At 68.4% G+C, this 224,478-nt stretch carries 223 protein-coding genes, 2 tRNA genes and 2 pseudogenes (2 of these 227 running past the window's edge); 136 read left to right on the top strand and 91 right to left on the bottom strand.

Annotation, left to right across the window (positions count from 1 at the left end; all coding sequences use genetic code 11):
- Window positions 1-228, top strand: the 3' portion of a protein-coding gene (locus tag ACSZL9_RS13625; RefSeq protein WP_446666047.1) for a resistance to Congo red protein. The gene continues 195 nt to the left of window position 1, outside the view; the window shows 228 of its 423 coding nt (coding positions 196-423); its start codon lies off the left edge, out of view; its stop codon occupies window positions 226-228.
- On the opposite strand, the gene ACSZL9_RS13630 is transcribed toward ACSZL9_RS13625, so the two are convergent.
- From ACSZL9_RS13630 to ACSZL9_RS13645, 4 genes are all read right to left on the bottom strand, one after another.
- The gene (locus ACSZL9_RS13630; protein WP_446666048.1) at window positions 229-789 is read right to left on the bottom strand and encodes a maleylpyruvate isomerase family mycothiol-dependent enzyme; all 561 of its coding nucleotides are present in this window, start codon (window positions 787-789) and stop codon (window positions 229-231) included.
- The gene (locus ACSZL9_RS13635) at window positions 786-1,592 is read right to left on the bottom strand and encodes an ArsR/SmtB family transcription factor (RefSeq protein WP_446666049.1); all 807 of its coding nucleotides are present in this window, start codon (window positions 1,590-1,592) and stop codon (window positions 786-788) included. The genes ACSZL9_RS13630 and ACSZL9_RS13635 overlap by 4 nt, the downstream gene beginning before the upstream one ends.
- A 47-nt stretch (window positions 1,593-1,639) precedes the next feature.
- Window positions 1,640-2,227, bottom strand: a complete 588-nt coding sequence (locus ACSZL9_RS13640) for a hypothetical protein (protein ID WP_446666050.1) — start codon at window positions 2,225-2,227, stop codon at window positions 1,640-1,642.
- 63 nt (window positions 2,228-2,290) lie between these two features.
- The gene (locus ACSZL9_RS13645) at window positions 2,291-3,244 is read right to left on the bottom strand and encodes a LysR family transcriptional regulator (RefSeq protein WP_446666051.1); all 954 of its coding nucleotides are present in this window, start codon (window positions 3,242-3,244) and stop codon (window positions 2,291-2,293) included.
- A 156-nt stretch (window positions 3,245-3,400) separates the two neighbouring features.
- Between ACSZL9_RS13645 and ACSZL9_RS13650 the strand changes: the two genes are divergently transcribed.
- Window positions 3,401-4,072 (top strand): hypothetical protein, encoded by a 672-nt coding sequence (locus ACSZL9_RS13650; protein ID WP_446666052.1) that lies wholly within the window; start codon window positions 3,401-3,403, stop codon window positions 4,070-4,072.
- Window positions 4,069-4,908: a DUF899 family protein gene (locus tag ACSZL9_RS13655; RefSeq protein WP_446666053.1), complete on the top strand. Its 840-nt coding sequence runs from the start codon at window positions 4,069-4,071 to the stop codon at window positions 4,906-4,908. The genes ACSZL9_RS13650 and ACSZL9_RS13655 overlap by 4 nt, the downstream gene beginning before the upstream one ends.
- Before the next feature lie 48 nt (window positions 4,909-4,956).
- On the opposite strand, the gene ACSZL9_RS13660 is transcribed toward ACSZL9_RS13655, so the two are convergent.
- The 5 genes from ACSZL9_RS13660 to ACSZL9_RS13680 form a co-directional block, all read right to left on the bottom strand.
- Window positions 4,957-5,670 carry a type 1 glutamine amidotransferase gene (locus ACSZL9_RS13660; protein ID WP_446666054.1) on the bottom strand — a complete coding sequence of 238 codons (714 nt, stop codon included), beginning with the start codon at window positions 5,668-5,670 and terminating at the stop codon, window positions 4,957-4,959.
- A gap of 5 nt (window positions 5,671-5,675) precedes the next feature.
- Window positions 5,676-6,608 (bottom strand): phospholipid scramblase-related protein, encoded by a 933-nt coding sequence (locus tag ACSZL9_RS13665; RefSeq protein WP_446666055.1) that lies wholly within the window; start codon window positions 6,606-6,608, stop codon window positions 5,676-5,678.
- 98 nt (window positions 6,609-6,706) lie between these two features.
- Window positions 6,707-7,552, bottom strand: a complete 846-nt coding sequence (gene hchA, locus ACSZL9_RS13670) for a glyoxalase III HchA (RefSeq protein WP_446666056.1) — start codon at window positions 7,550-7,552, stop codon at window positions 6,707-6,709.
- A 212-nt stretch (window positions 7,553-7,764) separates the two neighbouring features.
- The gene (locus ACSZL9_RS13675) at window positions 7,765-8,718 is read right to left on the bottom strand and encodes a cytochrome c oxidase assembly protein (protein ID WP_446666057.1); all 954 of its coding nucleotides are present in this window, start codon (window positions 8,716-8,718) and stop codon (window positions 7,765-7,767) included.
- Window positions 8,715-9,473, bottom strand: a complete 759-nt coding sequence (locus ACSZL9_RS13680; protein WP_446666058.1) for an SCO family protein — start codon at window positions 9,471-9,473, stop codon at window positions 8,715-8,717. The genes ACSZL9_RS13675 and ACSZL9_RS13680 overlap by 4 nt, the downstream gene beginning before the upstream one ends.
- Before the next feature lie 98 nt (window positions 9,474-9,571).
- Here ACSZL9_RS13680 and ACSZL9_RS13685 point away from each other — a divergent pair, with 98 nt between their 5' ends.
- Window positions 9,572-10,111, top strand: a complete 540-nt coding sequence (locus ACSZL9_RS13685) for a MarR family transcriptional regulator (RefSeq protein ID WP_446666059.1) — start codon at window positions 9,572-9,574, stop codon at window positions 10,109-10,111.
- Entirely contained in the window at window positions 10,108-12,204 is a 2,097-nt protein-coding gene (locus tag ACSZL9_RS13690; RefSeq protein ID WP_446666060.1) for a chloride channel protein, read from the top strand. The genes ACSZL9_RS13685 and ACSZL9_RS13690 overlap by 4 nt, the downstream gene beginning before the upstream one ends.
- Before the next feature lie 80 nt (window positions 12,205-12,284).
- On the opposite strand, the gene ACSZL9_RS13695 is transcribed toward ACSZL9_RS13690, so the two are convergent.
- The 3 genes from ACSZL9_RS13695 to ACSZL9_RS13705 form a co-directional block, all read right to left on the bottom strand.
- The gene (locus ACSZL9_RS13695; protein ID WP_446666061.1) at window positions 12,285-12,884 is read right to left on the bottom strand and encodes a hemerythrin domain-containing protein; all 600 of its coding nucleotides are present in this window, start codon (window positions 12,882-12,884) and stop codon (window positions 12,285-12,287) included.
- Between the two features lie 17 nt (window positions 12,885-12,901).
- Window positions 12,902-13,405 carry an OsmC family protein gene (locus ACSZL9_RS13700; protein WP_446666062.1) on the bottom strand — a complete coding sequence of 168 codons (504 nt, stop codon included), beginning with the start codon at window positions 13,403-13,405 and terminating at the stop codon, window positions 12,902-12,904.
- Between the two features lie 68 nt (window positions 13,406-13,473).
- Window positions 13,474-14,058 carry a PIG-L deacetylase family protein gene (locus ACSZL9_RS13705; protein WP_446666063.1) on the bottom strand — a complete coding sequence of 195 codons (585 nt, stop codon included), beginning with the start codon at window positions 14,056-14,058 and terminating at the stop codon, window positions 13,474-13,476.
- A 314-nt stretch (window positions 14,059-14,372) separates the two neighbouring features.
- Here ACSZL9_RS13705 and ACSZL9_RS13710 point away from each other — a divergent pair, with 314 nt between their 5' ends.
- Together ACSZL9_RS13710 and ACSZL9_RS13715 are read left to right on the top strand one after the other, a co-directional pair.
- Window positions 14,373-14,798 carry a hypothetical protein gene (locus tag ACSZL9_RS13710; RefSeq protein ID WP_446666064.1) on the top strand — a complete coding sequence of 142 codons (426 nt, stop codon included), beginning with the start codon at window positions 14,373-14,375 and terminating at the stop codon, window positions 14,796-14,798.
- 70 nt (window positions 14,799-14,868) lie between these two features.
- Window positions 14,869-16,263: a hypothetical protein gene (locus ACSZL9_RS13715; RefSeq protein ID WP_446666065.1), complete on the top strand. Its 1,395-nt coding sequence runs from the start codon at window positions 14,869-14,871 to the stop codon at window positions 16,261-16,263.
- Window positions 16,264-16,544: 281 nt separating this feature from the next.
- Here ACSZL9_RS13715 and ACSZL9_RS13720 read toward each other — a convergent pair.
- The 3 genes from ACSZL9_RS13720 to ACSZL9_RS13730 all read right to left on the bottom strand — a co-directional run bounded on the left by ACSZL9_RS13720 (window position 16,545) and on the right by ACSZL9_RS13730 (window position 18,470).
- Window positions 16,545-16,621, bottom strand: a tRNA-Pro gene (locus tag ACSZL9_RS13720).
- A gap of 179 nt (window positions 16,622-16,800) precedes the next feature.
- On the bottom strand, window positions 16,801-17,535 hold the full coding sequence (locus tag ACSZL9_RS13725) for a fructosamine kinase family protein (RefSeq protein WP_446666066.1): 735 nt from the start codon (window positions 17,533-17,535) through the stop codon (window positions 16,801-16,803).
- A complete protein-coding gene (locus tag ACSZL9_RS13730; RefSeq protein WP_446666067.1) occupies window positions 17,532-18,470 on the bottom strand; it encodes a metallophosphoesterase in 939 nt (312 codons plus the stop codon). The genes ACSZL9_RS13725 and ACSZL9_RS13730 overlap by 4 nt, the downstream gene beginning before the upstream one ends.
- A 74-nt stretch (window positions 18,471-18,544) precedes the next feature.
- On the opposite strand from ACSZL9_RS13730, the gene ACSZL9_RS13735 reads away from it, so the two are divergent.
- Entirely contained in the window at window positions 18,545-18,997 is a 453-nt protein-coding gene (locus tag ACSZL9_RS13735; protein ID WP_446666068.1) for a GatB/YqeY domain-containing protein, read from the top strand.
- A gap of 561 nt (window positions 18,998-19,558) precedes the next feature.
- Here the strand turns inward: ACSZL9_RS13735 and ACSZL9_RS13740 are convergent.
- Window positions 19,559-21,970, bottom strand: coding sequence for a transglycosylase domain-containing protein (locus ACSZL9_RS13740; protein ID WP_446666069.1), 2,412 nt, complete (start codon window positions 21,968-21,970; stop codon window positions 19,559-19,561).
- A gap of 215 nt (window positions 21,971-22,185) precedes the next feature.
- Here ACSZL9_RS13740 and ACSZL9_RS13745 point away from each other — a divergent pair, with 215 nt between their 5' ends.
- The gene (locus ACSZL9_RS13745; protein ID WP_446666070.1) at window positions 22,186-22,500 is read left to right on the top strand and encodes a WhiB family transcriptional regulator; all 315 of its coding nucleotides are present in this window, start codon (window positions 22,186-22,188) and stop codon (window positions 22,498-22,500) included.
- A 226-nt stretch (window positions 22,501-22,726) separates the two neighbouring features.
- Here the strand turns inward: ACSZL9_RS13745 and ACSZL9_RS13750 are convergent, their stop codons facing one another.
- A complete protein-coding gene (locus ACSZL9_RS13750) occupies window positions 22,727-23,893 on the bottom strand; it encodes an ArsA family ATPase (RefSeq protein WP_446666071.1) in 1,167 nt (388 codons plus the stop codon).
- Complete coding sequence (locus ACSZL9_RS13755) at window positions 23,890-24,891, bottom strand: ArsA-related P-loop ATPase (protein ID WP_446666072.1); 1,002 nt, start codon at window positions 24,889-24,891, stop codon at window positions 23,890-23,892. The genes ACSZL9_RS13750 and ACSZL9_RS13755 overlap by 4 nt, the downstream gene beginning before the upstream one ends.
- 52 nt (window positions 24,892-24,943) lie before the next feature.
- Between ACSZL9_RS13755 and ACSZL9_RS13760 the strand changes: the two genes are divergently transcribed.
- The 7 genes from ACSZL9_RS13760 (at window position 24,944) to ACSZL9_RS13790 (ending at window position 31,131) form a co-directional block, all read left to right on the top strand.
- A complete protein-coding gene (locus ACSZL9_RS13760; protein WP_446666073.1) occupies window positions 24,944-26,227 on the top strand; it encodes a sensor histidine kinase in 1,284 nt (427 codons plus the stop codon).
- Window positions 26,224-26,895, top strand: coding sequence for a response regulator (locus ACSZL9_RS13765; protein ID WP_446666074.1), 672 nt, complete (start codon window positions 26,224-26,226; stop codon window positions 26,893-26,895). Before ACSZL9_RS13760 ends, ACSZL9_RS13765 begins: the two co-directional genes overlap by 4 nt.
- A gap of 74 nt (window positions 26,896-26,969) precedes the next feature.
- On the top strand, window positions 26,970-27,788 hold the full coding sequence (locus ACSZL9_RS13770; protein ID WP_446666075.1) for an alpha/beta hydrolase: 819 nt from the start codon (window positions 26,970-26,972) through the stop codon (window positions 27,786-27,788).
- Window positions 27,785-28,549, top strand: coding sequence for an ABC transporter ATP-binding protein (locus ACSZL9_RS13775; protein WP_446666076.1), 765 nt, complete (start codon window positions 27,785-27,787; stop codon window positions 28,547-28,549). The genes ACSZL9_RS13770 and ACSZL9_RS13775 overlap by 4 nt, the downstream gene beginning before the upstream one ends.
- Window positions 28,546-29,376 carry an ABC transporter permease gene (locus ACSZL9_RS13780; RefSeq protein ID WP_446666077.1) on the top strand — a complete coding sequence of 277 codons (831 nt, stop codon included), beginning with the start codon at window positions 28,546-28,548 and terminating at the stop codon, window positions 29,374-29,376. The genes ACSZL9_RS13775 and ACSZL9_RS13780 overlap by 4 nt, the downstream gene beginning before the upstream one ends.
- Window positions 29,373-30,128: a DedA family protein gene (locus ACSZL9_RS13785; RefSeq protein WP_446666078.1), complete on the top strand. Its 756-nt coding sequence runs from the start codon at window positions 29,373-29,375 to the stop codon at window positions 30,126-30,128. Before ACSZL9_RS13780 ends, ACSZL9_RS13785 begins: the two co-directional genes overlap by 4 nt.
- Entirely contained in the window at window positions 30,037-31,131 is a 1,095-nt protein-coding gene (locus ACSZL9_RS13790) for an MFS transporter (RefSeq protein ID WP_446666079.1), read from the top strand. The genes ACSZL9_RS13785 and ACSZL9_RS13790 overlap by 92 nt, the downstream gene beginning before the upstream one ends.
- 170 nt (window positions 31,132-31,301) lie before the next feature.
- Here the strand turns inward: ACSZL9_RS13790 and ACSZL9_RS13795 are convergent, their stop codons facing one another.
- Together ACSZL9_RS13795 and ACSZL9_RS13800 are read right to left on the bottom strand one after the other, a co-directional pair.
- A complete protein-coding gene (locus ACSZL9_RS13795; RefSeq protein WP_446666080.1) occupies window positions 31,302-32,042 on the bottom strand; it encodes an alpha/beta hydrolase family protein in 741 nt (246 codons plus the stop codon).
- A 66-nt stretch (window positions 32,043-32,108) separates the two neighbouring features.
- Window positions 32,109-32,597, bottom strand: a complete 489-nt coding sequence (locus ACSZL9_RS13800) for an Lrp/AsnC family transcriptional regulator (RefSeq protein WP_446666081.1) — start codon at window positions 32,595-32,597, stop codon at window positions 32,109-32,111.
- Window positions 32,598-32,737: 140 nt separating this feature from the next.
- On the opposite strand from ACSZL9_RS13800, the gene ACSZL9_RS13805 reads away from it, so the two are divergent.
- The 4 genes from ACSZL9_RS13805 to ACSZL9_RS13820 all read left to right on the top strand — a co-directional run bounded on the left by ACSZL9_RS13805 (window position 32,738) and on the right by ACSZL9_RS13820 (window position 35,695).
- A complete protein-coding gene (locus ACSZL9_RS13805) occupies window positions 32,738-34,021 on the top strand; it encodes an NAD(P)/FAD-dependent oxidoreductase (protein WP_446666082.1) in 1,284 nt (427 codons plus the stop codon).
- Between the two features lie 200 nt (window positions 34,022-34,221).
- On the top strand, window positions 34,222-34,380 hold the full coding sequence (locus ACSZL9_RS13810) for a hypothetical protein (protein WP_446666083.1): 159 nt from the start codon (window positions 34,222-34,224) through the stop codon (window positions 34,378-34,380).
- Window positions 34,381-34,383: 3 nt separating this feature from the next.
- Entirely contained in the window at window positions 34,384-34,845 is a 462-nt protein-coding gene (locus ACSZL9_RS13815) for a RidA family protein (RefSeq protein ID WP_446666084.1), read from the top strand.
- Between the two features lie 10 nt (window positions 34,846-34,855).
- Complete coding sequence (locus ACSZL9_RS13820) at window positions 34,856-35,695, top strand: NUDIX hydrolase (protein WP_446666085.1); 840 nt, start codon at window positions 34,856-34,858, stop codon at window positions 35,693-35,695.
- A gap of 111 nt (window positions 35,696-35,806) precedes the next feature.
- Here the strand turns inward: ACSZL9_RS13820 and ACSZL9_RS13825 are convergent, their stop codons facing one another.
- Window positions 35,807-36,646 (bottom strand): lysozyme, encoded by an 840-nt coding sequence (locus tag ACSZL9_RS13825; protein WP_446666086.1) that lies wholly within the window; start codon window positions 36,644-36,646, stop codon window positions 35,807-35,809.
- A gap of 251 nt (window positions 36,647-36,897) precedes the next feature.
- Window positions 36,898-37,755, bottom strand: coding sequence for a GH25 family lysozyme (locus ACSZL9_RS13830; protein WP_446666087.1), 858 nt, complete (start codon window positions 37,753-37,755; stop codon window positions 36,898-36,900).
- Window positions 37,756-38,006: 251 nt separating this feature from the next.
- Between ACSZL9_RS13830 and ACSZL9_RS13835 the strand changes: the two genes are divergently transcribed.
- Window positions 38,007-38,801, top strand: a complete 795-nt coding sequence (locus tag ACSZL9_RS13835; RefSeq protein WP_446666088.1) for an MBL fold metallo-hydrolase — start codon at window positions 38,007-38,009, stop codon at window positions 38,799-38,801.
- Between the two features lie 145 nt (window positions 38,802-38,946).
- On the opposite strand, the gene ACSZL9_RS13840 is transcribed toward ACSZL9_RS13835, so the two are convergent.
- A complete protein-coding gene (locus tag ACSZL9_RS13840; protein ID WP_446666089.1) occupies window positions 38,947-39,804 on the bottom strand; it encodes a PP2C family protein-serine/threonine phosphatase in 858 nt (285 codons plus the stop codon).
- Window positions 39,805-39,978: 174 nt separating this feature from the next.
- On the bottom strand, window positions 39,979-40,656 hold the full coding sequence (locus ACSZL9_RS13845) for a Crp/Fnr family transcriptional regulator (protein WP_446666090.1): 678 nt from the start codon (window positions 40,654-40,656) through the stop codon (window positions 39,979-39,981).
- Window positions 40,657-40,756: 100 nt separating this feature from the next.
- Here ACSZL9_RS13845 and nth point away from each other — a divergent pair, with 100 nt between their 5' ends.
- Window positions 40,757-41,518, top strand: coding sequence for an endonuclease III (gene nth / locus ACSZL9_RS13850; protein ID WP_446666091.1), 762 nt, complete (start codon window positions 40,757-40,759; stop codon window positions 41,516-41,518).
- On the top strand, window positions 41,515-42,180 hold the full coding sequence (locus ACSZL9_RS13855) for an NUDIX hydrolase (RefSeq protein WP_446666092.1): 666 nt from the start codon (window positions 41,515-41,517) through the stop codon (window positions 42,178-42,180). Before nth ends, ACSZL9_RS13855 begins: the two co-directional genes overlap by 4 nt.
- Window positions 42,181-42,278: 98 nt before the next feature.
- Here the strand turns inward: ACSZL9_RS13855 and ACSZL9_RS13860 are convergent, their stop codons facing one another.
- The 4 genes from ACSZL9_RS13860 to ACSZL9_RS13875 all read right to left on the bottom strand — a co-directional run bounded on the left by ACSZL9_RS13860 (window position 42,279) and on the right by ACSZL9_RS13875 (window position 46,106).
- On the bottom strand, window positions 42,279-42,680 hold the full coding sequence (locus ACSZL9_RS13860; RefSeq protein ID WP_446666093.1) for a phage holin family protein: 402 nt from the start codon (window positions 42,678-42,680) through the stop codon (window positions 42,279-42,281).
- A gap of 123 nt (window positions 42,681-42,803) precedes the next feature.
- On the bottom strand, window positions 42,804-44,105 hold the full coding sequence (gene nhaA / locus ACSZL9_RS13865) for a Na+/H+ antiporter NhaA (RefSeq protein ID WP_446666094.1): 1,302 nt from the start codon (window positions 44,103-44,105) through the stop codon (window positions 42,804-42,806).
- Window positions 44,106-44,267: 162 nt separating this feature from the next.
- On the bottom strand, window positions 44,268-45,236 hold the full coding sequence (locus ACSZL9_RS13870) for a hypothetical protein (protein ID WP_446666095.1): 969 nt from the start codon (window positions 45,234-45,236) through the stop codon (window positions 44,268-44,270).
- Between the two features lie 183 nt (window positions 45,237-45,419).
- Window positions 45,420-46,106, bottom strand: a complete 687-nt coding sequence (locus ACSZL9_RS13875) for a TetR/AcrR family transcriptional regulator (protein ID WP_446666096.1) — start codon at window positions 46,104-46,106, stop codon at window positions 45,420-45,422.
- A gap of 124 nt (window positions 46,107-46,230) precedes the next feature.
- On the opposite strand from ACSZL9_RS13875, the gene ACSZL9_RS13880 reads away from it, so the two are divergent.
- The 12 genes from ACSZL9_RS13880 (at window position 46,231) to ACSZL9_RS13935 (ending at window position 53,984) form a co-directional block, all read left to right on the top strand.
- Window positions 46,231-46,671: a nitroreductase family deazaflavin-dependent oxidoreductase gene (locus ACSZL9_RS13880; protein ID WP_446666097.1), complete on the top strand. Its 441-nt coding sequence runs from the start codon at window positions 46,231-46,233 to the stop codon at window positions 46,669-46,671.
- Window positions 46,668-47,012, top strand: a complete 345-nt coding sequence (locus ACSZL9_RS13885; protein WP_446666098.1) for a DUF2568 domain-containing protein — start codon at window positions 46,668-46,670, stop codon at window positions 47,010-47,012. Before ACSZL9_RS13880 ends, ACSZL9_RS13885 begins: the two co-directional genes overlap by 4 nt.
- A 91-nt stretch (window positions 47,013-47,103) precedes the next feature.
- Window positions 47,104-47,424 carry an ArsR/SmtB family transcription factor gene (locus ACSZL9_RS13890; protein WP_446666099.1) on the top strand — a complete coding sequence of 107 codons (321 nt, stop codon included), beginning with the start codon at window positions 47,104-47,106 and terminating at the stop codon, window positions 47,422-47,424.
- Window positions 47,421-47,903: an SRPBCC family protein gene (locus tag ACSZL9_RS13895; RefSeq protein WP_446666100.1), complete on the top strand. Its 483-nt coding sequence runs from the start codon at window positions 47,421-47,423 to the stop codon at window positions 47,901-47,903. The genes ACSZL9_RS13890 and ACSZL9_RS13895 overlap by 4 nt, the downstream gene beginning before the upstream one ends.
- 66 nt (window positions 47,904-47,969) lie before the next feature.
- Window positions 47,970-48,806, top strand: a complete 837-nt coding sequence (locus tag ACSZL9_RS13900) for a hypothetical protein (protein WP_446666101.1) — start codon at window positions 47,970-47,972, stop codon at window positions 48,804-48,806.
- A gap of 809 nt (window positions 48,807-49,615) precedes the next feature.
- Window positions 49,616-50,320: a hypothetical protein gene (locus ACSZL9_RS13905; protein WP_446666102.1), complete on the top strand. Its 705-nt coding sequence runs from the start codon at window positions 49,616-49,618 to the stop codon at window positions 50,318-50,320.
- 92 nt (window positions 50,321-50,412) lie between these two features.
- Window positions 50,413-51,594 (top strand): TadA family conjugal transfer-associated ATPase, encoded by a 1,182-nt coding sequence (locus ACSZL9_RS13910; RefSeq protein WP_446666369.1) that lies wholly within the window; start codon window positions 50,413-50,415, stop codon window positions 51,592-51,594.
- Window positions 51,594-52,286 carry a type II secretion system F family protein gene (locus tag ACSZL9_RS13915; RefSeq protein ID WP_446666103.1) on the top strand — a complete coding sequence of 231 codons (693 nt, stop codon included), beginning with the start codon at window positions 51,594-51,596 and terminating at the stop codon, window positions 52,284-52,286. Before ACSZL9_RS13910 ends, ACSZL9_RS13915 begins: the two co-directional genes overlap by 1 nt.
- A complete protein-coding gene (locus ACSZL9_RS13920; protein WP_446666104.1) occupies window positions 52,283-52,864 on the top strand; it encodes a type II secretion system F family protein in 582 nt (193 codons plus the stop codon). Before ACSZL9_RS13915 ends, ACSZL9_RS13920 begins: the two co-directional genes overlap by 4 nt.
- Window positions 52,865-52,942: 78 nt before the next feature.
- On the top strand, window positions 52,943-53,170 hold the full coding sequence (locus tag ACSZL9_RS13925) for a DUF4244 domain-containing protein (RefSeq protein WP_446666105.1): 228 nt from the start codon (window positions 52,943-52,945) through the stop codon (window positions 53,168-53,170).
- Complete coding sequence (locus ACSZL9_RS13930; RefSeq protein WP_446666106.1) at window positions 53,170-53,595, top strand: TadE family type IV pilus minor pilin; 426 nt, start codon at window positions 53,170-53,172, stop codon at window positions 53,593-53,595. Before ACSZL9_RS13925 ends, ACSZL9_RS13930 begins: the two co-directional genes overlap by 1 nt.
- Window positions 53,592-53,984 (top strand): Rv3654c family TadE-like protein, encoded by a 393-nt coding sequence (locus ACSZL9_RS13935; RefSeq protein ID WP_446666107.1) that lies wholly within the window; start codon window positions 53,592-53,594, stop codon window positions 53,982-53,984. The genes ACSZL9_RS13930 and ACSZL9_RS13935 overlap by 4 nt, the downstream gene beginning before the upstream one ends.
- On the opposite strand, the gene ACSZL9_RS13940 is transcribed toward ACSZL9_RS13935, so the two are convergent.
- The 3 genes from ACSZL9_RS13940 to ACSZL9_RS13950 all read right to left on the bottom strand — a co-directional run bounded on the left by ACSZL9_RS13940 (window position 53,981) and on the right by ACSZL9_RS13950 (window position 58,885).
- Window positions 53,981-55,438 (bottom strand): hypothetical protein, encoded by a 1,458-nt coding sequence (locus tag ACSZL9_RS13940; RefSeq protein ID WP_446666108.1) that lies wholly within the window; start codon window positions 55,436-55,438, stop codon window positions 53,981-53,983. The two genes, ACSZL9_RS13935 and ACSZL9_RS13940, sit on opposite strands and share 4 nt — an antisense overlap.
- A 208-nt stretch (window positions 55,439-55,646) precedes the next feature.
- Complete coding sequence (locus ACSZL9_RS13945; protein ID WP_446666109.1) at window positions 55,647-56,441, bottom strand: GNAT family N-acetyltransferase; 795 nt, start codon at window positions 56,439-56,441, stop codon at window positions 55,647-55,649.
- Between the two features lie 53 nt (window positions 56,442-56,494).
- Window positions 56,495-58,885, bottom strand: coding sequence for a DEAD/DEAH box helicase (locus ACSZL9_RS13950; protein WP_446666110.1), 2,391 nt, complete (start codon window positions 58,883-58,885; stop codon window positions 56,495-56,497).
- A gap of 143 nt (window positions 58,886-59,028) precedes the next feature.
- On the opposite strand from ACSZL9_RS13950, the gene ACSZL9_RS13955 reads away from it, so the two are divergent.
- Genes ACSZL9_RS13955 through ACSZL9_RS13970 form a run of 4 tightly spaced genes read left to right on the top strand, consistent with a single transcriptional unit; the run spans window position 59,029 to window position 62,374 of the window.
- Window positions 59,029-59,385: an STAS domain-containing protein gene (locus tag ACSZL9_RS13955; protein ID WP_446666111.1), complete on the top strand. Its 357-nt coding sequence runs from the start codon at window positions 59,029-59,031 to the stop codon at window positions 59,383-59,385.
- 56 nt (window positions 59,386-59,441) lie between these two features.
- Entirely contained in the window at window positions 59,442-60,959 is a 1,518-nt protein-coding gene (locus ACSZL9_RS13960) for a DUF7059 domain-containing protein (RefSeq protein WP_446666112.1), read from the top strand.
- A gap of 37 nt (window positions 60,960-60,996) precedes the next feature.
- Window positions 60,997-61,404: a PaaI family thioesterase gene (locus ACSZL9_RS13965; protein ID WP_446666113.1), complete on the top strand. Its 408-nt coding sequence runs from the start codon at window positions 60,997-60,999 to the stop codon at window positions 61,402-61,404.
- Between the two features lie 31 nt (window positions 61,405-61,435).
- The gene (locus ACSZL9_RS13970; protein WP_446666114.1) at window positions 61,436-62,374 is read left to right on the top strand and encodes an LLM class F420-dependent oxidoreductase; all 939 of its coding nucleotides are present in this window, start codon (window positions 61,436-61,438) and stop codon (window positions 62,372-62,374) included.
- Between the two features lie 244 nt (window positions 62,375-62,618).
- Here ACSZL9_RS13970 and ACSZL9_RS13975 read toward each other — a convergent pair whose 3' ends face one another.
- A complete protein-coding gene (locus tag ACSZL9_RS13975) occupies window positions 62,619-63,425 on the bottom strand; it encodes a dioxygenase family protein (RefSeq protein WP_446666115.1) in 807 nt (268 codons plus the stop codon).
- A 227-nt stretch (window positions 63,426-63,652) separates the two neighbouring features.
- On the opposite strand from ACSZL9_RS13975, the gene topA reads away from it, so the two are divergent.
- The 3 genes from topA to ACSZL9_RS13990 all read left to right on the top strand — a co-directional run bounded on the left by topA (window position 63,653) and on the right by ACSZL9_RS13990 (window position 68,312).
- Complete coding sequence (gene topA / locus ACSZL9_RS13980) at window positions 63,653-66,529, top strand: type I DNA topoisomerase (protein ID WP_446666116.1); 2,877 nt, start codon at window positions 63,653-63,655, stop codon at window positions 66,527-66,529.
- A 124-nt stretch (window positions 66,530-66,653) separates the two neighbouring features.
- Window positions 66,654-67,415: a hypothetical protein gene (locus ACSZL9_RS13985; protein WP_446666117.1), complete on the top strand. Its 762-nt coding sequence runs from the start codon at window positions 66,654-66,656 to the stop codon at window positions 67,413-67,415.
- 189 nt (window positions 67,416-67,604) lie between these two features.
- Window positions 67,605-68,312, top strand: coding sequence for a hypothetical protein (locus ACSZL9_RS13990; protein ID WP_446666118.1), 708 nt, complete (start codon window positions 67,605-67,607; stop codon window positions 68,310-68,312).
- A gap of 89 nt (window positions 68,313-68,401) precedes the next feature.
- On the opposite strand, the gene ACSZL9_RS13995 is transcribed toward ACSZL9_RS13990, so the two are convergent.
- Window positions 68,402-69,757 (bottom strand): serine hydrolase domain-containing protein, encoded by a 1,356-nt coding sequence (locus ACSZL9_RS13995; protein WP_446666119.1) that lies wholly within the window; start codon window positions 69,755-69,757, stop codon window positions 68,402-68,404.
- A 141-nt stretch (window positions 69,758-69,898) separates the two neighbouring features.
- Between ACSZL9_RS13995 and tmk the strand changes: the two genes are divergently transcribed.
- Window positions 69,899-70,492, top strand: a complete 594-nt coding sequence (gene tmk / locus ACSZL9_RS14000) for a dTMP kinase (protein ID WP_446666120.1) — start codon at window positions 69,899-69,901, stop codon at window positions 70,490-70,492.
- Window positions 70,489-71,685 (top strand): DNA polymerase III subunit delta', encoded by a 1,197-nt coding sequence (locus tag ACSZL9_RS14005; protein ID WP_446666121.1) that lies wholly within the window; start codon window positions 70,489-70,491, stop codon window positions 71,683-71,685. The genes tmk and ACSZL9_RS14005 overlap by 4 nt, the downstream gene beginning before the upstream one ends.
- Window positions 71,686-71,731: 46 nt before the next feature.
- Here ACSZL9_RS14005 and ACSZL9_RS14010 read toward each other — a convergent pair whose 3' ends face one another.
- Entirely contained in the window at window positions 71,732-72,607 is an 876-nt protein-coding gene (locus tag ACSZL9_RS14010; protein ID WP_446666122.1) for a hypothetical protein, read from the bottom strand.
- Between the two features lie 89 nt (window positions 72,608-72,696).
- Between ACSZL9_RS14010 and ACSZL9_RS14015 the strand changes: the two genes are divergently transcribed.
- The 3 genes from ACSZL9_RS14015 to ACSZL9_RS14025 all read left to right on the top strand — a co-directional run bounded on the left by ACSZL9_RS14015 (window position 72,697) and on the right by ACSZL9_RS14025 (window position 75,101).
- Window positions 72,697-74,250 (top strand): alpha/beta hydrolase, encoded by a 1,554-nt coding sequence (locus tag ACSZL9_RS14015; protein ID WP_446666123.1) that lies wholly within the window; start codon window positions 72,697-72,699, stop codon window positions 74,248-74,250.
- A gap of 156 nt (window positions 74,251-74,406) precedes the next feature.
- A tRNA-Thr gene (locus ACSZL9_RS14020) sits at window positions 74,407-74,479 on the top strand.
- Between the two features lie 145 nt (window positions 74,480-74,624).
- Window positions 74,625-75,101, top strand: a complete 477-nt coding sequence (locus tag ACSZL9_RS14025) for a hypothetical protein (protein ID WP_446666124.1) — start codon at window positions 74,625-74,627, stop codon at window positions 75,099-75,101.
- A 79-nt stretch (window positions 75,102-75,180) separates the two neighbouring features.
- Here ACSZL9_RS14025 and ACSZL9_RS14030 read toward each other — a convergent pair whose 3' ends face one another.
- The 4 genes from ACSZL9_RS14030 to ACSZL9_RS14045 form a co-directional block, all read right to left on the bottom strand.
- A complete protein-coding gene (locus ACSZL9_RS14030; protein ID WP_446666125.1) occupies window positions 75,181-75,600 on the bottom strand; it encodes a hypothetical protein in 420 nt (139 codons plus the stop codon).
- A gap of 35 nt (window positions 75,601-75,635) precedes the next feature.
- Window positions 75,636-76,043, bottom strand: a complete 408-nt coding sequence (locus tag ACSZL9_RS14035) for a DUF1232 domain-containing protein (protein WP_446666126.1) — start codon at window positions 76,041-76,043, stop codon at window positions 75,636-75,638.
- Between the two features lie 70 nt (window positions 76,044-76,113).
- A complete protein-coding gene (locus ACSZL9_RS14040) occupies window positions 76,114-76,836 on the bottom strand; it encodes a Type 1 glutamine amidotransferase-like domain-containing protein (RefSeq protein WP_446666127.1) in 723 nt (240 codons plus the stop codon).
- Window positions 76,837-76,952: 116 nt separating this feature from the next.
- Window positions 76,953-79,298: a 5'-nucleotidase C-terminal domain-containing protein gene (locus ACSZL9_RS14045; protein WP_446666128.1), complete on the bottom strand. Its 2,346-nt coding sequence runs from the start codon at window positions 79,296-79,298 to the stop codon at window positions 76,953-76,955.
- A 208-nt stretch (window positions 79,299-79,506) separates the two neighbouring features.
- Here ACSZL9_RS14045 and ACSZL9_RS14050 point away from each other — a divergent pair, with 208 nt between their 5' ends.
- Both ACSZL9_RS14050 and ACSZL9_RS14055 read left to right on the top strand, forming a co-directional pair.
- Window positions 79,507-80,412: a carbohydrate kinase family protein gene (locus ACSZL9_RS14050; RefSeq protein ID WP_446666129.1), complete on the top strand. Its 906-nt coding sequence runs from the start codon at window positions 79,507-79,509 to the stop codon at window positions 80,410-80,412.
- On the top strand, window positions 80,409-81,341 hold the full coding sequence (locus tag ACSZL9_RS14055; protein ID WP_446666130.1) for a pseudouridine-5'-phosphate glycosidase: 933 nt from the start codon (window positions 80,409-80,411) through the stop codon (window positions 81,339-81,341). The genes ACSZL9_RS14050 and ACSZL9_RS14055 overlap by 4 nt, the downstream gene beginning before the upstream one ends.
- A gap of 349 nt (window positions 81,342-81,690) precedes the next feature.
- Here ACSZL9_RS14055 and ACSZL9_RS14060 read toward each other — a convergent pair whose 3' ends face one another.
- On the bottom strand, window positions 81,691-82,314 hold the full coding sequence (locus tag ACSZL9_RS14060) for a CGNR zinc finger domain-containing protein (RefSeq protein WP_446666131.1): 624 nt from the start codon (window positions 82,312-82,314) through the stop codon (window positions 81,691-81,693).
- A gap of 65 nt (window positions 82,315-82,379) precedes the next feature.
- Here ACSZL9_RS14060 and ACSZL9_RS14065 point away from each other — a divergent pair, with 65 nt between their 5' ends.
- The 4 genes from ACSZL9_RS14065 to ACSZL9_RS14080 all read left to right on the top strand — a co-directional run bounded on the left by ACSZL9_RS14065 (window position 82,380) and on the right by ACSZL9_RS14080 (window position 85,182).
- Window positions 82,380-82,967, top strand: a complete 588-nt coding sequence (locus ACSZL9_RS14065) for a hypothetical protein (protein ID WP_446666132.1) — start codon at window positions 82,380-82,382, stop codon at window positions 82,965-82,967.
- Between the two features lie 77 nt (window positions 82,968-83,044).
- Complete coding sequence (locus ACSZL9_RS14070) at window positions 83,045-83,806, top strand: class I SAM-dependent methyltransferase (protein ID WP_446666133.1); 762 nt, start codon at window positions 83,045-83,047, stop codon at window positions 83,804-83,806.
- 70 nt (window positions 83,807-83,876) lie between these two features.
- Window positions 83,877-84,104: a hypothetical protein gene (locus ACSZL9_RS14075; RefSeq protein WP_446666134.1), complete on the top strand. Its 228-nt coding sequence runs from the start codon at window positions 83,877-83,879 to the stop codon at window positions 84,102-84,104.
- Window positions 84,076-85,182: a serine hydrolase domain-containing protein gene (locus ACSZL9_RS14080; protein ID WP_446666135.1), complete on the top strand. Its 1,107-nt coding sequence runs from the start codon at window positions 84,076-84,078 to the stop codon at window positions 85,180-85,182. Before ACSZL9_RS14075 ends, ACSZL9_RS14080 begins: the two co-directional genes overlap by 29 nt.
- On the opposite strand, the gene ACSZL9_RS14085 is transcribed toward ACSZL9_RS14080, so the two are convergent.
- Entirely contained in the window at window positions 85,171-86,031 is an 861-nt protein-coding gene (locus tag ACSZL9_RS14085; RefSeq protein ID WP_446666136.1) for an alpha/beta fold hydrolase, read from the bottom strand. The genes ACSZL9_RS14080 and ACSZL9_RS14085 overlap by 12 nt on opposite strands.
- A gap of 70 nt (window positions 86,032-86,101) precedes the next feature.
- Entirely contained in the window at window positions 86,102-87,106 is a 1,005-nt protein-coding gene (locus ACSZL9_RS14090; protein WP_446666137.1) for an alpha/beta hydrolase, read from the bottom strand.
- A 140-nt stretch (window positions 87,107-87,246) separates the two neighbouring features.
- Between ACSZL9_RS14090 and ACSZL9_RS14095 the strand changes: the two genes are divergently transcribed.
- The gene (locus ACSZL9_RS14095; RefSeq protein ID WP_446666138.1) at window positions 87,247-87,870 is read left to right on the top strand and encodes a GntR family transcriptional regulator; all 624 of its coding nucleotides are present in this window, start codon (window positions 87,247-87,249) and stop codon (window positions 87,868-87,870) included.
- Entirely contained in the window at window positions 87,867-89,243 is a 1,377-nt protein-coding gene (locus tag ACSZL9_RS14100; RefSeq protein WP_446666139.1) for an MFS transporter, read from the top strand. The genes ACSZL9_RS14095 and ACSZL9_RS14100 overlap by 4 nt, the downstream gene beginning before the upstream one ends.
- A gap of 143 nt (window positions 89,244-89,386) precedes the next feature.
- Here ACSZL9_RS14100 and ACSZL9_RS14105 read toward each other — a convergent pair whose 3' ends face one another.
- Window positions 89,387-89,911: an inorganic diphosphatase gene (locus ACSZL9_RS14105; protein WP_446666140.1), complete on the bottom strand. Its 525-nt coding sequence runs from the start codon at window positions 89,909-89,911 to the stop codon at window positions 89,387-89,389.
- A gap of 158 nt (window positions 89,912-90,069) precedes the next feature.
- Between ACSZL9_RS14105 and dacB the strand changes: the two genes are divergently transcribed.
- From dacB to ACSZL9_RS14155, 10 genes are all read left to right on the top strand, one after another.
- Window positions 90,070-91,491, top strand: a complete 1,422-nt coding sequence (dacB, locus tag ACSZL9_RS14110; RefSeq protein WP_446666141.1) for a D-alanyl-D-alanine carboxypeptidase/D-alanyl-D-alanine endopeptidase — start codon at window positions 90,070-90,072, stop codon at window positions 91,489-91,491.
- Window positions 91,492-91,708: 217 nt separating this feature from the next.
- Window positions 91,709-92,752 (top strand): zinc-dependent metalloprotease, encoded by a 1,044-nt coding sequence (locus tag ACSZL9_RS14115; RefSeq protein ID WP_446666142.1) that lies wholly within the window; start codon window positions 91,709-91,711, stop codon window positions 92,750-92,752.
- Between the two features lie 88 nt (window positions 92,753-92,840).
- Window positions 92,841-93,923, top strand: coding sequence for a tRNA lysidine(34) synthetase TilS (gene tilS / locus ACSZL9_RS14120; protein WP_446666143.1), 1,083 nt, complete (start codon window positions 92,841-92,843; stop codon window positions 93,921-93,923).
- Window positions 93,924-93,927: 4 nt separating this feature from the next.
- Complete coding sequence (gene hpt / locus ACSZL9_RS14125; protein WP_446666144.1) at window positions 93,928-94,479, top strand: hypoxanthine phosphoribosyltransferase; 552 nt, start codon at window positions 93,928-93,930, stop codon at window positions 94,477-94,479.
- A gap of 177 nt (window positions 94,480-94,656) precedes the next feature.
- Entirely contained in the window at window positions 94,657-96,690 is a 2,034-nt protein-coding gene (gene ftsH, locus ACSZL9_RS14130) for an ATP-dependent zinc metalloprotease FtsH (RefSeq protein WP_446666370.1), read from the top strand.
- Window positions 96,668-97,255 (top strand): GTP cyclohydrolase I FolE, encoded by a 588-nt coding sequence (gene folE, locus ACSZL9_RS14135; protein ID WP_446666145.1) that lies wholly within the window; start codon window positions 96,668-96,670, stop codon window positions 97,253-97,255. Before ftsH ends, folE begins: the two co-directional genes overlap by 23 nt.
- Window positions 97,255-98,112, top strand: a complete 858-nt coding sequence (gene folP, locus ACSZL9_RS14140; RefSeq protein ID WP_446666146.1) for a dihydropteroate synthase — start codon at window positions 97,255-97,257, stop codon at window positions 98,110-98,112. The genes folE and folP overlap by 1 nt, the downstream gene beginning before the upstream one ends.
- On the top strand, window positions 98,109-99,002 hold the full coding sequence (gene folK, locus ACSZL9_RS14145; protein ID WP_446666147.1) for a 2-amino-4-hydroxy-6-hydroxymethyldihydropteridine diphosphokinase: 894 nt from the start codon (window positions 98,109-98,111) through the stop codon (window positions 99,000-99,002). Before folP ends, folK begins: the two co-directional genes overlap by 4 nt.
- A gap of 25 nt (window positions 99,003-99,027) precedes the next feature.
- The gene (locus ACSZL9_RS14150) at window positions 99,028-99,513 is read left to right on the top strand and encodes a DUF3180 domain-containing protein (RefSeq protein ID WP_446666148.1); all 486 of its coding nucleotides are present in this window, start codon (window positions 99,028-99,030) and stop codon (window positions 99,511-99,513) included.
- A gap of 27 nt (window positions 99,514-99,540) precedes the next feature.
- The gene (locus ACSZL9_RS14155; protein ID WP_446666149.1) at window positions 99,541-100,551 is read left to right on the top strand and encodes a GNAT family N-acetyltransferase; all 1,011 of its coding nucleotides are present in this window, start codon (window positions 99,541-99,543) and stop codon (window positions 100,549-100,551) included.
- Window positions 100,552-100,680: 129 nt separating this feature from the next.
- Here the strand turns inward: ACSZL9_RS14155 and ACSZL9_RS14160 are convergent, their stop codons facing one another.
- Complete coding sequence (locus tag ACSZL9_RS14160; protein ID WP_446666150.1) at window positions 100,681-101,010, bottom strand: VOC family protein; 330 nt, start codon at window positions 101,008-101,010, stop codon at window positions 100,681-100,683.
- Between the two features lie 116 nt (window positions 101,011-101,126).
- Between ACSZL9_RS14160 and ACSZL9_RS14165 the strand changes: the two genes are divergently transcribed.
- Window positions 101,127-101,957, top strand: coding sequence for a sigma-70 family RNA polymerase sigma factor (locus tag ACSZL9_RS14165; protein ID WP_446666151.1), 831 nt, complete (start codon window positions 101,127-101,129; stop codon window positions 101,955-101,957).
- On the opposite strand, the gene ACSZL9_RS14170 is transcribed toward ACSZL9_RS14165, so the two are convergent.
- Window positions 101,958-102,863, bottom strand: coding sequence for a DUF6801 domain-containing protein (locus ACSZL9_RS14170; RefSeq protein WP_446666152.1), 906 nt, complete (start codon window positions 102,861-102,863; stop codon window positions 101,958-101,960).
- 228 nt (window positions 102,864-103,091) lie between these two features.
- On the opposite strand from ACSZL9_RS14170, the gene ACSZL9_RS14175 reads away from it, so the two are divergent.
- Complete coding sequence (locus tag ACSZL9_RS14175; protein ID WP_446666153.1) at window positions 103,092-103,838, top strand: sugar isomerase domain-containing protein; 747 nt, start codon at window positions 103,092-103,094, stop codon at window positions 103,836-103,838.
- Window positions 103,839-103,939: 101 nt separating this feature from the next.
- Here ACSZL9_RS14175 and ACSZL9_RS14180 read toward each other — a convergent pair whose 3' ends face one another.
- Window positions 103,940-105,100 carry an NADH-quinone oxidoreductase subunit D gene (locus tag ACSZL9_RS14180; RefSeq protein WP_446666154.1) on the bottom strand — a complete coding sequence of 387 codons (1,161 nt, stop codon included), beginning with the start codon at window positions 105,098-105,100 and terminating at the stop codon, window positions 103,940-103,942.
- A 129-nt stretch (window positions 105,101-105,229) separates the two neighbouring features.
- Window positions 105,230-106,222: an EamA family transporter gene (locus ACSZL9_RS14185; RefSeq protein WP_446666155.1), complete on the bottom strand. Its 993-nt coding sequence runs from the start codon at window positions 106,220-106,222 to the stop codon at window positions 105,230-105,232.
- A gap of 100 nt (window positions 106,223-106,322) precedes the next feature.
- Here ACSZL9_RS14185 and ACSZL9_RS14190 point away from each other — a divergent pair, with 100 nt between their 5' ends.
- Window positions 106,323-106,895, top strand: coding sequence for a CGNR zinc finger domain-containing protein (locus ACSZL9_RS14190; protein WP_446666156.1), 573 nt, complete (start codon window positions 106,323-106,325; stop codon window positions 106,893-106,895).
- A 186-nt stretch (window positions 106,896-107,081) separates the two neighbouring features.
- A complete protein-coding gene (locus ACSZL9_RS14195) occupies window positions 107,082-108,401 on the top strand; it encodes a hypothetical protein (RefSeq protein WP_446666157.1) in 1,320 nt (439 codons plus the stop codon).
- 12 nt (window positions 108,402-108,413) lie between these two features.
- Here the strand turns inward: ACSZL9_RS14195 and ACSZL9_RS14200 are convergent, their stop codons facing one another.
- Window positions 108,414-109,373, bottom strand: coding sequence for an SAM-dependent methyltransferase (locus tag ACSZL9_RS14200; protein WP_446666158.1), 960 nt, complete (start codon window positions 109,371-109,373; stop codon window positions 108,414-108,416).
- A gap of 50 nt (window positions 109,374-109,423) precedes the next feature.
- On the opposite strand from ACSZL9_RS14200, the pseudogene ACSZL9_RS14205 reads away from it, so the two are divergent.
- From ACSZL9_RS14205 to ACSZL9_RS14230, 6 genes and pseudogenes are all read left to right on the top strand, one after another.
- Window positions 109,424-110,326: pseudogene (locus tag ACSZL9_RS14205) on the top strand (Rossmann-like and DUF2520 domain-containing protein); the annotation flags it as partial.
- Window positions 110,323-111,183: a pantoate--beta-alanine ligase gene (gene panC / locus ACSZL9_RS14210; RefSeq protein ID WP_446666159.1), complete on the top strand. Its 861-nt coding sequence runs from the start codon at window positions 110,323-110,325 to the stop codon at window positions 111,181-111,183. The pseudogene ACSZL9_RS14205 and the gene panC, both read left to right, overlap by 4 nt.
- 76 nt (window positions 111,184-111,259) lie before the next feature.
- Complete coding sequence (locus tag ACSZL9_RS14215; RefSeq protein WP_446666160.1) at window positions 111,260-112,762, top strand: AlkA N-terminal domain-containing protein; 1,503 nt, start codon at window positions 111,260-111,262, stop codon at window positions 112,760-112,762.
- On the top strand, window positions 112,755-113,321 hold the full coding sequence (locus tag ACSZL9_RS14220) for a methylated-DNA--[protein]-cysteine S-methyltransferase (RefSeq protein WP_446666161.1): 567 nt from the start codon (window positions 112,755-112,757) through the stop codon (window positions 113,319-113,321). Before ACSZL9_RS14215 ends, ACSZL9_RS14220 begins: the two co-directional genes overlap by 8 nt.
- Window positions 113,322-113,364: 43 nt before the next feature.
- Entirely contained in the window at window positions 113,365-113,547 is a 183-nt protein-coding gene (locus ACSZL9_RS14225) for a hypothetical protein (RefSeq protein ID WP_446666162.1), read from the top strand.
- A 129-nt stretch (window positions 113,548-113,676) separates the two neighbouring features.
- Window positions 113,677-114,000, top strand: a complete 324-nt coding sequence (locus tag ACSZL9_RS14230) for a histone-like nucleoid-structuring protein Lsr2 (RefSeq protein WP_446666163.1) — start codon at window positions 113,677-113,679, stop codon at window positions 113,998-114,000.
- A gap of 95 nt (window positions 114,001-114,095) precedes the next feature.
- On the opposite strand, the gene ligD (ACSZL9_RS14235) is transcribed toward ACSZL9_RS14230, so the two are convergent.
- Both ligD (ACSZL9_RS14235) and ligD (ACSZL9_RS14240) read right to left on the bottom strand, forming a co-directional pair.
- Complete coding sequence (ligD, locus tag ACSZL9_RS14235) at window positions 114,096-115,019, bottom strand: non-homologous end-joining DNA ligase (protein ID WP_446666164.1); 924 nt, start codon at window positions 115,017-115,019, stop codon at window positions 114,096-114,098.
- On the bottom strand, window positions 115,012-115,968 hold the full coding sequence (ligD, locus tag ACSZL9_RS14240) for a non-homologous end-joining DNA ligase (protein WP_446666165.1): 957 nt from the start codon (window positions 115,966-115,968) through the stop codon (window positions 115,012-115,014). The genes ligD (ACSZL9_RS14235) and ligD (ACSZL9_RS14240) overlap by 8 nt, the downstream gene beginning before the upstream one ends.
- A 151-nt stretch (window positions 115,969-116,119) precedes the next feature.
- Between ligD (ACSZL9_RS14240) and ku the strand changes: the two genes are divergently transcribed.
- Window positions 116,120-117,145 (top strand): non-homologous end joining protein Ku, encoded by a 1,026-nt coding sequence (gene ku, locus ACSZL9_RS14245; RefSeq protein WP_446666166.1) that lies wholly within the window; start codon window positions 116,120-116,122, stop codon window positions 117,143-117,145.
- Window positions 117,146-117,206: 61 nt separating this feature from the next.
- Here the strand turns inward: ku and ACSZL9_RS14250 are convergent, their stop codons facing one another.
- Entirely contained in the window at window positions 117,207-118,721 is a 1,515-nt protein-coding gene (locus ACSZL9_RS14250; protein WP_446666167.1) for a polysaccharide biosynthesis tyrosine autokinase, read from the bottom strand.
- Window positions 118,722-118,928: 207 nt separating this feature from the next.
- On the opposite strand from ACSZL9_RS14250, the gene ACSZL9_RS14255 reads away from it, so the two are divergent.
- Window positions 118,929-119,456: an arsenate reductase/protein-tyrosine-phosphatase family protein gene (locus ACSZL9_RS14255; RefSeq protein ID WP_446666168.1), complete on the top strand. Its 528-nt coding sequence runs from the start codon at window positions 118,929-118,931 to the stop codon at window positions 119,454-119,456.
- Window positions 119,457-119,479: 23 nt separating this feature from the next.
- Here ACSZL9_RS14255 and ACSZL9_RS14260 read toward each other — a convergent pair whose 3' ends face one another.
- Window positions 119,480-120,613, bottom strand: a complete 1,134-nt coding sequence (locus ACSZL9_RS14260) for a hypothetical protein (RefSeq protein ID WP_446666169.1) — start codon at window positions 120,611-120,613, stop codon at window positions 119,480-119,482.
- A 339-nt stretch (window positions 120,614-120,952) separates the two neighbouring features.
- Here ACSZL9_RS14260 and ACSZL9_RS14265 point away from each other — a divergent pair, with 339 nt between their 5' ends.
- Together ACSZL9_RS14265 and ACSZL9_RS14270 are read left to right on the top strand one after the other, a co-directional pair.
- Window positions 120,953-123,484 carry an ATP-dependent Clp protease ATP-binding subunit gene (locus tag ACSZL9_RS14265; protein ID WP_446666170.1) on the top strand — a complete coding sequence of 844 codons (2,532 nt, stop codon included), beginning with the start codon at window positions 120,953-120,955 and terminating at the stop codon, window positions 123,482-123,484.
- A 385-nt stretch (window positions 123,485-123,869) separates the two neighbouring features.
- Complete coding sequence (locus ACSZL9_RS14270; RefSeq protein ID WP_446666171.1) at window positions 123,870-124,382, top strand: amino-acid N-acetyltransferase; 513 nt, start codon at window positions 123,870-123,872, stop codon at window positions 124,380-124,382.
- A 32-nt stretch (window positions 124,383-124,414) separates the two neighbouring features.
- Here ACSZL9_RS14270 and ACSZL9_RS14275 read toward each other — a convergent pair whose 3' ends face one another.
- On the bottom strand, window positions 124,415-124,879 hold the full coding sequence (locus ACSZL9_RS14275; protein WP_446666172.1) for a GNAT family N-acetyltransferase: 465 nt from the start codon (window positions 124,877-124,879) through the stop codon (window positions 124,415-124,417).
- A gap of 57 nt (window positions 124,880-124,936) precedes the next feature.
- On the opposite strand from ACSZL9_RS14275, the gene ACSZL9_RS14280 reads away from it, so the two are divergent.
- Window positions 124,937-125,293 carry a UBP-type zinc finger domain-containing protein gene (locus ACSZL9_RS14280; RefSeq protein ID WP_446666173.1) on the top strand — a complete coding sequence of 119 codons (357 nt, stop codon included), beginning with the start codon at window positions 124,937-124,939 and terminating at the stop codon, window positions 125,291-125,293.
- 132 nt (window positions 125,294-125,425) lie between these two features.
- Here the strand turns inward: ACSZL9_RS14280 and ACSZL9_RS14285 are convergent, their stop codons facing one another.
- The 9 genes and pseudogenes from ACSZL9_RS14285 to ACSZL9_RS14325 form a co-directional block, all read right to left on the bottom strand.
- Window positions 125,426-126,394: an ABC transporter ATP-binding protein gene (locus ACSZL9_RS14285; RefSeq protein ID WP_446666174.1), complete on the bottom strand. Its 969-nt coding sequence runs from the start codon at window positions 126,392-126,394 to the stop codon at window positions 125,426-125,428.
- A gap of 2 nt (window positions 126,395-126,396) precedes the next feature.
- Window positions 126,397-127,233, bottom strand: coding sequence for an ABC transporter permease (locus tag ACSZL9_RS14290; protein ID WP_446666175.1), 837 nt, complete (start codon window positions 127,231-127,233; stop codon window positions 126,397-126,399).
- Entirely contained in the window at window positions 127,230-127,961 is a 732-nt protein-coding gene (locus ACSZL9_RS14295; protein WP_446666176.1) for an ABC transporter permease, read from the bottom strand. Before ACSZL9_RS14295 ends, ACSZL9_RS14290 begins: the two co-directional genes overlap by 4 nt.
- A 250-nt stretch (window positions 127,962-128,211) precedes the next feature.
- Window positions 128,212-128,742 carry a gluconokinase gene (locus tag ACSZL9_RS14300; RefSeq protein WP_446666177.1) on the bottom strand — a complete coding sequence of 177 codons (531 nt, stop codon included), beginning with the start codon at window positions 128,740-128,742 and terminating at the stop codon, window positions 128,212-128,214.
- A gap of 39 nt (window positions 128,743-128,781) precedes the next feature.
- On the bottom strand, window positions 128,782-129,684 hold the full coding sequence (locus ACSZL9_RS14305) for an A/G-specific adenine glycosylase (protein WP_446666178.1): 903 nt from the start codon (window positions 129,682-129,684) through the stop codon (window positions 128,782-128,784).
- A gap of 116 nt (window positions 129,685-129,800) precedes the next feature.
- Window positions 129,801-130,877, bottom strand: coding sequence for a DNA integrity scanning diadenylate cyclase DisA (gene disA / locus ACSZL9_RS14310; RefSeq protein ID WP_446666179.1), 1,077 nt, complete (start codon window positions 130,875-130,877; stop codon window positions 129,801-129,803).
- Between the two features lie 89 nt (window positions 130,878-130,966).
- On the bottom strand, window positions 130,967-132,346 hold the full coding sequence (gene radA, locus ACSZL9_RS14315; RefSeq protein ID WP_446666180.1) for a DNA repair protein RadA: 1,380 nt from the start codon (window positions 132,344-132,346) through the stop codon (window positions 130,967-130,969).
- Between the two features lie 139 nt (window positions 132,347-132,485).
- Window positions 132,486-133,082 (bottom strand): class I SAM-dependent methyltransferase, encoded by a 597-nt coding sequence (locus tag ACSZL9_RS14320; protein ID WP_446666371.1) that lies wholly within the window; start codon window positions 133,080-133,082, stop codon window positions 132,486-132,488.
- Window positions 133,083-133,280: 198 nt separating this feature from the next.
- Window positions 133,281-134,072, bottom strand: a pseudogene (locus tag ACSZL9_RS14325) (hypothetical protein); the annotation flags it as partial.
- Between the two features lie 42 nt (window positions 134,073-134,114).
- Between ACSZL9_RS14325 and ACSZL9_RS14330 the strand changes: the two are divergent.
- From ACSZL9_RS14330 to hemB, 17 genes are all read left to right on the top strand, one after another.
- Window positions 134,115-135,041 (top strand): Ppx/GppA phosphatase family protein, encoded by a 927-nt coding sequence (locus tag ACSZL9_RS14330; protein ID WP_446666181.1) that lies wholly within the window; start codon window positions 134,115-134,117, stop codon window positions 135,039-135,041.
- Window positions 135,041-135,847, top strand: a complete 807-nt coding sequence (locus ACSZL9_RS14335) for a sugar phosphate isomerase/epimerase family protein (protein ID WP_446666182.1) — start codon at window positions 135,041-135,043, stop codon at window positions 135,845-135,847. The genes ACSZL9_RS14330 and ACSZL9_RS14335 overlap by 1 nt, the downstream gene beginning before the upstream one ends.
- 140 nt (window positions 135,848-135,987) lie before the next feature.
- A complete protein-coding gene (locus ACSZL9_RS14340) occupies window positions 135,988-136,947 on the top strand; it encodes a proline dehydrogenase family protein (protein WP_446666183.1) in 960 nt (319 codons plus the stop codon).
- Window positions 136,948-136,952: 5 nt separating this feature from the next.
- Window positions 136,953-137,792, top strand: coding sequence for a pyrroline-5-carboxylate reductase (gene proC / locus ACSZL9_RS14345; RefSeq protein ID WP_446666184.1), 840 nt, complete (start codon window positions 136,953-136,955; stop codon window positions 137,790-137,792).
- A gap of 82 nt (window positions 137,793-137,874) precedes the next feature.
- On the top strand, window positions 137,875-138,414 hold the full coding sequence (locus tag ACSZL9_RS14350) for a GNAT family N-acetyltransferase (RefSeq protein ID WP_446666185.1): 540 nt from the start codon (window positions 137,875-137,877) through the stop codon (window positions 138,412-138,414).
- Window positions 138,415-138,427: 13 nt separating this feature from the next.
- The gene (locus ACSZL9_RS14355; RefSeq protein ID WP_446666186.1) at window positions 138,428-139,639 is read left to right on the top strand and encodes an acetoin utilization protein AcuC; all 1,212 of its coding nucleotides are present in this window, start codon (window positions 138,428-138,430) and stop codon (window positions 139,637-139,639) included.
- Between the two features lie 379 nt (window positions 139,640-140,018).
- Window positions 140,019-140,219 carry a helix-turn-helix domain-containing protein gene (locus tag ACSZL9_RS14360; protein WP_446666187.1) on the top strand — a complete coding sequence of 67 codons (201 nt, stop codon included), beginning with the start codon at window positions 140,019-140,021 and terminating at the stop codon, window positions 140,217-140,219.
- A 184-nt stretch (window positions 140,220-140,403) separates the two neighbouring features.
- Window positions 140,404-140,502: a 30S ribosomal protein bS22 gene (locus tag ACSZL9_RS14365; RefSeq protein WP_082775156.1), complete on the top strand. Its 99-nt coding sequence runs from the start codon at window positions 140,404-140,406 to the stop codon at window positions 140,500-140,502.
- A 158-nt stretch (window positions 140,503-140,660) separates the two neighbouring features.
- On the top strand, window positions 140,661-141,647 hold the full coding sequence (locus tag ACSZL9_RS14370) for an NAD-dependent epimerase/dehydratase family protein (RefSeq protein WP_446666188.1): 987 nt from the start codon (window positions 140,661-140,663) through the stop codon (window positions 141,645-141,647).
- Window positions 141,640-143,067, top strand: a complete 1,428-nt coding sequence (locus ACSZL9_RS14375) for a 1-acyl-sn-glycerol-3-phosphate acyltransferase (RefSeq protein WP_446666189.1) — start codon at window positions 141,640-141,642, stop codon at window positions 143,065-143,067. The genes ACSZL9_RS14370 and ACSZL9_RS14375 overlap by 8 nt, the downstream gene beginning before the upstream one ends.
- Before the next feature lie 39 nt (window positions 143,068-143,106).
- Complete coding sequence (locus ACSZL9_RS14380; protein WP_446666190.1) at window positions 143,107-143,370, top strand: glutaredoxin family protein; 264 nt, start codon at window positions 143,107-143,109, stop codon at window positions 143,368-143,370.
- A gap of 125 nt (window positions 143,371-143,495) precedes the next feature.
- The gene (locus ACSZL9_RS14385) at window positions 143,496-144,260 is read left to right on the top strand and encodes a phosphotransferase (RefSeq protein WP_446666191.1); all 765 of its coding nucleotides are present in this window, start codon (window positions 143,496-143,498) and stop codon (window positions 144,258-144,260) included.
- Window positions 144,261-144,591: 331 nt separating this feature from the next.
- Complete coding sequence (locus ACSZL9_RS14390) at window positions 144,592-145,278, top strand: redox-sensing transcriptional repressor Rex (RefSeq protein ID WP_446666192.1); 687 nt, start codon at window positions 144,592-144,594, stop codon at window positions 145,276-145,278.
- Entirely contained in the window at window positions 145,275-146,576 is a 1,302-nt protein-coding gene (locus ACSZL9_RS14395) for a glutamyl-tRNA reductase (protein ID WP_446666193.1), read from the top strand. The genes ACSZL9_RS14390 and ACSZL9_RS14395 overlap by 4 nt, the downstream gene beginning before the upstream one ends.
- Window positions 146,573-147,589, top strand: coding sequence for a hydroxymethylbilane synthase (hemC, locus tag ACSZL9_RS14400; protein WP_446666194.1), 1,017 nt, complete (start codon window positions 146,573-146,575; stop codon window positions 147,587-147,589). Before ACSZL9_RS14395 ends, hemC begins: the two co-directional genes overlap by 4 nt.
- Window positions 147,590-147,612: 23 nt before the next feature.
- Window positions 147,613-149,223 carry a uroporphyrinogen-III synthase gene (locus ACSZL9_RS14405; RefSeq protein ID WP_446666372.1) on the top strand — a complete coding sequence of 537 codons (1,611 nt, stop codon included), beginning with the start codon at window positions 147,613-147,615 and terminating at the stop codon, window positions 149,221-149,223.
- Window positions 149,223-150,245: a porphobilinogen synthase gene (gene hemB / locus ACSZL9_RS14410; RefSeq protein WP_446666195.1), complete on the top strand. Its 1,023-nt coding sequence runs from the start codon at window positions 149,223-149,225 to the stop codon at window positions 150,243-150,245. The genes ACSZL9_RS14405 and hemB overlap by 1 nt, the downstream gene beginning before the upstream one ends.
- Window positions 150,246-150,491: 246 nt before the next feature.
- On the opposite strand, the gene ACSZL9_RS14415 is transcribed toward hemB, so the two are convergent.
- Window positions 150,492-151,022, bottom strand: a complete 531-nt coding sequence (locus ACSZL9_RS14415; protein WP_446666196.1) for a YceI family protein — start codon at window positions 151,020-151,022, stop codon at window positions 150,492-150,494.
- 172 nt (window positions 151,023-151,194) lie between these two features.
- On the opposite strand from ACSZL9_RS14415, the gene ACSZL9_RS14420 reads away from it, so the two are divergent.
- The 8 genes from ACSZL9_RS14420 to ACSZL9_RS14455 all read left to right on the top strand — a co-directional run bounded on the left by ACSZL9_RS14420 (window position 151,195) and on the right by ACSZL9_RS14455 (window position 158,277).
- Complete coding sequence (locus ACSZL9_RS14420; protein WP_446666197.1) at window positions 151,195-151,692, top strand: MarR family winged helix-turn-helix transcriptional regulator; 498 nt, start codon at window positions 151,195-151,197, stop codon at window positions 151,690-151,692.
- A gap of 59 nt (window positions 151,693-151,751) precedes the next feature.
- Window positions 151,752-153,083, top strand: a complete 1,332-nt coding sequence (gene hemL, locus ACSZL9_RS14425; RefSeq protein ID WP_446666198.1) for a glutamate-1-semialdehyde 2,1-aminomutase — start codon at window positions 151,752-151,754, stop codon at window positions 153,081-153,083.
- 134 nt (window positions 153,084-153,217) lie between these two features.
- Window positions 153,218-153,871, top strand: coding sequence for a histidine phosphatase family protein (locus tag ACSZL9_RS14430; protein WP_446666199.1), 654 nt, complete (start codon window positions 153,218-153,220; stop codon window positions 153,869-153,871).
- Window positions 153,868-154,467, top strand: coding sequence for a TlpA family protein disulfide reductase (locus tag ACSZL9_RS14435; RefSeq protein ID WP_446666200.1), 600 nt, complete (start codon window positions 153,868-153,870; stop codon window positions 154,465-154,467). The genes ACSZL9_RS14430 and ACSZL9_RS14435 overlap by 4 nt, the downstream gene beginning before the upstream one ends.
- Window positions 154,468-154,479: 12 nt before the next feature.
- Window positions 154,480-155,235, top strand: coding sequence for a cytochrome c biogenesis CcdA family protein (locus ACSZL9_RS14440; RefSeq protein ID WP_446666201.1), 756 nt, complete (start codon window positions 154,480-154,482; stop codon window positions 155,233-155,235).
- A 71-nt stretch (window positions 155,236-155,306) separates the two neighbouring features.
- On the top strand, window positions 155,307-156,992 hold the full coding sequence (gene resB, locus ACSZL9_RS14445) for a cytochrome c biogenesis protein ResB (RefSeq protein WP_446666202.1): 1,686 nt from the start codon (window positions 155,307-155,309) through the stop codon (window positions 156,990-156,992).
- Window positions 156,989-158,032 (top strand): c-type cytochrome biogenesis protein CcsB, encoded by a 1,044-nt coding sequence (ccsB, locus tag ACSZL9_RS14450; protein ID WP_446666203.1) that lies wholly within the window; start codon window positions 156,989-156,991, stop codon window positions 158,030-158,032. The genes resB and ccsB overlap by 4 nt, the downstream gene beginning before the upstream one ends.
- Window positions 158,032-158,277 carry a DUF4229 domain-containing protein gene (locus ACSZL9_RS14455; RefSeq protein ID WP_446666204.1) on the top strand — a complete coding sequence of 82 codons (246 nt, stop codon included), beginning with the start codon at window positions 158,032-158,034 and terminating at the stop codon, window positions 158,275-158,277. The genes ccsB and ACSZL9_RS14455 overlap by 1 nt, the downstream gene beginning before the upstream one ends.
- Before the next feature lie 79 nt (window positions 158,278-158,356).
- On the opposite strand, the gene ACSZL9_RS14460 is transcribed toward ACSZL9_RS14455, so the two are convergent.
- Window positions 158,357-158,686 carry a hypothetical protein gene (locus tag ACSZL9_RS14460; RefSeq protein ID WP_446666205.1) on the bottom strand — a complete coding sequence of 110 codons (330 nt, stop codon included), beginning with the start codon at window positions 158,684-158,686 and terminating at the stop codon, window positions 158,357-158,359.
- Between ACSZL9_RS14460 and ACSZL9_RS14465 the strand changes: the two genes are divergently transcribed.
- The gene (locus tag ACSZL9_RS14465) at window positions 158,676-159,554 is read left to right on the top strand and encodes a S1C family serine protease (protein ID WP_446666206.1); all 879 of its coding nucleotides are present in this window, start codon (window positions 158,676-158,678) and stop codon (window positions 159,552-159,554) included. The two genes, ACSZL9_RS14460 and ACSZL9_RS14465, sit on opposite strands and share 11 nt — an antisense overlap.
- Before the next feature lie 161 nt (window positions 159,555-159,715).
- On the opposite strand, the gene ACSZL9_RS14470 is transcribed toward ACSZL9_RS14465, so the two are convergent.
- Window positions 159,716-160,591: a 1,4-dihydroxy-2-naphthoate polyprenyltransferase gene (locus tag ACSZL9_RS14470; protein ID WP_446666207.1), complete on the bottom strand. Its 876-nt coding sequence runs from the start codon at window positions 160,589-160,591 to the stop codon at window positions 159,716-159,718.
- A 49-nt stretch (window positions 160,592-160,640) separates the two neighbouring features.
- Window positions 160,641-161,795 carry an AMP-binding protein gene (locus tag ACSZL9_RS14475; RefSeq protein ID WP_446666208.1) on the bottom strand — a complete coding sequence of 385 codons (1,155 nt, stop codon included), beginning with the start codon at window positions 161,793-161,795 and terminating at the stop codon, window positions 160,641-160,643.
- Window positions 161,796-161,891: 96 nt separating this feature from the next.
- Here ACSZL9_RS14475 and ACSZL9_RS14480 point away from each other — a divergent pair, with 96 nt between their 5' ends.
- A complete protein-coding gene (locus ACSZL9_RS14480; RefSeq protein ID WP_446666209.1) occupies window positions 161,892-162,635 on the top strand; it encodes an SDR family NAD(P)-dependent oxidoreductase in 744 nt (247 codons plus the stop codon).
- A gap of 67 nt (window positions 162,636-162,702) precedes the next feature.
- Window positions 162,703-163,485, top strand: a complete 783-nt coding sequence (locus ACSZL9_RS14485; protein WP_446666210.1) for an inositol monophosphatase family protein — start codon at window positions 162,703-162,705, stop codon at window positions 163,483-163,485.
- A 3-nt stretch (window positions 163,486-163,488) separates the two neighbouring features.
- On the opposite strand, the gene ACSZL9_RS14490 is transcribed toward ACSZL9_RS14485, so the two are convergent.
- From ACSZL9_RS14490 to ACSZL9_RS14505, 4 genes are all read right to left on the bottom strand, one after another.
- Complete coding sequence (locus ACSZL9_RS14490) at window positions 163,489-163,944, bottom strand: cytidine deaminase (protein ID WP_446666211.1); 456 nt, start codon at window positions 163,942-163,944, stop codon at window positions 163,489-163,491.
- 29 nt (window positions 163,945-163,973) lie between these two features.
- Entirely contained in the window at window positions 163,974-165,224 is a 1,251-nt protein-coding gene (locus ACSZL9_RS14495; RefSeq protein WP_446666212.1) for an MFS transporter, read from the bottom strand.
- Window positions 165,221-165,718, bottom strand: coding sequence for a MarR family winged helix-turn-helix transcriptional regulator (locus ACSZL9_RS14500; protein WP_446666213.1), 498 nt, complete (start codon window positions 165,716-165,718; stop codon window positions 165,221-165,223). The genes ACSZL9_RS14495 and ACSZL9_RS14500 overlap by 4 nt, the downstream gene beginning before the upstream one ends.
- A 111-nt stretch (window positions 165,719-165,829) precedes the next feature.
- Entirely contained in the window at window positions 165,830-166,825 is a 996-nt protein-coding gene (locus tag ACSZL9_RS14505; protein WP_446666214.1) for an o-succinylbenzoate synthase, read from the bottom strand.
- 31 nt (window positions 166,826-166,856) lie between these two features.
- Here ACSZL9_RS14505 and ACSZL9_RS14510 point away from each other — a divergent pair, with 31 nt between their 5' ends.
- Window positions 166,857-167,795: a 1,4-dihydroxy-2-naphthoyl-CoA synthase gene (locus tag ACSZL9_RS14510; RefSeq protein WP_446666215.1), complete on the top strand. Its 939-nt coding sequence runs from the start codon at window positions 166,857-166,859 to the stop codon at window positions 167,793-167,795.
- Window positions 167,796-167,837: 42 nt separating this feature from the next.
- Here ACSZL9_RS14510 and ACSZL9_RS14515 read toward each other — a convergent pair whose 3' ends face one another.
- The 4 genes from ACSZL9_RS14515 to ACSZL9_RS14530 all read right to left on the bottom strand — a co-directional run bounded on the left by ACSZL9_RS14515 (window position 167,838) and on the right by ACSZL9_RS14530 (window position 171,657).
- Window positions 167,838-168,314 (bottom strand): hypothetical protein, encoded by a 477-nt coding sequence (locus ACSZL9_RS14515; RefSeq protein WP_446666216.1) that lies wholly within the window; start codon window positions 168,312-168,314, stop codon window positions 167,838-167,840.
- Between the two features lie 174 nt (window positions 168,315-168,488).
- Window positions 168,489-169,364: a hypothetical protein gene (locus ACSZL9_RS14520; protein WP_446666217.1), complete on the bottom strand. Its 876-nt coding sequence runs from the start codon at window positions 169,362-169,364 to the stop codon at window positions 168,489-168,491.
- A complete protein-coding gene (locus ACSZL9_RS14525; RefSeq protein ID WP_446666218.1) occupies window positions 169,361-170,362 on the bottom strand; it encodes an SPFH domain-containing protein in 1,002 nt (333 codons plus the stop codon). Before ACSZL9_RS14525 ends, ACSZL9_RS14520 begins: the two co-directional genes overlap by 4 nt.
- A gap of 101 nt (window positions 170,363-170,463) precedes the next feature.
- Window positions 170,464-171,657: an MFS transporter gene (locus ACSZL9_RS14530; protein WP_446666219.1), complete on the bottom strand. Its 1,194-nt coding sequence runs from the start codon at window positions 171,655-171,657 to the stop codon at window positions 170,464-170,466.
- On the opposite strand from ACSZL9_RS14530, the gene ACSZL9_RS14535 reads away from it, so the two are divergent.
- Both ACSZL9_RS14535 and ACSZL9_RS14540 read left to right on the top strand, forming a co-directional pair.
- On the top strand, window positions 171,656-171,994 hold the full coding sequence (locus tag ACSZL9_RS14535; protein ID WP_446666220.1) for a cysteine hydrolase family protein: 339 nt from the start codon (window positions 171,656-171,658) through the stop codon (window positions 171,992-171,994). The two genes, ACSZL9_RS14530 and ACSZL9_RS14535, sit on opposite strands and share 2 nt — an antisense overlap.
- 116 nt (window positions 171,995-172,110) lie before the next feature.
- Window positions 172,111-172,710 (top strand): hypothetical protein, encoded by a 600-nt coding sequence (locus ACSZL9_RS14540; RefSeq protein WP_446666221.1) that lies wholly within the window; start codon window positions 172,111-172,113, stop codon window positions 172,708-172,710.
- 93 nt (window positions 172,711-172,803) lie between these two features.
- Here the strand turns inward: ACSZL9_RS14540 and ACSZL9_RS14545 are convergent, their stop codons facing one another.
- Window positions 172,804-173,337 (bottom strand): MarR family winged helix-turn-helix transcriptional regulator, encoded by a 534-nt coding sequence (locus ACSZL9_RS14545; protein WP_446666222.1) that lies wholly within the window; start codon window positions 173,335-173,337, stop codon window positions 172,804-172,806.
- Between the two features lie 84 nt (window positions 173,338-173,421).
- On the opposite strand from ACSZL9_RS14545, the gene ACSZL9_RS14550 reads away from it, so the two are divergent.
- The 5 genes from ACSZL9_RS14550 (at window position 173,422) to ACSZL9_RS14570 (ending at window position 178,243) form a co-directional block, all read left to right on the top strand.
- Window positions 173,422-175,326 (top strand): ABC transporter ATP-binding protein, encoded by a 1,905-nt coding sequence (locus tag ACSZL9_RS14550; RefSeq protein ID WP_446666223.1) that lies wholly within the window; start codon window positions 173,422-173,424, stop codon window positions 175,324-175,326.
- 77 nt (window positions 175,327-175,403) lie between these two features.
- Window positions 175,404-176,069 (top strand): hypothetical protein, encoded by a 666-nt coding sequence (locus ACSZL9_RS14555; protein ID WP_446666224.1) that lies wholly within the window; start codon window positions 175,404-175,406, stop codon window positions 176,067-176,069.
- Between the two features lie 172 nt (window positions 176,070-176,241).
- Entirely contained in the window at window positions 176,242-176,859 is a 618-nt protein-coding gene (locus ACSZL9_RS14560) for an HAD family hydrolase (RefSeq protein WP_446666225.1), read from the top strand.
- A 165-nt stretch (window positions 176,860-177,024) separates the two neighbouring features.
- Window positions 177,025-177,408 (top strand): cold-shock protein, encoded by a 384-nt coding sequence (locus ACSZL9_RS14565; RefSeq protein WP_446666226.1) that lies wholly within the window; start codon window positions 177,025-177,027, stop codon window positions 177,406-177,408.
- A gap of 1 nt (window position 177,409) precedes the next feature.
- Entirely contained in the window at window positions 177,410-178,243 is an 834-nt protein-coding gene (locus tag ACSZL9_RS14570; protein ID WP_446666227.1) for a DUF3027 domain-containing protein, read from the top strand.
- A gap of 221 nt (window positions 178,244-178,464) precedes the next feature.
- On the opposite strand, the gene ACSZL9_RS14575 is transcribed toward ACSZL9_RS14570, so the two are convergent.
- Genes ACSZL9_RS14575 through ACSZL9_RS14585 form a run of 3 tightly spaced genes read right to left on the bottom strand, consistent with a single transcriptional unit; the run spans window position 178,465 to window position 180,658 of the window.
- Window positions 178,465-179,607, bottom strand: coding sequence for a sensor histidine kinase (locus tag ACSZL9_RS14575; protein ID WP_446666228.1), 1,143 nt, complete (start codon window positions 179,605-179,607; stop codon window positions 178,465-178,467).
- 1 nt (window position 179,608) lies between these two features.
- The gene (locus ACSZL9_RS14580; RefSeq protein ID WP_446666229.1) at window positions 179,609-180,307 is read right to left on the bottom strand and encodes a response regulator transcription factor; all 699 of its coding nucleotides are present in this window, start codon (window positions 180,305-180,307) and stop codon (window positions 179,609-179,611) included.
- A gap of 36 nt (window positions 180,308-180,343) precedes the next feature.
- Window positions 180,344-180,658 carry a hypothetical protein gene (locus tag ACSZL9_RS14585; RefSeq protein WP_446666230.1) on the bottom strand — a complete coding sequence of 105 codons (315 nt, stop codon included), beginning with the start codon at window positions 180,656-180,658 and terminating at the stop codon, window positions 180,344-180,346.
- On the opposite strand from ACSZL9_RS14585, the gene ACSZL9_RS14590 reads away from it, so the two are divergent.
- Entirely contained in the window at window positions 180,657-180,992 is a 336-nt protein-coding gene (locus tag ACSZL9_RS14590; RefSeq protein WP_446666231.1) for a DM13 domain-containing protein, read from the top strand. The genes ACSZL9_RS14585 and ACSZL9_RS14590 overlap by 2 nt on opposite strands.
- A 49-nt stretch (window positions 180,993-181,041) precedes the next feature.
- Here the strand turns inward: ACSZL9_RS14590 and ACSZL9_RS14595 are convergent, their stop codons facing one another.
- Window positions 181,042-183,450: a tetratricopeptide repeat protein gene (locus ACSZL9_RS14595; RefSeq protein ID WP_446666232.1), complete on the bottom strand. Its 2,409-nt coding sequence runs from the start codon at window positions 183,448-183,450 to the stop codon at window positions 181,042-181,044.
- A 145-nt stretch (window positions 183,451-183,595) separates the two neighbouring features.
- On the opposite strand from ACSZL9_RS14595, the gene ACSZL9_RS14600 reads away from it, so the two are divergent.
- Window positions 183,596-184,126, top strand: coding sequence for a hypothetical protein (locus tag ACSZL9_RS14600; protein ID WP_446666233.1), 531 nt, complete (start codon window positions 183,596-183,598; stop codon window positions 184,124-184,126).
- A 73-nt stretch (window positions 184,127-184,199) separates the two neighbouring features.
- Here ACSZL9_RS14600 and zwf read toward each other — a convergent pair whose 3' ends face one another.
- Entirely contained in the window at window positions 184,200-185,642 is a 1,443-nt protein-coding gene (zwf, locus tag ACSZL9_RS14605) for a glucose-6-phosphate dehydrogenase (RefSeq protein ID WP_446666234.1), read from the bottom strand.
- 167 nt (window positions 185,643-185,809) lie between these two features.
- A complete protein-coding gene (locus tag ACSZL9_RS14610) occupies window positions 185,810-186,064 on the bottom strand; it encodes a DUF2530 domain-containing protein (protein ID WP_446666235.1) in 255 nt (84 codons plus the stop codon).
- Window positions 186,065-186,206: 142 nt separating this feature from the next.
- Between ACSZL9_RS14610 and ACSZL9_RS14615 the strand changes: the two genes are divergently transcribed.
- From ACSZL9_RS14615 to ACSZL9_RS14650, 8 genes are all read left to right on the top strand, one after another.
- Window positions 186,207-188,978, top strand: a complete 2,772-nt coding sequence (locus ACSZL9_RS14615) for a BTAD domain-containing putative transcriptional regulator (RefSeq protein WP_446666236.1) — start codon at window positions 186,207-186,209, stop codon at window positions 188,976-188,978.
- A 111-nt stretch (window positions 188,979-189,089) separates the two neighbouring features.
- On the top strand, window positions 189,090-189,929 hold the full coding sequence (locus ACSZL9_RS14620) for a class I SAM-dependent methyltransferase (RefSeq protein ID WP_446666237.1): 840 nt from the start codon (window positions 189,090-189,092) through the stop codon (window positions 189,927-189,929).
- Window positions 189,926-190,933 (top strand): hypothetical protein, encoded by a 1,008-nt coding sequence (locus tag ACSZL9_RS14625; protein ID WP_446666238.1) that lies wholly within the window; start codon window positions 189,926-189,928, stop codon window positions 190,931-190,933. The genes ACSZL9_RS14620 and ACSZL9_RS14625 overlap by 4 nt, the downstream gene beginning before the upstream one ends.
- A 45-nt stretch (window positions 190,934-190,978) precedes the next feature.
- Window positions 190,979-191,599 carry a LysE family translocator gene (locus tag ACSZL9_RS14630; protein ID WP_446666239.1) on the top strand — a complete coding sequence of 207 codons (621 nt, stop codon included), beginning with the start codon at window positions 190,979-190,981 and terminating at the stop codon, window positions 191,597-191,599.
- Window positions 191,600-191,641: 42 nt separating this feature from the next.
- Window positions 191,642-193,105: an NCS2 family permease gene (locus ACSZL9_RS14635; protein WP_446666240.1), complete on the top strand. Its 1,464-nt coding sequence runs from the start codon at window positions 191,642-191,644 to the stop codon at window positions 193,103-193,105.
- 147 nt (window positions 193,106-193,252) lie between these two features.
- Entirely contained in the window at window positions 193,253-194,560 is a 1,308-nt protein-coding gene (locus tag ACSZL9_RS14640; RefSeq protein WP_446666241.1) for a sensor histidine kinase, read from the top strand.
- Between the two features lie 4 nt (window positions 194,561-194,564).
- A complete protein-coding gene (locus tag ACSZL9_RS14645) occupies window positions 194,565-195,206 on the top strand; it encodes a response regulator (RefSeq protein WP_446666242.1) in 642 nt (213 codons plus the stop codon).
- Between the two features lie 223 nt (window positions 195,207-195,429).
- Window positions 195,430-196,944 carry a cellulase family glycosylhydrolase gene (locus ACSZL9_RS14650; RefSeq protein WP_446666243.1) on the top strand — a complete coding sequence of 505 codons (1,515 nt, stop codon included), beginning with the start codon at window positions 195,430-195,432 and terminating at the stop codon, window positions 196,942-196,944.
- Window positions 196,945-196,985: 41 nt separating this feature from the next.
- Here ACSZL9_RS14650 and ACSZL9_RS14655 read toward each other — a convergent pair whose 3' ends face one another.
- Window positions 196,986-198,632, bottom strand: coding sequence for a DNA repair helicase XPB (locus ACSZL9_RS14655; RefSeq protein WP_446666244.1), 1,647 nt, complete (start codon window positions 198,630-198,632; stop codon window positions 196,986-196,988).
- Window positions 198,633-198,699: 67 nt separating this feature from the next.
- Window positions 198,700-199,266: a TetR/AcrR family transcriptional regulator gene (locus ACSZL9_RS14660; protein ID WP_446666245.1), complete on the bottom strand. Its 567-nt coding sequence runs from the start codon at window positions 199,264-199,266 to the stop codon at window positions 198,700-198,702.
- A 143-nt stretch (window positions 199,267-199,409) separates the two neighbouring features.
- Here ACSZL9_RS14660 and ACSZL9_RS14665 point away from each other — a divergent pair, with 143 nt between their 5' ends.
- From ACSZL9_RS14665 to ACSZL9_RS14680, 4 genes are all read left to right on the top strand, one after another.
- Window positions 199,410-200,897, top strand: coding sequence for an aldehyde dehydrogenase family protein (locus ACSZL9_RS14665; protein ID WP_446666373.1), 1,488 nt, complete (start codon window positions 199,410-199,412; stop codon window positions 200,895-200,897).
- Window positions 200,898-200,917: 20 nt separating this feature from the next.
- The gene (betA, locus tag ACSZL9_RS14670) at window positions 200,918-202,660 is read left to right on the top strand and encodes a choline dehydrogenase (RefSeq protein WP_446666246.1); all 1,743 of its coding nucleotides are present in this window, start codon (window positions 200,918-200,920) and stop codon (window positions 202,658-202,660) included.
- Entirely contained in the window at window positions 202,657-204,705 is a 2,049-nt protein-coding gene (gene betT, locus ACSZL9_RS14675; RefSeq protein ID WP_446666247.1) for a choline BCCT transporter BetT, read from the top strand. Before betA ends, betT begins: the two co-directional genes overlap by 4 nt.
- A 128-nt stretch (window positions 204,706-204,833) precedes the next feature.
- Window positions 204,834-205,412, top strand: a complete 579-nt coding sequence (locus ACSZL9_RS14680) for a DinB family protein (RefSeq protein ID WP_446666248.1) — start codon at window positions 204,834-204,836, stop codon at window positions 205,410-205,412.
- Between the two features lie 35 nt (window positions 205,413-205,447).
- On the opposite strand, the gene ACSZL9_RS14685 is transcribed toward ACSZL9_RS14680, so the two are convergent.
- Window positions 205,448-205,987 carry a YbaK/EbsC family protein gene (locus tag ACSZL9_RS14685; protein WP_446666249.1) on the bottom strand — a complete coding sequence of 180 codons (540 nt, stop codon included), beginning with the start codon at window positions 205,985-205,987 and terminating at the stop codon, window positions 205,448-205,450.
- Between the two features lie 107 nt (window positions 205,988-206,094).
- The gene (locus tag ACSZL9_RS14690) at window positions 206,095-207,657 is read right to left on the bottom strand and encodes a M20/M25/M40 family metallo-hydrolase (RefSeq protein WP_446666250.1); all 1,563 of its coding nucleotides are present in this window, start codon (window positions 207,655-207,657) and stop codon (window positions 206,095-206,097) included.
- A gap of 207 nt (window positions 207,658-207,864) precedes the next feature.
- Here ACSZL9_RS14690 and ACSZL9_RS14695 point away from each other — a divergent pair, with 207 nt between their 5' ends.
- The 3 genes from ACSZL9_RS14695 to ACSZL9_RS14705 all read left to right on the top strand — a co-directional run bounded on the left by ACSZL9_RS14695 (window position 207,865) and on the right by ACSZL9_RS14705 (window position 211,485).
- Window positions 207,865-208,794: a hydroxymethylglutaryl-CoA lyase gene (locus ACSZL9_RS14695; RefSeq protein WP_446666251.1), complete on the top strand. Its 930-nt coding sequence runs from the start codon at window positions 207,865-207,867 to the stop codon at window positions 208,792-208,794.
- A gap of 89 nt (window positions 208,795-208,883) precedes the next feature.
- Window positions 208,884-210,830, top strand: coding sequence for a M13 family metallopeptidase (locus ACSZL9_RS14700; protein WP_446666252.1), 1,947 nt, complete (start codon window positions 208,884-208,886; stop codon window positions 210,828-210,830).
- Window positions 210,831-210,900: 70 nt separating this feature from the next.
- Window positions 210,901-211,485 carry a GNAT family N-acetyltransferase gene (locus ACSZL9_RS14705; RefSeq protein WP_446666253.1) on the top strand — a complete coding sequence of 195 codons (585 nt, stop codon included), beginning with the start codon at window positions 210,901-210,903 and terminating at the stop codon, window positions 211,483-211,485.
- 141 nt (window positions 211,486-211,626) lie between these two features.
- Here ACSZL9_RS14705 and ACSZL9_RS14710 read toward each other — a convergent pair whose 3' ends face one another.
- Window positions 211,627-211,884, bottom strand: coding sequence for a hypothetical protein (locus tag ACSZL9_RS14710; RefSeq protein WP_446666254.1), 258 nt, complete (start codon window positions 211,882-211,884; stop codon window positions 211,627-211,629).
- On the opposite strand from ACSZL9_RS14710, the gene ACSZL9_RS14715 reads away from it, so the two are divergent.
- On the top strand, window positions 211,855-212,049 hold the full coding sequence (locus ACSZL9_RS14715; protein ID WP_446666255.1) for a hypothetical protein: 195 nt from the start codon (window positions 211,855-211,857) through the stop codon (window positions 212,047-212,049). The genes ACSZL9_RS14710 and ACSZL9_RS14715 overlap by 30 nt on opposite strands.
- Window positions 212,050-212,216: 167 nt before the next feature.
- Here ACSZL9_RS14715 and ACSZL9_RS14720 read toward each other — a convergent pair whose 3' ends face one another.
- Window positions 212,217-214,418: a helicase-associated domain-containing protein gene (locus ACSZL9_RS14720; protein WP_446666256.1), complete on the bottom strand. Its 2,202-nt coding sequence runs from the start codon at window positions 214,416-214,418 to the stop codon at window positions 212,217-212,219.
- A gap of 168 nt (window positions 214,419-214,586) precedes the next feature.
- Between ACSZL9_RS14720 and ACSZL9_RS14725 the strand changes: the two genes are divergently transcribed.
- Together ACSZL9_RS14725 and ACSZL9_RS14730 are read left to right on the top strand one after the other, a co-directional pair.
- The gene (locus ACSZL9_RS14725) at window positions 214,587-216,224 is read left to right on the top strand and encodes an AMP-binding protein (RefSeq protein WP_446666257.1); all 1,638 of its coding nucleotides are present in this window, start codon (window positions 214,587-214,589) and stop codon (window positions 216,222-216,224) included.
- Window positions 216,217-217,146 carry an aldose 1-epimerase family protein gene (locus tag ACSZL9_RS14730; protein ID WP_446666258.1) on the top strand — a complete coding sequence of 310 codons (930 nt, stop codon included), beginning with the start codon at window positions 216,217-216,219 and terminating at the stop codon, window positions 217,144-217,146. Before ACSZL9_RS14725 ends, ACSZL9_RS14730 begins: the two co-directional genes overlap by 8 nt.
- A gap of 14 nt (window positions 217,147-217,160) precedes the next feature.
- Here ACSZL9_RS14730 and menD read toward each other — a convergent pair whose 3' ends face one another.
- From menD to treY, 5 genes are all read right to left on the bottom strand, one after another.
- Window positions 217,161-218,930, bottom strand: a complete 1,770-nt coding sequence (gene menD, locus ACSZL9_RS14735) for a 2-succinyl-5-enolpyruvyl-6-hydroxy-3-cyclohexene-1-carboxylic-acid synthase (protein WP_446666259.1) — start codon at window positions 218,928-218,930, stop codon at window positions 217,161-217,163.
- Between the two features lie 64 nt (window positions 218,931-218,994).
- Complete coding sequence (locus ACSZL9_RS14740) at window positions 218,995-220,344, bottom strand: MFS transporter (protein ID WP_446666260.1); 1,350 nt, start codon at window positions 220,342-220,344, stop codon at window positions 218,995-218,997.
- Window positions 220,345-220,560: 216 nt separating this feature from the next.
- The gene (locus ACSZL9_RS14745; protein WP_446666261.1) at window positions 220,561-221,019 is read right to left on the bottom strand and encodes a flavodoxin family protein; all 459 of its coding nucleotides are present in this window, start codon (window positions 221,017-221,019) and stop codon (window positions 220,561-220,563) included.
- Window positions 221,020-221,029: 10 nt separating this feature from the next.
- The gene (treZ, locus tag ACSZL9_RS14750; RefSeq protein ID WP_446666262.1) at window positions 221,030-222,778 is read right to left on the bottom strand and encodes a malto-oligosyltrehalose trehalohydrolase; all 1,749 of its coding nucleotides are present in this window, start codon (window positions 222,776-222,778) and stop codon (window positions 221,030-221,032) included.
- On the bottom strand, window positions 222,775-224,478 hold the 3' portion of the coding sequence (gene treY, locus ACSZL9_RS14755) for a malto-oligosyltrehalose synthase (protein ID WP_446666263.1). 705 nt of this gene lie beyond the right edge of the window; the window shows 1,704 of its 2,409 coding nt (coding positions 706-2,409); its start codon lies beyond the right edge, outside the window — the gene reads right to left on this strand; its stop codon occupies window positions 222,775-222,777. Before treY ends, treZ begins: the two co-directional genes overlap by 4 nt.

Below are 224,478 nucleotides of genomic sequence, written 5' to 3' on the forward strand. Positions count from 1 at the left end.
CACCCGCCGGCATACGGCCAGCCGCCTTATGGTCAGTCGCCCTACGGGTCGCCGGGCGGTTATCCGATGCAGCAGCCGGATCCCTACGCAGCGCAGGCTGTTTCCGGCAAGGCAACGACGAAGAAGCCGCCGAACATGGGGCTCAGCATCCTGATGATCGTCATCGGCGGCGTGTTGCTGCTCGCCTCGCTCAGCGCGGTGGCTCAAGGAGCCTCCGGCACCGCCTGATCAGCTTCGGGGAGCGGCCGCTTCCCGAAGTGCCGGGCGGCCTTCGGTCGGGTCACGACCGAGGAAGGTCAGCAGCCGGTCACCGGCAGTGGCGCCGCCCGGTGCAGTGAGCTGCGGGGCGAAGAACTGCCCTCGCAACTCATCGGTCAGGGCGGGTGCCACGAACGCGTGCACATCGGCGGCCAGGTCCTCGGGTATGCCGACGCGCGGATCGAGATCCCACGAGTGCGTGGTGAATTCGACCGCAACGTCGCCCGCGGCGCGTTGTGCGTGCGTGGAGTCCGAAGCGATGGCGGCCTGCACCCGGCGGATCGCGTCCCGGGTGTCCTGCACCGGGTCGGCAAGCGGTGTCAGCTGTTCCGGCAGCTCGCGTCGGCCGGTGCGGACGAAGTCGGCGAGTGCGTCGGCGGTGCCGGTGAGATGCGCCAGCACATCGTTGACTTTCCAATCGGGGCACGGGGATTGACGAGTCAGGTCGGTGTCGTCGAGGGAGTCCAGCACCTCGCTCAGGTGGCGGATGGCTCGTGCCGCGAGCTCGTGCTCGACGGTCGCGGTGGTCATGACTGCTCCGCCGACATCAGCGACCACACCTCGACCGGCAGCGGATCGCCGGTCTCCAGCAGGGACTTCAGGCTGGCCAGCACTGCGGGCCAGCCGCGGGAGACGCCGCCGTACATCCCGACCGTCGGAAGATCCTCGTGCGTCACGGTCAGCCGCACGAGTTCGTCGCCCGGCTCGAGGTCGAAGGTCACGGTGGAGGGGCGGGGGAGGCGGTCGCCGGCCGGGTCCTCGAAGGTGATCACCAGCCGCTGCGGGGGAGTGGCCTCGAGCACCTTGCCGTCGATCTCGGTCTCGGTGCCGTCGATGGTCCGGTGCTCCCAGGTCGAGCCGGGTTGCCAGTCGGACACGTTGCGGTGGTTCCAGTAGGCCGCGGTCAGGTCGGCGTCGGTGAGCGCTTGCCACACCTGGTCGACGGATGCGCGGATGTAGGTGACATAGACGTAGGTGGGGACCGTTGTGGTTGTTGCGCTTTCGCTCATGGCGAGATCCTCTGCGTGGTGGCGTATGGCGCCGAGCGCATCGAGACGCGGTCGGTCGAAGGTGGAGATCCAGCGATCCTGGAGTTGATGGATCGGTGCTGGGTTGAGGTAGTGCAGGCGCTCGCGGCCGCGGCGCACCACGGTCACGAGCCCGGCCTGCACGAGCAGGTCGAGGTGTTGGGTCGCCGACTGTCGTGTCATGCCGGTGTCGGCGGACAGCTCACCCAGCGTCTGCCCGTCGGAGCGCCGCAGTCGGTCCAGCAGGCTCCGGCGGGTGGGGTCGGCCAGTGCCTTGAAGACTCGGTCCCGCTCGGCATCGGTCATGGATCAAATATGCAGGTAACTACCTGCATATGTCAACGGGTCTCGCGTCACTGCTCCGGAGTGGAGGACCGCGAGCCGGCGATCCGCGGCGCGTCGAGCAGTCTCCGGTGCGAGCGCAGCGGCTCGAAGCCGACCATCAGCAATGCCGCCGCGACCGGGAGGAGGACAAGCGACGCAGCGATGCAGCAGAAGCCGAGGACCACGAGAACCCAATGGGGCCAGGAGAATTGACCACGGACTGCGGCGACCGCGAGAAGTGCGAAGATGCCGAAGAGGAACGCAGGCGGGCCGAGCAGTGTCACCACGTCCGGGGCAGGGAAGTCGGTGTCAACGGCCGGGAAGATGTCGCCCAGGATCACCCAGATGAACGCTGCGGCGCCGGCCAGGCCGACGACGTCCGCGGTGTCGGCGACGATGCTCTTGTCGAGTCCGCGCCAGAGCAACACGTCGAGCACTGCGATTCCGAAGATCGCCGCCAGGAAGCACAGGTGGCCGGCCACCCACAGGGGTCCGGACTCGTCGGTCCCGCCGAGACGGTCGACGAACCGCAAGACGCCGTACGCCAGGAGAGCGACCGGCACCCAGAGGGCCGGCACACGAGCGGATCTGCTGACGGGAGAACGGGTCTGATTCATCAGTCCAGCGTTCGCCCGGAGGACCCCGGCGACCATCGGGGACGACCCGGAAGGTGTCCCTGATCAACCCCGGGAGCTCCCCGGGTCGATTGCTGCCCGTTGCGTCGACCCGGCGCCGGCGACCCAATTGTTGGCGACGGCATGTGCCTCTGCTACCTGCTGGAAGTGTCGCGCCGGAGCCGCCCGGTCGACGGTCGCAAGCGCGAGCATGGTTGTGACTGCGATGGTTTCAGCTAATGGCTGCCACTTGATACCCGGTGGCAGACGCTGCGCGGACGAGCGGCCCACGAGCGCGACGGCGGCGCCGTCGACGATGAACTCGTGCCGGAAGTCGAAGGCGATGTCCCGTTCGACCAGGTCTGGGTGCAGGCCGCGATCGGTGAAGAGCCCGACGATGAAGTCGTAGTGTGCCGGATTCGCGGTGCGCGGGTGCACGACCACGGGATGGGCTGTGACGGTCATCAGGTCGAGCGGGTCTCGGCCGGCGAGCGGGTGTCCGTCGGCGACGAGCACGCCCAGCGGATCGCGCCGAATCGGTTGCAGGTGAACGCCATCCAACGGTGCGGGCTCCCGGGCGACACCGGCGTCCGCGCGGCCGTCGCGCACCGCGATGAGGACCTTCGGTGTCGGCAGGATCTCGGTGGAGACCGTGATCCGAGGGTGTGATGCATGTAGTGCGTGGACGAGCTGCGGTGCGGTGTCGTGCGCCGCACTCAGCGGGTAGGCGAGACGCAGCGATCCTTCCTCCGCGCGGCCGGCCAGACGAGCCGCATCCCACGCGCGCTCCAGTGTCGTGATGGCCGCAGCACCCTCGTCGGCGAGTGCACGCCCCGCCTCGGTCAGCGAAACAGATCGCGTATCCCGTTGCAGGAGAGTGACACCCAGCTGCGACTCGAGCTGGCGGATCTGAGCGCTCAGGGTGGGCTGCGTGATGTGCAGCTGCTTCGCGGCACGCGTGAAGTTCAACTCCGAGGCAACAGCCAGGAAGTAGCGCAGTAGCCGCGTCTCGGGCTCCATCCTGGAGACGTTACGCCGGATGTGACGGCCGGCGCAGTCTCATATTCACCGCGGTTCCCCCACCGGCTTCACTGCTGGCCGGCCATAGCCTGCAGCTCTGAGTCCATCGGCAATGCGACTTTCCCTCGAGGCTCTGGTGCGCCATACGTTGTTGTCGTGGAAGGGGATTCGCGCGATCTGGTCTGCGACACGCTCGTTCGGGGTGAAGCGGTGGTCGTGGCCAACCCAGCACCGATGGCGTATGGCGTGGTGGCGACCACCGCACGCGCCGTGAACACGGTCAAGGGCCGGCCGGTCGACCAGAACGTTGCGGTGTCCCTCCACGACCGATCGTTGTGGCGTGAGCTGGCGCCGAGTCTCAACCTCCCGCCCGCCGTGCTCGGGCCGGTGGTCTCGTTGTTGCGCAGGCGGTTCGGTCTCCTGCTGCCGCTCGGCGAGGTGTCCGCACCGGCCTGGACAGCGCCGGCGACACGCGACGGCAAGGTCGCGGTGTTCAACGGCTATTGGGAGGCGCTTGGGTGGTTGTGGCAGCACTTCCCGCGTCTCTACGGCAGCAGCGCGAACCGCACCGGTCGCGCACCCGCGACCAGCGTGCCGGAAGCGCGCGGGATATTCGGCGGCGGTTGTGCCGTTGCTGCTCCGGAGACGTCGGAGGCCCCGGTCGAACGATGGTCGAGCACGATGATCGACATCGATTGTGTCGGCCGGATCTCGTTGCATCGCAGCGGTGCTCAGGATCGTTCGAGCGCTCTCACGGCGCCGGAATTCATCAAGTACATCGCCAGGTCGGTCGGGCTCCGACCGTCGCCGAGAGGAACGACATCATGACCGAACTCACGACTCCTGCGCCTGCGATCGCCGATCGAGCGACCTTCGAGCGAGAACTCGACGCGTTGCGCCGACGCGAGAAGGCCCACACACGAGAGGGCGATGCGATCGCCGCGGCGCGACGGCGCCTGCCGATGGTCGAGGTCGACGCCGAGCTGTCCCTGATCGGTCCGGACGGGCCGACGACCCTGCGGGACTGCTTCGACAGGCGCCGCCTGCTGCTTGCCTATTACTTCATGTGGAACCCGAACCGTCCCGCCCGCGAGCAGTGCGAGGGCTGCACCTACTACACCGGTCAGCTGCGGGAGTTGTCGGCGTTGCACTCGCGCGACATCACCTTCGCGGTCCTCTGCCAGGGGCGCAACGTCGCCGTCGGTCCCGCCGACGCCCAGCAGTCGTATGAGGCGAGCCTCGCGTATCGGGACTTCATGGGCTGGGACCTTCCGTGGTACTCCGCGCAACCCTCGCTCGACAAGTTGCTGGTCGGGCGCGAACTCGGCCTGTTCCACCTCGTGTGCTACCTGCGCGATGGCGACCGCGTCTTCGAGACGTACTGGACCCTGCGTCGGGGCGTCGAGGTCCTGGACAACAGCTATGCGCTGATGGACCTCACGCCGTACGGGCGGCAGGAGGACTGGGAGGACTCACCCAGCGGGTGGCCCCAGGACCGGAGCAACGCGCGGACCGAAGCCGGTGCACCCGACTGGCCGCCGGTCGTCGACTGGCCGGGTGGGCGCCCGATATCGCAGTGGCCGCGCATCGACGCGGGGCGGTCCGACGATTTGGGCCCATCGGACCTGGCAGGGTCGGACCCCGCAGCGCACTCGTGTCACTGACCTGGTCTCGACCGAACCGTCCCGCAACGGCCGATCGTGCCCGCCCGGTCAGCCGGTGAGCAGCGCGGCGAAGCGCCGCGCCAGCAGCGCGGCGGTCTGCCGCACCGACGCGTCTGCGGCAGCGAGCTCATCGACTCCGCGGGCGACCCGGTCGCGCTCCTCGGCGTCGTCGCTGTGGAAGTCGGCGGCCCAGCCGGCATACGTTGCCGGCTCCGCCTCCGGGTGGAACTGCACGCCCCACGCTCGCCGCCCAGCCCGGAACGCCTGGTGCGGGTAGGTGCTCCCGGTCGCCAGCAGCACCGCGCCATCGGGAAGAGTGTCGATGACGTCGCCGTGCATCGAGGTGACGAGGAAGTCCGGCCCGATTTCCTTGAACAGCAGGTCGTTGGCGGCGTCAGCGGTTGCGGTGACCGGGACCAGACCGGCTTCCGTCCCGTGCAGACCCTTGGTGACGCTGCCGCCGAGGGCCTTCGCGAGCAGTTGCCCGCCGAGGCAAATGCCGAGCAGGGGAGCGGAGCGCTCCACGGCACCACGCATCAGCGCGCGGACGTCCGCCAGCCACGGGTATACCGCGTCGTCGTTCGCGCTCATCTCGCCACCGAGGACGATCAACCCATCTGCTGCGAGTTCGGCGGGGACGGGGTCGCCGGCATAGGGCCGCACGGTCTGTATGGCGACGCCGTGCTCGTCGAGCCAACCGTCGAACCTGCCCAGGGGGTCGACGTCGTCCGGTTGGACGACCAGCACGGTCGGTGTCGCCACGCCGGTCAGCGCTCGTCCTGCTTCAGGGCGGTGTCGACGGTGAGGGCAGCAGCGATCGCCAACGACCGCAACGGGTCGGTCAGCTCCGGGCGGATGTGCACGACGTAGTTGTCGGCCGTGGTGAACATCGTGGTCAGCAGGCCCTCCCAGGTCTTGGTGATCCGGCCGACCTCGACGCCGTTGCCGTCCAACAGCGCGAAGTTCCAGGCGCGCCAGTTCTCGGCATTGAGCGTGCCGACGTCCTGGCCACCCACCTGCAGGCCGAAGCGGATCTTGCCGAAGACGTTCTGCTGCACGAGCCGACCGATCTCCCCGCCGCCGGGTTGCTCGACCACGATGGTCGACTTGAAGACCTTCCCGGGGCGGGTCAGCAACAGCAGCGGCCTGCCCTGGGTGTCCCGGATCTCCAGCCGGTGGGTCAGGAACTGATCGACGTTGGACAGGAAGCGCAACGCCTTCCTGGCGTTGCTCTGCCCGACCTCGACGACCGCACCGATCTCGGCGCCGTCCTGGCCGTAGACCAGGTATTCGTTGGTCAACTCGATGAGCTTGCGCTTCTGGCTGACGACCAGCGTGTGCTCGGTGAAGACGTTGCGGTCGGCGCCCGCCACCGAGTGACCCACCGGGCCGTTGACCGCCCCGCCGAAGCTCCGGTCGCCATACCCCTGCGTCCACTGCGCGTGCTCACCGCGTGCGGACTGCGGCCCGCCCCGTTGCTGCGGATAGTTGCTCTGCTGACCTTGGGGGCCGCCGCTCTGCTGCTCTTGTGGGTAACCACCCTGCGGGTAGGTCGAGCCTTGCTGCTGTTGCTGCGGGGGTTGTTGCTGCGGGGCCGGCATCGGCTGGTAGTGCTCGGTCCACTGCTGGCCGTCCCACCAGCGCAACTGGTTGGAGCCGGCCGGGTCGTTGTACCAAGCAGCGGGCGGGTTCGACGTCATGAGCACATCCTGTCATTCGGGTGAAGAGTTGCGTGGCCCGTCGGCAGGAGTCGGACCGCGGATCCGATGCGGCCCGGCACTCGTGGGTTCCCCGGGGGTCAGGCTTCCGCGAGCGTTTCGACCGCGAGCTTGCCCAGGGCGTTCGCTGCCAGCGGGCTGTCGCCGGTGAGCAACAGACGGTCACGGTGGACCGCCCCGCTCATGTCGTCGTTGACCACGGTCATGCCGTGCTCGCGCAGTCGCTCTGCGAGCAGCCAGGTCATCCGGCCGGGCAGGTAGCCGATGTCGACGTTCGCGCCACTGTCGAGCGCATCCGGGAAGGCGCAGGCGGCATACCCGGCGAACAACGACGTGCCGTCGGGAGCCTTCGCGGCGAGCAATGCAGCCGGCCCGTGGCACAGCGTGATGACCGGTCGGTTGTTGTCCAGTGCCCAGGCGAGAGCAGCTCCGATGTCCGGGTCGTCGGCCATGTTGATCATGGCGCCGTGTCCGCCGGGGACGAAGACCGCGGCATAGTCGGAGTCCGGCCCGAGCTCCTCCGCGATGACGTCGGAGAGCTTCCGCGGGTGCTGGAACTTCGATAGCAGCCGCTGATAGATGTCGACGACGTTCGCGTCCTCGGCCGGGAAGGCCCACAGCTCGAACTTCATCAGGTTGCCCGAGGCGGTGGCGACGTCGATCTCGTAGCCGGCCTGCTCGAGGTGCAGGGCCGGCAACAGGGTCTCGACCGGGTGGTTGCCGGTGGAGAAGAAGCGGCCGCCCTCCACCTCCAGGTAGCGCTCGTCGGCTCCGATCAGCAGCACCTTCCGCCGGGCGGACCGGGTTTTCGCGTGGTCGGCGCCGTCGTAGTCGGTGCGCGGCGGAACGTACTGCTCCAACGAGTAGGGGGAGGGGAAGAAGGCGTTGTGCTCGGCGTGGTCGGGAGTCGGCTCGCGGGAGGTCACAGAAGGGTCCTTTCGTCGTCGGCTCGGCGCCGTGGTCTGCTCGGGTGTCGTCCGCAGGCCCGGTGCCGGGGTGGAACGCGCTGCCTCGCGGGTGCGCGTGACCTGCCATCTCTGTCGTGCCATTGTCGACGACGCCGGCGCCGGAGAACAGGCCCGATCGTTCCGGGCCGCCGACGTCCGATGGCCGTCGAGCGGTCGATGCTGTGGCCAAGCTAGTGCAGGTTCTGCAACCACTCGTTGTACGCGCGAAGTTGCGCATCGTTGCTGCGACTCTCGGAACGGTCGTACCGCCGCGCCGCGTGCCTGCTGCTTGCCGCCCAGGCGACGGCGAGTGCGAGCACCAGCGCAAGGTTGGGCAGCTCGGTGAATCCCCAGGCAATGCCGCCGCCAACCTGCTGATCGTGCACGGGGGAAATGCGCCAGGCGGATGGCGGGTGGGCGAAGCTGCGCGTGAGCAGCGTCGTCATACCCATGACCACGACACCGAAGAACGCGTGGAAGGGCACCGGCAAGAACGCCTCCAGCAGCCGAAGCGTCGGCGGTTGCCGGTGTGGGGACGGATCCAAGGCGAGGATCGGCCAGAAGAGCAGATATCCGGTGACGACGAAGTGCACGAGCATGACGTCGTGGCCGATCCAATTGCCCATCAGCCAGTCGAAGCCCGGTGTGAAGTACATCCCGTAGAGCGTCAGTATGAACAGCGGGATGGTGAACGCCGGCGCGGTGACGAACGCCAGGGCATGACTGTTCAGCAAACGCACCAGGTAGTGGTGTGTCCGCGACCGCGCAGGGATTGCCCGCAGCGCGAGTGTCGTGGGCCGACCCAGCAACAGCGGGATCGGCGTCACCATGCTGAGCGTCATGTGCTGCACCATGTGCACGCTGAACAGCTCCATGCCGTAGCCGTTGATCCCCGTTGCGACCATCAGCAGGAACGACGTTATCCCGCACGCGAAGAAGATCGTGCGGCCGACCGGCCACCCGTCGCCACGGCGCTCCAGTCGTATGACGCCCCAGCCGTAGAGCACTCCCGCGGCGACGGCCAGCATGACCAGGACCGGGATCGGCTGGAGATGCCACGTCAGCATCCGTCCGATCGACGGCGGCCGCGTCGGCATCCACATCGGGCCGGTCATGTGGAAGCCGTGCGAGCCCGTGCCGTTCATGACCGCAGCGACCGCAGCACCGTCTCGGCCTGCTTCTGTGTCCAGGCAGTGCTTTTCGGGTGCGCGAGGTCCTTCCGGCCGTCGTCACTCATGAATTTCAGCAGCGTCGTCGGCATGCTGCGCCGCGTCGCCTCCGGTGTGCCCTCCAGCACGAACCGCTCGTGTCCGGAGGGGTCGATGAAGAAGACCTCGTCGGAGTGCTGCACGTCGTAGGTCAACGCCGCGCCGGTGCGCCAGTTGTGTGGCTTCGGGCCCGGATCGTCGGCGACCCTCTTGCGCCATACACCGAAGTAGTCCCAGAGCGCGTTGACGTTCTCGGTGCTGCCCGTCCAGGCCTGCCAGTCCGCAGGCGGATCGGTGAACAGTCGCCGGTATGCCGCAAGCTGTGCCGTCGTGTCCCGGCGCGGGTCGACGGTCAGCGAGACGAAGACCGGTGGTTTCCCTGACTTCGGATGAGCTTCGGCGCGTGCGGTCTGCACCACGGTGGCGGTGTCGATCGGGCAGGTCTCCTGGCACAGCGTCATCACGTCGGAGAGCACCACGGTGCGGCCTGCGAGCTGCGCAAGACTCACCTGCCGGCCGGCGGTGTCGGTGAACGTGAGATGTCGAATGCGCTTCGGGATCGCCGAATTCATCGGAGTGCCAAGATGATCCAGCGATGCGTGGCTCGACGCGCTCGAGTTGGGGCTGCTGGTTGATGCGGTGGACGAGCATCCCGCGAGCCCCAACACGACGACAGCTCCGATCAATGCCATGTGCAATCGATGCATTGAGCAACGGTCACATGCCTGCCTGAGTGCGCACTGAATGCGTTATTGATGCATGGTGCAACAGTTGCTCTATGCTGTCGGCTGTGAATGATTCCAGGACAGCGCCCGACTCCATGGCCGACTCCGTCGCCGCCGAGCTCGCCGAGGACGACACCGCAAGCATGCTGGCGGGTCAGGCGGAGGTCGTCGACGCGATCCTGGCGGCGAACCGTGTCTTCGTGGCTGTCGCTGCAGGCGCCCTGGCCAATCTCGAGCCGGAGATCACGCTGCCGCAGTTCCGCGCGCTGGTGCTGATCGACATACACCGGTCGATGACCGCGGCGGAGCTGGCCGAGGCGCTCGGAGTGGTGCCGTCCACCGCGACCCGCATGTGCGACCGGTTGGTCGCCAAGGAGTTGGTCGACCGGACCGTCGATGCGACCAACCGCCGTCAGGTGACGGTGACCCTGCGCCCGGAAGGTCGCACGCTGATCGCGCAGAGCACCCGCCGGCGCAAGCGCGAGATCACCCGACTGCTCAAGAGCATCCCACCCGAGACCCAGGCCGAGCTCGCGATGTCGCTCGGCGCGCTGGTGCAGGCTGCGCACGGCAGTGACCGGACCCGGGCGTCGCGAGCCCGATGATCGCGGTCCAGACACAACTACGCTCGGCCGGCGCATCGGCCGGCGGCTGGGTCCGCCGCAGCAGTTACCTGCAGAAGTGGGTCGTCCTCGGCACGGTGATCGGTGTCATCGCCGGGCTCGGCGCGATCGCGTTCTACCAGGCACTGCAGATCGCCGGGGACCTGCTGCTCGCCGGCATCGGCGGCTACGTCGTGCCCACCGCGGCCGCCGAGGGCGGCGCACACGGCACCGGTCACTTCACGCGGTGGTGGGCCATCCCGCTCGTGGTGGCGCTCGGCGGTCTGCTGTCCGGACTGCTGGTGACCAAGCTGGCGCCGGAGGCCGAGGGGCACGGCACCGATGCGGCGATCGACGCCGTGCATCGCAACCCGCGGATGATCCGGGCGCGCGCCGTCGTGGTCAAGATGATCACCTCGGCGATCACGATCGGCTCGGGTGGCTCCGGCGGTCGGGAGGGGCCGACCGCGCAGATCTCGGCCGGGTTCGGGTCGCTGCTGGCACGCACCCTGGACCTGAAACCCGAGGACGGCCGCATCGCGGTGTCGATCGGCATCGGGTCGGGCATCGGCGCCATCTTCGGTGCACCGCTCGGCGGTGCGGTCCTGGCCGCGGACATCGTCTACAAGGACGACTTCGAGGTCGAGGCGCTGGTGCCCGGGCTCGTCACCTCGATCGTCGCCTACACGGTTTTCGGCTTCGCCGAGGGCTTCTCGCCGATGTTCGGGTATGCCGCCTCCGGTTACGAATTCAACCAGCCGGTCCAACTCGTGTGGTTCGCAGTCATCGGGATCGTCGCCGGGCTGGTCGGGTTGGCCTACAGTACGACGTTCTACGGGGTGGCCGACCTCGTGAAGCGGCTGCCCGGCAACACCATCGTCAAGCCGGCCGCCGGCGGTCTGGCCGTCGGGCTGCTCGCGCTCGCGATCCCGCAGGTGCTCGGCACCGGCTACGGCTGGGTGCAGATCTCGCTGACCCGGGAGGGCCTGCTCGACATACCGCTGTGGACGATCCTGCTGTTGCCGTTCGCACGCATCGTCGCGACCGCCCTGTCCATCGGATCCGGTGGATCCGGAGGCATTTTCGGACCCGGCATGGTCATCGGGGCCTTCACAGGCGGGGCTGTATGGCGAGTGCTGGAGACCTTCGCACCCGGCGTGCCGCACAGTCCCGCGCCGTTCGTGATCGTGGGGATGATGGCGTGCTTCGGCAGCATCGCCCGCGCACCGCTGGCGATCATGCTGATGGTCGCCGAGATGACCGGCAACCTCACCATCCTCGCCCCGGCGATGGTGGCGGTCGGGATCGCCTACCTGATCGTGCGGCACTTCGACCGGACGATCTATCGCTCCCAGCTGGCGAACCGAGACGAGGCAGTCGCGGCACGGCTCAAACAGGGCCTGCCGTTGCTGGGGCGCGTGCCCGTCACCGAGGCGATGGCGGTGCCGCGGCTCGTGCTGCATGAGGACGACCGGCTGGCCGATGCGGTGGATCGCCTTTCGACAGCAGGCATTCCGGGTGCTCCGGTGATCGACTCACAGCAGCGCTTCCTGGGCTCGGTCGCCCTTGACGACCTGCAGGTGCTGGCGGCGAAGGACCCGGGCGGCACGTTGCGGCGACGGGTCGACGCGACCGCTCCTTCCACCGACACCGCAGCGACCCTGGACCAGGTGATCGATGCGCTGCCGGCGACCGTCCACTGGCTCACGGTGCTGGACGACCAGCGGCAGGTGCACGGCATCGTCGCGTTCAGTGACATCGTGCGGGCCTACCACCGGGCGTTGCGCGCCGACGCCCGCCGGATGTCGCGGGTCGCCACCAGCGCCGGAATCCAGGACGTGCAGGTCGGCGCCGGCTCTCCGCTGGTGGGCCACCGGCTCGACGAGCAGGTGCTGCCCGACGGAGTCATCGTGGTGGCGGTCCGCCGTGCCGACGCGATGCTGCTCGGACTGGGGGCGGTGCACCTGGAGGCCGGCGACCTGGTCACCGTGCTGGTGCGCCCGGACCAGCAGGGCGCCATACGGCCCCTCTTCGACGGTGACGCGGTCACCGCGCAGCGCACCGCGGCCGCAGACCCCGGCACACACCCGTCCTGACCGGCTGACGCACCGCCCGCGCGCATGCGGTCAGCTCGCGACATACCCGGTGTTGGCGAACTCCGCCGCCGTGGGGATCGTCAGCCAGACGCTTCGTCGCTGGCGGTCTTCGAATGGCGTGGCGCGCCGGGCGACTTCTTCGCAGCCGCGACCTTGCCGCCGTGCTGCTCGTTCTCCTCGATGTACTGCTCGGGATCTTTGTCGACCGGTTTCACTCCGGAGGCGGCATTCATCGCCTCCATCCGCAGGAACTGTATGGCGATGTCGTGACGCAGTTGCAAGCTGGCCTGCTGTCGGAAGTCGGCCAGGTCCTGGCGTTCTTCCTCGCCCATGTGCCGGCTGTTGTAGACGTTGCAGTCGGTGACGGCTGTCCACCACTCCTCCGAGCCGGTCGTGGCACGGTCGGCCTTGCGGATCGCCATACGGATGTTGTTGTGGTCGCCGATGGCGTCGTCGGTCTCGTCCGCCGCGTCCGGCGCATCCGCAGCGCCGGTGCCGAGCTTGAGCAGCTCCGGATAGAAGTAGCGCTCCTCGGCGTCCGCGTGGTTCTCCAACAGGATCGCCAGACGGCGCCACATCGCGGCCAGACCGTCGGTATCGCTGCGTGGCCACTCCTCGAGCATCGCGAAGCCGCGCCGCTGCTCGTCGTGCTGCTGTTGGATGATCTCGGTGATGTCCATGGCCCGAAGTTACGCCACTACGCGCGTCGCACGGTGATCGTCGGTGGCTGCGCCAGCGACTGGCCGACGACGCAGTAGCGCTCGGTCATCTGCCCCAGCCGCGCGAGCTGCTTGTCGGTGGCATCGGTGTCGACGGTGAATTCGACTGCCAGGTCTTGGATCCCGACCGGTGCTTCACGGTCGACACCCAGGGTGCCGCGGGCGTCGAACGTGGCGTTGGCGGTGCCGTCGACAGACTTCAGGTCCAGGCCGGACGCGGTCGCGACGGCCCGCAAGGTCACGCCCGCGCAGGCGAGGACCGCTTCGAGCAGCATGTCGCCGGAGCAGGCGTCGGACCCGTCGCCGCCGGTTGCGCGGTGCAGCCCCGCCCGGGTGACCGCTCCGGTCTGCTGCACCGAGAAGGACGGGGCCGGACCGCTGCCGTCACCCGTTGCGGCGACCGGCGTCACTGCAGTCTCGGCGGACTCCCGGTAGCGCTCCTTCAGCGGTGCCTGTGCTGCGCGCAGTTCATTCGCATCCATGCGGTCATTGTGCGACCGGATGCTCGTGGATGTTCAGGCTGTCCACGCCGTGGCCCCGCGGTGAACCGTCATACCGCCGCGGTCGGCTGATGGCTGGTCGACGCCGGGTGGCAGGACCAGCGGCACTCGACCTGGTCCCAGAAGCAGGTGTCGCGGCCGTGCCGGTGGCGTGCGCGGTCCGGGTCGGCCGGGCCTGCGTGACGCAGATGCTCGGTGGTGAGGAACTCGCGCCGAAGCTCCTCCGGCAGCGCCTCGAAGGGTGAGGTCTGCGAGCGGTGACAGGCGATCGCCGCTTGCCTCCGCGCGTAGTGCTCGGCGGTGTCGATGTGCATGGTGTGCAGGTCGTCCGGTGTGCCCAGCTCGGCGAGATCGAGGTATGGCGAGTCCGGTGTGTCACGTGCCAGGTGCTCCGCCCAGCGCTGCATCAGGTGCTGGGGCAGGCAGTGCAGCCACACGGGTATGCCGTGCTCCCGGCCCGCCGCCACCGCGGCGTCTCGAGTGCGTGCGTGATCGCGATGGCCGTCCGAGCCGTCGAGTGTCACGATCAGGTCGGGCCGGAACGTGTCGATCGTCGCCGAGACGCGGTCGACCACGTCGGTGAATCGCACGCTGACGACGGCGCCATACCTGCATGAAGCCGCAGTGCGCAGCACGCTACTGCTGCCGGCTCGGGCGGGTCGGCTTATTTCGACGCAGACCACGTGTTGGTCCGGATTTGGTCACGTTCAGGTCATCGATAGGCCCGAAACCGCCCCCGAGGGCGGCAAATCCGATAGAAATTTCTCCTGGGTGACCTCTTGCGGCATACCCCGTGGCCTTTGCTGGCCCGCTCCGGATCATTTGTGCCGCAACGCTGTTCGAGGTCACCCATGACCTTGTCACGACGCATTGGTGAGCGTGCGAAACCAGAGAGAGGAACCGACTACATGGCATGTGATGTAGCCGCGAACAGGTGGGTGGTCTCGGGATGAGTCCGCGTTCGCGGAGTGATCCGCCACATCGCCTGCGCATCACGGTGCCGGCGTCCGACACGTCGGTGTTGCGATGGCTCGAGCTGCAGGAGAACCCTTCGATATCGCTGCGCATGTTGGTGCGCGCATCCATTGAGCGCGACGGCTACACCGACGTGCTGACGCGGCCGGTCGATCAGCTGCCACGTCGTGGCCGGCAGGCGGCCGAACCCGCGCGTCCGGCTCCGGCGGAGCCTGACGCACGTGAGACCGTTGCCCCACCTGCGGCAGCCCCGGCGGCCCGTGAGCCGGTCAGGCGAGACTCCGGCCGAAGCACGGGCACGGGCGCGAAGAGTGACCCGCCGGCACGAGCGCCGAAGCCGAATCCCAAGCCGCAGAAGCAGTATTCGATCGACGAGATCATGAGCAGCACCCGGCAGTGACGAGCTGAGCCGGTGTCTGCTGACCGGCGTCCCTTGAACCAACCCACATCGAGAAAAGGACGAATGAGGAATGGCGAAACACAGCGCCACCAGCACGAAGCGCGCAGCGACCAGCACGAGCACCAGCAGCGCGAGCGCCGACGACGGCACGACCCTGACCGGGGGCATCGACGTCGGCAACGGTTATCTCAAGGGCGTCATCCGCGGTGAGGTCGGCGGCGAGGCCGTCTTCGACGAGATCGATCTGCCGTCTGCGGTGGTCTCGACGAGCCGATCCACCCCGAAGGTGCCGCTGGCCGACTCCGACGTGGTCGCAGTCATCAACGGGGGAGGCCCCGGAGACGGTGACGACTTCTACAACCGACTGGACTGCTCCCTGACCAGTCCCCTTGTCGGACATACCGATCGGCGGATCTTCGGCCGTTCGGCGCTGTCCGTGCGGGGCAGCAAGTTCACCGAGTTCGAGGTGCTCGGCAAGCGGTCGAAGGCGGACCAGGAGCTGAGCGCGGTGCTCGTGCTGGGTGTCTTCGCCGCGAAGGCATTGCGCGACTACGTCGCCGCGCACGGGGTGCTGCCCGAGCGTGACCTGCAGGTCGATGTGCGGGCCGGCTTGGCGTTGCCGATCAGCGAATACGTGCAGCGGCGGCACACGTTCGCTGCCGAGTTCACCGGGTCGCAGAGTGGGGCACGCCCGATCGTGCACTCGGTGACGATCAAGAACTTCAGCACCCCGGTCACGGTGCGGTTGCGCTTCATCGACGTGCAGGTCCTCGCCGAGGGCGCGTCGGCACAGTTCGCGATCACCGACAAGGGTGAGCCGCTGGCACAGGCGTTGCTGGACGACCTGCGGGCCAGCGACCCGGACCCCCTGCCGGAGGGCATCACCGCAGCCGACCTGGTGGACGTGCGCAACACCATCGGCGTCGACGTCGGCGAGGGCACCGTCAACTTCCCGGTCTTCACCGACGGCCGCTTCAACGCAGAGGCTGCTATCACGCTCGAGCAGGGCTACGGCACCGCGCTGATGAACGCGATGGAGCGGATGAGCGAGTCGGACAAGCAGCTGGCGTTCACCAGCCGCAAGCAGTTGGCGGACTTCCTGCAGCAGCGTCCGTCGGTGCTGCAGCGTGGCCGCTACAACCGGGCGAGGGACTTCGTCGAGGACGAGGCGCGTTATCTGGTGGCCGAGATCGCCAGCCGCTTCGCGGACGTCGTGGCACAAGCGGGTGCGACCACCGAGGTCGTCTACGTGTATGGCGGCGGGTCGGGCCCGATCAAGCACCTGTTGCGGCCCGCCCTGCAGCAGGTCGCCGGCGACATACCGGTGCTCTATCTGGACGCGCGGTATTCGCGGCACCTGAACCGCGAAGGTCTCTACATCGCGGCACGGCACGTCGAGCAGTTCGCCTCTCGTGAGCAGCGCGGTGAGCGCAGCGCGCGCCGGCGGGCGAAGGTCAGCGCGTAGCCGTCAGCGGTCGGTGCCCCGGCACGACCTGACGTCTCCGCACCTGCACAGCGAGCACCACAGCGGAACGGCTGCCGAGACCCCTGCATCGTTGACCCACTCAGCGGGTCAACGATGCAGGTGACGTCTGGTACGAGAAAACCGCCGACAGTGTCGGCGGTTTCACTGTTGTCGGGGTGACAGGAGCCGCGCGTGACGCTCCTCCTGCGTCGGACCGTGCACGCGCTCCCGGCATCGTGTCTCCCGACACAAAAAATCCGCCAGCAAGCTGACGGAAAATTTGGTCGGGGTGACAGGATTTGAACCTGCGACCTCTTCGTCCCGAACGAAGCGCGCTACCAAGCTGCGCCACACCCCGTGGCATGCCGCGGGCACCCGGTGGATGCACGCAGCGAGAAGTAACGATACAAGGCGTCGCGGCGTTTCGCCCAATCGGGTCGATCAACTCGGGCACTCGATCTCGATACACCTCCTCCGCTGCGCTCCCCCGGCACTCGATCAGCGTGTTGTAGCGGTCTCGACCGGCGGGGCTACGCCTCAGGCGTAGCGGCGCAGGATCTGGCGAGACTGCTCGACATACCCGCCGCCGAAGAGGACGGCGTGCAGCAGCACCAGGTGCAGTTGCATCAGCGGGACCCGGTCACGCCAGCCGTCGTGCAACGGCGCAACCTCGTTGTATGCCGCGAGGATTCGCTCCAGATGCGGCGCTCCGAAGAGAGCCAGCGCCGCCAGATCCGACTCCGGATGACCGCCGTGCGCGGCGGGATCGATGAGGACCGCGCCGTCGGGGGTCCATAGGACGTTCCCGGCCCAGAGATCGCCGTGCAATCGGGCTGGGGCGGCGCAGGATTCGTCGAATTCGCCATCCCTCAGACGGGTCAGCAACGGTGCGGCTGCCGAGCTCAGCCCCGCCCGGTCCGCAAGTGGTGCGACGCGGAGCTCGGCATACATCGCGCCCCACGAGTCGTAGGACGCAAGGGGCAGCGACAGCAGGTCGTCGGCAGGTCCTTGGTAGCCGTCACCGTCCCAGGTGTCGGGTCCGACGCCATACGCCGTAGCGCCTGCCGTGTGGGTGGCGGCGAGTGCCCGTCCGAAGTCCTCGGCGTCGGCGCTCGACGGTGATGCAGCCGAAAGTCGTTGCAGCACAAGGTCACTGCCGTCAATCGACTCCACGTCGACGACCGGCGCACCGTCCGCTGCGCGTAACCACTCGAGCCCGGCCGCCTCCCAGGAAGCGGCTCGCGGCGAAGCTGCGTGCTTGACGAAACTCATCGCGGCACCAGCGTCAGCAGCGTCGCCTCCGGGCGGCAGGCAAGCCGCACCGGGTTGTACTTGTTGTGGCCCAGGCCAGCGGACACGTGCAACCACGCGGCGTCCGCGGGCGCATCCGCATCCCGATGCCCCGACGCACCCGGCCACCACCGCGAAACCCCTTTGGCACGAGCGTTGTCCAGGTCGCAGTTGGTCGTCAGCGCACCGTGGAACGGCACGCACACCTGGCCGCCGTGGGTGTGCCCGGCGAGGATCAGCCGTGCACCGTCGGCCGTCATCGCGTCCAGCACCCGCACGTATGGCGCGTGCACCACCCCAACCGTCGCGACCACATCGTCAGCTGCGCGACCGGCCACCGACGGGTAGTCGTCCAACGCGATGTGCGGATCGTTGACTCCGACGAATTCGACTGGCGTACCGGTGATTTCGAGCTTCGTCCGGACGTTGTCGAGATCGGTCCAACCGCCGCGCTTGAAGGCGGCGACCAGCTCGTCGACCGGCAGGGTCGGCACTTCGAGGTCCGCGCCGCGCTTGTGCGGTGCGCCGACTCCGACATACTTCAGCGGATTCTTGGGCGCGGGCGCGTAGTAGTCGTTCGACCCGAGAACGAACGCACCCGGGAACTCCAGCAGCGGCTCCATCGCCCGCAACACGGCCGGCACCGCATGCAGGTCGGAGCAATTGTCACCGGTGTTGAGGACGAAATCCGGCTCCAACGCTGCAAGTCCGCGCACCCACTCGATGCGACGCTCCTGCCGCGGCACCAGGTGCAGATCGCTCACCTGCAGCACCCGCAGCGGGCGGGCACCGCGTGCCAGCACCGGGAGCGTGAAGCGCCGCAGTGTGTAGAGGTGCCGCTCGACCAGGGATGCCCATGCGAGCGTGCCGATCCCAGCGCCGGCGATCGCGGCCGCGGTCCTCGTGAGTGCATCCATGACGCTGCCAATTGTGTCGCCACTTCGATGTCCGTGTGGCAGGCGGGTCTGCACGCAGTGGGACACTGACCCGTATGACGAGCAAGCAGAGCCTCCGTGAGGACATGACCGCCGCCCTCCGCGCACACGACAAGGTGCGCACCTCGACACTGCGGATGGCGATGGCCGCGATCACCAACGCCGAGGTCGCCGGCAAGGAGGCCAAGGAGCTCTCCGAGGACGAGGTGCAGCAGGTGCTCGCCAAGGAGGCCAAGAAGCGCCGCGAAGCGGCCGAGGCGTATGACGGCGCCGGCCGCGCCGAATTGGCCGAGAGCGAGCGCGCCGAGCTGGCCGTGCTCGAGGAATACCTCCCCAAGCAGTTGGGCGATGAGGAACTTTCAGCTCTTGTTGCCGAGGCGATCAGCGAGACCGGTGCGCAGGGTATGGCGGGCATGGGCCAGGTCATGAAGGCCGTGCAGCCGAAGGTCGCCGGTCGTGCCGAGGGCGGCCGGGTCGCCGCCTCGGTCAAGCAGGCGCTGCAGGGCTGAGCGTCGCTCGGGCGGGACCTCGGGACGCTCGTTCCTCGCTCCTCGGCCACCTCAAGTGGAGGTCCTTGAGGAGTTCGTGAGGCACGAGCGAACGTCTCGAAAGGAGGGGACCTCGGGACGCTCGTTCCTCGCTCCTCGGCCACCTCAAGTGGAGGTCCTTGAGGAGTTCGTGAGGCACGAGCGAACGTCTCGAAAGGAGGGGACCTCGGGACGCTCGTTCCTCGCTCCTCGGCCACCTCAAGTGGAGGTCCTTGAGGAGTTCGTGAGGCACGAGCGAACGTCTCGAAAGGAGGGGACCTCGGGACGCTCGTTCCTCGCTCCTCGGCCACCTCAAGTGGAGGTCCTTGAGGAGTTCGTGAGGCACGAGCGAACGTCTCGAAAGGAGGGGACCTCGGGACGCTCGTTCCTCGCTCCTCGGCCACCTCAAGTGGAGGTCCTTGAGGAGTTCGTGAGGCACGAGCGAACGTCTCGAAAGGAGGGGACCTCGGGACGCTCGTTCCTCGCTCCTCGGCCACCTCTCACGACGAAGCCCCTCCCGTCATACGGGAGGGGCTTCGTTGGTCACTTCTCCTTCGGCGGCGGGCCGGTGTGCTTGGGCGGGTTCGTCTTCTTCGGCGGCTCAGTCGTTTTCGGCGGCTCGGTCGTCTTGGGCGGCTGCGTGGTTTTCGGAGGCTGCGTCGTCTTGGGCGGCTGCGTCGTCTTGGGAGCCGGCGGCACGTAGGTGCGCGTCGTCGACGGTTGCCACGTCTGCGGCACGGTCGTCGCCGAGGCCGGGCCCGAGACAGGTCCGGAGTATGTCGGCGGGTTGGACGTCGTGGTCTTCTCACTCGTCTTCGGCGACGGCGAGTCCTTCGGCGTCGTGCCGTCCGGCTTCATGAAGTGCTTGATCGGCTTGCCCTTCAGGGCGCCGTCCATGATGTCCTTCCAGATCGGCGCCGCGAGGTCACCGGCGAAGACGTAGCCGCCGCCAGGGCTGGTGTAGCGGTGACCGGCGAGGGTGACGTTCTTCAGGTCCTTGGGAGCCGCGTGGTGACCGACCCAGACTGCGGTCGCGATCTGCGGGGTGTAACCGACGAACCAGAGGTTCCTCGACCCGTCCTCGGTGCCGGTCTTGCCGGCTGACGGACGGTCGCCGTCGAGCTGGATGTCGCCGTGGGTGGTGCCCTTCGGGTCGGTGATGACCGACTTGAAGATCTTGGTCGTCTCGGCCGCGACCTTCTTGCTCACGATCCGCTTGCACTGGGTGCCGGAGAGCTTGAGCTTCTTACCGCTGCCGTTCTTGATGGACACGACGGGGCGCGGCGGGCAGTACATCCCGCCGGACGCGACGGTGGCGTAGGCGTTGGCGAGGTTGATCGGTGTCGTGTTGGACGAGCCCAACGTGATCGAGGAGATCGTGGACGTTATTGGTCTGCCGCTGCCGTCCTTCACACCGAACTTCGATGTCGTCTTCAAGACCTCGCAGGCCCCGAGCTCACCCACGATCTTGGCAAACACGGTGTTGACCGACTGGGCGGTCGCGTCGGTGAGCGACATGTCGCTGCCCGCAGGTGGCTTCGGGGCGTCGTTGGGCAGCGGCCACTTGTCGCCGCCCAGTCCGCAGCGGCCGGGGATCTCTTCGTTGGTGAAGATGTGCGCGGGTGCTCCGGCACTGGACTTGCCGTTGTATGACGGCACCTCGATCTTCTTGTCCGGTGACCAGCCCTTCTCCAGTGCCGTGATCACCGCGAAGATCTTGGCGGTCGAACCGTATGCGTAACCGCCGTCCGGGTCCACGAAGTTCGTGGCGCTCGTGCCGTTGCCCGGTGAGTTGGAGTATTTGGTGTTCTGTCCGCTGGCCAGCACCAGGCCGGTGCCGGGTTGGATGATGACAGCGGCAGAATCGACGCCCGCCTTGTTGCCCTGCGGGATCTTCTTGCGGATCTGCTTGTTGATGACGTCGGCCATCTTCGGGTTGAAGCTGGTCTGGATCGTCAGGCCACCACTCTCCAGGGTCGCCATCCGCTCCTTGGGTGTTTTGCCGAGCGACGGCTGCTTCTGCAGCCAGTCGATCACGTAGTAGCAGAAGTAGGCGTATTTGGAGTTGGCGCAACTGTTGGACTTCACCGGGTGCGGGTTGAGGTCCAGCTTGGTGTTCTGGGCCTTGATCATCTGATCGCGGGTGATCATCTTCTGCTGATACATCTTCGCCAGCACGACGTTGCGACGCGCGGTCGCACCCTTGGCGTTGGTGAAGGGGTCCAGGTTGCCCGGCTCGTTGACGATGCCGGCCAGCAGCGCGGACTGCGGCAGGTTCAGCTCCGAGGCGTGCACGCCGAAGTATTGGCGGGCCGCGGCCTCCACGCCATACGCCTGACCGCCGTAGTAGACGAGGTTGAGGTAACCGTCGAGGATCTGGTCCTTGGTGTATTTCTGCTCCAGCGACACCGCGTATTTCAGCTGCTGCAGCTTGCGGACGTAGCCCTCCATGCCGGTGCGGCTGACGGCGCGCTTGGCCTTCTCGGTGTTGCCGGAGTTGATCGCTTCGTTCTGGATGGCGATCTTGACGTATTGCTGGGTCAGCGTCGACGCGCCCTGCGTGCCGTTGCTGAAGATGTTGGAGCCGATAGCGCGGAAGAGGCCCGTGGAGTCGATCGCGCCGTGCTCGTAGAAGCGCTCGTCCTCGATCGCGACCTGGGCGTTCTTCATGTTCTTGGAGATCTTGCTGAACGGCACCACGATGCGGTTCTGGTTGAACGGTGTCGCAAGCACGGTGCCGTCGCTGGCCAGGATGCGTGACTGCTGCGCCAGGGGGTTCATCGCGAACGACCCGGGCATGTCGTTGAAGAGCTTCACGCCGCCGTTGGTCGCCTGACCCGCCGCGCCGACCGCGGGCAGGAAGAGGCACGCGACGATCAGTCCCATCGCGACCGCCGTGGCGACGAACGCTCCGAGCAGACTGAAGACGGCGCCGAGACGAGAAGCAACACGCATGCCTGGCAGGGTAACCGCCCGAACTGTCATCGGTCGCATCCGACGGGCCGTGCATCATAGACGAGCCGTTGACGGCACACGTATAGTTCGAAATGACTATTTGGAAATAGTTCCCCGGACATCTAGCGGGCGGTGCTCCGGATCAATACCGTGATCCGAGACACACGCGGGGGGCGTGAAACAGAACATGGGCGGGGAAGGCCGAGAGCGAGAACATGACTGCTGTGATGCCCGAGAAGGCGACCTGGGACGAGAACTGGGCGGCGCGCGCTGTATGCCGCACAGGGGCGTCTCCGGACGAACTCTTCGCCAAGGGGGCTGCGCAGCAGTCCGCCAAGGTCATCTGCCAGCGGTGTCCCGTTGTCGCAGAGTGTCTGGCGGACGCACTGGACAACCGCACCGAGTACGGCGTCTGGGGTGGCATGACCGAGCGTGAGCGCCGGGCACTGCTGCGCCGCCGACCCGACGTCCCCTCCTGGGCACAGCTGTTCAAGATGGCGCGCGCCGACGAGGCCAAGTCCGCCGACTGAGCGATTGAGGCGGGGGTTTCGAGACGCTCGTTCCTCGCTCCTCAACCACCTTGAATATGAGGTGGCCGAGCTTGTCGAGGTCACACCCGAGGTGGCCGAGCTTGTCGAGGTCACACCCGAGGTGGCCGAGCTTGTCGAGGTCACACCCGAGGTGGCCGAGCTTGTCGAGGTCCGGGTGTCGTTTCGACAAGCTCAACGACCGTGGTTTCGACAGGCTCAACCAGCTCTAGCGGGCGAGCTGTGCACCGATACCGCGCAGCTGCTCCACGTCGTTGACGTCCTCCGCCGATGCAGCCACGATCACCTGCGGGATCGTGGGGTGCGCGGCGGTGAACCTGCCGATCGCTGCCTCCTGACGGCCCGCCTGCGCGGCGTGTTCGGCGTGCAGCCGCAGCAGCCCGGCGGTGTCCGCCGGTTGCCAGCCCTCGCCCTCCCGCGCATCGAGCGCGTCGGCTTCCTCGGCCGCGGCTTCGGCCCGGCCCTCCCGCAACGAAGGCACGTGCGTCTGCTCGACCCGATTGACGACGAGGCCGGCCAGCGGCATACGTTCGGTGGCCAGGCGGCCGGCGAAGAACGACGCCTCACGCAGCGCGTCACGCTCCGGGGTGGCGACGACCACGAATGCCGTGGCCTCGTCGCTCAGCAGCGCATACGTCTCGTCGGCGCGCTCGCGGAAGCCGCCGAACATCGAGTCCAGCGCCGCGACGAAGGTCTGCGCGTCACGCAGCATCTGGGCGCCGAGCACCTTGGACATCACCGCGGTCACCGTGTTGACGCCGACCGACATGAATTTGAGGTAGGCCCGCCCGCCGGCCTTGGCCGGTGACATCAGCAACCGGATGAACTTGCCGTCCAGGAAGGACCCGAGCCGCTTGGGCGCGTCCAGGAAGTCCAGCGCAGACCGCGACGGCGGAGTGTCGACCACGATGAGGTCCCAGCGCGCGTCACCGTCGACCTGCTCGGCGTGCAGCTGGCCCAGCCGCTCCATCGCCATGTATTCCTGCGTGCCCGCGAAAGAGCTCGAAACCGCTTGGTAGAAGGGGTTTTCCAGGATCTGCTGCGCTTTGTCCGGAGCAGAGTGCCGCAGCACCAGCTCGTCGAACGTGCGCTTCATGTCGAGCATCATCGCGTCCAACGAGCCGCCGTTGGTGTCGTCGATCTTCTCGACCGGCGCCGGCTCGTTGTCGAGGTGCTCCAGGCCGAGCGCCTGCGCGAGGCGCTTGGCCGGGTCGATCGTCAGTACCGCGACCGCGCGACCCTGCTCCGCCGCCCGTATGGCGATCGCGGCCGCCGTGGTGGTCTTGCCGACGCCGCCGGAGCCGCAGCACACGATGGTGCTGACGGAGTCGTCCTGCAGCAACTGGTCGATGTCGAGCAGCGGTGGCCGCGTCATACCGCGGCTCCTTGGTCGGTGACGGTCGCCGACAACTCCAGCAGACCGCCCGCGTCCATGCCACCCGGCACCAGTGGCAGGTGGTATGTCGGCAGGTCGAGCCCGGCCAGGGTCTGCCGCTCGCGGTCCTGCAGCGCCAGCCGCTGGGTGAGGTCGACGCCGGTCTGGGTAAGGCCGCGGACCATGCGCGGGCCGACGCGCAGGCCCACAGCGCCGAGGTCGACGGTCAGTGGCTCGGCATCGAAGTTGTCGGCACCGAGCAGCGCCAGGGTGTGCTCGCTCACCGGGGGAGCGACCTCCTGATTGATGATCACCGACCCCAACGGCAGCGACAGGCCACGCAACTCGGTGGCCGCCTCCACGGTCTCCTGCACCGGCATCTCCTCCAGCAACGTCACCAGGTGCACCACCGTCTGCGACGACTGCAGCATCGCGGTGATCGCGTCGGCCTGGTTCTTGATCGGGCCCATCTTGGCCAGCCCGGACATCGCATGGTTGACGCCGAGGAACTGGCCCACCCGGCCGGTCGGTGGTGCGTCGAGGACGACGGCGTCATACAGATGGGGGCTGCGGGTGCCGCGCCGGCTCGGGCGGCGGCGGACCGCCTCGTAGACCTTGCCGATCAGCAGCACGTCGCGCAGCCCCGGCGCGATCGTGGTGGCGAAGTCGATGACGCCGAAGCGCTCGAGCATCCCGCCGGCCAACCCGAGCTTGTAGAACATCTGCAGGTATTCGAGCAGCGCGGCCTTCGGGTCGACCGACAGCGCCATCACCTGGCCGCCGCCCGGCCCGGTCGCGACCTGCACCTCGTCGTCGCCCAGGCGCGGCACGTCGAAGACGCCGCTGATGCCTTGGCGCCCCTCGACCTCGACCAGCAGGACGCGCTTGCCGTCGGTGGCCAGCGCCATCGCCAGGGCGGCCGCAACGGTCGTCTTGCCGGTGCCGCCCTTGCCCGTCACGACGTGCAGCCGCACGTCGTCGAAATCACCGGTCTTCATGCGTTCACGGTATCGGGGCTGCGGGTGTGACCGGCGCGTCATACCCGGGTAGGTGCTACTGCAGGGTGACGCCGCGGCGGGACTGCTCACCTACGCTGCACGTATGTCGTCGGTCGAGCAGGGTCACTCGGACGCGCTGCTCTCCGAGGCGTCGCGTCCGTGGGTCCGCCTGCTGCCGTGGGCCGTGGCGTTCGTGCTCGTCATCGTCCTGCTGCCCGTCACGATCGGTGTGCTGGGCGACGACTACCGGCTCAACGACGGGATCGCAGGCATCTTGGCCGTGGTGCAGACCGCACCGCTCGCGCTCGCCGTGGTGCGCCCCCTGCAGGCCTGGTGCGTCATCTTCGCCGCGGACATCGTCGGAGCGCTCATCCTGCTCACGACCGGTTTCAGGGACTCCGCATGGCCCTTCCCGCCCATGGAGATCGTCGGGTATGTCGCTCTCTGCCTCGCCCTCGGATTGCGCGAGTCACGGCGCATCCTGCTGACGGTGTGGCTAGCGACGGCGGCTGCCGGCACCGTCCTCACCCTTCTCGCACCCGCGAACACGCCTGACACGAGTGTCGTGGTCATCGTCCTCAGCGCTGTAGCGCTTGTGCTGGGTGCCGCGCTCCGCGAGCGGTATGACGCGCAGCGCCGGCTCGCCGAGCAGGAGACGATCAGCGAGGCCGAGCGCAGCCACCGGACGCTGCTGGAGGAACGCGCCCGGATCGCGCGGGAGCTGCACGACGTGGTCGCCCACCACATGTCGATGATCACGGTGCAGGCTGAGACGGCGCCATACCGACTGGAGGGGGTGGCGCCGGAAGTGCGCGACGAATTCACCTCGATCGCGGCCACCGCACGCGAGTCGCTCGGGGAGATGCGCCGGCTGCTCGGGGTGCTGCGGCACGAGGAGGCCACCGGGGAGTTGGCTCCGCAGCCGGGGCTGACCGACATCGGTCATCTCGTCGAGGCGACCGAACGTGCAGGCGTCCCAGTCGAATTCGCGTCATTCGAGAGGCAGGTGCACGAGGCGCAGGTGTCCGAGGCGGTGGGCCTGTCGGCATACCGCATCGTGCAGGAGGCGCTCGCCAACGTCGTGCGGCACGCACCGGGCGCACCGACCCGGGTGACGCTGTCGACGGACGACGACCGACTCGAGGTGCTCGTCGTCAACGATGCGTCCCCGCAGCCGCCCACCCGACCGCTCGAGCGCGGCGACACCGGGCACGGCCTGGTCGGCATGCGCGAGCGCGTGCGCCTGGTCGACGGCACCCTCGAGACCGGTCCGCAACCCGACGGCGGCTTCCGGGTGGCCGCCGAAATCCCGCTGACAGCAAAGGAATCCACGTGACCACGCGCGTCATTGTCGTCGACGATCAGGCCATGGTGCGCGCCGGCTTCGCAGCCCTGCTCGATGCCCAGGAGGACATCGACGTGGTCGGGCAGGCGGCAGACGGCGACGAGGGCGTCGCACTGGCACGCCGCAGCCGGCCGGACGTGGTGCTGATGGACGTGCGGATGCCGAAGCTGGACGGCCTTGAGGCGACGCGGCGGATTGTGGCGTCACCGGGACTGGCCGACCACACGCGCGTGCTCATGCTGACCACGTTCGACGTCGACGACTACGTCTACGAGGCGTTGCGGGCCGGTGCCAGCGGCTTCCTGCTCAAGGACGCCCCGCCGGCCGACCTGATCTCCGCGGTGCACGTCGTCGCGGCCGGCGACGCACTGCTCGCCCCGTCGATCACCCGGCGGCTGATCGCCGACTTCGCGCAGCGTCGGCCCGCCGGGCGCAGCAAGCCGTCGTTGCGGCTGAACGCCCTGACCGAGCGGGAGACCGAGGTGCTCACCCTGGTCGCGCGCGGCAGCTCCAACTCCGAGATCGCCCACCAGCTCTTCGTCGCCGAGCAGACCGTCAAGACCCACGTCAGCCGGGTCTTCACCAAGCTCGACCTGCGCGACCGCGCCCAGGCGGTCGTCTTCGCCTACGAGTCGGGGCTGGTCACGCCGGGCGAGTGATACCCGGGTAGGGGTCTGTTTTTGGCTCCGCGGTGTGACGCGTGGGGCGGAACCTGCTCCATAGTTTTCCCGGCATGAACACCGCAACGGCACTTCACTATCGAATGCACGAGGTCGACGGCCACCAGCTGCTGGCGTGCGACCGTCCGGGCGGGGCGCGCATCGTCGAGGCGTTCGGCGACGTCACGCTGGCCGACCACATCGCCGTCGTCATACCCGGCAACGGCCACCACCTGGGCAACTACTTCACCGACCGCGGCCCGGTCAGCCCGCGGGCACGCGGCGAGCAGGTGCTGCGCATGATGGCCGCGCTGGCACCGGACGAGCGGGTCGCCGTGGTCGTCTGGGTCGGCTACCGCACGCCGGCCGGTATGGCGTCGGCCTTCTCCAACAGCTACGCCCGCGAGGGCGCTGCGGACCTGGCCCGGCTCACGCACTACCTGCCGCGGTCGGCGCACTTGACGTTGATCGGGCACAGCTACGGCAGCGCGGTCTGCGGGTTGGCGCTGCCGACCGCTCGGGCCGAGGATTGCGTCGCGCTCGGCAGCGCCGGCATGGGCGTCTGGCGTAGCGACGACCTCGGCACCGGCACCCGCGTGTGGGCGGCGCAGACCGAGTCGGACTGGATCCGCTTCTTCCCGCACGGTCGCATCGGGCGGCTCGGGCTGGGGCGTCCGCCGCTCCATTCGGCAATGAACGCAACGCGATTCGGCACCGGCGACATCACCGGGCATTGCGGCTACTACACCGAGGGCAGCGAGTCGTTGCGCAACATCGCACGCATCGCTGTCGGTCGGTATGACGACGTGACGCCACCCGGCGCGGTGGGCGTCGCAGGTCCGGGCGCGGACGTGGTCCCGGCCGATGCGACTCGGATGGAGGCCGTGGCATGAGACTGCTGAGTTGCGAACCGGCGGTCCTCTGCGAGGGCCTGCGCAAGAGCTTTCCGGGGCGGGGCGTGGTGCTGGACGGGCTGGACCTGGCCGTCACGCCCGGCACCGTGCACGGCCTGCTCGGTCCGAACGGAGCGGGCAAGACCACCGCCATACAGATCCTGTCGACGCTGCAGCGCTTCGACGCCGGCCGGGTCGTTGTAGCCGGGCACGACGTGGCGCGTGACCCCGCCGGCGTCCGGGCACGTATCGGCGTCGCCGGGCAGTACGCGGCGCTCGATGAGGTGCTGACCGGCCGGCAGAACCTCGAGTTGTTCGGCCGGCTGCACCACCTGCGCACCCGAGCTGCACGGACCCGCGCCGACGAACTCCTCGAGCGCTTCCGGCTGCAGGCGGCAGCCGACCGCCCCGTCCGGCACTACTCCGGCGGCATGCGGCGGCGGCTCGACCTCGCGGTCAGCATGATCCGCGACGCCCGCGTGCTCTTCCTCGATGAGCCGAGCACCGGGCTCGATCCGCGCAGCCGCGGCGAGGTCTGGGACGCGGTGCGCGAGCTCGCCGAGGCCGGCACCACGGTCCTGCTCACCACGCAATACCTCGAGGAGGCCGACCGGCTGTGCTCCCGCATCTCGGTGATGGACCACGGCCGGATCGTCGCCGAAGGCTCGCCCGACGAGCTGAAGGCGCGCGTCGGCGGCAGCCTCGACGACGCGTTCCTGGAGCTGACCGGCGGACCGAACCTGCAGGAGGCCGTGCGATGACCACCGTCTCGATGCCCGCGCTCAAACTGTCCGCGCCGACGGTGTGGTTCGTCGCCGACACGTGGGCCGTCACCCGCCGGCACCTGATGCGACTGGTCCGGCGACCCGACGAGCTGCTCGGCACGTTGCTCATCCCGGTGATGGCGGTCGCGATGTTCGGCTTCGTCTTCGGTGACGCGCTCGGAGCGGCGATGACCCTGCCCGGGACGGAGTACCGCGAGTTCCTGCTGCCCGGGCTCTTCGCGCTGACCATGGCGTTCGGGATCGGCAACACCACGATCTCGGTCGCGGCCGACGTGCGTGGGGGAGTGCTGGACCGGATGCGGTCCCTGCCGATGTCACCCGCCGCGATGCTCGCCGGTCGCTCGCTCGCCGACTTGCTCACTGCCACAGTCGAACTCGCGATCGTGATGGGTCTCGGGTCGCTCCTCGGCTGGCAGTGGCACGGCGGTCTCGGAGCACTCGCCGCATTCGGTCTGCTCGCGCTGCTGCGGCTCGCGTTCTCCTGGATCGGGATCCTGCTCGGGCTGCTGGTCAGCGGCCCCGAGGCTGCGATGAAGTATTTCTCGCTGCTCTTCCCGCTGGCGATGGTGGCCGACACCGTCATACCGACCGACCTGATGCCGGACGCGCTCGCCGGCATCGCACGCTGGAATCCGTTGTCCGCCACCGTGATTGCGACCCGACACCTCTTCGGCAGCCCCTCCGCGGCGACGACCTCGTGGGTCGCCGAGCACGCGACGGCGATGGCGATCGCGTGGCCGGTCGCGATCACCGCGGTCTGTATGCCGCTCGCGCTGCTGCGGCTGCGGAGGTTGTCGCGGTGAGCCTCGTGGTGTTGTTCCTACTGGTCGTCGCCGACGGCATCGTGCCGCCGGTGCCCAGCGAGGCCGTGCTGCTGGCGCACGCGCCCGGTGCGATGGCACACGGGTGGGCGGCGGTCGTCGGCCTGTGGGCGCTGGCAGCGGCCGGCGCGTTCCTGGGCGACGTGATCACCTACTTCCTGGGACGCGGCATCGGGACGCGACGCTTCGCCTGGCAGCGACGTGCCTGGGTGGCGCGCGTGCTCGAGCGCACCGGCGTCGAGTTGAACCGCCGTGGGGCGCCGCTGATCCTGTCGGCTCGGCTGCTGCCCGGCTGGCGGGTCGCGATCACCTTCCTCGCCGGCGCCACGCGTATGGCGCCCGCGCGGTTCTTCGCTGCGAGCGCCTGCGGTGCGTCGATGTGGGCGGCATACATGATCGGGATCGGGGCGACCGTGGGCGCGCTCACCGGTGCCGGACCCATCGTCGTCGCAGCAGTGTCGCTGACCGTCCTGACCGCGCTGGCCAAGCTCGTCCGGTGGCTGCGCCGTCGCTGGATTCCGGGTGCGTCGCGCCGGCCGAGTCCGTATCGTCGTGGGCATGCGCCGACATCATTGAGTCCGATCACTGACGATCCGAGCGGCCGCCTTCCGGGCGAGCCGCGAGTGCATCGCGTTCTTCGCGGTGAGCCCGCTCTACTTCGCCGCGCACGGGGTGGACGCAACGGCACAGGGGACGCTCTTCGTCCTCTGGTCGATCACGTCGTTCGTCTGTGAGGTGCCGTCGGGTGCGCTGGCCGACACCATCGATCGACGTGCGCTGCTCGGCGTATCCGGCGTGCTCTATACCGCTGGATTCACCAGTTGGCTTCTGTTTCCTGCGTATTGGGGCTTCCTGGTCGGCTTCGTGCTGTGGGGAGTCTCCTCGTCGCTGATGTCCGGAACCTTCGAGGCACTCGTGTATGACGAGCTGGCCTCGACCGGGGACGAGGCGTCCTACGACAAGGTGCGGACGCACGCCGAGACCGCGGCGGTCATCGCCATCATGGCCGGAATGCTGCTGGCCGGACCGCTGCTGACGCTCGGCGGCTACCGCGCCGTCGGTATCGCGAGCGTCGGCGTGGCCGCGCTGCACACCGCCCTGACACTCCTCCTGCCGCCGGCCCGTCGGCAGGAGAAGGTCGCCGAGCGGCACTACCTGGCCCAGTTGCGGGACGGTCTGCGTGAGGTGCGCGATTCACCGCCGCTGCGCCGGACGATCCTGACCATCGCCGCGGTCGTGGCGCTGGTGGCGTTCGACGAATACTTCTCCCTGTTCTTCGCAGCAGCCGGGTTCTCGCCGGTGCTGGTGACCGTCGCGGTGGCGATCACCGCGGCGGCGCAGGCGCTCGGGACGGCGTTGGCCGCACGCTCCCCGGCGACGAACCTGCGGAAGGTGCCGTTGCTGGTGGCTCTCGGCGGTGCCGGGTTCGTGGTCGGCGCGCTGGCTGCCCGCACCGGCTCACTCGGCGCGGGCGTGGCAGCTGTCGTGTTGGTGGCGGCGGCATACGGGCTGGTGACGAATGTCTATGTCGCACAGGAGAACCGGTTGCAGCACCAGATCCGCGGAGCGTCCCGGGCAACGGTCACGTCCGTCGGCGGCGTCGTCGGGGAAGTGGGTGCGATCACCAGCTTCGCGCTCGTCGGCGGTCTGGCGCACTGGTGGACGATCCCGGTGGTGCTGCTCGTCGCGACAGTGCCGTTCAGCATCGGTGGCGCCTGGGTTGCACGAGGTCCTTGAGGAACCCGTGAGGGACGAGCGGGTGTCTCGAGAGGACCGGGGCCTCGAGACGGTCGCTCGTGCCTCACGACCTCCTCGGCCACCTCAACCCTCTCCACCAACCTCACATCACGGGGCGGGGCCTCGAGACGGTCTCCTCGCATCGGGGCCTCGAGACGGTCGCTCGTGCCTCACGACCTCCTCGGCCACCTCTGGAGGACGGCCTCGAGCGCGGTCACGGTGTGCGCGAAGTATGACGAGCCCGGGTCGACCAACTCCATGTGCCCGCACCCCGCCAGCACCTGCAACGGCACGCCTGCATCGGCTGCCGCCTGGTAGCTCTCGGACACCTCCACCGGGACGGTGTCGTCGGCGCTGCCATGGACGAGTCGGACCGGCACGGGTGGCGGACCGAGAAGTGCGGGATCGGCTGCGCGCCATACGGTTTCAGGGGCATCACCCATCATCGCCAGGGCTGCACCGTCGCCCAGGCCCAGGTCGCGGGTGAGGTGCAGGTCCACGCAGCCGGCGAGCGAGACGACGCCGGCGATCGGGGTCTGCTGGTATGCCGCCCAGGTCACGAGATGCCCACCCGCGGAGTGCCCGATCAGCGCGATCCGATCGGGTAGCTCGGTGTCTGCGACGACTGCGTTGATCGCGGCGAGCACATCCGACGCCATCGCCGCCCAGTTGCCCGGCTCGCGCCGGTATTCGATGGTCGCAACGTGAAAACCGTGTGCTGCCAACGTCGTTGACTGCTGACCGGCATGCCCGCGGTCGGTCTTCGGACGCCAGAACCCGCCATGTATGACGACGACGGTCGCGTCTCGCGCGGCGCCCGACGGGTCGCGGACGTCATACAGCTGCTCGGGGGCAGGGCCGTAGGAGACGGTGCGGTCCGGCGGCGGGGCGGTGGCGGAAGGTATCGACACGCGCCGACCCTACTTGTCCGGCGTGGCGCCTCACGGTCTGGCAGACGGACACGTGGCTGAGGCTGGTCAGACGATTCCGGTGGATCCGACGGTGTGCTCGAAGATCAGGCTGGTCTCGGTGCTCGCGACCTCTCGCGTCTTGCTCAGACCCTCCACGAAGTTGCGCAAGTCCTCGGTCGAAGCGGCTGCCACGTGCACCTGAAAATCATCGACACCGGCGACGAAGTAGACGTTGAGGACGCCGGGAAGCCGCACCAGGCCGGCTGCGTAGCGGGGTATCTGCCCGCGAGCCGTCGGCTGGAGCCGCACGGCGACGATCGCCTGTATGCCGTAACCCAGCGCCTCGGGAGCGATGTCGAGCCGGAAACCACGGATGACACCACGGTCGATCAGTCGCCGCACACGGAAGTGGCATGTCGAAGCGGCGATCCCGACCCGCTTGGCAAGGGCACTGTTGGACAGCCGGGCATCCTCGGACAGCGCTCGGAGCAGCCGACGGTCGATGTCATCGATCGCTGTGTCGGGCGTCACTTTTCGCGGTCGCACATCCTCCATGACAGGGAGGCTATCCGATGGCCTGGTTGGAGAAAATGAGCTCATTTGCCCCAGCCTTTGAATAGTTGACGCACCCGCACCCATGTATAGCGTGAGAAGTGCTGAAATGTTGTGCTGTCGTTGTAGGAAAGAGGTTGCCAATGGTGCTCGAACCCCTGCGGCCCGCCAAGGGCCAGGGCACCCCGCACGTTGTCGTCATCGGAGCAGGCATGGTCGGTCTCTCGACCGCCTGGCACCTGCAGGAGCGAGGTGTCGATGTGACCGTCGTGGAGCGATCCGGGGTCGCGGCCGGCAGCTCGTGGGGCAACGCCGGCTGGGTCTCGCCCGGCCTGTGTGTGCCGCTGTCCGACCCGTCGGTGATCAAGTACGGACTGAAGGCGCTGCTCGACCCCGACTCGCCGCTCTACATCCCGATGAAGCCGGACCCGAAGCTCGCGTCGTTCCTGCTCGGCTTCGCACGCCGGTGCACGCCGGGGCAGTGGAAGCGCACGATGGACAAGTTCGTGCCGGTCAACCGTCGCGCGATCGAGGCCTTCCAGTTCCTGGAGGACCACGGCGTCAAGGCGAGTTCGCACGATGCACCGATCATGGCGGCGTTTCGGCGGGCCGAGGACGCGGCCGGGCTGGAGCACGAGGTCGAGCTGATCCGCGAGGCCGGCCTGGAGCTCGAGGCGACCGAGATCGACAACGCCACGCTGCGTGCCGAGTTGCCGATCGTCAGCCCGGACGTCGAGAAGGCGATCCGGCTCGGCGGTCAGCGCTTCATCAATCCGCCCGAATACGTCAACGCCCTGGCCGACGCAGTCCGCGAGCGTGGCGGCAACCTGGTGATCGGTTCCAACGCGCGGGCGCTGCGGCACGGACCGGGCGGTGTCACCGTTGAGATGGTCTCCGGCGCACCTGTCGCCGGTGACGCGGTCGTCGTCGCGACCGGTGCATGGCTGTCGGAGCTGGCCAAGGAGTGCGGCGTCCGGACGCCGGTGCGCGCCGGACGCGGCTACAGCTTCTCCCTGGAGGTCACGGACCCGGCCAACCGCCCGGTGCCCTGCCCGGTCTACTTCCCCTTCGAGCGGATCGCCTGCACGCCGCTCGGGGACCGACTGCGCGTCGGCGGCACGATGGAGTTCGGCGGCACCGAGGAGCCGCTGCATCCCGAGCGGGTCGAGGCGATCGTCAAGGGCGGCAAGCCGCTGCTGTCCGGTGTCGACTGGGACGACCGGCAGGACGAGTGGGTCGGCAGCCGCCCGGTCACGGTCGACGGCCTGCCGCTGGTCGGGCCGACGAAGGTGCCGCGTGTCTTCTCCAATGGCGGGCACGGCATGTGGGGCATCACGCTCGGCCCGTTGTCCGGACAGTTGCTCGCCGAGCAGATGGTCACCGGCGTGACCCCGCCGGAGCTGCTCCCGTTCGACCCCACCCGCTGAGTCGCATCCGTCGATCGAGTAGCGGTGAGGGACGAGCCGCGTAGCGAGATCCGGAGCCGCACTTCGGTCTCGATACACCGCTCGTACCTCGCGGCACTCGACCAGCGTGCGTTGCCCTCGTACCTCGCGGCACTCGACCAGCGTGCGTTGCCCTCGTACCTCGCGGCACTCGACCAGCATGCCGGGAATAAGGTGACGACATGACCACCTGGGAGTACGCAACCGTTCCGCTGATCGTCCACGCCACCAAGCAGATCCTCGACCAATGGGGCGAGGACGGCTGGGAGCTCGTGCAAGTCGTGCTGGGCCCCGATGGCACCAACCTGGTCGCCTACTTGAAGCGCCCGAAGGAGCAGTGACAGATGTCCGCAGTTGAAGACCGCCTGGCCGAGCTCGGCCTGCAGGTGCCCGAGGTGGCCGCGCCCGTCGCGGCATACGTCCCGGTCGTGCAGGAGGGCAACTTGGTCTACACCTCCGGCCAGCTGCCCATGGTCGACGGCAAGCTCGGCACCACCGGCAAGGTCGGTGCCGAGGTGACCGCCGAGGATGCCGCGAAGCTGGCGCAGACCTGCGCGCTCAACGCGATCGCCGCGGTCAAGTCGCAGGTCGGCGACCTCGACAAGGTCACGCGCGTGGTCAAGGTCGTCGGCTTCGTCGCCAGCGACCCGAGCTTCACCGGACAGCCGGCTGTCGTCAACGGCGCCAGCGAGTTGCTGGCCAAGGCGTTCGGCGAGGCCGGTGCTCACGCTCGGTCCGCCGTGGGCGTGGCCGTGCTGCCGATGGATGCCCCGGTCGAGGTCGAGATCACCGTCTCGGTCGCGTAGCACTCTGCCCATGCCGTCGACGCACGAGATCGAGCTGCCGCCGACGCTGCGCGAGCGGGCGCTCAGCTGGCTCGCAACACCCGCGCCGGAGCGAGAGATCGCCCCGGCGCGGCTTGCGTCCACCGTCCTGCTGCTGCGCGAATCCGACGCCGGCGCAGAGGTTTTCATGCAGCGCCGGGTGGCGTCGATGAAATTCGCACCGTCGATGTGGGTTTTCCCCGGCGGCGGTGTCGACCCGCGTGACGAGGTGGTCGGCCTGCCGTGGGCCGGACCGTCACCGGCGCAGTGGGCGCGCCTGATCGGCATACCGGAGGCACGTGCGCGCGCGGTGGTCATTGCGGCGGTGCGCGAGGTCTTCGAGGAATGCGGCGTGCTGCTTGCGGGCCCGTCGGACGACGAGGTGGTGCTCGACGCGACCAGCGACGACTGGCAGGCCGACCGGGCTGCCGTGCTCGACCGCAGCCTGTCCTTCGGAGAGCTGCTGGAGCGGCGTGGCCTCCTGCTGCGCTCGGATCTGCTTGCGCTGCAAGATCATTGGATCACCCCGGAGATGGAGCCGCGGCGCTATGACACGTGGTTCTTCTCCGCCCGCCTGCCCGGTCGGCAGGTCGCGGACGACGACACGACCGAGGCCACTGAAGCCGTATGGCGCCTCCCCGCCGAGGTCCTGCAGGAGGCCGAGCAGGGCGCTGCGAACCTGATGCCGCCGACGCTCACGCAGCTTCGCAGGATCGCCGGCTGGCCCGACCTCGCACCCGCGACGGTCAGCCGCGAGAGATTGGGCGCGGTGATGCCGCAGCCGGTCCGTGACGGCGACCGGTTGCTGCTCCGCGCGCACCTCAACGACTGACCCCGCCATACCGAGCGGACACACAACGAACCAGCGGACACGAAATCCGGGCCGGATTTCGTGTCCGCTGAGTGCTTTTCGTGTCCGCTCGGTGCGGTGCACGCGGTCGGATCAGCCGTTGGCGAGCGCCTTCACCCGGGAGATGTCGCCGTTGAACCAGTCCTTGTCCAGCGGTGACGAGGTGTACTGCCACATCGTGTAGTAGGGCCAGCTGCCGGGCAGCGTGCCGGGCGACGAGGAGTAGCGCGCGATCCACAGCGGGTTGGTCTTGCTGAACGCGGTCGAGTTGCCGGTGCAGGTCTTCCACCAGTCGGTGGTCGTGTAGATCGGCGCGTCACGTCCGGTCTTTGCCTTGTATTCGGTGAGGAACGACTTGATCCAGCTGACCATGGCCGAATGGGACTTGCCGTAGCAGGTCGAGCCGTAGGGGTTGTACTCGATGTCGAGCATGCCCGGCAGCGTCTTGCCGTCCTTGGACCAGCCGCCGCCGTGCTTGACGAAGTAGTCGGCCTGCGCCGCGCCGGACGACGAACTCGGCAGCGCGAAGTGGTAGGCGCCGCGGATCATCCCGATCTTGTAGGAGCCGTTGTACTGCTGGGCGAAGTAGGGGTTGGTGTAGCTGGTGCCCTCCGTCGCCTTGCTGTAGGCCCACTTCACACCGGCGCCCCACTGCGAGCTCCAGTTGACGTTGCCCTGGTGGCTCGAGACGTCGATGCCGAGCGTGCGGCCCGAGGCCGCAGCGGGCGTCACCGAGCGGGTCAACGGCTGCTGGGTGTCGGGAGTCTTCCAGCCGGCATACGCCTCGCCCGGGGCATGTATGCCGGCACGCGCTGCGGCAGTCGTCGGACTGTCGCCGGTGGCGGGGGCGGCGTGTGCGGGCCCGGTTGCGATCGCGGCGGTCAGGGCGACCGAGCCCGTCATACACAGGGCGGTGACCAGGGACTTCCTCATGAGCACTCCTCCGATGGGGTGTGCGCGGTGTCGTCCAGGGGGTGAACAGCACAACGCGTCTGTTAAGTAATTCCCACGCTATTGATTCTGTGTAAAGTGCTTACCTCTTGCCGGTAAAGACTTCTTCAGAGCCGGTGAACATTGCTCGTCGCCGCGCGTTCCCGCCCGCGCGCGAGCATGCGAAAAGCGGGCCGGACCGGCCCGCTTTCCGTGTGCTCTCAACAGGATTCGCGCACCTGCGATGCGCTCGATCAGCCGTTGGCGAGTGCTCGCACCCGGCTCAGGTCACCGTTGAAGTAATCCTTGTCGATGGGCGAGGAGGTGTATTGCCACATCGTGTAGTAGGGCCAGCCGCCCGGGAGCGTGCCGGGGGAGGAGGCGTAGCGGGCGATCCACAGCGGGTTGGTCGAGTTGAACGCGGTCGAGTTGCCGGTGCAGGTGGTCCACCAGTCGGTCGTGGTGTAGATGACCGCGTCGCGGCCGGTCAGCCGCTTGTATTCGTTCAGCCAGGTCTTGATCCAGGTGACCATGCCGGACTTGGAGTAGCCGTAGCAGGTGGAGCCGTAGGGGTTGTATTCGATGTCGAGCATGCCCGGCAGCGTCTTGCCGTCCTTGGACCAGCCGCCGCCGTGCTTGACGAAGTAGTCGGCCTGGGCGCTGGCGGAGCGGCCGGCCGGGTTGGCGAAGTGGTAGGCGCCGCGGATCATGCCGACGTTGTAGGAGCCGTTGTACTGCTGGGCGAAGTAGTCGTTGGTGTAGTAGTCGCCCTCGGTTGCCTTGGTGTAGGCCCATCGGACGCCGGCGTTCCACTGCGAGCTCCAGTTGACGTTGCCCTGGTATGCCGAGACGTCGATGCCGGGTGTCTTGGTGGCGGCCAGCGACTGCAGTGATCGGGTCAGGCCGGGTGAGGTGCGGTTGCTGCTGACGGCGTGCTGCTTCCAGCCGGCATACGCATCACCCACCTTGTGGATGCCGGCGCGCTGGGCGGCCGCGGTCGGCTGCAGCTGTCGGGAGTTGTCGGGGGTGGTCGTGGCCTGGGCGGGGGTGGCAACGGCGACGAGTGCCAGCGAGGCGACGGCAGCGCAGACACTGAGCAGGGGCTTTTTCATGGTCGGGGTCCTTTGCAAACGAGACGTTGAACCGTTCGGGGCGGGCTGTGGTCCGGGGGAAACCTCAGCTTCAACAAACTTCACGGTATTCACACGAGGTATATGAGTCACCAATGTTTGGTAAGGCTTTGACAGGTCGGCGAGTCGCACCGGGTGAGTTGTGGCACGCAGCGTGGCCGGCCCGGTGTTGTCCGGCGACTGACCGGCAACTGTCCGGCAACGTTGCACGCACCGCGCTAGCGTGGTCGGCCGTGACGACTGAAGAGGTATGGCGCGGCGGCTCTCTCGGCGACCAGGCGCACGCGGTGCTGGCGCCCAACCCCGGCCCGATGACGCTCGACGGCACCAACACCTGGGTGCTGCACGTCCCCGGGGGCGACAGCGCGGTCGTGGTCGACCCGGGGCCGCTGGACGAGGGTCACCTGCAGGCGGTGCTGCGGTATGTCGACGGACTCGGCGCCCGTGTCGCGCTGACGCTGGTCACCCATTGGCATCACGACCACACCGAGTCGCTGGGCCGCTGGGCAGAGCTGGTCGACACGCCGATCCGTGGTGGCGGCAACGGCGAGCCGCTGGTCGATGGCGAGCGGATCGCCTTGGGATCATTGCGGATCCACGTCCTTGCGACGCCCGGGCATACCGCCGACTCGATGTCGTTCCACCTGCCCGACGCCGACGTCCTGATCACCGGTGACACGGTGCTCGGCCGCGGCACGACCGTCGTCGCGCACCCCGACGGTGCGCTCGGTCCCTACCTGGAGTCGCTGGAGAAGCTGCACGCGGTCGCGTCGGCGCGGCCGACCGGACTGGCACCGGCCCACGGCCCGACGCACGCCGACGCGGCGTCGGTCATTGCGGCATACCAACAACACCGCCTGGAGCGGCTGGAGCAGGTGCGTGCCGCGCTCGCGGCAGGCGACGCGGACGCTGCCGACGTGGCGCAGGCGGTGGTGGAGCGGGTCTATGCCGATGTTCCGCGGGATGTGTGGCCTGCGGCGAAGGCGAGCGTGCGGGCGCAGTTGGAATACCTCGGAACGACGCCGTGACCTCGACAAGCTCGGCCACCTCGAGGGACAAGCTCGGCCACCTCGTCTTGTGGTCGTTGAGCTTGTCCCTTCATGGTCGTTGAGCTTGTCGAAGCGACCTTGTGACCTCGACAGGCTCGGCCGGCTCAGGGCAAGCTCGGCCGGCTCAGGGCGTCAGCGCCGCCAACACGACACTGATGTTGTCGTGGCCGCCGGAGGCATTGGCGAATTCGACCAGCCCGGCGGTGATCTCGGCGGCCGAGTCGCCGTGTGACGAGCGCACCCGCTGCACCAGGTCCCACAGGTCGGTGGGCGCCGAGCAGTAGTTCCACAGTCCGTCGGTGCACACGATGACCCAGCCCGGCTCCTCGGCGAGCAGGTGCGCCATACGCGGGGTGACGTCCTCGGGTGCGTTGCGCCCGAGCCAGCGGGTGATCGCGTGCGCGTTGGGGGCGTTCTCGGCGTTGTCGCGCGGGACGCCGCGGCGCATCAGCTCATTGGCCATCGAGTCGTCGTCACCCAGCTGCACCGCGCGGTCGGGCGAAGCAGCGGGGATCCAGTAGACGCGGCTGTCGCCGACATTGCCGCCGACCACGAGGTTGTCCTCGACGACGGCAGCGGCCAGCGTGCAGGACGGCGGCTTGGGGTCCGCCTCGTCGGTGCCGGTCTTGGCGGCTGCGTCGCTGCCGGCACGTGCTGCCTCGGCGAAGGCCTGCCCCGCGGTCTCCAGCCAGGTCTCGTCGGGCACGTCCCGGCGCGGCATCGGCTCCGAGAGTCGCTCCATGGCCGCGATCGCGGCGGCCTGGGAAGCCAGGTGGGAGTCGGTCGAGGTCGAGACGCCGTCACACGCGACGAGCACCGCGCGGGCGCCGACCTCGGTGGAGGCGGCCAGGGCGATGGAGTCCTCGTTGCGGTGGTGGCGCTGCCCGATGTCGGACTGGCCGGCGACCCAGGGGTGCGGGGACAGCGCGACATGGCTGCGCGGGTCCGCTGCGTCGTTCGCGTTGTTCACTGCATCGTTCATTGCGTCCGCTGCACTGCCCGCCGTAGGGCCCACTGCGTCGTCCGCCGGCAGCGGTGCCTGGCTCTCGTCCACTCGGGTGCCTTCCTTCGCTCAGCGGCGACCTGACGTCATCCAGACGATGCGGGGACGCCGATGGTTCCGCAGCCTGGCAAGGACAGTATGCCGGGGCCGGGCTCAGCGCGCGCGGCGTTGCAGCCGCTCGGTGTCCATCAGGGTGACCGCCCGCGCCTCGAGCTTGATCCAGCCGCGCGAGGAGAAGTCGGCCAGTGCCTTGTTGACGGTCTCGCGGGACGCGCCGACCAGCTGGGCGAGCTCCTCCTGCGTCAGGTCGTGCGCGACCAGGGTGCCGTCGTCGGCGGGCTTGCCGAACCGGCGGGACAGGTCCAGCAGCGCCTTGGCGACACGTCCGGGGACATCGGTGAAGACCAGGTCGCCCAGGGCTTCGTTGGTGCGGCGCAGCCGCGCGGCCAGCGCCGACAGCATCTTCATCGCGACCTCGGGGCGGGTGCCGAGGAACTCGGTCATGTCCGGGTGCGACAGCCCGACCAGCTCGGTGTCGGCGATGGCGCTGGCGGTCGCGGTGCGGGGGCCGGGATCGAAAAGACTCAGCTCGCCGAGCATCTCGCCCTCACCGAGGATGGCAAGCAGGTTTTCGCGGCCGTCCGCCGAGCGGCGGCCGAGCTTCACCTTGCCTCCGGTGATGACATAGAGGGAGTCGCCTTGCTCGCCCTCGTGGAAGAGCTCCTGCCCGCGCGCGATCTTGGTGCGGGTCATGGTCGACAGCAACGCCTCGGCAGCGTCGTCGTCGAGAGCAGCGAACAATGGCGCTTTGCGCACAGCCTCGGTATCCACGAGGTGCAGTCTGCCACGAGCGGCCGTCATACGTTGCGCAGCTCACATCCGGCCGCGTCGGCGGACCGCCCGTCGGTGCCGAGCAATAGGGTCGTATGTCGTGAAGCCCATCGACGTATCGGCCGAGTCCGACCTCGCCCGCACCCGTCGGGCCCGCAAGATGTTCCGCGCGCTGTCCGAGCAGTTCCCGCACGCGCACTGTGAGCTCGACTTCCGCACCCCGCTGGAGCTGCTGGTCGCCACGATCCTGTCCGCGCAGACCACCGACGTCGGCGTCAACAAGGTGACGCCGACGCTCTTCGCGCGCTACCCGGACGCCGCGGCATACGCCGGCGCCGACCGTGAGGAGCTGGAGGAGCTGCTGCGCCCGACCGGTTTCTACCGCGCGAAGGCCAAGTCGGTGATGGCGCTCGGGCAGGCGCTGGTTGAGCGCTTCGACGGGGAAGTCCCGCCGCGGCTGAAGGACCTGGTCACCCTGCCCGGCGTGGGACGCAAGACGGCGTTCGTGGTGCTGGGCGACGCCTTCGGGCTGCCGGGCCTGACTGTCGACACCCACTTCGGCCGGGTCGTGCGCCGTGCCGGCTGGACCGACCTGGAGGACCCGGTCAAGGTCGAGCATGCGATCGGTGAGATGTTCCCGCGCAAGGACTGGACCCAGCTGAGCCACGTGCTGATCTTCCAGGGACGCCGCATCTGCCACGCCAAGCGTCCGGCGTGCGGCGTGTGCCCGATCGCGCGGTGGTGCCCGTCATACGGCGCGGGCGAGACCGACCCCGACAAGGCTCGCAAGTTGCTGAAATTCGAGTTGGCGCCCGGCGCCGACCGGCCCGACGGGGTGCCCGAGCCGGCCGCAGTCCTGTGACCGGGTCGTCCGCCGAGTTCGTTCCCGCGTCCGAGCCGGACTGGCTGCGGGAGCTGGCGGACCGCGCGCACGACGCACCGCTGGTCGCCGGGTTGCCCGAGGGCAGCGGCCGGGAGTCGGCGGTGCTGATGCTCTTCGGCCAGGACGAGCACGGTGCACACGATGTCGTGCTGACCGAGCGGTCCGCGTCGCTGCGGCACCACGCGGGACAAGTGTCGTTCCCGGGCGGCCGGGTCGACCCCGGTGACGCCTCCTACGCCGACACGGCGCTGCGTGAGGCGCACGAGGAGATCGGCCTGGATCGTGCGGGGGTGCGCGTCGCCGGTGTGCTGCCTTCGTTGCCGCTGAGTGTCACCGGCTTCCGGGTGACCCCGATCGCCGCGTGGTGGGAGCGGCCGTCGCCGATCGGTGTCGTCGACACCGCAGAGGTCGCGCGGGTGGCGCGTGTCCGGCTGGCCGACCTCGTCGACCCGGCCAACCGCTTCAGCTCGGTGGTGCCCGGGCGGGAGTTCGTGTCGCCGGCGTTCGAGGTCGACGGGCTCTACGTCTGGGGGTTCACCGCGATCCTGCTGGACGCCACCTTGCGACTCGCCGGGCTGGAGCGTCCGTGGGACCGGGGTGATAAGCGGCCGGTGCCGAGTCGCTATCTGCGAGGCGGCTGAGCCGCGTCGGTGCGTCTATAGGTCTCCCCGGCGGCGGCATACGAAACACGAGAGCCCCGGCACGTGGCCGGGGCTCTTGTGTGTTGAGTCTGGGCGAGTCAGGCCTTCGGCGGCTTGACCGCTGCAACGGTGCGTTGCGCGTTGTCGATGGTGCGCTCCGGCTTGCCCTTGACCTTTTTCAGCGCGCTCACGCCGAGCAGCGCCAGGATCAGGGTGATCACCAGCAGGACGCCCGCGGTGATCAGCATGCCGAGCCACACCGACAGACCGGCGGCGTGCAGCCCCCAAGCGAGGGTGAGCAGCAGGAAGCCGAGCATGTAGAGCGCGAAGAGTCCGGCAGCCGCGAGCAGGCCGGCGCCCTTGCCGCCCTTGGACACATCGGCCTTGACCTCCACCTTCGCCAGCTCGATCTCGTCCTTGACGATCGACTTCAGGTCGGTGGAGACGTCAGCGACCAACTGGCCGAGAGTGCGCTCCGTGCCCTTGGTGATCTGGGCCATCGATTACTCCTCGTGGTGGTTGTCGGTTCGCTCAGCCTGTAGTTGCCAGAATAAGCACATCGAACTCACGGGTACCTTAGTCGCTTCGGCGCGCTGCACGGACATGCCGGGTCTCGCGCGGGGTCACTGGGGTTGAGCGCGGTCATCCTGCTCCGCCTCGAAGCAGTCCGGCACCCCGTCACCGTCGGCGTCCAGTGACTCCTGCGCGTGGATCTGCCGGTATGTCGCGTTGCGCGACCGCAGGACCGCCGTCGCGAGCAGAGCCGCGAGCAGCGAGCCGCCGAGGATGCCGAGCTTGACGTGCTCGTCGGCGACCGAGCCGCTGCCGAACGCCAGCTCACCGATGAGCAAGGACACGGTGAAGCCCACCCCGGCCAGCAGGCTGAGGCCGAACACGTCCGACCAGGAGAGGCCGTCGTCGATCTCGGCACGGGTCAACCGGACCGTCAGGGCGGTGCCGCCGAAGACGCCGATCGTCTTGCCCAACACCAGCCCGATGACGACGCCGATGGTGACCGGGTCGCGGAGCGCGTCGCTCAGGCCGCCCCCGACGACCGTCACGCCGGCCGCGCAGAAGGCGAACGCGGGCACGCAGATCGCGGCTGAGAAGGGGCGCAGGCGGCTGTCGATCAGCCCGCCGAGCGACCGGCGCTCGCCGGGGCGCGGAGTCACCGGCACCAGCAGACCGAGAGCGACACCGGCGACGGTCGCGTGCACGCCGGAGTTGAGCACAGCCACCCAGGCGAGCAGCCCGAATGCCAGCAGCAGCAACAGGTTTCGGTTGCCGCGCATGGTCAGCCCGAACACGGCGAGGGCGACCAGTGCGACCGCGAGCCAGATCGGGCTGATCGACGATGTGTAGAACAGCGCGATGATCGTGATCGCGATCAGGTCGTCCACCACGGCGAGCGTGAGCAGGAAGGACCGCAGTGCCGAGGGCAGGTGCGTGCCGATGACCGCGAGGACTGCCAGTGCGAAGGCGATGTCGGTGGCGGTCGGGATGGCCCACCCCTTGAGTTCGCCGGCGCCGATCGCCTGGCAGACGGTGTACAGGATGGCGGGGACGGCGACACCGCAGCAGGCGGCGACGATCGGCACGACCGCCTTGCCGGTGTCGCGCAGTGCCCCGTGGGTGAATTCGTGCTTGAGCTCGAGCCCGGCCAGGAAGAAGAAGATCGCCAGCAGCCCGTCGGACGTCCAGTGCGCCAGGCTCATCTGGAGGTGCAGCACGTCCGGACCGATCTCGGCTGCCACCAGGTCGTGGTAGCCATCGCGCCAGGGGCTGTTGGCCCAGACCAGTGCTGCGACGGCGGCGATGAGCAGCAGGGCGCCGCCGACCGTCTCTTGGCGTAGCAGCGCGGCGACGCGGCGGGCTTCGGGCCAGTCGCTGCGGCTGAAGACACGTCGGATGGGCCGGATCGTCATGGGCACCTTTCGGTGAGCGGGGTTGCGAAATGCGACGCCGACCAGACTTCCCGGCACACCGATACCTAGTTTACCGATCTCACCGCTGACGGTCGAAAAGGCCGGTGACGGTGCAGCAGGGGCGTCACCGGCTGTTTCGAGCGTCAATCGCCGGTTGGGACGTCACCGGAAGTGCGTGTCGGTCCGGATCGGTTGGCGCACCGGGTCCCAGCGCCGCCACGCTGCCGCCGACCGTGGGATGCCGTCAGTCCTGAGTCGGTCGTGCAGTCCCGCGCCGGCGAAGGCATCACGCCAGGTCCACCGGGAAGACGGTGCTCCGGCGCGCCGAGCGCGGTCCTCCCGTTGCTTCTCCTGCCACACCGTGTCTGGGTCGACATACTTCAGCTCGCCGTCGAACTCGCCCCTCCGGTGCGTCCACCCGAAGTCGGAGTAGCCGAAGATGCCGCGCCCGTCGCGCAGCGGAACCTGTAGGTCAGGTTGTGCGAAGCCGAACTCGTAGATCCGTGCCCGGCTCAACGACTCCCCGGGCGACTCGGAGCGTCCGTCCGCAAGTCGTATGGCGAGCTGAGCGCGTCGACGGCCTGATGCGCCGGGTGCGATCGCGGCGACCTCGGCATCCAACTCCTCAAGCGTGCACTTGTGGTCGTGCAACGCCGCGTCCGCAGTCACCAGGCCGGCTGCCAGGTCGCCGACGCGCGCCAGATCGACCACGGTGCGGGGGAGCGACGTGACGGGTATGCCGCGCAATTCCACCGGCTCGGGGACGACCGTGACCCGATGTCTGCGAATCAGCCGACTACTGCCCGCGGCGCTCGAATCGGTCACGACATCAACATGTTTCGGCCATCGCCCGAGGACCGGCAACTCCCACAGGATCGCTGCCGCGTGCCAGCAGGCGGTCAACTGCGGCCTACTGCGCATGGATCGGTAGGTGCACACGACCAGTGCGCGGAAACGGTCCTCGTCGTCCAGCTCGTCCCAGCGAGACTCCTCGACATACGACCCGCGCCGAACGCGTCGCAGTCTCGAGGCGCAGCGGCGAGTGTCCTCCCACGGGATGACGCCACGGCGCAGCAGGTCTTGGGTGTGCAGCAGGTCGTCGGGTTGCAAGCTACGTCCAGGTTTCTGCATCGCACCATGATGGGAGCTCCAGGTGGGTCCAAACCGTTGTCCACAGGGGCAATCGCGTCCGGCAGGGAACCCGATCCACCGGCTGACGGTCGAAATCGCCATTGACGGTGCAGCAGGGGCGTCACCGACCGTTCCGAGCGTCAACGGCGAGTTGCACCGTCAGCGGACGGACGACGCGGGCGCTCAGTCGGGGAAGCCGATGGTCCGGGCGGCAGTGCGGAAGGTGTAGGTGCACATCTGGTCACCGGGCTCGAAGCTGCCCACGAGCTGCCCGAAGAGGTCGAAGCTGATGACGCCGAACACCTGGGTCCACGCGGCGACGAAGCGCACCAGGACGGGCTCGGGCAGCGTGGTGTCGAGCGCGGCCCGGAGATCCTGTGCCTGGCGGCGTAGCGCCTGACCGATGACCGGTGCCGGCGAATCGGTCAAATCGCCTGTCTCCCAAGCTGTTTCGACGAGGCGTATGGCGGCGACGTGGACCCGTGCAGCCTCGGCGACGGTGTCCTGCGGTGCTCGATAACCGGGGACGGGCGAGCCGAAGATCAACGCGTGCTGGTGCGGATGGTCGTGCGCCCACCGGCGGACCGCCTCGCAGAGCGCGACGAAGCGGCGGCCAGGGACTGCGCGCCCGGTGACCGCCGCCTCGGCGACCTCGGCCAGGTCCCGGTACCCCTCGATGATCAGTGCGGTCAGCAGCTCGTCCCGGCTGCCCACGTAGCGGTAGATGGCCGAGGACACCATGCCCAGGTCACGCGCGACGGCCCGCAACGAGAGTGCGGCGGCGCCGTGCTCGGCCAACTGCTGCCGGCCGGACTCGAGGATCCGCTGCATGGTGTCGACGCGAGCGCGTTCGCGTGGTGTGGGGCTCATGCGGCCATGATGACAACTGTGAGCACCAGACACAATAGAGAGCACTGCTCTTGATTAGTTGACGACGAAGTGTTTTCCTAGTTGTGAGAGCAGTGCTCTCGCAACTACTTCGGAAGGCATCGTCATGGCCGCCACTCAGCTCGACCTCGGCACGCGCATCACCAATGTGCTCGTCAAGGGCCTCTCCCGTTTGGGCATCAGCGCGTTCGGAGCCAAGGAGCTCGTCGTGATCGGGCGCACCTCGGGGGAGCCCCGCAGCACGCCGGTCAACCCGGTGCGTGTCGACGGGCAGCTCTATCTCGTCGCCCCGCGTGGGCAGACCCAGTGGGTGCGCAACGTGCGCCATACACCCCGAATCACGTTGCGCAGCGGGCGATCCGAGGAGATTTACGACGCGCGCGAAGTGCAGGATGCGAGCGCGGTGCCCGTGATGCGGCACTACCTGAAGCGGTGGGCCTGGGAGGTGGGCCGGTTCTTCCCGGAGGGCGTCACTGCGAAGTCGAGCGACGACGAGCTGGCAGCTGTGGTCGCCAATCACCCGGTCTTCCGGTTGGAGCGTGCGTGACGCGTGAGGTGAACGCCAACGACGTCGTGGCGTTCCTGATCGAGCTCGTCGCACTGGCGCTCCTCGGCCTCTGGACATGGCGTACGGCGCCGGACCCAGCGCTGCTGCAGGTCCTCGCGGTGATCGTGGTGGTGGGGATCGCCGTGACGCTCTGGAGTCTGTTCGCGGCGCCCCGGGCGAGGTTCGACGTGCCGGCGCTCGCGCTCGGGGTCAAGGTGCTCGTGCTCGGCGGCAGCGTGGCGGCGGGCTTCTTGGTCCTGCCCGTTGCGGTCGCGATCGGTTACGGCGTCGTTGTGGTGGTGAACACCGCGCTGATGTATGTCGGCCCGTTCGCGCGGTGACGCGACGTGCCGCTGCGTCGGGCGCGCCGTCGAGCGGGACTTCTCGCCCAGGGGGTTGACACCCAGAAGCGTAAGTGGCAACTTACCGTTCGTGGCAACTTACCAAGATGCATGGGTCCTGCTATCCGATCCGAGTCGGCGGGCGATCGTCGAAGCGCTCGCGGAACAGCCGCGGGCCGTGGGTGAGCTCGCCGCCGACCTGCCGATCAGCCGGCCGGCCGTCTCACAGCACCTCAAGGTGCTCAAGGACGCGGACCTGGTGGCCGAGCAAGCCTCGGGCACCCGACGCGTCTACCGCCTCAACCCTGTCGCGGTCGAGGCGCTGCGTGACCAGTTGGACGCCTTCTGGGCGCGCACGCTCGCCAGTTTCGGCGAGCAGACCAACAACCCACCGGAGGACGAACGATCATGACGACCACCACAACACCCGAGGTGCAGCGCAGCGTCACCGTGCCGTTGCCGCTCACCGACGCGTTCCGCGTCTTCACCGAACAGTTCGACCTGATCAAGCCGCGCGAGCACAACTTGATGCAGTCGCCGGTCGCGCAAACCGTCATGGAGGTGCGCCCCGGCGGGCGGATCTTCGACCGAGCCGAGAACGGCGAGGAGTGCGTCTGGGGCGAAGTCCTTGCAGTCGAAGCGCCGAACCTGTTGCGCTTCGCCTGGCTCATCGGACCCGACTGGCACGTGCAGGACCGGGAGAACGCCAGCGAGGTCGAGATCCGCTTCACCGCCGACGGCGACGCCGCGACCCAGGTCGGCGTCCGCCACTTCAAGCTCGATCAGCACGGGCCCGGCTGGCAGGATCTGCCCGCTGCACTGAGCAGCCCGAACGGCTGGCCGATCTACTTGCAGCGGTATGCCGATCTCGTCATACAGGGCGGGCGCTGAGGCGCACCGGACCCGCCGCATATCCTCGGTGCGTCCCTGCCGATCTGCCGAGGAGAGCAACATCCGATGACCGCTGCGTTGACCGGACTGACGGCCCTGCCCGGAGTCGCCGACGCGATCGACGCGGCGCGGGAGGCGTGCACCCAGCTTCGCTGGCACGGTGCGCTGCGACGCAGGGTGCCCGAGGTGGCGGCGGAGTCGCGGGTGCGAGGTGCCCGCGCGAGCGCCTTCCTGGAAGGCGCGGAGTTCCCGGTCGACCTGGTCCGGGACGTCATACGAGGGGCGCGGCCGTTGAACCATGACGGTCCCGAGGAGCGGGTGCTGCACGGCGCGATCCAGACGACTGCGGTCACCGAACAGCTCACCTCCGTCGTGCTCAGCGCTCCGGCGCAAGCACTCGCGCGGCTGCACACGGCGGCAGCGGCCGACCTCGCCGACCCGGAGCAACTGGGGCGGCCACGGCGTGCCGGCGAGAGCGCTGCTGAGTTGCGCGACCTGGGCGAGGCGCCGGACGCCGCCACCGCGGGTGCGCGGCTGCGTGGCGTCATCGAGCTGATCGCCAACGCGCAGGACGAGCCGGGCATCCTGGTGGCCGGCATCGCGCACGCCGAGGTCGCGTCCGTGCGACCGTTCACCCACGGAAACGCCATGGTGGCAAGGGGATTGGAGCGTCTGCTGCTGCAGGTCCTCGGTGTCGACCCGACCGGTGCCGTCGTTCCCGAAGCCGGCTACTCGCGGCACGGCGGGGTCGCCTACCAGGGGGCTCTTGCGGCGTACACAGCGGGCAGTCCGGAGGGAGTGGCGCTCTGGCTGCGGCACTACGCGGACGCGATCCTGATCGGTGCCGCCGAGGGCACTGCCATCGCCGATGCGGTGCTCGCCGGGCGGCTCAAGAGGGCGTGAGTCGAAGGCGGATTGTCCGCCCGACGGGGTGCAGATACAAGTCTTGTATGCCGGTCCCGAAGAGAGTAGACCTGAGGTCATCAACGACGGATGGGAATCCGACGACCACCGCTATCGAAACCGGCACCCACGCGGAGACAGTCCACGTTATGGACCGCTCGTTCAGGGCCTTGTGCCCTGGCGACAAACCTTGAGGATGCACGCCTGGTAACCGGAGGTAGAAAGCGGTTGATGGCCCCGCCACTCATGTGGCGGGGCCATCGTCTTTCACTCCGGGAAGTTCTCCCGCGCTGCGCTCCTCCGAGACTTCGCAAGGACCCCGGATGAGCGGCCACGAAGTGTGACTCCACTGCTCACGCTGCAAACTTCGACGAAAGGCCGGTTGGCCGGGAAAGCCCACGTCTAATGAGCCGGGGAATCGACGAAATTTCGGTGACATGCGGTATGTGCCGAAACCGTGTTTGGTCCTTACCTCACGGTCCTTCTTCTGCAGAAGGTAAGGACTTCTTATGAGAACGCCGTAGGGCATTGTGCTGGTGCTGACGGCCGGTTCACACTTGATCTCGAAGCGCTCCCTTCTAGGTCGTAGCGCCGCGACGGGTTCCTACCCCCCAGGGCCCCGGCGCACTGAAGACCCCCGCCCACCCCCCCGGCGGGGGTCTTCATATGTCTGCGCCAATGTCCCGGCGAATGCCGACCGACCGACCCGTCGGTCCCCTCATCCACACCCCGTCAGGTGATCGGCCGGCATCCACAAGTAGCGACGTCAGCACTTCGCAAAGGGTTCCGTCCGACCCACGATCGGCCTCATGACAAACGGGCGAACGATCGCAGTGCTCGGCGGAGGCACCGGCGCGGGAGCAACCACCCTGGTGGTTGCCCTGGCGATGCGGGCACACGCAGCCGGACGGCGCGTGACGGCAGTCGACGCCGACCCGTGCGGTGGCGGGCTGGACGTCGCATTCGGCATCGAGACCGAGCCCGGTGTCCGCTGGGAGGACCTGCTCGGCTCGGACGGTCCGCTCGACGGTGAGCGACTCGCCGAACGCCTGCCCGAGCACCACGACGGGCCGACCGTGCTGTCCTTCGGCCGGCAGTGGTGCGCAGTGCCGGAGGAATTGTTCGAGCGGACCTGGACCGGGTTGCAGCAGGCGCAGGAGCTCCTGCTGATCGATGTCGGGCGCCAAGCACTCGCCAGCGGTATGACGGAGCGGGTCGACGAAGTGGTGTTGGTGGCGCGCGGCACCGCCACCGGACTGGCCGCCGCAGGGGCGACCGCTCAGCAGCTCCAGCGAGCACCTCGGCTGGTGGTGCGCGGTGCCGGCCGGTCCATCGCCCGGGAAGCGGCCACAGCACTGGACACCGAGTTGGCCGCCGTCCTGCCCACCGACCAGCGACTGGCGGCCGACACGGAGCGCGGCATACCGCCCGGCTCACGAGGCAGATCTGCCTACGTCGGAGCCTGTGACGTGTTGTTGCGCGATCTGTTGTTGCCCGAGGAGGTGGCGGCGTGACCGGCGTCCGTCACACCCCGTCGGCCTCGGGGACGACACCGGCCGGGGAGACACGAGCGGCACGGGCGACCGATGCGGCGGTCGGTGATGCGTTGTGGGCGCAGATCCGTGACGGTCGCTCGCCGACGGACGAGAGCGTCGAGCGACTGGCCGCGCTCGACGCAGCAGTGCTCGGGCAACACAGCGTGCAGTCCCTCGAGGGTCGATTGCGCGCCGACGTCTTCGGTGCCGGACCGCTCGAGCCGCTCCTGGTCGTCCCGGGCGTCACCGACGTGCTGGTCAACGGTGTTGCCGGGGTGTGGATCGACCGTGGGGCCGGGCTCGAGCGCGCGCCCGTCGAGGTCGGTGACGCGGCGGCAGTCCGGCGTCTGGCGGTGCGTCTGGCGACCCGGGCCGGGAGACGGCTGGACGAGACATCGCCTTTTGTCGACGGACTGCTGCCCGGCGGTGTCCGACTGCACGCGCTCCTGCCGCCGCTGGTCGACGGCGCGGCCCACATCAGCTTGCGGGTGCCCCGTCGGGAGCCGCCCGCGCTCAGCCACCTCGCTGAGTCCGGCACCTGCTGCCCCGAGGGGTTGGCGGTGCTGCGTCGGATCATCGCCGCCCGGGTCGCGTTCGTGATCAGCGGCGGCACCGGATCGGGCAAGACCACGTTGCTGGCGTCGATGCTTGCGGAGGTCGCTGCCGTCGAGCGCATCGTCGTGGTGGAGGACGTCCGGGAGCTGCAGATCGATCACCCGCACGTGGTCCGGTTGGAGAGTCGCGCACCCAACGTCGAGGGTCGCGGCGAGATCACGTTGTCGACTCTGGTCCGCCAGTCGCTGCGGATGCGGCCCGACCGGCTGGTCGTCGGCGAGGTCCGCGGTGCCGAGGTGCGCGAGCTGCTCAGTGCGCTCAACACCGGTCACGAAGGCGGTTGCGGCACCGTGCACGCCAACGCCAGCGGCGACGTCCTGGCGCGTTTCGAGGCCCTGGGTGCACTGGCCGCGATGTCGGGCGGCGCAGTGCGTTCGCAGCTTGCGTCGGCGGTCAAGGTCGTCATCCACGTGCGGCGGGAGGGTCTCGACCGAGTGGTGGCCGAGATCGGTGTCATCGGCTGGGTCGGCGACCGACTCCGTGTCGTGCCGGCCATGCGCCGGGAGGACGACCGCCTGCGCCCGGTCGAGGGCTGGCCCGTTCTGGCCGCGCTGCTCGCCGGACCGTCACAGACCCCGGCGGACTCGACAGGGCACTCGACCGGGGACGCGGCGGGGAACCCGACGGGGGACTGGTGATGAGCGCAGTGGCCGCACTCTGTGTCGCACTGGCGATCCTCTGCTGGCCGGGGCGACCGGTGCCCGTTGGCGGACGCCGCGGCGGCCGGCTTCGTTTGCCCGTGCGCCGCACCCGCACACCGCGCAACGCCGACCTCGACGCCCTGACCACGATGGTCGAGGGCATCGCTCCTGCGGTTGCGGCGGGCGTCATACCGGCGACCGCCGTTGCGACCTCCGCGCTGCTGACTGCGGCTACGACCGCCGACCCGGCGCTGCGCAAGGACCTGGAGACGCTGGCGAAACAGGCTGCGGCCGGTGCCGAGCTGGCGCCCGTGTGGTCGCGCCTGCACCACCGACATGACGTGCCGGCGCTCGGCGAGGTGGCCCGCGCCTGGGCACTGTCGGAGCAGTTGGGATGCGCGATCGGCGACGCACTCGGTGTCGCGACCGCGATGATGCGCGAGCAGTTGGACCTCGAGCGCCGCATCGCGGCGGCGACCGCCGGGCCGCGCGCGACCATGCAGCTGCTGACCCTGCTCCCGGTGCTCGGGGTGGGCATCGCCGCGATGATCGGTGTGCCGCCGTGGCAGCTCTACGCCGGGACTCTGGGCGTTGCCGTGCTCGTGCTCGGCGCGGCATTCGTGCTGGCCGGGCGGTGGCTCACCCGCCGGATGATCAGTCGTGCAACGACCCCGGCGGCGGTCCTATGACGACGTGGTGGCTGGTTGCGCTTCTGGTCGCGGTGATCCCTTCGATCTGGCCCGCCCGGACGGGATCGAGCGCGAGCGCCGCGTCGGACTCGCCGTCGCCGGCCGCGCTCGAGACGCCGCCGGGCCACACCGTCCCCGAGCACGTGCTCAGCGTCGCCGGAGCACTGGACCTGATGGCGCTCGCGCTGGGCAGCGGGGTGCCGCTGGTGACCGCGGTCGAAGTGGTCGCCGACCGCAGTGGCCCGGTCGTCGCGGGGCAACTGCGTCAGGTCGTCGCGGCTTTGCGGTGGGGCGTCGCCGAGGCGAAGGCATGGGACGGCCTGCCGGCCATCTGGCGTCCGGCCGGTCAGGCTGTCGCGCTCGCCGGGACGGCCGGTGTCCCGCCCGCCGGACTGCTCCGGCGCGCTGCCGCTGACATGCGCCGTGCCGAACAACGTCGCGTCGAGGAAGCCGCCGGCCGGCTGTCGGTGTTGGTCGTCATACCGCTCGGTTTGTGCTTCCTGCCGGCGTTCGCGTTGCTGACGGTGGTGCCGGTGATCGCCGCACTCGCCGGGGACCTGCTCGCAGGTGCCCGATGAGTCCCAGAACCCGCGCCGACACGGCGCGTGGAGCCGCTCTCGCCGAGAGCGGCTCAGCACACAGGAAGGGAGACGCACATGTCACGGAGGACGATCCGGTTGGGTGCCCGGCTGCAAGCACGATGGCTGCAGCTGGCCGGCGATGCCCGGGATCGGCGGGAGGCGGGGATGACCACCGCCGAGTATGCCGTCGGAACGCTTGCCGCGGTGGCGTTCGCGGTGGTGCTGATGGCGGTGGTGAAGTCGGGAGCGGTGAAGTCCGCGCTGACCGGCATCATCGAGTCCGCACTCAGCGTCGCGTCCTGATGCCGGGGAGGTGGCCGCGACCGGCGCGCCGGGTGCGGCGTCGCCGCGCCGTCGGGCGTGGCGGCGAGCGCCGCGGCGAGCGTGGCATGGTCACTGCCGAGCTCGCGGCCACCATCCCCGCGCTGATCTTCGTGCTCCTGGTGGCCGTCAACGCAGTGATGATCGGCATCAACCAGGTGCGGTGCGTGGATGCCGCACGTGCCGCGGCTCGGGCGGCGGCGCGGGGCGACAGCGCACCCGCGGTGCAGCGTGCCGGCACTCGTGCCGGACCGACCGGCGCGACCGTGCTGGTCGCTGCCGGCGGCGAGGACGTGACGGTCACCGTGTCGGCTCCGGTGCCGGGACCGTTCGGGTGGCTGGTCGGTGGCCGGCCGTTGCGTTCCGCGGTTACGACTCCGGTCGAGAGCTCGGAGCCGCAGTCGTGAGCGACGCGAATCACCAGTCACCCGAGCGTGGTTCGGCGACGGTGTTGGTCGTGATGTCGATCGGCGTCGTGCTGTTGTGCTTGGCAGGAGCGTTGGCGTTGCTGTCGGCGGTGCAGGCCAGTCACCGGGCTCGCGCTGCCGCCGACCTTGCGGCGCTTGCCGGCGCACGTGCACTGGTCGGCTCGCATGCCACTGCTGCGCCGTGTGAGGTCGCGGCCGGTGTGGCGACGCAGAACGGTGGGGCGCTGGTGGAGTGCACCGTGGCTGGTGACGACATCATGGTCGACGTGAGTTGCCCGGCGAGCTGGCCGGGCCTGGGGCGAGCGACCGCGCGTGCGCGCGCGGGGCCGGATCCGGCGCCGGACTCGAGCTCTGCTCCCGCGGACTAGACCCAGACGCCACCCCGCTTGTCACGCCACCAGTCGGCGAGGGCTCCGACCGCGTCCGGGCTGTAGAGGTCCGGGTGGCGGCTGATACCGGCAGCGTAGATGCCGATCTGGCGATAGACCGGGTCCCGCATGTATGCCGCAAGGTCGTCCTGGTCGGTCAGCACCCCTGCATGCGCCATCGCCGTGAGTGTGTTCGTCACGGTTCCGGCATCGCGGTCGTTCTTCAGCAGGAGCCGCAACTGGGTGTCGTTGTCCGGTGTCGCGAGGCGGGACACCAGGTAGGTCGCGAGTTGCCGGGTGATGGGATCACGGCTGGTACCGCAGGTCTCGGCGGCTTCGTCGCAGATCGCCGCCGCAAATGGACTGGAGTAGAGCAGTGACGCCGCATGGTGCCGGATGCCGAACTGCTCGCTGGCGACGATGAGCCGGATCAGTTGCGGCAACACGCTGCCGGTCGGGTGCTCCGGCCAGGTCCGTGCGAGGGCCGCCTCGGTGTATGCCGCGACCTCGGCACGCACGTCGTGTCCGGTGCGCCCACCGGTGAGGTGGGACAGCGGATGCACTTCGGTGTCGATGCGGCGCAGGATCGGTCCGCCGAGAGCGGACGGCAGGGCAGCGGCGAGCGCGGCGATCGGCTCGTATGACCGCAACGACCAGGTCGAAACCCGCCGCGACAGCTCGGCTGCAATCGCTTCGTACTGCGCGTGGCCGAGGGTGCCCAGGTGCGCCGGCATCTGCAGCGCTATCGCGTGAAACACCAGGGCGTTGTCAGGGACGGATGGCAACTCGGTGATGAGCTCGTTGATCAGGTCCGGGCGGCGGATGTCGCCCACCACGCTCCACGCATCGATCACACCGGTGGCTCCGGGCGCCGCACCCAGCGAGCGGGCAGCGTCCAACAGGTAGGTGGCGTAACGATCACAGCCGGCGACGGTGGACAGCGCCTCGACGCGCAGGAAGTAGGCAATGTTCACCGAGCGCATGCACTCGTCCAGCAACATCCGGATCCATTGCGCTGCCAATGCGTTCGGCAGTAGCGACGGCTTGTCTTGCGTGATGGTGTCGATGAGCGTCAGCCAGTCGCTGCCGGTGAAATGCTCGTCGGCGATGTGCCGCTGATAGAAGTCGTCGACCACCTGCTGGCGATCCTCGATCGACCTGGGCGCGAGCCGCAGTGTCGACAGCCGACGTGCGCCCGGCACCTTCGGTGTCAACCGCGCGGCCGAGCGCAATGGTGCGCTGAGCGTGCCCGGCGGCATACGCAACATCTGCTCGTATTTGCCGATCGCCGAGATCACGACATCGGTCTCACCGTTCTCGACGCGGGACACCTCGGTCTCCGACAGGGAGACGCCGCGGGCGCGGGCGGCGGCCGCAAACTCCCTGCCGGTCATGCCGCCGTATTCGGACGCCATCCGATGCGACCACAACAACCACCCGGCGACGGCGTTCATGTCCTCGAGCGTCCGCCATTCCCCCGTCACCACGGGGCCGCGCGCCAGATGGCCCCTTCGCCCCGCAACCTCCCACACCATGACTGCATAGTGCCGCTGTCCGCCGCCTCCGGCACCGGATTCGCCGATATCTTGCAGACCACGCGTGGGTGCGCAAACGCCGTCGCGGCGGGATCAGGATGCGGCCCGCCCGCCCGTGCAGGGGCGCTCAGCGCTGCCAGACGTATGGCGTCGTGGTCGTGACGCGGCGGAAGCCTGCGCGCTGCAGGATCGGCCGGGAGAACTCCGTGGAGTCGGAGTTGATCAGTGTCTTGCCGCAGCGAAGTGCCGCCTGCGCGCGCTTGGCGGTGAGCGCCCGGTAGATGCCCTTCCCGCGCCACTCCCGCAGGGTCGCGCCGCCCCAGATGCCGGCGAAATCGGTGTCCGGGACGGGGTCGATGCGGCCGGCGCTGACCGGTCGGCCGTCGACCTCGGCGACCCACAACTGGACACCCGGAGTGTCCGGGTCCTGTAGTCGTTGCAGGGTCGAGTCGAGACGTTCCTCAACTGTCTCGCGGTCTCCGAAGACGCTGGCCTGCATTCTGATCATCGCGGCGACGTCTTCACGTGAGGTGACACTGCGCAACGAAACTCCTTCGGGGACAGGCACATCCGTGGCGATCGAGGCAGCCTCGCCGACCATCACCGACTCGACCTCCTCGGCGACGAACCGATGCTTGCGCAACAGTCCGTCCAGCGCCGGCACACCATCGTGGCCGCGGGTCTTCCACTCGAACTCGTGCGTCCTCGGGTCGGCGGAGTAGTGCTCGACCGTCTCGATGATCAGCTGCTCGAGCTCATCGTCGGTCGGCGCCCCGAGGCTCCGGTAGCTCACGAAACCCCGACCGCTGTGGAAGGTCCCCCACCTGAGGGGCCCGTGTCGCTCGACGTCGGCCATTGATCGCATCTCGGCATCGGTGCGCAGTTGCTCGTCATACATCGCGAGCAGGGTGGAATCGTCCATCACGGTCCGAGCGTGCCCGCCGGAAACACCGGTGAGCAAACGATTTTCGGCAGTCAGTCGGCGCGATCGCGCAGCACCCGGTCGAGCACCACAACGGCACCCGCCTTGTCGAGAGGGTTGTTGCCGTTGCCGCACTTGGGGGACTGCACGCATGCAGGACACCCGTCGCGGCAGGCGCACGCGTCGATCGCGGCCCGCGTCGCCAGCAACCAGGTGGCGGCCTCGGCATACGCACGCTCGGCGAAGCCTGCTCCGCCCGGGTAACCGTCGTAGACGACCACGGTCGGCAGGCCGGTGTCCGGGTGCAGCGCGGTCGACACACCACCGACGTCCCAGCGGTCCGACTGTGCCACCAGCGGCAACATGGCGATCGACGCGTGCTCGGCCGCGTGCAGTGCGCCCGGCAGTGCCTCGGCCGTCAAACCCTCCGCGAGCAGCTCGTCCTCGGCGATGGTCCACCACACGCCACGTGTCACCAGCTCCCGCTCGGGCAGGTCGAGTGGATGCTGCCCGATGACCTCTCCGGACGGGAGCACTCGCTCGAAGGACGTGACCTGGGTGCGCACTCGGATCGTGCCGAAGTGCAAAACGACACTGCCCCAACGGGTTTCGCGCTCCACCTGCTGTATGTCGAACGACGAGACCGACTGCGCGAAAGTCGACCAGCCCGGGTCACCGACGACGACGTGGGCGGTCGTTGCGTCCAGATCGAGCTCGGTCACCACATGGGACCTGCCCTGATGCAGGTAGACCGCTCCGGTGTGCACCGCGGAGTGCGCCCGCGCAGCGTCCACGGTGCCGAGGACGCGCGCGGTGCGAGTCTCGACGATCCGCACGTCGTCCTCGCTGCCGCCGCGCAGCGAGAAGTGATCGGCCGGCCGATCGTCGCGCGCCCAGAACCAACCGCGCGGACGCTTGCGGAGGATGCCGCCGGCCACCAGGGACTGCAGCACACCGGGCAGCGACGGGCCGAAGAGCTCGCTGTCGGCCCGGGTCACCGGCAGTTCGTGTGCTGCGGCCGCGACGTGCGGTGCCAGCACGAAGGGGTTCGCCGGGTCGAGGGTCGCAGCTTCGACCGGTCGATCGAAGATCGCCTCGGGGTGGTGGACCAGGAAGGCGTCCAGCGGATCGTCCTCGGCGACCAGCACCACCAGCGAGGTCCGGCCACTACGCCCGGCCCGCCCGGCGCGCTGCCACAGCGAGGCGAGTGTGCCCGGCCAACCCGCGAGCAGCACTGCGTCCAGACCGCTGACGTCGATGCCGAGCTCGAGAGCGGACGTCGCGGCGATGCCGCGCAACGTGCCTGTGCGCAAGTCATTTTCGAGCTGGCGGCGTTCTTCGGGCAGATAGCCCCCGCGGTATGCCGCAACGCGATCGCCGACGCCGGAGTGCGAGCGCACCATCTCCGCGACGATCTCCACCCCGACACGAGACCGTGCGAAGGTCAGCGTCTGGACCCCGCGGTCGATCAGCGCGGTCATCAGGTCGCCGGACTCGGCGACCGCGCTGCGCTGTGCGGTGTCCGGTCCGTCACTTGGTCTGCTGCCCGGCTGCCACAGGCCGACCAGCATCGGCGCTCGCGGAGACCCGTCGTCGGTCACGGCTTGCACCGGCAGTCCGGTCAGCTCGCCGGCGTGCAGCGCGGGAGCGGCGACCGTGGCCGACGCGAGGACGAACGTCGGATCGGCGTGGTAGCGCGCGGCGATGCGTCGCAACCGGCGCAGGACGCCGGCCACGTGGGAGCCGAAAACCCCTCGGTAGACGTGGCATTCGTCGATGACGACGTATTTGAGCGCGCGGAAGAACGATGCCCACCGCTCGTGTCCGGGCAGCAGGGTGTGGTGCAGCAGGTCGGGGTTGGTCAGCAACAACGCGGCGTGGTCGCGGATCCAGCGGCGCTCGTCCAGCGGCGTGTCCCCGTCGAGTGTGGCTGCGCGCACTCCCGGGATGGCCAGGCCGCGGATGTGTGCCTCCTGGTCGGCGGCCAGTGCCTTGGTCGGCGCGAGGTAGATCGCTGTGGCCCCACGACCGGTGGGCGCGGCGGACCCGTCGGCGACCGCCGACAGCATCGGCAGCAGGTAGGCAAGGCTCTTGCCGGATGCCGTGCCGGTCGACAGCACCACGTGCTCGCCCGCATGTGCGAGGTCCGCGGCGGACCGCTGGTGTGACCACAGCCGGTCGACCCCGCCGCCTCTGATCGCGGCGGTGACCTGCGGGTTGACCCAGTCGGGCCAGGCGGCGTCGGCAGCTTCTCGGCCGGGCAGCAGCCGGGTGTGCACCAACCGGCCGGTGCCGACGTCCTGCAGCGCTGCCAGGGCCCCTGCAGCGTCGAAGTCGCCGGTTGCCGACTCGGGTGCTGACTCGGCCGTCGTGTCGGCGGAGTCGGCAGCACGATCCGCCGGCCCGGCGTGCGAGGGTCCGGTCAGGGGCGCGATGTTCGTCATTCTTCATCCCACCGTAGGTCCGAACACCGACATTCGTGGGACCGGTCGGCGACGACGATGACAGACTGGCGCGGGACCGATCGACCAAACCTTGCACAGCAGACCTTGCACAGCAGACGGCGACCACAGCGAAAGGCAGCTTCGTGACCGACCTGGACATCAGCGGCAGCGACGAGGGCGACTTCACCGTCATACGACTGGCCGGTGACGTGGATGTCTCGGCGGCGGCCCGGCTGCGTGATGCGCTGGCGCGGCTGATCACCGATCCGGCGGAGAAGGTCCTCGTCGACCTCACCGATGTGCCGTTCCTGGACTCCACCGGCCTCGGCGTGCTGGTCGCGCGACTGAAGCAGCAGCGGCTGGGCGGTGGCGACCTCGCGCTGGTCGTGGTCTCCGAGCGGCTGCTGCGCAACTTCCGCATCACCGGGCTGGATCGGGTCTTCAACATCCATGCCTCGGTCGCCGACGCCGTCGCGGCCGATGTGGGCCGCACTTCCTGAGCGGCACACCCCTGACCGCCGCCCCTTCGCCGGGGCCGTCGACGAAGATGAGAGGTATGTCGAAGCCCGTGCACGCTCCCTCGCATCATCCGCTGGCCGACGATCCGGCGGCCCTGCGGCGTGCGCTCATCGCCGCACGGTTCACCCTCGACGGGATCGCGGAGCGGCTCGGACCCATGGCGTCGCAGGCGTTGCACCGCGAGCAACGCCTGCCCGCAGATCTGGCCACGCGTGACGACGACTCTCCGGTGGCGACGCTGGTGCGCCTCTTCGCGCTGGGACTGCCGGTCGGTGTGCGGCAGCTGGATCGCGCGCTGCCGGGGTGGGACACGCGCCGGCTGCGCGCGGCCGGCCTGGTCACGGTCGACGGGTCGCGGGTGCGGGCGGCATACGACCTGCGTCCGTATGGCGACGACGACCACCAGTGGTGGGTGGTCTCCGACCTGTCCGAGGTGATGACCGGTGAGCCGCTGCCGATCGATCATGTGCTCGGCATCGGCGGTGCGTCCACCACGCTGGCGTCGTGGACGCCGCGACGGCAGGTGGAGCGCGCGCTCGATCTCGGCACCGGTTGCGGCGTGCAGTCGTTGCACCTGACCAGTCATGCGGCGCAGATCGTTGCGACGGACACCTCCGCGAGGGCACTCGAGATCGCGGCGTGGAATGCCGCGCTCAATGGGTGCGACTGGGATCTGCGGCGCGGTGACCTCTTCAAACCCGTTGCGGGAGAAGCGTTCGACCTCATCGTCAGCAATCCGCCGTTCGTCATCACACCGCGTGCCGCGGGTGTGCCGACCTACGAATACCGCGATGGCGGGAAGGTCGGCGACGGCATCGTGCGATCGCTGATCCGCGAGCTGCCGCAGCGGCTCAATCCTGGTGGTACGGCGCAACTGCTGGCCAACTGGGAGGTGCCCGAAAGCAAGGACTGGAAGGACGTCGTCGGTGCGTGGTTCGACCGGACCGGCCTCGATGCCTGGGTGGTGCAACGCGACACGCAGGACCCTGCGGAGTATGCCGAGCTGTGGTCTGGTGACGGCGGATTGCGATCGGGCGCAACGGGATTCGAGGAGTTGTACGCCGCGTGGCTGCACGACTTCGAGCAGCGTGGCATCACCGAGGTCGGCTTCGGGGTGATCACCGTGCAACTGCCGGAGACACGTCGGCGTCCGTGGCAGGACCTCGTCGAGATCACCGGCCCCGTGCAGTCGCCGATGGGCCCGACGATCGACGCCGGCCTGCGTGCTCGGACCTGGCTGGCGGAGGCGGGGGAGCAGGGGCTGCTGGACGCGCACCTGACGGTGGCCGCCGACGTGACCGAGGAGCGGCACGGTCGGCCGGGCGCGGACGACCCGTCGGTGATCGTCATCCGGCAGGGTGGCGGGCTGCGTCGCGCCTTCAAGGTCGACACCGCGGTGGCGGCGTTCGTGTCCGTCTGTGACGGTGAGTTGTCGACCGGTCAGGCGCTCGGCGCGATCGCGTCGCTGCTCGACGTGCCGACCGACGAGCTGGTCCGTGGGTCGCTGCCCGTCATACACGATCTGGTGGCGGACGGCCTGCTGACGGGATGGTGACATCCGGTGCCTGCGACTGAACCCTGAACAAGGAGCAATGACAAGCATGTTCACCATCGAGGAAGGGCAAGCAGTGCTGGCGGCGCAGCCGTTCAGCAAGCTGCTCGGGACCGAGCTGACCGCCGTCGACGATGTGGCGCGCGCCGTGACGCTGCAGCTGCAACTGCGTGACGACCTGCGTCAGCAGCACGGGTTTCTGCACGGCGGGGTGATCGCCTACCTCGCGGACAACGCACTCACCTTCGCCGGCGGTCTCGCCCTCGGGCCATCGGTGCTCACCGGCAGCGTCAACATCGAATATCTGCGCCCGGTCTCGGACGGTCCCGTGGCGGCCCGGGCGACCGTTGTCGAGGTCTCGGGACGCACCGCGATCTGCGCAGTGCGGATCGGGTCGGGCGACGAAGTGTGCGCTGTCGCGCAGGGCAGGGTCCGACGTGTCGGATAACCACGTGTGGCGGCGGCATACGCTCGAGCACATGGATCTGCGCATCTTCACCGAACCTCAGCAGGGCGCTTCGTATGACGACCTGGTGGCCATCGCGAAGCACGCCGAAGAACTCGGATTCGGCGGGTTCTTCCGCTCCGATCACTACGTCGCGATGGGCGATGGCTCAGGGCTGCCCGGGCCGAGCGACGCGTGGATCACGCTGGCCGGCATCGCCCGCGAGACTCGGTCGATCCGGCTCGGCACGCTGGTGACGAGTGCGACCTTCCGGTTGCCCGGCGTGCTGGCGATCGAGGTCGCGAACGTCGACGCGATGTCTGCCGGTCGGGTCGAACTCGGCTTGGGTGCAGGGTGGTTCGACCGTGAGCACGCGGCATACGGGATCCCGTTTCCGCCGTTGCGGGAGCGATTCGATCGGCTCGAGGAGCAGCTGGAGATCGTCACCGGTCTATGGTCGGCCGCAGGCGAGTTCTCGTATGACGGCACCCACTACCAGCTCAGCGACAGCCCTGCCCTCCCGAAACCCGCGCAGGACAACGGCTTTCGTGGTGGTGTCCCGGTCATTGTCGGCGGCCACGGAAAGAAGCGCACTCCGCTGCTCGCGGCACGGTTCGCCGACGAGTTCAACATGGCGTTCTCATCGATCGAGGACACGCGTGCTCAGTTCCAGCGGGTGCGTGATGTCGCGGAAAGTGTTGGCCGTCCTGCGGATTCGTTGACCTACTCCGCCGCGCAGGTCGTGTGTGTCGGTGGTAGTGAAGCCGAGCTGGATCGGCGGGCGGCTGCGATCGGCCGGGAGAAGGGCGAGCTGCGGGAGAGTGGTGTTGCCGGCACTCCGGCCGAGGCGATCGATCGGCTCGGCGCCCTCGCGGATGCGGGTGTGGAGCGTGTCTACCTGCAGGTGCTCGACCTACAGGACCTGGAGCACCTGGAGCTGATCGCGGCGGAGGTCATGCCGCACACACGCTGATCGAGCGTCGTCCTGAGTAGCTCGGGAGGTACGACCGAGCGTATCGAAGGGTAGCGCCGGGCACACATGCTGATCGAGTAGCGCCGGGCACACATGCTGATCGAGTAGCGACGAAGGAGCGTATCGAGATCGAGATCGAGATCCAGCATCTCGAGGCGCCGGTGGTCTCGATACGCTCCCCCGCTTCGCTCCTCCGCTACTCGACCACCTTGATCTCTCCTCCGCTACCTCGACCAGCTTGTTGTCAGGCGGCGGCCGGGGCCGTCAGCTGCCACGACCTCTTGGACAGGCCGTGCCAGAAGCCGTCGATGACGGTCTGCGACTCGGAGCCGTCGGCAGCGGCGGCGCCGAGGGCGACATACAGCGGTGCCCAGTGCTCGGTGCGCGGGTGGGCCAGCTGCGCGGCGGGCGCGGTGTGGCTGAAGTCCATCAGTGCGTCGAGGTCGCCGGCGGCCATCGTCTCGGCGGCCCAGTGGTCGAACTCCGACATCACGGCCGGCGGCGCGGCGTCGGCGCTCGGCTGCATGCAGTTGAGGTTGTGCGTGGTGAAGCCCGATCCGACGAGAAGCGTGCCGTCGTCGCGCAGCGGAGCCAGCTTGCGGCCGAGCGCGTAGAGCTCCTGCGGGTCCAGCGTCGGCATCGACAACTGCAAAACCGGCACGTCCGCCTCGGGGAACATCTCGACCAACGGCACGTAGGCGCCGTGATCCAGCCCGCGGCTCTCGTCGCGCACCAGCGACTGGCCGGGAGTGGCGATCAGCTTGGCGACGTCGTCGGCCAGGTCGGGGGCGACGGGTGCGTCATACCGGACGTCGTAGTACTTCTGCGGGAAGCCCCAGAAGTCGTAGACCAGCGGTGCGCCGGTCGTGGTGCTGACTGCGATCGGTGCCGACTCCCAGTGGGCCGACACCACGAGGATGCGCTTCGGCTTGGGCAGGTCGGAGCCCCAGGCGCCGAGCTCGGCGGTCCAGCGGGCGTCGTCGGCCAGCGGCGGTGCACCGTGGCTGAGGAAGAGGACGGGCTGGCGGTCGGTAGTGGTCACGGGGTTCATGTTACGGAAAACAAGTTAAACATTCAACTATATTCCCGGCGGCTGACGAGTATGGCGTCCCGAAGTGCCGACGGTCGGTCGGTGGGGACGGGTTGGGGTCGAGTCTCGGGTCCGAGTCCCGTCGCGAATCGGCCCGGAATGCCGCGATTCAGAGGGCGTGCTTAGACTCAGGCGCGTTCGCACGTCGAAGTAGTGACGAATCCACTGCACGTCGGACAGGAAGCGAGATGAACGAAGTGGCGCGCAAGCTTGTCATCGTCGAGTCGCCCGCGAAGGCGAAGAAGATCGGCGGTTATCTGGGGGACGACTACGTCGTCGACGCGAGCGTCGGGCACATCCGTGACCTGCCGAACCCGTCCGAGCTGCCGGTCGACATGAAGAAGGGGCCCTACGGCAAGTTCGCCGTCAACATCGACGACGGCTTCGACCCCTATTACGTTGTCGCGTCGGCCAAGAAGAAGAAGGTCGCCGAGCTCAAGCGCCTGCTCAAGGACAGTGACGAGCTCTACCTCGCAACCGATGAGGACCGCGAGGGCGAGGCCATCGCCTGGCACCTGCTCGAGGTGCTGAAGCCGAAGGTCCCGGTCAAGCGGATGGTCTTCCACGAGATCACTCGTGACGCAATTCAGCACGCTGCCAACGCAACTCGCGAGTTGGACGACAACCTGGTCGACGCCCAGGAGACCCGCCGGGTCCTGGACCGTCTCTACGGCTACGAGGTCAGCCCGGTGCTGTGGCGCAAGATCCGCCGCGGCCTGTCCGCCGGGCGTGTGCAGTCGGTCACCACTCGCATGGTTGTCGAGCGGGAGCGGGAGCGTATGGCGTTCCGCGCCGCCTCCTACTGGGACGTCGAGGGTGACTTCGCGCCGGGCAACGCCGAGACGCAGAAGTTCACCGCGAAGCTGAGCGCACTCGACGGCGCGCGTGTCGCGACCGGTCGTGACTTCGACGACCGCGGAAACCTCAAGAACGACAAGGCATTCCACCTCGACGCGACTCAGGCAAATGCCGTCGCCGAGGCGGTTTCTGCCGGCGCCGCCACGGTCAGCTCCGTCCAGGAGAAGCCCTACACACGCCGGCCGAGTGCACCGTTCACGACCAGCACCCTGCAGCAGGAGGCGGGTCGCAAGCTGCGGATGAGCAGCAAGGCCGCGATGAGTGTCGCGCAGCGGCTCTATGAGAACGGCTACATCACCTACATGCGCACCGACTCGATCACGTTGTCGGAGTCGGCGATCAGCGCCGCGCGCGGTCAGGCCCGTGATCTGTATGGCGCCGACTACGTCCCGGACCAGCCGCGCCGCTACCAGGGGAAGGTCAAGAACGCCCAGGAGGCGCACGAGGCGATCCGTCCCGCCGGTGACACCTTCCGCACGCCGGCGCAGGTCGCTGGCGAGTTGCGCGGCGAGGAGTTCGCGCTCTACGAGCTGATCTGGAAGCGCACGGTTGCCTCGCAGATGGCCGACGCCCGCGGCAGCACCGCAACTGTGAAACTGACTGTCCCGATTGAAGACTCGGGTGTTGCCAAGCAGTCGGAGTTCACCGCGTCCGGCACGGTCATCACTTTCCGCGGGTTCCTCGCGGCATACGAAGAAGGCCGCGACGTCGAGCGCAACGCCAAGGGTGACGACACCGGCACCCGCCTGCCCAAGCTGTCCGAGGGCGTGGCTCTCGACGTGCTGCGCGCCGAAGCGGAGGGCCACCAGACCAGCCCGCCGCCGCGCTACACCGAGGCAACGCTGGTCAAGGCGATGGAGGAGATGGGCATCGGTCGCCCGTCGACATACGCCTCGATCGTCGGCACCATCCAGGACCGCGGTTACGTCAACAAGCGCGGCACCGCGCTGATCCCGACCTGGACCGCGTTCGCCGTGATCCGGTTGCTCGAGGTGCACTTCCCGTCGCTGGTCGACTACGACTTCACGGCGTCCATGGAGGAGGGCCTGGACCAGATCGCCGCGGGCGACGTCGGGCGCGTCGATTGGCTGACCCGTTTCTACTTCGGCGACGGCAACGACCGCACACCCGGCCTGCCCACCAGCGGTCCGGACGGCAACGAAGGCCTGCAGGGCATGGTCGAGCACCTGCCGGAGATCGACGCTCGCGGCATCTCCACCATCGAGATCGGTGACGGCGTCGTGGTCCGGGTCGGTCGTTACGGCCCGTATGTCGAGGAGGTCGTGCCGGCCGGCGTTGACCCGAAGACCGGTGAGGTGACTACGGATTCGGCTGAGGCACCCAAGCCCCGGCGGGCCACCATCACCGACGACATCGCGCCTGATGAGATGACTGCCGAGAAGGCGCGCGAGCTGCTGGCGAAGGCCGACGACGACGGCCGGGTGCTCGGTCAGGACCCGGAGACCGGCCACGACATCGTCGCCAAGGCAGGACGCTACGGCCCGTATGTCACCGAGGTGCTCCCTGCACCGCCGGAGGCTGCGGCTCCGGCGGACGGCGCCAAGCCGAAGCGCACGAAGAAGGCTGCCGGCCCGAAGCCGAAGACCGCGAGCCTCTTCAAGGACATGGACCTGGCGACGATCGATCTCGCCACTGCGTTGAAGCTGCTGAGCCTGCCGCGTGTGGTCGGCACCGTCACCGAGGGTGAGGGTGAGGACGCCAAACAGGTCGACATCACGGCGCAGAACGGCCGCTACGGCCCCTACCTGAAGAAGGGGACCGACTCCCGGTCGCTCACGACCGAGCAGCAGCTCTTCGAGATCACCCTCGAGGAGGCGCTGGCGATCTATGCCGAGCCCAAGCGTCGTGGTCGCGCCGCGCAGCCGCCGTTGAAGGAGCTGGGCAAGGACCCGGTCTCCGAGAAGCCGGTCGTGGTCAAGGACGGCCGGTTCGGGCCGTATGTCACCGACGGCGAGACCAACGCGACGCTTCGCCGCGGCGACGACCCTGCGTCGATCACGCCGGAGCGCGGCTTCGAGTTGCTCGCCGAGAAGCGCGCCAAGGGGCCGACGACCCGCAAGCGGGCCGCCAAGAAGACGACCAAGAAGGCGACGAAGAAGACGACTGCGAAGAAGACGGCCGCCAAGAAGACAACGGCCAAGAAAGCGACGGCGAAGAAAGCTGCTGCGAGCAAGTCCACGGACTGATTCCGCTCGTCATCCGGTCGCGAATCGGATCTCCTTCGAAAAACTTGTACGATGCCGCGGAACCTACAGGGGACCGTCGCCGTCACAGGTTCGAATTTTACGAAGGACACAACGGAGGAAAATCATGTCCAGCAGCAGCTTTCGTCGCACCCTGGTTGGTGCCGTTGCCATCGCAGGTGCACTCGGCCTGACGGCTTGCAACAACGACAGCGCCAGTGTCACCACGCCGAGCGGCTCGGACCCGGCGGTCACCTCGCAGGCTCCGGCTCCGACCCAGGACGCTCCGGAGACCAGCTCGGAGGCACCGACGGCCGAGGAGTCGACGACCACCAGCGAGGACAGCGCGGCTGCCGAGCCGAGCGAGAGCTCCAGTGAGACCTCGAGTGAGTCCTCGAGCGAGGACTCGGGCGACAGCGCCGGGGCCGACGGCAGCAGCAACGCGCAGGCAACGCCGGACGGGACCAAACTGAAGTTCGGCCAGGCCGCAGTCATCGACGACGACTCTGACGGCAAGTACAAGCTGAAGGTCAAGAAGATCGTCGCCGCGCCGAAGGCTGCTTACGCCGCGGCGAACCTCAACGAGTCGAACGGCAAGATGTACTACGTCATGTATGACGTCACCAACCTCGGTGGTGCCAAGTACGGCTTCCGGGTCACTGCTCCCAACCAGTTCTTCCTGAAGCCGGTCTTCGACTCCTCGGAGAAGGGCCGCGCCGGTGGTGCGCCGACGAACGACCTGCCCGGCGGCTGCAACGACGTCGACTACTCCGAGAAGATCGCCGTGGGCGAGACCGGATCGGGTTGCTACTACTACCAGGTCACCGGCGACGCGCCGACCAAGGTCATGTGGGACACCTACAAGATCAAGATCGTCTGGTCGAAGTGACCATCGGCCGGTGATCTCCGGCCGGCCAGTGCAGAAGGCGGCCACCCGCGCGGGTGGCCGCTTTCCGCGCGTCACGGGATCTAACATTCGGAATCTTTCCTATCATTTTGTTTCCGATTGGAACCGAGTTCGGACCGAGTGACGTCATACCCCCGAAATCAACCAAGAAGAAGAAAGAAGGGCACCCCCATGAATTCCAACACGTTTCGTCGTTCGCTGGCCGGCGCCGCTGTCATTGCGGGCGCTCTGACCCTGACTGCGTGCAACAGCGACGCCCCCAACGTCGACTCGACCGGCAGCGAGACCTCGACCGCGGCCCCGACCAACCCCGGCACCGGTGACCCGACCGGCCCCACCTCGGACGAGTCGAGCGAGACGTCCTCCGACAACTCGTCGGAGAACTCCAGCGACACGCAGTCGGAGACTTCCTCCGACACCGAGACGTCGACCGGCTCCGATGACGGCCCCACCGAGGTCACCGACGCCAAGGCGACCCTCAAGCTGGGTCAGCCCGCGGTCATCGAGAAGAGTGACGACACCTTCCGCCTGACGCCGAAGTCGATGGAGGTCGCGCCCGACTCTGTCTTCAGCGAGACCAGCCTGAAGAAGTCCAACGGCACCGTCTACTTCCTGAAGTTCGACGTGACCGCGATCAAGACCAACTCGACCTACTTCGGCACCAACTCGGTCAACGGGCTGTTCTTCCACCCGGAGATCGACGCGGGCGTCACCGGTGCCAAGCGCGTCTACGGCCGCACCGCCGACTGCAAGAGCGACTCCAAGAAGCTCGCGCCGGGCGAGAGCGGGAGCAGCTGCTACATCTACCAGGTGCCTGGCAAGACCGTGTCCAACGTCGTCTACAACGACAGCGACCACCAGATTCGCTGGACCAAGTGACCTGACGCACGACGACGCAGAAGGCCCCGACGGAGCGAGTCCGTCGGGGTCTTCTGCTGTCCCGTTGCGGGTCAGATGCTGCCCGTGGGTCAGGGTGTCGGCTGACCGAACCCGAGCGGCTCACGCGTGAATCGGTAGGTCGCCCAGTTGAATTGGCGCACCGAGCCGTCGTCACGACGGCGTATGACGAGCCGCTCGCCCCGCTCGCGGCCGCTCACCGTCCGATAGATGTCGTCGCTCTCGCGCTCGAAGACAGAGTCCGGTGCGGTGGCGGGTGCTGCGGCGAGCCGGCCGGTCAGCTTGCCGTCCTTGACGGCGAATGTGAACTCGGCACCCTCCGAGAACCATTGGCCGACAAGCGGTTTCAGCTCCTCGGGCTCGACCGTTCCCGGAGTCCAGGGCTCGGGAAGCTCCGGGTCGTTGTCCAGGGCATAGGCGCCGAGCTTGATCGCGGTGCCCGCCGGGTCCAGCGAGATCGAGTTGTTCATCAGCACCGCGCCGGTGGTGCCGGACTCCGGCTCGGAGAAGAAGCCGGTGATGCCGCCCGGCATACCGCCGGTGTGCCCGAACCAGATGCGCCCGTCACGCCGCTCGAGCTCCAGGCCGAGACCCCAGGCGGTGTTCCAGCCCGGGTCGCAGACGATCTGCGGCTGCCGCATCTCCTCGACGGTGTCGGGCGAGAGGATCTCATCGTCCGGGTCCAGCAGGAAGCCGTGCCACCGGACCATGTCCGTCAGGGTGCTGGCCAGCGCACCGGCGGAGGCGGTGGTGTTCTTGGCGAGCACCGGCTCCTCGATCGGCACGTCGCTGAACGGCGGCACGTAGTAGAGGCCGACGTGCGGCGCGGTCAGACTCAACGTGGTGCGGCGCAACTCCAGCGGATCAAGCAACCGCCGCTGCAGCGACGACTCCCAGCTGCCGCCGTCGAGCCGGGCGACGACCTCGCCCAGCAGCGCGTAGCAGAGGTTGGAGTAGTGCCAGCGGTTGTGCGGGCGGCCGACGCGCTCGGCGTCGTTCCAGCCGGTGATCAGTCCCTCGCGGTCGGGGAACTCCAGGGTGTCCCACACGTCGCCGACCGGCTCGCGCTGCATGCCGCTGATGTGCGAGAGCATCTCCCGGACCGTCACCTGCCGGTGGGTGGTCTCGGGCACCAGTGTGTCGAGGGTGTCGTCGAGCGACAGTTTGCCCTCGTCGCGCAGTTGCATGATCAGCACCGCGGTGAACGTCTTGGTGTTGGACGCCACCAGGAACTGCGTGTCCGGGCCGAGCGGCACACTCGGGTCGGCGAGGTCGGCCTGTCCGACCGGGGCATCCCACACCAGCCGGCCGTGCCGGCCCACGCCCGCCACCAGCGCCGGCGTCCGGCTGGCACGTTGTGCCTCGATCGCGCGTGCGGTCAGTGCTCGGGTCGTCGAATCACTCAGGGGAGAAGGGGTTTGCGTCATACAGCCAACCTTGCCATCGCCGGCGGCGCGGCGGGCGAGGTCCCGGGATCCGATGGCTTGTCGACAGTGCCTGCTGCGCCACGACGTTGACTCGTGCCGCCCGAGGTCGGGCTGTCGGCCGCGCCCCTTAGGCTCGGTGCCGTGTTCATTGCGTTCGAAGGCGGCGACGGTGCGGGCAAGACGACGCAGATCGACCTGTTGCGTGCGCGCCTGACCGCGCAGGGCCGTGACGTGGTGGTGACCCGGGAGCCGGGCGGCACCGAGTTGGGCGTCAGCATCCGGCAGGTGTTGCTGCACGGGGACGACGTCGCGCCACGCGCCGAGGCGTTGCTCTTCGCGGCCGACCGCGCCCACCACGTCGCCACCGTCGTGCGGCCGGCGTTGCAGCGTGGCGCGGTGGTGCTGCAGGATCGCTACCTCGACTCGTCGGTTGCCTATCAGGGTGCCGGTCGGCAGCTGGATCCGGTTGAGATCAAACGACTTTCGCTCTGGGCGACCGAGGACCTCCTGCCCGACCTGACAGTGCTGCTCGACGTCACGGCTCACGACGGCCGAGCTCGACGCGGTGCGGTGCATGATCGGCTCGAGTCCGAGGAGGACGACTTCCACAACCGCGTCCGCGAGCACTACCTGCAGCTGGCGGCTGCCGACCCGGACCGATACCTGGTGGTCGACGCGAGCCTGCCGCGCGAGGAGATCGCCGCGATCGTCGCCGAGCGGGTGGAGCGGGCATGAGCGCCGACGAGCGAGACCACCGTCCCGAAGTAGCTCGTGGGGTGGGTGTCTGGCGGGACGTGATCGGCCAGGCCGAGCCCGTGGCCACGCTGCAAGCGGCCGTCGCCGACCCGGCACGGATGACGCACGCCTGGCTGTTGACCGGGCCGCCCGGGTCGGGCAGGTCGACCGCGGCACGGGCCTTCGCGGCAGCACTGGAGTGCCCGAGTGGCGGCTGCGGCGAGTGTCACGAGTGCCGCACCGTGCTCGACGGCAGCCACGCGGACGTGGAGATCATGGCGACCGAGGGCCTGTCCATCCAGGTCAAGGACGCCCGTGAGCTGGCGGGGCTCGCGCAGCGCCGGCCGAGCGTCGGCCGCTGGCGGGTCATCATCATCGAGGACGCCGACCGGCTCACGGAGCGGGCTGCCGATGCGCTCCTCAAGGCATTGGAGGAGCCGGTCGAGCGCACCGTCTGGCTGCTGTGCGCGCCCTCGTTGGAGGACGTCATCATCACCATCCGGTCGCGCTCGCGGCATGTGCGGTTGCGCACGCCCCCGGTGGCGGCCGTCGCCCAGTTGCTGACGGAGCGGGACGGCATCGACCCAGACGTGGCGGCCTATGCAGCTCGCGCCGCGCAGTCGCACGTCGGGCTGGCCAAGCGGCTGGCGACCGACGAGTCCGCGCGGGAGCGTCGCCGCAAGACGCTGCTGCTCGCCGGGCACATCTGCGACCTGGGTGATGCGATGACCGCCGCGGCCGACCTGGCAGCGATCGCCGGCGAGGAGTCGTCCGCCTCGTCCGCCGAGCGGGACGCCGCCGAGAAGGAACGCCTGATGGTGCAGCTCGGTGCCGACCCGAGCGCGCGCACCCAGCCGCCGCACGTGCGCTCGCAGATCTCCGCGCTGGAGAAGGAGCAGAAGACACGCGCGACACGGTTCGGCCGCGACGTGATCGACCGGTCGCTGGTCGACCTGCTGTCGATCTACCGGGATGCCCTGGTCGTGCAGGCGGGAGAGACCGTGCCGTTGATCAACGCCGACCTCGCCGACGAGGTGCAGCGCCTCGCCGACGGTCGCACCAGCGAGCAGTTGCTCGTCGCGATGGACACCATCGGCACCGCACGCGAACGCATCGAGGCCAACGTGCCGCCGCTGCTCGCGCTCGAGGCGATGACGATCGGTCTACGTGCGCCGGCAGCAACGCCGTCCTGACCGTCAGAGTGGGCAGCGCGAGCCGAGTGGAGTCGACCGGCCCCGATCAACCGATTTCGGTGAGCTTGTAGTGCAGCCGGACCGCGGTGATCCGGCCGAGTTTCAGGACGTGGTCGGTGCGCAGCACCTGCTCGTCGTCGACATACAGGCGGAAACTCTCGTGGATAGGGGCGCGGGATGCGTGCGTGCCGCGCTCGCGCACCACGACGTACGCGCCATCCTGACCGAATTTGCCTGGGGGAGAGGAGAGTTCGAGACCTCCGTCAGGGAGGGCATGTGGGCGTAGGAAGACCTGCACGTTCCCGGACTCCAGTGGGAAGGCGACGTGCACGCTGGGTCGGTCGCTCCCGGGGAGGGTGCGCGCCGAGTAGCAACCGCTGTAGACGTAGTCGCCGGTGTCGCGCAGTGTGCGCAACCATGCCGCGGCGTACTGCTCATCGGTGCTGTCGAGGATGCGGACCACCGTGCTGTCCATGCCTCGCGCGACATCCAGCGGGCGAGTGGGGATCGCGAGTTGCTGGACCCGCGTGCCGAAGGCGCGGCTGACGAACTCGCCGCCGGGCTGCAGTACGGGATTCCATTGGGCCCACACCTCCATCCGCCAGCGACTGGTGTGCTCGTAGAAGTCGCGAATCATCGGGTGCACCGTCGATGCCGCGAAACCCGGCCCGTCCAGCACCGAGAAGTCGGCCAGCAGCCCGCCGTCGCCGTCGCGTTCGGTCCGGCCACCGAGCGCCTTCGCGGTCTCCGCCACCCAGCCGTCGCCGATGCGCGACCCGGTGTGCATCGGCGCCGTGAGCCAGGCGTGCTCGCCGTCGAGATCGATCGGTCGGCCGAGCGTGCGCCACATGATGCGACTCCCGCGATCCAGCAGGGCGGTGCTTCCGCTGAGCGGAGCGGGCAGGTGCAAGCGGCTCGGCATGGTCACATGCTGGTCGGCACACTGGTGCCGAGCAAGTCCGCGCTGCCGCCCAAGGTGTATGACGTAACGTGCAGCGCATGGTGCGACGTATGACGACCGGACTTGTCAGCGCGGCCGCCCTCGCGCTGGTGCTGACCGGGTGCAGCGACGGGTCCGGCGGTGGCGCTTCCGCGAAGCCGACCCAAGGCGATGCGCAGTCCGGTGTGTCGTCGGAATCCACCTCCGCTGCAGCCGGGACGCCTGCCGACCTGTCGAAGTTCTACGATCAGAAGCTGGACTGGTCCGACTGCGGTGACGCGAAGTGCGCCGACCTCACGGTGCCAGTCGACTACGCCGACCCGGGCGGGAAGACGATCAAGCTCGCGATCGACAAGGTGCCGGCGACCGGTGATGCGAAGGGCTCACTGGTGGTCAACCCCGGTGGCCCGGGAGGCTCCGGGGTGGACTACGCCGCCGCTGCAGCCTCCGGGTATGTCGTGGGCAAGAGCGTCCGATCGTCATACGACGTAGTGGGTTTCGACCCGCGCGGGGTGCAGCGATCGGCCCCGATCGCCTGCTACGGCGACGTACAGATGGACACCTACCTGGGGGAGGACCCGACACCCGACACGGTGGCCGAGCAGAAGACGGCAGCCAAGGACAGCCGGGCGTTCGGCGATGCGTGCGTGGAGAAGTCCGGTGAGTTGATCAAGCACGTGTCGACGGTCGAGGTCGCCAAGGACATGGACGTCCTGCGCGCAGCGCTCGGCGACAAGAAGCTCAACTACCTCGGCAAGTCCTACGGCACGTTCATCGGGTCGACATACGCCGGCCTCTTCCCCAAGCGGGTGGGCCGCTTCGTGCTGGACGGCGTCGTGCCGCCGGACATCTCCGGGAAGGAGACCGGCCTGGGCCAGGCGAAGGGTTTCGAGCAGGCGACGAGGTCCTATGTGCGCCATTGCGTGGCGACCGGCACGTGCCCGCTCGGTGACAGCCTGGACGCCGGTATGGCGCGAATCCGCAAGTTCCTCAAGCAAGTTGACGCCAAACCGATCAAGGTGACCGGTCACGGCGACGTCACGAAGCTCACCGAGGGCTGGGCGACGATGGGGATCGCGCAGGCGATGTACGACAAGAACTCGTGGCCGACGCTGGACGCTGCCTTCCAGGCCGCGCTCAACGGCAACGGCAACAAGCTGATGGACCTGGCCGATCAGTATGCCGAGCGCGACAGCGACGGCAGCTACAGCGGCAACATCATGCAGGTGCTCAATGCGGTCAATTGCCTTGACCGCGCTTCCTCCCCGGATCTGGCGAGCTATCGCAAGGACGCCAAGACGTTCGCGAAGGTCGCGCCGACCTGGGGTCCGATGCTGGCTTGGGGCGGGCTCGCGTGCGGTGAGTGGCCGGTGAAGGCGACCGGCAAGCCGGAGCGCATCACCGCCAAGGGCTCCGGCCCGATCCTGGTCGTGGGCACCACGCGTGACCCGGCGACGCCATACGAGTGGGCGCAGCGGTTGGCCAAGGAACTCGACAACGGCCACCTGCTGACCTACGACGGCGACGGACACACGGCATACAAGATGGGTTCGGCTTGCGTCGACGGAGTCGTCGACGACTACATCGTCAAGGGCACGGTGCCCGCCAAGGGCAAGGCCTGCTGACCTCGCGGAGTGAGCACGACGGGGGAGCGCAGTGTGGTGGTTCCCGGCTGCAGATCGAGATCCAGCCCGCAACCACGGGTCACCTGATGCCGATTCGGCGTCCGGGCGATCTCCTGCGTATACTCGTCGCGGCCTTCGACGCGCGTCGAGGGTCAGGCCGCCTTAGCTCAGTCGGTAGAGCGATTCACTCGTAATGAATAGGTCAACGGTTCGATTCCGTTAGGCGGCTCCGTTCCTCTCCTCGATGCCCTCGACGTATGTCGGGGGCTTTTCGTTTCCAGATCTGACATCCGGCTCGGCGCAGACCGGATGACGCAGCGAGGGATCTTGTTAGCCTTCGTATGTTGTTTGTTCGATCGAGCACAGGAGGGGACATGGCGGACGGGAAGAAGGTCCTGTCGGGGCTCGCGACACCACTGTTGACGGCCGGCGAGGAGCTCCTGGGCGGGTGTCGCTCCGCAGGGAAGGGAGCCGTCGCGAAAAGTGCGGCTGCAGCCGGGATCGCCGGTGCTGTCGGCGGGACGATCGACGGCATGACAGGCGGCAAGCGCTCCGGCGGCATCGCATCGGACGTTCCACAGGAACGGATCTTCTGGATCGGGGCGACCAACCAGCGCCTCCTCTACTTCGGTGTCAGCGCGTTCTCCTCGAAGCCGAAGAGATTTGTCGGCGAGACCTCGTTGCAGCTTGTCGAGTCCGTGGACGTGAAGAAGCAGATGGCCACCCGGCGGCTGACCTTCACCTTCACCGACGGAAGCTCGGCGTCAGTCGATCTCTATCGCGCGAGCAGCCCCGACTCGCTGCAGTCGGCCCTGGAGGCGGCGCTGCCCGGGAAAGTCAACAACGCGTAGCGATTCCGCTATTCGCGATCCGTTCGGCAACAACATCCGCATCGGGGGCGCACGCAGCGACCTGCCGTGAGCTGCTGCCTCAGGCCAGCTTCGCCCGGGCACGTTCTGCAGCCGCACGCACCCGCGAATTGCCATCCGTGGCAAGCCGATCCACTACGCGACCCGTGTCGACCGAGGGGGCCAACCGGGCGGCGATGACCTTCGCTGCCATCTCGCGCACCCGCCAGTGATCATCACCGCACGCCCCGATGACGGCCGGCTCGGCGAGCGGGTCCCACGCGTAGAGCAGGGCACGCAGCGCCCAGGTGCGCGGCCAGTAGCCGTCCGGTCCGCCCTCATGGCCGTCGAGCACGTATGTCGCGCCGTCACCGCCGATCTCCTCGACCAGAGCGGGATCAATCTCCCCGTCGAGCAGTCGGACACAGCGCAGCACGAACTCGCGCTCGCCGTCCCGCGCGATGGCGGCGGTGACGCGGGCGCGGGGCGTCGATCCGGTCATAGGAGCGAGTCTGGCACCGGGCTCCGACAGCGAGGCTATGCGGTCGTGGTCTCCCCGCGCGCGACGCGCGTGGCCCAGCGCATGATGACGACGTCGTCGACGTGACCGTCCGGCAGGTGATCGGGTATGACGTCGTCGCGATCGACCAGATAGAGAAGTGCCGCAACCACCAGTCGGCACCGCGCGTCGGCCAGCGCACCGGTGCCGTCACCGCTGCGGAGGTCGGCGAGGTGCGCATCGACCACCGCGCAGGCGATGTCGATGTCGACACCGCCGCCGGAGTCGGGCAGCTGACCGATGCCGAACTCGTGGGCGGCGACCTGGTCGAGCAGTGCGGCGAGCGACTGCGGATCGTTCGCGGTGCGGGCGGCCTGCTGGCGGCACCGGCGGAAGGACGCCGACGACAGGAGCATGTCCAGCGCGGGTTGGTTGTCGGTGCTCACGAACCCAGGACTTTAGCGGGCGCTACTGGGCATTGCAGGCACTTCCGAGCCGGTTCGGGTGAGTGACCGGTCACAGCCGCCGGATCGGCAGCTCCGTCTCGACGGCCGCGTCGCCGTCGCGCACCAGCCGGTGGGCGCCGGCGCCCTCGGTCTCCGACACCGCCTCGACGAACTCGGTGCCGCGGTAGAGCACGCCGGCGCCGTTGTCGGTGCAGTAGGACTCCGGCAGCGTGCCGTCCGCGACCAGGCGTTGCATCAGCGGCCGGCGGCGCTCCTCGGCGTCGTAGTGCACCCCGTTGCCGTAGGGGAGCAGACCGAGTCCGTCGCTGACCGGGCGCAACTCGGCGCCGAAGGAATCCGTCGTTCCTCCGGTGTGCCAGCAGATCGAGCCTGCACTGACACCGGTCAGCACCACGCCCGCCTCCCAGGCGGCACGCATCGCCGTGTCGAGGCCGTGCACGCGCCATACGGCCAGCAGGTTGGCGACGGAGCCGCCCATCACCCAGATCACGTCCTGGGCGAGCAGGTGCTCGGTCGGGTCGGCGACGTTCGGCATCGTGAAGAGCTGCAGGTGGGAGTGCTCGTAGCCGGCGACCCGGGCTGCTTCGGCCAGGTTGTGCAGCACGTGCGGGTTGTCACCGCAGGCGGTCGCGATCGTGCACACCCGCGGTGCCCGGCCGGTCACACCGGCGAGATCGACTGCGAACTGGGTCAATTCGCTGAATTCGAAGTAGGTGCGTTCGCCGGGGCGCAGGCCGCCGGACGTCGCGAGGATCGTCGGCTCGGTGGGCATGACGGGACGCTAGCCGACGAATGCGCCCGCCCGCACACGATTTGCCCGCGCGCTGCCCGCACACACGTTGATGCCCCGGCCCGCATCCGCGGCCGGGGCATCAATCGATGGTTCGACTACTTGACGACTGTGATCACCACCGGGTCCGAGGTCACGACCACGCCGTCCGCGTCCGTGTAGCGAGCGGTGATGCTGTGCTCACCCACCGGAGCGTCCTTGGCCAGCCGGTAGTCGGCCTTGCCGGCACCGTTCGTGGTCACCGTCGCGACCAGCTTTCCGTTGTCGTAGAACGAAACCGGCTGCTTCTTCGCCTTGCCGTGCTCGAGCGCGACCCACGCGGTCAGCTTGGTGCCGTTGCCCTTGCCGTAGCGCTGCACGGTCTCCTTGGCGCTGAGGCTGACCGACGCCGAGCTCTCCGGCGCGGCCTCGACGGGGACACTCACCTGCGTGCTCGTGCCGGTGCTGTCCCCGGTGATCGTCAGCGTGGCCGTGCCTGCCGGAGTCCCTTGCGGCAGAGTGACTTTCACGCTCGCGGTGCCGACCTCGTCGGCCTTGTCACCGGCCGACACGGTGCTGTTCACCGGGAACGAACCCAACTCCTGGTCGCCGAGCTTCACCGTCACCGAGCTGTCCTTGACAGTGCCGGTCGACATCGCCAGCGAGGACAGGTCGAAGGCGACCTCGTCGCCCGCCTGGTATGACGACGGCGCGCCGTCGGGGAAGTGCACACCGACGGACCGCTGCGAATTATCAACCGGCAGAGCCGAATCCGAGGCCTTCGCAGCCATGTAGTCGACCATGCCCTGCAGGTCGGTCTGGCCGGTGTCCTTCTTGTCGGTGCCGTTCGCCAGCTCGAGGAAGTTGTCACCACCGGCGGCCAGGAACGAGTTGACCGTGACCGAGTAGCTCGTGCTCTCGTCGATCGGCTCGCCATTCAGCCACATGCCCCGGACGTGATCGTTCTCCGCGCCCGCCGGGTCGTAGGTGTAGGTGAAGCCCTGCGAGATGCCCAGTCGCAGGAACGGCCGCGACGCACCTTCCGGCTGCCACTGCTGCTCCAGCACCTGCTTGATCTGCGCGCCGGTCAGCTTCATGTTGACCAGCGTGTTCGCGAAGGGCTGCACGGTGGCTGCCTGCTTGTAGGTCAGCACCGTCGGGTAGCCGGCGTCGTTGTTGCCGACCATGTCCGCGCGCAGGCCGCCGGGGTTCATGAAGGCGATCTGTGCCGACCCTGTGGTCGAGGACTCGGTCGCCCATCGCTGCGCCTCGGCGACCAGGTTGCCCAGGGTGGACTCGCCGCCGCGGTTCTCGATTCCGGCGGAGTCCTTGGCGCGGTTGAAGGGACCGGCGATGTCGCCCAGGGGCTTCTTGCCCAGCACGTCCGCGTTGGCGACCGCCTTGTCGACGATGGTGCCGACCGTGCCGTCGGCCGCGTAGTTGGGCACCCAGATCTTGTCCGCCGGGTCGTCCGAGTTGGGGTCGTCGACCTGCTTGGTCAGCGCCAGCGTGTTGGACTCCACGCCGGTCACGTCGCCCTCGGCGGAGACGGTGAAGTTGAGCTGGTCGAGGTTGTAGCCGTATTGGCCTGCCGACACGACCGGGCGCTGCGTCACGGCCCGCCCGGCCCAGCCCGGCACGTCGACCATGCAGTTGTAGGTCAGGTGCGTGTGCCCGGAGACCACGGCGTCGACGTTGTCGTCCAGGCCGGTGACGACCTTGCCGAAGTCGTTGGTCGGATCGGTGACCGACTCACAACTGGTGTTGGGGGCGCCCTCGTGCACGAGCATCACCACGATGTCGGCGTCGCCGCTGGACTTCAGCCGGTCGGCCTCGGTGTTGACCGCGTCGGCGATGTCGGTGACCTGGATCTTGTCGATGCCGCCGGGGGAGACCAGCTCGGGCAGGTGCTCGGTGACCGCGCCGACGAAGCCGACCTTGACGCCGTTCATGTCCTTGACCCAGGTCGGGTCGAGCGCCGGGTCACCGGAGTCGCGGAACTTCACGTTGGCGCCGAGATACTTCCACTTCGCCCCGCCATACGGGTTGGTCGTGGCGTCGTATGGCGCCATCACGCGCTTGGTCAGGTCGTCATACCCCTGGTCGAACTCGTGGTTGCCGACGGCGGACACCTCGAGGCCGGACGCGTTCAGTGCGTCGATGGTGGGTTTGTCGTGCGCGATGAACGACTCGAAGGTCGAAGCCCCGATGAGGTCGCCCGCGGCGGCGAAAATCGTGTTGGGCTGCTGCGTGCGCAGCTCGTTCACGGCCCCGGCGAGCACCGCGGCGCCGGCCTCCTGGCCGTTGGCCTGGATGCGGCCGTGGAAATCGTTGATGCCCAGAACCTGCACCTGGGTGTCGCCGTCGGCAGCGTCCGCATGGCTCGGGGCCGCCAGCGACATACCTCCTGCCATGGCGAGCGCGCCGATGGCCGCCGTCCCTAGTCGAATCGCTCTCTTGGTCACGCCCGCCACTCTCCTGCCGAGTCCTTGAATTTTTGCGGCAGTCGCATAGCACGAGTTCCTGCCGGATTGCGGAAGAGTAGTTCAAGGAGTGCTGGAAAGAGGGCGGAATGCACCGATCCGGCCCCGCGTGCGGGGTGCACCGCCCGGGGCGCTCCGCCGATCGAGGAGTTCGGGGACCTGGCGCACCGGGCACTGGCAGAATGACCGCATGCGGACGGTCCTGGTGGTGGGTGGCGCCAACGTCGACGTCGTCGCCCGGTCGACAGGGCGCTTCACGATGGGCACCAGCAATCCGGGGCGCGCTTACACCAGCGCAGGTGGGGTCGGCCGCAACATCGCCGCCAATCTCGGCCGCCTCGGTGTGCCGACCGAGCTCATCACGGCGTTCGGCAACGACACCTTCGGCACCCGTCTGTATGACGAAACTGCCTCCGCCGCAGTCGATCTCACCCACTCGGTGGAGCTGGGGATGCCCAGCGGAAGCTATCTGGCGATGCTCGACGCCGAGGGTGAGCTGGTCGGCGCGGTGGCCGACATGGCCGCAGCGGAGTCGCTGCGCCCTGAGCACGTCCCGAGCCGGGTCGTCGCGGACTCGTCATACGTCGTGCTCGACGCCAACCTGTCGGTGGAGGTGCTGGAGCACGTATGCCGCGCCGCAGCCGCGGCGGACGTGCCGGTCGTCATCGATCCGGTCTCGGTGCCGAAGGCGCAGCGGATGGCGTCGGTGCTGAAGGCGTGGCCGGTCCACACAATCACCCCGACCCGCACCGAGTTGGTCGCGCTGAGCGGTGTCGACGATCCGCAGGACGGCGTCGCGGCACTGCACGCGCAGGGCGTCGGTCGAGTCTGGGTCCGTGAAGGCGTCGGCGGATCAACACTTTTCACGCCCGACTCGAGTCAACACATCCCGGCGATCACCGCAGACGTGCAGAACGTCACCGGAGCCGGCGACTCGATGACGGCGGCATACGTGCAAGGGCTCGCAGCCGGCTTCGACGACGTGACAGCGGCCCGGCGCGGGGCCGCTGCGGCATACCTGACCATCACCAGTGAGCACACGGTCCGACCCGACCTCTCACCGGCGCTCATCGAGCACGTCCTGAAGGAGCAATGACAACCATGCATCCCCGCTTGCAGTTGACCGACGAAGTCCGCGCCGCGCTCGCTGATGGACGACCGGTGGTCGCCCTGGAGAGCACGATCATCAGCCACGGCATGCCCTATCCGCAGAATGTCGAGATGGCGCGCGAGGTCGAGGCGCTCATCCGCGCCGAGGGAGTCGTGCCGGCCACGATCGCCGTGCTGGACGGAGTGCCGCGCATCGGGCTGACCGACGGTGACCTCGAAATGCTCGGCAAGGCAGGCGAATCCGTCACCAAGGCGAGCGTGCGCGACCTTGCCTACGTCATGGCCAAGGGCATCCACGGAGCGACGACGGTGGCGGCGACGATGCGCCTCGCGTCGCTCGCGGGCATCAAGGTCTTCGCGACGGGTGGACTCGGCGGCGTGCATCGGGGCGCAGCGAGCTCGATGGACCTGTCGGCGGACCTGACCGAGCTGTCGCGCACGCCGGTCGCAGTGATCTCCGCAGGTGTGAAGTCGATCCTCGACATCGGCCTGACGCTCGAGGCGATGGAGACGTTGTCCATCCCGGTCGTCGGCTACCAGACCGACGAATTCCCTTCGTTCTATTCACGATCCAGCGGTTTCGAGGTGCCGATGCGCGCCGACTCCCCGGAGGAGCTCGCCGCGATCATGGCAACGCAGTGGGATCTGGGGGTGACCGCAGGTCTGGACATCGCCAACCCGATCCCGGCCGCCGACGAGATCCCGGCCGACGAGATCTCCGGCATCATCGCGCAGGCGCTCACCGACATGGACGCGCTCGGCATCACCGGCAAGGACACCACGCCATACCTGCTCGGGCGGGTGGTCGAGCTGACCGGCGGCGCATCGCTCACCGCGAACATCGCGCTGGTCAAGAACAACGCGCTGCTCGGCGCCCAACTCGCGAAGGCGTATGTCGCCGCGCGCACTGAGTAATACGCGAGGTCTCGATACGGCTCGCCCTATGGGGCTCGCCTACTCGACCACCTTGTGAAGCTGGTCGAGTGCCGGCGCACCAAGGTGGTCGAGTGCCGGAGGAGCGCAGCGGGGGAGGTGTATCGAGACCGAGCGCGTGACGCATGCGGGGTCTCGATACGGCCTCGGCTAGCGCCTCGGCCTACTCGACCATCTTGAGTGGACGCTGGTCGAGTACCGGCGCACCAAGGTGATCGAGTGCCCGGGGGAGCGCAGCGGAGGAGGGTGTATCGAGACCTAATGCGGTCTCGAAGGGCTCGAGGGTCTTGGCGGAGGTTTCGATACGGCCTCGGCTAGCGCCCCGGCCTACTCAACCGCCTTCGGTGCGTTGCCGGCCGGCGAACGCCGCCTGCTTGGCGCGGTTGCCACACACCGCCATCTGACACCACTTGCGTCGCCGTGACGTGTTGAGGAAGAGCCATCCGCAGTCTTCGCCCGGGCAGGCCGCGACCAGCTCGCGTGCGTCATCGGTGAGCAACGACCCGGCTGACAGCAAGAACGCATCCAGCGGGTCCTCGAGTGTTCGCGGGCCGGCGAACTCCCAATGCGCAGAGTGTGGTTCGAGGACGAGGTGTTGTCGCGCCCGGGCGTGCTCGACTGCGTCCGAGAGGCGGCGACGTGCGGCCCGCCCCGGCTCGCCGGTGAACGTCGCATAGAGGTCTCCCCGCAGCGCGCGGGCCCGGTCGAGCACCGCAGCAACCCCGTCGGGGTCGCCCGCGCTCTTCTTCCGCAGCGCTACCACGTCCGCCTGCGGCAGCACGCCGGCTGTGAGCGCGAGCAGCGCGAGCGCGTCATACGACCGCAGGTATTCGCCCTCCCACGCCGGCGTCTCCTGCCAGCCGGCGCGTGAGTTACACAGCTCGAGGGCGGGGTGGCCGCTGAGCTGTTTGGGCAGCACGACCCCGTCGACCTCGATCGTCCAGGGGGTTGACATGCCAGCCATCAAACCACTTCTATGCACTAACCGGTTATAAGCAAATAATGGTTAGGGGTACGGCGATGAAGATCTCCCGAGGGCTGACGGCGACGGTCGGGGCAGCAGTGCTGGCAGCGGGTATGACGACAGGCATGGCGACGGCGGCGGCTGCGCCCGCCGGGACGGCGGGTTACGTCACGGCCGGCGGCACCGGCTGGCACTGGGTGAACGAGGGGTGGGAGCCGGCTCCGCAGGGGGACACCACGCTCCCGGCGGCCCGCTACTGCAAGACGTTCGACCTCGCCCTCGACACGGTCAGCGCGGACGTCCGGGGCAAGGTGCTCTCGCGCTGGGACAACGGCAACGCGAAGGACACCTACTACACCGGCCCGCTCATCACGCGCGCGGTGAATCTCACGACCGGCAAGGCGAAGAACTACGACATGGGCGGCGACATGCTGGAGACCGACTATCCCGACAAGACACCGCACGTCCTTCAGATGTGGGGCCCCGTGGGCGTCGGTATGCCGATCGGGGCGTCGAGGGGTATGCCGCCGAGTTACTACGTGTTCGACGGCTACCACGTGGTCCGTTTCAACGCGGCCGGCACGGAACGCACCGCAACCGTGAAGCTCGGGCCGGAGACCGACCTTTGCGCCGCGCTGCGTTAACGAGCCGGCACTGACACAGCTCCGGCACGCCTGCAACAACCCAACGGGCGTGTGCCCGTGCGGCATACCGTCGATGTATGTCGTTCGACGTGTCCGCGGACGCCTACGGGCGCTTCATGGGCCGCTTCTCGGAGCGGCTGGCGGTCGAGTTCGTCGCGTGGGCGGACGTGCACGCGGGCAGCACCGCGCTGGACGTCGGCTGCGGGCCGGGCGCATTGACCGCCCAACTGGTCGCGGAGCTCGGCGCCGGCAACGTGCGGGCCATCGACCCGTCACCGTCGTTCGTCGCCGCAGCCCGTGCGCGGTTCCCCGGCGTGGACATCCAGCAGGCGTCGGCCGCGGCCCTGCCCCTGCCGGACGACTCGGTCGACTTCGCAATGGCGCAGCTCGTCCTCAACTTCATGCCTGACCCGGTCGCCGGGCTGCGGGAGATGGCGCGGGTGACCCGCCCGGGCGGCACGGTCGCCACCTGTGTCTGGGACCTCGGGCCGACCGGCCGGGCGCCGATCTCGTTCCTCTGGAAGGCAGTTGGCGACCTCGACCCCGCATCGACGGGCGAGGCGGAGATGCCGGGCGCGCGGGAGGGACAGCTCGCCGAACTGGCTGAGCAGGCCGGGCTGACGGACGTGCGCGACGGCGAACTGACGGTGACCGCCGCGTTCCGTGATTTCGACGACTGGTGGGAGCCCTACACGTATGGCGTCGGCCCGGCGGGCCAGTACGTCGCGGGCCTCGACGACGGCGCGCGGGACCGGCTGCGCGCGCATTGCCGGGAGCTGCTGCCGGACGGCCCGTTCGACGTGACGGCCACCGCCTGGTGCGTCCGCGGGACGGCCTGAACGACGCTGCGAGGGGCCCGTCAGGGGTTCGCCCATCGGGTGTTCGCCGTCACGGTGCACAATGGAAGGCGTGATTGCCACACTGTCCAGCAAGCTCGGTCAAAGCAACGGGCACCCCATCGGGCTCGGTGTGACTTTCTTCGGCATCTGCTTCTTCATGATCGCCGTGTTCGCCCTGATCATCTGGGTCGGAAAGCAGCGTGACAAGCGTCGAGGCGGCCCCAGGGAGTCGCCCGAGCTGCCGCTGCTCGTCAAGAAGGACGAGGAGCGTGAGCGGCGTCGCAACGCCGGTCACTGAGGGGATCGCGGCGCTGGAAGCCGCGCGCACCTCTCCCTGCGCACCCGGTGCACCGCTGATCCCGGGCGCGGTCGGGCTCTTGGCGATCGGCGGCGACATACTCACGACGCATGCCACCGGCTCCGCCGTGTTGTATGACGCCTCCGCCGCCCTCCTGCCGCCGAAGTCGCGCGTCGCGATGCGGGCCGACACCGTCTTCGACGTGGCGTCACTGACCAAACTCTTCACGGCGACGATCGCGATGCAACAGGTCGAGGCCGACCTACTCGACCTCGACGCGCCGGTCGCGACCTATCTGCCCGCGTTTGCGGCGGGCGGCAAGTCCGACATCAGCGTGCGCCAATTGCTCACGCACACAAGCGGTTTGGAGTGGTGGCTGCCCCTGTGGCGCGACTGGCCGGACCACGACAGCCGGATCCGTGCCGCGCTAAGCAATCCGCCCGCGACAGCGCAGGGGGAGTTCGTCTACAGCGACCTCAACCTCATCACCCTCGGCGTCATCCTCGAGCAACTCGGCGGTGCATCCCTGGACGTGCTGGTCCGCGACGGCATCGCCCGGCCGCTCGGCTTGTCCGACACCGGCTTCGTGCCGCAGCTCGGCCATGTCGCGCCGGACAGGTTCGCCGCCACCGAGATCGAGGACGACGCCGGCCGCGGCATGGTGCGTGGCGAGGTGCACGACGAGAACGCCTGGTCGCTCGGAGGTGTCGCCGGTCATGCCGGCATCTTCTCCACGGCCGCTGACCTGCTGCGTTTCGTGGCCGTCTTCACCGGTGATGACCCGCGGATCCTCAGCCGGGAGAGCGTGATTGCGATGACGACCAACCTCAATCCGGAGCTGCCCGACGACGCGCACGGGCTCGGGTTCGAGATCGACCAACCCCGCTACATGGGCGAGCTGAGCGGACCGAGGACCATCGGCCACACCGGCTTCACCGGCACGTCGTTGGTCGCCGACCTGAGCAGCGGCGCGGTCGCCATACTCCTGACGAATGCCGTGCACCCGCACCGGCCGGAGACATCGATCAACGCGTTGCGGGCGAGGTGGGCGACTGCGGTCGCGCGGTCAGTCCACTGACTGCAGGCGACGCAGCACTGCCGCGGCGACCTCGTCGGTGTTGACCTCCGGCAGCCAATGCCCGGCACCTTCGAGCTCGACGAATTCGTAAGGGCCGGAGACGAATTCGGCAGACTTCTCCGCGGCGGCGCGACCGAGCGCGAAGTCGCGTGTGCCCCAGACGTAACTCATCGGCACGGTCACCTTGCGTGCGCGCTGCTGCCCGCTGCCCCGGTTGCGGGACGGCTTCGCTGCCCGCAGCTGGCCGGCGAGCATCGAGCGATACCAACCCAGCGGCCCGCGCAACGACTCCGGCGTCGAGAAGCGATCGGCATACTTCTGCGCGTCCTCGGGCGCCATGCCGGTCTTGACGTACATCTCGGGAAGCTGTCGCAGCGTGGCCCGTTCGGCGATCCACGGCAACTGGAAGAACGCCATGTAGGTGCTCTTGCGCCACTGGTCGCTGTGTCGCATCGCCCACAGCAATGCTTCCGGGTGCGGCGTGGAAAGCGTTGTCGCAGTAGCGACCCGGTCCGGGTGCGCTTGGGCCAACTGCCAGGCGACCGCACCGCCCCAGTCGTGGCCGACGATGTGTGCGGTCTCTGCCCCTGCGGCGTCGACGAGCGCGATCACGTCGCGAGCGAGCTGTGCCAGCGGGTATGCCGTGCGCTTCCTCGGCGCGGCACCGGGGGAGTAGCCGCGCTGGTCCGGCGCCAGCACCCGGTAGCCGGCCTCGACCAGGCGCGGAGTGAGCTTGTCCCAGGCGTGCCGGTCCTGCGGAAAACCGTGCAGCAGTATGACGATCGGCGCATCTGCGGGGCCGGAGTCGGCGACGTCGAAGGTCAGCTGGCCGCGGCGGTAGGTCTGCATTACTCGACGGTATCCGCTCCCCGGCCTGATGGTCGGCTGCGTCCCGAAGTCTGCCCAGGGAGAGGTGTGGTCAGGCAGCGTCGATGGACTTCAGCAGCATCGGCAGGGCGGAGTGCAGCTCCCGCTCCCAGTATTTCCAGGCGTGCTTGCCGGGCCCGTAGAAGTTGGTGTGCAGATGCTTGGCTCCGAGCTGGCGCAGTCGGTGCGCCAGCGCGAGGTTCTGGTCGTGGAAGTCGGACTCGATCGGGTCGGTGGCGCTGCCCGGCACGTCGTAGGGACCGGGCGTCCCGTCGCCGACGGACAGGTAGAGCGGCAGTGTCTTCAGCGTGTTGGCCAGGTAGTAGGGGTCGTGGTCCTCCCAGACATCGCGCTGGGCCACCGGGTCGCCCCACACGTTGTCGGGGTCGTTGCCGTCGTGGGCGAAGAAGCCCTGCAGACGTGCGATGGAGTCGGCGCTGTTCAGCGGGTGGACCGATCCGGAGAAGGACGCGGCCGACCGGAACATGCCGGGGTGCCGGGCGGCATACAGCATCGCGCCCTGGCCACCCATCGAGAGTCCGGCCACGGCCTGCTTGGAGCCCATGCCGAACTCGCGCATCAACAGCGGTCGCAGCTCGCGCAGGTGGAACGTCTCCCACTGGTTGTCGTCGGGGGTGCCCCACCAGTCGCTGTACCAGCCGTTCCAGCCGGCTTCGGGCATCACCACAAGGGTGTTCCGCAGCTGGGGCAGATCGGCGACATCGGTCATCGCGGTCCAGGACGTGTAGTCGCCGCAGCAGCCGTGCAATAGCCACAACGTCGGCCAGTGCTGCTTGCCTCGCGCCTGCGGATCCCAGCCGTCCGGGGTGAGCAGCCGGACGGTGACCACCCGGTCACCGAGCGCGTGCGAGCGGACCTGCAGATCGACCTGGCGGTCGGCGACCTGGGTCACCGAGAGCACTGTCGCGCCGTCCGGCGATGCGTCGGCCCGGACGGTGGAGGTCGGCGCCAGCAGCAGGGCGGCGGCCACGCAGAGCGCCAGCGCCGGGACGAGCAGGAAGCGGTGCGGGAGGGACTTCACCTTCGAGGACACCATCGGCTGTCTCCTGGGTGGGGTGACGGGGTGTGACAACAATCTACGCGGCTGTGGCCGTCAGGTAAGGAGTTCTCGCCACCGGATCCGGCTCGTGGACGGATTTTCAACGCAGCTCATGTTGTATCTAAGATAGATACAACATGAGTGCAAGCGACACGGCATACGACTTCATCAAGCAGGGCATCCTCTCGGGTGACCTTGCGCCGAGCTCGTTCCTGACCGAGGGGCAACTCGCGGAGGAGGTGCAGGTTTCGCGCACCCCGATCCGCGAAGCGCTGCTCCGGTTGCAGACCGAGGGCATGGTCGAGCTCTTCCCGAAGAAGGGCGCGCTGGTGGTGCCGGCGACCCCTCGGGAGGCCCGCGAGACCTTCGAGGCCCGTTCGCTCATCGAGGAGTGGGCGGCCGAGAAGGTCTGGCCGCACCGCTCGGAGATCGTCGCGACGTTGCACGCGAAGGTTGACCAGATGGTCGCGGCGAAGCGTGCCGACGACATCGGCAGGTTCAGCGCGGCTGATCGCGAGTTTCATGAGGTGATCGTCGAGGCAGCCGGAAACTCCGTGATCGCAAGGCAATACCGCCACCTGCGCGACCGGCAGATCGTCATCGTGGCGGGCAGCATGCGCGCCGATAAGTCACGTATGGCGACCTCGGTGAAGCAGCACCGCGACCTGCTTCTCCTGCTGGAGTCCGGCACCCGCGCAGCCTTCGTGCGAGCCTGCCGCGAACATGTCACCTACGCCACCAGCCTGGTGGGGTCACGGTGAACGCGCCCTCGAGCGAGACGGGGGAACGGGAGCACCACCTGCCCGCCGTCGTCGAATCTCCTTCTGCGCAATGGCCACTCGGCGGCAAGCGAGCGTGGGCTGTCTTCGTCGTCGCGCTGCTGGTCTACATCCTGGCGATCTTCCACCGCACGTCACTCGGCGTCGCGGGGGTCATGGCGGCGCACCGCTTCCACATCAGCTCGGCACAACTGGCGACGTTCGTCATGGTCCAGTTGTTCGTCTACGCCGCGATGCAGGTGCCGGTCGGTGCGCTGCTCGACCGCTACGGATCCAAGGTGCTGCTGACCGCCGGCGTCAGCACCATGACGGTCGCGCAGTTCGGCTTCGCCTTCGCCGACACCTTCGCATTGGGTGTGTTGGCAAGGGTTTTCGTCGGCATGGGCGACGCGATGGTGTTCGTCTCGTTGCTGCGACTGGTCGCGTTGTGGTTCCCGCCGGCGCGCTCGCCGGTGATGACCCAGCTGGTGGGTGTGTTCGGCCAGTTCGGGGCCATCGCTGCTGCAGGCCCGCTCTCGGTCGCGCTGCACGGCCTGGGCTGGACCAAGTCCTACGTGTTGGCGTCGTCGGTCGGCATCGTGCTGGGCATCGCGCTGATCCTGGTCGTGCGCGATTCGCCATACGCCACCAAGGAGCGGACCGAGATCAAGCTGCGGGCGGTTGCACGCGCGGTCTCCAGCGCGTGGCGTGAGCCGGGCACCCGGCTCGGCCTGTGGTGCCACTTCACCTCGCAGTTCAGCGCGACGGTCTTCAGTCTGATGTGGGGCTTCCCGTTCCTGACCAAGGGCGAAGGACTCTCCGCGGGCACCGCGAGTCTGCTGCTGGAGATCATGGTCGTCGCGACGGTCACCGCCAGCCCGCTCTTCGGCGCGTTCACCGCGCGTTATCCCTACAACCGGTCGACGCTCGTGCTGTGCACGGTCACTGCGATCATGACGATGTGGGCGGTCGTGCTGCTCTGGCCGGGGCAGGCGCCGCTGCCGGTGCTGCTCGTGCTGGTGATCGTCACGGCGATCGGCGGTCCGGGGTCGATGATCGGCTTCGACCTGGCGCGGACGTTCAATCCGACACACCGGATCGGCTCGGCCTCGGGCATCGTCAATGTCGGCGGCTTCACCGCGACATTGCTCTCGGTCTTCGTGATCGGCGTCATCCTCGACCGCGTCGCGCCCGGCGGTGCGGAGCGCTACGACATGCACGCCTTCCGGGTCGCGATGTCGGTGCAATACGTCGTCTGGGTGTTCGGGATCCTGCAGATCCTGCGCTATCGCCGGCGCACCCGTCGCCTGGTGCACTCGACCGACGGTTACGACCACCTCAAGGTCGGTGTCCGCGGGGCTCGATCGACCGGCTGATCACCGGTCGACGCGGCGGGAGCAGCCGCCACCCACTTTTGCCGAGAGGCACCCGGATGATCGACAGGCCCCCGGATTCAGCCCTGAACAGAGCTGAATCCGGGGGCCTGTCGATCAAAGAGGGCCTCTCGGCAAATGAGGGGTCAGTGCTTGTTGGGCGAGATCCAACGTGCGGTGTTGACGCCGTTGTCCTTGGCTCGCTGCAATGCGGCGGCGACGATCTTCTCGGCCTCCTCGCGGCCGGCCCAGTGCGAGCCCTCCTCGACGCTCTTGCCCGGCTCGAGCACCTTGTAGGTCTCGAAGAAGTGCTTGATCTCGTCGAGCAGGAACTTGTTGACGTCGCTGACGTCCTGGATGTGGTCCCAGCGCGGGTCGCCGGCGATGACCGTCAGGATCTTGTCGTCGCCACCGGCCTCGTCGACCATCCGGAAGACACCGACGGGGCGGGCCTCGACGATGGCGCCGGGGATGACCGACTCGGTCAGGAGCAGCATGGCGTCCAGCGGGTCGCCGTCCTCGCCGAGCGTCTCCTCGATGTAGCCGTAGTCGGTGGGGTACTGCATGGACGTGAACAGCCGGCGGTCCAGGCGCACGCGCCCCGACTCGTGGTCGACCTCGTACTTGTTGCGGCTGCCCTGCGGCACCTCGATGGTGACGTCGAACTCCATTACGCCTTGTCCCTTCGCCCGGGGTTCTCGATGTGGTTCTGCTGGCGCAGGCACCTTTCACGGCGCACGGCCGCTTGTGCTTGACTGACGAATAGTTTGGCGCACCGTGAGGTGGGCTGTCCCGTGAGGGGTGCATCGGGACGAAGAAGGGATCGGGCATGGGCAAGCGGATCGCGGCCGCGGCGGCCGCCGTCGTGGTGCTCGCGGTGGGCTACGAAACACTCGATGTGTATGACGTCGTGCCGGGCCCGCTGACCCGGGCGTCGGCCGAACACCGCGCTGTTCCCGAGCCCGGCAAGACCCGCGTCGGGCCGTCCGTCGCACCGCCCAGTCCCGCGAAGGCCACGGCGATCCCGGCGGCCGACGGGCCGGAGCAGGACGCCGCGAAGGTCCGCGCGAAGGTCGCCGCTGCGCTGAAGAAGCCGGACCTGGCCAAGAAGCTCGGCGTGGTCGTCGCGGACGGCAAGACCGGCGACGTCCTGCTCCAGCAGCACGAAAACTCAGCAATGACACCGGCATCGGTCACCAAGCTGCTCAGCGGGTGGGTCATCGCCAACACCCTCGACATGAGCAAGTCGCTGACCACGAAGGTCGTGAGCGGCTCCTCCGACAACGGGATCGTCCTGGTTGCCGGTGGCGACACCGCGCTCAACCCGGGCAAGGGCGACCCCGAGCACGTCAACGGCCACGCCGGTCTCGCGGACCTGGCCGCGCAGGTCGCGAAATCCCTGCAGAAGCAAGGGAAGACGTCGGTGACGGTCGGCGTGGACACGTCATACGCACCGGGACCGTTGACCGCGAAGCACTGGGACCCGGGTGTCGTCGCCGCCGGTTACACCGCTCGGATCGCCCAACTCGGCCTGTCGACCGAGCGCGCCACCGACCCGGCGCGGCCCACGCCCGCCGACCCGGTGGCCTCGACTCAGCAGGCCTTCGTCAAGGCGCTCGCGAAGCAGGGCATCACCGCGAAGACGGGCGCGCACACGCGGGCCGCCAAGGACGCGACGGTCCTCGGGAAGGTCGAGTCGTCCCCGCTGCTGGATGTGCTGGGCAACGCGTTGCAGACGAGCGACAACGCGATGATCGAGTCGCTCGCTCGGCAGGCGGCCTTCCATGAGGGAGTTGGCGGTTCGACCGCCGAGGTGGCGGCGTTCGTGGAGCGCAAGCTCAAGGCCGCCGGAATCGACATGAAGGGCGTCAAGCTCGCCGACGTGTGCGGGCTGTCATCCGGCACGACCATCCCGCCCCGCGTGCTGTCCGATGTGCTGCTGACCGGCACGACCGGCAAGAACAAGCCCTTCGCGGAGGTGCTGACCCGCCTCAGCGTCGGCGCCTACAACGGCACCCTCGACAACCGCTTCATGCAGCCGACCAACGAGTCCGCGGCCGGTGACGTCCGCGCCAAGACCGGCTCGCTCACCGACGTTGCGTCGCTCGCGGGAACGGTGATCACCGAGGACGACCGGGTGCTGGTCTTCGTGGTGATCAGCAACGCCGCCAAGTCGTGGGGCCCTTATGGCACGCGCGCCGCCATCGACGACTTCGTGGCCGACCTGCAGAAGTGTGGCTGCTCCAAGTAGTTGCGGCGGCGTGGAGACCTGCATGCCGTATGCCGCTCGTGCACAACTGACAACGGTCGCCGGTTAAGTCGGTCGTTTTGCGCTCATTCCGTGCATAACCGGCAACGGTCGCTGGTTAAGTCGGTCGTTTCGCCCTCATCCCGTACATAACCGGCAACGGTCACCGATTGAGGCGCGACGGCGCTCCCGGCACGCCTGCTGACATACGCTCGACGGCATGTCTGAGGTGTATGTCGACTGGGCTCTGGCCAAGCGGACGGCTCGCCGGTGGGTGTCCGACGGACCGACCACCACGCCGACCGAAGCTGCCGAAGTGGTCGCTGAGCTGCGCGACGCCGCACATCGGGCGCTGCAGCCGGTCGCGGACACCGCTCGGCTCGACGCCACCGCCGGTGCGGCCACCCCGGTCTACGTCGTGGACCGGGCGGGCTGGATCGACGTCAATGTCGAGTCGATGTCGGCACTGCTCACTCCCGTGGTGGAGGTGCTGACCGCCAGGCGCAAGGCCGGCCCGCGCGCCCGGGCCATCGGTGCCCGGATCACCGGCACCGAGACCGGCGCCCTGCTGGGGTTCGTAGCGAGCAAGGTCCTCGGTCAGTTCGACCTCGCACCGGAGGGACAGCCGAGCCTGCTGCTCGTCGCCCCGAACATCGTGGCCGCCGAGCGGCAGCTCGAGGTCGATCCGTCCGACTTCCGGCTCTGGGTCTGCCTGCACGAGGAGACCCACCGGGTGCAGTTCACCGCGGTGCCCTGGTTGCGCGAGCACCTCATCGACCGGGTCCGCACCCTGGCCGTCGACATGGTGCCGCGCCCCGAGATGCTGCAGGACCGACTGCAGGAGGTGGCCAAGGCGCTGCCGGGCATCCTCAAGGAGGGCAGCGGTGGGCTGACCGACCTGATCGGCAGCCCCGAGCAGCGCGACGAGCTGGCCAACGTCACTGCCATCATGTCGCTGCTGGAGGGGCATGCCGACGTGGTGATGGACGACGTCGGGCCGCAGATCGTGCCGTCCGTGGCCCAGATCCGGCGCAAGTTCGACGCCCGCCGCAAGGGCACCGTCGGACCGGACCGCATCATCCGCCGCCTGCTCGGTCTGGAGGCCAAGATGCGCCAATACCGCGACGGCGCCGCGTTCTGCCGCGCAGTCCAGGACAAGGTTGGCGTCGACGGGTTCAACGCCGTCTGGGCCGGGCCGGAGAACCTGCCGTCCGCCGACGAGATCTACGCACCGGCCGCCTGGGTCGAACGCGTGCACGGATGAGCACCCCACGAAGTTCTCCCCCGCTGCGCTCCTCCGATACTTCGCGGGGACCCCGCTCTCGAGTGCGCACCGCTCCGAGAGGCCAAGCATGACAGGTCCCCACCCTGCTGTCGCTGCGTGCCGGCGTCATGTCCGACGGGCGCTGGCGGAAGCCGGGCTGCCCGCGGGAAGCGCTGTGCTGGTGGCGGTTTCGGGAGGCCCGGACTCGCTGGCGCTCGCTGCTGCTGTCGCGTTCGAGGCGCCGAAGGCCGGGCTCAGCACCGCTGCCGCCGTGGTCGACCACCAGCTGCAGGACGGATCGGGCGACGTCGCCCGGCACGCTGCGGAGCAGTGCCGCGACCTCGGCATCGACCGCGCGGACGTTCGAACGGTGCAGGTCACCGCGACCGGGGACGGGCCGGAGTCGGCGGCCCGACGCGCTAGGTATGCCGCCCTCGAGGAGGCCGCCGCGGCATACGACGCCGGTGCGGTGCTGCTCGGCCACACGCGCGACGACCAGGCCGAGACCGTGTTGCTCGCCCTCGCGCGGGGGTCCGGGCCGCGGGCGATCACCGGTATGGCGCGGGTCGCACCGAGATGGCCGAGGAGCGACGAAGGAGCGTCTCGAGGTCACTCGGACGGTGCTCGGGACCTCGAGACGCCCGCTCGTTCCTCACGGGCTCCTCGGCCGCCTCGTTGGCTGCGGCCGTTGCTCGAGGTGACCCGCGAGGAGACGCACGCGGCCTGCGCGGCGCAGCATCTCGAGCCGTGGCACGACCCGCACAACGACGACCCGCGCTACCTGCGGGTGCGGGTGCGGCAGGCGCTCGCGGACCTGGAGCGCGACATCGGCCCGGGCGTCGTCGCCGGCCTGGCCCGCACGGCGTCCCTGGTCCGCCAGGACCTCGACTTCCTCGACGACAGTGCGCTGCAGCTCGCCGACCGGCTCGGCGAATCCCCTTGGCCGCTGGCCGAACTCGCCGACATCGCGCCCCCGCTCCGCTCCCGTGTATGGCGCGAGCTGCTCCGCCGTGCCGGCGTCCCGGCAGCCGGGCTCGGCAAGGTCCACATCGACGCCGTCGAGGCGCTGGTGACCGACTGGCACGGGCAGCAGCCGATCCACGTCCCGGGCCACCTGCAGGTGCGCCGCGATGCCGGGCTGATCCACGTCGAACCCCGTCAGGTTGAATAGGGCCATGGATTCCAGCCATATGGGCAACGACCTGGACCACGTCCTTTACACCGAGGAGCAGATCCACGCGCGACTCGAGGAGCTCGCAGCGGACATCTGGCGCGACTACCACGACAAGGACGTGCTCCTGGTCGGTGTGCTGAAGGGCGCCATCCTGGTGATGGCCGACCTGATGCGGGCGCTGCCCGGATCGGCGCCGATGGACTGGATGGCCGTGTCGTCATACGGCTCGGGGACCAAGTCCAGCGGCGTCGTGCGCATCCTGAAGGACCTCGACACCGACATCACCGATCGCCACGTGCTGATCGTCGAGGACATCATCGACTCGGGACTGACCCTCAACTGGATCCGCGCCAACCTCACCTCGCGCAAGCCGGCCTCGCTGGAGATCTGCACGCTGCTGCGCAAGCCGGAGGCGGCCAAGGTGGAGATCGACTGCAAATACGTCGGCTTCGACATACCCAACGAGTTCGTGGTCGGCTACGGCCTGGACTACGACGAGCGCTACCGCAACCTGCGTGACATCGGCACGCTCGCGCCGCACGTCTATTCCTGAGACATCTGGGTCGCCCGTATAACTGTGCCCCTTGTTACGGAACATCACTCGATGTCCGCACGTTGATCCAGCCGGGACGCCTGCACGTAGCCTCGCTAACGTCGGTGTACCGTCTACAGGTCTGTCATGGGCTCGGCCCAACTCAAGCAGGAGGATCGGGGCACGCCCCGCAGATTCATGAACTTCAAGCGCGTTCTTCGCAGCCCCGGGCTATGGGTGGTCCTGGTCGTGCTGATCGGGGTCCTCTGGCTCGCGGTCGGCAACGTCGGTGGCTACCAGAAAATCGACACCTCGCAGGCCGAGAAACTTGTCTCGAGCAAGCAGGTCGACACGGCCAAACTGACCCCCGACTCGATCAAGTTGACCCTGAAGGACCCGACCACGGTCGGGGACAAGAAGGGTCTGACCAAGGTCGAGGCCAACTACGTCGATCCACGCGGTGACCAACTGGTCAACCTGCTGGAGAAGAACCCGCCGTCCGGTGGCTACACCGACGATCCGGAGAAGCAGAGCGTCTGGCTCTCGATCCTGATCAGCATGGCGCCGTTCATCCTCTTCATCCTGATCTTCTGGTTCCTGATGACCCAGATGCAGGGCGGCGGATCGCGGGTCATGCAGTTCGGCAAGTCCAAGGCCAAGCTGGCCACCAAGGACATGCCGAAGGTCACCTTCGCCGATGTCGCCGGCGCGGACGAGGCGGTCGAGGAGCTCCACGAGATCAAGGAGTTCCTGCAGTCGCCGAAGAAGTTCCTCGACGTCGGTGCCAAGATCCCCAAGGGCGTGTTGCTCTACGGCCCGCCCGGCACCGGTAAGACCCTGCTCGCGCGCGCTGTGGCCGGCGAGGCGGGCGTGCCGTTCTACTCGATCTCCGGCTCGGACTTCGTGGAGATGTTCGTCGGTGTCGGTGCGAGCCGCGTCCGTGACCTCTTCGAGCAGGCCAAGGCCAACGCTCCGGCGATCATCTTCGTCGACGAGATCGACGCCGTCGGTCGGCACCGCGGTGCCGGTCTGGGTGGCGGCCACGACGAGCGTGAGCAGACCCTCAACCAGTTGCTGGTCGAGATGGACGGTTTCGACGTCAAGACCAACGTCATCCTGATCGCGGCGACCAACCGTCCCGATATTCTCGACCCGGCGCTGCTGCGTCCGGGCCGGTTCGACCGGCAGATCGCTGTTGAGGCCCCCGACATGGGCGGCCGGCACCACATCCTGCAGGTGCACTCCAAGGGCAAGCCGATGGCCAACGACATCGATCTGTTGCAGGTCGCGCGTCGCACGCCGGGCTTCTCCGGCGCCGACCTGGCCAACGTCCTCAACGAGGCCGCCCTGCTGACCGCGCGCTCCAACGCCCAGGTCATCGACAACCGGGCACTGGACGAGGCGATCGACCGCGTCATGGCCGGCCCGCAGAAGAAGACCCGGGTGATGAGCGCCAAGGAGCGCAAGATCACGGCATACCACGAGGGCGGGCACGCCCTGGTCGCCGCGGCGCTCAACCACACCGACCCGGTCAACAAGATCACCATCCTGCCGCGCGGCCGCGCCCTCGGTTACACCATGGTGTTGCCGGTCGACGACAAATACTCCACGACCCGCAACGAGCTGCTCGACCAGTTGGCCTACGCCCTCGGCGGGCGCGTTGCCGAGGAGATCGTCTTCCACGACCCGAGCACCGGCGCTGCCAACGACATCGAGAAGGCCACCGGCCTGGCTCGCAAGATGGTCACCCAGTTCGGTATGTCGGAGCGGGTCGGCGCGATCAAGCTCGGCTCCGGCAACTCCGAGGTCTTCCTCGGCCGCGACATGGGTCACGAGCGCGACTACTCCGAGGAGCTCGCGGGTGTCGTCGACGAAGAGGTGCGCCGGCTGATCGAGGCTGCCCACGACGAGGCCTGGTACGCCCTCAACGACAACCGCGACATCCTGGACAACCTGGTCCTGGAGCTGCTGGAGAAGGAAACGCTCAACGTCGAGCAGCTCGAGGTCGTCTTCAAGGACGTCCACAAGCGCCCGAAGCGCAAGATCTGGCTGTCCAGCGACCGGCGCAACGTCAGCGACCGGCCGCCGGTGCTGACCCCGGCCGAGCGCGAGGCGAAGGCCAAGGGCGTCGACCTGGAGAAGGAAGACAAGCAACAGGCCGGTCAGGTGCATCCGCCCGAGGCTGTTGTCGAGGTCCCGGACGGCGGGTATGTCGACCCCACCGAAGATTGACCTGGAGCGAGCAGCAGCCGCGGTGCGCGAGCTGCTGCTCGCACTGGGCGAGGACCCCGACCGCGAGGGTCTGAGGGACACTCCCGGCCGCGTCGCTCGCTCGTATGCCGAGACCTTCGCCGGCATGTGGCAGTCGCCGGAGGAGGCACTCAGTCGCACCTTCGACGTCGACCACTCCGAGCTGGTCATCGTCCGCGACATCGAGGTCTACTCCACCTGCGAGCACCACCTGGTGCCGTTCCACGGTCGCGCCCACGTCGGCTACATCCCGGCCGCCGACGGGCGCGTCACCGGGCTGTCCAAGATCGCCCGGCTGGTCGACGTCTTCGCCAAGCGACCGCAGGTCCAGGAGCGGCTGACCACCCAGATCGCCGACGCGCTGGTCGATCACCTGCACGCGCAGGGTGTGCTGGTCGTCGTGGAGTGCGAGCACCTGTGTATGTCGATGCGCGGTGTCCGCAAGCCGGGCGCCCTCACCATCACCTCGGCGGTGCGCGGTCAGCTGACCAACGCTGCGACCCGGGCCGAGGCGATGAGCCTGATCAACGCGCAGAGCCGGCGCTGATGACCGCGGCGGTGCGCCCCGTGTTGCCGCAGCGTCCGACCGATCGACCGCTGGTCATGGGCGTCGTCAACGTCACGCCCGACTCCTTCTCCGACGGCGGGCGCTATTTCGATGCGGCCGCCGCCGTCGCGCACGGGCAGCAGCTGGTCGCGCAGGGCGCCGACATCGTCGACATCGGTGGTGAGTCGACCCGGCCGGGCGCGGTGCGGCCGACCGTGGCGGAGGAGCTGGCGCGCGTCATACCCGTCGTGCAGGGGCTTGCCGACACCGACGCCTGGATCTCGGTGGACACCATGCGCGCCGAGGTCGCGCAGGCAGCGGTGGACGCCGGCGCCCGGATCATCAACGACGTGAGCGGCGGTCTGGCCGACCCGCAGATGGCGGCGGTCGCGGCGCGCACCGGCGCGGGCTTCGTGGTGATGCACTGGCGCGGGCACAGTCACGATATGCAGACCCGTGCGGTCTACGACGACGTCACTGCCGACGTATGCCGCGAGCTTGCCGACCAGGTCGGCGCCGCCCTCGACGCCGGTGTCGCGCGCGAGCAGATCGTCATCGACCCCGGTCTGGGTTTCGCCAAGACCGCTGAGCAGAATTGGGTTCTGCTGCAACATCTTTCGGCGCTGCAGGAGATGCAGCTGCCGGTGCTGGTCGGTGCGTCACGCAAGTCGTTCCTGTCCAAGGTCGGCAGCAAGGATGGCCGGCCGGTGCCGGCCGAGCAGCGCGACTTCGCGACCGCCGCCGTTTCGGTGGTGCTCGCGCAGGCAGAGGTCTGGGCGATCCGCGTGCACGACGTGCGCTCGACGTTCGCCGCCTGTGACGTCGTGAGACATCTGAAGGAAGCGAGTGACTCGTGAGCGACCGCATCACCCTCACCCGCCTCGCCGTGACCACCCCGCACGGTGTGCTGGCGCACGAGAAGCGTGAGCCGCAAAGGTTCTTCGTCGACATCACCATCGAGTGCGACGTGTCCCGCGCGGGGACGAGCGACGACCTGGACCACACCATCAGCTATGCCGAGATCGCGCAGGCCGCCGAGCAGATCATGCTGCAGCCGCCCGTCGACCTGATCGAGCACCTCGCCGAGCAGATCGCGGCGTCGGTGCTCGAGCGGGTCGCTGCCGAAGCCGTCGAGGTCACCGTGCACAAGCCGGATGCCCCCGCCGGAGTGGACTTCTCGTCGATCGGGCTGAGCGGCCCGTCGGTGTCCATCCGGCGCGAGCAGCACCGGCCAGTTGTGATCGCGCTCGGCGCCAACCTCGGCGACCGGGTGGCGACCCTCTCCGCGGCAGTGCGGGCGCTCGGGCGGGTCGAGGGCCTGCAGTTGATCGAGGTCAGCGGGCTCTACGAGACTGCGCCGGTCGGCGGTCCCGAGCAGCCCGACTACCTCAACGCCGTCGCCGTCGGTGAGACCCGGCTCGCGCCGTGGACCCTGCTCGACCGGCTGCACGAGATCGAGGCAGGACGCGGCCGCACCCGCGAGATCCGTTGGGGTGCACGCACCTTGGACCTCGACCTGATCCAGGTCGGCGACCCCGCAGCGGGCACCGAGCTGAGCCTCGACACCGACGAGCTCACCCTGCCGCACCCGCGCGCACACGAGCGGGCGTTCGTGCTCGCGCCGTGGCTGGCGGCGGACCCCCAGGCGCAGCTGCGGGTCGGCCGCAAGGTCGTCCCGGTCGCAGAGTTGTTGCGTGCGGGCGACACCAGCGGCATACACATCGGTCCGCAGTGGCGCCCACTATGAACACCCGTCTTGTGAGGACGTCGCTGTGAACGAGTCCGGCATCACCTGGCGGCACGCGGTCGGCGTGGGCGCCGTGCTGCTGCTGGTCTGCTACGGCGTGCTGCGCTGGACCACGTCGCACGGCCACAGCCTGCCGCACATGTCGTGGTTCCTGCTGGTGACGATCGTGCTGCTGTCGATCGCGGTGCTGGCCGCCGGCTGGGAGGTGCGCTCCTACCTGCACGGCACGTCGATCCGTCCGCCGTCCCCGCAGAAGGCCCGCCGCGCGTTGGTCGCCGCACAGGCGTGCGTGCTCGCGGGTGCGATGTTCGCCGGGTGGTTCGCGGCATACGCCCTGACCGAGCTCGGCCGCCTCGACGCCGGCAGTGCCCTTGGGGGGCTCGTCCAAGCGGTGGTGCTCTGCGTCGCGTCGATCGGTGCCGTCGTCGTCGGCCTGCTGGTGCAGAGCTGGTGTCGCATCCCCGATGACCCCGACGACCACGACTCTCCGGGCGGATCGCTGCGCGCCTGACCCGTCCGGTGCGCTTGACTGTATGTCGTGAGCGAACCCATCCTGCCCATGCCCGACGTCCCGCCCGGTTTCGTGGTCGGTGTCCCCGACACCCCTGACGTCGCGGACATCGTCGACCTGCTTGCGGCGCACCAGGTCGCGGCACACGGCATCAGCTCGGTGGACCCGGGGATGGTCGCGTCCAATGTCGCGGGTGTCGGCTCGTGGACCCGGCGGCAGGTGCTGGTGCGCGACGAGCACGGCGCCGCGATCGCGTGGGCCGTCGTGCACGACCGGGCGGCCGGGCGCACGGTCATTGATGTCACGGCGCTGCCCGCAGCGACCGATGCACTCGCGGCCGCTCTCTTCGACTGGGCGACTGTGGAGGCCCGCACGATGATGCGGGTCCGCGGGCTGTCGGTCACCCAGCTCGACTCCGGTGCGTATGCCGACGACGGCCGGCAACAACGCTGGCTGACGGCGGCCGGCTTCGGGCTCGCGCGGACCTGGCTGCAGATGAGCCGTCCGGTCACTGCGCAGGATGCCGACCTGCCCGCGCCGCGGCAGGGCGTCACGGTGCGGCCCATCGGCCTGCACGAGGACGGCACACCCGTCGCGGCGGACCTGCAAGCCGTGCACCTGGTGCTGGAGGAGTCCTTCGCCGACCACTTCAACTCCTACCGGGAGAGCTTCCCGGAGTTCGTGCAGCGGCTGCGCGAGGACCCCGGACACCGTTGGGACCACTGGTGGTTGGCCGAGGTCGAGGACAACGGCGCCCTGCTGCCCGGCGGTGCTGTCGTCGGGACGGTGCTGCCGCCGGACAGCCTGGGTGTGCCGGGCAGTTACATCGATTACATCGGGGTGCATCGCCGCTCGCGGGGCCGCGGCGTCGCGAAAGCGTTGCTGCACACCGTGATCCGCGATGCGCTCGAGTCCGGCAGCAACCGGGTCGGGCTCGAGGTGGACGCCGACTCACCGACCGGTGCGGACGGGCTCTACACCTCGATGGGTTGGGTGACGTCATACAAGACGGAGAGCTGGCACCGCGACCTGAGTTGAGTCCTTCGCGCCCCCATTCACCGAGCGGACACGAAGTGCACCGAGCGGACACGAAATTCGCGATTTGGAAGGGCGATTTTCGTGTCCGCTCGATGTGTTTGTGTCCGCTCGGTCGGAGGGTGCAGTCGGTCAGGAGGCGTCGTGGATCAGGCCGAACTGCGCGCCGGACGCATCGCGGACCACCGCGACCCGGCGGCCGTTGCCGACCTCCTTGGGGTCGTCCACGACCGCACCGCCGGCGTCGGTGATCAGCTCGATCGACGCCTCCATGTCGTCGACGTGCAGTTGCGGCACGACCGCCTGCGTGCCGGGGACGAGCCCGATGTGCTGGCCGTCGACCTCGAAACCGACGTAGTAGTCGGAGTCGGCGACCGGCTGCACACCGAGCAACTTGGTGTAGAGGTCGCGCGAGGCCGGCAGGTCGTTGGTCGGCAGCAGGATGGTCCGGAAGTTGCCCATGGTGAGTGTTCCTTCTGTTCGGTGATGTTGGTATGGCGCTGGTGCGCTGTTCTGATGACGAACCAGAGGACCGAAGTGTGACCGACCGGTGATTGCACCTGTGGTGGACTTACCCCATGGACGAGCAGACAGCCGCCTTCGAGACCGAGCGACCACGGCTGACGCGGATCGCCACCCGCCTGCTCGGAGACCACGCCGAGGCCGAGGACGTCGTGCAAAACACGTGGATCCGCCTGGCGCGCAACGAGACTCGCCTGGAGAACACTCCCGGTTGGCTGACCACGGTCACGACCCGACTGTGCCTCGACCGGCTGCGCAGCAAGCAGCCCGAGCTGCACGAGGATCTCGAAGTCGATGACACCGCACCCGACCCGGCCGACGACGTGCTGCTCGCGGACACGGTCGGCACCGCGTTGCAGGTGGTGCTCGACCGGCTCACGCCGTCGGAGCGCGTGGCGTTCGTGCTGCACGACAGCTTTGCCGTGGACTTCCCGACCGTCGCCACCATCCTGGACGTCTCACCGGTTGCGGCTCGCAAACTGGCCTCCCGGGCACGGCAGAAGGTGGCCGCCGGCGACAGCGCAGCGGCGGCGTCCGGGCCGACGAACCACGCCGCCGTCGTCGATGCGTTCCTGCACGCGGCCAAGGGCGGTGACCTGGAGACCCTCCTCGGGCTGCTCGCACCGGACGTCGTCCTCCAGGGCGCCGACGCCGCCGCGCTCGCGCTCGGCACCCAACGGCTGGTCGGCCGTGAGAAGGTCCTCGATCTGGTGAACGGCGGCATGAAGACGGCGTTCCCGGTGTATGTCGGTGATCAGCCCGCCCTCGCCTGGTTGCACCGTGGGGACTACAAGGTCGCGTTCGACCTCACGATCGAGGACGGCGTCATCCGGCGTATCGACTTGCGCGCCGATCCGCAGGTGCTTGCGACCGTGCGCAAGCGCTGATCAGCGACGCTTGCCGCGCATCCGCCGCGCCGAGCCGACGCCGAGCAGGGCCACGCCTGCGGCAGCGACTCCGGCGCCGACGAGCGCCGTCGTCGAGTCACCGTCGGAGGAACCACCGTCCGTGACGACGGGCGGCCCGGTCCGGGTGGTCGTGGCCGTCGACGTTGCTGTGGACGTCGACGTGGAAGTTGCTGTCGGCGTCGAGGTGGAGGTGGCGGTGGGCGTCGAGGTCGCAGTGGCAGTCGGCGTGCCGCTGGAGGTCTCCGAAGCAGCGGTCACCTGCACGCTGGCGATCGTCGCGTCCGCGTTGTCGGGCAGCGAGCACTCGATCTGGATGGGCACGCCGGCATCGGTGGTCAGGTCGGCTGTGAGGTCGCCGGCCGCGACGGTGGCGGTGCCGGGCTCGGCCGCTGCGGTCTCGTCAGCCGCGGTGCCGGTGGCAGTCGTGGTGACCGGGCCGGTCGCAGGCATCGTCGTGGTGTCGACGGTCAGCTCGGCCGAGCGGTCGCCCGGCGTGGTGACGGCGCCGCTGACGGCATACGACAGCTTCGCCGAGCCGGACCACGAGCCGACTCCCAGCGCGCGGAACTGGATGGCTGCGTCGTCGCCGAGCGTCACGTCCGCGTTGAGGTATGTCGTGTGCAGCGCCGCGCCGGCGGCGACGCTCGTGGGGTAGTCGGTCTCGACATCGACGGTCCACGGGTCGGTGAACGTCAGCCCGATCGCCGGGGCCGAGCAGCTGTAGGAGAGCTCGGTCGTCGTGGCCGCGTGGGCAGGGCTGCTGGTGAATGCTACGCCGCACAACGTCAGGCCGGTCGCCAGTCCGAGCGCGCCGCACGCAGTGAGTGCGCGCGACGGTCCGACCCGTCGGCTGGTTGCCTGTCGGCTGTCGGTCGATCCGCTCATCGTGGCTCCTAGCTCACCGCACCGCGCCAGACGCAGTGTCCGGATCAACCTTGACCCCTCGGCGCAGGCGCTGCAACCGGATCGGCGAATCCCATTGGGTGGTGGGGCCGGTGACAAGCTGTCGGTGCATCGGCGACGAAGCCTCGTGCAGGCCACCGTACGATCGTGTCGTCCCTGCGCGGGACGCCTTTGCGTCATACCTCTTCACCTGCACCCAGGAGCCACTCGATGAGCCACGCCACTGACTTCCTGCACCAGACCAACCGCCGACTGGAGCGCATCGCCGCGCTGGCCGAGGAGGGTGGACTGGACGCCGCGATCGGCCTGTTCGCCGACGCCATCGGGGCCGGCGGCATCGTGCACGTCTTCGGCACCGGGCACTCCGAGGCGTTCGCGATGGAGGTCGCCGGGCGGGCCGGTGGGCTGATCCCGACCAACAAGATCGCGCTGCGCGACCTGGTGCTGCGCGGCGGCGAAGACCGGGAGTTGCTGGGCAGCAGCCTGCTCGAGCGCGATCCGCAGGTCGCGGAGAAGTTGTGGGCGCTGGTGCCGGCCAAGCCCGGTGACCTGATCGTCATCGCGTCCAACTCGGGTGTGAACGGCTCGATCGTCGGCTTCGCGCTGCAGGCCAAGGAGCACGGCTATCCGGTTATCGCCGTTACCAGCATGGAGCACACCGCAGCCGTGGAGCCCAAGCACCCGAGCGGGAAGCGCCTGTCCGAGATCGCCGACGTGGTCATCGACAACCTCGCGCCATACGGGGACTCGACGCTGGAGGTCGAGGGCTACGGCTGTGGCGCTGTGTCCTCGCTGACCGCCGCGTTCATCGCGCAACTGCTGACGATCGGCACCATCGAGAAGCTCGCAGCATCCGGCGAACCGCCGGTCTACATCTCCGCCAACGTCCCCGGCGGCCACGAGCGCAACCAGAAGCTCGAGGACGTGTATGGCGACAGGCTGATCCGCGGGGCGTGACCCGACCGTAAACCTCGACGGTCGAAGGTTAAGCGCGCGTGCGTGCGGTTTTGGTGGCCACAACCTTCGACGGTTGAAGGTTAGGTATGCCGCGGGGCGCCCTACTTGTCGATGTCACCCACGACGAAGAACATCGACCCGAGGATCGCCACCATGTCCGACAGCAGGTTGCCCGGCAGTAACTCGGCCAGCACCTGGATGTTGTTGAACGACGCCGACCGCAGCTTCAACCGCCACGGCGTCTTCTCGCCGCGCGACACCAGGTAATAACCGTTGAACCCAAGCGGGTTCTCGGTCGCCAGATAGTCGGTGCCCTCGGGGACCTTGAGCACCTTCGGCAGCTTGACGTTGACGGGTCCCGGGCCGAGCGCACCGAGCCGCTCCACGCACGCGTCGGCGATGTCGAGCGAGATGTGCACCTGCTCCAGCAGCACCTCGAGCCGGGCCAGCGAGTCGCCCTCGGTCCGGGTCGCCACCCGCCCGGGGCCGCCGGGAGCGAAGAGCTCGGCGTAGTTGAGGTAGGGCTGGTCCCGCCGCAGGTCGATGTCGACGCCGGACGCGCGGGCGATCGGCCCTGAGATCCCGTATGCCGCAACGGTTTTCGCGTCGATCACGCCAACCCCACGAGTCCGCGCGTGCAGGATCTCGTTGCCGATGAGCAGGCTCTCCAGGTCCGGCATACGGCCGCGGACAAGCGCAACGGTGTCCCGCACGCGGCCCAACCAACCGGCCGGCAGATCCTCGTGCAGGCCGCCGACCCGCCCGAACATGTAGTGCATCCGCCCACCGGAGATCTCCTCCATGACGTTCTGCAGGTCCTCGCGCTCGCGGAACGAGTAGAAGATCGGTGTGATCGCACCGAGCTCCAACGGGTAGGAGCCGAGGAACATCAGGTGGTTGAGCACCCGGTTGAGCTCGGCGAGCAGCGTGCGGGTCCAGGTGGCGCGCTCGGGCACGTCCATGCCGAGCATCCGCTCGACGACGAGGGCGACGCCGATCTCGTTGCTGAATGCTGACAGCCAGTCGTGCCGGTTGGCCAGCACCATGATCTGACGGTAGTCGCGGACCTCGAAGAGCTTCTCCGCGCCGCGGTGCATGTAGCCGACGATCGGCTCGGCCGACTTGATGCGCTCGCCGTCGAGGGTGATGCGCAGTCGCAGCACGCCGTGGGTGGCCGGATGCTGCGGGCCGATGTTGAGCACCATGTCGGCGGTCGCGAGACCACCGGCGCCGACTCCGACGGTGAGCTCGCGTTCTGGCATGGGGGTAAGTCTGCCAAACCCGCGCCCGACCACGCCGCAACCTCGACCGAGAGGAGCACCAAACGACTGAGAGGCGTACTAAATCAGCCCGATTTAGTACGCCTCTCGGTCACCTGGTCGTCCTCTCGATCAGGGGCGGGGGCGCAACTCGCCGAGCCGGACGAGCACGACGCCGCCGACGATGAGCACCCCACCCAGCAGCTGTATGACGAGGGGCAGCTGCCCCAGGAGGAGCCACGCGAACAGGACGGAGAACATCACCTCGGACAGCGCGACGAACGAGGCGACCGTCTGTCCCAGGCCGCGCGCGGCGACGACACCCGTGGAGTAGGCGAACGCCGTGGCGATTACCGCGAGTGCGCCGAGCGGCACCCAGAAGGGCAACTGGGCTCCGGCGAAGGTCGTGTCGTTGGTGGTGGCGTGCATGGGCAGCGCGCCGACGACGCCGAGCGCAACGAGGAAGAGCGCGCCCGCCGCCATACCGACACCGGTCAGCGCGAGCGGAGGCAGGTCAGGGTCGGCGCGGCCTGCGATGACGAAATAGCCGGCCGACCCGAGCGCCGCACCGAGTCCCCACAGGACACCGGTGAGCGACAGGTGCGCGTCACCGAAGACGTCCAGGACCAGCGCGAGCCCGCCGATGCACACGACGGTGCCGACGATGGTCGGTGTCGCCGGCCGACGGCGGGTCCAGGCCCAGAAGCCGAGGACGAGCAGCACCGGCGACATGTATTCGAGCATCAGCGCCACGCCGACGGACAGGTGCTGGACGGCATAGAAGTAGGCGAGCTGACAGCCGGCGACACCGGTGAGGCCGTAGAGCGCAATGGGTAATGCCTTGCGCCGCAACAGACTCCAGCGACCGCGCAAGGACCAGATCGTCGGCGGTGCGAGCACCAGCGCGGCCAGCGCGATGCGCGCGGTGACCGCGGCGCCGGGTGACCATCCCGCGTGCAGCAGCGCGGTGGCGAAACTGCCAGATGTGCTGAAGGCAGCAGCCGAGATCAGCGCGATGCCGATCATCCCGACGCCCGGGCCAACGCCATGCCCAACTCGTCGCGCACCGACCGGCAGATCCGGCTCGGTGGGAACGACTTGGGTCGTCAGAGCGTCGGTGGTCAATGTGGAGCTCCTCGGCGAAGTACGGAGATGTCATGAGTCAACGACGTGTTTGCTCATGACAACCAGACGATCGTAGAGTGCGCCGCAGACAGGAGTCAAAATGCTTTTTGCCCATGACACGGAAGTGGCGCTGACCGATGCCGCGGCGTTGGTGAACACCGCGCTGGAGGACCCGGACCCGCTGCAGACCCGGGCGTCATACCTGGAGTTCGTCCGCGGGCGGGAGTGGAGCGGGTCGATCAGCGGCAACCCCGCCGAGCGTGAAGCGGTGATGGCGCTGCGGCCGACCTTCCGCGACCTGTGGTCGCGCGACGAGGCCGGCGTGGTCGAGCGCGTCAACCTGCTGCTGCGGCAGGAGTCCGCCTTGCCGCAGCTGGTGAAGCACGGCGACTGGGACTGGCACCTGCACGCGACCCCCGACGACTCACCGCTCGCCTCGCGGTGGAGCGTCGAGACGGCGATGGCGCTGGTGGACCTGGTGCGCGCCGGGGAGTTGCGCAGGTTGCGCCGGTGCGCCGCACCGGACTGCGACGGCGTGCTCGTCGACCTGTCGCGCAATCGCTCGAAACGCTATTGCGAGATGGGCTGCGGAAATCGGCTCAATGTCGCGGCATACCGGGCTCGGCGGACATCGCGGGGCACGGTTTCGCCGAAAGGTAATCTGCAGCCGTGAGCAACCAAGGGGATGGTCGGGCGCCGCAGGGTGAGGGGGCTCCAGGGGGACGCCTCCTCGGCGTCGACCAGGAGTTGCCTGCCACACAACTGGACGAGATCATTTCCACCTTCCGACCCACAGACTGAGCCAGATGCCCGATGCGCCGCAGACGGTCCGAACGACGAGATAGGTAGCCTTTCAGCCGTGAGTGATCAAGGGAACGGTCAGGGGCCGCAGCAGCCGGACCCGCAGGACGGGCAGGGGCCCGGGCGTCCGCCCGGCCAGCAGCCGCCCGACGACACCACCGGCCACCGACTGCCCGGTGGCAACACCGGTGGCCAGTCGCAGACCGGCGGCCAACCGCAGGGGCCGCAGGGGCAGGGGCAGGGGCAGGGGCAGCCGCAGACCGGCGGCCAGCCGACGGGTCCGCAGGGACCTCCGTCCGGCGGTCAGCCGACACAAGGGCAGGGGCCCTACACCGGCGGTCAGCCGACGGGTCCGCAAGGCCCGGGCACTGGTGGGCAGCAACAGCCGTGGAGCGGTGGCCAGCAGCAGCAACCCTGGAGCGGTGGGCAGCAGCCCTGGAGTGGCAACCAGCCCCCGTGGGACAGCGGTGGCCAGGGCGCCCAGCCGCCGTCGTGGTCGACCGGCCAGACCGGGCCCAACGTCGGTCCGACGATGAACAACCCGCAGAGCTCCTACTACGACCGCTTCTCCGAGGCGTCGGGCGAGGGCGTGCGCATCCCGGCCGACGGCGGCGGTGGTGGTAGCCGCGGCAAGGTGCTGATCGGACTCGCGGCGGCACTGGTGCTGATCGTGGCGGCCGTGGGGATCTTCGCATTCACCCGCGGTGACGACTCACCGAAGGAAGCCGGCGGGTCGAAGTCGACCAGTAAGCTGCCGCCGGTCAAGGCCACGACCTGGACCAACCCGACACTCGCCGTCGGCGCCCGTGCGCTGAAGAGTGGCTGGCAGGCGCAGCAGGCCAACGACGACCGGGGTGTCTTCGACGTCCCGAAGACCAAGGACTGGAAGCTCGACAGCAGTGACACGCTGCGCGGCTACGCCAACCCGTCGGGCAAGGAGCGCATCGTCGCCCGCGCTCCGGCGGAGTTCGGGGTCGGATACTGCTCGGCCGACAAGGACTCCAACTCCGCGTGGCTCGGTCTGGTCAACGTCGGCAAGCGGGACCCGTCGGACGCCGGGCCGGATGTCGCCCAGCGGTTCGCCGACATCATTGCCGAGAAGAAGGACGGCTCCAAGGCCAAACAGGGCAAGATGTCCGACCCCAAGTCGATCAAGGTCAACCAGGGCACGATCCCGGCGCTGCAATACACCATCACCACTGCCGTGGGTGAGCCCGACGACTGCGACAAGGGCAAGGACCTCGAGATCCGGACGGTGACCTTCTCCTCGGGCGGCAGGACCTATCAGTTGGTTTCGGTCCGCGTGGTGGACGGCAAGAAGGAGCTGCCGGCCAAGACCCTGGACGAGATCTTCTCGACCTTCCGGCCGAGCAACTGAGCGTCCCGGCGCTCAGCGCCCGACCGGGCCGATCGACCACCAGAAGTCGCCGAGGCCGCCGGGCGCGGTGAGCTGCGCGTAGCTGCCGCGGTCCGCCAGCGCCTGCAGGTATGCCGGTGGGTCCTGGCTCGCCAGCTCGATCGGCGGGGGGCCGGTGTGCAGCCCCAGCCGGTCGAAAAGCGTGCTCTGGCGCACCAGTTCGCGGGATTCGCGTGCGTCCAGGGTGTCCATCGCCACGTGCGCGGTGATGTCGGTGCTGCCGTCGGGCACGGGCGAGCACTGTGCGCCGTGCCGATAACCGGTCAACGTCCCGCGTCTCGGGCGGCTGTCCCTCAGGTGCCCGTAGTCGACGACCACGAGCAGGCCGTTGTCGATGCGCGAACGGAGCGCTCTGTATGCCGCATCGCGGCTCTCGCCGATCTCCGCGCGGGCACCGATCAGGCCGTCGGACGGCCAATTCGATTGCAACCACTGCAGTTCCGCGCCCGCGACCGGGCCACCGAGGCGTTCCACGCCGGTGGGGTCGACCTCGACGGTGCGCCATACGGCGCCGTCATACTCCGCGACGGTGCAGGGCACGACGTCGAGCCACTCGTGCGCGACGACGAGGGTGTCCCGCACGCCCGCGAGTGCGTCGGGCAGGTCGGCACCGCCGGGGGACGTCAGCCAGTCGATCGGCTCTGGCAGGTCGGCCGGTCGCTCGACGACATCGACTCCGGTCAGCTGCAGCGTCGGCGCGACAGCCGACACTTCGGTGAGGAGTTCGCCGCGACCGGCGCCCACGTCGATCAGTCGTTGGCATCCGGCATTTTCGGCGAGTATGGCGACTGCTCTGGCCAGCAACCGCCCACCGCCGGGGATGCCCTGTGCCGAGGTAGCGAAATGCCCGGCCGGCCCGTCGGCCTGCCGATAGAAGCCGTCGGGCCCGTAGAGCGCGTCGTGCCACGCCGTTCGCCAGGACTGCCATGTCACGGCAGTCACAGTAGACGGACCGTGCGCGCGGTCCGGGCGGGCGTTGGACTAGCGTCGTGCGGGTGAGTCAACTGCAGCGGCCGACCCTGCGCGTGGGCATCGTCGGTGTCGGGCGGGTCGGATCGGTCCTCGGTGCGGCGCTGCGCGCAGCGGGGCACGACGTCGTCGCGGCGAGTGCTGTCAGCGAGGCATCACGGCACCGCGCGCAGACCATGCTGCCGGGGGTCCCGTTGCGTGACGTGCCGGACGTCGTTGCTGCTGCGGACGTGCTGCTGCTGACCGTGCCTGATGACGAGATCGGTCCTCTGGTGGCCGGCCTTGCCGCACAGGATGCCTGGACCGGTGGCCGACTGGCGGTGCACACCAGTGGTTTTCGTGGTCTCGACGTGCTGCAGCCGGTCGTCGACGCCGGGGGTGACGCGGTCGTGCTGCACCCGGTGATGACGTTCACCGGCGAGCCTGCGGACGTTCAGCGCATCGTGGGCACTCCGATTGCGGTGACGGCGTCGATGGGCGCCGACCTGGTTGCCGACGCCCTCGCACTCGACCTGGGCGGCGAGCCCTTCCGGCTGGCCGACGAGGACCGCGCGACCTATCACGCGGCGCTCGCACATGCGGCCAACCACCTGACGACGATCGTCGCGCAGTCGGGCCAATTGCTACGCGGCATCGGCGTCGAGGACCCAGAGCGGCTGCTGCGGCCGCTGCTCGAAGCCGCCCTGGAGAACAGCCTGCAGCGCGGCGATCGGGCGCTCACCGGACCCGTTGTGCGTGGCGACGTCGGCACCGTCGCCGCACACCTGGCTGCGCTCGAGGGGCAGCCTGCCGACATACTGCGTGCCTACCGGGCGCTCGCGACCGCGACGACCGAGCGCGCGGCGACCAGACGGGCGATGCCCGCGGAAGCCGTGCAACCCATGCTCGACCTGCTTGCCACGAAAGAGGACCGATGACTGACACGGTGGTTGCCCACACCCGGGAAGAACTCCAGCCGGCGCGCAGCTCGTTGCAGGGGACGGTCGCCACCGTCATGACGATGGGCGCGCTGCACGAGGGACACGCTGAACTCATCCGCACCGCAAGGGAATCCGCGGATCACGTGGTCGTGACGATCTTCCTCAACCCGTTGCAGTTCGCAGCCGGCGAGGACCTGTCGCGCTACCCGCAGACCTTCGACGACGACCTGCGCATCTGTGAGCGCGAAGGCGTCTCGGTCGTGTTCGCACCCTCACCGGATGTCGTTTATCCGCAAGGCGAGCCGGGCGTGCGGGTGTCCGCAGGCAAGCTCGGTGAGGTGCTCGAAGGTGCTTCCCGGCCCGGGCACTTCGACGGTGTGCTCACCGTGGTGGCGAAGATGCTGCACCTGGTGCGCCCCGACTTCGCCTTCTACGGGCAGAAGGATGCCCAGCAGTTGCTGTTGATCCGACGCATGGTGCAGGACCTCGACTTCCCGGTCGAGGTCGTCGCCGTCCCGACGGTCCGGGAGCACGACGACCTCGCGCTGAGCAGTCGCAACACCTACTTGAGCCCGGCGGATCGTGAAGTGGCACTGAGTCTTTCGCGTGCATTGAACGCCGGCGCCGAGCAGGTCGACGCCGGCCCGGCGGCGGTGCGCCGCGCAGCCCGCGACGTGTTGGTCAAGGAGCCGCTGGCGCTGGTCGACTACCTGGTGCTGGTGCATCCGGAGACGCTCGAGCAGGTGCCGGAGTGGTATCGCGGGCCGGCGCTGCTCGCGGTCGCCGCGAAGGTCGGCACCACCCGGCTGATCGACAACCTGCCCTTGGAGTTCGGGGTGGGCGCGGACGCCTGACGGTCGAAGGCCGAGTGGCGTCCGACATGTCGTTTTTCCGCTAGTCATTGTCGGCGCCGCGGAGCAGACTGGTCCGGTGCTCACCGATCCGCAGACGTGTATGGCGGCCGTCCGCTCTCGGGACGCCCGCTTCGACGGCTGGTTCGTGACGGCGGTCCGCACCACCGGCATCTATTGCCGGCCGAGTTGCCCCGCGACACCGCCGAAGGCACGCAACATCACCTTCTATCCGAGTGCTGCTGCCGCGCAGGCACAGGGTTTCCGCGCCTGCAAACGGTGTCGCCCGGACGCGAGTCCCGGCTCGCCGGAGTGGAATGCGCGTGCCGACCTGGTGGCACGTGCCATGCGACTGATCGCCGATGGTGTCGTCGACCGGGACGGCGTCGATGGCCTGAGTCGACGACTGGGCTACAGCACCCGGCAGGTCGAGCGGCAGCTGCGAGCCGAGCTCGGCGCGCCGCCGCTCGCGCTCGCCCGGGCACAACGCGCACAGACCGCCCGGATCCTGATCGAGACCACGACGCTCCCGCTGACCCAGGTCGCGCACGCCGCCGGCTTCGGCAGCATTCGCGCGTTCAACGACACGATCCGAGCGGTCTTCGCTCAGGCGCCGCGCGAATTGCGCTCCAAATCAAGGGTTTCCGACGTCGGAGTTGATGTGGGTGGTGCCTGGCACCACCTGCAGCTCCGGCTGCCGTTCCGTCGACCGTTGTGCGTCGACAACCTCTTCGGACATCTCGTCGCGACCGCCGTGCCCGGTGTGGAGGAGTGGCGTGACGGCGCCTACCGACGCACGATGCGCCTGCCGCACGGCCCGGCGGTGGTGGCGTTGCGCCCGGCCGACGGCTACGTCGCGGCCCGGGTCTGGCTGCGGGATCTCGCCGACCTCCCGGTCGCGATCAGCCGCAGCCGGTGGTTGCTCGACCTCGACGCCGACCCCGAGGCGATCGACGCGCACCTGGCGACCGACGAGTGCCTCGAGCCGATGGTGCGTGCGGTGCCGGGTCGCCGCGTGCCGCGCACTGTCGACGGTGCCGAGCTCGCGCTGCGGCTGGTGATCGGGCAGCAGATCTCCACCCGAGCGGCCCGCACCCACACGGCCCGGCTCGTCGAGGCGTATGGCGCGCCGGTCGACGATCCGGACGGCGGTCTGACGGCGATGTTCCCGGAGCCGGCGGCGCTGGCGGCTGCCTCCGACGAGACGCTCGCGATGCCGCGCAGCAGACGCGACACGTTGCGGGGGCTGGCTGCGGCGCTGGCTGACGGCGAGATCGATGTGTCGCCCAGCGCGGATCAAGACCGCACGCGGCAGCAGCTGCTCGCGCTGCCCGGCATCGGACCGTGGACGGTCGAGGGTGTCGCCATGCGCGCCCTCGGCGACCCGGACGCGTTCCTGGCCACCGATCTCGGTGTGCGACAAGCGATGTCGCGACTCGGGCTGCCCGACAGCGGTCGCGCGCAGCAGGCCCGCGCGGAGCCGTGGCGGCCCTGGCGCGCCCACGCCATACAACATCTGTGGGCGAGTGGCCCGCACGAGATCAACCAGCTTCCCGGCGACGAAGGAGCCCAGCATGAGTGACCGCACGGAGCACCCGGATGCCGACGACCGTGGTCGGCGGCACGCGGTCGTGGAGCCCACACCGATCGGCCCGGTCACGGTCCTCGCCGACGGTGCACAGATCGTCGGGCTCTACATGCAGACCTACGCCCACGGCGCCGACCCGTCCGAATACGGCCCCCGTGTCGACTGCCAGGGGGATGGGCCGGCGACTGATCCGTTGCTGGCCGAGGCCGCACGACAACTCACGCAATACTTCGCCGGCGACCGGACCGAATTCGACCTGCCGCTGCGACTGCAGGGCACCGATTTCCAGCAGCGTGTATGGCGCGCACTGTGCGACATACCGTTCGGTGCGACGTGGAGCTACGGCGAGCTTGCCGCGCACATCGGCAGCCCCACAGCCAGTCGCGCAGTCGGGCTGGCCAACGGGCGCAACCCGATCTCGATCATCGTCCCGTGTCATCGGGTGATCGGCGCCGACGGCAGCCTGACCGGATATGGCGGCGGCATCGAGCGCAAGCGGTGGTTGCTGGCGCACGAACGGGGTCCGCAGGAGGTCCAGCAGCAACTCTTCTAGCGGAGCCACGGCACGCGCAGCGGGCCCGACGGGCGGGCTTATCATGGAGGGCGTGTGGCCTTACATCGCGACTCTGATCCCGTCGATCGGGTTGCTCTTTCTGCTCTACGTCATCCTCAAGCACATGATGGAAGCCGATCGGCGCGAGCGCATTGCGCATGCCCAGTGGGAACGCGAGACAGAAGCCGCCCGACACGACTCCGAAACTTCTGATCAGCAGAAGTAGTCTCGGCGCACTTCTTCGCGTGCGAAGAAGCTAAATAATTCACCGGGAATATTCGTTACTGATGCTCTCTGCGCTGTGTTAGCGTTTGCATTCGTAGTCTTCAGATCCCGTTGCAAGGAGTAACTCACGATGGCTCAGCGCGTGCAGATTCTGCTCGAGGACGACCTTGACGGGTCCGAAGCGAGCGAGACGGTCTCTTTCGCTTTGGACGGAAAGGCCTATGAAATAGACCTTTCCGCGGCAAACTCTGCTCAGTTGCGTGATGACTTCGCCAAGTGGGTCGGTCACGCTCGTTCGGTCCGTGGCCGTGGGCGGGTCGCGCCCAGCCGGTCCGCGGGACGCACCGATCTGAACAAGGTCCGTGAATGGGGCCGCAAGAACGGCTTCAAGGTCAGCGACCGTGGACGGGTCTCGGCAGAGGTGCAGGAGGCCTACGCCAAGGCCAATTCCTGATCCAGGTCAACTGAAATCGCCATCGGGCGGGCACATCGGTGCCCGCCCGATGGCGTTTTCGATGTGTTGAAGTCGATCTCCGAGGCGGGCGGGTTTCAGCAGCGGGTCCCGAGGCCGGCGGCGAAGAGATCGCCATCGGCTTGCAGCCTTTCCATGACTTCGTCGAATGTTAGTTGCCGCAAGCTGTCAGTTTCCTGTGCGCCGCGTTCGATCTCGTCCCAGGTGCGTGGCGCGGCGGCCGTTGGCCGTTCTTTCCCGCGCAGTGAATATGGCGCGATGGTCGTCTTCGCCGCAGTGTTCTGCGACCAGTCGAGAAGCACCTTTCCCGGGCGTTTTGATTTGGTCATCTTCCACACCACCAGGTCGGGATGCTCACGGGTGAGTTGCTGGGCCAGCTCGCGCGCCGCGTCTCGCACGGCTTCGCTGGACTGGCCCTCGTCGGTGCCCGCGTCGGGCAGGGCGGCATACACCTGCATGCCCTTGCTGCCGGAGGTCACCGGCACGCACCGGTCCAGGCCGATGTCGGCGAGCCGGTCGCGCACGATCAGCGCCAGCCGGGCGCATTCGGTCAGTCCGGCGGGGGCCCCTGGGTCGAGGTCGATGACCATCCGGTCGGGGTTCGTCGGCACGTCGCCCCGCAGCCGCCACTGCGGCACGTGGAACTCCAGGGACGCCAGGTTGACCAGGTAGATCAGCTCGGGCAGGCCGCCGATGACCGGGTAGGTGACCTGATCGCCGGTGCCGCGGGATCCGGACGAGGGAAGGCTCACCCGTGGGAGCCAGGCCGGTGCGCCGGGCGGGAGATTCTTCTCGAAGAAGGACAGGTCGGCCACGCCGTGCGGCCAGCGGATCCGGGTGGCCGGCCGGTCGGCGAGCACCGCGAGCAGCGGCTCGGCGACCTGGGTGTAGTAGTGCAACACCTCACCCTTGGTGGTCTCGGTGCCCGGGTAGAGGATCTTGTCCAGGTTGCCCAGCTTGAGGCGCCGCCCGTCGACCTCGGTGATGATCTGCTCAGGCATCTGCATCCGTCTCCGCGAGATCCGCCGGGCGCAGATCGTGGCGTATTCCGCGCCAGCTCGGCTGCCGCAGCTGGCCGCCGTCGGATATGCCGAGGAACTCCACGTCGGCAACCAACTCCGGGCGCACCCACCGGATCGGGCCGCGCCCGGGTTCGCTCGGCGGATCGTCCTCGAAAGGCGAGTCGGCAGAACATATTTCGTCGAGCATGGACAGCACCGTCGCACCGCGCGCGCCGGCCAGACCCGAACCCACCCGGCCGCGGTAGATCAGCGGACCGGCCGGCGTCGGCGTCGCCAGATAGACCGAGCCGAGCACCCGGTCGTTGTCGCGCTCGGGCAGCCAACCGCAGATGACGAACGAGTCGGTCCGCCGGTGCACGATCTTGCGCCAGTCGGCGCTGCGCCGCCCCGGTCGGTATGGCGACCCGATCCGCTTGGACACCACGCCTTCCAGGTGTTTCGCGGCGGTCGCCTCCGCCAGCTGCGCCCCGTCGGTGAAGGTCGGCGGCACCTGCACGAAGCGGGTCGCCAGCTCCAGTCCTTCCAGCAGTTGCCGGCGTTGTCGCAACGGCATCACCAGCGTCGGCTTGTGCATCGCCTGCAGCACGTCGAAGACGAGGAACGTCGCCGGAGCGGATGCGGCCAGCCGGGCCGCCATCGACGCATCGGACACGTTGAACCGCTCGGCGAGAGCAGCGAAGGACGGCACGCCGTCGACGAGGATCACCACTTCACCGTCGAGAAGCAGGTCGTCATACCCCTGCAGTCCGGCGTCGGGAGTGACGAGCTCGGGGAAGGCGACGGTCACGTCCCGCTCGGTGCGGGAGGTGAGTCGCACGGTCGGCCCGGACACGTGCGCGAGGATCCGCATGCCGTCCCACTTGACCTCGTGCAGCCAGTCGTCGCCCTCCGGCACGGTGTCGGCGGGGGTGGCGAGCATGGGACGCATGAGGACAATCCTGCCCTGAATCCGGTGGCCCTGAGGACTGCCGGAGAATTGCCGGCGAATTGCCACGAGAATCAGCCCGGAAATCACGCGAGCACCGCCGTCGGCCGCTTTTCCCTTGCTGCTTGTCACACCGACACCGCACAATCGTTGGATGCGGGCAATCTGGAAGGGCGCCGTCTCCTTCGGTCTGGTCAACGTCCCGGTGCGGCTCTACTCCGCCACCGAGAACCACGACGTGCAGTTCCGGCAGGTGCACCGGGAGGACGGCGGCCGGATCAAATACCAACGTGTCTGCTCGATCGACGGCGAGCAGGTGTCCTATGACGACATCGCCAAGGGCTTCGAGACCGAGGACGGTCAGATGGTCGTGCTGACCGATGAAGACATGGCTGAGTTGCCGATCAGCAACAGCAAGGAGATCGCGGTCGACAAGTTCGTCCCGAGCTCGCAGATCGACCCGATGCTGCTGGACAAGAGCTACTTCCTGGAGCCCGACAAGGGTTCCGCGAAGCCCTACGTGCTGCTGCGCGACGCACTGAGTTCCACCGACCGGGTGGCCCTGGTGACGGTGTCGATCCGCACCCGGTCCACGGTCGCGTTGCTGCGGGTGCGTGACGACGTGATCGTGTTGCAGACGATGTTGTGGCCGGATGAGATCCGCAGCGCCGACTTCGGCGTGCTCGACGAGGCCGCCGACCTGGAGCCGAAGTCCGCCGAGTTGGCGATGGCCGGGATGCTGGTCGACTCGCTCTCCGGCGACTACGACCCCGAGGACTACACCGACGACTACGAGCAGGCCGTCAAGGCAGTCGTGCAGGCCAAGCTGGAGGGCCACGAGGTGCAGGCGCTGCCCGAGCAGGAGGACGAGGGCGGCGAGGTGCTCGACCTGCTGGCCGCGTTGCAGCAGAGCGTCAACCGGGCCAAGAAGTCCCGTGGCGAGCCGGTGGACGAGAGCGGCTCGCAGCAGGAGCCCGCGGCGGCGGCTGCTGAGAAACCGACCGAGAAGTCGCCGGCGAAGAAGAGCGCCGCCAAGAAGACAACCGCCAAGAAATCAGCAGCCAAGAAGTCGACGACCAAAAAGTCGACCGCGAAGAAGTCGACTGCGAAAAAGTCAACCGCCAAGAAGTCCGGCAGCAAGGACGCGGCCGCGAAGACGCCGGCCAAGAAGGCCGGCTGAAACCGGCGACCACCGGGCCAATAGCTGGCCGACTACCGGACGTGCTCCACCGAGCGGGTGGTTACTTGGCGCGCTCGCGCCGGCGAAGGCGCCGGCTCTCCGGCACACCCGGCGAAGGGGCCTCGGCAGCCTGGCGGTCCTCCGCCGCTGCGTGCTTGCTCTTGGCGCCGCTGCCCTGGCTCTCCGGTGAGTCGCCGTAGTACTTCTCGCCCGCGTAGGTGCCGTAGGCGCCGTGGCCGTACTGCGTGTCGCCATACATGATGCGGTTGATGCGGCGCGTGTTGACGCGGTTGAGGACACCGCCGAGGACGCGGCCACCGACCGCCTGGAGGTTCTGCCGGGCGCGCTGCACATGCTCGACGCGGGTGTCGGAGGCGGCGACGACCACGACCGCGCCGTCGGCGCTGGCGCTCAGCAGCGCGGCGTCGGTGACCGGCAGGAGCGGCGGGGCATCCAGGATGACCCGGTATTCGTCGGTCAGCGACTCCATCAACTGCCGCATCCGCTGGGAGCCGAGCAGCTCGCTGGGGTTGGGCGGAATCTGCCCGGCGGTCAGCGCGAAGAGCCCCCGCTTGCCCGTCGGCTGCAGGGCGTCCTCGATCGACGTGGTGCCGGCCAGCACCTGGGTGAGGCCGACGGAGGAGTCCAGGTCGTAGATGCCCGCGACCGCAGGGCGGCGCAGGTCGGCGTCGACGAGGATGACCTTGTCACCGGAGTCGGCGATGACCCAGGCCAACGCGGCGGCGACGGTCGACTTGCCTTCACTCATCCGGGCACTGGTGATGACGATGCTGCGCGGGTCGTGGTCGACGTCGACGAACCGCAGGTTGGTGCGTAGCTGCCGCAGCGCCTCCCGGGTCGCGAAGTCCTGCTTGCCGTGCAACGACCGGTCGGCAGCCGCCAGCTGTCGAGTCGCGGGTATGACGCCCAGCACGCTCGCGCCGAGATTCTCCTCGACGTCGTCGGTGGTGCGCACGCGGGTGTCGCGGCGGTGCTGGATCAGCGCGAGCAGGTAGCCGACGACCAGCCCGGCGAGCAGGCCGATCGGCAGGATCTTGGCCGGCTTGGGGTAGGAGGGCGCCTTGGGCAGGACCGCGCTGGAGGTGTTCTTGATCGCGACGCCGGTGTTGGGGTCGGCCTTCTGCACGTATTTGGTGAGCACGTCGACGACCGAGTTGGCGATCGCCTTGGCGCGGGCGGGGTCATTGGCGGTGACGGTGATGGTGATGATCGGCTTGTCCTGCGGGACGGTCGCGGAGATCTGCGTCGCCAACTGATCCTTGGACAGCGACAGCTTCTGCTGCTTGATGACCTCGCCGGTGACCTGTCGCGACGTCGCCAGGTCCGCCCACACTGCGGCGCGCTGCTGGGCGACCAGGCCGCTGCTGTATGCCGCGCCGCTGGTGGTGCTGTCCCCCGAGGAGCTCGGTGCGGCGACGAGAGCTTGCGCGGTCGCGGTGTATTGCTTGGTGCGGGTCCAGGTGTATGCCGCGGCGATCGCCAGCCCGACACAAGCACACGCGACCAGCATGATCCAGTAGCGTCGGGTGAGCTTCCAAAGGTCTTCCAGTGTCAACGTCGTCTCCATGACCGCGTGCGAGAGCCGGAAGGCTCGCAGCGATCGGACGATACGTGCCGTCTCCGGCGAACGGGTGACGTTGTGGTGCCCCCGAACTTCCACAGAACGGCGCGAGTATATCCGAGGCGGTCAGTTGTGCCCGTCGTGCGAAGATAATCGCCAGTCTTCCGAGCCCATAGTCCGTGCCAGAGGAGTCCCGCCCACATGTCGCACCTGGTGTTCGTCTGCACCGGCAACATCTGCCGGTCGCCCTTCGCCGAGCGATACGCCGGCCTGGTCGCGGACCGTTCGGGAGTGACCGGCTGGACCTTCGCCAGTGCCGGCGCCGGCGCGATGGTCGGATCGGCGATGGAGCCCACGATGGCGGGGGAGTTGCAGGCCCTCGGCGGGGACCCGTCCGGTTTCCGGGCGCAGTCGCTGACCCGCGAGATCATCACCTCGGCCGACCTGATCGTGGCGATGGAGACCTTCCACCGCTCGGTCGTCCTGGACGACTTCCCGAACCTCGTGCGTCGCACCTTCACCCTCGGTCAGCTCGCACGGATCGCCGGCGACTATCCCGCCGAGGTGCACGGCTCCGAGCTGCTGGAGCAGATCGGGGCCTTCCGCCAGCGTGCCCGGGACGAGGACGACATCACCGACCCCTATCGGCGCGGTCCGGAGCTGGCTCACCGGGTGGCCGGCCAGATCAGCGGGCTGTTGGACGAGCTGGTGCCCCGGCTGGGCGACTGAGCTTCACCCGTCGTTGCGGCGGGTCAGGTGGTGCGGGTCAGCTGCAACGCGTCGTGTCGCAGCAGCTCGCGGACCGCGTCGCGCACCAGGTCGCCCGCCTGCGGGTGCTCGCCGTGCTCGGCGACGCACCGTGCGGTCAGCTCGGCGACCGACGTCGCCTGCGCACTGCCGGTCCAGATCGTGGCGCCGAGCCCGCTGAGCCGGACCGGCCGCGTGTCGATCAGCACCAGCACCTCGGCGTCGACTCCGATGGCATCCAGGTATGGCGCCCGGACGACCCGGCTGTCGTCCGCGACCTGCGGCTCGTGGTCGTCCGGTGCTGTCTCCTCCGATGCTGCTTCGTCTGCGGGGTGCGGCCGGCTCGACCGGTCGACCGGTGCCGGGAACGCCGTGACATCGCTCGGCTCGACCGGGTCCGCAAGGACGGCGTCCCGCAGCAGGTCGGTGGCGTCCTCGACATCGTGGTAGCGCAGCCGCCATACACCTCCCGCGCGCCGGACGGCGCCGGCGAGCGTCTGCAACGGCCGCGGCATCGCAGGCAGCGCGGAGGTCTGCGGGATGAGCGAGATCAGGCCGTCCAGCAACGGCACCCGGTCCAGGGAGGGCGTCGCACCCGGGTCGTCGCCGTCCCGGTCCAGCAGGACGAAGAGCGCCGCTCGTGGATCGGCGGGGCACGGCGGCAGGCCGAGCTCGTCGGGTCCGTGCTGCGACTTGTGGTGGGGCGAGTCGCCGGCGATGACGACCGACAGCGGCTTGGGATAGGCCAGCACGTCGTCGTCGGTGCCGATCGACACCGTCTCGTCGGTGACGTAGCCGAAACCGGCCGTGCACAACCGCCGAGCCGCGGTGGTCTTGCCGGTGCCGGAAGCAGCGACCAGGACCGCCACTCGACCGGTGCCCGGGTCGGCCACGCCGGCCGCGTGCAGCATCAGCCTGGTGCCGGCCGCCTGGGTGATGCCGGCCAGGGTGAGCGCACTGGCCAGGCCGTAGTCGCGGCGGTCGGCGTCGTCCTGCGAGCCGTAGACGACCGAGGTGACGGGGGTGCGGTCGGGTTGCGCCATACAACGTGACCATTGGGCGCGGATCCGGTCGGAGTCGGCGGGAGGTATGTCGACGGAGATGACCGAGCCCAGCACGTCGATGTGTTCAGGCGGCATGGCGGGATCGTATCGACCGCGGGGAGTGCCCGTCCGGCCAGAACGGGAGTCAGTCGGCGGGCAGCGGATTTCGCTCTGCGCGAACACGCGACAGGTGGCCGGGAGCGCGGAACATGCTGACCCCTGCTGGCGTTGTCCGCCACAAGAGATGCTGCACCGCCGTGCCCGCACAGTGGTTGACCGCTGCCGCGCTCGGCTGCTGCGGTTAGCATCGAGGAAGTTATTCAGACTGGACCAGGAGACTTGCGCTTCGGTGCGGCCCGCGGTGAGCTTTGCGACTCGCGGACGGCAAGGGAGAATGAGTCTCAATGGTGGCGAGAGCTACCCGAGGAGTTAGAGATGTTCGAACGGTTCACCGACCGCGCCCGGCGAGTTGTTGTGCTCGCTCAGGAAGAGGCGCGCATGCTCAACCACAACTACATCGGCACCGAACACATCCTGCTCGGCCTGATCCACGAGGGCGAAGGTGTGGCTGCGAAGGCACTGGAGAGCCTGGGCATTTCCCTGGACGCCGTGCGTGAGCAGGTGCAGGAGATCATCGGCCCCAGCCAGCAGACGCAGTCCGGTCACATCCCGTTCACCCCGCGCGCCAAGAAGGTGCTCGAGTTGTCGCTGCGGGAGGGTCTGCAGTTGGGCCACAGCTACATCGGCACCGAGCACATCCTGCTCGGCCTGATCCGCGAGGGTGAGGGCGTCGCCGCCCAGGTGCTGGTCAAGATGGGCGCCGACCTGTCCCGGGTCCGCCAGCAGGTGATCCAGCTGGTGTCCGGTTACCAGGGCAAGGAGCCGCAGGGTGCCGGCGTCGGCCAGAGCAGCCAGGAGAGCGGCACCCCCGCCGGCTCGCTGGTGCTCGACCAGTTCGGCCGCAACCTCACCCAGGCAGCCCGCGACGGCAAGCTCGACCCGGTCATCCAGCGTGACAAGGAGATCGAGCGCGTCATGCAGGTGCTGTCCCGGCGCACCAAGAACAACCCGGTCCTGATCGGTGAGCCCGGCGTCGGCAAGACCGCCGTCGTCGAGGGGCTGGCCCAGGACATCGTCAAGGGCGAGGTGCCCGAGACGCTGAAGGACAAGCAGCTCTACACGCTGGACCTCGGGTCGCTGGTCGCGGGCAGCCGCTACCGCGGTGACTTCGAGGAGCGGCTGCGCAAGGTGCTCAAGGAGATCCGCACCCGCGGCGACATCATCCTGTTCATCGACGAGATCCACACGCTGGTCGGTGCGGGTGCTGCCGAGGGCGCGATCGACGCCGCGTCGATCCTGAAGCCGATGCTGGCCCGCGGCGAGCTGCAGACCATCGGTGCGACCACCCTCGACGAATACCGCAAGCACATCGAGAAGGACGCCGCGCTGGAGCGCCGCTTCCAGCCGATTCAGGTCGAGGAGCCGACGATCCCGCACGCGATCGAGATCCTCAAGGGTCTGCGCGACCGTTACGAGGCACACCACCGCGTGACGATCACCGACGCTGCCCTGGTCGGTGCGGTCAACATGGCCGACCGCTACATCAACGACCGGCACCTGCCGGACAAGGCGATCGACCTGATCGACGAGGCGGGTGCCCGGTTGCGGATCCGCCGGATGACCGCTCCGCCGGACCTGCGCGAGTTCGACGACAAGATCGCGCACGTTCGCCGCGAGAAGGAGTCGGCCATCGACGGCCAGGACTTCGAGAAGGCCGCCTCGCTGCGGGACGACGAGAAGAAGCTCATCCAGGCCAAGGAGCACCGCGAGAAGGAATGGAAGGCCGGCGACATCGACGTCGTCGCGGAGGTCGACGAGGAGTTGATCGCCGAGGTGCTGGCCGCTTCCACCGGCATCCCGGTCTTCAAGCTGACCGAGGAGGAGTCGACTCGCCTGCTGCGCATGGAGGACGAGCTGCACAAGCGGGTCGTCGGCAACGACGACGCCATCCGTGGTCTGTCGCAGGCCATCCGGCGCACCCGCGCCGGCCTGAAGGACCCGCGGCGTCCCGGCGGCTCGTTCATCTTCGCCGGGCCGACCGGTGTCGGTAAGACCGAGCTGGCCAAGTCGCTCGCCGAGTTCCTCTTCGGCGACGACGACTCGTTGATCACGCTCGACATGTCGGAGTTCTCCGAGAAGCACACCGTGTCGCGGCTCTTCGGTTCGCCTCCCGGTTACGTCGGTTACGAAGAGGGCGGCCAGCTGACCGAGAAGGTCCGCCGCAAGCCGTTCTCGGTGGTGCTGTTCGACGAGGTCGAGAAGGCCCACCCGGACATCTTCAACTCGCTGTTGCAGATCCTGGAGGACGGTCGGTTGACCGACAGCCAGGGCCGGGTGGTCGACTTCAAGAACACCGTGATCATCATGACCACCAACCTCGGCACGCGCGACATCGCCAAGGGCGTCACGCTGGGCTTCGCGTCCGGCAACGACAGCTCCACCGGCTACGAGAAGATGAAGGCGAAGGTCCAGGACGAGCTCAAGCAGCACTTCCGGCCCGAGTTCCTCAACCGTGTCGACGACACGATCGTCTTCCCGCAGCTGTCGCAGGAGGAGATCGTGCAGATCGTCGACCTGCGGGTGGCGGACCTGGACGAGCGCCTCAAGGACAAGGACATGGCGATCGAGCTCACGCCCGCAGCCAAGAAGCTGCTGGCCGAGCGCGGTTACGACCCGGCTCTCGGTGCCCGCCCGCTGCGTCGCGCGATCCAGCGCGAGGTCGAGGACGTGCTGTCCGAGAAGATCCTCTACGGCGAGATCGGTGCCGGCGAGATCGTGCTCGTCGACATCGAGGGCGAGGGCAAGGAGGCGAAGTTCACCTTCGCCGGCAGCCCGAAGCCCGAGGCTCCGGACTCGTTGGGTGTCGAGACCGCCGGCAGCGGCGGGGTCGACCTCGGCAAGGACTGAGCGCAGGAGTGACAAGCGTGATGGCCAGACTGTGCGCGGTCTGAGCATCGCGAGTTGACCGATCGAAGGGCCGGGCGGAGTTTCCGTCCGGCCCTTCGGCATACCCGCCCGTCATACCCACGCGGCATACCCACCAGGAGGCCGACTGCTGCGTGCACAACTCTCAACGGTTGCGAGTTGTGTGCGGGAGTCGGCGTTTTGGCGTGCATAACCCTCAACGGTTGCGGCTTGTGTGCGGGAGTTGGCGGTTTGGCGTGCACAACTCTCAACGGTTGCGGCTTGTGTGCGGGAGTCGGCGGTATGGCGTGCATAACCCTCAACGGTTGCGGGTTGTGTGCGAGCGGCCGACGTCGGACATTCGCGAGGTCTGCGAGAAGATATCGCCATGACACTTCGCGATCCCGAGCTCCGCATCCGTCCGGCCGTTGCCACGGACGTGCGCGGGATCCGCGAAATCACCAAGCCGTATGTCGACTCGCGTGCGATCGTGCCGAAGCCTGCCGTCGCGTACTACGAGGGCGTGCAGGAGTTCCTGGTCGTCGAGCGTGGCGACCGGCTCGTCGGGTGCGGTGCGATGCACGTCATGTGGGAGGACGTCGCCGAGGTGCGCACTCTCGCCGTCGCCGCCGACGAGAAAGGGCAGGGCATCGGCAGCACGCTGCTGGCCGGCCTGCTCGATCGGGCACGCGAGCTGGGTGTGCGGCGGGTCTTCTGCCTCACCTTCGAGGTCGGCTTCTTCAGCGCGCACGGGTTCGCCCGGATCGACGGTGAGCCGGTCGAGCCGGCCGTCTATGCCGAGTTGCTGCAGTCGTATGACGAGGGCGTCGCCGAGTTCCTCGGCCTTGACCGGGTCAAGCCCAACACCCTGGGCAACCACCGGATGCTGCTGACGCTCTGACCCAGCCTCTCGACGTTCGCCCGGCCCCTCGGTCAGTGGAGCTGCGCGCGCATCAGCGGAGCGCTGCGGGTTTCGAAGCCGTTGCGTTCATACATCGGGCGACCCTCAAGGGTCGCAACCAGTTCGGCCCGCCCGGCACCGGTCCCGCGCGCCCAGACCAGCACCGCCTCCAACGCCGCGCTGCCGTGACCTCGCCCGCGGTGTGCCGGCAAGGTGCACACGTTGCTGATCAGCACGTCGCCACCGCTCGGTGAGGTCGGCGACGGTGCCGCATCGCGCACGAATCCCATCGCACACGCGACCACCTGGTCGTTCTCAGTGACCACGAAGATGCCGTGCGCGCTGCCGGTCAGCCGGGTCTCGAACCAGGTGTGCGCGTTCTCGCGCCATACGTCGTCGTCCGCCCGCACGTCCATCGCGCGGAACATCTCTGCCCGCAACTCCACGAGTGCCGCCTCGTCTCCTGCGTGTGCCTTGCGGACTTCGATCGTCGCCATGCAGTCGAAGGTATGACGCCCTTCGCATCGACCGCTCGACGGGCTAGCGTTTCAGGCGTGAGTGATGCCACAGACGGTCAGATCGATGTCGACGCGGCGCCCAGTGGGACCGGTTGCAAGGACTGCGATGCAGCCGGCGGATGGTGGGTCCACCTGCGCCGGTGCGCTGCCTGCGGCCACATCGGGTGCTGCGATTCATCGCCGGCACAGCACGCGACGCAGCATGCGAAGGACTCCGGTCACCGCATCATGCAGAGCTTCGAGCCGGGCGAGGACTGGTTCTTCGACTACGTGTCGCAGCAGGTGATCGACGGACCGCAGCTTGCCGAGCCGACGAGTCACCCCGCCGGCCAGGGCGCGCCGGGTCCGCGCGACCGGGTGCCCGCGAACTGGATGGAGCTCATCCACCGCTGACAGAGAAGCGACATACCGAGCGGACACAAAAACTCCGACAGGACACGAAATTCGGCTGTTTGAGTGCCGGATTTCGTGTCCGCTGAATGTGTTTCGTGTCCGCTCGGTGAAGGGTCACGCGCGGTGCGGCGGCTACCGGCTGGCGCGGTAGATCCGACGCACGACGTCCTCGATGTCCGGCTCCTCGATCGACAGGTCACGCAGCTGTGCATGCTCGCCCACAGCTGCGAGAACTGCTGCGGCAGTGGTCATTTCGGAGTCGAAGGCGAGCCGCTGGCGCGCACCGGCGACCTCGCTGCCCAGGTGTGTCGTGTGCGGTATGCCGGTCAGGTCCGGCGTCGCGTCGGCGAAGTCCAGCACGAGGGTCCGGTCGGCCCCGGCGGAGCGCGCCAGGCCGTCGAGGCTGCCGTCATACACCGTGCGACCGTGGTCGACGACTAGCACGCGCTCGCAGAGCCGCTCGATGTCGCCCATGTCGTGCGTGGTCAGCAGCAGCGTCGTGCCGTGCTCGCGGCGCTCGGTGATGAGGAACTCGCGCAAGCGCTGCTTGGACAGCACGTCCAGCCCGATGGTGGGCTCATCGAGGATGACCAGCTGCGGCCGGTGCAGCAGCGCGGCGGCAACCTCGGCGCGCATCCGCTGGCCGAGCGAGAGTTGCCGCACCGGGGTCGCCAGGAACTCGCCCAGCTCGAGTTGCTCGATGAGTTCGGTCGTCCGGGCGCGTGCGTCGTCCCCGCGCAGCCGGTGGATCGCCGCGAGTATGTCGAAGGACTCGCGCACCGGCAGGTCCCACCACAGCTGGGAGCGTTGCCCGAAGACGACGCCGACGTGCGCGGCCAGCCGACGGCGCTCGCGTTGCGGGTCCAAACCGCAGGTCCGGACGGTGCCGCTGGTCGGCACGAGGATGCCGACCAGCATCTTGATGGTCGTCGACTTGCCCGCGCCGTTCGCGCCGATGTAGCCGACCGACTCACCCGGCCGGATCTGCAACCGCAGGTTGTCGACCGCGCGCAACGTCTGCCGTCGTATGACGTCACGACCCTTGCCGCGTCGAGTGAATTCCCTTGTCAGTCCATCGGTTTCGATGATCAGGTCTGTCATGTCTAGCCGCCCCCTCCTTGGTAATGGCGCACGCCGAAGCGCCACATGGTCAGTGCAAAGGCCCACATCCACAGCGCTGCCAGCGGTGTGCACCAAGCCAGCCAGGTCGGCAGTCCCGCGGGTCCGGGCAGGTCCAGCAGTCGCAGCGCCGGAACGTATGCCGCCAGCGCCATCGGGAAGACGAAGCCGAAGAGCGCCTTCAGCGGCCCCGACCACACCGCCGCCGGTTGTGTCGACGCGTAGCGTCCGCCATACACGAACGCATTGGTGAATTCGGCGCCCTGGATGAGGAAGAACTGCATGCCGGCGGCCCAGATGTACATCGCCGAGAAGATAGCCACTGCACAGACGAGCGTGAGTGCGAGCAGGCCGACATGGGCGATGTCCCAGTGAATGTCGTTGATCGACAGGCCGATCACCAGCGATACCAACCCGACTCCGGCACGGGTGAGCCTGCGCAGCGAGATGTCGCTGGTCATCAGCTGCAACAGCAGCGGCTGCGGCCGTAGGTAGAACACGTCCAGGGTGCCGGCTCGGACATACTTCGGCAGGGTGTCGCAGTGGCCGACGAACATGTCGGCGATCGAGTAGCACAGGTCCGCGATGCCGAAGACGAGCAGCACCTGCTGGAAGGTCAGCCCACCGAGCACCGTCACCTGGTGGAAGAGCAGCCAGACCTCAGCCAGCTCGATCAACCCGACGAGGCCCGAGCTGACGAGGTCGATGAAGAAGTTGCTGCGGTAGCTGCGCTGCGACCGGATCCGGGATGCGAGCACTGCGCGGTAGCCCGCGAATTGCGTTGGTACGGCGTCCTTCTCGGTCAATGAAGTAGAGGTCATCCGCCTTGCACCTCCAACTTGCGGCGGCCGGCGACGGTCAGCAGGTGGCCGGCGGCCAGCGTCACGGCGAGCCACGCCAGCTGCGCGGCCACCAGCCCGTATGACGCCGCTCCGGTGACCCGGCCGGTCAGCACGTCGATCGGATACATCAGCATCGACGGGAAGGGCGTCGCCTCGGTGATGACAAGCAGCCAGTCCGGGAAGAGCGAGATCGGCACGTAGAGTCCGGAGAAGAATCCCGAGATCACCATGTAGAAGATCTGGATGCCACGTGTCTCGACCAGCCAGAAGCCAATGACGGCAACGAGATAGACGGTCGAGAAAGACACCGTGATCCCGATGAGGAGACTGCACGCACCCAGGATGTATGGCGCGACTGTCGTCGGCATCGTCATACCGATGAAGATCGCGCCGATGGCGACACTCGGCAGACCACGCGGGATCAGCGCGAAGACAGCCTTGCCGACTTCCGTTGCAATTGTTGCCAATTGGATGTTGATCGGGCGCAGGAAGTCGACCGCGATGTCGCCAGTCTTGACCCGGTCGGCGAGGTCGATGCGGCCGTTGAGGTTGATCGAGCCGAGCATCCCTTGGGAGATCCATATGTAGGCGCTCATGCTGCCGACGTCATACCCCTGCACGGTGCCGCCGACCGCGCGCACGGTCGCGAAGAGCATGGCGACCTTGAGGAAGCCGAAGGTCATGTTCGCGACGAAGCCGCCGAACATGGCAAGACGATATGCGGTCTGCTCGCGGACTCCGGCGACGAAGAGCCGGTAGTAGGCGAGGACCGCGGGTCGGGTAGTGGGGGAGAGGAGTGGAGGAGGTGTGTCGAGACCAGCCGTACGCACAAACGCGAGAACTTACCGACCGGTGAAAAGCTCCGCAACTGAATTTCCGGCCGCGATGGCCGAGGTCAGGGTGGCCGAGCTCAAGGTGGCCGAGCCCGTCGAGGTCACGGTGTCGGAGACCGCCTGGTCACTCCCCGGGGCGCAGGCCCAACAGCTGCAGCGCTTCGTCCACCGACTCCTGGGGCGCCCGATGCGCGTGTACGACGACGCCGTTCTCGTCCGACTGCAGCGGCTCGAGTGCCTCCAGCTGGGAGGGCAACAGCGACGGCGGCATGTAGTGGCCGGTGCGCTTGGCCAGACGCTCCTCGAGCACGTCCTTCGGGACGTCGAGGAAGACGAAGCGGACGTGCTCGCGGCCCTCGCGCAGCAGGTCGCGGTAGACGCGCTTGAGTGCCGAGCAGGTGACCACGGCGCTGCTGCCGTCGCGTGCGTGCTCGTCGATCCAGGTGCCGATCGAGCGCAGCCACGGCCACCGGTCCTCGTCGGTCAGCGGCACGCCGGAGGCCATCTTGGAGACACAGGCCTGGGAGTGGAAGTCGTCGCCCTCGGCGTAGAGCCATCCCATGGTCTGGGCGATGCCTTCGCCGACGGTTGTCTTCCCGGAGCCGGAGACTCCCATCACGATGAGGAACTGGGGTTCGCTGGCCGCATTCGTCATGTGCGCCACTGTAACCAGAGCGACGTCCGAGGCGCTCGGTCAGGCAGGCAGCCGGAATCGCTCGCGCGGCAACGGTTCGACCAGGCCGTCCTCGATCAGCGAGGCCAGGCATCGGTCACGCTGTCCGTCGTCGGGCCAGACGAGGTCGAGTCGGGTGCGTGGCACCGGGTCGTCGGCGGCACGCAGCACGGCCAGCAGTTTGCCGCGCACCTGTCGGTCGGTGCCGTGCCACTTCTGCGCCTTCTTGCGCGGGCCGTCGTGCTCGGGCCGTCCGGCCAGCACCCACGCGCACCGGTCCTGCACCGGGCATGCCGCGCAGTCCGGTGTCGCGGCCTTGCAGATCAGGGCGCCCAGCTCCATGACGGCGACGTTCCATCGGGCGGCGCGTGCATCGTCGGTCGGCAGCAACGTCTGCGCGAGTCGCGTCTCGGCCGCGCTCAGCGACGGCGCGGCGTGCTGCGCTCCGGTGACCAGCCGTGCCTCGACCCGTCGCACGTTGACGTCGACGACCGTGCTGCGGATGCCGAACGCGAACGCTGCCACGGCTGCCGCCGTGTAGTCGCCGATCCCCGGAAGTGCCTGCAACTGCTGCTTGTTCGCGGGTATGACGCCGTCGTGCCCATCGCGGATCGCCGTCGCGGCACCGTGCAGGCGCAACGCGCGGCGCGGGTAGCCCAGGCGTCCCCACTCGCGCACGGCATCACCCGGAGAGGCAGCTGCGAGGGCGGTCGGCGTCGGCCACAGGTCCATCCACCGGCGCCATACCGGCTCGACTCGGGCGACCGGGGTCTGCTGCAGCATGACCTCCGAGACCAGCACGGCCCACGGCCGGTCCACCTCCGGCCAGGGCCACTCGTCGGCCGGCACTCGCCACGGCAGGTCGCGAGCGTTGTCGTCATACCAGCTCAGGATCGCGTCGTGCAGTTCTTCGACGTCACTCATGAAACGTGAAAAGTGTTTCGGCTCATTGCAGGGTCCTCGCGAAGTGTTCGGGGAGCAGGTCCGGGGTCCCCAGGAAGTATTCGGGGGAGCGCAGCGGAGGAGAAACTTCCTGGGGTCTAGACGTATCGCTCGAGGATGCTGCTCTCGGCCAGGCGGGACAGGCCCTCGCGCACGGCACGGGCCCGGCTGTCGCCGACACCTTCGACCGCCATCAGGTCGTCGAAGTCCGCCGCGAGCAACCGCTGCAGGCTGCCGAAGTGCTCGACCAGCCGGTCGACGATGGTGCCGGGCAACCGGGGCACCTTGGTCAACAGCCGGTAGCCGCGCGGGCTGACCGACAGGTCGAGCATCTCGCCGAAGGCGGTGAAGCCGGCGGCGCGGGCACCGGCCGACAGGTCGAGCAGCTCGGTGGAGTTCATCTCGCCGAGGCGGACGATGGCTTCCTCGACGTTGAGCTCGGTCCGGCTGGTGTCGAGGTAATCGCGCACGACCAGCTCACGGTCATCGCTCAGGCCACCGACGAGCTCGTCCAGCTGCAGCGAGATCAGTCGTCCGTCGGTGCCGAGCTCGACGACGTATTCGCTGATCTCCTCGCTGATCCGGCGCACCATCTCCAGGCGTTGCAGCACGCTGGCGACGTCGCGGACGGTCACCAGGTCCTCGATCTCCAGCGCGGACAGCGTGCCGGTGACCTCGTCGAGGCGGGCCTTGTAGCGCTCCAAGGTCTGCAGGGCCTGGTTGGCCCGGGACATGATCGCGTTGGAGCCCTCGATCACGTGCCGCACCCCGCCGACATACAGCGCGATGATGTGCATGGACTGGCTCACCGAGATGACCGGGAGGCCGGTCTGCTTGGCGACCCGCTCGGCGGTGCGGTGCCGCGTGCCGGACTCCCTGGTCTCGATGCTGGGGTCGGGCATCAGCTGCGTGCCGGCGCGCAGGATGCGCGAAACGTCACTGTTGACAACGATTCCGCCGTCCATCTTGGCCAGCTCCCGCAGCCGGGTCGCGGTGAATTCGATGTCGATCGGGAAACCGCCGGACGACATATTCTCGACGACGGCGTCGTGGCCGATGACGATGAGGGCACCGGTGCGACCGCGCAGGATCCGCTCGAGGGCGTCGCGTAGGTCAGTGCCGGGTGCGACAGCCGCGAGCGTTTCGCGGAGGATGACTTCGGGGGATCGGGTCACCTGGTCAGTGTAGGTGTGGGCAGGTCCGGCAGCGGACGGCACGCGCGGCGAGAAGCTGTGGGATTGCCAGGTGTTGGGCGCCTCCTCGGTCAGCGGACCGGCACGGCGATGGCGCGCGTCGCCGCATGCACGTCGCGCACCTCCATGACTCGCATCCCCGGCGGTGGCGTCTCGGTGCCCATCGAGCCGGCGGGGACGATCGCGCGCTTGAAGCCGATCCGGGCTGCCTCGGCCAGGCGCCGGGGCACCCCGCCGACACCGCGGACGTCGCCGGCGAGCCCGACCTCACCGACGGCGAGGGTCCCGGTGGGCATCGGGCAGCCGTCCTTGGCAGAGGCGAGCGCGAGCGCGATCGCCAGGTCGGCGGCCGGCTCGGAGAGCTTGGCGCCGCCGACCGTCGAGACGTAGCAGTCGTCGTCGCGCAGTCGCACACCAGCGCGGCGGTCGAGCACGGCGAGGATCATCGCGGTGCGGGAGCTGTCGACGCCGTTGGTGGTGCGGCGGGCTGACCCGCCGTTGCCGGGCACCAGCAGCGCTTGCACCTCGGTGACCAGCGGCCGCCGCCCCTCGAGGGTGACGGTGACGCAGGTGCCGGGCACCGGCTCCTCCATCCGGGACAGGAAGAGCCCGCTCGGGTCGGGCAGTCCGGTGATGCCCATCTCGGTCAGGTCGAAGCAGCCGACCTCGTCGGTCGGGCCGAAGCGGTTCTTGGCCGCGCGGACCAGCCGCAACCGGGAGTGCCGCTCGCCCTCGAACTGCACGACGACGTCGACCAGGTGCTCCAGCACGCGGGGTCCGGCGATCGAGCCGTCCTTGGTGACGTGACCGACCAGCAGCGTGCCGATGCCCTGGCGCTTGGCGACCTGGATGATCGCGTTGGCGACTTCGCGGACCTGGCTGACGTTGCCGGGTGCCCCGTCGACGTCGGCGGACGCGATCGTCTGGACCGAGTCGATGATCAGCAGGTCGGGCTGCAGCTTGTCGATCTGGGCCAGCACGGTCGCCAGGTCTGTCTCGTTTGCGAGGTAGAGGTCGCGCGCCAGTGCTTCGATGCGCTCGCCGCGCAGCCGGACCTGCGCGGCGGACTCCTCACCGCTGACGTAGAGGACGGTCTGACCCTCGCGCGCGGCGCGCGCTGCCACGTCGAGCAGCAGCGTGGACTTGCCGATGCCGGGCTCACCGGCCACGAGCACCACTCCGCCGGTCACCAGCCCGCCGCCGAGCACCCTGTCGAACTCGCCGACGCCGGTCGAGCGGTGTTGTGCCCGCGTCGCGTCGACCTCGCCGATCGGCAGCGCCGGACGCTCGATGGTGGTCGCGGGCGCGGTGCGCACGTGCTGCTGGCCGACCTCGGTGACCGTGCCCCACGCCTGGCACTCGCCGCAGCGGCCGACCCACTTGATCGCCTGCCAGCCGCATTCGGTGCAGCGGTAGGTCGGGGCCGGTGCTTTCTTGCGCGTGCTCGCCATACGCCGGACTCTAAAGGTCCCCTCCGACACCGCCCCTCCCCATCCCACCGAGAGGACACGAAACACATCCAGCGGACACGAAAAGCGGGCGTTTTCGAGCCGGGGATCGTGTCCGCTGGGGAGTTGTGTGTCCGCTCGGTCAGAAGGCGCGCCAGCGGACGAAGACGGCGTAGTCGACGCCGGTGCCGTCGTGCTCGGCGAGGATCCGGTCGGCGTTGGCCGGAGTGAACTCGATCCGCACCACCGCCTCGAAGTCGGCGCGGGTCTCGAAGTCCCACCGCATCGTCACCGGCATCGACGTGAAACCCGTCCGTCGCCAGAAGCGCTCCACACCCACCGGGTCGTATGACGGCAACGCTCGCCGGAACCAGGCTCCGAAAGTGGATCGGGACGCGTCGTTGTCGATGACGAAGGCCACACCGCCGGGGCGCATCACCCGCTCCAGCTCCGCGAGGCCGGGCTCGCAGCCGCCACCGAAGAAGTAGGCCCAGCGAGCGTGCGCCACGTCGACCGAATCATCGTCCAGCGGAAGGGATTCCGCGTTGCCCGCGCGCACCTCGACAGCGGACTCGAGCCCAGCGTCCAGCACTCGCTCACGGGCAGCCTCGACGAGCGGCGGGTGTGGCTCGACGCCGATCACCGAGCACGCCTCGCGTGCGAAGAACGGCAGATGGAAACCCGCGCCGCAGCCGATGTCGAGCACGTCGGCGCCGGCCCAGTCGCGGACCTCGCGCATCGCCGCCCAGATAGCGCCGTCCGGGTCGACGCCGCGATTCTCGATCTCGTAGACGTCGGGAGAGTTCCAGATGTTCGGCGACGGGATCGCCTCGATCGGCGAATCCTCTTGCGTCACTTGGTCTTCCGCGACTTCGCTGCGCCGTCGGCCTCTCCGATGGTCGCGTCCTCGGTCGCGCTCGCGGGCAGCTTCCTCAGCCGCTTCCTCGGCCAGCAATGTCGCAGGGTGCACGAAGAGCGGCAGCAGCTTGCGGCCTCCGGGTCCGGCCGCGCGCAGTGCCGTCGCCTGCAGCAGGTGCGCCTCGCACCGACGCGCCAGCTCGTCATACGCGCTGTCACCCATCAGGTGGCGCAGCTCGCCCTCGTTGGAGATGTAGACCGGCGAACTACCCACGTGCGCCTCGGGATTGCCCGAGCAGTACCAGTCGAGATCGTGGCCGCCCGGCCCCCAGCCGCGGCGGTCGTATTCGCCGATCGAGATCTCCAGGTATGACGTGTCGTCCGGCTGCTCCACCGTGCGGTAGGTCCGCCGGATCGGCAGCTGCCAGCACACGTCGGGCTTGACGGTGTGCGGAGGCACGCCGGTCGCGACCGCGTGCTGATGCAGCGCACATCCGGCGCCGGCGGGGAAGCCGGGACGGTTGTGGAAGATGCACGCACCGTCGACGACCCGGGTCTTCCAGTCGCCGTCCTCCTTCTCCCGCCAGCCGTCCTTGGAGTGGCCCTCGTCGTAGTACTGCCACTCGTCGGGGCCCAGCTCGCGGACGACCGACTTGACGTTCTTCAGGTCGTCCTTGTCGGAGAAGTGCGCACCGAGCGTGCAACACCCGACGTCCGGAGCATCCTCGTAGATCCCCTGACAGCCCGCGCCGAAGATGCAGGTCCACGACGACGTCAGCCACGTCAGGTCGCAGCGGAAGCGCTCCTGCGCGTCGTCCGGGTTGTCGAACTCCACCCAGGTCCGCGCGATGTCCAGTGCTGTCTCGGCCACGCGCCACATCGTAGGTGGGTGTGTTGCTAGTAGCGTGCAGGCATGCGGCTCGGCGTGATCGACGTGGGATCCAACACGGTCCACCTCCTCGTGGTCGACGCGCACCCCGGCGCGCATCCGCTGCCGGCGACCTCGCACAAGAGGGAGCTCCGGCTCTCGGAGCACACGCTCGCGGACGGCTCGATCTCGCCCGGCGGTGTCGAGCAGCTGACGGCATTCGTGCAGGAGAGCCTGACGATCGCCGACGACCAGGGCTGCGAGGACCTGCTCGCCTTCGCCACCAGTGCGATCCGTGAGGCGCCCAACGGTGACGACGTGCTGGCGCAGGTGCACTCCGCCACGGATGTCAAGCTGGAGGTGCTGGAGGGCCCGGACGAGTCCCGGCTGACCTTCCTGGCAGTGCGCAGATGGTTCGGCTGGTCGGCTGGGCGACTGCTGGTGATCGACATCGGCGGTGGCTCGCTGGAGCTCGCAGCGGGCATCGACGAGGAGCCCGACGTGGCGCTGAGCCTGCCGCTCGGCGCCGGGCGGCTGACCCGCGACCTGCAGGGCGATCCGCCGACGGCCACCGACCTGAAGGTCCTGCGCAAGCAGGCGCGCTCCGACATCGCCCGCGTGGTCCGCGACCTGCACAAGGTCGGTGTCCCCGACCGTGTCGTCGGCACCAGCAAGACCATCAGATCCCTCGCCAGGGTGCTCGGCGCTGCCCCGCGCGGTGATGGCCCCCGTGTCGAGCGGGTGCTCGAACGCGAGGCACTCGGCGATCTGGTGCCACGCCTGGCCGGTATGACGTCCGACGAACGCGCAGCATTGCCAGGGGTTTCCACCAGCCGGGCCAAGCAACTGCTGGCCGGCGCGATCGTGGTCCACGGTGCGATGGACGTGCTGGGCGTCGAACGACTCGACCTGTGTCCGTGGGCGCTGCGCGAGGGTGTCATCCTGCGCCGCCTGGACTGGCTCGGCGCCTGATGGCCGCAGGCCGCCTGACTGTGCCCGAGGGGCGCATCGCACTGTCCACGTCCTCGGTCTATCCGCTGGGTGTCGTGGACGGCTTCGCGATGGCCGAACGCCTCGGGTACGACGGGGTCGAGGTGATGGTCTGGACCGACCCGGTCAGCCAGGAGTCCGGCGCGCTGCGCAAGCTGGTCGACCACTACGGCATACCGATCGTGTCGATCCACGCGCCGACTCTGCTTCTCACCCAACGCATCTGGGGCCCGGACCCGTGGCCCAAGGTCGACAACTCGGTGACGCTGGCCGAGGAGGTCGGCGCATCGACCGTCGTGGTGCATCCGCCCTTCCGGTGGCAGCGGGAGTATGCCGCCGAGTTCGTCGAGGGCATCGCTGCCCGCAACGCTGCAACGGACGTGCGGATCACGGTGGAGAACATGTTCCCGTGGCGCGCTCGCGCCCGGGAGATGCAGGCCTACCTGCCTGGGTGGGACCCGGTCGACCTGGCCTACGACCACGTGACACTCGATCTGTCGCACACCGCGACGGCGGGCTCGGACGCGATGCAGATGGCCGAGGATCTGGGCGATCGTCTCGCGCACATCCACCTCGCGGACGGGTCCGGTTCGTTCAAGGACGAGCACCTGGTGCCCGGTCGTGGCTCCCAACCGTGCGCGGACCTGCTGGAGTCACTCGCGGGGCGCGGCTACACCGGGGACGTCGTCCTCGAGGTCGGCACCCGCAAGCACTCGGTCGAGCAGCGCGAACTCGACCTGGCAGAGGCGCTCGCCTTCGCCAGGCTGCACTTCGCTGCCCCGGCCTGAGCGTCTCGTCGGACCGTCTCGCCTGAGCGTCACGCCCGATCATCTGCGTCGCGCCCGTCGGATCCCCCGAAAGCGCGCACCCCGTTGCGCCATACCCTCGAAGGTGCATCCATCCGCACCGGATCGAAGGAGTCACGCAGGTGATCGACCCCAGCGCAGTGCTGCGACAAGGACTGCTCGGCCTGGGCCGCAGCAACTCGGCACGTCGGGCTGCCGAACGCGCCCCGATCGGCCGCTCGGTGGTGCGGCGGTTCGTCGCAGGGGACGACTCCGACGACGCAGTGGCGCAGATCGCCGAGCTCGTCTCGCACGGGCTGCTGGCGACGACGGACTGCCTGACCTCCGGCGACGCCCGAGACCCGGGCGACGTCGCGCAGGCCGGCCGCACACGGGACAGCCACGTGCAGACACTGCGCGCCCTGCGCGAGCGCGGCCTGACCGCCGGCGGGGCGGCCGAGGTCAGCCTCCGGCTCAGCGCGGTCGGACTGGCCGTACCGCAGGACGGGCCCAAGATCGCGCTCGACAACGCGCGGCAGATCTGCGAGGCCGCTGCCCTGGCGGGCACCACCGTCACAGTCGGGATGGAGGACCACACCACGACGGACGCCACGCTCGACATCGTCCGTGACCTGCGCGCCGACTTCCCGTGGGTCGGTGTGGCGTTGCAGGCGGCACTGCTGCGCACCGAGGCCGACTGCCGGGACCTGGCGGCCGAGGGAAGCCGGGTCCGCCTCTGCAAGGGTTCGTGCGCGGAGCCGCCGTCGGTGGCCCTCCAGGACCAGCAGGAGGTGAGCCTGGCGTTCGTCCGCTGCCTGAAGGTGCTCCTGGCGGGGAAGGGCTACCCGATGATCGCGACCCACGACCAGGACCTCATCGACATCGCCCGCTCGCTGTCCGACCGTGAGCTGCGCTCACCGGACTCCTTCGAGTTCCAGATGTTCTTCGGCGTTCGCCCTGACGAGCAGCGACGGCTGGCCGACGCCGGCCTGCGGATGCGTGTCTACGTCCCCTACGGCACCCAGTGGTATCCCTACGTGATGCGTCGGCTGGCCGACCACCCGGCACAGGCGATGACGTTCCTGCGTTCCCCGAAAGGCTGAACACCATGACCCAAACAGCTGACAGCACAACCGAATCCGCCGGTCGCCAGGTCGCGTTCCTCGGTGTCGGGATGATGGGGGAGGCACTGCTGGCCGGACTGGTCCGCGGTGACCGGCCCGTGCGGGTGGTCGTGTCGGACCGGAGCGCGGAGCGGCAGGCGCACATCGCGGACAAATACTCCGTCTCCGCCCGGAGCGCGACCGACGCCGTCGCCGGAGCCACCAGCGTCATCCTCGCGGTCAAGCCCCACGACATCGGTGAGTTGCTCGCCGAGATCGGCCCCCACCTGGAGCCCGACGCGGTCGTCGTCTCCGTCGCGGCCGGCATCACCACGGCATACCTCGAAGAACGCCTGCCGGCGGGGACCGCGGTCATCCGGGTCATGCCCAACACTCCCGCGCTGGTCGGTGAGGGTATGACGGTGCTCAGCCCCGGCGCCCACTGCGCGGACCGGCACCTGACCGAGGCGCAGGAGCTGATCGGGTCCTCGGGCAAGCTGCTCACCCTGCCGGAGAGCAAGCTCGACGCCGTCACCGCGATCAGCGGCAGCGGTCCGGCATACGTCTTCTATGTCGTGGAAGCGATGGTCGAGGCCGGTGTGCTGCTGGGCCTGCCGCGTCCGACCGCGACCGAGCTCGCCGTCCAGACGTTGTATGGCGCCGCCAGCATGCTCAAGGAGACCGGCGAGCACCCGACGCTGCTGCGCGAGCGGGTCTCCAGCCCCGGCGGCACCACGGTCGCGGCCGTCCGGCAGCTCGACGAGCACAAGGTGCGTGCCGCTTTCCTGACCGCGATTGAGGCGGCCGCCGAGCGCTCGGCGGAGCTCGCATCCGGGCAGCCGTGAAGTCGGATCGTTATCCGCGGGGCGCCAGCAGTTCACCCCACCTCGTGACCACCGACGAGCGATACATGGGAGAATCGCGTCCATGACTGACATCACGGTGCGCGCCCTCGGGGATGAGGAATGGCAGGTTTACCGGGACGTTCGACTGACTGCCCTGCGAGAGGCTCCTGACGCGTTCGCAGCGTCCCTCTCGCACGAGGAGAAGTTCGACGACGAGCTGTGGCAGGCCCGCGTGAAGCGGTCCCGTCGACTGGTCGCCGAGGACGGAGAGAAGGTCGTCGGAGTGGTCTCCGTCGGCAGTAAAGCGGAGAGCGACGAGCAGGTGAGCGAGCTCTTCGGGCTCTGGGTGGAGCCGGAGCTGCGCGGCAAGGGTGTCGCCTGGAAGCTCGTCGACGCGGGCGTGCGCCAGGCGCGTCAGGACAACTACGACTTCGTCCTCTACTGGGTCGGCACCGACAACGGCCGCGCGGTCGCCTTCGCGTCCAGCTTCGGCTTCCGGCCCACCGACGGCCGACGGCCGATGCAGTCCGAGGCGGAGGACGACGCCTCCTCCGAGGACGAGATGGCCATGGTCTACCCGCTGGGCGACGACCCGGGCGCGGTGCCGAGCTCCGTGCTCTGATCGGACCCCTGCCATGACCGCCGGCGACCCTCGTGTCCGCGTCGTCTGGGGTGACGAGCTGACCCGCTACGACTTCGGTCCGCAGCACCCCATGAATCCGATCCGGTTGGATCTGACGGCCCGGTTGTGTCGTGAGCTGGGTGTTTTCGACGCTCCGGGGCTGGAGATCGTCGCGCCTTCCCTGCCGGACGACAGCGACGATTTCCTGTCCTGGGTGCACCAGGCCGACTATGTCGACGCGGTCCGCGCCGCGTCGGCCGACCCGGGGTCGGCCGAGGCGACATACGGGCTGGGCACCGAGGACGACCCGGCGTTCGCCGGCATGCACGACGTGTCCGCACTGATCGCCGGCTCCACCGTCGGCCTCGCCCAGGACGTATGGCGCGGTGACATCGACCACGGCGTCAACTTCTGCGGCGGCCTACATCACGCGATGCCTGCGAGTGCATCCGGTTTCTGCATCTACAACGACGCCGCGCTGGGCATCCAGTGGCTGTTGGACAACGGCGCCGAGCGGGTCGCCTATGTCGACGTCGACGTCCACCACGGCGACGGTGTCGAGCGTGCGTTCTGGAACGACCCGCGGGTGCTGACCATCTCGATCCACGAAACAGGGCGGGTTCTCTTCCCCGGCACCGGTTTTCCCGGTGACATCGGTGGCCCGGACGCGCAGGGTTCGGCGGTCAATGTCGCCATGCCGCCCGGGACACGGGACGCCGCGTGGCTGCGGGCACTGCACGCCGTCGTGCCGCCGCTGCTGCGCGAGTTCGACCCGCAGGTGCTGGTCACGCAGCAAGGCTGCGACTCGCACTACTCCGACCCGCTGGCGCACATGGCGTTGTCGGTCGACGCGCAGTGGACGGCATACAAGACACTGCACGACCTGGCCCACGAGGTCGCCGGCGGCAAGTGGATCGCGCTCGGCGGTGGGGGTTACGAGCTGATCGACGTGGTCCCGCGCGCGTGGACCCACCTCACCGCGATCGCCGCGCATCGCCCGATCGACCTGGACACCGAGGTCCCTGCCGTATGGCGCGAGCACGTCCAGCGCACCTTCGACCGTCCCGGGCCGTCACGGATGGGCGACGGGCAGGCCGAGCACGGCCACGTGTGGTGGCGCTCCTGGGAGAGCGGTGTCGACCCGGACAACGCAGCGGACAAGTCCGTGCTGGCCACCCGGGAAGCGGTCTTCCCCCTGCACGGCTTGGACGTTTGGTTCGACTGAGTTCTTTGCTGCGACTCTTCGCGGCTCGTGCACAACCGGCAACGGTCGCTGGTTTTGCCGGTGTTCGGGGCAGGATCTCGTGCACAACCGGCAACGGTCGCCGATTGAGGCCGGTCCGGACGGCCAGGGTCGTCAATTCTTGGCAAAGGTTCCGCACCGCCGGTCCCACCAGTAACGCCGGAAACATGCGGCTCAACGGGCAGATCGCCACATTTTTCTCACCGGTATCGGCGTGTCAGGTGGACTTTTCGATCGCTCAGACTTTCCACAGACGCGGCTGACCCTCTATCGTGGGCCCACCAGAGCACTTGTGGACGTCACACACTGTGCGCACTCGGGGCCGACATTCGTGTCGCCAGAAGAAGGGGTGGCTGCTGCCATGACCGATGATCGTCAGCCGGGCGAAGTCAATTTCATGACTGTCGCCGAGGTCGCCGCCATCATGCGTGTCTCGAAGATGACGGTCTACCGGCTGGTGCACTCCGGTGAGCTGCCCGCGGTGCGGGTCGGCCGGTCCTTCCGGGTCCCGGAGGATGCGGTGTCCGAATACCTCAGCCAGTCCTACATGGGGACTGCCTGACCACACCCCGAGTCGTCCCGGTCGCGCCGGATGCGCCCCTCGATTCGTCGGCTGTCGTGCCGATGGCGTAACCTTGGGCGGCGGATCGCGTCTCACGGGACGCGATGACAAAAGAGGCTTCGCGACCGGTCAGGGCGCCACGGCCCACCGGTTCCAATCAGCAAATTTCAGGAAGAGCGTACGCATGGGTTCAGTCGTCAAGAAGCGCCGTAAGCGGATGGCCAAGAAGAAGCACCGCAAGCTGCTTCGCAAGACGCGCCACCAGCGCCGCAACAAGAAGTAAGCGTCGGAACGACGCGCAGGAGCCCCGGATCGTCGCACGCGCGGCGCCGGGGTTTCGTCATACCGGTGCGTCGTTCCAGCGGGCGGCGCACGCCGCAGCCCGCTGCCAGCAGCGGCCGATAGGATCCGCACAGAACGTCGTCCACGTCAGGAGCGCAAATGGGTCGGGTTGTCCTGGTCACCGGTGTCTCGCGCCTGGTCGGCGGTATGACGTGCCGCGCCCTCGCGGCCGATGAGTCGCTCGACCGGGTCATCGCCATCGACACGGTCCCGCCGTTGCACAGTCTGGGGCGCGCGGACTTCATCCGGGCCGACATTCGCAACCCGATCATGGGCAAGATCCTCGCGCAGGAGAAGGTCGACACGGTGCTGCATCTCGGCGTCATCATGACGCCGAAGCAGGCCGGCGGGCGCACCCTGCAGAAGGAAATCAACGTCATCGGCACCATGCAGTTGCTCGCTGCGTGCCAGAAGGCCGACTCGGTCGAGCGGCTGGTGGTGAAGTCGTCGTCATCGGTCTACGGCTGCTCGCCGCGCGACCCGGCAATGTTCACCGAGGACATGAGTGCCCGCCGCAACCCGACCGGTGGCTTCGGCCGCGACTCGGTTGAGGTCGAGACCTATGTGCGTGGTCTTGCTCGGCGTCGTCCCGACATCGACGTGACCATGTTGCGTATGGCGAACCTCGTCGGTCCCGGCCTGCGCACGACGTTCTCCGAATATTTCTCGCTGCCCGTGCTCCCAGTGCCGCTGGGGTTTGACGGCCGCTTCCAGGTCCTGCACATCAACGACGCTGTCGCGGTGTTGCAGCGGGCTGCGAAGGCCGACGGTCTGTCCGGCACGATCAACGTCGCAGGCTCCGGGATGCTGACGATTCGGCAGGCGGCCCGGATCGCCGGTAAGCCGTTTGTGCCGGTGCTGCCGCAGAGCGGCGCGGTCGTCCAACAACTCGGCGGCATGCTCGGTGGCAGTGGTGCCTTCGATGCCGAGCAGATGCAGTTCCTGCAGTTCGGCCGCGGCATGGACACCACCCGGATGCGCACCATGCTCGACTTCACACCGGAGCACAGCACCACGAGCGCATTCCGTGATGTGCTGGGAGCACCCGGTCGCAAGAACGCCAACCTGGGAGAGGCACGTGTCTGAGGAGCAGCGCACCAGCCCGGCGAAGGACAGCTCAGCGGGCAGCCGGACCACGCGCAAGACCAGCGCGCAGAAGCGCACCGCTGCGAAGAAGACGTCTGCGCAGAAGTCGGCCGCACGCAAAGCGCCCGCACAGAAGACGACTTCCAAGACGACGTCCAAGACGACTGCAAAGAAGACGCCTGCGAAGAAGACTGCGCAGAAGGCCACGAAGAAGGCGACGCAGTCCTCCGCACCTGTGGCATTGAAGTCAGCGGCGACGACGTCGGCCGGGAACGCCGCCGAGAAGCCAGCGAGGAGTGTCGCCGCAAAGCCGGCCGCGGCTGCCCGAAACCGCCCGTCCCGCAGCACGATCGGCGCCGCCGCACAGCGTGGGGCCGCGGCGCGGAAGACTCGCACCGCCCACCCCGCAGGAAGTGCTGCGCCCGCGTTGCGTGTCGTGCCCGACCCGCCGGAGCCGACTCCGGCCACCGCGACATCCGCAACGTCATCAGGAATGACCAGCGCGTCCGACTTCGAGGGCGTGGTCAGCCTCATCGTCGAGGGGCTGCGGAAGGCCGGCTCGCTAGTGGGCATCGAGGGCGACGATCTGGAGCAGCGGATCGCGCAGGCGCTGGCCTTCCTGCGGCGCCGGATGACCGGCGACTACGAGATCGACGACTTCGGGTTCGACCGCGAGTTCACCGATCAGGTCTGGCTGCCGATCCTGCGACCGCTCTACAAGCGGTGGTTCCGGGTCGAGGTCCGCGGCATCGAGAACATCCCGGACGAGGGCGCCGCGTTGGTGGTGGCCAACCACTCCGGCACGTTGCCGATCGACGGGCTGATGACTCAGGTCGCCATACACGATGAGCACCCGAAGCATCGGCACGTGCGGATGCTCGGCGCCGACCTGGTCTTCGAGTCGCCGCTGGTCGGTGAGCTCAGCCGCAAGTCCGGCACCACGCTCGCGTCCAACCCGGACATCGAGCGGCTCTTCGCAGCTGGTGAGTTGGCGGCCGTTTACCCCGAGGGCTTCAAGGGGGTCGGCAAGCCGTTCTCCGAGCGATACAAGCTGCAGCGTTTCGGCCGCGGCGGTTTCGTGTCCGCGGCGCTGCGGGCCGAGGTGCCGATCATCCCGTGCGCGATCGTCGGCGCCGAGGAGATCTTCCCGATGATCGGCAACCTCAAGGGTCTGGCGCGTGTGCTCGGCTTCCCCTACTTTCCGGTGACGCCGTTCTTCCCGTTGCTCGGGCTGGCCGGGCTGATCCCGCTGCCGAGCAAGTGGATCATCGAGTTCGGCGCTCCTGTCGACACCGACAGCTACGGCGCGGCGGCTGCCGACGATCCGATGCTGGTCTTCGACCTCACCGACCAGGTTCGCGAAAACATCCAGCAGTCCCTGTATTCGCTTCTCCTGCAACGCCGTTCGGTCTTCTTCTAAAGCCTGCGAATTGCGGCCTCGGTCGATCGGAGGGTTGTCATGTCTGCACCGAGGATCACGCTCATCGGCAAGCCCGATTGCCATCTGTGTGACGACGCGCGTGTCGTGATCGAGCGGGTGTGCGCCGACACGGGGGAGAGCTTCACCGAGCGCAACATCCTCGACGAGCCGGAGCTGATGGCGGCATACGCCGAACAGATCCCCGTCACCCTCGTCGACGGCAAGCAGCACGACTACTGGCGCGTCGACGAGACCCGGCTGCGCAAGGCGCTGACGAAGCGCAAGCTCTTCGGCAGACGCTGACCCCCCTTCGCCGAGAGGCCCCTCGTTTCATCGACAGGCCCGGCGATTCAGGCCGAATCGAGCCGGATCGCCGGTCCCCTCGATGCATCGGGGGGCCTCTCGGCGAAAGTGGCTACCGTTGTCTGGTGGACCACAAAGAGCCGCTCGCCGGTGGCAACGCCTCGGGCACCGTCGTGCGGGTCGGCGACACCGTCCGCAAACCGTGGCTGTCGACGACCGAACGGACCGCGGCATACGTGCGGGCGCTCGCGGCGCGCGGGATCGACGTGCCTCGCGTGCTCGGTCGCGATGAGGAGGGGCGGCAGATCCTCGACTTCATCCCCGGCCGGCTCGCGATGTATGACGCGCCGCTCGGCCTCGCCACGATCCGACGCGTCGGCGCGCTCGTCCGCTCGATCCACGAGGCGAGCGCCGACCTCCCCGCGCCGGACGATTGGGACGTTCTCATCCCGGCCGAGCAGCCGAACCTGTTGTGTCACAACGATCTCGCGACCTGGAATCTCATCATCGACGGTGACCGGACGGTCTTCATCGACTGGGACGGGGCAGGCCCGAGCACCCGGTTGTGGGACCTTGCCTACGCGGCGATCTCGTTCGCGCACCTCTTCCCTGACGGCGAGCCGGCGGAGTCCGCCGAACGGTTGGCGGCCTTTGCGAATGGCTACGGCGCCACGCCTGCGCTTCGAGTTGAGCTCCCCTCGGCGATGGCTCGTCGTGCCGCCGCCATGTCCGAGTTGTTGCGCCAGTCTCACGAATCTGGCCGCGAGCCATGGGCTTCCATGTATGTCGATGGCCACGGCGAGCATTGGTCGGGCACCACGGCATACATCGCCGAGCATGGGGACGTTTGGCGAGATGCCCTCTCCGAGCCGTCGCCGACAGATCCCTAGATCGTGCGGAACAGGTCGCACCATGCGCAGGAGGTCTTGCGCTACGGGTCCCACGGCCAGCTCGACGTCGCTCGGCCACTCAGTCCGTGAGATCGGCATTTCAACCACTGAAACCGTTGCAGCGCGGGCAGTCGACGCCATACTGCGACAGCATCACGTCGCTACCACGGACGCCCCACGCGTCACGCAGCGACCCCCGCTTAGCACTTTTGTCGGGAATTTGCGACTTTGTGCCTGCGTTCACAAAGACCTACAGTCAGGGGGTCAGTGATCCTCTGTGGCGGGCGTTTGGTATACGTCCGTCCAATACGCATGAGGAGTCGAAGCGCCAGTGAGCACCGCATCGGCCGCCCGTCGGGAGATTCCCGAAGCCACCGTGGCCAGATTACCGCTCTATCTGCGTGCGCTCGCGGCGCTGGACGCCACCGGAGTCGAGGTCGTCTCCTCCGAAGAACTCGCCGAAGCTGCCGGGGTGCGCTCGGCCGGTTTGCGCAAGGACCTGTCCCACCTCGGGTCGTATGGCGTGCGCGGTGTCGGCTACGACGTCGACCGTCTCACCGAGGAGATCTCGCGCGAGCTCGGGCTGCACCACGACTGGTCAGTGGCGATCATCGGGATGGGCAATCTGGGTCACGCGCTCGCGGCATACGGCGGGTTCGCGACCCGCGGATTCAGCGTCCGCTGGCTCGTCGACGAGGACCCGGCCGTGATCGGCACGCAGATCGCCGGGCTCGAGGTCATCGACTTCGCCGAGCTGGCAAAGCAGGCGCCCGAGAGCATCATCGCCGTGCTGGCGACCCCGCCGCACGCGGCGCAGCAGGCGGCCGACCAGGCCATCGCCCTCGGTGTCCGCTCCATCCTCAACTTCGCTCCCTGCGTGATCACCGCCCCCGACGGCGTCGAGGTCCGCAAGGTCGACCTGGCCACCGAGCTGCAGATCCTCGCCTTCCACGAGCAGCGCGGCCGGGACGACGAGCTCGCCTCAAGACATCTGGTGTCGAAGTGGGGTGAATCATGAGCCTCATCGTGATCGGTATGTCGCACCGCACCACCGGTGTCGACCTGCTCGAACGCGTCGTGCTGACCGGCAATCAGGCACAGGCGTTGGGGGAGTCGTTGCAGCGCAACGACCACGTCAACGGGTCGGTCGTGGTCTCGACCTGCAATCGCGTCGAGGTCTACGCCGACGTGGAGACCTTTCACGGCGCAGTCACCGGCATCACCGAATCCCTTGCGTCCACAACGGGTTTGGTGGTCGACCAACTGCGCGACCACCTCTACGTCCACTTCGAGGACCGTGCCGTGTCGCACGCCTTCCAAGTGGCGTCCGGGCTCGACTCGGTCGCCGTCGGCGAGGGCCAGGTCCTCGGGCAGCTGCGGGATGCGCTCCGCGTCGCGCAGGACGGCGGGCACCTCGACCCGTCACTGTCCGCGCTCATGCAGCACGCGCTGCGGGTCGGCAAGCGCGTCCACTCCGAGACCGACATCGACACGGTCAGCCGCTCGCTGATCGAGCGGGCGCTGGTCACCGCCCAGGCAACCCTCGGTGAGCTGGGCGAGCAGCGCGCGCTCGTCGTGGGTGCCGGCGCCATGAGCGGGTTGGCCGCGCACACCCTGGCGCGCGCCGGTGTCGAGCAGCTGACAATCATCAACCGCACACCGGCCAAGGCCGCCCGGCTCGCGGAGGCCACCGGTGGGGTCGACCGGAGCTGGGACGACCTGGCCGACGCCGTCGCGCAGGCCGATCTGGTGGTCTCGTGCACCGGAGCCGTCGGGCACGTGCTCGACTCCGAGCTGGTGCACGCATCAGAGACGCCCAAGCTGCTGGTCGACCTGGCACTGCCGCGCGACGTCGACCCCGGGCTGGCCGGGACGCCGGGCGTCGCGCTGATCTCGCTGGAGGACCTCAACGCCGCCGTCGCCGACGAGGCCGAGAAGACCCAGCTCACGGCGGCGCACGAGCTGGTCAGCGCGGAGGTCGCCGAGTTCCTCGTGGCGCGCCGCGCGGCTGCAGTCGCTCCGGCGGTGGCCGAGTTGCGTGCTCGCACCGCCGAGGTCGTTGCCGCCGAGATGTCGCGGCTCGAGCAGCGCACCGAGCTCACCGAGCACGATCAGGCGCAGGTGCGCACGACGGTGCACCGGGTCGTCGAGAAGATCCTGCACACCCCCACGGTGCGCATCAAGCAGCTCGCGGGCGAGGAGCAGGGCGGTCAGGACTACGCCGCGTTGTTGCGCACGCTCTTCGACCTGGACCCCCACGAGTCGCGGGTCTCGCAGATCCCGCACGGGACCCCCCCAGGGGGTGAGGCTCCGTGAAGATCACCATCGGCTCACGCCGCAGCAACCTCGCGATGACTCAGACCGGGCTGATCGCCGATCAGTTGCGCGCCATGGGACACCAGGTCGAGATCACCTCGATCGTCACCGAGGGCGACACCAACCGTGCCCCGTTGACCCAGCTCGGCGGGACCGGCGTCTTCGCCACGGCTATCCGGAATGCGTTGCGCGACAAGCAGATCGACATGACCGTGCACTCGCTGAAGGACCTGCCGACAGCGCCTGCCCCCGGGCTCACGATTGCCGCCATACCGGCGCGCGAGGATCCCCGAGACGCACTGATCGCCCGCGACGGTTTGACCCTCGGGGAGCTGCCTGCCGGCGCCCTCGTCGGCACCGGGTCGCCCCGCCGGGTGGCGCAACTCGCCGCGCTCGGCCTCGGCCTGGAGTGCCGTGACATCCGCGGCAACATCGACCGACGGATCGACTTCGTCCGCAGCGGCGAGCTCGACGCGATCGTGCTCGCTCGCGCCGGCATGTCGCGCGTCGGTCGCCTCGATGAGATCACCGAGTCCATCGACCCCTTGCAGATGCTGCCCGCGCCCGGACAGGGAGCGCTGGCACTGGAGATCCGCAGCGACGACGACGAGTTGTATGACGTCGTGCGGCAACTCGACGACGCAGACACGCGCGCGGCCGTCACGGCGGAGCGTGCGGTGCTGGCCCGGTTGGAAGCCGGCTGCTCGGCACCGCTGGGTGCACTCGCCGAGGTGACCGAGGACGTCGACGGCAGTCTCGAGATCTCCCTGCGCGCATTCGTCGGTCGTCCCGACGGCACGTTCGACCTGCGACGATCCCAGACCGGATCGTTCGACCAACCCGAACGAATCGGTCATGATCTCGCGGAGTTATTGCTCGCCGACGGGGCGCTCGAAGCGTTCACGTCGGGGGAGCAAGCACCAGAGCCGGCACCCGGCGGACAGTTACCCGCTGACGCAGACCCCGTCACAGTCCATCATCACCCCCCAGAGCCGCGGAGCGTGAAGAAGTGAGCACAACCAAGACCCGCAAGACCATGCCCCAGATCGCCTTCGTGGGCTCCGGCCCGGGCGACCCGTCACTGGTCACGGTCAGGGCGGCGAGGCTGCTGCGCGAAGCCGACGTCATCATCATCGACCAGGTCGCGCGCGAGGACTTCGTCGCCGAGTTCGCCCGCGAGGACGTCGAGATCGTCGACGCCGGGCACGGCGAGACCGGGCAGCCGCTGACCACCGCGTCCCGCGCGAAGCTGGTCGTGCGCACCGCCAAGGCCGCGGCCCGCACCGACGGCACCACCGGGCTGGTCGTGCGACTGATGGACGGCGACCCCGCCACCTTCAGCGGGCTGGCCGAGGAGTCGCTCGCCTGTCACAAGGCGGACCTCGCCTTCGAGATCGTGCCGGGTGTCAGCGCGGTGAGTGCTGTGCCGGCATACGCCGGGATTCCGTTGGTGGGCAACGGTGCTCGCACCATCCACGTGCTGTCGGCCGCCGACACCAAGACCGACTGGAGCAGTGCGGCCGCCAAGGACGCCACGGCTGTCGTGCTCGGCACGGCCGAGTCGGTGCCGGCTGCGCTCGCCGAGCTGCTCGCGGCCGGTCGCGACGCGCAGACGCCGGTGTCGCTGAGCACCGACGGCACCACGATCCGCCAGGAGACCCGTGTCACCACGCTCGGTGAGGTCCCCGCCGCGGTGAAGGCGCAGCCGCTGTCCGGCGCCGTCGTCGCAGTGGTCGGCCCGGTCGTCGACCTGCGCGAGAAGCTGTCCTGGTGGGAGACCAAGCCGCTCTTCGGCTGGAACGTCCTGGTGCCGCGCACCAAGGAGCAGTCCGGCACCATGACCGACCGGCTCGCGTCGCACGGAGCATCCAGTGACGTCGTGCCCACGATCAGCGTCGAGCCGCCGCGCACCCCGCAGCAGATGGAGCGCGCGATCAAGGGTTTGGTGACCGGCCGCTACGAGTGGATCGGCTTCACCTCCGCCAACGCGGTGCGCGCCGTGCGGGAGAAGTTCGTCGAATTCGGTTTGGATGCAAGGGCGTTCGCCGGGTTGAAGGTCGCCGCGGTCGGCGGTGTCACGGCAGAGGCGCTGCGCGAGTGGGGCCTGGAGCCCGACCTGGTGCCGAGCGGGGAGCAGTCCGCCAAGGGCCTGCTGGAGGAGTGGCCGCCGTATGACGACGTGCTCGACCCGATCAACCGGGTCTTCCTGCCGCGCGCGGACATCGCCACCGACACACTCGTCGCCGGCCTGCAGGACATGGGCTGGGAGGTCGACGACGTGACGGCATACCGGACCGTGCGCGCGGCTCCGCCCGCTCCCGAGGTTCGTGAGGCGATCAAGACCGGCAAGTTCGACGCGGTCTGCTTCACCTCGAGCTCGACGGTCCGCAACCTGGTCGGCATCGCCGGCAAGCCGCACGCCACCACAGTGATCGCGTGCATCGGCCCGGCCACCGCCAAGACCGCCGAGGAGCACGGCCTGCGGGTCGACGTGCTCGCCAGCGAGCCGAGCGCCGAGACGCTGGTCGACGCGCTCGCCGACTACGGCCGCGGGCTGGCGCTGACCGCGCAGGAGAACGGCGAGCGAGTGCGCCGCCCGAGTGAGCGCAAGGCCTCGTCCCGGCGCAAGGCCAAGGCGTCGCGGTAATGTCTCCCCGCCACAGCGCAGCGGGTGGCAACCCGTGGGCACTGCCCGCGGGTTCCACCCGCCCCCGGCGGTTGCGCACGACCGCGGCGATGCGCCGGCTGGTCGCCGAGCACCGCGTGCACCCGGCCGAGCTGGTGCTGCCGATGTTCGTCAAGGAGGGTCTGGCCGAGCCGGTCGCGTTGCAGTCCATGCCGGGCGTCCAGCAGCACACCCTCGACTCGCTGGTCAAGGCCGCGCGTGACGCGGTCGACGCCGGTGTCGGCGGCCTGATGCTCTTCGGCGTTCCCGAGCAGCACGACGAGATCGGTTCAGGCGCAACGGATCCCGACGGCATTCTGAACGTCGCGTTGCGTCGTCTGCGCGACGAGCTGGGCGACGACACGGTGCTCATGTCCGACCTGTGCCTGGACGAGTTCACCTCGCACGGACACTGCGGCGTGCTCGACGAGCAGGGCCGGGTCGACAACGACGCCACCCTGCAGCGGTATGCCGACATGGCGATCGCGCAGGCCGAAGCAGGCGCGCATCTGGTCGGTCCGTCCGGGATGATGGACGGCCAGGTTGCCGTCATACGCCGTGCGCTCGACGAGGCCGGGCACACCGACGTAGGGATCCTGGCGTATGCCGTGAAGTACGCCTCTGCGGCATACGGCCCGTTCCGCGAAGCGGTGGAGTCGACCCTGCAGGGTGACCGGCGCACCTATCAACAGGACGGCGCGAACCGCACCGAGGCCCTGCGCGAGGTGCAACTGGACCTGGCTGAGGGTGCCGACCTGGTGATGGTCAAGCCCGCGCTGCCCTACCTCGACATCCTGCGCGACGTGCGGGAGATCAGCGACGTGCCCGTTGCGGCATACCAGGTCAGCGGTGAGCTGGCGATGATCGAGGCGGCCGGCGCCAAGGGCTGGATCGACCGCGACGCGATGGTGCTGGAGACGCTGACCGCGATCAAGCGGGCCGGCGCGCAGATCATCCTGACCTACTACGCGACCGAGGTGGCCCGCCGCCTGCAGGCGAGCTGACCCTTTCACCGAGCGGACACGAAACGCACTGAGCGGACACGAACGGCGGCCGGAAATCGGCCGCCGTTCGTGTCCGCTCAATATTTGGGTGTCCGCTCAGTAGAAAACACGAGCGGGACCAGGCACTCGGGGGTATGCCGGGTCCCGCTCGCGGGTCTTCGGTGGGGTCCGGCGCGGACTCATCGCGGAGTCATTGCCGGTCCCCTGTTCGTCACACTGTCACATCCGACTGTGTGATCGGACTGGTCAGGCCTTGAGGAACTCCAGGTCGAGGGTGATCTTGACCTTGTCGCCCACGACGACGCCGCCGCCCTGCATCGGCATCTCGATGTCGACGCCGAACTCCTTGCGGCTGATGTCGAGGGTGGCCTCGAAGCCGGCGCGGGTGCCCTCGGGGTCGACACCGCCGAACTCGACGTCGAAGGTGACCGGCTTGGTGATGCCCTTGACGGTCAGGTCGCCGGTCAGCTCGGTCTCGGTGACCTTGGTGGACTTGAACGACATCGTCGGGTGGGTCTCGACCTCGAAGAAGTCGTTGGTCCGCAGGTGGTTGTCGCGGTCGCCGACGCCGGTGTTGATCGAAGCCATCGTGACCTCGGCCTCAACGCTGGTGCTCTCCAGGGTGTCGCCCACGGTCAGCGTGGCGTCGAACTCGTCGAACTTGCCGCGCACCTTGCTCACCATCATGTGGCGGACCTGGAAGCCGAGCGTGCTGTGGGCCGCGTCGATCTTCCAAGTGCCGGTGGCCAGGCCGTCGAGAGTGGTCGTGATCGTCATCTGTGCTGCTCCTTCGTGGGGGCTGAATCTTCGGGAAAGTCTGGTTCGGTCAGGCCCGACTGCGAGCCTGGCTGTCGTGCGGTCGCCGTTATGGCAACCATTATGCCTAACAATAGTTGATATTTCAATTATTCCCGTGCGAGGAGGAAGCTTGGCCACCTATGCTGTGAACGTGTCCGAGACCCAATCCGCCCCGCCCGCCCCCGTCGCCACGGATGCCGACGTCCCGTGGCTGACCGAGGCCGAGCAAGGCGCCTGGCGTGCCTACTTGCGCGGCAGCCGGGCGTTGGAGCTGGTGCTCGACACCGAGTTGCAGTCCGCGGCCGGTATGTCGCTCGCGGAGTACGAACTGATGTCGATGCTCTCCGAGGCGCCGGGGCACGTGTTGCGGATGAGCAAGCTCGCCGACGTGACCGTGCAGTCCCGCAGCCGCGTCACGCACACGGCCACCCGCTTGCAGCGCCGCGGCTGGGTCCGCCGTTCGCCGGCGCCGGACGACGGGCGCGGCATACAACTCAACCTCACCGACGAAGGGCTGGCGGCGGTCACGTCGGCCGCCCGCGTGCACGCGACCGGCGTGCAGGAGCACCTGATCCGGCAGATGGATCCGGCGTTGTTCCAGTCGCTCGGAGCCGCCATGGGCAAGGTTCGCACGCACCTGCTCGGGTGAGGCAGCCGACAACTACAGCCCGTAGGAGTTCGCGCTACGCAGCCTGAGACAATGGTGGTATGACGAGCACGCCCACCGATCAGACGACTGTTCGCGACGAGGCATCGGCGGCGCTGTTGCAGCGCTCCCGTGCGGTCACACCGGGTGGGGTCAACTCACCGGTCCGCGCCTTCCGGGCGGTCGGCGGCACCCCGCGCTTCATCGCATCGGCCCGGGGCCCGTGGCTGACCGACGTCGACGGCAACCGCTACGTCGATCTGATCTGCTCCTGGGGACCGATGATCCTGGGGCATGCGCACCCCGACGTCGAGGCCGCCGTGCAGAAGGCCGCGACCAAGGGCTTCAGCTTCGGCACGCCGAGCGAGAACGAAGTCGCGCTGGCCGAGGAGATCGTCTCCCGCGTCGAGCCGCTGGAGCAGGTGCGGCTGGTCAACAGCGGCACCGAGGCGACCATGTCGGCGCTGCGACTGGCGCGCGGCGCGACCGGCCGCAGCACCGTGGTGAAGTTCGCCGGCTGCTACCACGGGCACGTCGACCCGCTGCTGGCCGCGGCCGGCTCTGGTGTCGCAACCTTCGCGCTGCCCGACTCGGCCGGCGTCCCCTCGTCGGCGGCGCACGAGACGATCGTGTTGCCCTACAACGACATTCAAGCCGTCGAGCAGGCTTTCGCCGAGCATGGCGACGAGATCGCCTGCGTCATCACCGAGGCGTCGCCAGGCAACATGGGTGTCGTGCCGCCCGCACCCGGCTTCACCAGCGCGCTGCGCCGGATCACCAAGGAGCACGGCGCACTGCTGATCTCCGACGAGGTGATGACCGGCTTCCGTTGCTCGGCCGCCGGTTGGTACGGCCTGGAGCGTGAGCCCGAGGGTGGGGCGCCCGACCTGTTCACCTTCGGCAAGGTCATGGGCGGCGGTTTCCCGGCCGCAGCCTTCGGCGGCAGCGCCGAGTTGATGGCGAACCTCGCACCGGACGGTCCCGTCTATCAGGCGGGCACGCTGTCCGGGAACCCCGTCGCGACCGCCGCCGGCCTGGCGACCTTGCGGGGCTGCACCGCCGATGTCTACGACCGGATCGGCGTGGTGGCACACACCATCGCCGACGCCGCGTCCGAGGCGCTGACCGGCGCCGGTGTGCCGCACACCATCCAGTGGGCGGGCTCGATGTTCTCGGTCTTCTTCCGCGATGGTGCGGTCCGCAACTACGAGGACGCCAAGGCCCAGGACACCGAGGCGTTCGGCCGCTTCTTCCACTCGATGCTCGACCAGGGTGTGCACCTGCCGCCCAGCTCGTTCGAGGCGTGGTTCGTCAGCGCATCGCACGATGACGCGGCCGTCGAGCACGTGCTGCAGGCGCTGCCCGCGGCCGCTGCCGCAGCGGCCCGGGCCTGAACGAAACCTGAGAAAGCGACACAGATTCCGATGCGACACTCCCAGCGTGTTTCTCGTATGGCGTGGTCTCGATACGCGCGTTCCCCCGCTTCGCTCCTCCACGCGCTACTCGACCGACGAGAGCGGGCACACCGATGACTGAGACTGTTGTGCACCTCGTGCGGCACGGCGAGGTCGACAACCCCGGCGGCGTGCTCTACGGCCGGATGCCCGGCTTCCACCTGTCCGAGCTCGGTCGGCAGATGGCCAAGCGCACCGCGGCATACCTCGCCGACCGCGACATCACCCACCTGGTCTCCTCGCCGCTGGAGCGCGCCCAGGAGACCATCGAGCCGCTCGCCGAGCGACTCAAGCTGGAGGTGAAGCTCGACGAGCGGGTCATCGAAGCGGGCAACGACTTCGAAGGTCTCACCGTCGGCAAGAACCCCAAACAGCTTCTCAATCCACGCTTCTGGGGCAAGCTGACCAACCCGATCAAGCCGAGCTGGGGCGAGCCCTACGCCGAGATCGCTGCGCGCATGGAGGCTGCCACGCGTGACGCGCGCGCCGCTGCCGAGGGGCACGAGGCGGTCGTCGTCAGTCACCAGTTGCCGGTGTGGATCGGCCGCATGCACTTCGAGGGCAAGCGACTCTGGCACGACCCGCGGCGGCGGCAGTGCACACTCGCGTCGGTGACCAGCGTGATCTTCGACGGTGACCGCTTCAGCCGCGTCGAGTATGCCGAGCCCGCGCGCGACCTGCTGCCGGGCGCGACGGAGGCGGCCGGCTCGCCGATGGGCAAGGCATGACCAAAACCGTTACGAACCGGACGATTTCGGCGTTGGCGCTCGCCTGCGTCGCGGCACTCGGCCTCACCGCCTGCAGCAGCGACGGCAACTCGATCAGCAAGCAGGCCAACCAGGGCTCGGACAAGAATTACCTGGCCGGTGACGGCACGCTCGCGCAGTTGTCGCCGAGCCAGCGCGGCAAGCCGGTCACGCTGACCGGCAAGCTGCTGGACGGCAAGGCCTGGTCGACCAAGGACCACTCGGGCAAGGTCATCGTCGTCAACGTGTGGGGATCGTGGTGCCCGCCGTGCAAGGCGGAGACCCCTGACCTGCAGAAGGCGTGGACCAAGCTGAAGAAGAAAGGCGTGCTGATGATCGGCATTGATCGTCAGGAGGGCCCGCAGACCGCGGCGGCATACCTGCGTTCGGCGGGGGTCACCTATCCCTCGCTGCGCGATGACGGTGGCGCCGCGCTCGTCGCGCTGCAGGGCAAGGCCTCGGCCACCCCGTCGACACTCGTCCTCGACAAGCAGCACCGGATCGCCGCCCGCGTGTCCGGTCCGACTACTGACACCACCCTCATCGGGCTCGTCGACGACGTGCTCAAGAAGGGCTGAGACTCACCGCCGATGACCGCCCACATGACCGCCGACGCCGCACAGACCGTTGCCACCGGAAGCCTGCCGATCGCCGTACTCCTGGCGCTCGTCGCAGGCGTGGTGTCGTTCGCGTCGCCGTGCGTATTGCCTTTGGTGCCAGGCTTTCTCGGTTATGTCACTGGGCTGACCGACGAGCAGCGCAAGACCCGGCTGGTGACCGGTGCGTTCCTCTTCGTCCTGGGCTTCTCGGTCGTGCTGGTCAGCGTGGCGGCGGCATACAGCTGGGTGGTCAACCTGCGCTACCTGCACCAGGACGCCATGATCCGCATCAGCGGCGTGATCGTGATCCTGCTGGCGCTGGTCTATCTCGGCTTCATCGGGCAGCGCGGCATCCCGGTGCGCTGGAAGCCGTCCGCGGGCCTGGTCGGCGCACCGCTGCTCGGCGCCGTTTTCGGGCTGAGCGCGAGCCCCTGCGTCGGCCCGGTGTATGGCGCAATCCTCAACCTGGCCAACCCGATCGGCGAGTCGGGGGAGTCCCGCGGCGTGACGCTTGCGGCGTTCTACTGCCTCGGGCTCGGCATACCCTTCCTGCTCATCGCGGCCGGCTGGTCGCGCGCTGAAACCTGGTCGCGCTGGCTGCGCGACCACCACCGGCCGATCCAACTGGTCGGTGGGATCGTCATGCTGGTCGTCGGACTGATCATGGTGTCGGGGCAGTGGCTGCACCTGATCTCCTGGATCCAGGTCCGACTGACCGGCTCCGACACGTTTGTCCCGGTGATCTGATGCGTAGATTCGTCCCTCATCTCCCCATCAGCTCAGTGATGCTGATGCCCGTCCTTCGGCCGGTGATCTGATTGACGGAAACAAAAACCGCCGAGAAGCGTCGGCCCGCCGGCCGCAAGGACGTCAAGGGCCCGAAGATCGGTGTGCTCGGCATGCTGCGCTGGCTCTGGCGGCAGCTGACCTCGATGCGCACCGCGCTCTTCCTGCTGCTGATCCTCGCCGTGGCCGCCGTGCCCGGGTCGATCTTCCCGCAGCGCAGCATCGACGCCGGGCGCGTTTCGACATACCTCGACGACCACAAGACGATCGGGCCGTGGCTGGACAAGCTGAGCATGTTCGACGTCTTCAGCTCGCCATGGTTCGCCGCGATCTACATCCTGCTGCTGATCTCGCTGGTCGGCTGTGTGCTGCCCCGCTGCTTCCAGCACGCGAAGGCGTTGCGCTCGCCGCTGCCTCGGGTGCCCAAGCGGATCACCCGGCTGCCCGCCAAGGGCGAACGCACCGTCGACGCCAGCACCGGTGACCTGGTCGAAGCGGCGCGAGAGACGTTGCGCCGCAAGGGATATCGCGTGCGGGTCGACGACCCGGTCGACGGTGAGCAGGCGATCGTCGCCGAGGGCGGACGGCTCCGGGAGACCGGCAACCTGCTCTTCCACCTGTGCCTGCTGGTCCTGGTGCTGGCCGTCGCGACCGACCACCTGATGGGCTGGCGTGGTGACGTGATCGTGCCCGAGGGCAGCGACTCCTTCGTCAGCGCGGTCGGCAGCTACAACACCCTCAACCTCGGGCCGTGGGTCGACACCGACGAGATCAAGCCGTGGACGCTCAAGGTCGACAAGCTGGACGTGTCCTTCGAGAAAGACGTGCCCAAGGACTCGCCGCAGTTCGGCCAGCCGCGTGACTTCGTGGCCAAGGTGACCACCAGTCCCGAGCCGGGCGCGCAGACGAACACCCGCAAACTTGCGGTCAACGAGGCCGTCAAGCTGGACGGCACCTCGGTCTACCTGCTCGGCAACGGTTACGCCCCTGTCATCACTGTCAAGGACCCCAAAGGCAAGGTGCTCTACCACCAGGCGACGCCGTTCCTGCCCCAGGGCAACGCCTACCGATCGGTCGGCGCCGTCAAGGTCCCGGCGGCATCACCGAAGGAGCTCGGCTTCTTCGGGTTCTTCCTGCCGACGGCGACCTTCGACGACAAGCTCGGCCCCGACTCGACATTCGCCGGTCTCGACAACCCGGCTCTGGTCGTCGGCGCCTACCGCGGTCAACTCTTCCCCGACGACCAGCCGCAGTCGGTCTACACGCTCAACACCAAGAAGATGAAGCAGGTCATGGACGGCAAGAGCCCGTGGCGAGCAGTGGTCAAACCCGGGCAGACGGCGAAACTGCCCGACGGCACGACGATCTCGATGGACAAGACGATCCCGCGGTGGGCCGGCCTGTCGGCCCGCTACGACCCGGGCAAGGGCACCGCGCTGGGTTCGTCACTGATCGGCCTGGCCGGGCTGATCATGTCCATGACGCTGCGTCGCCGGCGCATCTTCTTCAAGATCCGCACCGCCGACACCGGTTCGAGTGGCGGCACCGGCCCGGACACGGACAACGACACGTCCACTACCGGGCGTAGTCTTATCACCGCAGGAGCGCTCGCCAAGGGCGAGGATCCGCGACTGCAGGTCGCTCTCGACGCGCTGCTCGACGGCGTCGAGGCACGGCTCGGCAACACCCCTTCATCCCAGGCAGGAACGGCTCGATGATCTCCTTCACGCCCTCCATCTCGTTCGGCGGTCACGCCACCGACGTCGGTCTCTCGGACCTGTCGAACAACTTCCTCTACGCCTCCGGTGTCGTGCTGGTGCTGGCGATGATGGCGTTCGTGCTCGACCTCGCCGGACACCCCGGCCGTATGGCGCGCGCCGAGCAGGCACGGGAAGCCGCGGCGGAGCAGTCGGCCGAGCGCGCCGACAAGGCGAGTGCGGCGGCCGGGTCGAGCAAGGGCGGCACCGCCGTGCTCGAGCGGACCACGGAGGCCGCGGGCGCCATACCGGAGAAGCGGCAATATGCCGGGATCGGCATCTCGCTGTCCTGGTTGGGCTGGTTGCTGCTGGGCGCGTGCGTCGCGTTGCGGTCGGCGTCGGTCGGCCGCCCGCCGCTGGGCAACATGTATGAATTCGCGATCGTCGGCGCGTTCTTCGTGATGACGCTCTTCCTCGGCTGGAGCCTGAAGCGTGACATCCGCTCGCTGGGTGTCTTCGTCGTCGGGCCGACCCTGCTCACCGAGATGCTCGCTGCGCTGGTCTTCTACACCGACGCCAGCCAGCTGATGCCGTCGCTGAAGAACTACTGGCTGACGATCCACGTGACCATCGCGATCCTGTCGGTGGCGTTCTTCACGATCGCGTTCTCGACGACGATCCTCTACTTCGTGCAGAAGTGGCGCGAGGACATCCACGACACGAAGTACAAGTTCATGGATGCCGTGCCGGGCTCGGCGGTGATGGACCGCACGACATACGGCCTGCTGATCATCGCCTTCCCGCTGTGGACCTTCACCGTCATCGCCGGTGCCATCTGGGCGCAGAAGGCGTGGGGCAACTACTGGGGCTGGGACCCCAAGGAGGTCTGGTCGCTGGTCATCTGGGTGGTCTACGCCGCCTACCTGCACGCCCGCGCGACCGCCGGTTGGGCCGGCAAGAAGTCGGCATACATCGCGCTCGCGGGCTTCGGCTGCGTTCTGTTCAACTTCTGCGTCGTCAACGTCTTCATCGTCGGAATGCACTCTTACTCAGGTATGTGATGATCCGTTACACCATCCTGCGACTGCTGATTTTCGTGGTCGCGCTGCTCGTCCTGTTCGCCGTCGGCTTCCGCAGCTGGGCTCTGCTGTTGTTGTCCGCAGTGGTCTCGCTCGTGGTGTCGTTCTTCGCGCTCCGCGGGCCGCGTGAGCAGTTCGCCTCGCAGGTGCAGCACAAGGTGTCCGAGCGGCAGAAGCGTGCCGCAGCCTTCCGCAACGCCGAGGACGACGACACCGACGAGGAGTGACGGCGTAGGCCGCGATCGCTTCACAGGAAGTGCACAAGTCCTTCCGCGGTCCTCCATCAATTGCGGCGAGAACCTGGGTTCAGTCGAAATCAGGAGTCGCCATGAACCGTCGTATAGCCGCAGCAGCAGCAACACTCGCCGTCGTCACACTCGTGCCCGCCGGCGCGTTCGCCACCGAGCAGGCAATGACGAACCGGGTGACCGTGTCGGGCCCGGCGCCGTCGGTCGCGATGCCGAGCAGCCCCTCGACCAGCCCCGGGAGCGGCAACAGCAGCAACGGGAACGGTTCGAGCGGCTCGAACGGCACGAACCCGAACGACGGCAACACCAACCCGTGGTCGCAGGCCGCCAGCAGCCGCACGTCAGGCACTCCGGTGTCGTCCTGGCCGGGAGTGGTGATGATCGACACCGCCGTGCAGGGCGGTGAGGGTGCCGGCTCCGGGATCGTGTTGACCTCCAACGGAATCGTGCTGACCAACTACCACGTGGTGGACGGGTCGACGGCGATCCGGGTGAAGGCGTCGAACGGCTCGACATACACGGCGAAGGTGCTCGGCTTCGACCAGTCCCACGACGTTGCGGTCATCAAACTCGAGGGTGCCAGCGGCTTGAAGACCGCGTCGCTGGACACCGGCAAGGCAGTGCTCGGTGAGAAGGTCACCGCGGTCGGGCAGGGCGGCGGCCAGGGCACGCTCTACAAGACCAGCGGCAGCGTGACCGACACGAACGAGCAGATCACCGCCTCCGACGGCGGCACCGGCGCGTCCGCCGAGAAGCTGACCGGGCTCATCGAGACCAATGCACAGATCGTGCCGGGCTACTCCGGCGGTGCTCTGGTCAACTCCGACGGAGAGGTCATCGGGATGGACACGGCGGCCTCGTCGAGCACACCGATCACCGGATACGCCATCCCGGCGTCGTCGGCGTTGAAGATCGCCAACCAGATCGAGAGCGGCACGAAGACCTCCACCGTGCACATCGGCAAGCGTGCCGCGCTGGGCGTGGAGATCAGCACCCAGTCCTCGACGGGCTTCGGGTATGGCGCATCCGGCGCCTCGGTCGTCGGCACCTCGTCAGGTAGCGCAGCGGCAAAGGCCGGCATCACGGCAGGCTCGACGATCACCGCGATCGACGGCCACACCGTGACCAGCCCGACGACGTTGACCAACGTGCTGGATCAGAAGTACCCCGGCGACAAGGTGTCGGTCACCTGGGTCGACGCACAGGGCCAGTCGCACACCGCGTCGGTCACGCTCGGGTCGTCACCGGAGAACTGAGTCCTTTGCTGCGACTCCTCGTGAGGGTGTTGCGGCCGTCGGCTCGCAAGCTTGCTCGACGGCCGCAACACCCTCAGTCGTCGTCTTCGCAGCGTCCGCCTTGTCGTCCGGGGATGTTTGTCTCGCCCGTCGCCGGTCCCGAAGTTGCTGGTGCCGCCGAATCAGCGGCTGAGGAACAAGCCGAGGCCGAAGAGGACGCCATACACCAGGATCGTGATGCCGGTGGTGACGAGCGCGGGGATCAGGTCGCGGCCCTTCGCGCCACCGTTGACGGTCTGCACCGATCGCGCTGACGGCGCCAGGCCGATGAGCGCGATGATCGCCCATGGATGGCGGATGGCGGCGACGATGACCGCGACGAAGGCGACCATGAACATCCCGGTGAACAGCTTGCGGGTCGCGGCGTCGCCGATCCGGACCGCCAGGGTGCGCTTGCCGGACTCGGTGTCGCCGGGGATGTCGCGCAAGTTGTTGACCACGAGGATCGCGCAGGCGATGGCGCCGATGCCGACCGCGGCGGCGACAGCGCTGAGGTCGATCGAACCCGCCTGCGTGTAGGTCGTGCCCAGCGTCGCGACCAGACCGAAGAAGACGAAGACGAAGACTTCGCCGAGTCCCATGTATCCGTAGGGGTGTTCGCCGCCGGTGTATTTCCACGCGGCGATCACGCAGAGCACGCCGACGATCAGCAGCCACCAGGTGCCGGACAGCGCGACCAGGGCGAGACCGCACAGCGCGGCGGCACCGAAGCAGGCGAAGGCAGCCAGCTTGACGCTCGACGGCGCAGCGAGTCCCTGGCCGACCAGCCGCACCGGGCCGACGCGGGTGTCATCGGTGCCGCGGATCCCGTCGGAGTAGTCGTTGGCGAAGTTGACACCGATCTGCAGCAGCAACGACACCAGCAGGGCGAGCAGCGCGTATGCCGGGTTGCCGTCACCGATCGCGTATGCCGCGCCGGTGCCTGCGGCGACCGGTGCGACGGCGACGGGCAGGGTGCGTGGGCGGGATCCGGCGATCCATTCGTTCAACGTGGCCATGGGCGTGCTTCGCGACTTTCGATGGAAATTTCGATGGGCTGGTTGGCCGTCATTCGGCCGACAGGTGAGACTCCAGAGTCTGCCATCCCGACGCCGCAGCGAGCGCCGCGCGGTCCGGCTTGCCGGGCCCCCGCAACGGGATCTCGTCGATAAGCAGCAGCCGCTTCGGCAGTGCGTATGCCGGCACCAGGTCGCGCAGTTGATCACGAACTGCGTTCAACGAGAGCGGCTTCCGAGCACGTATGGCGAGCCCGACCGCTTGCCCCCAGTCGTCATCCGGCAGCCCGAGCGCCACGGCCTCGAGCACGTCAGGGACGCCTGTCGCGGCCGACTCGACGATGCGCGGTGCAACCTTCATCCCGCCGGTGTTGATCAGGTCGTCGATGCGGCCGATGACCTGGAGTCGATCGTCGCGCCATACTCCGAGGTCATCGGTGCGGAAGGTGCGAGTGCCGTCCGGGAGGACGCCGAACGTGGCCGCGGTCAGATCGGGGCGGCCGAGGTAGCCAGACCCAATTGTCTTGCCGCACAACGTGATCCGGCCATCATCGGCAATGTCGACAGTGGTGCCGGACAACGGGAGACCGCTGTAGACACAGCCGCCGGCGGTCTCGCTCGAGCCGTATGTAGTCAGGACCGTCGCGCCGATGCGGCGCGCTTCCGCCAGCAGCCGGGGGTCTGAGGCAGCACCGCCGAGCAGGATCCCGTCGAAGGATGCGACGGCTGCGCGAGCCTCTTCACCGGCGTCCAGCAGCCGGTGCAGCTGTGTCGGGACGAGCGCCGTGTAGCGCCGGTCATGGTCGAGTTGTCTTGTGGCAGCGACGAATCCGTCAACCGTGAAAGTTCTCATCGTCACCGGGGTCGTTGCTGCGCGAATGCTCCGGATCAGCACCTGGGTGCCGGCGATGTGCTGCGCGGGCATCGGCAGCAGCCACTGGCCGGGGCCGCCGAGCCGCTCGTGGGTAGCGTCCGCGCTCGCGACGAGCGCGTCGCGGGTCAGCATCGCTCGCTTGGGGACACCGGTCGATCCGGAGGTGCTGACCACGAGTGCGAGACCGTCGGGGAGCGCGGCATCCGCAGCGATGTCCGGGGCGGGAGCGTCGGCATACGGGGCGATGGCGGGGCCGCTGCCGTCCAGTGCCGCGGCGAGTGCGGTGCGGTAGTCGTTGAGATCGCTGACGGCAAACGGTTCCAGGCGGGGCACCCTCCAAGGGTAAGTGGCCGCGGTGCGGCTCTATCGTGAAGATCGCGACGCCGCGGTCCCGCGGTGAGCACGGCCCGCAGACCGAGGAGATGCCTGATGACCCGTCCGATCGCAGTGGTGACCGGAGCAAGCAGCGGCATCGGCCGCGCCACCGCGCGCAAGCTCGCGTCGGAGGGGTTCGAGGTGGTGTGCGCGGCACGCCGCGCCGACCGCATCGAGGCGCTCGCGACGGAGATCGACGGCCGAGCGGTGACCTGCGACGTGACCAAGGCCGACGACGTGGCGGCGCTCGCCGCGGCGGCCGGGGGAGAGGTCGCTGTCCTGGTGGCCAACGCGGGTGGTGCGATCGGCACCGAGACGGTTGCGGACGCGAACCTCGACGAGTGGCGCACGATGTACGACACGAACGTGCTCGGCGTCGCCGCGTGCATCCAGGCACTGCTGCCGGCGCTGATCGCGGGACGCGGAGCGATCATCACCGTCGGCTCGGTCGCGGGGATGGTCGCCTACGAGGGCGGCGCCGGTTACTGCGGCGTCAAGGCGGCCGCGCACATGCTGATGATGTCGCTGCGGCTGGAGCTGGTGGAGCAGCCGGTCCGGGTCTGCGAGATCGACCCGGGGCTGGTCGCGTCCGACGAGTTCTCGCTGGTGCGCTTCCGAGGCGACGCCGACAAGGCTGCGAAAGTGTATGCCGGAGTGCGCAATCCGCTGACCCAGGAGGACGTGGCGGACTGCATCGCCTTCGCCGCCACCTGCCCGGAGCACGTGAACATCGACCAGCTCGTCGTGCGCCCGCGTGCCCAGGCCGCCGCGCACAAGCTCATCCGGGAGGACGCCTGATCCGCCGATCGGTCTGAATGCTGGCCCTCGCGAGCCGTCCGACACCAGACCCGGCATAGTGGGCCGTGTGGAGACCGACGATGTCCTGACCCTGCTACAAGACGTCGCCGCGGCGGTGGTCCAGCCACGATTCCGGGCCCTCGCCGACGGCGAGGTGATGGAGAAGAACCCCGGTGACCTGGTCACGGTGGCGGACCGCGAGTCCGAGGTGGAGATCACTCGCGCGCTGCGCGCGGCATACCCCGATGCCCTGATGGTCGGCGAGGAGGCGGTCTCAGCGGACCGCGCCGCGTTGGACGCGGCCGCGAGCGCCGATCACTGGTTCGCGATCGATCCGGTCGACGGCACCCGCAACTTCGTGCACGGCTCCGAGGACTACGCGGTGATGGTCGCCGAGATGCGCGCCCACGAGGTCGTGCGCAGCTGGATCTGGCAGCCGGAGCACAAGCGGGCGTATGTCGCCGAGCGCGGTGCCGGTGCCTGGTGCGGCGACCGACGGTTGGAGGCGACACCGCGCAGCGAGAGTGAGCCGCGCGGTCGCACCTCCAAGCGGGCCCGCGTCGGCACCACCGTCGGGACGCTCCCACCGCTCGAACTCACCTGGCTCAGCTGTGGCATCGACTATCCGAAACTGGCCGAAAGCGACTGCGACTACTTGCTTTACAACAGTGCGTTGCCGTGGGACCACGCGGCCGGCACGTTGCTGGTCTCCGAGGCGAGCGGCACCACGCGGTATGACGACGGCACGCCATACGACCCGACCAGCACCCGAGGGCCGCTGCTCGTCGCCGGCAGCGACGGCGTCTGCGGCACCGTGCTCGCGGCGCTCGACGAGGCGTCAGCCGAGTAGCGTTCAGCGGCTCCAGCCGGGGTCGACCTCGTCCGGGAATGCGGTCATCCAGTAGTCCGGCAGCACATCGGCCAGCTGTTTCCAGACGATCACCGTCGGGTCGGCCGGGTCGGCGACCGCCACCTGCACGTGAGGGCCGTGAACGGCGAGACGCTCGCGGCATACGCCGCAGGGGCTGAGCACGATCGTGCGGCCCCCGGGCTGCCGGTGCAGACAGATCGAGGCGACGACCGGCTGGCCGAGGCGGAACGCGCCGGCGTAAGGCTCGATCTCGTGGCAGACCTCGACCGACGGGTTGAATGCGTCGGGCGCCGTGCCGGTGAGGATCGTGCCGTCCGCGAGCAGCATTGCTGCGGCGCCGTGGTCCTCGTCGTCGGGGAACCGCGTGTCGATCAGGGTCTTGCAGGCGGCGGCTGTTGCGTCGAGTTGGGCGGAGGGCACGAGTTGTTCGGAGTCCACGCGCGTCACTGTATGGCGAAGGCGGCTCGTCATACCGCTGATTTATGGGCGCTGCCCGGCTCCGAGTCCTCCGTCGCGAGCGTGTAGGTGCCCATCTCCCGCCCGGTGGAGAGGATGCCGAGGACGGCCAGGATGGAAGTCATGCCGCCGAGGGACATCGCCGGCCCGGCTCCGATGACGTTGCCGACCGCGCCGGCGCGGAAGTTGCCGAGGTTGGGGCCGCCGATGCCGACGACCTGCTCCAGCGCGCTGAGCCGGCCGCGGAAGCGGTCCGGCGTCGCCGACTGCACCAGCGTGGTACGACTGGTGACCGCCCAGGTGTCCGCGGCGCCGGAGAGCGCGAGCATCCCGAGGGTGAGCAGCAGCAGCTGGGATGCCCCCGCCGCGACCAACGTGGCGCCCCACGAGACCGAGCAGACGACCATGACCAGGCCGGGGCGGTGCCGGTGCGTGATGACCCCGCTGAGCAGGGACGCGCCCACGCCGCCGACCGCGACCGCCGTGGTGAACCACGCAAGGGTCTGCGCGGTGCCGTCGAAGTTGTCGGAGTTGAGTGCGGGGAAGAGGGCGAAAGGCATCGCCAGCAGCGTCGCGAAGAGATCGCACAGCAGCGCCCCGCGAACGACGGGCTCCTTTGCTGCAAAACGGAATCCGGCGATCGCTGCGCCGATCCCGCGGTCGGTGGACGCGTCCTCGGGAGGGCGGTGCAGGCCGCGCAGGCCGGCGAGTGCGACCAGGAACGTGGCCGCGTCGATGACGAAGCACATCGGCAGGCTCAACCACGTCGCGACCAGCGCGGCCAGGACGGGGCCGATGAGCATCGAGACCTGGAAGGCCAGCGACGTCAGTGCGTATGCCGCTGCCAGCTCGTGCTTGCGCACCACCGACGGGGTGAGAGCTCGGCGGGCCGGGCCGGTCAGCGCGCCGAGCCCGGCGGCGACCGCGGTGAGCAGGATGAGCACGGTCACCCATTCCTGCAGGACCGCCCAGGCCATCAGCAGGCTGGTGACCAACTGGCCGATCGTCGCGCGGCGGGCGAGTGCGGCCCGGTCGACGCCGTCGATGAACATCGAGCCGACCAGGGCGATGACGATCAACGGCACGCCGGACGCGAGACCCAGCAGACCGACCATCAGTGACGATCCGGTGAGATGCCAGACGGCATACATGGCGGCGAAGGAGTTGAACTGCCCGCCCACGGCCGAGACCGCGCCACCCAGCCACAGGTTGCGGAACGCCGGGCTGGTGCGCAGCGGGGTGATGTCGGCGAGGACCTTCATTGGGGATCGCCCGCTCGCAGATGCTCCTCGACGGCGGCTTCGAGGCGCTCGCGGAAGGACTTCTTCGCGAGGGCGGCGTTGAGCTCCTCGACCGCACGCATGATCGGGTGCCCGATCTCCTCGTCGAGGGCGCGGACGACCTCCTCGGTCGAGCGCCATTCCGCGCGCACCAGCGGGATGAGCTCCGCACCCTGAGGTGTCAGCGAGATGACTCGGGTGCGCGCATCGGCGCCGGGATCGGAGCGGACCAGTCCGTCGCGGATGAGGCCGGCAACGGTCTGGCTCATGGCGGAGTGGGACACCTCGCGGGCGATCGCGAGCTCCTTGACCGTCATCGGACCCTGCTGGGACAGCGCGATCAGCGGGCCGACGGTGCGGCTGCCCACCGACAGCCCGCGGGAGGTGTAGACCGCCTCGATGTCCTGATCCATCGCGTGCAGCATCTTGAAGAGCGGGCGGTAGTAGGCGCTGTTGAGCAGGTCCGGTGTGGGCATCCGATAAACGTAACAGCCCTTATGCAATTACGACAGTGCTTTTATATTCGCGAGTGACGGCTTCCTCGCCGAGTGACGGCGGTATCGCGCCGTCACTCGACGAGCAAGCCGTCACTCGCGGGGGAGGAGCTTGTGGCAGGCGGTCACTCGGTCGCGCCACCACTGCTCGCGATCCGGGCCGGCGCGGTGTTGGTCGAGCAGTGCCGGGTCCGGATCGGGACGGCGTATGGCGAGCGAACCTCCCTGCGGCACAAGGGGATCCGCCGCTACGTCGCCAGCCATCAGCTCCAGGGTGCCGAGCCCGCAGGCGTGCGGCAACTTGGGCAGGGCAGCGGCGAGGGCAACGCCCGCGGCAATGCCGACGGATGAGTCGATGGCGCTGGAAACGACTGTGGGCAGGCCGGATTCGGTCGCGATGTGCAGCGCGGCGGAGACGCCGCCGAGTGGCGCGACCTTGACCACGGCGACATCCGCGGCACCGAGGCGTGCCACCCGCAGCGGATCCTCCGCCTTGCGGATCGACTCGTCGGCGGCGATCCGGACGTCAATGCCGTTGCGGGCCAGGCATTTCCGCAGCTCGACGAGTTCCTCAACTGTTGCGCAGGGTTGCTCGACATACTCCAGGCCGTATGGCGCGAGCGCCGCGATCGCCGACATCGCGTCGTCCACCGACCAGCCACCGTTGGCGTCGATTCTGACGAACGCGTCGGTGCCCATGACGTCCCGGACCGCCGCGACCCGGTCGACGTCGTCGGTCAGCGTCTGGCCTCGCTCGGCGACCTTCACCTTGGCTGTGCGGCAGCTGTCATACCGGGCGAGCACCGAGGCGACTTCGGACGCGCCGACCGCGGGCACAGTGGCGTTGAGCGGCACGGTCGAGCGCACCGGCGCCGGCCACGAACCCCATGCTGCATCGATCGCAGCGCCGAGCCAGCGGGACGCCTCGGGGGCGGCATACTCCAGGAAGGGCGAGAACTCGCCCCAGCCGGAAGGCCCTGAGAACAATGCGATCTCGCGATGCATCACGCCGCGGAAGCGCACCTGCATCGGGATGCTGACGACATGCATCGAATCGAGGAGGTCGGCAAGGGACAGTGTGGCGCTCACGGCATACGACGGTAGTCATACCCTTGGCCGGGTGAGTGAGCAGCGCCAGATCAGCGAGATCTTCGACGACAGTGCTTGGGAGGCCGTGCCCGGGTTCGACTTCACCGACATCACCTACCACCGGTGCGTGCGCCCCGGCCCGGAGCAGGGCACGGTGCGGATCGCGTTCGACCGCCCGGAGGTGCGCAATGCGTTCCGCCCGCACACGGTCGACGAGCTCTACCGCGCGCTCGACCACGCGCGGATGACGCCGGACGTCGGCGTCGTGCTGCTCACCGGCAACGGCCCGAGCGCGAAGGACGGCGGCTGGGCGTTCTGCTCCGGCGGTGACCAGCGGATCCGCGGCAGGTCCGGCTATCAGTACGCCGAGGGCGAGACCGCCGACACGGTCGATGCTGCCCGGGTCAAGGCGCAGGGTGGCCGGCTGCACATCCTGGAGGTGCAACGACTGATCCGCACCATGCCGAAAGTCGTTGTGGCAGTAGTGAATGGCTGGGCTGCTGGCGGCGGGCACTCATTGCATGTCGTGTGCGACCTGACCATCGCGAGCCGCGAGCACGCCCGTTTCAAGCAAACGGACGCCGACGTCGGGTCGTTCGACGCGGGCTACGGCTCGGCATACCTCGCCAAGCAGGTGGGGCAGAAGTTTGCGCGCGAGATCTTCTTCCTCGGTCGGTCGTATGGCGCGGAGACCATGCAGCGGATGGGCGCCGTCAACATCGTGGCCGACCACGCGGAGCTGGAGGACGAGGCGCTGCAGGTCGCGGCCGAGATCAACGGCAAGAGCCCGACCGCGCAGCGGATGCTGAAATTCGCGTTCAACCTGACCGACGACGGGCTGATGGGGCAACAGGTCTTCGCCGGCGAGGCGACCCGGCTGGCCTACATGACCGACGAAGCGGTCGAGGGGCGCGACTCGTTCCTGGAGAAGCGCGACCCCGACTGGTCGCCGTTCCCCTGGTACTTCTGATTCGAACGGGTGTGGACGACGGCCGGGCAGCCGCAAGTCGGACTATTCGGTCGGTAACGGCGTGATGTTCCCGGCGAGGGAGATCCGCAGTTCGTCTGCGAGCTCCTGGATGTAGGCGTGCCCGGCCTCGTTGAGGATGCGTGATCCGTCGTTGTTGTCGATCACACGGGGGCTGTTGGGTCGGGAGTTCCAGCCGTTCACCGCCCGGCCGTCCGGGTATCCGGCGGACTTGGCAAATCGAGTGACCTCGGATGTCGTTGCGCCGCGTTGCTTCTCGGCGTTGAGCCGTGCCACGGACCCGAGGTAGATGAGGGATGTCATCTTCTGCTCGATATCTGTCCCGCTCGGGTCGAACGAATAGGGCGGTGTATCGACGAGCGGGTCGTAGTCAATCGGGGCGCCGGTCGGCGAAATCGTCGTGGACGGGTTGTTCTGTTTCGAAGGCTCGCCGAGCGCCGCAAGGAACGCGCTTGCCGCTGCCGCCAATGCGGCCGTGAGGACTTCGACATCGGTCTTCATCTGCATCTCCTGAGTAGTTCTGAGGAGGTACAAGTTACTCTGAACTGCAGAGGACCTGCAACTTGCTGGTGATTTGAGTCGATTGAGCGGCATACCCACGTATTGACCGGCATAGCGATCCGGGCCTGATCCGTATGCCGGTCGATCATCGGGTATGCCGGTCAATCAGGGGCGTCAGCTGACCAGGCGCAGGGCGCGGTCCGCCATACCGATGCGAACCGTCTGACCCCAGCTGAGGGTCAGCGCGTCCGCTTCGATGCCGTCGCCGAAGGCGACGAGCTGGTCCGATGCGACGGTCAGCGCGAGCTGGTTGCCGTCCAGCTGGCCCTCGGTCAGGCCGACCCCGGTCGCCGGCGACGGCCACGCCTCGCGCACGAACCACACCAGTCTCGGCTCGTATGGCGCAGGCAGCGCCAACGCCGTATGACGCTCCAAGGCGATCGACCGGCACCAGCCGGTGGCACCCGTGCCGGTCGACACGATGACGCCGGACGACGCCTGCGACTCGGGCCGCGCGCCAGGCGCGACCAGGTCGTAGCGGGCGGTCTGGTGGCTGGGGTGGCCGACGAAGATCTCGTTCAGCGCGAGCAGCTGTTGACCGTCGTCGAGCGCTGCGCGGACCATCGTCCGCTCGGTGATGCTGCCGCGGGCGTGCAGCAGCTCGCCTAGGTCTCGCGCGGCATGCGTGACCAGCACTCCGGCGTTGCGTCCCGGCTCGGGGTCGATGCCGATAACCGGTTGTCCCTCAAGGTATTTCGCGACATTCGCGACCAGCCCGTCCTGTCCGACGACCACGACCACGTCGTCCGGCGCGAAGAGGAATCGCGACACATCCGCACGCTCGACCGTGCCGCGACGCCAGTCCACCGGGACCTGTGCCGCGGCCGCCTCCAGCGCAGCCTGGGTCAGCCGATGCCGATCCTCCAGCTCGGCGATGTCGCGGCCGCGGCTGCGCAGGAAGAACGCCGCCTGCCCGCGCGTGCCGTGGGTGGCGAGCAGTTCGTCATACTCCGTGCGACGGTGGACGAAAACCACACGGGGAGCGCTCATTTCGCGCCTCCGCCCAGTTGCGCCAGCGCCTTGGTGAGCAGGTCGGGGCTCAGCACCAACGTGTCGATCTGCGGCAGGTTGGCAGCGAGCTCCTTGACCGACATCGCGAGCAGCACGGCCTCCGGCGCGTCCCGGTATGCCGCGACACGCGCGGCCTCCGCCTCGCCAGCCGCGGCGCCGGTCAGCCGCGCATCCTCGGCACGGGCCTCGGCGAGTTTCACGGTCCGGCTCGCCTCTGCCTCGGCGGCGATGTCGCCGGCGGCGGCCGCCTCCTGCGCCTCGCGGCGGGCGTTCGCGCCACGCTGGCCGACGAGTTCCTCCTCGCGGCGGGCCAGCTCGATCTTGGTCTGCAGTTCGTTCTCGCCGATCGCGCGCTCACGCTCGACGGCGACCGCGCGGCGCTCGAAGGTCGCCTTGTCCGCGTCCTGCTGCACCTGCTCACGCGTCGGGGTCCGCAGCGCCTTCTCCACCTCCGGCTCCGGGCGTATGGCGACAACGCGCACTCCCACGACTGCGATGCCCGTCTCAACCAGCCGCTCGTCGCCGCGCAGCCCGTCGGCGATGACCGTGCGGACCGGACCGACACCGCCCGTCATCACCGCGGTGAGGTCGGCGGTGGCGAGCAGGTCGATCGCGTACTGCTGGGCCGACTCGGTGAGCAGTCCGGCCACCTGGTCGAGCGGGGTGCTGCGCCATACGCCCGACTCGGGGTCGATCGAGAAGTCGATGTGACCGGCCGCAGTCGAGGGGTCGGTCACCCGGTAGGTCACGGTGGCCTGGACCGTGACGTCCTGGAAGTCACGGGTGCGGGCGTGGAAGAGCAGCGGCAGCTCGCGGTCGTCGACCGGCACTTCGTTGAGGACCGCGCTGAGCGGGCGGAACCAGAACGACGCGCCTGCGCCCGAGCGGATGGTCTTCCCGTTGCGGATCTGCTCGACGTGGGTGGTGCCCGACCCGCGCAGGTGCCGGACGAAGGGGTAACGGGCGATGTGTGCCATGTCGATCTCCTTGTTTGAAGTCACTATGACAATAAAACGCCTGAGAGTTATTTGTCAAAATGACTTAAACAACACTGGACGCGACCGGCACCCGCCGGCGTTCAGCCCGAAATTCCGTGCTGCGCCTGCGGATTCGCCATACCGGCAGCGCCGGCTCGACCGATCTTGGCGAGTGTGCGGTCGCTCACGGTGATCAGCAGGAACACCGCCGATACGCCGATGACGACCCAGCCGAGGACGTGCAACCCGCTGGTGGTGGCGCGGGCGCCATACACATTGCCGTAGACGACGCTGGAGATGATGGCGCCGAGATACATGAACGTCCGCAGCAGCCCGGACGACGACGCGATGCGCTCCGGATCGGCCTGAAAATAGAGGGTGTTCTGGATGGCGAGGTTGTTCAGCCCCTGCGGGATCCCGAGCACGATCATGCCGATCACGAGGAACCAGATCGGCGCACTGCCGGTCATCAGCAGCACGAGCACGCCGGCCACCACCTGCGCGACCGAGCCGATCGCGAGCTTCCACTGCACCTCCGGGCGTCGCCCGAAGGCGATCGCGACCACGATGCCGGACAGGAAGACCGGCAGCAGCACCAGCCCGGCCGCCGTGGCGCCGAGGCCGCGACCGTCCTCCAGCCATTGGGTGAAGCCGTAGACGAACGTGTAGGAGATGATCGCGGTCAGCGTCGCGCGCAGGTAGGTCAGCAGCAACGGACCGTTGCCGATCAGCACCCGTATGTCGATGAACGGCTCGGCCTCGCGCAACTCCCACCAGATCAGCACGCCGCCCGCGACCACTGCTGCGGCGAGCAGCCAGAGCAGCCTAATCGCTATGTCCTGCAGGAAGATCAGCAGCCCGAGCATGGCTCCGGCGAAGAGTGCGACACCGATCCAGTCGATGTGTGGCCGCTCGTCGGGCGCGGGCTCCAGCCCCGTCGTGCGGGGGAGGAAGAGCCAGCCGAGGATGAGGCTCGCCAGACCGAGCGGCAGGTTGACCGCGAACGTCGCCCGCCAGCCCCATGCGCCGACGAGCAGCCCGCCCAGGGTCGGGCCGATGACCGCGACCGTCTGGGTGGTGACCGCCAGCGCCGTCAGCACGCCCGCCGGCGATTGAAGCCCGGTCCGCTCGCCCTCCGCCCGGATCATGTGCATCGCCGCGGGGTATCCGGCGCACGTGCCGAGGCCGAGCACGACGCGCGCGGCGACCAGCCACCACAGGCCGCTGTGCGAGTTGGGCGCGAGGAGGCCGATCAGCCTCGCCTTCGGTGCGATCGCGAGTCGCGGCGACGTCATGCACCACGACCAGTCGCCGACCCAGATCATCGACCGCTTCGAGGTGCGCGACCACGAGCACGTCGTCCTCAAGAAGCGCATCTCGGCCTTCGCGGGCAGCGACCTCGACCTGCTGCTGCGCGGGTTGGGCATCGACTCGCTCGTGCTCGGCGGCATCTCGACCAGTGGGGTCGTGCTGTCGACGGTCCGCCAGGCGGCCGACCTCGACTTCCGGCTGACCGTGCTCGCCGATGCCTGTGGTGACCCCGACCCGGAGGTGCACCGCGTGCTCACCGAGAAGGTCTTTCCGCGTCAGGCCACTGTCACCACTGCGGCTGAGTGGGCCGCCTCGCTCTGATTCGCCAGTGCGTCGGGTCGTCGGGTGCCCACTACCGGAACGGCACGCGCCTCTCGATACGTCCACGCTCCTGAAAGAAGCGCGCCAACGGCTTCGCAACAGGCAGGGGAAAACGGATGACTGGGCAGCCAGATGCCGATGATGGCGTGGCGAATGATGCGGAGTCCGCAAAACCGGCGACCGGGAAGGCAGAGTCGAACGGCGAGCAGCTGGCGCTCGGTTGTGGCGGGGTGCTGTGCCTGATGGTCGGCTTGGTGCTCGCGATGCTCGCGCCGGCGATCGGCGACCTGTCCGGCATGACGGACTCGCCTACGGACGCCAGTTTCAGTGCGAGGCAGCCGATTCCGCTCGCGGCACATCGCACCGTCAGGTTCGACTTGGACGCTCCCGCCGACGACGGGATGCAGCGGTGCACGGTGACGGGGCCGGACCACTTCTCTTTCAGTGATCCCTTTGTCCAGGCACACGGCAAATTCACCACGACGAGCGAGGGCAACTACTACATCTCCTGCGACGGCAGCACCGTCACCGTCCGGAACGATGCCGGTGGGCACCCTGCGGTCGATATCCAGGAAGGGCACGGCAAGACCAACGAGAGGGTTCTCTTCGCCTTGGCCGGGTTCTGCTTCGTGCTCGGCATACTCGCGTTCATCGGGTGCGGACGCAGCGGAACTCGGAAGACAGCCGTCGACGTCGACGGTAGTCGGGCCGGGTGATCGAGCGGACACAGAACATGTTGAGCGGACACAGAATTCGGCCACTTTGCGGCGAATTTTTGTGTCCGCTGAGTGCTGATGGTGTCCGCTCGGTCAGGGGTGGGGCGGCCGGTGCGAACCGGCGTGCGGCGCGAGAGCCTGCTGCAGCAACTCGGTCAGCGTCTCGCGCTGCTCCTCGGTCAGGTGCCCGAAGAACTCGTCGCCCTTCTTGGCACGCACCTGCCCGATCCTCCGGCGCAGCGCCTTGCCGTCGTCGGTCAGCGCGATCGTCACCGCGCGCCGGTCGGTCGGGTCGGGGGAGCGTCGCACCAGGCCACGCTTCTCCAGCGCGTCCACCACTTCGGTCGCAGAACGCGGCGCGATGTCCAGTCGGCCGGCGATGTCGCCCAGCCGCGGCGGGCGCTCGGCATGTCGGCTGCGCCGGTCGATCACCCCGAGTGCCCGGGACTGACTGGGTGTGAGCCCGAACGGCTCCAACTCGCTGCGGCTCGCGCGCCGTAGCGCCCGCGCTGCGTGCAGCACCAGCTGGGAAAGTGACGGCTGTGTCGGGTCCGAGGTCTCGATACGCGGCTTCCCCCGCTCCGCTCCTCCATCCGCTACTCGACCAGCTTGGCGTGAACTCTGCATACGGGAATTGTATGGCGATCATCGCGGTTACAGCAATGTGAGGTAACCTCACCATTGACTTCGACCGAAAGGCAGGTGCTGCCTATGACAGTCACCACCACGCTGCCCGGCGCTCCGGGCGTTCGTCCTCCCTCAAACCGACCCGGCCGCGGCGCACCCGACGAGCCGGGCCACGGCGGCCACGGTGGCCGCGGGCCGCGCCGCAAGAGCGCCGCCGACGTCGCACAACTCGAGCAACACCCGGTGCCGCTGCGGCGCCTGGCCGGACTCTTCCGGCCACACCGACGACCACTCACGATCGTCGTCGCGATCATCGTCATCAGCTCGCTCATCGGGCTGGTCACACCGTTCCTGACCAAGCACCTCATCGACGACGCGATCCCGCACCAGGACGTGCGACTCCTGCTGATGCTCGTCGGTGGCATGCTCGCCATCACCGTGGTGACGCAGGCGCTGGGCGTCATACAGACCTGGCTGTCCACGCGCATCGGCCAGCAGGTCATGCACGGTCTGCGCACCGAGCTCTTCACCCACCTGCAACGCCAGCCGCTCGGCTTCTTCACCCGCACCCGCGGCGGTGAGGTGCAGTCCCGGCTGACCAACGACGTCAACTCCATGCAGGGCGTCGTCACCAACTCCGCGACCTCGATCGCCACCAACATCACCACCGCCGTCGGCACCGCCGCCGCGATGGTCGTCCTCTCATGGCGGCTGTCGCTGCTCAGTCTGCTCGTGCTGCCGCCCGCCATCTGGCTGACCCGTCGGGTCGCACGGCTGCGGCGCACCATCCAGTCCCGCGCCCAACGCGCGCTCGCCGACATGCAGACCCAGATCGAGGAGTCGCTGTCGATCAGCGGCGTCATCCTCGCCAAGACGGTCGGGTCAGGGCCCGAGCTGTCCCGGCGATTCCGCGAAACCTCTTCGGAACTCACCGAATTGGAGCTCCAGTCGCAGATGGCCGGACGCTGGCGGATGGGCACCATGGCGATCGTCTTCTCCGCCATACCCGCTCTTATCTATCTCGCCGCGGGCCTGCCGGCCACCAGCGGCGGTATGACGATCGGCACGCTCGTCGCGTTCACGGCCCTGCAGTCGGCACTGTTCCGACCGATGCTCGGCGTGCTCAACGTCGGCGCCGAGGTCGTGACGTCGATGGCACTCTTCAGCCGCGTCTTCGAATACCTCGACCTGCCGGTGACCATCGACGACCCGGAGCACCCCACGCCCGTGGACCCGGCGACCGCCGTCGGCGATGTCAGCCTCACCGACGTCACCTTCCGGTATGACGGCGCCGATCGCGACGCCCTCGACCACATCGACCTGGAGCTGCCGGCGGGCAAACAGGTCGCGCTCGTCGGAGCCACCGGATCGGGCAAATCCACTCTCGCCGGGCTGGTTTCGCGGTTGCACGACCCGACTGCCGGTTCGGTGCGCATCGACGGCGTCGACCTGCGCGACATGACGTTGCAGAACGTCGCCAACCTGGTCGGCGTCGTCTCCCAGCAGAGCTACCTGCTGCACACGACCATCCGCGAGAACCTCCGCTACGCACGACCGGACGCGACCGACGAGCAGATCGAGGCCGCCGCCCGCGCCGCCCAGGTGCACGACCTGATCGAGGCGCTCCCGGACGGCTACGACACGCTCGTCGGCGCCCGCGGACACCGCTTCTCCGGCGGCGAGCAACAGCGAATCGCGTTGGCGCGCACCATTCTTCGCGACCCCGCTGTCCTGGTGCTCGACGAGGCGACCAGCGCGCTGGACAACACCACCGAGCGTGCCGTGCAGCAGGCACTCGACGAGGTCAGCCGTGGCCGGACCACGCTGACCATCGCGCACCGGTTGTCGACGGTCCAGGACGCCGACCTGATCGTCGTGCTTGACGGCGGGCACATCGTCGAGCGCGGCACCCACGAGGAGTTGCTCTCCCGCGGCGGCCGCTACGCAGATCTGTGGAACGCCCAGTCGGCCCGGTCCGTCGGTGCATGATGTGAGCACGCAGGTGGACGCGTCGCTGAGTCGCGTGGTCTGCTGACACCCATCATCGTCACCCCGGGGAGAGGACCATGCAGTTGCCCAGACGTCGCGGGCTCGTGCTGACAATTGTCGGCGCGGTGCTGATGCTCCTGATCGCGCCGGCAGCCGCCGGCATCGGGATCTGGAAGGGCGTCTCGGGTGGCATGAGCACGGTCAACGACACCGCCTGGATCGAGCCGGGCGGCACCGCTCACGTCGGCGACCACCAGGACCAGACGATCCTGGTCGAAGGTCGCTACGAGACCGGCGAACCGTTGCCGAGCTGCGACGTCAACGGCCCCGACGGGCAGCCGATCACCGTCGACCAGGGCACGGCTCGGTTGTCCATGGACTGGGGCGGCACGGCATACACCCGCGCGGGGACGTTCCAGTCGTCCGGACCCGGTGACTACGCCATCGACTGCGAGGGCCACCGGACCAAGGTGCTCACCTCACAACTGGCCAACGACATCGCGCGCCGCGTGCTCGTCCCGCTCGGCATCGGCATCGGCATCGGGGTGCTCGCCTTCCTCGCCGGGGTCGTGCTCCTCGTCGTCGGGATCATCAAGCTGGTCAACTCCGGTCGCGAACGCAATCAAGCCCGTATGGCGGCGTCGGGCGGCTGGCCCGGTCAGTACGGCCCGCCGCCGGGGTATGGCGGGCAGCAGCCACCCCACAAGCCCGGCGATCCGAACGACCCCTACCGCCGCCCGTAACCGCTGCCCGAGCTCCGCGCCGGAGCCACAACTGACCCCACACATATTTCGCCAGTGACGGCTCCCTCGGCGAGAGACGGCGTCATACCACCGTCATTCGTCGAGGAAGCCGTCACTGGCGGTGGGAAGGGTCTGAGATCTGTGGGGGACGCGCTGACATATCGTGCGGGGCGTGTATGACGCTGGGCGCCTCGTCGTCGGATTCGACCTCGACATGACACTCGTCGACTCCCGTCAGGGGATCGTCGAGTGCATGCAACGTGTGCTGGAGGCACGCGGTGTCGCCGCCACCGAGCAGGAGTTGTGGCCGCTGATCGGCGCGCCGCTGCTGGACAATCTCGCGCTCTTCCTGCCCGACGAGCAGTTGCAGGCCGCCGCTGACGACTACCGCGCCGACTACCTGGTGAGGGCGGTCGAGGTGACGGTGCCGCTGCCGGGGGCGCACGACCTGGTCGCCGCCATACACGAGTCCGGCGGCACGGTGCTGGTCGTCAGCGCCAAGAACCCTCCGGCCGTCCGCGCGGTGCTGGAACACGTCGGGATCACGCCGGACGTCGTGGTCGGCGACCTCTTCGGACCAGACAAGGCGAAACCGTTGCGTGAGTATGGCGCCACGGCATACGTCGGGGACCACAGCGGCGACATGCAGGCCGCCCAGACCGCGGGAGTCCGCGGTATCGGTGTCACGACCGGGCCGACCGATGCCGACGGGTTGCGCGCAGCGGGCGCCGACCTGATCGTCGACGACCTGCACGAGCTGGTGTCGAGGTTGGACGAGTTGTCGGAGTGACCTCGACGGCTCCCTCGGTTCGGCCACGGAACGAGTCGAACGATTCGATGGAATCGGCGCTCACGGGTTAATCTTGCGCCGCACGCTCGCGCGCTGCGCGCTGCTGCCACGAAATCCCCGCAACATCCCCGCAACAGGTCAAGCAACAAGTCAAGTAGGTGTCACGTGCCTTCCGGCAAGGTCAAGTTCTTCGACTCGGACAAGGGCTTCGGGTTCGTCTCCGGCGACGACGGGCAGGACGTCTTCCTGCCCTCCAGTGCGTTGCCCGCCGGCACCACGTCGGTCAAGAGCGGCACTCGCATCGACTACTCGGTCGCTGAGGGCCGCCGCGGCGCGCAGGCGCTCAGTGTCACCCTGCGCGACGCATCGCCGTCGCTGGCTGCGCGACACCGCAAGCCGGCCGACGACATGGCGGTCATCGTCGAGGACCTGATCAAGTTGCTGGACGACCTGGGCAACGGCTTGCGCCGTGGCCGCTACCCCGACAAGCGCCACGCGACCAAGGTCGTCACCGTGCTGCGCGCCGTCGCCGACGATCTCGAGGTCTGATATGCCGACATCCACCAAGACGTCCGTCGGCACGACGGCCAAGACTGCGAAGAAGACCGCCGCGAAGAAGACCGCGACCAAGCAGGCGGCCAAGACACCCAAGGCGCCCAAGGCCGACAAGGTGCTGCTCGAGGCGACCGATCTCGCACACGAGGCAGCGGTCGGCATCGCCGAGCCCGGCACGGTCGGCGAGCACGCCGGCGCCGTGATGTTGGGTGAGCGGCTCGCGATGCACTACTTCGAGTGCACGTCCGCCGGATACGCCGGCTGGCATTGGGCCATCTCGGTGGCGCGGGCTCCGCGGCAGAAGTTCGCGACCGTCTGCGAGACCAACCTGCTGCCGACCGACGCGGCCGTCCTCGCCCCCGACTGGGTCCCGTATGTCGAGCGCCTCGCCCCCGGCGACATCGGCGCCGGCGACGAGCGCCCCTACGTCGAGGACGACCCCTACCTCGAGGCCGGCTTCGAGGCCACCGGCGAGGAGGACGTCGACCAGGTCGCGATCTTCGAGCTGGGTCTGGGCCGCAAGCGCGTGCTGTCCGCCGAGGGCCGCGAGGCGGCCGCCCAGCGGTGGTATGACGGCGACGCCGGCCCTCGTGCCGACGTCGCACAGCAGGCCAAGGCGCACTGCTCCACCTGCGGCTTCTTCGTGCCGATGCCCGGCGTCCTGCGTCAGGTCTTCGGTGTCTGCGCCGGTGAGTGGTCACCGTCCGACGGACGGGTCGTCTCGCTCGACCACGGCTGCGGCGCACACAGCGAAACCGAAGCGCCCGCAACGCCGCCCGAGACCGTCGACGCCCCAGCGCTGGACGAGCTCGCGCTCGATTTCTCGTAACTCCTTTTTGCTCGACTCCTCCTCGTGGCTACCCGCCACGTCGGGCGAGCATGCGAGCCCGACGCGGCGGGTAGCCACGCATCGTCGTCTCGCGGGCGTCCGCTTGTCGTCGGGTGGGCTTTGTCTGGCCTGTCGTCATACATGCCACGTGACGGTGATGCGCATAACCCTCAACGGTCGCGGGTTGTGTGCGGGTATGCGCCGATTTGCGCGCATAACCCTCAACGGTCGCCCGTTGTGCGCGTGGGGAGGGTGACGCTGAGCTGGAAGCCGTCGGGCACGTGTTCGGCGCTGATCCGGCCGTCATGCGCCTCGACGATGCCGCGGGCGATCGCCAGACCCAGGCCGGCACCGACGGTGCCGGTTTCGGTCGTACGTGCGGTGTTCGCCCGCCAGCCGACGTCGAACATCCGACCCAGGTCCTCCACGGCGACACCGCTGCCGTGGTCCAGGATGCTCAGCACGAGGTGCTCGCGGTCGCCGGTGTGCGCGAAGATGAGGATCTCTGAGTTCTCGGGTGCGTGCCGCACGCCGTTGGTGAGCAGATTGCTGATCGCACGGGTGAGTTCGCGGGGGTCGGCCCACAGCAGGTGACCGGCTACTCCGTTGTGCACCAGGGAGATCCCGCGTTCGTCCGCCACCGGCCGTATGTCGGTCACAGCGTCCGAGACCAGGTCGAGCAGCACGACCAGCTCGCGCTCGATCCGCAACGTGCCGCTCTGCAGCGTGGACAGCTCGAAGAGGTCGTCGACCATCGCCGTCAGCGTGTCCACCTTGGCGCGGATCGTGCGCAGGTAAGCATCCGGGTCCGGCGCCACTCCGTCGGCCAAAGCCTCTGTCATTGCACGCATTCCGGCCAGCGGAGTGCGCAGGTCGTGTGAGATCCAGGCGAAGAACTGCCGGCGGGCCGCGTCCAGCTTGTCGATCTCGGCCCGCGACTCCGCGAGACGGGCCGATGTCTCCGCCAGCTGCGCGTCGAGGTCATTGAACTCCTTCCAGCCCGGCGCCTCCGGCTGTATGACGTCGCCGTCGCCGATCCTGCGCGCCGACTCCACGAGCGAGCCGACCGACCGGGTCACGGTCTGGTGCGTCGTCACCCACGCGGTCACGAGGCTCAGCGCAGCCGAGATGCCGACCACCCAGCACAGCACGGTCAGGTCATGGGTCGAGACGAACATCTCCACCACGACGGCGACCACCGACGCGACGATCGAGAGCACCGCGGCCGCGACGATGACGGTGACCTGGAAAGCGACGGAAGTCGTTCTGCGCCAACGCAAGAACGCCAACGCGAGGGCGGTGACCACGGCGGTGCACAGGACCGTGGTCACCGCGATCAGACCGAGCGCGGAAGTGGTGAGCACGTCAGTTGCCTCCGTATGGCGTGAAGCGGTAACCGGCGCCCCACTCGGTCCGCAGATAGACCGGGTACCGCGGCTCCGGCTCGATCTTCTCCCGCAGCCGCCGAACGTGCACGGTGACGGTGGAGGCGTCGCCGAAGGTCCATCCCCACACCTCGCCGAGGATGTCGTCGCGGGTCAACACCTTGTCGGGGTGCTGCACGCAGAACAACAGAAGCTCGTATTCCCTTGTGGTCAAGGCGATCTCGTTGTTGTCGCGCCATACGCGACGATGACCGGGGTCGATCCGGAAGGCGCCGACGGTGAAGGGTGCTCCGGGCGAGGACGGCGAATGCCGCCGCAGCTGCGCGTTCACCCGCAGCTGAAGCTCCTTCATGGAGAAGGGTTTTGCGATGTAGTCGTCCGCGCCGTGCTCCAACCCACTGATCCGGTGGTCGACCGTCCCGAGGGCGGTGAGCATGATGACCGGGATGTCGGATCGGCGCCGCACGTCGCGGCACAGGTCGTCGCCACTCACGCCCGGGAGCATCCGGTCGACGATCAGCACGTCGGGCAGATCGGTGGCGAGCGCAGCACGGGCGCGCGACCCGTCGCTGAAGGAGGACACGGCATACCCGCCTGCACGCAGATAGTCGCCGACGACGCCGCGGACCGTCGGGTCGTCCTCGACGATCATCACGCGTGGCCCACTCTTCACGATCATGACGGTACTCAACGAGCGGGAGTGCGCCGCGCTTCCTTACGGAGCTGAAACAACCGGCAAGTGTTGACGGTGCGGCTGATTCGCTGAGCGAGAACGCCAGCCGGCGCACTCCGCCGTGCTCACCCCGTCGATCCAGGGAGCAGTCATGCCTTCGAAGTTGTTCACCACCATCGGACTCAGCGCGGCAGCGGTGAGCCTTGCCGCGTGCGGGTCCAGCGGCAGCGGTGGCTCCGGCGCGTCGTCGATGCCCAGCGACATGTCGGGTATGTCGTCCGACATGTCTTCCCCGATGTCCTCCCCGATGTCCTCCCCGGTGTCGTCCGGCATGTCCTCCGAGATGTCGTCCGGCATGTCATCGTCCGCCGCCGCGATGGCCGACTCCATGGGCCACGGCACGTTCCACGGGCTCAACGGCAAGCAGGTGAAGGGCAAGGTCACCGTCGGCGGGCATGCCGTCAAGCTCACCGGCTTCTCCTCCGACGAGGGCCCGGACCTGCATCTCTACCTGACCAACGGCACCGACGAGGCAGCCGTCAGCAAGGGCACCGAGCTCGGCAAGGTCGGCTTCGACAAGGCGACCCAGACCTTCGACCTCGAGGACGCGATGGTCTCGCACTTCACCGACGTGGTCGTGCACTGCGACAAGGCGAAGACGGTGTTCGGAGCGGCTACCCTGTCGTCGTGACGTGTGCCGGCGCCGCCGACAGTTCACCGGAGACTGTCGCCGGCGTGTCTCAAGCGCCTTCGCCGAGTCCCTCACCGGCACGCTGCATTTCGAGCTCCTCGCCGATCTCGGTGGCGATCTCCAGCGCCTCTGTGAAGTAGTCCCGAGCCGACGGGTCACCGGCGGCTGCGAGCAGCTCGGCGTGGTTGTTGAGGACTGCAGCGAGCGTGTCCGGGGCGTCGGCGGCGCGTGCGAGGGCCACCGCTTCCCGGCTCACCCGATCGGCCTCGGCGCTTCGCCCGCAGCCGGAGAGAGCGATCGCCAGGTTGGTCGTCGCATAGATCTCGACGATCTCGTCGCCGAGCTCGCGCGACATCCGCAGTGCCTTGCGGGCAGCGACCTCTGCCTCGTCGAATTTGCCCTCCGTGCACAGCAGCTCGGACATGTTGCTGATCGCGGTCAGCTCGCGTCCGGCCCACCCGTGTGCGACGGCGAGATCCAGGGACCGCTGCAGGCACTCGACGGCGCCGGCGTGGTCACCGCTGCGGCTGAGTGCGACCGCGAGGTTGCCCAGCCCGACGCTGAGGCGATCGGCGTTCTCGGCGGTCGGCGGCTGCTCTTCGTAGAAGTCGACGATCCGGCGCAGCAGCGGCAGCGCCTCGTCATACCGGCCGGTCAGGGTGGCGATGATCGCCGAGCCGTTCAGTGCGGCGACTTCACCACGGGGATCGCCGAGGTCGCGGTAAAGCTGCGCGGATCGCTCGAGTTGCGGTGCGGCGTCGGCAAATCGGGCGGCGCGGATCATCGTCAGCCCCAGCAGGCGGCAGGTCAGCGCGATGGAACGGTCGTCGGCTAGCGACGCGGCGGCCTGGACGGCCGTGCGATGCATCGACGTGGTCAGGTCGAGGTCGGCGCGTTCCCACAGTGGCCACGAGGCGACCGCCGCGAGGCGGACAGCACCGGCCGGCTCACCAGTGGCCGCCCAGGCGACGGCACCGGCAATGTTGTGCAGCTCGCGATCGAACCAGGCGCGCGCCTCGTCGGCAGCCATGGGTGTCACCCGGTTCTGCAGCCAGTGCCAGTCGGCGACAGCGTGTGGGGTGAGAGTCGCCACTGCCCTGGTGCAGGTGTCCAGGTAGTCGGTCAGCACGCGGTGCATCGCCGTGCGCCGCACGCTCGGGCTGAGCTCCGCGATGGCGTGCCGGTCGCCGAACGCGCGCACCAGATCGTGCATCGCCCAGCGCTCCGGACCGGCCTCGCGCACCAGATGATGTGACGCCAGACCGGCGAGCAGACGCCCAGCGACGACACCATCGGTGCCGAGCATCGCGGCCGCCGCAGCGGTCGAGAAGTCTGTGCCCGGATGCAGCGCCGAGAGCAGGAAGCCGCGACGCGGGTCGGCATCGAGAGCATCGAGCTCGATGGCCAAGGCGCCTTCGATGTCGGCGTCCAGGTGCAGCAGGTCCAGTCGCTCGCGGTAGGCCGTGACGTGTTCGTCCAGACTCCAATCCTGGTGAGTGCGAATGCGATTGGCGATAATGGTCAGGGCGAGAGGGATGCCGCCGGCGAGGGACGCGAGCTCGGCGAGGGGCGGAGCGTCCGAGGCTGCTGCGGTGCGGCCGGTCAACGCGGCGAGCAGGTCAGCGGCGGCGACGTCATCGAGCTCGGCGACGGTGATGTGCTCGACGTCCGGCAGGCTGAGCGAATGTCGTGAGGTGACAATGACTCTCGCGTCCTGCATCGCTTCGGCCGGTGGCATCAGCGGCAGCAGTTGCTCCGCGGACGCGGCGTTGTCGAGCACGACGACCGCCGCATGGTCGGCGAGCGCGCTCACGAACTGGGCGTGCAGGTCGCCGCCGGAAGCCTCCACCCCGAGGGCTCGCAGGAAGCCGTGCAGCACAGCCCGCGGATCGGCCGGGTCGGATGCTGCACCGAGCAGGTCGGCGTAGAGGCCGACCTGCACCGTGCCCGAGCGCAGCAGCTCGTGGGCGACAGTCAGCGCGAGGGCCGACTTGCCGCTGCCGGGCATCCCGTCGACCAGGACCGCTCGTCGGGTCCCGAGCATGGTGGCCACCTGGCCCTCGCGCCCCACGAAGGGGTCGGGCGCCGGCGGCAGTGTCACGTCCGCGGGCACGGATCGCAGCGAAGTGGCGGGCGACATCGCGCGCCGAGTGGCGTTGCGCCATACGACTGCTTGCCGGTCGGATGCTCCCAGTGCCCGGGCGATTTCGACGACCAGATCGACGTCGATGCGACGGCGACCGGCGCGGAAGCAGTCGTAGACGGTCACGCGGCCGATGGCGGCCTCCGCTGCGGGCACCCCGCGCGCCAGCCGTGCGGCGCGCACCCGGGAGGCGAGCTGGCCGTATGACGGCAGGCCGGCCCACTCGCGCAGCCGGCCGAGCGAGTCGGCGATGTCGTCGAGTGAGGTGACGACGTCGGGTTGCGGCGCGGTCTCGGACGCGGATTCCTCGCTCATGGGTCATCAGCCCGATCTGTTCGGAATTGTTCGGGAAGGGTGACGGGTTGCCTCCCTGGACAGATGCTAATGATTCGGGCCCAGGGAGCGGGTCCGTTCGGTCAGTCCGGGCCGTTTTCCGTCCGCCAGCATCCAAGGGGAATCAATGTCTGTTGTGTCTCGCCGCCAGCTCGCGAAAGGTGCCGCCTGGTCGGTGCCGGTGGTCGCCGTCGCAGTCGCGGCGCCCGCCGCCTCGGCATCACCGGCCTCCTTCGACCTGGCGGTGGCCGGTGGCTGCCTGCCGACCGGCGACATGTTCGGTTCGGTCTTCGCCTATTTCGAGCTCACCGCGACCAGCTCGGTGCCGGTCCCTGCGGGCCGCAATTTCGTTCTGCAGCAGACGATTCCGGGACGCGCCAGCAACCTCACCGTCGGCTCGATCATGACCGACCTGAATGGCGGCACCGACGGCATCGCCAACGTGAGCGTGTCCGCGGATGCGTCGCAGGCGACCTTCGTCACGACACGGGACATCACCGCGGCAGGCTCGATGCGCATATACGTCTACAAGATCCTCGGGACCCAGGGGGAGAGCACGGCTCTCGCGATGGCCGGAGACGACGCGAACACCGCGAACAACGCGGCTGCCGTCGTGCGAACGTTCGAAGATCCCGACGCGGTCTGTTATCTGAGTTGACCCCGGGTGCAAGGCTGCGGCCCCACGGACGTGTCCGTGGGGCCGCAGCCTTGGTGGGTGACGGCGTCTGGAGTCAGGCGGTCGGCTCACGCCACTTGCGCTCGAAGGGCAGCCGCCACGCGTTCGGTGCGACGAGCTGGTGGATCTGGTTCGGACCCCACGACCCCGGAGCGTAGGGGCGGACAGGGGGCGGGTTGTCGATCAGCGGCTGGCTGATCTCCCACAGGCGCTCGATGCCGTCGGCCGTCGTGAACAGCGTGCGTTCGCCGCGGACCGCGTCGTAGATGAGTCGCTCGTAGGCCTCCAGCACCGACCCTGCCCAGTCGGTGTCCTGCACGGCGAACTGCATCGACACCTTGTCCAGCCGGAAACCCGGTCCGGGTCGTTTTCCATAGAACGACAACGAGACTCGCGCCTCGTCGGCCAGGTCGAAGGTCAGGTGGTCCGGACCCTGCTGGCCCACGCCGGACCCGGTCGGGAACATCGACTTGGGCGGCTCCTTGAACGCGATCGAGATGATCCGCTGACCCTCGGCGAGCTTCTTGCCGGTGCGCAGGTAGAACGGCACACCCGCCCAGCGCCAGTTGTCGATCTCGCACCGCAGCGCGACGAAGGTCTCGGTCTCGGACTCGGCGCCGACGCCCTTCTCGTCGCGGTAGCCCTGGTATTGCCCGCGCACGACGTTGCCCGGATCAAGCGGCAGCATCGACCGGAAGACCTTGTTCTTCTCCTCGGTGATCGACTCCGGCAGCAACGAGGTCGGCGGCTCCATCGCGGTGAACGCCAGCACCTGGAACAAGTGGGTGACGACCATGTCGCGGTAGGCGCCGGTGCCCTCGTAGAACCCGGCACGGCCCTCGAGGCCGAGGACCTCCGGCACGTCGATCTGCACGTGGTCGATGAAGTTGCGGTGCCAGATCGGCTCGAAGAGTCCGTTGGCGAAGCGGAAGGCCAGGATGTTCAGCGCCGCTTCCTTCCCCAGGAAGTGGTCGATCCGATAGACCTGCTCCTCGTCGAACACCTCGTGCACGGCGGCGTTCAGCTTCTTCGCGCTCGGCAGGTCGGTGCCGAACGGCTTCTCCATGATGACCCGCGAGTCCGTGACCAGGTCGGCCGCCTCGAGGGTCTGTATGACGTCGAGCGCGGCCTTCGGCGGCACGCTCAGGTAGTGCAGGCGCTGGATCGGCGGCTCCATCTCCTGCTCCGCCTCGGTGACGACGTTGCGCAGCGCCGCGGGCCCGGCCGAACCGGGCACGTAATAGAGACGCTTGGCGAACGCCTCCCAGACCTTGCCGTCCGTGGCGTGCTTGCCGAACTCATCGATGGCCTTCTTGGCGAACTCCACGAACTCCTCGCGGCTCATGTCCTCCAGTGAGGTGCCGATCACCCGCAGGTCGGCCAACAGGTGGGTGTCGAAGAGATGGAAGAGCCCCGGGAGCAGCTTGCGGCGAGAGAGGTCGCCGGTCGCGCCGAAGAGGACGAAGGTTGTCGAATCCTGCAAGCCATCTGCCGTCATACCCCCAGCTTCTCCCTTTTGCGGTCATTGTGGGAAGTCGGGGAGGCGGTTGAGCCTGTCGAAACCCCGGACAAGGCGGTTGAGCCTGTCGAAACCTGAGTAAGGCGGTTGAGCTTGTCGAAACCCCGCGAAGGTGGTTGAGCCTGTCGAAACCCCAGGCCAGCTGGTCACGCAGCGCTGGCGTTGCCGCGTCCGCGCCGGATGTACGCCCACCCGATGCCGCCGAGCACCGCACCGGCGACGCACGTCCACGGCCACCAGTCCCGGCCGTCCTCGTGCAGCGCAGGTATGACGAGGGTCAGCACCAACGCGACGACCCACAGGGCGATGCCGATCTCCAGCACTCGCAGCACGTCCACCTTGACCGGCAGCAGGTCGTCGGCGGAGGCCTCGGTCGGCTCCTCGGCGGTCGGGTCGTCCACAGCAGGCAGCCTATGGCACCGCGCGAGCGGCACTGCCTGCCGCTCCGACACGTCGCGGGAATGTCGTAGGGATTCGGCGCCGGAAGGAGGTCATCGGCTCATCGACGCCGAAGACGCATCCGGCCGGATAGGCTTGATTCCCATGTGGTTCGGGGTGTTGGGCCCACTGCAGGTCCATGACGACGGAGGCGCCCCGGTGGCACTGCCGGCGGCCAAGCCGGTGCGCCTGCTCGCCATACTCCTGGCCGCGGAGCGGCACGAGATGTCGGTCGACCGTCTGATCGAGGTGCTGTGGTCCGGTCGCCCGCCGCAGTCGGCGCGGTCCAATCTGCAGGTCTACGTCCACCGGTTGCGTCGCATGCTCGGCGACGGCCGGCTGGCGCACGGCGAGGGCAGGTATCGATTACTGGTGCAGCCGCACGAGATCGACTCCGGCCGCTTCGAGGCGATGATCGCGGGTGACGAGCCGCGTGACGCGCTGGTGTTGTGGCGTGGTGAGGCGTATGCCGGCATGACAGATCTGGAGGTGGTGCGCGAGGAGGCGGACCGACTCGCGGAGCTGCGCCTGGGAGCGCTGGAAGCTCGCATCGACGACGATCTCGCACGCGGATTGCACACGCGACTGGTCCCGGAGCTGCGGCAGTTGACCACACGGCATCCGTTGCGGGAGCGCTTCGTCGAGCAGCAGATGCTCGCGCTGCACCGGTCCGGGCGGGTCACCGAGGCGTTGGACACCTACCGCGACCTGCGGTCCCGGCTGGTCGACGACGTCGGTGTCGAGCCGGGCCAGGCCGTGCAGGAGCTGCAACAGCGCATCCTGGCCGAGGACCCCGAGCTGCACCTCCCGACGGTGCCGGAGCAGGACGGCAACGCCCGGCCGGTCCCGGCCGAACTGCCGCCTGCCGACAACAGTTTCACCGGTCGGACCGGGGACCTGGACGCGATCGGGAAGGACCTGGCGGGGGCGCGCGGCCGGGCGGTGCCGATCGTCGCGCTCGCCGGTGCGGGAGGTGTCGGCAAGTCCGCGCTCGCGGTGCAGGCGGCGCACAACGTCGCGTCGGAGTTCCCCGACGGACAGCTCTATCTCAACCTGCGCGGTGCCACTCCGGGTGAGCGACCGCTCGGTGTCTGGGAGGCGCTGGACCGGTTGCTGCGCTCGCTGGGCGACGCGGACTTCGAGACACCCCGCGACGTCGCTGAGGCGTCGACGCGGTTGCGGACATTGACGGCCGGGCGGCGTCTGCTGGTCGTGCTGGACGACGCGGTGGACGAGACGCAGGTGCGCGCGCTGCTGCCGGGCGGCACCCAGTCCGCCGCGCTGGTCACCAGCCGCACCGTGCTCACCGGGCTGGACGGCACGATCAGCCACCAGCTGGGTGCACTCACGCAGCCGGACTCGGTCACCCTGCTCGCTCGGGTGGCGGGGGCTGCGCGGATCGCCGCCGAGCCTGCCGCGGCGGACCGGCTCGCCGAGCTGTGCGACTGCCTCCCGCTGGCCTTGCGGATCGCGGGCGGGAAACTCGTCCGTCGGCCGCACTGGTCGGTGAGCGATCTCGTGCGTCGTATGTCGGACGAGCAACGCCGCCTGGACGAACTCGAGGTGCCCGACCGTGCCGTGCGCACCAGCTTCGAGGTCAGCTACGCCGACATACAACCCAAACCGGCGCGGCTCTTCCGGCTGCTCGGACTGCTGCCCGGCCCGGACGCCGGGGTGTCGGTCGCGGCGGTGCTGGCGGACTGCACCGAGCGCGAGGCGGAGGTCACCCTCGATCAGCTCGTCGACGCGCAGCTGGCCGAGTCACGCACACCCGGGCGCTACCGGTTGCACGACCTGTTGCGGTTGTTCGCCCGGGAGGAGGCCGAGAAGAGTGAACCCGAGGAGGTCAGGGACGAGGCGGTCCGCCGCGCGTTGGAGTGGTATCTGGGGACCGGCCTGAGCGCGGAGCTGCACCAGTCGCCGGAGAGCTGGCGGTGGCAGTTCGCGCCACCCGGGCTGGAGAACACCGGTCGCCGGCTGACCGATGACAAAGAGGTCGGGGAGTGGCTGTCGGTCGAGATCGGCAACCTGCTCGCGTCGGCACGGCGGGCCGCGACGATGCCCGACGACGGACCGCACCTCGCGGCGGCATTCGCGGCCGTACTGTTCTCACCGCTCAACACGCGTGGCCGGTGGTACGAGTTGCGGGCGCTGGTCACCGCCGGCTTGGAAGCGTTGGGTGAGGACGACGAGAGCGATCACCGGGCGTTGCTGGAAAACGACCTGGGCTGGATCAACGCGCTGTTGGGCAGTCCCGCGCAGGCTATTCCGCACCTGGAGCGGGCGCTCGCGCACTGGCGGAAGGTCCGCGGCCGACGCGGCGAGGCGACCACCCTGCGGGTCATCGCTCGTGCACTGGCCGGCGTCGGCCGGACCGGCGAGAGCATCGAATATGCCCGCAGCGCGCTGGAGATCTTCCGGGAGTTGGACGTGCTCGAGGGGCAGGTGGACTGCCTGATCGCGATCGGGCTGCAGTCCGCGGTGCAGGGTGACCTGGCCGGTGCGATCGCTGCCCATGACGAGGGCATCGCGCTCGCGGAGCGGCACGGCGACGAGTGGCACGCCGGGGTCCTGGTCGGCAATGTTGCGGACCTGCACCGTCGCTCCGGTGACCTGGACACGGCGGTCGCGCAGTTCGAGCGGGCGCTGCGGATGGATCACGACTCCGGCAACGCCGGCACCTACTTCGAGGCCGAGCACCTGTGGGGACTCGGGCGGGCACGACACGAGCAGGGCGACGAGAAGACCGCCCGCACCTGCTGGGACAAGTCGGCCAAGATCCTGCGCGAGCTCGGCCTGATCGGCAGCGAGGAGTTCGACCTCCTGCTCGCCGAACCCGTCCCGGACGCCCCGGACGTCATCGCACGCCAGCTCTGAGCAGGTCGCCTGCGGGGCGCTGTCGCGGCGATATGGCGGCGATGAACCAGCGATAAAGCGCTCGCGGTCAGGATCCTTCGGTCAGTAGGACATACCGAGGGGGACTCACCCATGACCGCGAACACCTGCACGACCGGGAACGACACCTGCACGGCCGAATACGTCTTCGACAGCCCGTCGCACGCCGGCCGCGCACAGTTGGGGCACCTACAGACGCTGCTCGACCCCGTCACGACGGGGTTCCTCGCCGACGTCGGTGTCTGGCCGGGCATGCGCTGCCTCGACCTCGGCTCGGGCAACGGCTCGATCGCCGGCTGGCTGTCGGACCGGGTCGGACCGGCCGGTGAAGTCATCGCCGTCGACCTCGAGACCGACCAGCTCGACGTGCCGCCACAGGTCGAGGTGCACCGGCACGACATACGCGACGGGCTGCCTGTCGCGGGCGGCTTCGACCTGATCCATGCGCGCCTGGTGCTGATGCACCTGAGTGAGCGGGAGCAGGTGCTCGCCGAGTTGATCGACGCGCTCGCACCGGGCGGCTGGCTGGTGCTCGGCGAGACTCCCACGCCGCCTCAGGAGGCCCTGGCAGCGCCGTCCGCCGACGATGCGGCGCTCGCCGACCGGGTCATCGCCGCGGGCACCCGTGCCGTGCAGGCCGCGGGCGTCTCGCCGTCGTGGGCCTACGAGGTCGAGCACCATTTCGCCGGGGCCGGGCTGACGGGCATCCGTGGCTCCGTGCACGCACCGATGATCACCGGCGGCGACGCCGGGGCGCTGCTGATGAGCACGTATGTCGCACAAGTGACACCCCTGCTGCTCGCAGAGGGACTCAGCGAGGACGAGATCGCTCGCTACCACGCGCTGATGCAGGACCCGCGCTTCCGGGCGTGGCCGTTCCTGCAGCTCGTCACGACAGCCGGACGCAAGCCGCTCGAGGAGGGGCAGCGATGACGCGTCGGCGGATGTTCGCGATGGTCGCCGGTGTCGTGCTGGCGCTCGCCGTCGTGCTGCCCACCTCGGCGAGCGCGAGCGTGCAGGCGAGGCCGAGTGGCGCGCAGAAGGTCGCAATGTGCTTGTCGCACAAGGCTTTCCCCGGAGCAGAGCGCACCATCCATGTGCCGGAGTTCGTCGTCGGGCTGTTGCTGCGGACGACCGCGTCATACCGCGGACCGTGTGCGACGTATGGCGATTCGGCGCTTCGCGGCGACGGCCGCCTGACGGCATACACCCAGCAGGAGCACGGCAAGCCGCACGCCATCGGCGTGACCCTGACCGACCCGACCCTGGACGGGCTGCCACACGAGCCGCCGACCGACGGCAAGTGGTGCTTCGACAAGGACGGTGACGGGAACGTAGACCTGATGACCGAGTGCGCCAACGGCTACGGCAACATCCTGCAGCTCGGTGCGACGGCGGGCACTCCGTTCAGCTACCTGATGGTCGACTGGAACCCGCACGGACACGGTCCGTCGGGCGTCTACGACCTGCCGCACTTCGACGTGCACTTCTACCAGCAGCCCGACGCGCAGCGGCGCGCCATCCGGCCGGGGCCGTGCCCCGAGTTGGTGAACTGCGAGGACTTCCAGCTCGGCAAGAAGCTGCCTGCGGCGAAATACCGGAATCCCGACTTCGCGGATCTGGACGCCCAGTCACCCGGGATGGGCAACCACCTGATCGACCGCAGCGGGCCGGAGTTCCACGGCAAGCGCTTCACGCACACCTTCATCTACGGCAGCTGGAACAAGCACATCAGCTTCTACGAGCCGATGGTCACCCGGGAGTTCCTGCAGGGTCTGCAGACCGGGTCCCGCGCCGACACGTGTGCGCCGATCAAGCAGCCGGAGGCTTTCGAGAAGTCCGGCTGGTATCCGACGAAATATTGCATGCGCCACCGCGCCAACCGCGGTGAATTGACCGTCTCGGTGGAGGGTTTCGTCCATCGAGCGGCCGGGTGAGCAGCACCGGCACCAGGGGTGTCGTAGCACAGGGGGAGTGCTGAAATGCCGACGAGCAACACGATGATGACGTTCATGGGGGCAACGCTCGCAGTGTTGTTGGTCCCCGGTCCGTCCGTCGCCTACGTGATGTCACGCAGCATCGCGCAGGGGCGGTCGGCCGGCCTGGTGTCGATGCTCGGCCTGGAAACGGGTGCGATGCTGCACGTGTGCGCCGCCGCGGCGGGAGTGGCCGCGCTGGTTGCAGCATCGCACCCGATCTACGCAGCGCTGCGGTATGGCGGCGCGGCATACCTGATCTATCTCGGAGTCCGCGAGCTGCGGGCCGCCGCGGAGACCGAGGCGGTGGCTGCCACCACACGCGCCAGCAGGTCCCGGCTTTATCGCGATGGCGTGCTGGTCGACCTGCTCAATCCGAAGTCGGCACTCTTCTTCGTGGCGTTCCTGCCGCAATTCGTCGATCCGGTGCAGGGACCGGCATCAGGGCAGGTCATCGCACTGGGGTGTTGCTTCGTGGTGATGGCCGCCGTCTGCGACAGCAGCTACGCATTGATCGCGGGATCTCTCGGTCGACGGCTGCGGGAGTCGGCGCGGGCCCAACGCATCATGCCGCGTGCGACGGGTTGCATCTACATCGGTCTCGGCGGGCTCGCCTGCTTTGCGTAACTGGCTGTCCGGGCGGGCGGCGTTGCCTTTACTCTTCTGCCCATGAGTGCACCCGCAGTCGCGCCGAACGCGCTGGACCGCTACTTCAAGATCACCGAGCGGGGCTCGACGCTCGGTCGCGAGATCCGCGGTGGACTGGTCACCTTCTTCGCGATGGCCTACATCATCGTCCTCAACCCGCTGATCATCGGCACGGTCAAGGACGACGGCGGGCACGGGTCGTTCCTCGGTGGCGGGTCGGACCCGCAGCTGGCCAAGGTCGCTGCGGCGACCTCACTGGTCGCGGGTGTGATGACGATCCTGATGGGCGCGATCGCCAACTACCCGATGGCGATCGCAACAGGCCTGGGGCTCAACGCTTTTGTGACGTTCTCGATCGCGGCGCTGCCCGACATGACGTGGGCCGACGCGATGGGTCTGGTCGTGCTCGAAGGCATCGTGATGCTCGTGCTGGTGCTCTCCGGCTTCCGGGTCGCGGCGTTCAAGGCACTGCCGCCGCCGATGAAGACGGCGATCAGCGTCGGCATCGGCCTGTTCATCACGTTCGTGGCGTTCTTCGACTCCGGCTTCATCCGGGCAGGAGCCGGCACACCGGTCGAGTTGGGCGTCAATGGCAGGCTCGACGGCTGGCCACTACTCGTCTTCTGCGTGGGGCTGATCCTGGTGATCGGGCTCTACGTGCGAAAGCTCAAGGGCGCCATACTCATTGCGATCCTGAGCACCACAGTGCTCGCCGTGATCGTGCAGGCGATCGGGCACCAGGGTGCGCAGAGCGACAAGAACCCGACCGGCTGGGGGCTGAACGTCCCCAAGATCCCGTCGGACTGGGTCGCGACTCCCGACTTCGGATTGCTCGGTGAATTCAGCCTTTTCGGCTCGTTCGGCAAGATCAGCGTCATCACCGCGCTGTTGCTGATCTTCTCGCTGGTGCTCGCCGACTTCTTCGACACGATGGGCACCATGGTCGCCATCGGCAGCAAGGGCGACCTGCTGGACGAGACCGGCACACCCGTCGACGCACAGACGATCCTCGTCGTCGACTCCGTCGCCGCGGCTGCCGGCGGTGCCGCATCAGTTAGTTCGGCCACCGGCTACATCGAGTCGTCCGCCGGTGTCAGCGAAGGCGCCCGCACCGGGTTCTCTGCGATCGTGACCGGCGCGCTCTTCCTGCTGGCGACCTTCCTGGCGCCGGTCGTCGAGGTCGTCCCCTACGAGGCGGCGACGCCCGCGCTGGTGCTGGTCGGCTTCCTGATGATGCAGCAGGTCGGTGGGATCGACTGGCACGACTGGGACATCGCCATCCCGGCGTTCCTGATCATCGTGCTGATGCCGTTCTCCTACTCGATCACTGTGGGCATCGGCGCCGGCTGCATCGCGTTCGTCGTGGTGAAGCTGGCCCGCGGTCGGGTCAAGCAGGTGCCGCCGCTGATGTGGCTGATCGCCGGGCTCTTCGTGATCTATTTCGCGATCGCTCCGGTGCAGGACATCCTCGACAAGATCTTCTGACTCCAGGCTGATCGAGTGCCCGGCGGCGGAGCACGCTGGTCGAGTCCTCCACCCACTGCTCGATCAGCTTGGTGTATGGCTAGCCCGACATACCTTTGGCCGGTCCGCGGGATGGGCGGAAATACACGCGATCCATAGCGTTGCGGCATGGCATATTCACTGTTCATGACCGACGGAGTGGACACCGGTGTGCAGCCTGCCGGGCAGCCAGGCAACGGCTGGCCGGTGCGCGTGGCACGGCGCACACTGACCAGCACGCTCTACCTGCTGGTGGCGTGGCCATTCCAATTGTCAGTCTTCGTCCTGAGCGTGACGTTGGTCTCGACAGCTACCTCGATCCTGTTGGCACCGTTGGCAATTCCGCTCGTCATCGGTCTGGCGAGCAAGGCCTCCGCGCTCGAACGCCGGATGGTGACCAACTGGGTCGGGCTCGAGGCTCCGCCCGTGCGTCGGCTGGTGCGGGAGCAGGGCGAGCCCTTCATGGACTACGTGGTGCGAGTCGTCCGCGACCCGAACGTGTGGTTGGAGGTCGTGTGGACCCTGGTCGCATCGTTGGTTTCGACCATCACCTGGGTGCTGACGATCACCTGGTGGAGCATCGCCGTCGCCGGGGTCACCTGGCCGGCATACGGCTGGATCATTCACGGCCACGGGGACAACCAGGATCTGGCGGACCTGATGGGTCTGCACTCCTACCTTGCGGCAGCTGTCATCTATGGCGGCATCGGGCTGCTCTTCCTGCTCTCGGCGCCGCTGGCGATGAACGGTCTGGCTCGCGGACAAGGGCTGGTGTCGACGGCGCTGCTGCAACGCGAGCAACAGGAGGCGAAGATCGCCGAGCTGACCCAGACCCGGGACGCCGCACGGGTCGCCGAGTCGGCGCAGCTGTCGCGGTTGGAGCGGGACATCCACGACGGTCCGCAGCAGCGGCTGGTCCGGCTCAAGATGGACCTGGCTCGGATGGAGCGCCAGGTCGGCGACGACTCGCACGCCATCCTCGGGCTGCGCGCGGCGATCGCCTCGACCCAGGACACGTTGGAGGAGTTGCGTGCACTCTCCAAGGGCATCGCGCCCCCGGTGCTGGCCGACCGCGGTCTGGTCGCGGCGGTGCGTGAGGCAGCAGGACGCGCGACGATCCCGATCACCGTGGAGGCGGACCTGCGCGAAGCGATCCTGCCGCCGCACATCGAGCAAGCGGCATACTTCGTGGTGTCCGAGGCACTGACCAATGTCGCCAAGCACAGCGCTGCCCGCAGCGGACTGGTTTCGTTGCAGATCAACGGTTTTGAGTTGACGGCCTCGGTGACCGATGATGGCCAGGGCGGGGCGCACCTGTCGAAGGGCAGTGGCTTGGTCGGGCTGCAGAGCCGGGTGCGGTCGGTCGGCGGCACCCTCACGGTCGACTCACCGGTCGGCGGACCGACCACGGTGCAGGCCGCCTTTCCTCTAGCCTGACGACGTGCGAATTGTGCTGGCCGACGACTCGACGCTGTTGCGCGAGGGCGTGCAGCTCATCCTCTCCGACGCCGGGCACCAGGTGGTGGCCGGCGTCGGCGACGGCGACGCGCTGGTCGAAGCGGCGCTTCGGGAGCGTCCCGAGCTGGTCATCACCGACGTGCGGATGCCACCGAGCGGCACCGACGAAGGCTTGCGTGCGGCGGTGCGGATCCGTGCGGAGTGGCCGGCGGCGCCGATCCTGGTGCTGTCGCAATACGTCGTCGAGGCGTATGTCGACGAGCTCCTCGCCGCCGGAGCCGGCTCCATCGGCTACCTACTGAAGGACCGGGTCGGCGACATCGACGAGTTCCTCGCCGCGGTGGAGTCGGTGGCCGACGGCGGCACCGCGCTGGACCCGCAGGTGATCTCCCAGCTGATGACGAGGCGCCGGGATCCGTTGGCGTCATTGACTCCTCGCGAGCGAGAGGTGCTTGCGTTGATGGCGCAGGGCATGTCCAACACCGCGATCGCAGGGAGGCTCGTCGTCACTTCCGGCGCGGTGGAGAAGCACACCCAGCGCATCTTCGCCAAGCTGCAGCTGTCGCCCGAGGACACCGCCGGTCACCGGCGGGTGCTCGCGGTCCTGGCGTTCCTGCGCGGCTGACCGGCATACCTAACCTTCGACGGTCGAAGGTTAGGACGCAGTTCTGGCGTGATTTCGGCCCGAACCTTCGACGGTCGAAGGTTAGGACGCAGTTCTGGGGTGATTCCGGCCCGAACCTTCGACGGTCGAGGGTTGCGGAAGTCGTTGGGCCGCTGAGCCCCATCCCCGCCTCACATTCGCTAACGTCGACAAAGTTGGTCGATCGTTCAACTTGGAGGATGCGATGCGGCATACAGCAAGTGGCGTGGTGGCGGCAGTAGCCTTCGGAACCCTGGCGCTGGCCCCTGCGGCGGCAGCGGGCCCGGTGCACGGCCACGCGGGAACGCTCGCGGACATGACCGCGAACATGACTACGAAAGCTGCGCAGCGGGTCGGGCATTCGGGGCGGTGGATCACCGACGACGCCGGTCGCGTCGTGCTCCCGGTCGGGATCAACCTGATGAACAAGCAGGCGCCCTACACCGTCGAGGCGCTCGGATTCGACGACGACGATGCGGCATTCCTGCGCGAGCACGGCTTCACGTCGGTGCGCCTCGGCATCTTCTGGAAGGCTGTCGAGCCGCAGCCCGGTGTGTATGACGACGCCTACCTGCGCTCGATCCGTCGGACCGTCAATCTGCTGCAATCACACGGCATCAGCACGCTGCTCGACATGCACCAGGACATGGCGAACGAGAAGTTCCAGGGTGAGGGGTTCCCGGACTGGGCGATCCAGACCGACGGCTGGCCGAACATCATCAAGGTCGGCTTCCCGGGCAACCAGTTCGTCAACGTCGCGTTGCAGCACGCCTACGACAACTTCCACCGCAATGCTCCGGGGCCGGGCGGCGTCGGGCTCGCCGACCGGTATGCCGCGATGTGGGCACATGTCGCCAAGACCTTCCGGAGCACGCCGGGCATCATCGGCCTGGACCTCTACAACGAGCCTTGGCCGGGGACTTCCTGGCTGGGATGCCTCACCTCGTGCACCCGGCCGGATGCCGACCTGTCGGCGCTGCAGCAGAAGTCGGTGAACGCCATCCGAGCGGTCGATCCCGCGACCGCCGTTTATTACGAACCATTTTCGACGTTCAACACCGGAGCCGACACGAGCGTGCAGGTCGACGGCAGCAATGTCGGCCTCTCCTTCCACGACTACTGCACCGGGCAGGCGATCTTCAAGACGTATGGCGCCTGCGGCGTCGCGGACAACAAGGTCTTCGGCAACGCCGAGCGGCAGATCGGCACCTACAACCAGACCGGGTTGCTCACGGAGTTCGGTGCGACCCAGGACGCGACGACACTGCGTGCGCAGACCGACCTGGCGATGCACCACCGATTCGGTTGGTACTTCTGGTCATACAGCGGTCTGAACGATGTGACCACCAGCGGCCCGGGTGAGGAGGAGGCCGTGGTCCTCGACCCCCGGAAGCGCCCGACGGGTGGCAACGTGGACTGGGCGAAGCTCGACAACATCGAGGTCATGCACCCGAACACCGTTGCGGGCACACCGAATTCATACTCCTACGACCGTGAGTCGAAGGTGTTCACGATGAAGTACACCGCGGGCCGTGTCGCCGGCGGCACCTTCGACAGCGGCTCCGTCACGACGATCGACGTGCCGTCCCTGACTCGGATGGCCGGCTATCGCGTCGAGGTCACGGGTGCGCACGTGACCTCCGGCACGAACGCACCGCAGCTGACCCTGGCGCTCGACCGGGGTGCGACCTCGGTGAGTGTCACGGTCCACGGCTCGTAGCCGCGACCGGGCCGGCGAAACACCAGTCCCGGCAACAGGTCTCAGTCCGCCGCCGGAATGTCGTCGGCGTCCACGATCCGGTAGGCGTAGCCCTGCTCGGCCAGGAAGCGCTGCCGGTGCGCGGCGAACTCGGCATCGACCGTGTCGCGGGTCACGACGGTGTAGAAGTGCGCGGTGCGGCCGTCACCCTTGGGACGCAGCACCCGCCCGAGGCGCTGCGCCTCCTCCTGGCGCGAACCGAACGTCCCGGAGACCTGGATGGCGACGCTCGCCTCCGGCAGGTCGATCGAGAAGTTGGCGACCTTGCTGACCACGAGCTTGTTGATCTCACCGTCGCGGAACTGCTGGAAAAGCTTCTGCCGCTGGGCAACTCGCGTCTCACCCGTGATCAGGTCTGTGTCGAGGCGCTCGGCGAGTGACTCCAGCTGATCGAGATATTGCCCGATGATCAGGGTCGGTTGACCGTCGTGCCGTTGAACGAGCTGCTCGACGACCGACTCCTTGACCGGCGCGCAGGATGCGAAGCGATAGCGGTCGTCGGGTTCGGTTGTCGCATAAGCCATTCGGTCACTGTCGGAGAGCGTGACCCGGACCTCGACGCAGTCGGCGGGCGCGATGTAACCCTGCGTCTCGATGTCCTTCCACGGCGCGTCATACCGCTTGGGGCCGATGAGGGAGAAGACGTCGGACTCGCGGCCGTCCTCGCGCACGAGGGTCGCAGTCAGCCCGAGGCGCCGGCGAGCCTGCAGGTCGGCCGTCATCCGGAAGATCGGTGCGGGCAGGAGATGCACCTCGTCATACAGGACGAGGCCCCAGTCGCGTGCGTCGAGCAGCTCGAGGTGCGGGAAGACGCCCTTCCTCTTGTGCGTGAGCACTTGGTAGGTCGCGATCGTCACCGGGCGGATCTCCTTGCGGGCGCCGGAGTATTCGCCGATCTCGTCATCGGTCAGCGTGGTGCGGGCGAGCAGCTCGTCCCGCCACTGCCGTGCGGAGACCGTGTTGGTGACCAGGATGAGGGTGGTGGCCTTCGCCTCGGCCATCGCGCCGGCGCCGACGAGTGTCTTGCCCGCGCCGCAGGGGAGCACGACGACGCCGGAGCCGCCGTGCCAGAAGCCGTCGACGGCCTGCTGCTGGTAGGGGCGTAGGGACCAACCGTCCTGCACCAGGTCGATCTGGTGGGCTTCGCCGTCGACATACCCGGCGTCGTCCTCGGCCGGCCAGCCGACCTTGATCAGCTGCTGCTTGATCGCACCGCGTTCGGACGGGTGCACCAGGACGCTCGCGTCGTCGAGGCGCTCGCCGACCATCGGCTGGATCTTCTTGTGGCGCAGCACTTCTGCGAGCACGGCGGTGTCGGTGGTGGTGAGGACCAGTCGGCCTTCATCGTCCTTTCGCAGCAGCAGCCGGCCGTAGCGGTCCATCGTCTCGGCGATGTCGATGAGCAACGGGTTGGGCACCGGGTAGCGGCTGTAGCGGATCAGCGCGTCGACGACCTGCTCGGCGTCGTGTCCTGCGGCCCGTGCGTTCCAGAGGCCGAGGGGCGTCACCCGGTAGGTGTGCATGTGCTCCGGTGCGCGCTCGAGCTCGGCGAACGGCGCGATCGCGCGTCGTGCCTCTGTCGCGAGTGGGTGGTCGACCTCCAGCAGCACGGTCTTGTCGCTCTGGACGATCAGTGGTCCGTCGGTCACTCAGGTGTCCCTTCGAGAAGTTGCCAACCAACGGTAACGACCGCAGGCGGTCACTTCTTCCGCCGGCTCAGCTGAGGTAGCCGGCGATCAGGGTCTTCGCGGTCGCCTCGCCCTCGTCGATCGCGGTGCGGTAGTCCTCGCGCAGCATGGTGGCCATGGTGCCCGTGTAGGCGATGAACAGTGCGCTGGCCAGCGACTTGGCCCGATGTCCGGCGATCGGCCGCGAATACTCCAGCAATCGCGTGCGCAGCAGCTGGGTCTCCTCGGTGAGCACCGCGGTCAGGGCCTCGCTGGGGTGCGGCACGGCGGCAGCTGCCCCGCTGAAGGCGCACCAGCGCTCGGTGAGGTGGTCACGCTGATAGACCCGCAGTGCCGTCCAGAGGGCGAGCAGCCGATCCCGGTCGGTCCTCGCGCGGGCGATCTGCTCGTCCCACACCTCCGTCCACACCCGCAGGCGCCGCTGGAGCGCAGCGGTGATCAGCCCCTCCTTGTTGCCGAAGTGTGAGTAGAGGCTGGGCGGTGACGCGCCCGCGCGGCGCAGGATCGCGTCGACCGGTGTCGAGACCGACCCATCCATGAAGAGGACCTCGTCGGCCGCGTCCAGCAAGCGGTCGCGCACAGGAGCTGTTCTCACACACACCACTATAACGTGCGTTATGCTATAACGGTCGTTATCGCTCCGGATGGACGCAGACCCGTCAGTGTGCCGGCGGATGGGCGCCCGAGAGCACGGCCGCAGATCATCACCGACAGCCATGGAGGACACCTGTGTCGAGCATGTTCATCGACGGACAGTGGTGCGAAGCCGCATCGGGAAAACAACGCGAGATCACCTGTCCCGCAGACGGATCCGTCGTCGCGACGGTCGCCGAGGGCGACGCGTCCGATGCGGCGCGTGCGATCGACGCCGCTCGGCGCGCGTTCGATGACGGCGACTGGGCGACCTCGAGCTCCGCGGACCGGGCCCGCCTGCTGCACCGGCTGGCCGACCGTCTGGAGGGGCAGAAGGATGACGTCGCACGGCTCGAGTCACTCGACACCGGCAAGCGGTTGGTCGAGGCACGGATCGACATGGACGACATCGTCGGCGTGTTCCGGCATTTCGCCTCGCTCGCCCAGGCCCACGCTGGACGCGTGATCGACACCGGCATGCCGGATGTCTCCAGCCGGGTGGTCACCGAGCCGGTCGGCGTCTGCTCCCTGATCACCCCGTGGAACTACCCGCTGCTGCAGACCGCCTGGAAGGTCGCGCCGGCGCTGGCGGCGGGCAACACCTTCGTGCTGAAGCCGAGCGAGCTGACGCCGCAGACTTCCATCTGGTTGGTCCAGGCGCTGCACGACCTGGGCCTGCCGGCCGGTGTGGCCAATCTCGTGCTCGGCCCGGGCGGCACGGTCGGCGCCGAGCTGACCACCTCACCGCTGGTCGACCTCGTGTCGTTCACCGGCGGCGTCGAGACCGGCCGCACCATCATGGCCGCGGCCGCGGGCACCGTGAAGCGGGTCGCCCTCGAGCTCGGCGGCAAGAACCCCAACGTGATCTTCGCCGACGCCGATCTGCCCGCTGCGATCGACAACGCGGTGACCGCGATCTTCCTGGACTCCGGGCAGGTCTGCTCCGCGGGTGCCCGCCTGGTGGTGGAGGAGTCGGTCCACGACCAGGTCGTCGACGAGATCGTCCGGCGGGCCGGGCACATCCGCCTCGGCGGGCCCTTCGACGAGCAGGCCGAGACCGGCCCGCTGATCAGCGAGGACCACCTGCGCAAGGTGGCGTCATACGTCGAGACCGCGGTGCAGCAGGGTGCCCGGCTGCGGTGCGGTGGTGAGCGAGCCGGCGGCGACTTGGCCGGCGGCTCCTACTACCCGCCCACGGTGCTGGACGACTGCACCGGCGAGATGGACTGTGTGCACGAGGAGTCGTTCGGCCCGGTGCTCACGGTCGAGACCTTCTCCGGGGACACCCGCGACGAGGCGGAGGATGCGGCTGCCCGCATCGCCAACGACACGGTCTACGGGCTGGCCGGCGCGGTGTGGACCAGCGACGCCGGACGTGCGGAGCGCATGGCCCGCCGGCTGCGCCACGGCACGATCTGGATCAACGACTACCACCCCTACGTGCCGCAGGCCGAGTGGGGCGGCATGAAGCAGTCCGGCGTCGGCCGCGAACTCGGCATCGATGGACTCGCCGAATACCAGGAGACCAAACACATCTGGCACAACACCCGGCCCGCTCCGGCCGGCTGGTTCGCCATGCCCGAAAACGCCTGATTTCAGGAGGAATTCGCGATATGAAGCACAGTTACGACTACGTCATCGTCGGCGGTGGCTCCGCGGGGTCCGCGCTGGCGGCCCGACTCAGCGCGGACGGCTCCACCTCGGTGCTCGTCCTCGAAGCAGGCCGATCGGACTTCGTCTTCGACCCGCTGATCCACATGCCCGCAGCGCTGATGTTCCCGGCCGGGAACCCGCTCTACGACTGGGCCTACGAGACCGAGCCGGAACCCTACATGGACGGCCGGCGGGTTGCGCACGCGCGCGGCAAAGTGCTCGGCGGATCGAGCTCGATCAACGGCATGATCTTCCAGCGCGGCAACCCCGGTGACTACGACAAGTGGGCGACGTTCGAGGGGATGCAGGACTGGGACTACGCCCACTGCCTGCCCTACTTCAAGCGCATGGAGTCCTGCCTGGCGGGCGCCGACGCATGGCGCGGCGGGTCCGGTCCGCTGAAGATGGAGCGTGGCCCGGCAAGCAGCCCGCTCTTCCAGGCGTTCTTCGAGGCGACCGAACAGGCCGGCTACCCGCGCACGGACGATGTGAACGGTTACCGCCAAGAAGGATTCGCGCCCTTCGACCGCAACGTCTTCCACGGCAGCCGGATGAGCGCGTCCCGCTCCTACCTGTGGCCGGTGCGTGACCGTGCCAACCTCGACATCTCGACGCTGTCCACGGTGACCGGCCTGCACTGGCAGGGCGATCGGGTGACCGGTGTCGACTTCGTGCGGGCCGGCCGGCGGCAGCACTCGGTCAATGCCGGCGAGGTCATCCTCTGCGGTGGCGCCTTCAACTCGCCGCAGCTGCTGCAGCTGGCCGGTGTCGGTGCCCCGGAGACGCTGCGCGCTGCGGGTGTCACCCCGCGGGTGGAGCTGCCCGGCGTCGGCGAGAACCTGCAGGACCACCTCGAGGTCTACCTGCAGCACGCGTGCGTGCAGCCGGTGTCGATCGCGCCGTGGCTGAAGAAGTGGAAGGCGCCATACATCGGCGCGCAGTGGCTGCTGAACCGCGGCGTCGGCACCTCCAACCACTTCGAGGGCGGCGGATTCATCCGCACCAACGACGAGGTCGCCTACCCCAACCTGATGTTCCACTTCCTGCCGATCGCCGTGCGGTATGACGGCAGCGCCCCCGAAGGCGGCCACGGCTACCAGGTGCACGTCGGCCCGATGAACTCCGACGTGCGTGGCCACGTCCGGATCAAGGATGCCGACCCGCGCAACAAGCCGGCCATCCAGTTCAACTACCTGTCGACCGAGCGTGATCGCCGGGAGTGGGTCGAGGTGATCCGCGCCGCGCGGCACATCCTCGCCCAGCCGGCGTTCGCCACTTTCGACGGCGGCGAGCTGTCACCGGGGCCGTCGGTGCAGACCGATGAGGAGATCATCGACTGGGTCGCCAAGGACGCGGAAACCGCTCTGCATCCTTCGTGTTCGGCCAAGATGGGCACCGATGAGATGTCCGTCGTCGACCCGAGCACGATGCGGGTGCACGGCACTCAGGGGTTGCGCGTGGTCGACGCGTCGGTCTTCCCGACCATCACCAACGGCAACATCTACGCGCCGGTGATGATGGTCGCCGAGAAGGCGGCGGACCTGATCGCCGGGAACACGCCACTGGAGCCGGAAGCCACCCCGGTCTACCACGCCGGCGAAGGCATGCCGATCTACCCACAGGGTGACCCGCGCAACGACGCATGGGACGCCAAGGACGCGGTGCCCAGCGCCGCGCAGGCAACCGGAGGAGTGAACCGATGAGCGAGGACGGCACCGAGATCGTGCAGCCGCCGGTGAGCGGCAAGTCGGTCACGAACTCGCCCAGGACCAAGTGGCCGGTGTTGATCGTCTCCGGCGTCTTCACCGCGGTCGTGGCCGGATGGGCGATCCTGGACACCGACTCCGCAGCCTCGATGCTCGGTGACGCGGTGACTGCCATTTCGGGCGGATTCGGTTGGTTCTACATCGCTTTGGCGACCGCCGTGCTCGTCTTCGTCGTGTATGTCGGGCTCCGCTATCCCAGGGTCCGGTTGGGCAAGGACTCCGATCGGCCCGAGTTCTCGACCTTCTCGTGGGCGTGCATGCTCTTCGCCGCGGGCATCGGCACCGACGTGATGTTCTTCGCGGTGGCCGAGCCCGCCACGCAATACCTGCAACCGCCGCAGGGCAAGGGCGGCACGCTCGACGCGGCTCGTGAGTCGACGGTCTGGACCCTCTTCCACTACGGCATCACCGGCTGGGCGATGTACACGCTGATGGGCATCGCCCTGGGCTACTTCGCACACCGCAAGGGCCTGCCGCTGGCGGTCCGCTCGGCGCTGTATCCCGTGCTGGGCAAGCGGATTCGCGGCCGGTGGGGCGACGCGGTGGACATCGCGACCGTGCTGGGCACCATCTTCGGGGTCGCGACCTCGCTCGGCATCGGCGTCGTCATGCTCAACGTCGGACTCGACGTGCTCTTCGGCATCGACCAGGGGCTGCCCGCGCAGATCGCCCTCGTCGCACTCGCCGTCGGTATGGCGACGGTCTCGGCAATCACCGGTGTTGACAAGGGAATTCGTTTCCTGTCGCAGCTGAATGTGCTGCTGGCGATCGGACTGGCGCTGTGGGTGTTGGTCACCGGCAGCACCGGCTTCCTGCTGCGCGCGCTGGTGATGAACGTCGGCGACTTCGTCTCGATGTTCCCCGGCATGACGATGGACACGATGGCCTACGACCACCCGGCCGACTGGATGAGCGCATGGACCCTCTTCTTCTGGGCCTGGTGGATCGCGTGGGCGTCCTTCGTCGGGATGTTCCTCGCCCGGATCTCCAAGGGCCGCACCATCGGACAGTTCGTCGTCGGCACCCTGTCGATCCCGTTCCTCTACATCATCATGTGGGTCTCGATCTTCGGTAACAGTGCCGTCAAGCGGATCCGCGACGGGGACGCAGCCTTCGGTAAGCACGCGGTGAACTCGCCCGAGCAGGGCTTCTTCGACCTGCTGCAGGGCTACCCGCTGCCGCTCTTCCTCGTCGGACTGGCGACGTTCGTCGGGCTGTTGTTCTACGTCACCAGCGCCGACTCCGGCGCACTGGTGATGGCCAACCTCTCCTCGGACCTGCCCGACTCGGAAGTCGACGCGAAGCCGTGGCTGCGCATCCTGTGGGCATCCGCCACCGGCGTGCTGACCGTGGCGATGTTGATGGTCGGCGGCATACCCGCGCTGCAGAACGCCACCATCATCATGGGGTTGCCGTTCGCGGTGGTGATGGTTCTGGTCATGGTGGGCCTCTATCGGGCGTTGGAGGCAGAACGCTTGCAGGCCAACGCTTTCCAGACTTCGTTGCCTGCGACGGCGATCGGTGGACCGAACGTCCGGCGGCCCGCGACGTGGCGCAGCCGGCTGAGTCGGTCGTTCGGGACGGTCAGCGTCAAGCAGGCCACCCGCCGGTTGGATTCGGTGGTCCTGCCTGCACTGCACGAGGTCGTCGACGAGCTCACGCAACGAGATGTCGCTGCGCGGCTCGTCACCGCGGACGAGCCGTCCGGGCAGATCGTGCGCCAGGTCACGCTCGAGGTGCCGGGTGACGAAGCGGCCGCGTCGTTCAGTTACCCGGTGCAGATCCGGCGGGCGAAGGCGCCGTCATACGGTGCCCGGATGATCGAGGCGGAGGACATCACGGCGAGTTTGGAGGTGGTGCTGCCCGGCGGCGCCGCCTACGACATCCTCGACTACTCCGCGGACCGGATCTGCCACGACGTGCTGGACCACTACCAGTGGTGGTCGACGTCCCAGGCGGCAGTCGCCGACGCGCTGGCCTGAGTGAGCGGGCTCCCCGTGCCCGACCCATGGTCGCGGCGCGGGGAGCCCTGCTCACCTTCGGGTGGTGCATCGGTGCGGCGGAGACGATGGTCCGGCCGTCGACGAAGGCGGTGGCAGGATGCAGTGCCATGGACGACGACGCCGCCAAGGCCAACCTGTACGACTACCTCAAGCACGAGCGCGAAGCGTTGTTGTCCAAGCTGGACGGGCTCTCGGAGTACGACGTTCGTCGCCCGCTCACGATGACGGGGACGAACCTGCTGGGTTTGGTGAAACACGTGGCGACGTGGGAGGCGAGGTATCTCGGTGAGGTCTTCGACCGGCCATTTCCCGAACCGTTGCCTCGGTGGGACGGCGAAGCCGAGCGGCTCGCCGACATGTGGGCGGCCGAGCACGAGTCCCGCAGTGACATCGTTGACCGTTATCGACGGGTATGGGAGCACAGCGACGCCACGGTGGCAGCGCTTCGGCTCGACAGCACCGGCCGGGTGGCTTGGTGGGACGACGCCGAGGTGCCCTTGTTCAACATCCTCGTGCACATGCTCGCCGAGACGAGCAGGCATGCCGGGCACGCCGACATTCTTCGCGAGCAGTTGGACGGGGCGGTGGGGACGGACGCGGAAGCGATGGCCGAGCAGCAGCACGACCCGGTGTTCTGGACTCAGCGGAATGAGCTGATCGAGGCGGCTGCTCGATCGGCCGGGTGACCGTCCGGGGGCGTTGCGCGGGCTTGGGCCCCAGGTCAGCCTGCGAAGCTGCCCACCTCGGCGGTGGCCAACGCCGTCAGCTCACCGGGCGGCACGAGGCACTTGCTGCGGCGCAGCCCTGATCCGATGACGACGGGCGCCGGGGCGTTCGCGACGCGCTCGTCGATCAGCACCGGCCAGTCGTCCGGCAACCCGATGGGCGTGATGCCGCCATACTCCATCCCACTGCGCTCGACGGCGTCGTCCATCGGCGCGAAGGAGCACTTGCGCACGTCGAGGAACTTGCGCACCGCCTTGTTCACGTCGGCGCGCGTGGTGGCGAGTATGACGACCGCGGCATACCTGCTGACGTCACCGCGGCGGCCGAGCACGACGACGCAGTTGGCGGACAGCTCCGGAGCCGAGCCGTATGCCGCACAGAACTCCGCGGTGTCCGCGACGGTCGGGTCGATCTCGCTGACTTCGAGACCCGGGACGACGCTGAGTTGTGCAGCGACGGGAGCCCCGAGCAGGTCCGTGCGCGCGGATGCGGGATGCCAGTCGAGCGTGCCGCGTCCGTCGGGTCGATCAGCCATGCCGTCACTCTAGGAACCCCACTGCGGTGACCGCGAGCCGGGCAAGGCACGATCAGGCGGGTCCGGACCCACGTCGCAGCGCGTGGGCCCGGACTCGTCCGCCTGATTCAGGCGCGGAAGCGGTCGAACACGCGATACATGAAGTCGGTGCCCTTCTGCAGCGCGTCGACGTAGATCCGCTCGTTGTTGCCGTGCATCGCGACGAGCTGGTCGTTGTCGATGACGTAGGGGTAGACGCCGTAACCGGGTATGTCGTGGTCGCGCCACGGACCGAGACTGGTGCCGGCCTCGAAGAGCGCCGGCGCGAAGACAGCGTCCGGGTAGGTCTGGGCAGACGCCTTCGAAATCGCTTGGTAGAGAGGCGTATCGATGTCCGCCGGGGGAGTCGCCCAGGTCTCGTCGAGCTGGTCGAGGTAGTCGGCCTCGGACACTCCGTCGGGTGCTGCCAGCTTGACGGTGATGCCGCGGTGCTTCATCTTCGCGCGCACCGTCGCCAGGAAGTCGCGCGGCTTCTCCCCACCGGGTATGCCGCGACAGTTGACGCGCACGTGCGCCTCCGACGGGATCACGTTCTCCTTGTAGCCGGCGTCCTCGATCACGTATGCCGCCGTCGTGTGCAGGAGTGCCTTGTGCAGGTAGGGGTAGTCCGAGCCCTTCACCACCAGGGCGGCCGTGCGCTCCAGCTGATGCTGATTGTGGGAGCGCAACATCATCCGGATGGCGCGTTCCCACCGCCGGTCCTTCGTGGCATCGGCGAGCGCCTTGAAGTATTCGCGGGTGACGTCGGTGAGGTGGACCGGGGCGTCGTACTCCCCGAGCTCGGCGACGCCGCGGGACAGGGCGACGACCGACGAGTCGGGCATCGGCTTGGACGAGTGGGTGGCGGTGCCGTCGGCATACAGATCGAGGTTGAAGTAGACCTTGTCCTGCCGGGTGACGGTGATCAGCATCGGCGTGGTCTGGTCGGACTGCGCGATGAACCAACCGCCCTCGGTGAGGACCATGCCGCAGTCGAGCTTGTCCCAGTGGTTCTTCGCCAGCCACGACGAGCCGTATTCGCCGGCTTCCTCGTCGCAGTCAGTGAGCACGATGATGTCGCGCTCGAACTTCCCGCCCTCGCCCAGGTGCCGCAGCAGCGCGCTGATCGTGGCGGAGTTGGTGCCCTTCATGTCGAGGGCGCCGCGACCCCAGATCTGGCCGTCCTTCACGACGCCGGCGAAGGGGCCGACCGACCAGTGGTCCTTCTCCACGGGCACGACGTCGGAGTGCCCGAGCAGCAGGACGGGCGCGGCAGAGGTGGTGCCCTTGATCCGGGCGAGCAGATGGACGTTGTCCGGCTGCGGAGTGGGGATGATCTCGGACGAGACGCCGGCCGCGTCCCACAGGCCCTTGACCATCTCGGCATACGGCTTGGTCTTGCCGCCCTCGCCGAAATTCTGGGTGTCGAAGCCGATCATCTTCTTCAGCAGCGCGAGCGGGTCGGTGTCGGCTGTCGCAGCGACCTTGCCGGTGCCGGGCAGCGGGGCCGCCGACGCAGTGTGGTCACCGGCGAAGAGTGTCTCTCCGGACGCGACACCGGCGGCAACCACGGCGGCCATCCCGCCGGCGCGGGCCAGAAAACCTCTGCGGTTGAGCAATTTTCGGGAGGTGTGATCAATGTCGTCGGTCATTGTCGTGCTCCTTCTTCGGACGGGGTGATGGTGCAGGTCCGACCACTGTTCGCGCCGTGCGCGGTCCGTAGGGTCAAGGCCTGCTCAAGGTCGGTCAGTGGTCGCCCTGGTGACGCGAGCGGTCGGCCGGGTGCGACGAGTGACCGGCCGGGGCGCCGGGCGAGGGCGCCATACGTGCGCTGCGTCACAAGGTGCGACCATGGGCACATGGAGCTGCCACAGGTCGAGTCGTTGCCGGGGATGCCGGAGTCGATCACCATCTACGAGGTCGGCGCGCGCGATGGCCTGCAGAACGAAAAGGCGGTCGTGCCGACCGACGTGAAGGCGGAGTTCATCCGTCGGCTGATCGATGCGGGCCTGCAGACCGTCGAGCTGACGTCGTTCGTGCCGCCGTCGTGGATCCCGCAGCTCGCCGACGCGACCGACCTGATGAGCTCGCTCGGCGACATCGGCAAGGGTGCGACTCGGCCGGTGCTGGTGCCCAACGAGCGTGGCTTGGACAACGCGCTCGCGGCCGGGGTGGGAGCAGTGGCCGTCTTCGGCTCCGCGACCGAGACCTTCGCCCGCAAGAACCTCAACCGGTCGGTGGACGAGTCGTTGCAGATGTTCGCGCCGGTCGTCTCGCGCGCGAAGGAGGCCGGTCTGTGGGTCCGCGGCTACGTCTCGATGTGCTTCGGCGACCCGTGGGAGGGTCCGGTGCCGATCGAGCAGGTCGTCGACGTATGCCGCAGGCTGATGGACCTCGGGTGCGACCAGCTGAGCTTGGGCGACACCATCGGGGTTGGTACCCCGGGACACGTCACCGCACTGCTGAAAGCGTTGAACGACAAGGGAGTCGGCACCGACCGGATCGGCGTGCACTTCCACGACACCTACGGGCAGGCGCTGTCCAACACGGTCACCGCGCTCGGCCACGGTGTGCGGGTCGTGGACGCGTCCACCGGGGGACTCGGCGGCTGCCCCTACGCCAAGTCCGCCACGGGCAACCTGGCGACCGAGGACCTGGTGTGGACGTGCCGTGGCCTCGGGATCGAGACCGGGGTCGACCTGGACAAGCTGGTCGAGACGTCGGTCTGGATGGCCGGCAAGCTGGGTCGGCCGTCGCCGTCCCGTGTGGTCAAGGCGCTGGCAGATTGACCCGACCCTGCGACAGGCACTGCGACGCCGCGTAGGTTGGCAGGCAGGCCTTGGCCCGTGGGGGCGGCAAACCTAGGAGGAGTTCATCCATGAAGTCTGGTCTCATCACCGACAACTTCGACCACTCGGTGCGACCGCAGGACGACCTGTTCGGGCACGTCAACGGCAGCTGGGTCGCGAAGACCGAGATCCCTTCTGACCGTGGACGTTACGGCACGTTCGACCGGCTGCGGGAGAGCGCTGAGGAGGCGGTCCACGCGCTGATCGAGGAAGCCGCCGAGTCCGCCTCCGAGCCGGGCACGCCGCGGCGACAGGTGGGTGACCTCTTCGCGTCGTTCATGGACACCGAGCGCATCGAGCGGGCCGGCGTCGACGCGCTGGCCGACGACCTCGCGATCATCGACGCGGTCTCCTCGACCTCGGATCTCCTGCGCGCGTGCGGGCAGCTGAGCCGTCGCGGTGTCGACACCTTCATCGGCTTCTATTCCATTGCGGATGCGAAGGATTCGGCCCACAACATCCTCTACGTCATGCAGGCGGGCATCGGCCTGCCGGACGAGTCCTACTACCGCGAGGACGCACACGCGGAGGTTCGCGAGCAGTATGTCGCCCACATCGGCCGCCTGCTCGGTCTCGCCGGGCTGGACGCCGGCCAGGCCGACGCGATCATGGCGCTGGAGACCCGACTGGCGAAGGCGCACTGGGACCGCGTCGCCGCGCGTGATGCGGTGAAGACCTACAACAAGCTGTCCCGCGCCGAGCTCGACGAGCTCGCCCCCGGCATCGACTGGGACGCCTGGCTCGACGGCGTCGGTGGCGACGCCCGGATCCTCGACCCGGTGAACGTCGAACAGCCTTCATTCCTCAGCGGTTTCGCCGAGGCGCTGTCTGAGGAGTCGCTGGACACCTGGAAGTCCTGGCTCACCTGGCGACTGGTGTCGGACCGGGCGCCATACCTGCACGAGGCGATGGTCGACGAGCGCTTCGACTTCGCGGGCCGCACGCTGTCCGGCATCCCGGAGAACCGTGAGCGCTGGAAGCGCGGCGTTGCCCTCGTCGAGTCGCTCATCGGTGAGGCGGCCGGCCAGCTGTATGTCGAGCGGCACTTCCCACCGCACGCCAAGGCACGCATGGAGAAGCTGGTCGCCAACCTGGTCGAGGCCTACCGGCGTGACTTCGAGACGTTGGAGTGGATGGGTGAGGCCACTCGCGCCAAGGCGCTGGAGAAGCTGGCGAAGTTCACTCCCAAGATCGGCTACCCGGAGGAGTGGAAGGACTACTCCGACATCGAGATCCGCGCGGACGACCTGATCGGCAACATCGCCGCGGGCACCGCGTGGGAGGTCGACCGCATGCTGCGACGCGTCGGTGAGGAGGTCGACTCCGGCGAGTGGTTCATGACCCCGCAGACGGTCAACGCCTACTACATGCCGGTGATGAACGAGATCGTCTTCCCGGCCGCCATCCTGCAGCCGCCGTTCTTCGACGTCGACGCCGAGGACGCCGTCAATTACGGCGGCATCGGCGGTGTCATCGGCCACGAGATCGGCCACGGCTTCGACGACCAGGGCTCGCGGTATGACGGCGACGGCAACCTCGTGGACTGGTGGACCGACGACGACCGCAAGCGCTTCGATGCGTTGGCGCAGAAGCTGATCGAGCAGTTCAACGAGCTCGAGCCGCGAGATGCGCCGGGCAACAAGGTCAACGGCGCGCTGACCATCGGCGAGAACATCGGCGACCTCGGCGGCCTGACGATCGGCTACAAGGCGCACCAGATCTCGCAGGAGCAGCAGGCGGCTCCGGAGCTGGACGGGTTCACCCCCGAGCAGCGGTTCTTCATCGGTTGGGCGCAGGTCTGGTGCGGGAAGGCCCGCGAGGCCGAGGCCAAGCGGCTGCTCACCATCGACCCGCACTCCCCGGCCGACGCCCGCGCCAACGTCGCGCGCAACCTGCGCGAATTTGCCGCTGCCTTCGACGTTTCCGAGTCCGACGGGATGCACCTGCCCGAGGAGGACCAGGTCCGCATCTTCTGATCAAGCTCCTTGAGGAGCGAGGAACGAGCGTCTCGAAAGGTGCTTGCCATACTCGACGGACGGTGACGTGATGAGCCAACCCATCCTGCGGACCGAGCGACTGGTGATGCTTCCTCTTGCCGACGAGCACCTGGACCTCGAGGTCGAACTCGACTCGGACGCGGAGGTATTGCGATACCTCTGGGGCCGAGCCCGAGCACGCGATGAGGTCATCGCATCGCACGCGGAGCGTTTGGAGCGCGGCCGCCAGGTCGACGGACTCGGCTACTGGATGGCGTTTCTGCACGGCGAGAACGCCCAGCTGCCAGGGGAATTCGTCGGACTGATGATGCTCCCGCCGGATCATGCTGAGGGGCGCGAGTGCGATCCGCGCGACGCAGCGCTGGGTTATCGGATCATGCGCAAGCACTGGCGCCGTGGTTACGCGAGCGAGGCGTCGGCCGAGCTGCTGCGGCATGCCTTCGAAACCGTCGGTGTCGCGAGAGTCGTTGCCGACACCATGGCGGTGAACGCCGGTTCGCGCGCTGTCATGGCGAAGGTCGGCATGCGTTACGTAGGAACCTATTTCCCGCATTTCGAGGACCCGCTGCCCGGCACCGACCAGGGCGAGGTGCTCTACGAGATCCGGAGGTCGGAGTGGCGTTCTCGCCATTGACCGGCATACGCACGCATTGAGCGGCATACGGATTCAAGCCTGATCCGTATGCCGCTCAATGGAACGGCATGCCGGTCAATCAGATGGTTGCGGTGATTGTCACGACAGGCTGGTCGTCACGTCGTCCAGGACGAACGACGTCTAGTAGACGTCCTCGGTGCCGGTGAAGGTCAGCTTTACCGTCTGTCCGGCGTATGCCGACAGGTCGACGGTGTGCTTGGGCTCGAAGCGACCCGTCGGATTGCCGAAGCCGGTGGTGACGTCCGGTGCTGCTACGAGCGCGAAGTCCTCGACACCGCCGAATCCGTCGAAGAACTCAAGAGATTCGCCGAGGCGGGCGAGGAAGGACGGGTGGTGGACTCCGTCCCGATGAAGCTGTGCCTCATCGACGGCACCCATGCGCTCTTCTCACTGACCGATCCGGTTGGCGGCGGTCTGACCGCCACCGATGTGCTCGTCGAACACCCCGCTCTGGCAACGTCGCTGGGCTACGCCTTCGAGACCTTGTGGAGCACCGGGCGCCCGGTCCTCGAGGTTGCCCGCGAAGCCGGCTACGACGTCTGAGGAGGCGGCCGGTCGCTGCCTTTCGAGATGCGTGCTCGTGCCTCACCCGCTCCTCAAGGGGCTCTGTTTGAGATGGCCGAGGAGGGCGGAGGAGCGAAGCGGGGGAGCCCGTCTCGAGGTCCCGATACGGCTCGCCGGGTGCTTGCCCACTTGACCGACGCGGTGGGTTACGCCGGGGCGACGCCGGTGATGCGGTGGATGGAGAACGTCCGGGTCTGGGAGCCGTTGCCTACGAGGCCGGTGACCCGGCCGCCGTCGGCATACTGCGGCCGGAACTGCGTGCGGTGCAGGATCCCGCCCGGATCGGTGTAGCCGATCCACACCGCAGCCTGGTCCGCGGCGGCGTCCTGGAGCATCGCGAGGGTGACGGTCGGGTCTGTCGACGGGATGCGCGGGCCCGAGCCGTTCGACGACCGGTCCGCGGCAGCCGACTCCCCGCGGCGGGCGTGCGCGATGACCTGCTGGATCACCTCGTCGGTGACGGACTCCAGCCGGGGCGGTGCGCTCACCCGCGGGGTAGCTGCTCGTGGCCGGTCGCTGCCGACGTGGACAACGTGACCGTCCTGGCCTTCCGCGACCGGTGAATAGCCGTGCTGCCGCAGCATTTCCAGCACTGTCGTGGGATGTGCCGGCGACACCACGACGGTGGGTGCGATCCAGCGTAGCTGGAGCGCGGACAGGTTCCGGTCGCTGGTCATCGCGTCGAGCGTGGCCGTGTCGTCGTTGCGCAGATAGCAGGCGGCCGTGCCGACCCTGGTCTGCCCGTGACGCCGCGCGACGTCGTAGATGAGATATTCGAGCGGCTGCGGCACCGGTGTCGGACTCGCCGTCGTCAGCTGCTCGATCAGCTCGCCGGCCGATCGTCCGGCGTCCAGTGCGCGACGAATGCTCTTGTCGGTGAAGCGGAAGACGGTCGCACCACCTCGCGACTCCACGTCCGCCGCCACCTGCATCAAGCTCTGCAACTCGTCGGTCAACGGGCCCGGCGCGACAGCGGTCAGATCGGCCTGCAACAGCAGGTGGTCGACGGGCGCCGGCATCGCGTCACGCATCGCTGCGGCGGCTTCGCCTCCGGACAACAGTGCGCGACCGGGTGTGGACAACACACCGCGACCGGTCACGCCGAGCCAGGCGGCCTCACGCAGCACGTCGTCCGCGTGTGTGGGTGCGCCGTCCGGAAGCCGCAACGGGCGCTGCCAGTGCAACATCGCATCGACGTATTCGGTTGGCACAGCTGATGATCCGTCGGTCGCGGCGAGGATCGACAGCACGTCGTGGCGGCGTCTGCGCATCATCGGCCAGCCGACCTCGGCGCTCAGGACGTTGACGGTGCCCTGGGTGTTCGAGGAGCCGGCGAGAGACGCCGCCCGGGTGCTGTCCAACCAGGCCGCTGCAAGCACAGCCCAGCGTTCCGCCGGGCTGATGTCGACCCAGTCGTCATACGCATGGGTCGGGAGCCACCGCGGCTCGAAGTCACCATCGCTGTCGAGCAGCCGCGCGGCATACGCGACCTCGATCACGAACGCTGCCAGGGGCAGGTCGGCCTCCAGTGCAGTGGCCGCAGCGCGATGGTCGCGGACGCTCAGCCCGCCGGAGCGCAGCACTCGCGGTGGAGCCTGCTCCCACTGGCGCAGCAAGGAGTCGACGCGCCACAGCAGATCGATCGCCGCCGTCGCGGCGTCAGCATCGGCATCGTGCGCGGGCAGGGACCCGGTCGGCGGGGTCGGCGGTGTGATGCCGTCGCGATAGAGGCGTCCGCCGCGCAGTGCGAGGCCGGTCTCGCGGGTCATGATCGCGCCGTCATCGGTGCGGACCAGCAGATCCGCGGTCACCAACTCCTCCAGGACGTCGGCGGCCGACGTCCCGTCGAAGCTCGCTCGCGGGTGCCGCCAGAGCATCCGATCGATCGCGGCTTTGCCTGCGGCGCTGAGCGTTTCGTATGTCGCCGGGGCCTCTTCGCTGCGATCCGGCACGCCCAGCTCCCGGGTCGGCGGACCCAGCCGGGCGGGACTGCTCAGGATCTCCGAGACTGCGCGCACCGGCCGATAGCCCTCGGGGCTGCGCCACAGCAGTGCCTGGTCCCACAGCGCCCGACACGCGTCCTGGACCGCTCGCTTCGTGGCGCCCAGCAGGGTCGGCGCGGTGTCCGCGTCTGCGACGATCACGGCCTCCAGGACCCGCAGGCGATCGGCCGGCAACAGGTCGAGGCTGCGCTGCACACTGCCCCTGGTCGCGGCACGCGCGGCGAGCGAGGTCAGGTCACCGGGGGCCGGCCTGGTCAGGTCCGGCCGGGCCGCCAGCAACGTGGCCAATTGTGCATCCGTGCGTGCACGCACGTCGTCGGCGAAGCTGCGGGCGGATCGTGGCACCGCACCAGGATAGGTCGTGCATGTCGCCCCACGACGCCCCTGCTCATGCAGAGACACCGCGGGGATCCGGTCGGCCGTCGGCACAGGCTCTGCACAAGCGGTGCCATCGAGGCGCTCGCTGACTTAGTGTGAATGCGACACAACGCCGCCATGCAGGAGGTCCCCCTGATGCCCGCCAACTCTCGCCCGTCATACGCCAGTGGCACCTCGCAGGTTCCGCTGCTCGGCGACACCATCGGTGACAACCTGCGCCGCACGGTCGAGCAGTTCGCCGAGCGTGACGCCATGGTCGACATGCCCAGCGGACGACGCTGGACCTACCGCGAGTTCGACGATGCCGTGGACGAGGTCGCGCGCGGTCTGATGGCAGCGGGCGTCGAGAAGGGCGACCGGGTCGGCATCTGGTCACCCAACTGTGCCGAGTGGACCCTCGTGCAATACGCCACGGCACGCGTCGGCGCCATCATGGTGTGCGTCAACCCGGCATACCGCTCCCACGAGCTGTCCTACGTGCTGAAGCACTCGGGCATGAAGATGATCGTCAGCGCGACACAACACAAGAGCTCCGACTACCGCTCGATGATCGACCAGGTGCGCGATGAGTGCCGCGACCTGAAACACGTTGTCTACATCGGTGACCCCTCCTGGGACGAGCTGGTCGCCGGGTCGACGCAGGTGACGTCCGACGATCTCGCGCGGCGCTCGGACGGCCTCAGCGCGGACGACCCCATCAACATCCAATACACCTCGGGCACAACGGGATTCCCCAAGGGCGCGACGCTCTCGCACCACAACATTCTCAACAACGGCTATTTCGTGGGCGAGCTGATCAACTACACCGAGCAGGACCGCATCTGCCTGCCGGTGCCCTTCTACCACTGTTTCGGCATGGTGATGGGCAATCTCGCAGCGACCTCGCACGGTGCGTGCACGGTCATCCCGGCGCCGTCCTTCGACGCCGAGGCGACGCTGAAAGCCGTTGAGGCAGAACACTGCACGTCCCTGTATGGCGTGCCGACGATGTTCATCGCCGAGCTTGCGCTGATGGACGCAGGCGAGCAGTCCTTCGACCTCAGCAGTCTGCGGACCGGCATTATGGCCGGCTCGCCGTGCCCGGTCGAGAAGATGAAGCGCGTGATCGCCGAGATGAACATGTCCGAGGTCGCCATCAGCTACGGCATGACCGAGACGTCCCCGGTGTCCACGATGACGCGCAGCGACGACGACCTGGCGCGCCGGACCGAGACCACCGGCCGGGTGATGCCGCATCTGGAGGTCAAGGTCGTCGATCCGGCAACGGGGCTGACCGCGCCGATCGGTGCGACGGGAGAGTTGTGCACGCGGGGTTACAGCGTGATGTTGGGCTACTGGGAGGAGCCGGACAAGACGGCCACAGCCATCGACAGCGCCCGGTGGATGCACACCGGTGACCTGGCGACGATGGACGAGGACGGTTACCTCAATGTCGTCGGCCGGATGAAGGACCTGGTGATCCGTGGCGGCGAGAACGTCTACCCGCGGGAGATCGAGGAGTTCCTCTACACCCATCCGAAGATCGCCGACGTGCAGGTCATCGGGGTGCCGGACGAGAAGTACGGCGAGGAGTTGATGGCGTGGATCATCATGCGGTCGGGTGAGGACCCGGTCGACGCGAACGCCATACGTGAGTTCTGTGACGGGCGCCTCGCGCACTACAAGATTCCGCGCTACGTGCATGTCACCGACGAGTTCCCGATGACCGTGACCGGCAAGATCCGCAAGGTCGAGATGCGTGAGGCAGCAGTTGGACTACTCGGAAATGACTGACACCCAACCGATCTCGCCGTCCGGCGAGCAGTGGAGCATCAGCCGCGGTGACCAGCGGCTGACGGTGGTGAGCGTCGGTGGCGGCATCCGGTCGTATGACGCTGCCGGCCGACCGGTGCTGCACGGCTACCCGGTGGATGCGAAGGCCGACGCGGGACGTGGGCAGCTGCTGATGCCCTGGCCCAACCGCATCGCCGACGGCAGATACACCTTCGACGGCAAGCAGCAGCAGCTGCCGCTGACCGAGCCGGCTCGGCACAACGCGTCGCACGGACTGGTCCGATGGGAGCAGTGGTCGCTGGTCGACCTCTCGGATTCCGTTGTCACCACTTCGTTTCGGCTGATGCCCGGTCCGGGATGGGACGCCATCCTCGACCTGCAGGTCCGTTACGAGCTGACCGACGACGGGCTGACTGTGACCCCGAGCGCGACCAACGTCGGCACGGTGCGCGCACCGTTCGGGTTCGGCGCGCACCCCTACCTCACGATCGGTGAGGACACGGTCGACGAGCTGGAGCTGTCGTTGCCGGCGAGTGAATACCTGGCCGTCGACGAGCAGCTCCTCCCGACCCGGACCCACCCGGTGGCCGGCTCCGACTTCGACTTCCGCGACCCGCGGCAGATCGGGGACGCCGAGATCGACACCGCGTTCACCGGGTTGGTGGCCGACGGAGACGGTCGCTGGCGGGTCAGCATCGGCAGCGGTGAGCGGTCGACAACGCTGTGGGCAGAGGCGGATTCGTTCCCCTACGCGCAGGTCTTCACCGGCGACTCGCTGCCCGCAGGGCGTGCACGGCGCACCGGCGTCGCGGTGGAGCCGATGTCCTGCCCGGCCGGTGCGTTCGCGACAGGCACCGCGTTGGTCGTCCTCGAGCCAGGCGACACCTGGAGCGGCAATTGGGGCATCAGCCACGAGGGCTGACCCGTCCCCGGCGTCTACGCCTCAGCCTTCGGAGCGAGGGCGGCGGTTGCGACGGCGGCCAGCTCGGCGCGGAACTCGCGCTGCCCTTCGCGTGGGATGCGCACTTCGCACACACGAATACCCTTGCCCGGCTTGGCGATCCGCGCGGCGAGCACGTCGGCCTCGGCGACATACTCGTGCTCGATGCCGTGCGCGGCGCACAACTCGCTGATGGTGGTGTCCGTCGGCGTGGCGAAGATCCGCTCGTAGGGGCCGGACAGCGCGTCACGTCCCGGCTCGAGCGTGCTGAAGATGCCGCCGCCGTTGTCGTTGATGACCACGATCGTCAGGTCCGGGCGCGGCTCGTCCGGACCGATCAGCAACGCATTGCTGTCGTGCAGGAAGGTCAGGTCACCCATCAGCGCGTATGACGGGCGCGGCGACCGCGACAGTGCGAATCCGATGGCGGACGACACGACACCGTCGATGCCGGCGAGGCCGCGGTTGCCGACCGCGACGACTCCGTGGGTGATCTCGCGGGGGTCTCGGGCCAGGTCGACGTCGCGGGCGGTGTTGGACGACCCGACATACAGCCCGGACTCGGCCGGCAGGTTGTGCACCACCGCGCGGGCGACCGCCGGACCGCTCGGCCAGCTGGACTCGATCAGCGGGACAGCGGCGGTGGCCACTGCCTGTCCGGCTGCACGCCACTGCGACGCCCAGGCACGATCGACGCAGGACGAGACCGCCTGGTGACTGCGCTCGATGTCGTCCCAGTCGTGGACCCGGCGGACCACATGGCCGGGGTCGGCCCAGGACGTGAGCGGGGTGACCGCCTCGACCGTGACCGCGGGGTTGCGCAGCAGCCGGGCGATCTCGCGGTCCAGCGTGACGCGCCCGCCGATGAGCACCCGCTCGGGCAGGTGCTCGTCGAGCCACTCGTGGGCGCGCAGCAGCAGCGGACCGTTGGGGGTGACCCGGCCGCGTCGGTAGGCGCCGAACGGTTCGGCCATGATCGGCCAGCCTGCGGCGTCGGCGAGCTCGGCCAGCTGGGAGGAGTGGTGGGGCGCCGGCAGGTCGCCGAGCAGGACGAGGGTGCGCGGCACCGGCGCGATGCCGAAACCGGTGACGACACCGCGGCCGTGCGAGTCCGGGCGACGCAGGCTGAGCCACGCCTCGCCGTGCGGGCGACCGGTGAGACTCTCCGGCCAGTCGGCGGCGGTGTCGGCGGAGTCATCGAGGGAGTCGGGGACCAGGGGCTCGCGCAGCGGCACGTTGAGGTGGACGGGGCCGGGGTCGCCGGACGGGTAGCCGCGCGATTCGGCGACGGCGCGCCCGATCACCGAGCGCCAGATCGCCTGCTGGCCGGCGCGTCGCTCCGGCGTGCCGAACTCGTGGAACCACCGTGTCGACCCCGCGAAGATCTTCACCTGGTCGGTGGTCTGGTTGGCGCCCGTGCCGCGCAGCTCCTGCGGACGGTCCGCGGTCAGCAGGATCATCGGCACATAACCGTGTGCGGACTCGAGCACCGCCGGATAGAGGTTGGCGACGGCGGTGCCGCTTGTTGTGATCACCGGGACGGGCATGCGCGTGGTCTTGGCCAGCCCGAGTGCGAGGTATGCCGCGGAGCGTTCGTCGACGCGCACGTGCAGGCGGACGCGTCCGGCGCGCTCGGCGGCAGCCGCGGCATACGCCAGGGGAGCGGACCGCGACCCCGGGGCCAGCACGATTTCGCGCACACCCTGACGGATGAGCTCGTCCAGCAGCACGGTCGCGATAGCAGCGGAAGGATTCACATCTGCCATCCTCCCGCATCCGATTTCTCCGCCAGTGACGGCTTCCTCGGCGAGTGACGGCGCGATCTCGCCGTCAGTCGATCAACGGACCGTCACTCGCCGCCGCCACGGGTGGCGTCGCGGGCGGCCCGGTTGGGACGATCTCCCGCTGGACGAAGCGCTCCGCAGCGTGCGCAGCGGGTCCGGTGCCCACTGCCGCGAGCACGACGACCGCCGCGATGACCAGCCAGCCGGGGCCGCTCCAGCTCAGCGCGAGGAAGGTGAAGGCCGCCGGAGCCCAGCGCCCGCCGAGCGTGCCGAAGACCTCGGACACTCCGCCGTACTCCCCTCGCCGTCGCGGGTCCATGAGCAACGCCTCGAACGCGAAAGCGCCTGCGGAGTTTGCCAGTTCGGCACCGGTGACGGCTACGTGGCCGAGCCAGACGAGGAAGATCGTCAGCAGTCCGGTCGTGCTGTGCGTCTCCATCGTGATGAGGCAGGAAAGCACGAAGAACGCGGCGGAGATCCACACGGCGCGGATCGCGTGATCGACGGTGCGGACGCCGCGAGCGGAGTATGCCGGCAGGAAGATGCACAGCACCGTGTTGGTGCCGAAGAGCCACGCCAGCAACCAGTGCGGTGAGTCGGTCTCCTCGACCAGCCACAGCGGAATGACGACGTTGAGCAGCACCTGGTTGGTGAACATCGTCCCGGTGAACAGGCTCAGGACCATCCACCCGATGTTCGTCAGCGGACCCTTTCCGGGGATGCGCTCGCGAACGGCATCCGGGTCACGGTCGGCGCGCTTGACTCGGCTCGCGACACGCAGGTCGTGCGACGCACGCGGCAATCGCGCGATCCAGTAGGCGTTGAGCACGCCGATGACCAGCGTGAGCATCGGCAGCCAGCGCATCACTGTCAGGTTGTCGAACGCCAGCGCGACGCCGCCGATGATCGCGCCGAGGGTGAAGCCGACGTTGAGCGAGGAATACATGTAGGCCTGGGTCTCGACACGCTCTGCCTCGGGCATCACGTCCAGCACGTAGGCGTTGCGGCCCGCGCCGCCGGCATTGTTGACGATCTCGAAGAGCACCACCATCAGCAGGTATGGCGCGAAACCGCTCATGAACGGCCACAACCCGAACATCAGCGCGCCGATGGCCGCCGCGACCGACCACATGCGCTTCGGGCCGAGCAGGTCGACGATGCGTCCGGCCGGGTAGGCGACCACGAAGGACACCACGCCCGCCACCGTGAGGCCGAGTCCGACCTGTGCCGCGGAGAGCCCGACGACCTGGGTGAAGAAGACCGCGCTGCCGGTCAGGAAGGTGCCCTCGCCGGTCGCGAACAGCAGCGACTGCAAGGCCAGTCGACGAGACAACGGCGTCGGCGGGATCAACTGGCCGAGCCCGGAACGGGCGCGGGCGAGAGCAGTTTTCGGCACGTCCTTCAGTCGACCACGGCAGGCCGGCGGCCGTCACCTGAGTTTTTTCGCTCCCTGCTGGTCGAGTGCCGGGGGAGCGAAGCGGAGGAGGTGTATCGAGACCTTCACCTTGGTCAGTCCCCCTCGCTGCCGAATGACGGTGAGTCCGCCGAGTGACGGCGGTATGACGCCGTCACTCGGCGAGGAAGCCGTCACTGGCGGAAAATGGTGGGCCGGTCAGGGGGTGTCGGCGACGAGTGCGGCGAGAGTGCCGCCGAGATCGGTGAGTGCGTCACGTTGATCCTCGGACTCCACGCGCAGGATCTCGACGGGCTCGGCCGCGAGGCGCCATTCCAGACCGGTGGTGATCGACTCCAGCGACCGTCGCGCGCCGGTCGTGTCGGAGCGGCCGTGGATCCAGAAGGAGAACGGCCGGCGGGACACCCTGCCGCGGGTGTCGTCATAGGTGGAGTCGAACGCGTGCTTCATCGCGCCGGACATGTAGCCGAAGTTGGCCGGTGTCCCGAGCAGATAACCGTCGGCGTGCAGGAAATCGTCGATCGTCACCGACAGCGCTTCGACCACCTTGACGTCGACCGGCGGGAGGTCCTCGTGGCGCGCGCCGGCGAGGACTGCATCGAGCAGCGATCGCAGCCGCGGGGTCGGCGAGTGATGTATGACGAGAAGACTTCTCATTGCGCTGAATTCACGACCGCCGGACGATGACCACCGAGTCAGGCCCGACCGTGACGGGTGCATCGGAGCCGCCCGAGACGGAACCGCGCGAGATGGAACCGCCCGAGATGGAGCCGAACCCGAGCACGACCTCACCGGTGATCGAAGCGTCGTAGGACCCGAAGTTCGCCAGCACGACGTAGTCACCGCGTTGCACCCGGATCGTCGCACCGTCGCGGCGTAGCACGGCGTCGCCGGTCAGGATCTCGGGCGTATCGCGACGCAGCCGCAGCAGAGCGGCATACCAGTCGAGCAGCCGGGCGTGGTCGGGCCCGGCGAGCTCGGACCAGTCCAGCTTCGATGCGGTGAAAGTCGAAACCGCTTGCGGGTCAGGCACATCCGCCGACCAGCCGTGCTCTGCGAACTCCCGTGCACGCCCCTCGGAGACCGCGTGCGCGAGCTCTGGCTCCTGGTGGTCGGTGAAGTATTGCCACGGGGTTGAGGCGCCCCACTCCTCGCCCATGAAGAGCATCGGTGTGTATGGCGTGGTCAGCAGGATTGCGGCACCCGCGGCGCACCGTCCGGGGCTGACCAGTTGCGAGAGGCGGTCGCCGGTCGCGCGGTTGCCGACTTGATCGTGGGTCTGCAGGGACGCGACGAACCGCCAGGCCGGTGTGCGCTGCAGGTCGACCGGTCGCCCGTGGTGCCGGCCGCGGAAGCTGGACCAGGTGCCGTCGTGGAAGAACGGCGTGCGCAGCACCTTCTGCAGAGCATCCGGATCGGCGAAATCCGAGTAATAGCCTTGTGTTTCGCCGGTCAAGGCAACGTGCAGGGCGTGATGTATGTCGTCCGCCCACTGACCGGCCAGCCCGAGACCGGCGCCGGAGGCGTCGCGCGGCGAGACGGTTCGGGGGTCGTTGCGATCGGACTCGGCGATCAGGCTGAGTGGGCGGTCGACCTCGGCGGCAAGGGTGTCGACGCGTCGGGCCAGCTCCTCCAGGAAGTGTTCGGCGCGACCGTCGTGCAGTTCGTGCACGGCGTCCAGCCGCAAACCGTCGAAATGGAAGTCCCGCAACCACATCAGCGCGTTGTCGATGAAGTAGTCGCGCACCTCGTCGCTGCCCGGGCCGTCCAGGTTGACGGCACTGCCCCAGGGCGTCGGGTAGTGATCGGTGAAATACGGACCGAACTCCGCCAGGTAGTTGCCGCTCGGCCCGAGGTGGTTGTAGACGACGTCGAGCAGCACCGCGAGTCCGCGCTGGTGGCAGGCGTCGACGAAGCGCTGACAGGCCGCGGCTCCGCCATACGCCTCGTGCACGGCGTATGGCGCCACCCCGTCGTAGCCCCACCCGCGCTCGCCGGGGAAGGCTGCGACCGGCATGACCTCAACGAATGAAACACCCAGTGCGACAAGGTGATCCAGCTTCTCAGTGGCAGCGTCGAACGTGCCCTCTGGAGTGAAGCTACCGATGTGCAACTCGTAGATCGTTGCACCCTGCAGCGAGCGCCCGGTCCACTCGGAGTCGTGCCAGGTGTGCGCGCCCGGATCGACGATTGCCGAGCGTCCGTGCGGTCCGTCCGGTTGGGCGAGCGACCTCGGGTCGGGTCGCTCCGGCCCTTTGTCGAGGCGGAACGCGTAGCGGTCACCGGGGGACAGGTCGGCCACGGCAGGGTCGAGGGACCACCAGTCGCCGTCGCGGGTCATCGGCAGGCGGTCGTCACCGAGGGCCACCTCGACGGAACGCTCGGCGTGGGGCGCCCAGACGCGCAACGGGTTCATTGCTGCCTCTCCAGGAGTGCGACGGGCCAGCTGTCGAGCAGCTCCGCGAGCGGCACATGGCCGTCACTGGTCAGTGTGTCGCCGGAGATGTGCTCCAGCCATTCACCGGGCTGCAGGGTGACGGTGGTGTCGCCCCATCCGCCGGAGCGATAGAGGCGGCTCGGTGCACGCGTCGCGAGCGTCATGAACGTCTCCGGGTGGTTGCGGCCGATCGCTCCGGACAGGCGGTTGGAGTTGACCGAACGCATGAACCCGAGAAGGTGGTCGGACGTGGAAGTCGTTGCACGGTATGTCGATTCGGTGCCGAACACGCGTGGGTGCTCCCGACGTGCGTGCAGCGCGACTGAGACGACGTGCAGCTTGTCCGCGTCCGGGCCGGTGGCGTCGTCATCGGTCAGCGACTCGGCACGTCGCTCGAAATCGACCGGCCGCCGGTTGTCCGGGTCGACCAGTGACAGGTCGACGAACTCGGTGCCCTGATAGGTGTCCGGGACGCCGGGCATCGTCAGCTGCACGAGTTTTGCACCGAGACTGATTGCGCGAATCGCCTTCTCGTTGGCGGAGATCGCCGCGTCCATTGCCTCTCGGACGGGGCCCCCGGAGGCAATGCCCATCGCGAAGTCGATCACCCGGGACTCGTAGTCCTCGTCGACCGACAACCAGCTCGTTGTGAGCGATGCCTCCCGCAGAGCCTTCTGCAGGTATGCCGTCAGCCGCTCCTCGGACAGGTCACCCGCGCCGAGCAGCGTCTGCCACACGAAGTGCGCGGTCCGTGGATCGACACCACGCGTGCGTCGTGCGAGTGATCGAGTGGCCTTCGAAATCTGCTGCCACGCATCGGGATCGCCGCCGATTGCGAGCAGTCGCGCACGCACGTCCTCGCTGCGTTTGGTGTCGTGCGTGGACAGCGTTGTCATCGCCGAGCGGGCGCCACGATGTGCCTTGGCCCATTCGTGCAGATCGTCCGGGGACGACTGACCGATCCGGCTCGGGTCGCTGCCGACTTCGTTCATCGCGATGAACTCGCCCCAGCGGTAGAACGTGGTGTCCTCGATGCTCTTGGCCATGACCGGCCCCCACGTCTGCTGCAGGCGGATGCCGAAGTCGGCTGCCTCCGGTCGATCGTCAGCCATCAGCATCAGCGGGAGGAGCGCTGCCAACTCGTCCTTCAGGTCCGGTCGGGCCTCCAGGGCCCGGTTGTGTGCAGCGGTGAGCTGCTCCTTCTGCTGGTCGGTCGGCTTGCGGCCGGCCCGGACGTAAACGCGGTAAACGTCACTCGCGACAAGCAATTCGACGACTGCCGCACGCAGATCCGCAGGGTCGTGCTGGGGCAGCGCCTCGCGGGCGCGTCGAGTGAGCCGCTCGACCTCGGGCTCCAGCGACTCGGCGATGACCTGGCGCTTCGCGACCTCGACCGTGTGCGCGTAGTCCGGGTCGCCGCCGGTGGCGGTCCAGCTCGACTCGAGTGTTGGCGTGGTCTCGGCATCGGCCAGCGCGGACTGTATGACGCGCAGCGCGTCATACCCCGTGGTGCCCGAGCACTTCCACGAACGCGGCAGGGACTCACCCGGCTCGAGGATCTTCTCCACCCACACCGGCGTGCCACGAGTTGCCTTGCTGCGCAACCGATCCAGGTAACCGATCGGGTCGGCCAGGCCGTCCGGGTGGTCGATGCGGAACCCGTCGATCATGCCGTCGTC

Source organism: Flexivirga sp. B27, assembly GCF_052905685.1.

Coding starts and splice junctions, on each gene's coding strand:
- ACSZL9_RS14415 (WP_446666196.1), bottom strand. CDS start 151,022: ATGACGATCACGACCACTCTCGACGGCCTGGCCACCGGCACTTGGAAG.
- ACSZL9_RS13945 (WP_446666109.1), bottom strand. CDS start 56,441: ATGGACGATTCCACCCTGCTCGCGATGTATGACGAGCAACTGCGCACC.
- ACSZL9_RS14520 (WP_446666217.1), bottom strand. CDS start 169,364: ATGAGCGCTCCCCGTGTGGTTTTCGTCCACCGTCGCACGGAGTATGAC.
- ACSZL9_RS14595 (WP_446666232.1), bottom strand. CDS start 183,450: ATGAGCGAGGAATCCGCGTCCGAGACCGCGCCGCAACCCGACGTCGTC.
- ACSZL9_RS13680 (WP_446666058.1), bottom strand. CDS start 9,473: ATGGCATTGATCGGAGCTGTCGTCGTGTTGGGGCTCGCGGGATGCTCG.
- ACSZL9_RS14090 (WP_446666137.1), bottom strand. CDS start 87,106: ATGGTGTCCTCGAAGGTGAAGTCCCTCCCGCACCGCTTCCTGCTCGTC.
- ACSZL9_RS14265 (WP_446666170.1), top strand. CDS start 120,953: ATGTTCGAACGGTTCACCGACCGCGCCCGGCGAGTTGTTGTGCTCGCT.
- ACSZL9_RS14640 (WP_446666241.1), top strand. CDS start 193,253: ATGGCATATTCACTGTTCATGACCGACGGAGTGGACACCGGTGTGCAG.
- ACSZL9_RS13820 (WP_446666085.1), top strand. CDS start 34,856: ATGCCGTCGACGCACGAGATCGAGCTGCCGCCGACGCTGCGCGAGCGG.
- betA (WP_446666246.1), top strand. CDS start 200,918: ATGAAGCACAGTTACGACTACGTCATCGTCGGCGGTGGCTCCGCGGGG.
- ACSZL9_RS14710 (WP_446666254.1), bottom strand. CDS start 211,884: ATGGGTGCCGTCGATGAGGCACAGCTTCATCGGGACGGAGTCCACCAC.
- ACSZL9_RS14115 (WP_446666142.1), top strand. CDS start 91,709: ATGTCTGAGGTGTATGTCGACTGGGCTCTGGCCAAGCGGACGGCTCGC.
- ACSZL9_RS13635 (WP_446666049.1), bottom strand. CDS start 1,592: ATGACCGATGCCGAGCGGGACCGAGTCTTCAAGGCACTGGCCGACCCC.
- ACSZL9_RS14055 (WP_446666130.1), top strand. CDS start 80,409: ATGACAACCATGCATCCCCGCTTGCAGTTGACCGACGAAGTCCGCGCC.
- ACSZL9_RS14700 (WP_446666252.1), top strand. CDS start 208,884: ATGAAGTCTGGTCTCATCACCGACAACTTCGACCACTCGGTGCGACCG.
- ACSZL9_RS14030 (WP_446666125.1), bottom strand. CDS start 75,600: ATGACCGGATCGACGCCCCGCGCCCGCGTCACCGCCGCCATCGCGCGG.
- radA (WP_446666180.1), bottom strand. CDS start 132,346: ATGGCGAGCACGCGCAAGAAAGCACCGGCCCCGACCTACCGCTGCACC.
- ku (WP_446666166.1), top strand. CDS start 116,120: ATGCGGGCAATCTGGAAGGGCGCCGTCTCCTTCGGTCTGGTCAACGTC.
- ACSZL9_RS13690 (WP_446666060.1), top strand. CDS start 10,108: ATGATCGCGGTCCAGACACAACTACGCTCGGCCGGCGCATCGGCCGGC.
- ACSZL9_RS14085 (WP_446666136.1), bottom strand. CDS start 86,031: ATGCAGACCTACCGCCGCGGCCAGCTGACCTTCGACGTCGCCGACTCC.
- ACSZL9_RS13825 (WP_446666086.1), bottom strand. CDS start 36,646: ATGAGGAAGTCCCTGGTCACCGCCCTGTGTATGACGGGCTCGGTCGCC.
- ACSZL9_RS14665 (WP_446666373.1), top strand. CDS start 199,410: ATGTTCATCGACGGACAGTGGTGCGAAGCCGCATCGGGAAAACAACGC.
- ACSZL9_RS14295 (WP_446666176.1), bottom strand. CDS start 127,961: ATGTTCGGCGGCTTCGTCGCGAACATGACCTTCGGCTTCCTCAAGGTC.
- ACSZL9_RS14725 (WP_446666257.1), top strand. CDS start 214,587: ATGCCCGCCAACTCTCGCCCGTCATACGCCAGTGGCACCTCGCAGGTT.
- ACSZL9_RS14335 (WP_446666182.1), top strand. CDS start 135,041: ATGGCCGCAGGCCGCCTGACTGTGCCCGAGGGGCGCATCGCACTGTCC.
- ACSZL9_RS14160 (WP_446666150.1), bottom strand. CDS start 101,010: ATGGGCAACTTCCGGACCATCCTGCTGCCGACCAACGACCTGCCGGCC.
- ACSZL9_RS14320 (WP_446666371.1), bottom strand. CDS start 133,082: ATGCGCGAGGTCCGCGACTGGGCCGGCGCCGACGTGCTCGACATCGGC.
- panC (WP_446666159.1), top strand. CDS start 110,323: ATGACTGACACGGTGGTTGCCCACACCCGGGAAGAACTCCAGCCGGCG.
- ACSZL9_RS14555 (WP_446666224.1), top strand. CDS start 175,404: ATGCAGTTGCCCAGACGTCGCGGGCTCGTGCTGACAATTGTCGGCGCG.
- ACSZL9_RS14040 (WP_446666127.1), bottom strand. CDS start 76,836: ATGCCCACCGAGCCGACGATCCTCGCGACGTCCGGCGGCCTGCGCCCC.
- ACSZL9_RS14465 (WP_446666206.1), top strand. CDS start 158,676: ATGATCGACACCGCCGTGCAGGGCGGTGAGGGTGCCGGCTCCGGGATC.
- ACSZL9_RS14380 (WP_446666190.1), top strand. CDS start 143,107: ATGTCTGCACCGAGGATCACGCTCATCGGCAAGCCCGATTGCCATCTG.
- ACSZL9_RS13725 (WP_446666066.1), bottom strand. CDS start 17,535: ATGAGTTTCGTCAAGCACGCAGCTTCGCCGCGAGCCGCTTCCTGGGAG.
- ACSZL9_RS14350 (WP_446666185.1), top strand. CDS start 137,875: ATGACTGACATCACGGTGCGCGCCCTCGGGGATGAGGAATGGCAGGTT.
- ACSZL9_RS13970 (WP_446666114.1), top strand. CDS start 61,436: ATGGATCTGCGCATCTTCACCGAACCTCAGCAGGGCGCTTCGTATGAC.
- ACSZL9_RS13940 (WP_446666108.1), bottom strand. CDS start 55,438: ATGAACGCCGTCGCCGGGTGGTTGTTGTGGTCGCATCGGATGGCGTCC.
- ACSZL9_RS14290 (WP_446666175.1), bottom strand. CDS start 127,233: ATGACCTCTACTTCATTGACCGAGAAGGACGCCGTACCAACGCAATTC.
- ACSZL9_RS14285 (WP_446666174.1), bottom strand. CDS start 126,394: ATGACAGACCTGATCATCGAAACCGATGGACTGACAAGGGAATTCACT.
- ftsH (WP_446666370.1), top strand. CDS start 94,657: ATGAACTTCAAGCGCGTTCTTCGCAGCCCCGGGCTATGGGTGGTCCTG.
- ACSZL9_RS13665 (WP_446666055.1), bottom strand. CDS start 6,608: ATGACGTCGAACCCGCCCGCTGCTTGGTACAACGACCCGGCCGGCTCC.
- ACSZL9_RS14300 (WP_446666177.1), bottom strand. CDS start 128,742: ATGACGAATGCGGCCAGCGAACCCCAGTTCCTCATCGTGATGGGAGTC.
- ACSZL9_RS14430 (WP_446666199.1), top strand. CDS start 153,218: ATGACTGAGACTGTTGTGCACCTCGTGCGGCACGGCGAGGTCGACAAC.
- ACSZL9_RS14470 (WP_446666207.1), bottom strand. CDS start 160,591: ATGGCCACGTTGAACGAATGGATCGCCGGATCCCGCCCACGCACCCTG.
- ACSZL9_RS13710 (WP_446666064.1), top strand. CDS start 14,373: ATGAGTCCGCGTTCGCGGAGTGATCCGCCACATCGCCTGCGCATCACG.
- ACSZL9_RS14330 (WP_446666181.1), top strand. CDS start 134,115: ATGCGGCTCGGCGTGATCGACGTGGGATCCAACACGGTCCACCTCCTC.
- tilS (WP_446666143.1), top strand. CDS start 92,841: ATGACAGGTCCCCACCCTGCTGTCGCTGCGTGCCGGCGTCATGTCCGA.
- ACSZL9_RS13960 (WP_446666112.1), top strand. CDS start 59,442: ATGTCGAAGCCCGTGCACGCTCCCTCGCATCATCCGCTGGCCGACGAT.
- ACSZL9_RS13770 (WP_446666075.1), top strand. CDS start 26,970: ATGAACACCGCAACGGCACTTCACTATCGAATGCACGAGGTCGACGGC.
- ACSZL9_RS14745 (WP_446666261.1), bottom strand. CDS start 221,019: ATGAGAAGTCTTCTCGTCATACATCACTCGCCGACCCCGCGGCTGCGA.
- ACSZL9_RS14260 (WP_446666169.1), bottom strand. CDS start 120,613: ATGCCGCCTGAACACATCGACGTGCTGGGCTCGGTCATCTCCGTCGAC.
- ACSZL9_RS14615 (WP_446666236.1), top strand. CDS start 186,207: ATGTGGTTCGGGGTGTTGGGCCCACTGCAGGTCCATGACGACGGAGGC.
- ACSZL9_RS14230 (WP_446666163.1), top strand. CDS start 113,677: ATGGCTCAGCGCGTGCAGATTCTGCTCGAGGACGACCTTGACGGGTCC.
- ACSZL9_RS13715 (WP_446666065.1), top strand. CDS start 14,869: ATGGCGAAACACAGCGCCACCAGCACGAAGCGCGCAGCGACCAGCACG.
- ACSZL9_RS13950 (WP_446666110.1), bottom strand. CDS start 58,885: ATGACGAACATCGCGCCCCTGACCGGACCCTCGCACGCCGGGCCGGCG.
- ACSZL9_RS14365 (WP_082775156.1), top strand. CDS start 140,404: ATGGGTTCAGTCGTCAAGAAGCGCCGTAAGCGGATGGCCAAGAAGAAG.
- ACSZL9_RS13815 (WP_446666084.1), top strand. CDS start 34,384: ATGTCCGCAGTTGAAGACCGCCTGGCCGAGCTCGGCCTGCAGGTGCCC.
- ACSZL9_RS13730 (WP_446666067.1), bottom strand. CDS start 18,470: ATGGATGCACTCACGAGGACCGCGGCCGCGATCGCCGGCGCTGGGATC.
- ACSZL9_RS14480 (WP_446666209.1), top strand. CDS start 161,892: ATGACCCGTCCGATCGCAGTGGTGACCGGAGCAAGCAGCGGCATCGGC.
- ACSZL9_RS14540 (WP_446666221.1), top strand. CDS start 172,111: ATGACTGGGCAGCCAGATGCCGATGATGGCGTGGCGAATGATGCGGAG.
- ACSZL9_RS14635 (WP_446666240.1), top strand. CDS start 191,642: ATGAGTGCACCCGCAGTCGCGCCGAACGCGCTGGACCGCTACTTCAAG.
- ACSZL9_RS14050 (WP_446666129.1), top strand. CDS start 79,507: ATGCGGACGGTCCTGGTGGTGGGTGGCGCCAACGTCGACGTCGTCGCC.
- ACSZL9_RS14650 (WP_446666243.1), top strand. CDS start 195,430: ATGCGGCATACAGCAAGTGGCGTGGTGGCGGCAGTAGCCTTCGGAACC.
- ACSZL9_RS14620 (WP_446666237.1), top strand. CDS start 189,090: ATGACCGCGAACACCTGCACGACCGGGAACGACACCTGCACGGCCGAA.
- ccsB (WP_446666203.1), top strand. CDS start 156,989: ATGATCTCCTTCACGCCCTCCATCTCGTTCGGCGGTCACGCCACCGAC.
- ACSZL9_RS14305 (WP_446666178.1), bottom strand. CDS start 129,684: ATGAGTGACGTCGAAGAACTGCACGACGCGATCCTGAGCTGGTATGAC.
- ACSZL9_RS14065 (WP_446666132.1), top strand. CDS start 82,380: ATGAAGATCTCCCGAGGGCTGACGGCGACGGTCGGGGCAGCAGTGCTG.
- ACSZL9_RS13800 (WP_446666081.1), bottom strand. CDS start 32,597: ATGGAGGATGTGCGACCGCGAAAAGTGACGCCCGACACAGCGATCGAT.
- ACSZL9_RS14550 (WP_446666223.1), top strand. CDS start 173,422: ATGACAGTCACCACCACGCTGCCCGGCGCTCCGGGCGTTCGTCCTCCC.
- ACSZL9_RS14695 (WP_446666251.1), top strand. CDS start 207,865: ATGGAGCTGCCACAGGTCGAGTCGTTGCCGGGGATGCCGGAGTCGATC.
- ACSZL9_RS14525 (WP_446666218.1), bottom strand. CDS start 170,362: ATGGCACACATCGCCCGTTACCCCTTCGTCCGGCACCTGCGCGGGTCG.
- ACSZL9_RS13675 (WP_446666057.1), bottom strand. CDS start 8,718: ATGAACGGCACGGGCTCGCACGGCTTCCACATGACCGGCCCGATGTGG.
- ACSZL9_RS13810 (WP_446666083.1), top strand. CDS start 34,222: ATGACCACCTGGGAGTACGCAACCGTTCCGCTGATCGTCCACGCCACC.
- ACSZL9_RS14025 (WP_446666124.1), top strand. CDS start 74,625: ATGGCGGACGGGAAGAAGGTCCTGTCGGGGCTCGCGACACCACTGTTG.
- ACSZL9_RS13895 (WP_446666100.1), top strand. CDS start 47,421: ATGACGACCACCACAACACCCGAGGTGCAGCGCAGCGTCACCGTGCCG.
- ACSZL9_RS14015 (WP_446666123.1), top strand. CDS start 72,697: ATGACGACCGGACTTGTCAGCGCGGCCGCCCTCGCGCTGGTGCTGACC.
- ACSZL9_RS14545 (WP_446666222.1), bottom strand. CDS start 173,337: ATGCAGAGTTCACGCCAAGCTGGTCGAGTAGCGGATGGAGGAGCGGAG.
- ACSZL9_RS13630 (WP_446666048.1), bottom strand. CDS start 789: ATGACCACCGCGACCGTCGAGCACGAGCTCGCGGCACGAGCCATCCGC.
- ACSZL9_RS13655 (WP_446666053.1), top strand. CDS start 4,069: ATGACCGAACTCACGACTCCTGCGCCTGCGATCGCCGATCGAGCGACC.
- treZ (WP_446666262.1), bottom strand. CDS start 222,778: ATGAACCCGTTGCGCGTCTGGGCGCCCCACGCCGAGCGTTCCGTCGAG.
- ACSZL9_RS14355 (WP_446666186.1), top strand. CDS start 138,428: ATGACCGCCGGCGACCCTCGTGTCCGCGTCGTCTGGGGTGACGAGCTG.
- ACSZL9_RS14530 (WP_446666219.1), bottom strand. CDS start 171,657: ATGACGTCGCCGCGACTCGCGATCGCACCGAAGGCGAGGCTGATCGGC.
- ligD (WP_446666164.1), bottom strand. CDS start 115,019: ATGCCTGAGCAGATCATCACCGAGGTCGACGGGCGGCGCCTCAAGCTG.
- nhaA (WP_446666094.1), bottom strand. CDS start 44,105: ATGACGATCCGGCCCATCCGACGTGTCTTCAGCCGCAGCGACTGGCCC.
- ACSZL9_RS14585 (WP_446666230.1), bottom strand. CDS start 180,658: ATGCCGGACGACATCTCGGAGGACATGCCGGACGACACCGGGGAGGAC.
- ACSZL9_RS13875 (WP_446666096.1), bottom strand. CDS start 46,106: ATGAGCCCCACACCACGCGAACGCGCTCGCGTCGACACCATGCAGCGG.
- ACSZL9_RS14255 (WP_446666168.1), top strand. CDS start 118,929: ATGTCGCACCTGGTGTTCGTCTGCACCGGCAACATCTGCCGGTCGCCC.
- ACSZL9_RS13925 (WP_446666105.1), top strand. CDS start 52,943: ATGTCACGGAGGACGATCCGGTTGGGTGCCCGGCTGCAAGCACGATGG.
- ACSZL9_RS14570 (WP_446666227.1), top strand. CDS start 177,410: ATGCCGACATCCACCAAGACGTCCGTCGGCACGACGGCCAAGACTGCG.
- hemB (WP_446666195.1), top strand. CDS start 149,223: ATGTCTCCCCGCCACAGCGCAGCGGGTGGCAACCCGTGGGCACTGCCC.
- dacB (WP_446666141.1), top strand. CDS start 90,070: ATGGGCAAGCGGATCGCGGCCGCGGCGGCCGCCGTCGTGGTGCTCGCG.
- ACSZL9_RS13870 (WP_446666095.1), bottom strand. CDS start 45,236: ATGCAGAAACCTGGACGTAGCTTGCAACCCGACGACCTGCTGCACACC.
- ACSZL9_RS13740 (WP_446666069.1), bottom strand. CDS start 21,970: ATGCGTGTTGCTTCTCGTCTCGGCGCCGTCTTCAGTCTGCTCGGAGCG.
- ACSZL9_RS13775 (WP_446666076.1), top strand. CDS start 27,785: ATGAGACTGCTGAGTTGCGAACCGGCGGTCCTCTGCGAGGGCCTGCGC.
- ACSZL9_RS13975 (WP_446666115.1), bottom strand. CDS start 63,425: ATGAACCCCGTGACCACTACCGACCGCCAGCCCGTCCTCTTCCTCAGC.
- ACSZL9_RS13915 (WP_446666103.1), top strand. CDS start 51,594: ATGAGCGCAGTGGCCGCACTCTGTGTCGCACTGGCGATCCTCTGCTGG.
- ACSZL9_RS13830 (WP_446666087.1), bottom strand. CDS start 37,755: ATGAAAAAGCCCCTGCTCAGTGTCTGCGCTGCCGTCGCCTCGCTGGCA.
- folE (WP_446666145.1), top strand. CDS start 96,668: ATGTCGACCCCACCGAAGATTGACCTGGAGCGAGCAGCAGCCGCGGTG.
- ACSZL9_RS14095 (WP_446666138.1), top strand. CDS start 87,247: ATGAGTGCAAGCGACACGGCATACGACTTCATCAAGCAGGGCATCCTC.
- ACSZL9_RS13905 (WP_446666102.1), top strand. CDS start 49,616: ATGACAAACGGGCGAACGATCGCAGTGCTCGGCGGAGGCACCGGCGCG.
- ACSZL9_RS14715 (WP_446666255.1), top strand. CDS start 211,855: ATGAAGCTGTGCCTCATCGACGGCACCCATGCGCTCTTCTCACTGACC.
- ACSZL9_RS14275 (WP_446666172.1), bottom strand. CDS start 124,879: ATGGCGACGATCGAAGTCCGCAAGGCACACGCAGGAGACGAGGCGGCA.
- ACSZL9_RS14495 (WP_446666212.1), bottom strand. CDS start 165,224: ATGAAGGTCCTCGCCGACATCACCCCGCTGCGCACCAGCCCGGCGTTC.
- ACSZL9_RS13900 (WP_446666101.1), top strand. CDS start 47,970: ATGACCGCTGCGTTGACCGGACTGACGGCCCTGCCCGGAGTCGCCGAC.
- ACSZL9_RS13995 (WP_446666119.1), bottom strand. CDS start 69,757: ATGACGCAAACCCCTTCTCCCCTGAGTGATTCGACGACCCGAGCACTG.
- ACSZL9_RS14705 (WP_446666253.1), top strand. CDS start 210,901: ATGAGCCAACCCATCCTGCGGACCGAGCGACTGGTGATGCTTCCTCTT.
- ACSZL9_RS14435 (WP_446666200.1), top strand. CDS start 153,868: ATGACCAAAACCGTTACGAACCGGACGATTTCGGCGTTGGCGCTCGCC.
- ACSZL9_RS14630 (WP_446666239.1), top strand. CDS start 190,979: ATGCCGACGAGCAACACGATGATGACGTTCATGGGGGCAACGCTCGCA.
- ACSZL9_RS14395 (WP_446666193.1), top strand. CDS start 145,275: ATGAGCCTCATCGTGATCGGTATGTCGCACCGCACCACCGGTGTCGAC.
- ACSZL9_RS13745 (WP_446666070.1), top strand. CDS start 22,186: ATGACTGCTGTGATGCCCGAGAAGGCGACCTGGGACGAGAACTGGGCG.
- ACSZL9_RS14370 (WP_446666188.1), top strand. CDS start 140,661: ATGGGTCGGGTTGTCCTGGTCACCGGTGTCTCGCGCCTGGTCGGCGGT.
- ACSZL9_RS13985 (WP_446666117.1), top strand. CDS start 66,654: ATGTCCAGCAGCAGCTTTCGTCGCACCCTGGTTGGTGCCGTTGCCATC.
- ACSZL9_RS14730 (WP_446666258.1), top strand. CDS start 216,217: ATGACTGACACCCAACCGATCTCGCCGTCCGGCGAGCAGTGGAGCATC.
- ACSZL9_RS14680 (WP_446666248.1), top strand. CDS start 204,834: ATGGACGACGACGCCGCCAAGGCCAACCTGTACGACTACCTCAAGCAC.
- ACSZL9_RS14685 (WP_446666249.1), bottom strand. CDS start 205,987: ATGGCTGATCGACCCGACGGACGCGGCACGCTCGACTGGCATCCCGCA.
- ACSZL9_RS13700 (WP_446666062.1), bottom strand. CDS start 13,405: ATGGATGCGAATGAACTGCGCGCAGCACAGGCACCGCTGAAGGAGCGC.
- ACSZL9_RS14165 (WP_446666151.1), top strand. CDS start 101,127: ATGGACGAGCAGACAGCCGCCTTCGAGACCGAGCGACCACGGCTGACG.
- ACSZL9_RS14060 (WP_446666131.1), bottom strand. CDS start 82,314: ATGTCAACCCCCTGGACGATCGAGGTCGACGGGGTCGTGCTGCCCAAA.
- ACSZL9_RS14225 (WP_446666162.1), top strand. CDS start 113,365: ATGGAGGGCGTGTGGCCTTACATCGCGACTCTGATCCCGTCGATCGGG.
- ACSZL9_RS14170 (WP_446666152.1), bottom strand. CDS start 102,863: ATGAGCGGATCGACCGACAGCCGACAGGCAACCAGCCGACGGGTCGGA.
- ACSZL9_RS13780 (WP_446666077.1), top strand. CDS start 28,546: ATGACCACCGTCTCGATGCCCGCGCTCAAACTGTCCGCGCCGACGGTG.
- ACSZL9_RS14600 (WP_446666233.1), top strand. CDS start 183,596: ATGTCTGTTGTGTCTCGCCGCCAGCTCGCGAAAGGTGCCGCCTGGTCG.
- ACSZL9_RS13840 (WP_446666089.1), bottom strand. CDS start 39,804: ATGAACGATGCAGTGAACAACGCGAACGACGCAGCGGACCCGCGCAGC.
- ACSZL9_RS14625 (WP_446666238.1), top strand. CDS start 189,926: ATGACGCGTCGGCGGATGTTCGCGATGGTCGCCGGTGTCGTGCTGGCG.
- ACSZL9_RS14360 (WP_446666187.1), top strand. CDS start 140,019: ATGACCGATGATCGTCAGCCGGGCGAAGTCAATTTCATGACTGTCGCC.
- ACSZL9_RS14580 (WP_446666229.1), bottom strand. CDS start 180,307: ATGATCGTGAAGAGTGGGCCACGCGTGATGATCGTCGAGGACGACCCG.
- zwf (WP_446666234.1), bottom strand. CDS start 185,642: ATGACGGCAGATGGCTTGCAGGATTCGACAACCTTCGTCCTCTTCGGC.
- ACSZL9_RS14405 (WP_446666372.1), top strand. CDS start 147,613: ATGCCCCAGATCGCCTTCGTGGGCTCCGGCCCGGGCGACCCGTCACTG.
- ACSZL9_RS13930 (WP_446666106.1), top strand. CDS start 53,170: ATGCCGGGGAGGTGGCCGCGACCGGCGCGCCGGGTGCGGCGTCGCCGC.
- ACSZL9_RS14105 (WP_446666140.1), bottom strand. CDS start 89,911: ATGGAGTTCGACGTCACCATCGAGGTGCCGCAGGGCAGCCGCAACAAG.
- ACSZL9_RS13920 (WP_446666104.1), top strand. CDS start 52,283: ATGACGACGTGGTGGCTGGTTGCGCTTCTGGTCGCGGTGATCCCTTCG.
- ACSZL9_RS14010 (WP_446666122.1), bottom strand. CDS start 72,607: ATGCCGAGCCGCTTGCACCTGCCCGCTCCGCTCAGCGGAAGCACCGCC.
- ACSZL9_RS14500 (WP_446666213.1), bottom strand. CDS start 165,718: ATGCCCACACCGGACCTGCTCAACAGCGCCTACTACCGCCCGCTCTTC.
- ACSZL9_RS14515 (WP_446666216.1), bottom strand. CDS start 168,314: ATGAAGACCGATGTCGAAGTCCTCACGGCCGCATTGGCGGCAGCGGCA.
- ACSZL9_RS13860 (WP_446666093.1), bottom strand. CDS start 42,680: ATGGCCCAGATCACCAAGGGCACGGAGCGCACTCTCGGCCAGTTGGTC.
- ACSZL9_RS13640 (WP_446666050.1), bottom strand. CDS start 2,227: ATGAATCAGACCCGTTCTCCCGTCAGCAGATCCGCTCGTGTGCCGGCC.
- ACSZL9_RS14220 (WP_446666161.1), top strand. CDS start 112,755: ATGAGTGACCGCACGGAGCACCCGGATGCCGACGACCGTGGTCGGCGG.
- folP (WP_446666146.1), top strand. CDS start 97,255: ATGACCGCGGCGGTGCGCCCCGTGTTGCCGCAGCGTCCGACCGATCGA.
- ACSZL9_RS13755 (WP_446666072.1), bottom strand. CDS start 24,891: ATGAAGACCGGTGATTTCGACGACGTGCGGCTGCACGTCGTGACGGGC.
- betT (WP_446666247.1), top strand. CDS start 202,657: ATGAGCGAGGACGGCACCGAGATCGTGCAGCCGCCGGTGAGCGGCAAG.
- ACSZL9_RS13695 (WP_446666061.1), bottom strand. CDS start 12,884: ATGGACATCACCGAGATCATCCAACAGCAGCACGACGAGCAGCGGCGC.
- ACSZL9_RS14535 (WP_446666220.1), top strand. CDS start 171,656: ATGCACCACGACCAGTCGCCGACCCAGATCATCGACCGCTTCGAGGTG.
- ACSZL9_RS14180 (WP_446666154.1), bottom strand. CDS start 105,100: ATGCCAGAACGCGAGCTCACCGTCGGAGTCGGCGCCGGTGGTCTCGCG.
- ACSZL9_RS13880 (WP_446666097.1), top strand. CDS start 46,231: ATGGCCGCCACTCAGCTCGACCTCGGCACGCGCATCACCAATGTGCTC.
- ACSZL9_RS14005 (WP_446666121.1), top strand. CDS start 70,489: ATGAGCGCCGACGAGCGAGACCACCGTCCCGAAGTAGCTCGTGGGGTG.
- ACSZL9_RS14690 (WP_446666250.1), bottom strand. CDS start 207,657: ATGACCGACGACATTGATCACACCTCCCGAAAATTGCTCAACCGCAGA.
- ACSZL9_RS14455 (WP_446666204.1), top strand. CDS start 158,032: ATGATCCGTTACACCATCCTGCGACTGCTGATTTTCGTGGTCGCGCTG.
- ligD (WP_446666165.1), bottom strand. CDS start 115,968: ATGCGTCCCATGCTCGCCACCCCCGCCGACACCGTGCCGGAGGGCGAC.
- ACSZL9_RS13750 (WP_446666071.1), bottom strand. CDS start 23,893: ATGACGCGGCCACCGCTGCTCGACATCGACCAGTTGCTGCAGGACGAC.
- ACSZL9_RS13990 (WP_446666118.1), top strand. CDS start 67,605: ATGAATTCCAACACGTTTCGTCGTTCGCTGGCCGGCGCCGCTGTCATT.
- ACSZL9_RS14440 (WP_446666201.1), top strand. CDS start 154,480: ATGACCGCCCACATGACCGCCGACGCCGCACAGACCGTTGCCACCGGA.
- proC (WP_446666184.1), top strand. CDS start 136,953: ATGACCCAAACAGCTGACAGCACAACCGAATCCGCCGGTCGCCAGGTC.
- ACSZL9_RS13805 (WP_446666082.1), top strand. CDS start 32,738: ATGGTGCTCGAACCCCTGCGGCCCGCCAAGGGCCAGGGCACCCCGCAC.
- ACSZL9_RS13735 (WP_446666068.1), top strand. CDS start 18,545: ATGACGAGCAAGCAGAGCCTCCGTGAGGACATGACCGCCGCCCTCCGC.
- ACSZL9_RS14190 (WP_446666156.1), top strand. CDS start 106,323: ATGCTTTTTGCCCATGACACGGAAGTGGCGCTGACCGATGCCGCGGCG.
- ACSZL9_RS14270 (WP_446666171.1), top strand. CDS start 123,870: ATGACACTTCGCGATCCCGAGCTCCGCATCCGTCCGGCCGTTGCCACG.
- ACSZL9_RS13965 (WP_446666113.1), top strand. CDS start 60,997: ATGACAAGCATGTTCACCATCGAGGAAGGGCAAGCAGTGCTGGCGGCG.
- topA (WP_446666116.1), top strand. CDS start 63,653: ATGAACGAAGTGGCGCGCAAGCTTGTCATCGTCGAGTCGCCCGCGAAG.
- hemL (WP_446666198.1), top strand. CDS start 151,752: ATGACGAGCACGCCCACCGATCAGACGACTGTTCGCGACGAGGCATCG.
- ACSZL9_RS14590 (WP_446666231.1), top strand. CDS start 180,657: ATGTCATCGTCCGCCGCCGCGATGGCCGACTCCATGGGCCACGGCACG.
- ACSZL9_RS14175 (WP_446666153.1), top strand. CDS start 103,092: ATGAGCCACGCCACTGACTTCCTGCACCAGACCAACCGCCGACTGGAG.
- ACSZL9_RS14070 (WP_446666133.1), top strand. CDS start 83,045: ATGTCGTTCGACGTGTCCGCGGACGCCTACGGGCGCTTCATGGGCCGC.
- hpt (WP_446666144.1), top strand. CDS start 93,928: ATGGATTCCAGCCATATGGGCAACGACCTGGACCACGTCCTTTACACC.
- ACSZL9_RS13645 (WP_446666051.1), bottom strand. CDS start 3,244: ATGGAGCCCGAGACGCGGCTACTGCGCTACTTCCTGGCTGTTGCCTCG.
- menD (WP_446666259.1), bottom strand. CDS start 218,930: ATGGCAGATGTGAATCCTTCCGCTGCTATCGCGACCGTGCTGCTGGAC.